The 203,510-nt window shown below is 51.1% G+C and carries 175 protein-coding genes and 1 tRNA gene (1 of these 176 only partly in view); 75 read left to right on the top strand and 101 right to left on the bottom strand.

Annotated elements, in window-relative coordinates; all coding sequences use genetic code 11:
• On the top strand, window positions 1–1,026 hold the end of the coding sequence (locus O59_RS17380; RefSeq protein ID WP_007644988.1) for a c-type cytochrome. Its footprint begins 2,244 nt before the window's first position; the window shows 1,026 of its 3,270 coding nt (coding positions 2,245–3,270); its start codon lies beyond the left edge, outside the window; its stop codon occupies window positions 1,024–1,026.
• Window positions 1,027–1,200: 174 nt separating this feature from the next.
• Window positions 1,201–3,063, top strand: a complete 1,863-nt coding sequence (locus O59_RS17385; protein ID WP_007644990.1) for a TonB-dependent siderophore receptor — start codon at window positions 1,201–1,203, stop codon at window positions 3,061–3,063.
• Between the two features lie 55 nt (window positions 3,064–3,118).
• On the opposite strand, the gene tyrS is transcribed toward O59_RS17385, so the two are convergent.
• The 8 genes from tyrS to O59_RS17425 all read right to left on the bottom strand — a co-directional run bounded on the left by tyrS (window position 3,119) and on the right by O59_RS17425 (window position 12,022).
• Window positions 3,119–4,375, bottom strand: coding sequence for a tyrosine--tRNA ligase (gene tyrS, locus O59_RS17390; RefSeq protein WP_007644998.1), 1,257 nt, complete (start codon window positions 4,373–4,375; stop codon window positions 3,119–3,121).
• Window positions 4,376–4,473: 98 nt separating this feature from the next.
• Entirely contained in the window at window positions 4,474–5,253 is a 780-nt protein-coding gene (locus O59_RS17395; RefSeq protein ID WP_007645000.1) for a response regulator transcription factor, read from the bottom strand.
• Window positions 5,246–6,025 carry a DUF1961 family protein gene (locus tag O59_RS17400; protein ID WP_157152626.1) on the bottom strand — a complete coding sequence of 260 codons (780 nt, stop codon included), beginning with the start codon at window positions 6,023–6,025 and terminating at the stop codon, window positions 5,246–5,248. The genes O59_RS17395 and O59_RS17400 overlap by 8 nt, the downstream gene beginning before the upstream one ends.
• 77 nt (window positions 6,026–6,102) lie before the next feature.
• Window positions 6,103–6,414 (bottom strand): 4a-hydroxytetrahydrobiopterin dehydratase, encoded by a 312-nt coding sequence (locus tag O59_RS17405; RefSeq protein WP_040393363.1) that lies wholly within the window; start codon window positions 6,412–6,414, stop codon window positions 6,103–6,105.
• A 5-nt stretch (window positions 6,415–6,419) separates the two neighbouring features.
• Entirely contained in the window at window positions 6,420–7,190 is a 771-nt protein-coding gene (locus O59_RS17410; RefSeq protein ID WP_040393317.1) for an arylamine N-acetyltransferase, read from the bottom strand.
• Window positions 7,191–7,265: 75 nt separating this feature from the next.
• Complete coding sequence (locus O59_RS17415) at window positions 7,266–8,822, bottom strand: S41 family peptidase (RefSeq protein WP_007645007.1); 1,557 nt, start codon at window positions 8,820–8,822, stop codon at window positions 7,266–7,268.
• 317 nt (window positions 8,823–9,139) lie between these two features.
• Window positions 9,140–10,471, bottom strand: a complete 1,332-nt coding sequence (gene xylA, locus O59_RS17420; RefSeq protein WP_007645009.1) for a xylose isomerase — start codon at window positions 10,469–10,471, stop codon at window positions 9,140–9,142.
• A gap of 66 nt (window positions 10,472–10,537) precedes the next feature.
• Window positions 10,538–12,022, bottom strand: a complete 1,485-nt coding sequence (locus O59_RS17425; protein ID WP_007645011.1) for a xylulokinase — start codon at window positions 12,020–12,022, stop codon at window positions 10,538–10,540.
• Window positions 12,023–12,401: 379 nt separating this feature from the next.
• On the opposite strand from O59_RS17425, the gene O59_RS17430 reads away from it, so the two are divergent.
• From O59_RS17430 to O59_RS17440, 3 genes are all read left to right on the top strand, one after another.
• Window positions 12,402–13,133: an NUDIX domain-containing protein gene (locus O59_RS17430; protein WP_007645013.1), complete on the top strand. Its 732-nt coding sequence runs from the start codon at window positions 12,402–12,404 to the stop codon at window positions 13,131–13,133.
• Window positions 13,134–13,458: 325 nt separating this feature from the next.
• Window positions 13,459–14,871, top strand: coding sequence for a sugar porter family MFS transporter (locus tag O59_RS17435; RefSeq protein WP_007645017.1), 1,413 nt, complete (start codon window positions 13,459–13,461; stop codon window positions 14,869–14,871).
• A 203-nt stretch (window positions 14,872–15,074) separates the two neighbouring features.
• Complete coding sequence (locus O59_RS17440) at window positions 15,075–16,925, top strand: endo-1,4-beta-xylanase (protein ID WP_007645019.1); 1,851 nt, start codon at window positions 15,075–15,077, stop codon at window positions 16,923–16,925.
• A gap of 82 nt (window positions 16,926–17,007) precedes the next feature.
• Here O59_RS17440 and O59_RS17445 read toward each other — a convergent pair whose 3' ends face one another.
• Together O59_RS17445 and O59_RS17450 are read right to left on the bottom strand one after the other, a co-directional pair.
• Window positions 17,008–17,538 (bottom strand): cytochrome b/b6 domain-containing protein, encoded by a 531-nt coding sequence (locus O59_RS17445; RefSeq protein ID WP_007645021.1) that lies wholly within the window; start codon window positions 17,536–17,538, stop codon window positions 17,008–17,010.
• The gene (locus tag O59_RS17450; protein ID WP_007645023.1) at window positions 17,538–17,804 is read right to left on the bottom strand and encodes a PepSY domain-containing protein; all 267 of its coding nucleotides are present in this window, start codon (window positions 17,802–17,804) and stop codon (window positions 17,538–17,540) included. The genes O59_RS17445 and O59_RS17450 overlap by 1 nt, the downstream gene beginning before the upstream one ends.
• 356 nt (window positions 17,805–18,160) lie before the next feature.
• On the opposite strand from O59_RS17450, the gene O59_RS17455 reads away from it, so the two are divergent.
• Genes O59_RS17455 through O59_RS17465 form a run of 3 tightly spaced genes read left to right on the top strand, consistent with a single transcriptional unit; the run spans window position 18,161 to window position 23,502 of the window.
• Window positions 18,161–21,064: a glycosyl hydrolase 115 family protein gene (locus tag O59_RS17455; RefSeq protein ID WP_007645025.1), complete on the top strand. Its 2,904-nt coding sequence runs from the start codon at window positions 18,161–18,163 to the stop codon at window positions 21,062–21,064.
• 56 nt (window positions 21,065–21,120) lie between these two features.
• Window positions 21,121–22,329 (top strand): D-mannonate dehydratase ManD, encoded by a 1,209-nt coding sequence (gene manD / locus O59_RS17460; RefSeq protein ID WP_007645027.1) that lies wholly within the window; start codon window positions 21,121–21,123, stop codon window positions 22,327–22,329.
• Between the two features lie 54 nt (window positions 22,330–22,383).
• The gene (locus O59_RS17465; RefSeq protein ID WP_007645028.1) at window positions 22,384–23,502 is read left to right on the top strand and encodes a glycoside hydrolase family 43 protein; all 1,119 of its coding nucleotides are present in this window, start codon (window positions 22,384–22,386) and stop codon (window positions 23,500–23,502) included.
• A gap of 77 nt (window positions 23,503–23,579) precedes the next feature.
• Here O59_RS17465 and O59_RS17470 read toward each other — a convergent pair whose 3' ends face one another.
• The 14 genes from O59_RS17470 to O59_RS17535 all read right to left on the bottom strand — a co-directional run bounded on the left by O59_RS17470 (window position 23,580) and on the right by O59_RS17535 (window position 44,224).
• On the bottom strand, window positions 23,580–25,094 hold the full coding sequence (locus O59_RS17470; RefSeq protein WP_007645030.1) for a tryptophan halogenase family protein: 1,515 nt from the start codon (window positions 25,092–25,094) through the stop codon (window positions 23,580–23,582).
• A 197-nt stretch (window positions 25,095–25,291) separates the two neighbouring features.
• Entirely contained in the window at window positions 25,292–28,621 is a 3,330-nt protein-coding gene (locus O59_RS17475; protein WP_007645033.1) for a TonB-dependent receptor, read from the bottom strand.
• Window positions 28,622–28,820: 199 nt separating this feature from the next.
• Window positions 28,821–30,500 carry a family 15 carbohydrate-binding domain-containing protein gene (locus O59_RS17480; protein WP_040393319.1) on the bottom strand — a complete coding sequence of 560 codons (1,680 nt, stop codon included), beginning with the start codon at window positions 30,498–30,500 and terminating at the stop codon, window positions 28,821–28,823.
• Window positions 30,501–31,054: 554 nt separating this feature from the next.
• On the bottom strand, window positions 31,055–32,353 hold the full coding sequence (locus tag O59_RS17485; protein ID WP_040393320.1) for an adenylosuccinate synthase: 1,299 nt from the start codon (window positions 32,351–32,353) through the stop codon (window positions 31,055–31,057).
• Between the two features lie 46 nt (window positions 32,354–32,399).
• Window positions 32,400–33,572 (bottom strand): ATP phosphoribosyltransferase regulatory subunit, encoded by a 1,173-nt coding sequence (locus tag O59_RS17490; RefSeq protein ID WP_007645036.1) that lies wholly within the window; start codon window positions 33,570–33,572, stop codon window positions 32,400–32,402.
• Between the two features lie 173 nt (window positions 33,573–33,745).
• The gene (hflC, locus tag O59_RS17495; protein WP_007645037.1) at window positions 33,746–34,621 is read right to left on the bottom strand and encodes a protease modulator HflC; all 876 of its coding nucleotides are present in this window, start codon (window positions 34,619–34,621) and stop codon (window positions 33,746–33,748) included.
• Window positions 34,621–35,751 carry an FtsH protease activity modulator HflK gene (hflK, locus tag O59_RS17500; protein ID WP_007645038.1) on the bottom strand — a complete coding sequence of 377 codons (1,131 nt, stop codon included), beginning with the start codon at window positions 35,749–35,751 and terminating at the stop codon, window positions 34,621–34,623. Before hflK ends, hflC begins: the two co-directional genes overlap by 1 nt.
• 46 nt (window positions 35,752–35,797) lie before the next feature.
• Window positions 35,798–37,126 carry a ribosome rescue GTPase HflX gene (hflX, locus tag O59_RS17505; protein ID WP_007645039.1) on the bottom strand — a complete coding sequence of 443 codons (1,329 nt, stop codon included), beginning with the start codon at window positions 37,124–37,126 and terminating at the stop codon, window positions 35,798–35,800.
• 36 nt (window positions 37,127–37,162) lie between these two features.
• Window positions 37,163–37,426, bottom strand: coding sequence for an RNA chaperone Hfq (gene hfq / locus O59_RS17510; protein WP_007645040.1), 264 nt, complete (start codon window positions 37,424–37,426; stop codon window positions 37,163–37,165).
• 118 nt (window positions 37,427–37,544) lie between these two features.
• A complete protein-coding gene (miaA, locus tag O59_RS17515) occupies window positions 37,545–38,546 on the bottom strand; it encodes a tRNA (adenosine(37)-N6)-dimethylallyltransferase MiaA (protein ID WP_007645042.1) in 1,002 nt (333 codons plus the stop codon).
• 4 nt (window positions 38,547–38,550) lie between these two features.
• Window positions 38,551–40,437, bottom strand: a complete 1,887-nt coding sequence (gene mutL, locus O59_RS17520; protein WP_007645044.1) for a DNA mismatch repair endonuclease MutL — start codon at window positions 40,435–40,437, stop codon at window positions 38,551–38,553.
• A 23-nt stretch (window positions 40,438–40,460) separates the two neighbouring features.
• A complete protein-coding gene (locus O59_RS17525) occupies window positions 40,461–42,119 on the bottom strand; it encodes an N-acetylmuramoyl-L-alanine amidase (protein WP_007645045.1) in 1,659 nt (552 codons plus the stop codon).
• Window positions 42,120–42,255: 136 nt separating this feature from the next.
• On the bottom strand, window positions 42,256–42,720 hold the full coding sequence (gene tsaE, locus O59_RS17530; RefSeq protein ID WP_007645046.1) for a tRNA (adenosine(37)-N6)-threonylcarbamoyltransferase complex ATPase subunit type 1 TsaE: 465 nt from the start codon (window positions 42,718–42,720) through the stop codon (window positions 42,256–42,258).
• A 10-nt stretch (window positions 42,721–42,730) separates the two neighbouring features.
• The gene (locus O59_RS17535) at window positions 42,731–44,224 is read right to left on the bottom strand and encodes an NAD(P)H-hydrate dehydratase (RefSeq protein WP_232283107.1); all 1,494 of its coding nucleotides are present in this window, start codon (window positions 44,222–44,224) and stop codon (window positions 42,731–42,733) included.
• Between the two features lie 139 nt (window positions 44,225–44,363).
• On the opposite strand from O59_RS17535, the gene O59_RS17540 reads away from it, so the two are divergent.
• The 5 genes from O59_RS17540 (at window position 44,364) to O59_RS17560 (ending at window position 49,521) form a co-directional block, all read left to right on the top strand.
• A complete protein-coding gene (locus O59_RS17540; protein ID WP_007645048.1) occupies window positions 44,364–46,178 on the top strand; it encodes a DUF1631 family protein in 1,815 nt (604 codons plus the stop codon).
• A gap of 45 nt (window positions 46,179–46,223) precedes the next feature.
• A complete protein-coding gene (locus tag O59_RS17545; RefSeq protein ID WP_007645050.1) occupies window positions 46,224–46,622 on the top strand; it encodes a PilZ domain-containing protein in 399 nt (132 codons plus the stop codon).
• 162 nt (window positions 46,623–46,784) lie between these two features.
• Complete coding sequence (locus O59_RS17550; RefSeq protein ID WP_050977106.1) at window positions 46,785–47,717, top strand: alpha/beta fold hydrolase; 933 nt, start codon at window positions 46,785–46,787, stop codon at window positions 47,715–47,717.
• Entirely contained in the window at window positions 47,714–48,772 is a 1,059-nt protein-coding gene (locus O59_RS21150; protein WP_007645054.1) for a sensor histidine kinase, read from the top strand. The genes O59_RS17550 and O59_RS21150 overlap by 4 nt, the downstream gene beginning before the upstream one ends.
• Window positions 48,773–48,807: 35 nt before the next feature.
• Window positions 48,808–49,521 (top strand): LytTR family DNA-binding domain-containing protein, encoded by a 714-nt coding sequence (locus O59_RS17560; protein ID WP_007645056.1) that lies wholly within the window; start codon window positions 48,808–48,810, stop codon window positions 49,519–49,521.
• Between the two features lie 29 nt (window positions 49,522–49,550).
• Here the strand turns inward: O59_RS17560 and O59_RS17565 are convergent, their stop codons facing one another.
• The gene (locus O59_RS17565; RefSeq protein WP_007645058.1) at window positions 49,551–50,441 is read right to left on the bottom strand and encodes an ABC transporter substrate-binding protein; all 891 of its coding nucleotides are present in this window, start codon (window positions 50,439–50,441) and stop codon (window positions 49,551–49,553) included.
• 204 nt (window positions 50,442–50,645) lie between these two features.
• Window positions 50,646–51,386, bottom strand: a complete 741-nt coding sequence (locus tag O59_RS17570; RefSeq protein WP_007645060.1) for an SIMPL domain-containing protein — start codon at window positions 51,384–51,386, stop codon at window positions 50,646–50,648.
• Window positions 51,387–51,546: 160 nt separating this feature from the next.
• On the opposite strand from O59_RS17570, the gene queG reads away from it, so the two are divergent.
• Window positions 51,547–52,677, top strand: coding sequence for a tRNA epoxyqueuosine(34) reductase QueG (gene queG, locus O59_RS17575; protein ID WP_007645062.1), 1,131 nt, complete (start codon window positions 51,547–51,549; stop codon window positions 52,675–52,677).
• Here queG and O59_RS17580 read toward each other — a convergent pair.
• Window positions 52,674–52,970 (bottom strand): type II toxin-antitoxin system mRNA interferase toxin, RelE/StbE family, encoded by a 297-nt coding sequence (locus O59_RS17580; RefSeq protein WP_007645064.1) that lies wholly within the window; start codon window positions 52,968–52,970, stop codon window positions 52,674–52,676. The two genes, queG and O59_RS17580, sit on opposite strands and share 4 nt — an antisense overlap.
• Window positions 52,960–53,199, bottom strand: coding sequence for a CopG family ribbon-helix-helix protein (locus O59_RS17585; RefSeq protein WP_007645066.1), 240 nt, complete (start codon window positions 53,197–53,199; stop codon window positions 52,960–52,962). Before O59_RS17585 ends, O59_RS17580 begins: the two co-directional genes overlap by 11 nt.
• A 361-nt stretch (window positions 53,200–53,560) precedes the next feature.
• Here O59_RS17585 and gnd point away from each other — a divergent pair, with 361 nt between their 5' ends.
• From gnd to O59_RS17600, 3 genes are all read left to right on the top strand, one after another.
• Window positions 53,561–55,015 carry a decarboxylating NADP(+)-dependent phosphogluconate dehydrogenase gene (gene gnd, locus O59_RS17590; RefSeq protein ID WP_007645070.1) on the top strand — a complete coding sequence of 485 codons (1,455 nt, stop codon included), beginning with the start codon at window positions 53,561–53,563 and terminating at the stop codon, window positions 55,013–55,015.
• A gap of 93 nt (window positions 55,016–55,108) precedes the next feature.
• Window positions 55,109–55,507 carry a fosfomycin resistance glutathione transferase gene (gene fos, locus O59_RS17595; protein ID WP_007645071.1) on the top strand — a complete coding sequence of 133 codons (399 nt, stop codon included), beginning with the start codon at window positions 55,109–55,111 and terminating at the stop codon, window positions 55,505–55,507.
• A 79-nt stretch (window positions 55,508–55,586) separates the two neighbouring features.
• Window positions 55,587–56,186 (top strand): GNAT family N-acetyltransferase, encoded by a 600-nt coding sequence (locus O59_RS17600; protein WP_007645073.1) that lies wholly within the window; start codon window positions 55,587–55,589, stop codon window positions 56,184–56,186.
• Window positions 56,187–56,267: 81 nt separating this feature from the next.
• Here the strand turns inward: O59_RS17600 and O59_RS17605 are convergent, their stop codons facing one another.
• Window positions 56,268–57,092: a hypothetical protein gene (locus tag O59_RS17605; protein WP_040393321.1), complete on the bottom strand. Its 825-nt coding sequence runs from the start codon at window positions 57,090–57,092 to the stop codon at window positions 56,268–56,270.
• Window positions 57,093–57,529: 437 nt separating this feature from the next.
• On the opposite strand from O59_RS17605, the gene O59_RS17610 reads away from it, so the two are divergent.
• From O59_RS17610 to O59_RS17660, 11 genes are all read left to right on the top strand, one after another.
• Window positions 57,530–57,787, top strand: a complete 258-nt coding sequence (locus tag O59_RS17610) for a type II toxin-antitoxin system Phd/YefM family antitoxin (protein WP_007645078.1) — start codon at window positions 57,530–57,532, stop codon at window positions 57,785–57,787.
• Window positions 57,775–58,083: a type II toxin-antitoxin system RelE/ParE family toxin gene (locus O59_RS17615; RefSeq protein WP_007645080.1), complete on the top strand. Its 309-nt coding sequence runs from the start codon at window positions 57,775–57,777 to the stop codon at window positions 58,081–58,083. Before O59_RS17610 ends, O59_RS17615 begins: the two co-directional genes overlap by 13 nt.
• A 183-nt stretch (window positions 58,084–58,266) precedes the next feature.
• Window positions 58,267–59,505: an RNA polymerase sigma factor gene (locus O59_RS17620; protein ID WP_007645082.1), complete on the top strand. Its 1,239-nt coding sequence runs from the start codon at window positions 58,267–58,269 to the stop codon at window positions 59,503–59,505.
• 91 nt (window positions 59,506–59,596) lie between these two features.
• On the top strand, window positions 59,597–59,962 hold the full coding sequence (locus tag O59_RS17625) for a DUF1428 domain-containing protein (RefSeq protein WP_007645085.1): 366 nt from the start codon (window positions 59,597–59,599) through the stop codon (window positions 59,960–59,962).
• 31 nt (window positions 59,963–59,993) lie between these two features.
• On the top strand, window positions 59,994–60,398 hold the full coding sequence (locus O59_RS17630) for a VOC family protein (RefSeq protein ID WP_007645086.1): 405 nt from the start codon (window positions 59,994–59,996) through the stop codon (window positions 60,396–60,398).
• A gap of 47 nt (window positions 60,399–60,445) precedes the next feature.
• Window positions 60,446–60,832 (top strand): YciI family protein, encoded by a 387-nt coding sequence (locus O59_RS17635; protein ID WP_007645088.1) that lies wholly within the window; start codon window positions 60,446–60,448, stop codon window positions 60,830–60,832.
• A gap of 121 nt (window positions 60,833–60,953) precedes the next feature.
• Complete coding sequence (locus O59_RS17640; protein WP_007645090.1) at window positions 60,954–62,048, top strand: DUF2817 domain-containing protein; 1,095 nt, start codon at window positions 60,954–60,956, stop codon at window positions 62,046–62,048.
• Between the two features lie 11 nt (window positions 62,049–62,059).
• The gene (locus tag O59_RS17645; protein WP_007645091.1) at window positions 62,060–62,836 is read left to right on the top strand and encodes an alpha/beta fold hydrolase; all 777 of its coding nucleotides are present in this window, start codon (window positions 62,060–62,062) and stop codon (window positions 62,834–62,836) included.
• A gap of 330 nt (window positions 62,837–63,166) precedes the next feature.
• Window positions 63,167–63,775: a gluconate 2-dehydrogenase subunit 3 family protein gene (locus O59_RS17650; RefSeq protein ID WP_007645092.1), complete on the top strand. Its 609-nt coding sequence runs from the start codon at window positions 63,167–63,169 to the stop codon at window positions 63,773–63,775.
• 94 nt (window positions 63,776–63,869) lie between these two features.
• Window positions 63,870–65,603 (top strand): GMC oxidoreductase, encoded by a 1,734-nt coding sequence (locus tag O59_RS17655; protein ID WP_007645093.1) that lies wholly within the window; start codon window positions 63,870–63,872, stop codon window positions 65,601–65,603.
• Window positions 65,604–65,624: 21 nt separating this feature from the next.
• Window positions 65,625–66,488 carry a sugar phosphate isomerase/epimerase gene (locus tag O59_RS17660; RefSeq protein ID WP_007645095.1) on the top strand — a complete coding sequence of 288 codons (864 nt, stop codon included), beginning with the start codon at window positions 65,625–65,627 and terminating at the stop codon, window positions 66,486–66,488.
• 89 nt (window positions 66,489–66,577) lie between these two features.
• Here the strand turns inward: O59_RS17660 and O59_RS17665 are convergent, their stop codons facing one another.
• The 6 genes from O59_RS17665 to O59_RS17690 all read right to left on the bottom strand — a co-directional run bounded on the left by O59_RS17665 (window position 66,578) and on the right by O59_RS17690 (window position 76,898).
• Window positions 66,578–67,342 carry a TerC family protein gene (locus O59_RS17665; RefSeq protein ID WP_007645097.1) on the bottom strand — a complete coding sequence of 255 codons (765 nt, stop codon included), beginning with the start codon at window positions 67,340–67,342 and terminating at the stop codon, window positions 66,578–66,580.
• A gap of 164 nt (window positions 67,343–67,506) precedes the next feature.
• Window positions 67,507–68,874 (bottom strand): HD-GYP domain-containing protein, encoded by a 1,368-nt coding sequence (locus tag O59_RS17670; protein WP_007645099.1) that lies wholly within the window; start codon window positions 68,872–68,874, stop codon window positions 67,507–67,509.
• 222 nt (window positions 68,875–69,096) lie between these two features.
• Window positions 69,097–70,164: a uroporphyrinogen decarboxylase gene (hemE, locus tag O59_RS17675; protein ID WP_007645101.1), complete on the bottom strand. Its 1,068-nt coding sequence runs from the start codon at window positions 70,162–70,164 to the stop codon at window positions 69,097–69,099.
• A 137-nt stretch (window positions 70,165–70,301) separates the two neighbouring features.
• Window positions 70,302–71,720 carry an FAD-dependent oxidoreductase gene (locus O59_RS17680; protein WP_007645102.1) on the bottom strand — a complete coding sequence of 473 codons (1,419 nt, stop codon included), beginning with the start codon at window positions 71,718–71,720 and terminating at the stop codon, window positions 70,302–70,304.
• Window positions 71,721–71,747: 27 nt separating this feature from the next.
• Complete coding sequence (gene gltB / locus O59_RS17685; protein ID WP_040393324.1) at window positions 71,748–76,199, bottom strand: glutamate synthase large subunit; 4,452 nt, start codon at window positions 76,197–76,199, stop codon at window positions 71,748–71,750.
• Window positions 76,200–76,442: 243 nt separating this feature from the next.
• Complete coding sequence (locus O59_RS17690) at window positions 76,443–76,898, bottom strand: hypothetical protein (RefSeq protein ID WP_007645106.1); 456 nt, start codon at window positions 76,896–76,898, stop codon at window positions 76,443–76,445.
• Between the two features lie 184 nt (window positions 76,899–77,082).
• Between O59_RS17690 and O59_RS17695 the strand changes: the two genes are divergently transcribed.
• Entirely contained in the window at window positions 77,083–78,222 is a 1,140-nt protein-coding gene (locus tag O59_RS17695; RefSeq protein ID WP_007645107.1) for a flagella assembly protein FlgT middle domain-containing protein, read from the top strand.
• Here the strand turns inward: O59_RS17695 and O59_RS17700 are convergent, their stop codons facing one another.
• Both O59_RS17700 and O59_RS17705 read right to left on the bottom strand, forming a co-directional pair.
• Window positions 78,223–79,731 carry a tryptophan halogenase family protein gene (locus tag O59_RS17700; RefSeq protein WP_007645109.1) on the bottom strand — a complete coding sequence of 503 codons (1,509 nt, stop codon included), beginning with the start codon at window positions 79,729–79,731 and terminating at the stop codon, window positions 78,223–78,225. It lies immediately after the preceding gene.
• Window positions 79,731–80,657 carry a hydrogen peroxide-inducible genes activator gene (locus tag O59_RS17705; protein ID WP_007645117.1) on the bottom strand — a complete coding sequence of 309 codons (927 nt, stop codon included), beginning with the start codon at window positions 80,655–80,657 and terminating at the stop codon, window positions 79,731–79,733. Before O59_RS17705 ends, O59_RS17700 begins: the two co-directional genes overlap by 1 nt.
• A gap of 212 nt (window positions 80,658–80,869) precedes the next feature.
• On the opposite strand from O59_RS17705, the gene O59_RS17710 reads away from it, so the two are divergent.
• The 8 genes from O59_RS17710 to O59_RS17745 all read left to right on the top strand — a co-directional run bounded on the left by O59_RS17710 (window position 80,870) and on the right by O59_RS17745 (window position 87,763).
• Entirely contained in the window at window positions 80,870–82,183 is a 1,314-nt protein-coding gene (locus tag O59_RS17710; protein ID WP_040393325.1) for a cation:proton antiporter, read from the top strand.
• A 218-nt stretch (window positions 82,184–82,401) separates the two neighbouring features.
• Window positions 82,402–83,205: an exosortase-dependent surface protein XDP1 gene (gene xdp1 / locus O59_RS21155; RefSeq protein ID WP_232283108.1), complete on the top strand. Its 804-nt coding sequence runs from the start codon at window positions 82,402–82,404 to the stop codon at window positions 83,203–83,205.
• A gap of 162 nt (window positions 83,206–83,367) precedes the next feature.
• On the top strand, window positions 83,368–84,141 hold the full coding sequence (locus O59_RS17720) for a ThuA domain-containing protein (protein ID WP_007645124.1): 774 nt from the start codon (window positions 83,368–83,370) through the stop codon (window positions 84,139–84,141).
• Window positions 84,142–84,178: 37 nt separating this feature from the next.
• The gene (locus O59_RS17725; RefSeq protein ID WP_007645125.1) at window positions 84,179–85,681 is read left to right on the top strand and encodes a phospholipid carrier-dependent glycosyltransferase; all 1,503 of its coding nucleotides are present in this window, start codon (window positions 84,179–84,181) and stop codon (window positions 85,679–85,681) included.
• Between the two features lie 2 nt (window positions 85,682–85,683).
• Window positions 85,684–86,265 (top strand): hypothetical protein, encoded by a 582-nt coding sequence (locus O59_RS17730; protein ID WP_007645126.1) that lies wholly within the window; start codon window positions 85,684–85,686, stop codon window positions 86,263–86,265.
• 492 nt (window positions 86,266–86,757) lie between these two features.
• Entirely contained in the window at window positions 86,758–87,099 is a 342-nt protein-coding gene (locus O59_RS17735) for a hypothetical protein (RefSeq protein ID WP_157152628.1), read from the top strand.
• 160 nt (window positions 87,100–87,259) lie between these two features.
• Window positions 87,260–87,520, top strand: a complete 261-nt coding sequence (locus O59_RS22325; protein ID WP_369728894.1) for a DUF4156 domain-containing protein — start codon at window positions 87,260–87,262, stop codon at window positions 87,518–87,520.
• A 63-nt stretch (window positions 87,521–87,583) separates the two neighbouring features.
• Entirely contained in the window at window positions 87,584–87,763 is a 180-nt protein-coding gene (locus O59_RS17745) for a hypothetical protein (RefSeq protein WP_040393327.1), read from the top strand.
• 214 nt (window positions 87,764–87,977) lie between these two features.
• On the opposite strand, the gene secD is transcribed toward O59_RS17745, so the two are convergent.
• Window positions 87,978–90,278 (bottom strand): protein translocase subunit SecD, encoded by a 2,301-nt coding sequence (secD, locus tag O59_RS17750; protein WP_007645131.1) that lies wholly within the window; start codon window positions 90,276–90,278, stop codon window positions 87,978–87,980.
• Window positions 90,279–90,350: 72 nt separating this feature from the next.
• The gene (locus O59_RS17755) at window positions 90,351–90,764 is read right to left on the bottom strand and encodes a hypothetical protein (protein ID WP_157152629.1); all 414 of its coding nucleotides are present in this window, start codon (window positions 90,762–90,764) and stop codon (window positions 90,351–90,353) included.
• A 230-nt stretch (window positions 90,765–90,994) separates the two neighbouring features.
• Between O59_RS17755 and bamE the strand changes: the two genes are divergently transcribed.
• Complete coding sequence (gene bamE / locus O59_RS17760; RefSeq protein WP_007645135.1) at window positions 90,995–91,465, top strand: outer membrane protein assembly factor BamE; 471 nt, start codon at window positions 90,995–90,997, stop codon at window positions 91,463–91,465.
• A 101-nt stretch (window positions 91,466–91,566) separates the two neighbouring features.
• Here bamE and O59_RS17765 read toward each other — a convergent pair whose 3' ends face one another.
• The 6 genes from O59_RS17765 to O59_RS17790 form a co-directional block, all read right to left on the bottom strand.
• Window positions 91,567–92,865, bottom strand: a complete 1,299-nt coding sequence (locus O59_RS17765) for a glycosyltransferase (protein WP_007645137.1) — start codon at window positions 92,863–92,865, stop codon at window positions 91,567–91,569.
• Between the two features lie 34 nt (window positions 92,866–92,899).
• Entirely contained in the window at window positions 92,900–94,174 is a 1,275-nt protein-coding gene (locus O59_RS17770; RefSeq protein WP_007645140.1) for a TIGR03862 family flavoprotein, read from the bottom strand.
• A gap of 209 nt (window positions 94,175–94,383) precedes the next feature.
• Complete coding sequence (locus O59_RS17775; protein ID WP_232283109.1) at window positions 94,384–96,345, bottom strand: sialate O-acetylesterase; 1,962 nt, start codon at window positions 96,343–96,345, stop codon at window positions 94,384–94,386.
• A gap of 224 nt (window positions 96,346–96,569) precedes the next feature.
• A complete protein-coding gene (locus tag O59_RS17780) occupies window positions 96,570–96,875 on the bottom strand; it encodes a DUF3144 domain-containing protein (RefSeq protein WP_007645148.1) in 306 nt (101 codons plus the stop codon).
• Between the two features lie 90 nt (window positions 96,876–96,965).
• Window positions 96,966–99,824 carry an insulinase family protein gene (locus tag O59_RS17785; RefSeq protein ID WP_007645151.1) on the bottom strand — a complete coding sequence of 953 codons (2,859 nt, stop codon included), beginning with the start codon at window positions 99,822–99,824 and terminating at the stop codon, window positions 96,966–96,968.
• 133 nt (window positions 99,825–99,957) lie between these two features.
• The gene (locus O59_RS17790) at window positions 99,958–100,761 is read right to left on the bottom strand and encodes a hypothetical protein (RefSeq protein WP_007645153.1); all 804 of its coding nucleotides are present in this window, start codon (window positions 100,759–100,761) and stop codon (window positions 99,958–99,960) included.
• 237 nt (window positions 100,762–100,998) lie between these two features.
• Between O59_RS17790 and O59_RS17795 the strand changes: the two genes are divergently transcribed.
• Window positions 100,999–102,390, top strand: coding sequence for a diguanylate cyclase domain-containing protein (locus O59_RS17795; protein ID WP_007645155.1), 1,392 nt, complete (start codon window positions 100,999–101,001; stop codon window positions 102,388–102,390).
• Here the strand turns inward: O59_RS17795 and O59_RS21160 are convergent.
• Window positions 102,387–103,178 (bottom strand): GIN domain-containing protein, encoded by a 792-nt coding sequence (locus O59_RS21160; protein WP_050977107.1) that lies wholly within the window; start codon window positions 103,176–103,178, stop codon window positions 102,387–102,389. The genes O59_RS17795 and O59_RS21160 overlap by 4 nt on opposite strands.
• Window positions 103,179–103,397: 219 nt before the next feature.
• Here O59_RS21160 and O59_RS17805 point away from each other — a divergent pair, with 219 nt between their 5' ends.
• On the top strand, window positions 103,398–105,728 hold the full coding sequence (locus O59_RS17805) for a Tex family protein (protein ID WP_007645160.1): 2,331 nt from the start codon (window positions 103,398–103,400) through the stop codon (window positions 105,726–105,728).
• Window positions 105,729–105,841: 113 nt separating this feature from the next.
• Complete coding sequence (locus O59_RS17810; RefSeq protein ID WP_040393328.1) at window positions 105,842–106,342, top strand: hypothetical protein; 501 nt, start codon at window positions 105,842–105,844, stop codon at window positions 106,340–106,342.
• Between the two features lie 122 nt (window positions 106,343–106,464).
• Here the strand turns inward: O59_RS17810 and O59_RS17815 are convergent, their stop codons facing one another.
• From O59_RS17815 to O59_RS17830, 4 genes are all read right to left on the bottom strand, one after another.
• Window positions 106,465–107,553, bottom strand: coding sequence for an outer membrane beta-barrel protein (locus O59_RS17815; RefSeq protein WP_007645162.1), 1,089 nt, complete (start codon window positions 107,551–107,553; stop codon window positions 106,465–106,467).
• A gap of 102 nt (window positions 107,554–107,655) precedes the next feature.
• Entirely contained in the window at window positions 107,656–108,420 is a 765-nt protein-coding gene (locus O59_RS17820) for a sulfite exporter TauE/SafE family protein (protein WP_007645163.1), read from the bottom strand.
• 79 nt (window positions 108,421–108,499) lie between these two features.
• Window positions 108,500–109,021 carry a hypothetical protein gene (locus O59_RS17825; RefSeq protein ID WP_081489735.1) on the bottom strand — a complete coding sequence of 174 codons (522 nt, stop codon included), beginning with the start codon at window positions 109,019–109,021 and terminating at the stop codon, window positions 108,500–108,502.
• 73 nt (window positions 109,022–109,094) lie between these two features.
• Window positions 109,095–109,400: a hypothetical protein gene (locus O59_RS17830; protein ID WP_040393329.1), complete on the bottom strand. Its 306-nt coding sequence runs from the start codon at window positions 109,398–109,400 to the stop codon at window positions 109,095–109,097.
• Window positions 109,401–109,658: 258 nt separating this feature from the next.
• Between O59_RS17830 and O59_RS17835 the strand changes: the two genes are divergently transcribed.
• Window positions 109,659–110,093, top strand: coding sequence for a nuclear transport factor 2 family protein (locus O59_RS17835; protein WP_007645166.1), 435 nt, complete (start codon window positions 109,659–109,661; stop codon window positions 110,091–110,093).
• 12 nt (window positions 110,094–110,105) lie between these two features.
• The gene (locus tag O59_RS17840) at window positions 110,106–110,666 is read left to right on the top strand and encodes a glutathione S-transferase family protein (protein WP_007645167.1); all 561 of its coding nucleotides are present in this window, start codon (window positions 110,106–110,108) and stop codon (window positions 110,664–110,666) included.
• Between the two features lie 165 nt (window positions 110,667–110,831).
• Here O59_RS17840 and O59_RS17845 read toward each other — a convergent pair whose 3' ends face one another.
• From O59_RS17845 to O59_RS21165, 9 genes are all read right to left on the bottom strand, one after another.
• Window positions 110,832–114,413: a hypothetical protein gene (locus O59_RS17845; protein WP_007645169.1), complete on the bottom strand. Its 3,582-nt coding sequence runs from the start codon at window positions 114,411–114,413 to the stop codon at window positions 110,832–110,834.
• Window positions 114,414–114,544: 131 nt separating this feature from the next.
• Window positions 114,545–115,738 carry an ABC transporter permease gene (locus O59_RS17850; protein WP_007645171.1) on the bottom strand — a complete coding sequence of 398 codons (1,194 nt, stop codon included), beginning with the start codon at window positions 115,736–115,738 and terminating at the stop codon, window positions 114,545–114,547.
• Entirely contained in the window at window positions 115,731–116,528 is a 798-nt protein-coding gene (locus O59_RS17855) for an ATP-binding cassette domain-containing protein (RefSeq protein ID WP_007645173.1), read from the bottom strand. Before O59_RS17855 ends, O59_RS17850 begins: the two co-directional genes overlap by 8 nt.
• Window positions 116,525–118,138, bottom strand: a complete 1,614-nt coding sequence (locus tag O59_RS17860; RefSeq protein ID WP_157152630.1) for an alpha/beta hydrolase — start codon at window positions 118,136–118,138, stop codon at window positions 116,525–116,527. Before O59_RS17860 ends, O59_RS17855 begins: the two co-directional genes overlap by 4 nt.
• Window positions 118,139–118,169: 31 nt before the next feature.
• Entirely contained in the window at window positions 118,170–118,544 is a 375-nt protein-coding gene (locus tag O59_RS17865; RefSeq protein WP_007645177.1) for a GntR family transcriptional regulator, read from the bottom strand.
• A complete protein-coding gene (locus O59_RS17870; RefSeq protein ID WP_007645179.1) occupies window positions 118,544–119,917 on the bottom strand; it encodes a hypothetical protein in 1,374 nt (457 codons plus the stop codon). Before O59_RS17870 ends, O59_RS17865 begins: the two co-directional genes overlap by 1 nt.
• A complete protein-coding gene (locus tag O59_RS17875; RefSeq protein WP_007645181.1) occupies window positions 119,914–120,789 on the bottom strand; it encodes an ABC transporter ATP-binding protein in 876 nt (291 codons plus the stop codon). Before O59_RS17875 ends, O59_RS17870 begins: the two co-directional genes overlap by 4 nt.
• Window positions 120,790–120,809: 20 nt before the next feature.
• Window positions 120,810–121,706: a TraB/GumN family protein gene (locus O59_RS17880; protein ID WP_007645182.1), complete on the bottom strand. Its 897-nt coding sequence runs from the start codon at window positions 121,704–121,706 to the stop codon at window positions 120,810–120,812.
• A 185-nt stretch (window positions 121,707–121,891) separates the two neighbouring features.
• Window positions 121,892–124,726 (bottom strand): DUF4397 domain-containing protein, encoded by a 2,835-nt coding sequence (locus O59_RS21165; RefSeq protein WP_007645184.1) that lies wholly within the window; start codon window positions 124,724–124,726, stop codon window positions 121,892–121,894.
• Between the two features lie 316 nt (window positions 124,727–125,042).
• Here O59_RS21165 and O59_RS17895 point away from each other — a divergent pair, with 316 nt between their 5' ends.
• The 3 genes from O59_RS17895 to O59_RS17905 all read left to right on the top strand — a co-directional run bounded on the left by O59_RS17895 (window position 125,043) and on the right by O59_RS17905 (window position 127,255).
• Window positions 125,043–125,621: a sigma-70 family RNA polymerase sigma factor gene (locus O59_RS17895; protein WP_007645193.1), complete on the top strand. Its 579-nt coding sequence runs from the start codon at window positions 125,043–125,045 to the stop codon at window positions 125,619–125,621.
• A complete protein-coding gene (locus tag O59_RS17900) occupies window positions 125,618–126,289 on the top strand; it encodes a ChrR family anti-sigma-E factor (protein WP_007645195.1) in 672 nt (223 codons plus the stop codon). The genes O59_RS17895 and O59_RS17900 overlap by 4 nt, the downstream gene beginning before the upstream one ends.
• Window positions 126,290–126,547: 258 nt before the next feature.
• The gene (locus O59_RS17905) at window positions 126,548–127,255 is read left to right on the top strand and encodes a Crp/Fnr family transcriptional regulator (protein WP_007645197.1); all 708 of its coding nucleotides are present in this window, start codon (window positions 126,548–126,550) and stop codon (window positions 127,253–127,255) included.
• Between the two features lie 309 nt (window positions 127,256–127,564).
• Here O59_RS17905 and O59_RS17910 read toward each other — a convergent pair whose 3' ends face one another.
• The 16 genes from O59_RS17910 to bioB form a co-directional block, all read right to left on the bottom strand.
• Window positions 127,565–128,017, bottom strand: coding sequence for a hypothetical protein (locus O59_RS17910; protein WP_040393331.1), 453 nt, complete (start codon window positions 128,015–128,017; stop codon window positions 127,565–127,567).
• A gap of 301 nt (window positions 128,018–128,318) precedes the next feature.
• Complete coding sequence (pnp, locus tag O59_RS17915) at window positions 128,319–130,445, bottom strand: polyribonucleotide nucleotidyltransferase (RefSeq protein WP_007645204.1); 2,127 nt, start codon at window positions 130,443–130,445, stop codon at window positions 128,319–128,321.
• 216 nt (window positions 130,446–130,661) lie between these two features.
• On the bottom strand, window positions 130,662–130,931 hold the full coding sequence (gene rpsO / locus O59_RS17920) for a 30S ribosomal protein S15 (RefSeq protein WP_007645205.1): 270 nt from the start codon (window positions 130,929–130,931) through the stop codon (window positions 130,662–130,664).
• Window positions 130,932–131,108: 177 nt separating this feature from the next.
• On the bottom strand, window positions 131,109–132,098 hold the full coding sequence (gene truB, locus O59_RS17925; protein ID WP_007645206.1) for a tRNA pseudouridine(55) synthase TruB: 990 nt from the start codon (window positions 132,096–132,098) through the stop codon (window positions 131,109–131,111).
• 6 nt (window positions 132,099–132,104) lie between these two features.
• The gene (rbfA, locus tag O59_RS17930) at window positions 132,105–132,527 is read right to left on the bottom strand and encodes a 30S ribosome-binding factor RbfA (RefSeq protein ID WP_007645216.1); all 423 of its coding nucleotides are present in this window, start codon (window positions 132,525–132,527) and stop codon (window positions 132,105–132,107) included.
• Window positions 132,528–132,600: 73 nt separating this feature from the next.
• Complete coding sequence (gene infB, locus O59_RS17935) at window positions 132,601–135,378, bottom strand: translation initiation factor IF-2 (RefSeq protein ID WP_007645218.1); 2,778 nt, start codon at window positions 135,376–135,378, stop codon at window positions 132,601–132,603.
• A 60-nt stretch (window positions 135,379–135,438) separates the two neighbouring features.
• Window positions 135,439–136,920, bottom strand: coding sequence for a transcription termination factor NusA (nusA, locus tag O59_RS17940; RefSeq protein ID WP_007645220.1), 1,482 nt, complete (start codon window positions 136,918–136,920; stop codon window positions 135,439–135,441).
• A 111-nt stretch (window positions 136,921–137,031) separates the two neighbouring features.
• The gene (rimP, locus tag O59_RS17945) at window positions 137,032–137,529 is read right to left on the bottom strand and encodes a ribosome maturation factor RimP (protein ID WP_007645222.1); all 498 of its coding nucleotides are present in this window, start codon (window positions 137,527–137,529) and stop codon (window positions 137,032–137,034) included.
• Between the two features lie 294 nt (window positions 137,530–137,823).
• Window positions 137,824–137,900 (bottom strand) — tRNA-Met (locus tag O59_RS17950).
• Window positions 137,901–138,051: 151 nt separating this feature from the next.
• Window positions 138,052–138,987 carry a putative metalloprotease CJM1_0395 family protein gene (locus O59_RS17955; protein ID WP_007645223.1) on the bottom strand — a complete coding sequence of 312 codons (936 nt, stop codon included), beginning with the start codon at window positions 138,985–138,987 and terminating at the stop codon, window positions 138,052–138,054.
• Between the two features lie 44 nt (window positions 138,988–139,031).
• Complete coding sequence (locus O59_RS17960) at window positions 139,032–139,289, bottom strand: hypothetical protein (RefSeq protein WP_007645225.1); 258 nt, start codon at window positions 139,287–139,289, stop codon at window positions 139,032–139,034.
• A gap of 170 nt (window positions 139,290–139,459) precedes the next feature.
• A complete protein-coding gene (locus tag O59_RS17965; RefSeq protein WP_050977113.1) occupies window positions 139,460–140,134 on the bottom strand; it encodes a DUF2459 domain-containing protein in 675 nt (224 codons plus the stop codon).
• A gap of 46 nt (window positions 140,135–140,180) precedes the next feature.
• Window positions 140,181–140,876 (bottom strand): dethiobiotin synthase, encoded by a 696-nt coding sequence (bioD, locus tag O59_RS17970; RefSeq protein WP_007645231.1) that lies wholly within the window; start codon window positions 140,874–140,876, stop codon window positions 140,181–140,183.
• Window positions 140,869–142,419: a malonyl-ACP O-methyltransferase BioC gene (bioC, locus tag O59_RS21535; protein ID WP_007645233.1), complete on the bottom strand. Its 1,551-nt coding sequence runs from the start codon at window positions 142,417–142,419 to the stop codon at window positions 140,869–140,871. Before bioC ends, bioD begins: the two co-directional genes overlap by 8 nt.
• Window positions 142,412–143,605 (bottom strand): 8-amino-7-oxononanoate synthase, encoded by a 1,194-nt coding sequence (gene bioF, locus O59_RS17980; protein ID WP_007645234.1) that lies wholly within the window; start codon window positions 143,603–143,605, stop codon window positions 142,412–142,414. The genes bioC and bioF overlap by 8 nt, the downstream gene beginning before the upstream one ends.
• 64 nt (window positions 143,606–143,669) lie before the next feature.
• Window positions 143,670–144,728, bottom strand: a complete 1,059-nt coding sequence (gene bioB, locus O59_RS17985) for a biotin synthase BioB (RefSeq protein ID WP_007645237.1) — start codon at window positions 144,726–144,728, stop codon at window positions 143,670–143,672.
• A gap of 169 nt (window positions 144,729–144,897) precedes the next feature.
• On the opposite strand from bioB, the gene O59_RS17990 reads away from it, so the two are divergent.
• The 6 genes from O59_RS17990 (at window position 144,898) to gcvH (ending at window position 150,531) form a co-directional block, all read left to right on the top strand.
• Window positions 144,898–145,605 (top strand): ComF family protein, encoded by a 708-nt coding sequence (locus O59_RS17990; RefSeq protein WP_081489736.1) that lies wholly within the window; start codon window positions 144,898–144,900, stop codon window positions 145,603–145,605.
• Window positions 145,606–145,784: 179 nt separating this feature from the next.
• A complete protein-coding gene (locus O59_RS17995) occupies window positions 145,785–147,206 on the top strand; it encodes a S1C family serine protease (protein ID WP_157152631.1) in 1,422 nt (473 codons plus the stop codon).
• On the top strand, window positions 147,203–148,252 hold the full coding sequence (locus O59_RS18000; protein WP_007645248.1) for an FHA domain-containing protein: 1,050 nt from the start codon (window positions 147,203–147,205) through the stop codon (window positions 148,250–148,252). Before O59_RS17995 ends, O59_RS18000 begins: the two co-directional genes overlap by 4 nt.
• Window positions 148,253–148,272: 20 nt before the next feature.
• Complete coding sequence (locus tag O59_RS18005; RefSeq protein WP_007645250.1) at window positions 148,273–148,836, top strand: YbhB/YbcL family Raf kinase inhibitor-like protein; 564 nt, start codon at window positions 148,273–148,275, stop codon at window positions 148,834–148,836.
• 127 nt (window positions 148,837–148,963) lie between these two features.
• Window positions 148,964–150,052 carry a glycine cleavage system aminomethyltransferase GcvT gene (gcvT, locus tag O59_RS18010; RefSeq protein ID WP_007645252.1) on the top strand — a complete coding sequence of 363 codons (1,089 nt, stop codon included), beginning with the start codon at window positions 148,964–148,966 and terminating at the stop codon, window positions 150,050–150,052.
• Window positions 150,053–150,138: 86 nt separating this feature from the next.
• Window positions 150,139–150,531: a glycine cleavage system protein GcvH gene (gcvH, locus tag O59_RS18015; RefSeq protein ID WP_007645254.1), complete on the top strand. Its 393-nt coding sequence runs from the start codon at window positions 150,139–150,141 to the stop codon at window positions 150,529–150,531.
• A gap of 73 nt (window positions 150,532–150,604) precedes the next feature.
• Here the strand turns inward: gcvH and O59_RS18020 are convergent, their stop codons facing one another.
• The 8 genes from O59_RS18020 to O59_RS18055 all read right to left on the bottom strand — a co-directional run bounded on the left by O59_RS18020 (window position 150,605) and on the right by O59_RS18055 (window position 159,036).
• Window positions 150,605–152,317, bottom strand: coding sequence for an AAA family ATPase (locus O59_RS18020; protein ID WP_007645257.1), 1,713 nt, complete (start codon window positions 152,315–152,317; stop codon window positions 150,605–150,607).
• Between the two features lie 20 nt (window positions 152,318–152,337).
• A complete protein-coding gene (gene aroB / locus O59_RS18025; RefSeq protein ID WP_007645258.1) occupies window positions 152,338–153,423 on the bottom strand; it encodes a 3-dehydroquinate synthase in 1,086 nt (361 codons plus the stop codon).
• A 124-nt stretch (window positions 153,424–153,547) separates the two neighbouring features.
• Window positions 153,548–154,063, bottom strand: coding sequence for a shikimate kinase AroK (aroK, locus tag O59_RS18030; RefSeq protein WP_007645259.1), 516 nt, complete (start codon window positions 154,061–154,063; stop codon window positions 153,548–153,550).
• Entirely contained in the window at window positions 154,063–156,207 is a 2,145-nt protein-coding gene (pilQ, locus tag O59_RS18035) for a type IV pilus secretin PilQ (protein WP_007645260.1), read from the bottom strand. Before pilQ ends, aroK begins: the two co-directional genes overlap by 1 nt.
• A 36-nt stretch (window positions 156,208–156,243) precedes the next feature.
• Complete coding sequence (locus O59_RS18040) at window positions 156,244–156,768, bottom strand: pilus assembly protein PilP (protein WP_007645261.1); 525 nt, start codon at window positions 156,766–156,768, stop codon at window positions 156,244–156,246.
• Entirely contained in the window at window positions 156,765–157,382 is a 618-nt protein-coding gene (locus tag O59_RS18045) for a type 4a pilus biogenesis protein PilO (RefSeq protein WP_007645262.1), read from the bottom strand. The genes O59_RS18040 and O59_RS18045 overlap by 4 nt, the downstream gene beginning before the upstream one ends.
• Window positions 157,382–157,969 (bottom strand): PilN domain-containing protein, encoded by a 588-nt coding sequence (locus tag O59_RS18050; RefSeq protein ID WP_007645263.1) that lies wholly within the window; start codon window positions 157,967–157,969, stop codon window positions 157,382–157,384. Before O59_RS18050 ends, O59_RS18045 begins: the two co-directional genes overlap by 1 nt.
• A complete protein-coding gene (locus tag O59_RS18055; protein WP_007645265.1) occupies window positions 157,969–159,036 on the bottom strand; it encodes a pilus assembly protein PilM in 1,068 nt (355 codons plus the stop codon). The genes O59_RS18050 and O59_RS18055 overlap by 1 nt, the downstream gene beginning before the upstream one ends.
• 103 nt (window positions 159,037–159,139) lie before the next feature.
• Here O59_RS18055 and O59_RS18060 point away from each other — a divergent pair, with 103 nt between their 5' ends.
• Window positions 159,140–161,605 (top strand): penicillin-binding protein 1A, encoded by a 2,466-nt coding sequence (locus O59_RS18060; RefSeq protein WP_007645266.1) that lies wholly within the window; start codon window positions 159,140–159,142, stop codon window positions 161,603–161,605.
• 8 nt (window positions 161,606–161,613) lie between these two features.
• Here the strand turns inward: O59_RS18060 and O59_RS18065 are convergent, their stop codons facing one another.
• From O59_RS18065 to O59_RS18075, 3 genes are all read right to left on the bottom strand, one after another.
• Window positions 161,614–162,447 carry a thermonuclease family protein gene (locus O59_RS18065; RefSeq protein WP_007645271.1) on the bottom strand — a complete coding sequence of 278 codons (834 nt, stop codon included), beginning with the start codon at window positions 162,445–162,447 and terminating at the stop codon, window positions 161,614–161,616.
• A 4-nt stretch (window positions 162,448–162,451) separates the two neighbouring features.
• Window positions 162,452–162,676, bottom strand: coding sequence for a 50S ribosomal protein L31 (gene rpmE / locus O59_RS18070; protein ID WP_007645273.1), 225 nt, complete (start codon window positions 162,674–162,676; stop codon window positions 162,452–162,454).
• Between the two features lie 175 nt (window positions 162,677–162,851).
• The gene (locus O59_RS18075; RefSeq protein ID WP_040393334.1) at window positions 162,852–163,139 is read right to left on the bottom strand and encodes a high-potential iron-sulfur protein; all 288 of its coding nucleotides are present in this window, start codon (window positions 163,137–163,139) and stop codon (window positions 162,852–162,854) included.
• 284 nt (window positions 163,140–163,423) lie between these two features.
• Between O59_RS18075 and O59_RS18080 the strand changes: the two genes are divergently transcribed.
• From O59_RS18080 to O59_RS18105, 6 genes are all read left to right on the top strand, one after another.
• A complete protein-coding gene (locus O59_RS18080) occupies window positions 163,424–165,652 on the top strand; it encodes a primosomal protein N' (protein WP_007645277.1) in 2,229 nt (742 codons plus the stop codon).
• Between the two features lie 74 nt (window positions 165,653–165,726).
• Complete coding sequence (locus O59_RS18085) at window positions 165,727–166,275, top strand: SPOR domain-containing protein (protein ID WP_007645279.1); 549 nt, start codon at window positions 165,727–165,729, stop codon at window positions 166,273–166,275.
• Window positions 166,276–166,385: 110 nt separating this feature from the next.
• Window positions 166,386–166,910: an ATP-dependent protease subunit HslV gene (hslV, locus tag O59_RS18090; protein WP_007645281.1), complete on the top strand. Its 525-nt coding sequence runs from the start codon at window positions 166,386–166,388 to the stop codon at window positions 166,908–166,910.
• Between the two features lie 39 nt (window positions 166,911–166,949).
• A complete protein-coding gene (gene hslU, locus O59_RS18095; protein WP_007645282.1) occupies window positions 166,950–168,272 on the top strand; it encodes an ATP-dependent protease ATPase subunit HslU in 1,323 nt (440 codons plus the stop codon).
• A gap of 160 nt (window positions 168,273–168,432) precedes the next feature.
• Window positions 168,433–168,819 carry a gamma-butyrobetaine hydroxylase-like domain-containing protein gene (locus O59_RS18100; RefSeq protein ID WP_007645283.1) on the top strand — a complete coding sequence of 129 codons (387 nt, stop codon included), beginning with the start codon at window positions 168,433–168,435 and terminating at the stop codon, window positions 168,817–168,819.
• Between the two features lie 275 nt (window positions 168,820–169,094).
• Complete coding sequence (locus O59_RS18105) at window positions 169,095–170,945, top strand: sulfatase-like hydrolase/transferase (RefSeq protein ID WP_007645285.1); 1,851 nt, start codon at window positions 169,095–169,097, stop codon at window positions 170,943–170,945.
• Between the two features lie 10 nt (window positions 170,946–170,955).
• Here O59_RS18105 and O59_RS18110 read toward each other — a convergent pair whose 3' ends face one another.
• Both O59_RS18110 and O59_RS18115 read right to left on the bottom strand, forming a co-directional pair.
• Window positions 170,956–171,891, bottom strand: a complete 936-nt coding sequence (locus O59_RS18110; protein WP_007645286.1) for an alpha/beta hydrolase — start codon at window positions 171,889–171,891, stop codon at window positions 170,956–170,958.
• Between the two features lie 95 nt (window positions 171,892–171,986).
• The gene (locus O59_RS18115) at window positions 171,987–172,811 is read right to left on the bottom strand and encodes an undecaprenyl-diphosphate phosphatase (RefSeq protein WP_040393337.1); all 825 of its coding nucleotides are present in this window, start codon (window positions 172,809–172,811) and stop codon (window positions 171,987–171,989) included.
• A 172-nt stretch (window positions 172,812–172,983) separates the two neighbouring features.
• Between O59_RS18115 and O59_RS18120 the strand changes: the two genes are divergently transcribed.
• Window positions 172,984–173,535 carry a DUF4136 domain-containing protein gene (locus tag O59_RS18120; RefSeq protein ID WP_007645288.1) on the top strand — a complete coding sequence of 184 codons (552 nt, stop codon included), beginning with the start codon at window positions 172,984–172,986 and terminating at the stop codon, window positions 173,533–173,535.
• 39 nt (window positions 173,536–173,574) lie between these two features.
• Window positions 173,575–174,516, top strand: coding sequence for a DMT family transporter (locus O59_RS18125; protein WP_007645289.1), 942 nt, complete (start codon window positions 173,575–173,577; stop codon window positions 174,514–174,516).
• Here the strand turns inward: O59_RS18125 and sfsA are convergent.
• Complete coding sequence (sfsA, locus tag O59_RS18130; protein ID WP_007645290.1) at window positions 174,479–175,207, bottom strand: DNA/RNA nuclease SfsA; 729 nt, start codon at window positions 175,205–175,207, stop codon at window positions 174,479–174,481. The genes O59_RS18125 and sfsA overlap by 38 nt on opposite strands.
• A gap of 258 nt (window positions 175,208–175,465) precedes the next feature.
• Here sfsA and dksA point away from each other — a divergent pair, with 258 nt between their 5' ends.
• The 10 genes from dksA (at window position 175,466) to pelA (ending at window position 187,334) form a co-directional block, all read left to right on the top strand.
• The gene (dksA, locus tag O59_RS18135) at window positions 175,466–175,909 is read left to right on the top strand and encodes an RNA polymerase-binding protein DksA (protein ID WP_007645291.1); all 444 of its coding nucleotides are present in this window, start codon (window positions 175,466–175,468) and stop codon (window positions 175,907–175,909) included.
• A 40-nt stretch (window positions 175,910–175,949) separates the two neighbouring features.
• Entirely contained in the window at window positions 175,950–176,900 is a 951-nt protein-coding gene (gene gluQRS, locus O59_RS18140; protein WP_007645292.1) for a tRNA glutamyl-Q(34) synthetase GluQRS, read from the top strand.
• Window positions 176,901–176,988: 88 nt separating this feature from the next.
• Window positions 176,989–177,171 carry a hypothetical protein gene (locus tag O59_RS18145; protein WP_007645294.1) on the top strand — a complete coding sequence of 61 codons (183 nt, stop codon included), beginning with the start codon at window positions 176,989–176,991 and terminating at the stop codon, window positions 177,169–177,171.
• Window positions 177,172–177,227: 56 nt separating this feature from the next.
• A complete protein-coding gene (locus O59_RS18150) occupies window positions 177,228–180,188 on the top strand; it encodes an ATP-binding protein (protein ID WP_007645296.1) in 2,961 nt (986 codons plus the stop codon).
• 85 nt (window positions 180,189–180,273) lie between these two features.
• Complete coding sequence (locus O59_RS18155) at window positions 180,274–181,683, top strand: sigma-54 dependent transcriptional regulator (protein WP_007645298.1); 1,410 nt, start codon at window positions 180,274–180,276, stop codon at window positions 181,681–181,683.
• A gap of 826 nt (window positions 181,684–182,509) precedes the next feature.
• Window positions 182,510–183,889, top strand: a complete 1,380-nt coding sequence (gene pcnB, locus O59_RS18160; RefSeq protein ID WP_007645302.1) for a polynucleotide adenylyltransferase PcnB — start codon at window positions 182,510–182,512, stop codon at window positions 183,887–183,889.
• A gap of 3 nt (window positions 183,890–183,892) precedes the next feature.
• Complete coding sequence (folK, locus tag O59_RS18165) at window positions 183,893–184,384, top strand: 2-amino-4-hydroxy-6-hydroxymethyldihydropteridine diphosphokinase (RefSeq protein ID WP_007645303.1); 492 nt, start codon at window positions 183,893–183,895, stop codon at window positions 184,382–184,384.
• 18 nt (window positions 184,385–184,402) lie between these two features.
• On the top strand, window positions 184,403–185,086 hold the full coding sequence (locus tag O59_RS18170) for a deoxynucleoside kinase (protein ID WP_007645305.1): 684 nt from the start codon (window positions 184,403–184,405) through the stop codon (window positions 185,084–185,086).
• A 37-nt stretch (window positions 185,087–185,123) separates the two neighbouring features.
• The gene (gene panB / locus O59_RS18175; protein WP_007645306.1) at window positions 185,124–185,966 is read left to right on the top strand and encodes a 3-methyl-2-oxobutanoate hydroxymethyltransferase; all 843 of its coding nucleotides are present in this window, start codon (window positions 185,124–185,126) and stop codon (window positions 185,964–185,966) included.
• Window positions 185,967–186,134: 168 nt separating this feature from the next.
• Window positions 186,135–187,334, top strand: coding sequence for a pectate lyase (gene pelA / locus O59_RS18180; RefSeq protein ID WP_007645307.1), 1,200 nt, complete (start codon window positions 186,135–186,137; stop codon window positions 187,332–187,334).
• An 82-nt stretch (window positions 187,335–187,416) separates the two neighbouring features.
• Here pelA and O59_RS18185 read toward each other — a convergent pair whose 3' ends face one another.
• Window positions 187,417–187,878: a nuclear transport factor 2 family protein gene (locus O59_RS18185; RefSeq protein WP_007645308.1), complete on the bottom strand. Its 462-nt coding sequence runs from the start codon at window positions 187,876–187,878 to the stop codon at window positions 187,417–187,419.
• 324 nt (window positions 187,879–188,202) lie between these two features.
• Window positions 188,203–188,547, bottom strand: coding sequence for a hypothetical protein (locus tag O59_RS18190; RefSeq protein ID WP_007645309.1), 345 nt, complete (start codon window positions 188,545–188,547; stop codon window positions 188,203–188,205).
• A gap of 101 nt (window positions 188,548–188,648) precedes the next feature.
• On the opposite strand from O59_RS18190, the gene O59_RS18195 reads away from it, so the two are divergent.
• A complete protein-coding gene (locus O59_RS18195) occupies window positions 188,649–189,263 on the top strand; it encodes a LysE family translocator (protein ID WP_007645310.1) in 615 nt (204 codons plus the stop codon).
• A 50-nt stretch (window positions 189,264–189,313) separates the two neighbouring features.
• Here the strand turns inward: O59_RS18195 and O59_RS18200 are convergent, their stop codons facing one another.
• The 6 genes from O59_RS18200 to O59_RS21540 all read right to left on the bottom strand — a co-directional run bounded on the left by O59_RS18200 (window position 189,314) and on the right by O59_RS21540 (window position 195,028).
• The gene (locus tag O59_RS18200) at window positions 189,314–190,372 is read right to left on the bottom strand and encodes a sulfate/molybdate ABC transporter ATP-binding protein (protein ID WP_007645311.1); all 1,059 of its coding nucleotides are present in this window, start codon (window positions 190,370–190,372) and stop codon (window positions 189,314–189,316) included.
• Window positions 190,373–190,555: 183 nt separating this feature from the next.
• Window positions 190,556–191,452 carry a sulfate ABC transporter permease subunit CysW gene (gene cysW / locus O59_RS18205; RefSeq protein ID WP_007645312.1) on the bottom strand — a complete coding sequence of 299 codons (897 nt, stop codon included), beginning with the start codon at window positions 191,450–191,452 and terminating at the stop codon, window positions 190,556–190,558.
• 2 nt (window positions 191,453–191,454) lie between these two features.
• On the bottom strand, window positions 191,455–192,336 hold the full coding sequence (cysT, locus tag O59_RS18210) for a sulfate ABC transporter permease subunit CysT (protein WP_007645313.1): 882 nt from the start codon (window positions 192,334–192,336) through the stop codon (window positions 191,455–191,457).
• Between the two features lie 97 nt (window positions 192,337–192,433).
• Complete coding sequence (locus O59_RS18215; protein ID WP_040393339.1) at window positions 192,434–193,438, bottom strand: sulfate ABC transporter substrate-binding protein; 1,005 nt, start codon at window positions 193,436–193,438, stop codon at window positions 192,434–192,436.
• Between the two features lie 78 nt (window positions 193,439–193,516).
• Window positions 193,517–194,767 (bottom strand): porin, encoded by a 1,251-nt coding sequence (locus tag O59_RS18220; RefSeq protein ID WP_040393341.1) that lies wholly within the window; start codon window positions 194,765–194,767, stop codon window positions 193,517–193,519.
• 84 nt (window positions 194,768–194,851) lie between these two features.
• Window positions 194,852–195,028: a YezD family protein gene (locus O59_RS21540; RefSeq protein WP_007645316.1), complete on the bottom strand. Its 177-nt coding sequence runs from the start codon at window positions 195,026–195,028 to the stop codon at window positions 194,852–194,854.
• 233 nt (window positions 195,029–195,261) lie between these two features.
• Between O59_RS21540 and O59_RS18225 the strand changes: the two genes are divergently transcribed.
• Window positions 195,262–195,915 (top strand): alpha/beta hydrolase, encoded by a 654-nt coding sequence (locus O59_RS18225; RefSeq protein ID WP_232283110.1) that lies wholly within the window; start codon window positions 195,262–195,264, stop codon window positions 195,913–195,915.
• A 39-nt stretch (window positions 195,916–195,954) separates the two neighbouring features.
• Here O59_RS18225 and gdhA read toward each other — a convergent pair whose 3' ends face one another.
• Together gdhA and O59_RS18235 are read right to left on the bottom strand one after the other, a co-directional pair.
• Complete coding sequence (gene gdhA, locus O59_RS18230; protein WP_040393343.1) at window positions 195,955–197,301, bottom strand: NADP-specific glutamate dehydrogenase; 1,347 nt, start codon at window positions 197,299–197,301, stop codon at window positions 195,955–195,957.
• Between the two features lie 37 nt (window positions 197,302–197,338).
• The gene (locus O59_RS18235) at window positions 197,339–197,533 is read right to left on the bottom strand and encodes a hypothetical protein (protein ID WP_040393344.1); all 195 of its coding nucleotides are present in this window, start codon (window positions 197,531–197,533) and stop codon (window positions 197,339–197,341) included.
• Between O59_RS18235 and O59_RS18240 the strand changes: the two genes are divergently transcribed.
• Both O59_RS18240 and O59_RS21175 read left to right on the top strand, forming a co-directional pair.
• Window positions 197,532–198,509, top strand: a complete 978-nt coding sequence (locus O59_RS18240) for an ABC transporter substrate-binding protein (RefSeq protein ID WP_050977109.1) — start codon at window positions 197,532–197,534, stop codon at window positions 198,507–198,509. The two genes, O59_RS18235 and O59_RS18240, sit on opposite strands and share 2 nt — an antisense overlap.
• On the top strand, window positions 198,510–200,084 hold the full coding sequence (locus O59_RS21175; RefSeq protein ID WP_007645322.1) for an ATP-binding protein: 1,575 nt from the start codon (window positions 198,510–198,512) through the stop codon (window positions 200,082–200,084).
• A 102-nt stretch (window positions 200,085–200,186) separates the two neighbouring features.
• Here the strand turns inward: O59_RS21175 and ahpF are convergent, their stop codons facing one another.
• Entirely contained in the window at window positions 200,187–201,752 is a 1,566-nt protein-coding gene (gene ahpF / locus O59_RS18250) for an alkyl hydroperoxide reductase subunit F (RefSeq protein WP_007645323.1), read from the bottom strand.
• A 150-nt stretch (window positions 201,753–201,902) separates the two neighbouring features.
• Window positions 201,903–202,466 (bottom strand): alkyl hydroperoxide reductase subunit C, encoded by a 564-nt coding sequence (gene ahpC, locus O59_RS18255; protein ID WP_007645324.1) that lies wholly within the window; start codon window positions 202,464–202,466, stop codon window positions 201,903–201,905.
• Window positions 202,467–203,510 lie beyond the last annotated feature (1,044 nt).

The following is a 203,510-nucleotide window of genomic DNA, read 5'->3' on the forward strand; positions in this document are numbered from 1 at the left end:
GCTGGCTCCAGCTACAAGGCCGGCGGCCAATACATGGGCACCGAAGGCGGCTTGGGCGGCTGGAATATTCGTGTCGAACCCAACGGCAAATTCACGCCATGGGCTTACGGTTTGCGCAGCCCCGCTGGCTTGGGCACTTCACCGGATGGCCGCCTCTGGTATTCAGATAACCAGGGCGAATACATGAGTACCTCCAAGATCTTTGTGATCGAAAAAGATGCCTACTACGGCCACCCATCGGCCTTGGTTGACCTGCCCGGTGTAACACCTGAAATGGCGGAAAAAACCCGTGACAGCATGCTGGATAAACGCGCCGATGCGATTATTTTGTTGCCGCACAACCGCGTCGCCAACTCACCTGGCCACCCGGCGTGGGACACCACTAAAGGCAAATTCGGCCCTTACGCCGGACAGATGTTGATGGGCGATCAAACCCAATCCAATCTGCTGCGCATTGCGGTGCAAACCGTGGATGGCAAAGAGCAAGGCAGCGTGATGCCATTTATTGATGGTTTGGAATCCGGCGTAATGCGCCCACTGTTCCTGAAAGATGGCAGCCTGTTACTCGGCCAAACCGGTCGCGGCTGGCAGGCGAAAGGTGGTCATGTCGCAAGCCTCCAACGCATAGTGTGGGATGGCAAAACTGTCGCACCGGCGATTACTGAAATGCTGGCAACAGCGACCGGTTTTAGTTTGCAATTAACCCAACCACTGGCCGCGCAAATCACCGCAGAGCAGCTGCAATCGCTGCTGGCATTGGAGTCTTGGGTGTATCGCGATGCAGCGGATTACGGTTCGGATGAGCTGGGTATGCAAAAAGAAACCATCAAAGCCCTGCGCATCAGCGCCGACCGTAAAAGTATCGAGATTGATTTAGGTTCGCTCGTGCAAGCCAAGGTTCACCCACAGCAAACCGCGCGGGTGTATCATGCCAACCTCAACAGCAAAACACTGTTTGCGAAAGATGCACCGGAAAAAATGGAGGCTTATTACACACTCTATAAATTTCCCGCTGCGAAGCAATAGTTCTACGCTGTAACGTAGAAGCCGGATAGCGGCATTTACTCTGGGACACGCCGTAAACCCATCCATGGGGGCTCGTCGTCGACATCCTGTCTCCCACGGTCCCAGAGTAAACACCGCTATCCGGCTTTTTCACGTCTGATGGATCGGTATTTTTAATTTTATAAAAGGCTTTATATGAAACACTTCCGTTTGACGCCGCTAATTGCAGCACTAATTACCCTGCCCGCAGTATCCGCCACTGAAGAATTAATCATTACCGGCAGTTACAACCCGGTCACCAACGAACAACTTTCTTCGTCCGTCTCGGTGTTAAATCAAGAACAACTACTGCAACTAAGCAGTCACAGTTTGATTGATGCCCTGCGTCAAATCCCCAGCTTATGGGTGGAAGAACAAGGTGGCCCCGGCGGTGTTACTTCGATTAATTTGCGCGGCTCCGAAGCAAATCACACGCTAGTATTGCTCGACGGTGTGCAATTAAATGACCCCACCAATACCCGTGGCGGCGCCTTCGATTTGAAAGGCATTAACATCGAATCCATCGAGCGCATTGAAATTATTCGCGGTGCACAATCTGCCATTTACGGCTCCGATGCACTCGCTGGTGTTATTCATATCATCACCCAAACCCCGGGCAAAGAATCCACCACCCTCAATGCGAGTATCGGTGAAGACGATTACGCCAGTACCGGCGTTGCGGCAAGTGGCGCAATCGGCCAAGTGGGTTACGCATTTAATATTCAAACGACTGATGCCGGTGAACCGGTTGCCGGTAGCACCGCTAAAAATAAAGAATTTTCTGGCCGGTTAAATTGGCAGCAAGAAAATCACGCCCTGAATTTTAGTTATCGCTATTTTGATGGTGAACGCACCAGTTTCCCCGAACAAAGTGGCGGCCCGGAATACGCACAGCAACCCGATTTGGACAGCAGCGAATACACCGATAAAAGTGCAGCGCTCAGCTGGACTATGCAGGTCAATAATTTCTGGCAAAGTAAAACCACTGCAAGCTGGTATCAGCGCGATGAAAATCAAACAACACCCGGCATTTTGCCGTTTGATCCCATACCACCCAACGGCGCCGTTATCGATTTTGAACGCACCCAATTTAGCTGGATCAATACCCTCGGTGATCAACAAAAAATCTGGGCGAATATTGGCGTAGAAACCAAACGTGAAGACGGCATTAGCGAAGGTTATCTATTCGCGCCAGATGTATTTCCCTTAAATTTTGCATTGGATCGCGAAATCAATAGCGCGTTTATTAATGTGAATGCTTACGCAACGGATGACTGGTTAGTACAAGCCAGTGTGCGCCGCGACGATGCGGATAACACCGCTGCCAACGACTCAGGCCACATAGGTACCCGCTATAAAATAAATGACAACATTTCCTGGTTTGCCAATTGGGGGCAGGGCTTCAAATTGCCCAGCTTTTTTGCACTCGGCCACCCGTTTGTCGGCAATGCGAATTTAGTGGAAGAAACCGTCACCACTAGCGATACCGGTTTTGAATACACTCGCGATTTAATCAGTGCGCGTTTGAGTGTGTTTCACCACAAATACAAAAACCTGATCGACTACGACGGTGAAAACAACACCAACGTCAATCGTCCACCGGTAAAAACCCAAGGCGTGGAAGCGGAACTTAATTGGCAATTGCTGCAAAACCTGCACTGGCGCGTTCACGGCAGCTACGCCGACATCGACATGCCCAGCTCGGAAACTCACCTCTTGGGCCGCCCACAATCCACCTACGGCAGCGCGTTTTACTACACACTGAATAATGCTTGGTCATTTAACGTAAATTATTTACGCGTAGACGAACGCTTCGCGGTAAGCCGTTACACTGGAACCGGCGTAGAAGAAATTCTGGATGCCTACAATCGCATCGACGCGAATATCCGCTGGAACATCAATGCTAACACCCAACTGGGTTTAACCTTGGAAAACCTCGCCGACGAAACCTACTACACCGACATAGGCTTCCCCGCCGCAGGCCGCTTGACGAAATTGAATTTACGGTTGAGTTTTTAAGATTTAACTGCAGAAACAAAAACGCCCAAGCAATTTTTTACTTGGGCGTTTTTATTTAGGCTCTAAGCAAACAAAAATGTTTGTTGCCGCGCTGCAGAATCCAATAGCGATCAAACAGGGCGAAGTGTTCTGTTAAATTTTCGGCCAGTGTTAGTTCGCCATTAATGCGTATGGCGTTGGCTTGTAGCAATTCCCGCGCCTTGCTTTTGGATGGTGCGAGTTGTGCAGCAATCAGTGCATCCACTATTGGCATTTCTTTTTTTACTGCCACGCTGGGCAGGCCGTCCAATTCCAATTGTTGTAATTCGGGCAGGGTTAATTTATCCATACGCCCGGAAAATAACGCGTCGGTAATACGCTGCGCCGATGCCAGACCTTCGCTGCCATGCACAAAACGCGTGACCTGCTCGGCCAATATTCGCTGTGCCGCAGGCTTGCCGGTTGCGGTACGATCCTGCGTGGTGATTGCAGTTATTTCCGTGCAGGAAAGAAAGGTGTAGCAGGCCAGCAGGTGGTATACATCTTTGTCGTCGGCGTTTAGCCAAAACTGATAGAAGCTGTAGGGTGAGGTTTTCGTGGCGTCCAACCAAATAGTGCCACTTTCGGTTTTGCCAAACTTGGTGCCGTCAGCTTTGGTGATAAGCGGCAAGGTGAGGCCATCCACTCTTGCGCCGTTTAGCCGCCGGGTTAAATCGATACCGCTGACAATATTGCCCCATTGATCGTTGCCGCCAATTTGCAAGGTGCAACCATGGGTTTTGTTGAGCATGGCAAAGTCGTAAGCCTGCAGCAGCGAGTAGCTAAATTCAGTGAAGGAAATTCCCTGGTCAGGGCGCTCCAACCGCTGCCGCACGGATTCTTTGCGAATCATATTGTTGATGGAAAAATGTTTGCCCACATCGCGCAGAAACTCCAGCACATTTACAGATGCCAACCATCTACCGTTATTCACCAGTGTTAGCGGCTGTGGCAAGTGGGGCGACATTATACGCGCGATTTGTTCACTGAGTTGATCGCTCCACTGCGCAACTTGCGCAGTGGTATTTAAACTGCGCTCGGCCGTTTTAAAACTGGGGTCGCCAATCATGCCGGTCGCGCCGCCGATTAATGCGATTGCATTGTGGCCTGCATCGCTAAAGCGTTTCAGCATTAACAAGGGAACTAAATGGCCTATATGCAAGCTGCCAGCGGTAGGGTCAAAGCCACAGTAAACGGTTTGCGGTGTGCGCAGAAATTCCCGCAGTTGTGTTGGGTTTGACGTTTGTGCAACTAAACCGCGCTCATGCAGTTCATCAAAAAATGTATCGGTCATGTTCCAGCTCCACCAGTAAATGTTCGCCTAGCCTAATAGGCAGAGCGGGCGGAGTGGATATCCCTATAGGGATAGCGCAGACAAAATGGAGGAACGTATTAACTGGATAACAGATGGGTCAAAAACACTTGAAACAATTCGCTGAGCGAGGTCACATGCAATTTGGCGTAGATTTTTTTGCGATGATTTTTCACTGTGCCGACAGAGATAGCCGACAGCTCGGCAATGTCCTGCGAATCAAAACCTTGTATTAATAGCAGGGTTATTTCCTGCTCGCGCTTACTCAGTACCTCGGCACCAAATGAGCTGAGCGCGGCAGCTAAAAATTGTTGCAAGCCGGTTTTATGGAGCGCGCCCACCGACATAGCAAAACTTTGTTCACCCCACTGCTGATTGAGCAGCGCATGAAGCAGCGGCAACAAGCGAACCAGTTCGACATAAACCTCTTGGTAGCGTGCCGGGTTATTATCGTTGTAACCCATAAATAGCAACAGCCAACGGTTTTTATCCAAAGGACTACAAATGCACAGCTCATCTTGCAGGCCAGTATTGCGAATAAAATTATGCTCATACTCACGCCGCTCGCGAACATCGATCACCACATCTTGCAAACGCAACACTGCCGCTTGCGTTTGTTGTTGCGCTGCGCGATAAAAGGGATCATCTAAATAGGAGCCAGTTAAATAGCGCTGAAATAAAAAGTCACGCTGGGTGGTAATAGAATCATAAAGATAAATCGGGTGTTTATCCGCGCGGCAGCCCAATATCAGCAGATGATCAAACTGCACCTGTTGTTTCAGGTAGGCGGCCAACTGCGCGCTAAAACCCGGCAATTTCAGGCTGGCCACCACGCGGCTCAGCAGCTCAATATCATTCATCACCGACGTTTAATCCCCACACCTGAAAATTGCGATAGCGAAAGTGGCTCCACTGCATTTGACGGAAACCAATTTTCCCATCGGCCAGTGGGCCGCCGGTATCGACACCCTTAATGAGCGGTTGGTTATCGATGTAATCAATCACGCTGCGCCCATCAATTAACAAGCGAATATGCGCGCCCTGTTTTATCAAGGTGATTTTATGGATGGCGGCGGATTGGGTAGGAATGCCCTCGCTGCCGGACTGCAGCAAACTGAACGTATTATTTTTGCGCAGGTTAGCGTGAACTCGCCCCGGTTCATGGGCGACATTGGCGTAATAGGAGATGTGATAACTTTTTATGTTGCCGTTGGTATATTGCGTAAAAGTGCCATCGCGCTCTGGCAAACTGGGCGCAAAAATATCTTCGCCGTTTTCACCGATTGCGGCGAAAAATACAATTAATAATCCGGCATCAGTAGCGAGATTTTGCACCTCCCAGGTAGCAATAAAACTGTCGGGAAAATCCTGCGGACACCAAAATACATGGTGTGCCGATTTATCCGGCGACCACATTTCCATCCAGCCATCGTGGAATTTTACCTGTGCATTACCTTCCATGATCCAATTGGCAACCGTGCCCTTCTCACTCATGGTTGATTGGTAAAGCAATTCACCTTTGGCGGGCAAGGCGTGAGGTACTGGCGGCGCACTAGCTTCGGCAGCATACATATGCGATGAAAAAAACAAAGTGGCGACCAAGATAAATACGCGTGCAATTGACTGTGTCATGGTGACTCCCGAAATACTGTTTACCGCAGTATTCCAAATAATCACGCGTGATTCATCTCTATTTTTAACGCCAGCGATTAATGCGCTAGCATCGTAAATATATCGTCCATCTGCTGCGCCAGTGCAACATCCTTGTCGCTAATACCTGCTGCGTCATGGGTGGTCAGCTGTACATTGACTCGATTGTAAACATTACTCCACTCCGGGTGATGATTCACTTTTTCACAATAGAGTGCACAGATTGTCATAAACCCAAAAGCATGTTGAAAATCAGAGAATTTGTATTGCTTACTTAACTTGTCGTCCTGCAGTGACCAGCCACCCTTAGTTTTATTCAACGTATCCAATGCTTGGGCAAGCTGTTCAGCTGTTAATTGTAATGTTGGCATATTCATCACCCTTCGCGCGTCAGATTAAATTCCCGCAACAGTACATCATCCAACTGCTCCGGCAAGACATTAACAATCACATCGTTTGCTCCCTGCATTTTTTTTAATTGATCCCCCGAAAGCAAGGTTCGCCCCTGCGGGTGCTGTTGCATTACTAAATATTGTTTTACAAATACAGCGTCAGGGTGAGTAGAGTTGTAATAATTAGGAAGTGAGAAATCCACCCACTCCATGGGGTAGAGATCAAAACAAAATTGGTTCGCCCACTCGCCTTTTACCAAGGCTTTTAAAACATATTCGCCCTGCTGATTTTGTACCAACATAAAGGTTTCATCGTCCTGCACCAGGGTTTCGCCAAGCTGATGTAAACCAATCGGTGCGCGTAAACCAAAACTGCCAAACCCGGTATCACATAACCAATGCTGCTCACCGAGTGAAACCAACAACACCATATGGCTCTTAGGGCGACGGTAGGGATAAAACATAGGGCGCGCACCAATAAGCCGATATTCAAACCCGAGCGCAGCCAATGCCATTGCAAACACACCATTCACTTCATAACAGTAACCACCGCGCTGGCGATAAACTATTTTTTCTACTATATCTTCTGGTACCAATGAGACAATCTTGCCCGCTTGCACATCCAGGTTCTCAAAAGGCACAGTGTGCAATTGCGCGCGCATTAACTGACGCAATCCCTCTGCATCGCATGCTGGCATAGTTTCAAGGTTAATTCGCTGAAGGTAATCAGCCAGGGAGAAATTATTCGCGTTCATTTCAATCACTATCCATAAAAATATACATCATCGAGACAAACAAAAAGGCTTCCACAGTGGGAAGCCTTTTTGTTTTTACCTATCCAACACCATAATTTTTCGGGTGTCCGGTAAAATTAATTCACCGTTATTAAATTCAGCCTGTGTTTTTTGCTGGCTGCGAGTAACTGCTGAGGCGCAATTACCGGTGGCTCTGAACCTGAGCGCGGTGGCGAGCATGGCTTCACTGCTGTCGCCGAGCTGATGATTCAGGTCGTCCTCTACACTGCAACCTTTTACGCGCGTGGTGCCGTTATCGCTGTTGGAGGGAATAAAACCATCGCTGTATTCACCAAAACCTTTGGCGTTAGCGCCTTTAAGCTGGATGGTGTAGTAGGTGGTGCCGCAATTATCTTCCGGATAAAAACCATAGGGTTTGCCACAGGTGGTCGCGCCGATTAAAAACACTTCCACATTGGCGCCGCGCAGGCCGTTGATAATCGCCTCACTCGCGGAGCAGGTGGATTCACTGGAAAGAATAAATACGCGATTTAAGTGGAGCGAGGGCAAGGCAACATTTTTATTTAACCCGTACAAGCCCTCATCCAGAAATGGGAAAGGCTCCAGACGCGGCTGTTTGGAATTTTGGATTTGTTCGTAAAACACCTTGTCCTGTACATTGGTGCCCGCAATCATGAAAGATGCGAGACTGGCAATGGATAACAAACCGCCGCCGTTGTAACGCAAATCCACAATTAAATCGCTGACCTCGGCAAACTTGAATTGACTGATCACCGTAACCCATTCGTCTTGCGATTTTTCCACGTGGGAATTAAATACCAAATACCCCACCTTGCCGCTGTCGGTATCGATCACCGAGCTGTGCAATACGGTTTTGCTTTCAATTTGGCCGGCCTGTAGCGATACCATTTTGCTGCTGCCATCCACTGCCTGCAATTCAAAATTGTGCGCTGCACCCAACTCACTGGGAAACAGCCCTTCGTTGAGCGCCATTAATCCTGCATTGCTTTCTTCTGTTACTAAATCATAAGAATCGATTTTCATAATGCGATCACCGCGCTGTACGCCGGCAGTAGCTGCCGGTGAACCCGGTTCGACATAGGCGATGAAATAACGGCGCGGTGGTGTACTGGAATAGACTTTCAAGCGAAAGCCGTAGTCGTAACTGATACCCGCTTCCCAGGCTTCCGCGTCCTCAGTGGGCTCGTAGAAATGGAAATTATCTTTGGGCGCACCGGAGCTGGTAGTGCGATTGGTTTTTAGCAGCAGAAAATAATCCTGCGGAGTTTGACTATCGATAGTGGGCGAGCGGTCGGTAACTTCGTCAAACCATAAATAGGTTTCGTTAGTCCAGGCACGCAAAAAGTTTTTCTCGTCAGTGCGAGTGCCCCTTTTATCGGGAAAGGTCAGGTTGGTGAATTGACTACGACCCGAGCGCGGTGCTTCGCAGAGGTTTTTAAAGGTGTCCGCATCGCGGTAAACACCGGCCACCCAGCCATTGTTATCGCCATTACCGCCAGTGTCTGCCGGCTTGGGGCCTAATACCTGGCTATTGCCACCGCCACAGGCGCTCAATACCAATGCCAGGGCACTCAGAGCCATGCCGTTTATCGCGTACTGAAATTTTTTCATCAAGACTGCGCCTCTGTGCCGACGTTGTAGATTATCCATTTGCGTTTCCTTTTAGAGCAAAGTAAGTCCAATTCATGTCAAACCGATCACACTGAACCCATTATTGTTAAAACTATTTTCGCGGGGCAGCCCAACCCGGATCAGCGCGGGCAACCAGCATAAAAGAGCGGCCAACAAGACACCAGCCCTGCCGCCATAGGATGAGAAATGAAGGGCAAAAAAAACCGCTAGCAACACCGGCAAAAATGCAAGTGTTGTAGCGGCAGAGGCTTTGCGAGGTATTTAAGTGCGAGCAAGGCCCGCACTAAAAAAATAGCTTAACGAATGTAGCGGTTGATAATGTTTTCGTAGAGTTCCTGACGGCCACTTTGCAGGGTGATTTCACCACCTTTGTTGCCCAGGTCTGCCAGTTGTTGCAGAGTCAGTTTGCCCTGCTCATAAGCAGCGCCGTTACCCGCATCAAATGATGAGTAACGCTCTTTGCGCAAACCTTCCAGCGGAGACTGCTGAATCAAACTGTCAGCGATAATCAATGCGCGAGCAAAGGTGTCCATGCCGCCGATGTGGCCGTAGAACATATCGACCGGATCAGGTGAGTTACGACGCACTTTTGCATCAAAGTTCACACCGCCACCTTGCAGGCCGCCAGCGCGCAGGAATACCAACATCATCTCAACCGTTTCGTTGATGTTGTAAGGGAACTGGTCGGTATCCCACGCATTTTGGTAATCGCCACGGTTGGCATCCAATGAACCCAACATGCCCGCGTTAGCAGCGGCTTGCATGTCGTGACACATGGTGTGGCCAGCGAGAGTCGCGTGGTTAGTTTCTAAATTGAGTTTGAAGTCTTTATCCAGACCGTGATGACGCAAGAAGCCGATAACGGTTTCTGCATCAAAATCGTATTGGTGCTTGGATGGCTCCATCGGCTTTGGCTCGATGAAGAAGTAACCTTTAAAGCCCTGCGCGCGCGCATAATCGCGAGCCATGGTCAGGAAACGCGCCAGATGCTCTTGTTCGCGTTTCATGTCGGTATTGAGCAAGCTCATGTAACCTTCACGACCGCCCCAGAACACATAGTTTTCACCGCCAAGAGCGATGGTTGCGTCCAACGCATCTTTCAATTGCGCACCGGCGTAAGCCACTACGTTGAAATCCGGGTTGGTAGACGCGCCGTTCATGTAGCGTGGGTTGGAGAACAGGTTGGCGGTACCCCACAACAATTTCACGCCAGAAGCGGCTTGTTTTTGTTTGGCGTATTCAACGATGGTTTGCAAACGCTGTGAAGTTTCTGCGCGGCTGCTGCCTTCATCAACCAGATCGATGTCGTGGAAGCAGTAGTAAGGTGTGCCCAGTTTGGTGATAAATTCAAACGCCGCATCCATTTTTTCGTGAGCGCGGGCGATTGGATCTTGCGTTGCCATCCACGGGAAAATTTTGGTGCCTGGACCAAAAGGATCGTGACCAGCGCCGCAGAAGCTGTGCCAGTAGCAAGTAGCAAATCTGAAATGCTCTTTCAGGGTTTTGCCAGCAACTACACGATTCTCGTCGTAGTATTTAAATGCGAGTGGATTATCGGAGTCAGGGCCTTCAAAGCCGATCTTACCGATACCGGGGAAGTATTCTTTACTACCGAGAACAATACTCATGTTTATCACCTTATGGGGTTTTGCTGTAAAAAGTTTATCGCTTACTGCACTGCATACTTGTACCGATTAACGCGGCAAAAGTTCACACCAGTGTTGGTAGGCATCCTGATATTGCGCAAACAATTGCGCTTCCGGTTCGATCACATTTAAACGGGTCAAACCGGTAAAAGCTTCACTCGCCGAGGCGTAATAACCACTGCCCAATGCCGCCGCGCGGGCAGCACCTTCGGCGCCGTCGGTTTCAAACATTTCCACGGCGGCTTGCGTAGTATTGGCAAAAGTTTGCGCAAACACTGCGCTTAAAAACATATTGCCTTTGCCTGCACGCACCACGTCACAACTGCCGCCCAGGGATTTCAATACATCGAAGCCCTGATTGAGCGAGAACACAATGCCCTCTTGCGCCGCGCGCACCATGTGACCCAAACCATGGCGGTTGAAATCCAGATTGCGCAGCTGTGCACCCAAATTTTTATTTTGAAAAATTCGCTCGGCGCCGTTGCCAAAAGGATGAAACAACAATCCTTCGCTACCCACGGGCACCGCTTGCGCCAATGCATTTAATTGTGGGTAGGATGGCGTTGCACCCGCTTCACCGAGTGTTTGGCGCAGCCAGGAATACAAACGACCGCAGCCATTCACACACACCAGCACACCGTTGCGTTTTTGCGCGTCGGTATTGGTCACGTGCAAGAAGGTATTCACCCGGGATTCCACATCCGCCGCGGACTGATCGGTCACACCGTAAATCACCCCCGAGGTGCCGGCAGTCGCCGCTACTTCACCCGGTTCCAATACATTCAAACTAAACGCGTTGTTGGGCTGATCGCCCGCGCGATAACAAATTTTCACGCCTTTGCGCAGGCCTAATTCAGCGGCAACGGCATCACTCACGATGGATTGCACACCAAAACTCGGCACCACATCGGGAATTAAATCCGCCGAAATGCCCCAGTGATTTAACAATTCCGTCGCGATGCGATTTTCTTTGAAATCCCACAGCGTGCCTTCGGACAAACCTGACGCGGTGGTGTTAATCACACCGGATAATTTCATCGCAATAAAATCGCCGGGCAGCATCATTTTATGAATTCGCGCAAACAGCTCCGGCTGGTTTTCCTGCACCCAACGCAACTTGGCGGCGGTGAAGTTGCCGGGGGAATTCAATAGATGGTCAAAACAATAATCGCGCCCCAAATCGGCGAGCGCTTTTTCGCCCAAGGGCACAGCGCGGCTATCGCACCAAATAATGGATGGACGCAGCACTTGTTGATTGCTATCGACAACTACCAAGCCGTGCATTTGGTAAGAGATACCTATGGCATCAATCTGGTCGAGTTTGATCTGGTCACGCGCCGCCAAGCGCACTAAACCCTGACGCACACAATCCCACCAGGTGTCGGGGTTTTGTTCGGCAAAGCCAACCGCGGGGCTATCAATAGCCAGTTCAGATTCAGGGTGAGACAGCGCGCCCAAGCTCTTGCCGGTTACGCCATCCAGCACCGACAACTTCACTGAGGAACTGCCAACATCAATACCAAGAAACAGCATAGGGACTCGTTTTCTTTTATAGGTTTAGGAAACTTTCGTTTAACAATTTTTTGCAGGCAAAAACCTGTGCGAATGCGGGTATCGGGTGCAGACCAAATACCAGCGCTTCAACTTATATGACCAGAATATCTTATTGTCTAACTGACAACAAGAGGCCGCACGTTAATTTTTATAAAGCCGGCCTCTGTCACTGGCGCAAATGGCGCGCAATCACCTATACCTGAATAGCACCTCCACGCCAGTAGCGGGAATGAGGCGCCATGTATCTAAGGCTCGACCATTGCGAACATGGCTTATACAATGCCCGCAACCTGAGCTGATCGGTTGTGCTCACACCAAACCTTATCCATAAAATGCAAAGCCCTTGAGGACATTGCTCGTGCCCAATAACCATATTCCCGGCAGTCTCAATACCCAAAGCTCCCCGCACCTTGATGACAACATCATCAAGGCGCTCTCCATCGATAACCTGATTTTTGGCCTGGATGACGATGAGCTGAAAATCCTGCTGGTTAAACAGACCGACCCGCTGCACCAAGGCAAATGGGCACTGCCCGGCGGCTGGATTCGCTACGACGAAAATCTGCGCGATGCCGCTTATCGCCTGCTGGAAGAACTGACCGGGGTGCGCGATTTGTTTTTGGAGCAGCTGAAAACGTTTGGTCGCGTTGACCGCTTCCCCAACGAGCGGGTAGTTACCATTGCTTATTACGCCTTGGTGAGCGCCGACAAGTTTTCACTGGTGGCTGGTCAAAGCGCGGCCGATGTGAGCTGGCAGAGCGTGAATAACTTGCCTGAGTTGGTATACGACCACGCGGAGATAGTGGCTCACGGCTTGAAGGTGCTGCGCCATCAGGTGTGCCACCAACCCATTGGCTTTAACCTCTTGCCGGAAAAATTTACGCTGTTACAGCTGCAGGCACTTTACGAGGCAATCCTCAATACCAAGTTGGATAAACCCAACTTCCGCCGCAAGATCATGAAAATGAACCTGCTCAGTCCCTGCAACGAAAAACAACAGGGTGTTCCCCACCGCGCCGCTAGCCTCTACCGGTTCGATTCCGAGGCTTACAAGCATTTGAGCGAGTCGGGTTTTGCGTTTGAGATCTAATCCATCGCGTTTTTTGCACTCACCCAAGATCGCCATATAGTCAATAAAACCATAATGCATTAGTATTCATGCCACCCAAGGCGCCGGTTCGCAAGACCGGCGCCTTTTTGCAAGACCCGCAAGCGATAGCAAAACCCGCACGCCATGGATAGCGCAGGGAAATAATCATTACGGAGACAATCGCTTGACTCGTTAAAGCCGTACCCCGGTATCAACCTGCCCGCCACTGGGCAACTGTGGTAAGGTCGCGCCGTCGAACCAGCGGCATACACAACGACAGGCAGCCCACGCCTGCAACACTATAATTTTTATAACAGGTATCACCATGAACGAGACCAGTACCAACAATCAGGCGAATACGCCGTTTATTATTTTGATCAGTGTCATCGCCACTATCGGCGGCTTTCTTTTTGGCTTTGATAGCGGCGTTATTAACGGCACGGTAGATGGCTTGCGCTCGGCATTCAACATCAATACCGCCGGTTTTGAAGTGTCCTCCATGTTGCTTGGCTGTGCGGTCGGTGCGTTTTTTGCCGGTACTCTGGCCGATAAATATGGCCGCAAGGCGATTTTGATTGTCGCGGCGGTATTTTTTATCGTGTCGGCGTGGGGCTCAGGCATTGCCACCGGGTCGATTGAATTTGTTATTTACCGCGTGCTTGGTGGTTTGGCGGTAGGTGCAGCCTCGGTCATGTGCCCGGCGTATATCAGTGAAGTAGCGCTGGCCCGCTATCGCGGCAAACTCAGTTCCGTGCAACAGGTCGCCATCATCACCGGCTTAACCGCCGCATTTGTCAGCAACTACTTCCTCGCTAAATTTGCCGGTTCATCGCTGGCGGTATTCTGGCTGGGTTACGAAACCTGGCGCTGGATGTTCTGGATGGAACTGATCCCTGCGGTAATCTTTTTTGTGGCGTTGTTATTTATCCCCGAAAGCCCGCGCTTTTTGATGGCTTCCGGTCAGGTCGATAAAGCCAAAGCTGTCCTGGTGAAACTCTATGGCACCGCTGAAGGTACTGCCAAGGTCAGCGAGATTGAAGCCTCACTCGCCGCTGACCATCACAAACCGCGCCTTGCGGATTTGATCGACAAAACGACCAACCGTGTGCGCTCCATTGTGTGGGTTGGTATTGGCCTTGCGGTACTGCAGCAATTTGTGGGCATTAACGTGGTGTTCTACTACGGCTCAGTGCTGTGGCAAGCAGCGGGTTTCTCTGAATCCGACTCACTGTTAATCAACGTGGTATCTGGTGTGGTGAGTATTGGTGCCTGCTTTATCACCTTTTTGGTGGTGGACAAAATCGGTCGCAAACCGCTGCTGTGGATTGGCTCGTTGGGCATGACCGTGACCCTGAGCTTGGTGGCTATCGCCTTTTATGGCGCACCGCTGGATGAGCAAGGCAAGTTGATGCTATCAACCGAAATGGGCACCTTGGCATTGGTTGCCGCCAACCTCTACGTGATTTTCTTCAACGTATCCTGGGGCCCGGTGATGTGGATTATGTTGGGCGAAATGTTCCCCAACCAGATTCGCGGTTCATCGCTGGCGGTGGCTGGTTTGGCACAATGGGGCGCCAACTTCCTCATCACCTTCACCTTCCCCTACCTGCTGGCCTCATCACTCGGCTTGCCGGGTGCTTACGGTATTTACGCGTTCTTCTCGGCCTTCTCGATCTTCTTTGTCCTCAAGCTGGTCAAAGAAACCAAAGGCAAAGAACTGGAGCAAATGGAGGGCTAAGCACTCGCCAACCCAAAGTTTCCACTGCAAAAAAAACCACCTTCGGGTGGTTTTTTTATGCATGAAATTAGTTTCCTTATAAAACTAAAATAAACACAAGGAAAGCTGCGCCATGGGCGGCTCACTGGTATACAACTCAAATTTTCTTATGGTTTAATTGACTAGAACAATACCAATAACTAGCAATACACAGGAAAAAAACCATGCAGCAAGTACATCAACTCTTATCAATCGGTCTATTTACGCTTTTGCTCAGCGCCTGCGGCGGCTCGGGTGGTGGCGATAACAATAATTCTAGCGCCAACAACTCAAGTGCCAATACCAGTGCAACTAGCAGCTCCAGTACCCCCGCGAGCTCGGTCGAGCCCAGCTCAACCCCGGCAAGTAGTATCGCCTCGGAAGCAGCCAGCTCTATCGCCCCCAGCTCAGTAGCAGCGAGCAGCGAGCCCGCTAGCAGCTCGGCTCCGGCCAGCTCCAGCAGCGCGGCCAGTGCAACAGTGTTAACCCTGGATATGACCAGCGGTTGGCGCGGCAATGGCACTGGCAATAGCGGCGTAACTCTCAATAGCGATGGGGTCAGCTTTACCGCCAGCGGCGATAACATAGGCGCCGTGACTGATATGCTCAAACCCATTCAGCTGGAAGATGCCATCATTACTATGGTGGTTAATGTCAGCAGCGAATTCAAAACCAGCGGAGCAAGCTTGCAACCATTCGCGCAAATCAAAGGCGGCAGCTATCCGGGTGAATGGGGCTGCTGGGCGGGCAACGAGCTATTCACGGCCGGGGAAGATGCAACCATCTCTTGCCCCGTTACTGAAAGCGACAAAAAGTTCAATCAGACAGAGTTTGACGTGCAAGTCGGCGTGCAAGCCAAGGGAACCCCAACCGGCGTCGTAACCATCAAAAGCGTCACCGTTACCCTTGCACAAGCAGCAAGTAGCTCATCGGCACAAAGCTCCAGCACCGGTAGCGTTTACTCTGCCAATGTGACCCGACTGCAAGCCTTGGCCGCCTTCCCAATTGGAGCGGCAGTCACCAACAACGACGGCCCCAGCTTTAACATCGTGACCAATACCTCGGAACAAGCCGTGGTGGAAAAGCATTTTGGCGAGATGACGGCAGGCAACATCATGAAAATGAGCTACCTGCAGCCGAGCAATGGCAACTTCACCTTCACCAATGCGGACACCTTTGTGGATTACGCCAAAGACAACAACATCAACGTACACGGTCACGCGCTGGTTTGGCATTCAGACTACCAAGTGCCTAACTTCATGAAAAACTGGAGCGGTTCAGCAGCAGACTTTATCGCTGAAGTTGAAGACCATGTGACGCAGGTGGTTACCCACTTCAAAGCCAAGGGTAATGTGGTGAGCTGGGATGTTGTGAATGAGGCCATCAACGACGGCTCTCCGGTGGCTAACTTCCGCACCACCGATTCCACCTTTTATGTAAAAAGTGGCAATAGCTCGATTTACATCGAAAAGGCTTTCCAGGCGGCACGTGCTGCTGATCCCAGTGCGATTCTCTACTACAACGATTACAACATTGACCAAAACAACGCCAAAACCACCAAGATGATTGAAATGCTGACCGACTTCCAAACACGCAGCATTCCCATTGATGGTGTGGGTTTCCAGATGCATGTGTTTATGGATTACCCGAGCATCGCCAGCATCAGTGCCGCGATGAAAAAAGTGGTGGATAAGGGCCTGAAAGTAAAAATCACCGAATTGGATGTAGCGGTAAACAACCCCTACAGCGGCGGCTGGCCGGGCAACAAAATTACCAGCTTCACCAACACTGTCGCTTTGGCACAAAAGAAACGCTACTGCGAAATCGTGAAAGCTTATATGGACACAGTGCCTGCAGCACAGCGCGGCGGTATTAGCGTGTGGGGCACCACCGATGCCAACACCTGGCTAACAACCGCCACGGCCGCCTATAACGGTGAAGCAATTGCCTGGCCATTATTATTCGACAACAACTACAACGATAAACCCGCACTGCGCGGATTTGCCGATGGTTTGGAAGGCACAGCGTGTAATTAAAACGCCAAGTCAGCGTATAACAAAAAGGCCAACCGCATCCGGTTGGCCTTTTTGTTGTTAGCAGAGAAAAGTAATTACATGATTAATCCAAAGGACGACGCTTCCCCGTTACCATCGACAGGGGCAGATTCTCCTTGAGGCGATAACTCTCCAGTAGCGCCGCACTCACATGCACGACAACCAATGCCATCACCGCATTAGCGATCCACTCATGCAAGTCTTCTACCCACTGCACGCCCCAGAAATAATCGATCTCTTCCAACATATAACCCGTGATGCCCAGCATTAAGATTCCGGTCATCATTAATATCATCACCAGCGCCCCCACAGGGGAATGCCCCATACGGTGATACGCTTGCCCGGTGCGCAATGCGTTGACATGAGCCGAGAGCCGCGCCGGCGTTGGGAAGAAATCTGCCCAGCGCGCTGCACCTTTCCCAACAAAGCCCCATACAAAGCGCACCAGCAACCAGCCCACTGCCACATAACCAAGCCATTGGTGCCAATCGTCGCCCGCTTCATTAAAAAAATAATTGGCGATAAAAATCAGCGCAATCGACCAATGAAACAAACGGACTAATGGATCCCAAAGTGGTACCAGTTGCGCACGCATTAATCTTCAATTTCCTCTTTCACAATTTTACCGCTGACCGGATCAAAATAAATTTCTACCTTTTGTTTGTCCTTATTCCAGCCATAAATTTCATAGCAGTTGCCATCAGTCACTTTAAAAACCTTGATCTCGTAACCCTGCTCTTTGAGTTGCTCCTGAAACTTGGTTTGATCCAGCCACTCAGATTTATCTGCTTGGGTACATTCCGGGCCAGCAAATGCCGTTGCACTCAACATTGCCAAGCTTGCAAATACTAATTTACGCATAACGATTCTCCTTAAGAGGACAAAATTGAAAGTAAAAAAACGAACTACAGGCCACTAATAAAACATTGCCACCCAACATTGGGTTAAGAACCGTAAGGAAAGGTTATATAACCAACCAGACCACAGATTCTGCGCAGGCATGACACCAAACACCCACAAGGTAGCCGACACTAACCAAGCCAGCAGCCCGCGTCAACCGAGGCGGATTTTAACGGGCAAAGCTTAAGTAATCCTTAATCACCGCTGCCAACCGCGTTAACCCTTTGGGCATACCAGGCTTAACTAGTATACAAGTACACATCATCTATGCTGTAATTTCACCCACGCTTATTCCCCCCTATCCCGAGGAACGTTTCATGGCGCACTCACTCCGCCTCACGCCGGTTTTGCGCTGGCTCACCACACCCCGCTTAATTACCCCCTTGCGGTATTTACTGCTGCTATTGGCGATAGTCAGCCCCACCAGCTGGGCGCTGGGAGAGGAGCCTTGGCTGGCAACCAGTGCACGCGGCAATCTGGTGCTGGTGGATAAACAGCAAGCTCTGGATATTGTTATCGACAGCAGCGAATTACCCGGCGTAGTGCGTGCGGCAAAAAATTTGCAAAGCGATATTGAACAAGTGACCGGCAAACAACCGGTGTTAAAAAATACTCTCGCCGGGCAAAAGCAATTGGTGTTGGTGGGAACACTGGGCAGCAGCCAACTTATCGCGCAATTAATTGCCAATAAAAAATTGGATGTCAGCAAAATCCAGAATCAATGGGATGCCTTTCAAGTCGTGGTAGTTGATAAACCTTTTGCCGATGTAGAGCGCGCGCTCGTGATTGTCGGTGCCAATAAACGCGGCACGATGTATGGCATTTACAGCCTGAGCGAGCAGATTGGGGTATCGCCCTGGTATTGGTGGGCGGATGTGCCCGTTAAACAAAAAGCGACTATTTTTATCGACAAAAAAATAAATGTTGTTGAAATTCCAAAAGTGAAATACCGCGGTATTTTTTTAAACGATGAAGCACCCGCCCTCACCAACTGGGTCACTGAAAAATATGGCAACTACAACGCAGAATTTTATGAAAAGGTGTTCGAGTTATTGCTGCGCTTAAAAGCCAATTTTTTATGGCCAGCGATGTGGAATAACGCATTTGCCGATGATGACCCACAAAATATGATCCTCGCCGATGAATACGGCATAGTCATGAGCACCTCGCACCACGAACCCATGATGCGCGCTGACAAAGAGTGGAACCGCTACGGCAAAGGCCCCTGGGAATATTCCAAAAATCCGAAAAATTTATATAAGTTTTGGGTTGATGGTGCAACGCGCAACAAACCCTACGAAAGCATTTACACCCTGGGCATGCGTGGCCAACAAGACGAGCCGATGAGTGAAGGTGAAAACATCGGATTGTTGGAAAAAATCGTCAGCGACCAGCGCAACATCATTAGCGATGTGTTTGGCAAAGATCAGCTCACAAAAGTGCCACAAGTCTGGGCGCTGTACAAAGAAGTGCAGGGTTTTTACGAGCGTGGCATGCGTGTGCCGGACGATGTAATCCTGCTCTGGTGCGATGACAACTGGGGCAATATTCGCAGGTTACCCACACCCGATGAACGCAAACGCAGTGGCGGTGCCGGCGTTTATTATCATTTTGATTATGTTGGCGGCCCGCGCTCCTATCGCTGGATTAACACCATTTCCATCGCCAAAATTTGGGAGCAAATGCACCTCGCCTACACCTTTGATGCCAACCAAATCTGGATCGTCAATGTAGGCGATTTAAAACCCATGGAGTACCCGATTGAATTTTTCCTGAACATGGCATGGAACCCGGAGGCCTGGCCCAAAGAGCGCATACCAGAATTCGCCCGCCTGTGGGCCGAACGTGAATTTGGTGCGCAACACGCCCAAGAAATTGCAGCGATTATGACCGGCTACACGCGCCACAATTTGCGTCGCAAACCGGAACTGCAAGACGCCACAACTTATAGCCAACTGCATTATCGCGAAGCAGAACGCGTTACCGCCGAGATGAATGATTACGTTGCACGGGCTGAAAAAATTTACGCACAGTTGCCCGCTGCACAGCGCGCGGCGTTTTATCAATTGGTGTTATTCCCCACCACCGCCAGCGCCAACATTACCGCACTGTATAACGCGCAAGCCAAAAATCATTTGTATGCCACACAGGCCCGCGCCACCACCAATGATTACGCCGATAAAGTGCGCGAATTATTTGCCAAAGATGCCGCGCTGGAACAGGAATACCACCAACTCAACGGCGGCAAGTGGAACCATATGATGTCGCAATCGCACATTGGTTACAGCCACTGGAATCACCCGCCGGAAGATACGCTACCCGTCACCCATCATTATGAGCCACATAATTCAGCGGAAATGGGCATAGCGATTGAAGGCGTCGCCTCCGCCTGGCCCAAGCCCGGCAATTATCTACTGCCGCGTTTTGATCGTTTGGGAACACAGTCGCGCGTGATTGAAATTTTTAATAAAGGTAAAGAATCCTTCCTCGCCACTGCCAAAACCACTACGCCCTGGATTATACTGAGCAAGACTAGTATACAAGTTGACAAGGGCGCGCAGCTGGATGTGAGCATCGACTGGAGCAAAGCGCCCATAGGTCGTGCCACCGGTCGCATTGACATTAGCGGCACCGGTTGGGGCAGTGCGAGCATCGGCGTGGAAATCGTAAATAACCCGATCAACAAAAAAGCATTGCGCGGTTTTGCCGAAGCCGATGGCTACATCGCTATCGAGGCGGAAGATTTTAGTCGCCAGGGCGCGAGTGGTCATTTACGCTGGGAAAAAATCCCCGAGCACGGCCGTACTATATCGTCCATGTCGGTGTACCCGATTGGCGATTGGCAATTTAACGATGCCACCAACGCGCCCTACCTTGAATACGATATTTACACCCACAGCAGTGGTGAATTTACCTTACAGGGATTTTTTGCCCCGAGCTGGCCGTTTATGCCCGAACGCGGTTTGCGCTACGCGGTGGCGATTGATGATGAGCCAGCACAAATTGTGAATTTGGTGGCCGACATGAGCGATGCCACTTGGGCGGAAACCGTGCGCAGCGATGTGCGACTTGGCATTACCAAACACAAGGTTGCACGAGCAGGCGCGCACAAACTGCGCATTTATAGCCTGGACCCGGCAGTCACGCTGCAAAAACTGGTGCTGGATACCGGCGGTTTACAACCCAGCTATCTGGGACCGCCACCCAGCAAGCGCTATTAATTGTTATTCATTTTTTAAACAAAAATCTTACAGACACTTTTTTGAGACGCCATTGAATGAAAATTGTTGATGCTAAAGTCATTGTGACCTGCCCCGGCAGAAATTTTGTCACACTAAAAATTACGACCGACCAAGGTGTGTATGGGATTGGCGATGCAACACTCAATGGCCGCGAAAAAGCGGTGGTGTCCTATTTGGAGGATTATTTAGTCCCGGCATTAATTGGTCGCGACCCACAACAAATTGAAGACATCTGGCAATTTTTTTATCGCGGCGCTTATTGGCGTCGCGGGCCAGTAGGTATGACTGCACTGGCGGCAATTGATGTGGCGCTGTGGGACATTAAAGCCAAACTCGCCAACATGCCGCTCTATCAATTGCTCGGAGGAAAAAGTCGCGAGCGCATCCTCACCTACACACATGCCAATGGCAAAGACCTGGACTCCACCCTGGACGCCGTGCGTAAAGCGCGCGAAAAGGGTTACGATGCAATTCGTATTCAATGCGGCATCCCTGGCATTGAAAAGACCTACGGCGTTGCCAAAGGCGATAAAAGTTACGAACCGGCAGATGCCGATTTGCCCTCTACCGAAATTTGGTCCACCGAAAAATATTTGAATTTTATTCCCGAAGTATTTGCGCAGGTACGCAAAGAATTCGGCAATAACATTCATTTATTGCATGACGTACATCATCGCTTGACACCAATCGAAGCGGCGCGCTTGGGCAAAGATTTGGAACCCTATCGTTTATTCTGGATGGAAGATGCGGTGCCTGCGGAAAACCAGGAATCATTTAAATTAATTCGCCAGCACACCACCACACCATTGGCGGTAGGCGAAGTATTTAATTCCATTCACGATTGCCGCGAGCTTATCCAGAATCAGCTCATTGATTACATTCGCTCGACCATTGTGCACGCTGGCGGCATCACCCACGTGCGTCGCATTGCCGATTTTGCCAGCCTGTTTAACGTGCGCACCGGTTTTCACGGCGCGACGGATTTATCGCCGGTATGTATGGGCGCAGCCCTGCATTTTGATTATTGGGTGCCTAATTTCGGCATTCAGGAGCATATGGCCCACAGCGCGCAAATGGACGAAGTATTTCCACATGCGTATGAATTCAATCGCGGTTACTTCACCCCCGGCGAAACGCCCGGCCACGGTGTGGACATCGACGAAAAACTGGCAGCTAAATACCCCTATAAACGCGCGTGTTTGCCTGTGAACCGCTTGGAAGATGGTACTCTCTGGCACTGGTAACATGGTTGGTGTTACCACACCATAATCCATTAAAAATAATGACCGGAGCAGCGAATGAATTTTTCTAAAAGCTTACTAACCCTGGCGCTAGGCGCCGCACTTTTGAGCAGTGGCTGCGGCGATAAAAACGCCCAGCGAGGCACCGCTACAACCATCAGCAGCGCCGCCAGCAGCGAAAGCGCACCGGCAATCGACACCACAAAATTTATCGGCCAACCGCTGGTGAGTCATATTTACACTGCCGATCCATCGGCCCACGTGTTCAATGGCCGCATTTATATTTACCCGTCACACGACATCGACAGCGGTATCACCAGTGACGGTGAAGGCGACAAATTTGATATGAAGGATTATCACGTATTGTCTATGGAAAAAATCGGCGGTGAAGTTACCGACCATGGCGTCGCATTAACATTGGAAGATATTCCATGGGCCAGTCGCCAGCTGTGGGCACCGGATGCCGCAGAAAAAGAGGGAAAATTCTTTTTATATTTCCCCGCAAAAGATAAAGACGGCATTTTCCGCATCGGTGTCGCTACCAGCGATTCTCCAAGCGGCCCCTTTGCAGCAGAGCCCAATCCCATTGAAGGTAGTTTCAGTATCGACCCCAGCGTTTTTAAAGACGACGATGGCAGTCACTACTTATATTTCGGCGGCATTTGGGGCGGGCAATTACAACGCTGGGTAAGCGGCAGTTATGTGGAGGAAGACAAATATCCCGCGAGCAATGAACCTGCACTCAGCCCGAAAGTAGCGCGCCTGAACGACAACATGCTGCAGCTCGCAGAAGCCCCGCGCGACATTCAAATTCTAGACAACGCCGGCAAACCCTTACTGGGCAGCGACACTAATCGCCGCTTTTTTGAAGGTGCCTGGTTGCACAAATTTAACGGCAAATATTATTTTTCCTATTCCACCGGCGACACCCATTACATTGCTTACGCCACTGGTGATAGCCCCTACGGCCCCTTTACTCATCAAGGTATCGTGCTCATGCCAGTGCTCGGCTGGACCAATCACCACTCCATTGTGGAAGTAGACGGCAAATGGTTTTTGTTTTACCACGACAGCCAACTCTCCGGCGGCAAAACCTATTTGCGCAACGTAAAAGTCACCGAATTAATTCACAACGACGACGGCACTATTCGTACAGTGGATGCTTATTTGGATTAACCTTGCTGTAACAAAAAATCCCGATCAACTGCTGATCGGGATTTTTACATTTAACAACAAATCTTCTGCACTCGATATTAATAGATCTTTTCCGCCCTACAGTTTTCAGCAATATACTGTGCATGCGTTGGCATGTATTCGACGGACTTTTCAATCACACTTCTAATCCCCTCCAGCCGTTTAGTAATTTCATCGTCTGTCATTCGATCAACCAAGGGATGATAAGTTCGAGGGTAAATGCCTTGGCCGTGCATCACTTCAAGCCAACTTAACTCATTAAACATTTCAACGTTATTACGATAGATGCGTCCGTTTTTTTTGAATTGTTCAATTTTTTGTGTTAATTCTTTAGGTATGCTCATGTTGCGGCAGTAATTCCAAAAAACGGAATCGTTCCGCTCGGTTGCGTGATAATGCAGAATCAAAAAGTCACGAATTTTTTCAACCTCAAAACCAGCCTGACGATTAAACTCATCAATATCTTCTTGATCAAAATATTTGTTTGGAAAAAAACTCATTAAACGCGCAATAGTCGATTGCACCAAATGCAGACTAGTGGATTCCAATGGTTCCATAAAACCACTTGCCAAGCCCACTGCCAAACAATTTTTATTCCAGATTTTTTTTCGCTTCCCAGTCACAAATTTGAGCAAACGTGGCTCAGCCAAGGGCTTTCCATCAAGATTGTTTAATAGGATGGAACAGGCTTCATCTTCACTCATAAATTTACTGGAAAAAACATGCCCATTACCAGTGCGGTGCTGCAGCGGAATTCGCCACTGCCATCCCGCCGAATGCGCAGTAGAACGAGTATAGGGCGTTGGCTCTCCCACGCGTTCGCAGGGAACAGCCCAAGCGCGATCACATGGCAACCAGTGGGACCAATCCTCATATCCCGTTTTTAATGCCTGCTCGATTAACAGCCCACGAAAACCGGAACAGTCGATGAAAAAATCCGCTTCAATTCGTTCACCCGACTCTAATTGCACTGATTCAATAAACCCATCACTCGCACGTAAAATTGTATCTACGACCTTGCCTTCAGTACGTATAACGCCGCGCGCTTCGGAATATTCACGCAGAAACCGTGCATACAATCCCGCATCAAAATGAAATGCATAGGCGATATTAGACAAGGGTGAATTACCCGCATCGAATGGCCGCATAAATTTTCCGCGATCAGAAGCAAGACCACCGATGGTATAGTTCCCCAGTTCTTCTGCTTTACCTAACTCCGCCATTTTCAGCCAGTAATGATAGAACTGAACCCCCTCCATGTCCTTGCCCACTTCACCAAATGCATGAATGTATTTGTGCCCAATTTTTTTCCAGTTAACAAATTGGATCCCGAGTTTAAATGTGCCTTGGGTTTTGCGGATAAATTCATTTTCATCCAAATCCAGCAATTTATTAAATAACTGAATTTGTGGAATAGTCGCCTCACCCACACCAACCGTCCCTATCTCTTCGGACTCGATAAGTTGTATTTGGCAATAGTCAGGTTTAATTAGCTTGGATAGTGCTGCAGCAGTCATCCAACCCGATGTTCCACCACCGACAATGGCGATGCGTCTTATATTGTTATCCTGCATTGTAATCACCCAATTTCGTTACTTACTTAACCCCATAAAATTCACGGCTGGTCGCAAAATAAAAATGACGGCGCATGAGTTTTCCAAGTTGGATTAGTTTCAGTTATCGTTATTTTTTACTTAACCATTATGCGGAACCAAAAAAAAGGCACAACCCCATTGTGGTTGCGCCTTCTTTAGCCTCAGCCCTAGAGAGATTAGAACACAGCTTTCACTGTCAGAGCCACGCGGCGGTCATTGACGAACCAAGAGCGACCAGTCTGACGACCTTCTCCATCCAGTGTCATCAGGGTTTCTGTCTGGGTATTCGCCAGATTGGTACCCTGTAAGCCGAGAGAGATTTCTTCAGTTAACTGGTAGGTGATCGCACCATCCAGAAAGCCCGAAGCACTATTCCAGATCGGCTGACCGCTGATCACATCACGCGTAGTGAGAAGATATTCGGAACGCCAGTTGTAAGCCAACCGCGCAGACCAGTCGTTCTTCTCGTACATGAGCACCAGGTTAGCAGTGTGCTCTGACTGACCGCGTAGCGGCAGCCCTTCCAAAGCAGCGGGATCAAAGGGCTCCAAACCGGGCTGCGGCGTTACGTTCTCTTCCGGCTCCGCTTCAGTGGCAGTTCCACTAGAAGAAAAGTTCGGAATACCCTCTGAGTCAACAAAGGTGTAGTTCGCCTGAATACCAAACCCGTCGAATGGCTCTGGGAGCATATCGAAGAATTGTTGGTAAGCCAGCTCGATACCCTGCAACTTGCCTTCTCGTCCATTACGCGTAGTGGTGAAATCAACGGTCTGAGTTACACCAGTATCAGGATTGGTGAACGTTCTGGGCAGCGCGCCTTCAATAAAGAAGTTCTTCAAATCTTTATAGAAAACAGTCCCCGTAAGGGAGCCAACAGGCGCGAAATACCACTCCAAAGACGCATCCCACTGGGTAGACTCCATGGGTTTCAACGCAGGGTTGCCACCGTTACCGGTCCAAATCGCCGGATCAACAGACACTATGTCTACACCAGAGTCGACCGGACCTGGCAATGCCGGAGCATTCGGATCTGGAACTACCCGCGTAACGTTCAAGCCGCGCGCACCAAGAACCGCCTGGTTGCGAACTTCAGACATATCCGGAAGAGCAATAGCCTTGGATACCGCAAAGCGACCAATCAGATCATCTGTCAGCTCAACCTTCAAGTTGAAGCTCGGCAACACATCATCCCATTTGGCACTCGACTCCAACTCACCCTCATCGTAGTCATTACCGAACGCTTTTTCATCTGGAGTTAACCAGTTATTAGCGTCGCGCGAGTAAGAGAGCAGAGTAGTCACTTCATCCAACCAATCCTGTTCCGACTCAAACAGGCCCGGATCGAAAGGCCCAACTTGATCCTCTGCCCACTTGCGGATAGCGCCACTGTCAGTCAAGTCAGTAGGTGCCCCCGCAGGAATAGCTTGACCAATCATATCCGGGAATTGAACCGAACCTATCGCATCGCGATCTAACCTAACGTAGCGCAAGCCGACATTACCGTTGAATCGGAAAGCACCTTCATCCGAACCAAAATCCAAGCGAACATAAATAGCCTCGTTGGTTTCAGTGGTGTCGTAGACTTCAGCCGGAACGAAATAGGTACCTGGGATAACATCTGGGCGATTTTGGTAGGGCTCCCAAATACCCTCACCATTGGGGTTATTTTGAGGTAATTGACGACCAGCAATCACATCCTTCAAGAGATCCTCTGTGGGGAAGATAAAACCATCGCCAGGAATGGAGACCACGCCACCACGATGGAAGTCAGACCAATCAACATACTGGAACTCGTCATAAATGCTCTCATCCAGCTCGGATAACCAGAGAGCACCCTCGCCACCACCCGGAGCCCATTCTGCACCGAGACTCCCCCAGTTATAAGAAGTATTGCGCACTACCTGGTTACGTTCGGCGTAGCGAACCCCAGCCTTAACAGCAGTCAGGAAACCGTCATCAAAGTTATGGGTTACGTCAAAGCGTCCAGCGCGGGATTCCCCTTCAGATCGCTCGTAATGGTCCATGGCAGAACGTAGCCAGTAGGAATCACGATCTTGGAAGTAGTTAGAGTCGCCGGCTGGGTCATTGGAGAAACCAGGGAAATCGGTTGCATACCACTCGGGGTTAGCATCACGACGGCCGCCCCAGGGTTCAATGACCGTAAGGCTAGGTGTATCGCGGCGCAAATCCAAGATTTGCAATGCGTGAATACCAAGTGCAACCTGCAAGTCATCATCTGAAGTGGTTGCATCAACAAACTGCAAATCAGCCTCAAATTCCCAAGCGTCGCTTGGTGTCCATTGCAGATTAAAGCTAAGGTCTTCAACGATAGTACGCGTATCTTTGTAGCGTGTATCAGTCTGATATTTCTGACCGAAATAGTCATTCTGAGTGACGTAGCCGTCCGGAGCAGTGTCACCCAGCCCCCATGCTGCGTCCCAAGCGGTCGGCACTCGGCCTTCACCACCACGCCAGCCACCGCCATCAGTGATATAACCAGATTCAAAAATACTGTCGCCGTTGAAGGTAAACTCGGTACCAGGATAAGGGCGCGCACGACGGTTTTCACTGACTGTGCCATCGTCGTTAGCATCACCATAGCCCCCCTGATACTTAACGGCATTTTCCTTCCAGCTCAGGCGTGCATCTGAGCGCAAGAACTCAGCAGTAGCCAGTAAGGTGTCATCCGGACTCGCCCATTGCAGCGATGCGCCGAATCCGCGGCGGATACGCTCATCTTCTTTGGTAAAAAAGTTAGAGCCGTTGGTCATCCACACTTGGCCATCATCCATCGCAGCGCTAGCTGGAGCACCTAAGGTATCGGCGCGATACTTCACAAAAGCATCACTCTGGATACCATGTGAGGTACCGATCAGCTCGGAATAGGATCCGTTAAGAAGCAATCCGAACTCACCGGCAGTTTCAGTATCCCAACGATTACTGTAGAGACCCGAAACCGTGGGAGAAGCCTCTTCAGCCATATCACCGTAGGAGACATCACCGGTAAAAGCGAACATCTGACCATCACGGTCAAAGGGTTTACGGGTTTTCAAACTGACAGTGCCGCCAATACCACCTTCAATCATGTCGGCGGATTGGTTTTTATACAGATCCACACCACCCATCAATTCTGGTGGTACGTCCTGAAAGTTCAGGCCACGGCCAGAGTTAGCAGTAAAGGAGTCACGACCATTGAATTCACTTCGGGTCGCACTCATACCACGGATAACGGCACCGCTACCTTCCACACCAAAGTGATCGGGATCATCCGGCGCCTGAAAACGTTCAATAGACACACCTGGCATCCGCTGCATAGCTTCCAATACACTGCGATCCGGTAGAGAACCAATGTCTTCTGCTGAAATAGCATCCACAAAGGTGTTCGCGTTACGTTTAATGTCCTGGGCGTTCTCAAGATTTTGGCGGACGCCACTAACTACAACCTCCTCTACCGCTTGGTCTTGTCCAGATGCATTCTGCGCAAGCGTGGGAGAGCTTATTGCCATGACGCACATGGCAAGTATCGACTTCTTGAAAGTGATGGTTTTCTTGGCGTTGTCTAAATAGACCATAGCGCTTTACCCCGATGTTATTTGGTAACCTTGTTATTATTTACACAGCATCGACCGGCGATATTTCGCATATGTAATGCTTCTCATCGCCGTTCAACGCTCACTATTTGTTTTTGTTACGACCTTGCACGGATTACTCGACAGTAAACCTGCGGAGCAGAATCGGATCTGCGGATGCCTCCCGAGTGGCTAAATCCGCGCCTTGAAGCTTAATGCCCATGCGCAGGGCGGTCGGCTCGGTGGGAACACCTTCCATAACCCGCTCGAATCGGTACCAACCGTTACCCAGGTCTTCCGCCGCACTCAGAGCGATATTGCTACCAAAGTTGCCGGAATAACTGCCACTGTTCTGCTGAATGTAGATCTGTATCGCCATACCGGGGTTCTCAGTGATGTAGTAGTCACTGAGGTACAGCTCTACACCCACTGTCGCGCCCTCTAAATCCGGCAGCTCATTTTCAGCAGCAACATACATTACGGTACGTTCGTTACTGTCAGTTGCCTGCCAATTCGGAGCAATACTCAAGGCACCACTTTCGCTGTCGTAGGACAAATCAGGAGCACTCGCAAGGCCCTGCCAGTTGTCATTACTCCAAGCACCCGAATCAACCGATGCTTGAGATGGGATAATTGCAAATGGCCCAGTATCACTCGAAGAAACGATATTGATCTGCATACTGTTAATAGTCAGGCGACCTGCTGGTTGGTTTTTAACTTGCAACCCGACCCGGATGTTCTGACCTTCTTCAGCCACGAACGCATCATTGTCTGTAGCGCAATTAATTGTTTGGGGAACGCCAGGTGTCAGGGAGCCGTTGCCCACATAACAGCCAAATTCACCGGTATAGCTGCCGAAGTTCAACTGGATGATTGGCTGAACATCCGCACCGGAGTCTTTGAAGGCTTGATCCACAGTGAAGGTCATGTCAAAACTACGACCAACAAGGTCAACCGGGCCTTCAAGCAGATAAACCAGCTTCTGGTCACCAGCGGTAGGCTCGAAGTAAACACCGGTATCATCGCGCTGTACTGTAACGGCAGGGGTCGCATCCATCACCGTCCAAGCTGCATCATCCATATCGACGATAAGCGGACCGGTGCCAGACGCTGGTGTCAGGGTGACATTGTCTAACCACACTTGCCCGTCAACCTCTGGCGCCTTGCCGTTAGCCACAAAGCGCACACCAATCTCATTGATGTTGCGCAGGGTGAAGCCCTCGTCATGCCATGCGAAGGTGCCGTAATCGATTGCCTCCACATCGCCCACCATAACGGTTTCGCCGGTGCCAGCTGCCATTTCCCACATTTCAAGGCGGTTCCAACCAGCTTTTGGTTGGTAGCCGAGACTTACAGCCTTACGGCCCTGAGCATTACCCAGCAATAAATGCATGCTCATCTTGCCGTCGTTGGCGTATTCCTCTGTAACAAAGACCCAAACTCTGGCCGCAGAACCCGCCATATCGCTGACTTCGCCCACAGATCCGACGATATCTAACTGATCAGTATCGCTAGCCCACTGTGGATCTACCGCCAGCACTTGTTCATTAGCATTCCAGCTTAGCGTGGCAGTGGCACTACAGGCATCAACGCAACGGCTGCTCCAGTCGTAGGTGTCAGCTTCTTCGCTAAACGCAATAAAGGAAAAAATTCGCGGCTCAGCGGGTTCGGGTTCGGGTTCGGGTTCGCCCCCACCTCCATCGCCTCCATTATCAACAGGCGGTGGAGCTTGTTTCGGCCCCAAATCATTACTCCCGCCACCACAGGCAGAGAGCACGAAGATTGTGCAGAACACGATGAGTAGTTTTTGAAACATATTGAGACCCTCTATTATTCTAGTCTTGGATTTAATTGTTCTAAGCGCAAGCTGACTGAATCCGGCTGGCTTTCCACTGTCTTCACTTGTTGCAGCCCTTAGCGACCTGCCACTTTTGGAGCGGTAGTGCACATAGCGAATATGGATTTTTTAAACGTTAAGCCCTGCTGATTTACGGTCTTTTGATTTTTATGGAAAACCATAGCCAACCCCTTTTTGTTAAATTTATCTTTAGGTGATTTTCATATTGCTTTTTATTTCAGGAAGTTCCGGACCCTCGTGTGTACTAGGATTCTAGTGCCAGACTCCATCTTGCATACTTGTAAACACAGGTCACAAGATGAGCACATGCTACGCCAATGATGATTATTGTGTCAATCTGACCATAAGTCATTATTAGATCACTTCCCACGATAAATATTAGTCTTTATGTACTAAAGTGACAGCGCTATCAACAAAAAAGTAGCGCGCAAATTTATCTGCAATTGTTATTTTTATTCACAAAAAAGCCCGCTCTGAAAGCGGGCTTTTTGGGGCATATAAGGAGGCGAGAATTAGGCTTGAAAGGGATGACGCAAAACGATAGTTTCGATGCGGTCAGGGCCAGTGGAGATAATATCAATTGGAGCCTTAATCAATACTTCCAAGCGGCTGATATAGGCACGCGCATTGGCAGGTAATTGTTCCAGGGTTTGTGCGCCTACAGTGGATTCACTCCAGCCAGGCATCTCTTCGTAGATAGGTTTGAGATCAGCCCAACCTTCGGCATCGTAGGGCATACCGACAATCGCATTGCCTTTAGCATCCTGGTACCCGATACAGATTTTCACTGTTTCCAAACCATCGAGTACGTCGAGTTTGGTCAGGCAGATGCCAGTCACACTGTTGATGCGATTGGCATGACGCACGGCAACGGCATCAAACCAGCCACAGCGACGCTTACGACCAGTAGTGGCGCCAAACTCATGACCTTTTTTACCCAGGTATTCGCCGATTTCACAACCCAACTCAGTGGGGAATGGGCCTGAACCCACACGGGTGGTATAGGCCTTGGTGATGCCGAGTACATAGTCCAGATAGAGCGGGCCAAAACCTGACCCTGTGGCGGTGCCGCCAGCTGTGGTATTAGACGAGGTCACAAAGGGATAGGTACCGTGGTCGATATCGAGCAGCGAACCTTGGGCACCTTCAAACAGAATGCTTTCACCTTGCTCGCGTGCGCTGTGCAACAGCTCGGTGACATCGGCCATCATCGGCATTAATTGCGCCGCCCAGACTTTGCAGTCGGCCAGCACCTTATCAAAATCCACCGCCTCAACCTTGTAGTACTGGGTCAGGGCAAAGTTGTGGTACTCAAGAATCGCTTTGAGTTTGATAGCAAAACTGTCCATATCGACCAAATCGCCCAACCGCAGGCCGCGACGGGCAACTTTATCTTCATAGGCCGGGCCAATACCGCGACCAGTGGTGCCAATTTTGGCATCGCCGCGCGCCAATTCGCGCGCCTGATCCAAAGCAACATGGTATTGCAGGATCAAGGGGCAAGCAGGTGACAGACGCAAGCGGCTGCGCACTGGCACGCCAGTCGCCTCCAACTCGGTAATTTCTTTTAACAGGGCTTCGGGTGATAACACCACACCATTGCCGATCAAGCAGGTTACGCCATCGCGCAAAATGCCGGAGGGAATCAGGTGCAACACGGTTTTTTTACCGTCGATCACCAGTGTATGACCCGCATTGTGACCGCCCTGAAAGCGTGTCACCAGGGAGACCTGATCGGTCAACAAATCCACGATCTTGCCCTTGCCTTCATCACCCCACTGGGTGCCCAATACCACGACGTTCTTGCCCATGACTGGTTTAACTCTCTGTGCTAGATAAATAAAGAAAACTGACCGATTAACAGGCTACCAGCTGGTAGCTGCCATTTCGTAACAGCAGTTGACGATCACAACCCAGCTCCGCCAGATCGGCCTCGCCACTTACCGCCACAACTCGCTCACCTTGCTGGCGCAAATCTTGTACTGCTTGCCACTGGGCTGGATCGCTGTTTCCAACTACCGCAATCGCGCTCACCTGCCCTTTGTGCAACAAGCCTAATTTACTGATAGCAGTGATATCCACTGCAAAACCGGTCGCAGGGCGCGCACGCCCAAAGACCTCGCCAATGTGATCGTAGCGACCGCCGCTGGCGATGGGGTTGCCATAGCCGGGCGCAAACGCCGCAAATACCAAACCGGTCAAATAGTGATAACCGCGCAACTCACCCAAATCGAAATAAAGCTCAGCATTGGGGTAGCGCTGTTCAATAACCTGCGCCACTTGATCGAGCTGATCAACTGCTGCCTGTGCGGCTGGCAGCGCAACAAATAGCTCACGCGCTTTTTGCAAAACGGTTTTATTGCCAGCCAAACCGGGCAATGCCAAAAACAGTGCCGCCATGCTGGTGTCGTCGATATTTGCATCAACCCAGACGCGAATTTCTGTAGTGGCTTTACGCTGTAGCAATTCAAAGAAGGCATCTTCCTGTACCTTGCTCAAACCAGCTGCGGCAGCAATAGCGCGATAAATGCCAACATGGCCTAAATCGATATGTTGTCGCGGCAAACCCGCCACACTGAGCGACTCCAGCAGCAGTGACACCACTTCTATATCAGCCGCGATAGTTGACTCGCCGTAAAACTCAAGGCCAGCTTGAATAGGTGTACGCGTCGCGAGCGGATTCTTGGGGCGGGTATGAACTACATGACCGGCGTAACAAAGGCGGTTAGCGCCAGTACGCTTAAAACTGTGAGCATCCATACGCGCGGTCTGCGGCGTGATGTCAGCGCGAATCCCCAAGGTACGGCCGCTGAGTTGATCGGTCACCTTAAAGGTGAGCAGATCAACATCGCGCCCCAATCCGATTAATAAGGAGTCGGTGTATTCCAGCAGTGGTGGAATCACCATGTCATAGCCCCAAGTGCTGTACAAATCCAGCAAACGGCGGCGCAAACTATCTATAGCTTTGGCTTCGGCGGGCAGGATTTCTTCCACTCCGTCCGGTAACAGCCAGCGATCAGCGTAGGTCATAAGCGACTCTGGTAGAGAAACAAAACCGGATGGTCCGGCACGCACGCATAAAAAAACCGAGCGATCGGCTCGGTTGCGGCATTTTAACACTGTTTGGTGCGGGATTTGTAGGCCAATTACACTTGGATCATCCCGCCCCAAAAAGAATCGCCCGCAGAGCGGGCGATTTCAACTTAGTTCTTGCCTTGAGGGTCTTTTAAGTAGCGGAAGAAATCGCTGTTGGGGTCAACCACCATCAAATCCTCTTTACCACTGAAACTCTGGCGATAAGCATTGAGGCTGCGCACAAAACTGTAGAACTCAGGATCTTTACTGTATGCCTGGGCAAAAATTGCCGCGGCTTGGGCATCGCCATCACCGCGAATACGCTCCGCATCGCGATAGGCATTAGCCTCCAATATTGACACCTGCTTGTCTGCATCCGCACCAATAACTTCAGCCTGCTCCTTACCCTGTGAACGATATTCGCGCGCCTCTTTTTCACGATCAGCAGCCATACGGGCGAACACTGGCTGACTTGCCTCGGCCGGGAAATCAATGCGTTTAACACGAATATCTTTTACTTCGATACCCAGTAGCTTCACGGCATCAAGATTAATACTGGCGGTAATCTCGCTCATTAATTCATCGCGCTTACCCGACACCACATCATGCAATGTGCGACGACCAAACTGGTTACGCAAGCCATCGGCAACCCGCTGGGCAAGCCGGTTTTCTGCGGTTAACTCATCACCACCCGTTGCCTTATAGTAAACCTCGACATCTTTCACTTGCCACTTGATGTAGGAATCCACCATCAACCGCTTATTTTCAACCGTAAAGAAGCTTTCTGTTGCCATATCGGCGGTCAATAAACGGCCATCAAACTTGCGCACCTTTTCGGCAAAAGGCACTTTAAAGTGCAAACCTGGCGGCACATCCGCTTTCACCAAACGACCAAATTGCAATACCACTGCACGCTGGTATTCAGTGACTACGTAAGCCGAGTTAGCAAAAATAACCAAACCGACCAACAGCGCAACTATTGATAAGAGACCTTTACTAGACATTAGCGCATCTCCCGACGAACAAGTGGCGTAGCCGATTCAACTGGCTGAGCAGCACGACTATTGAAATTTTCTGGTTGTGATTTTGGTTCGGCGACCGACTGACGATTCCCCATGCGATCCAGAGGGAGATACAACATGTTATTTCCCCCAGCGACATCCACCATTACCTTGGACGAGTTAGTCATCACACTTTCCATGGTTTCTATATACAGTCGCTGACGCGTCACTTCGGGGGCACGCTTATATTCTGTTAGCAAGCTTTCAAAACGATCCGATTCACCTTCGGCGCGTGCAATTACTTCAGCTTTGTAGGCTTCTGCTTCTTCGATCATCCGCTGGGCGCGACCACGAGCTTCAGGAATAATACCGTTAGCGTAGGCCTGAGCCTGCGCCTTGAATCTGGCCTCATCTTCTTTAGCCCTGATCACATCATCAAACGCCGAGCGAACCTCTTCTGGCGGGCGAGCATCCTGAATATTGACCGTGTTGACTTGAATACCTGCACCATAGGCATCAAGGTAAGACTGCAAGCGCTGCTTAACTTCCACTGCAATCGCCTGACGCCCTTCGGACAAGACTTGATTTAACTCGCTGGAACCAACGACATGGCGCACTGCTGAATCTGTGGCATGACGTAGACTGGTTTCCGGGTCGCGCACGTTTAATACAAATGCTTTTACATCAGAGACGTTGTATTGCACAGAGATAGGCAGCTCTACAATACTTTCATCCTCAGTCAGCATCAGACCACGTGATGGATACTGACGCTCACCGGTGACATTGACCTTAATTACATCGGTAATCAGTGGCGCGTTCCAATTCAGGCCTTCCGTTTTGATTTCCGAGAAGGCGCCAAATTTCAGCACTACAGCGCGCTCTTTGGCATCCACTTGATAGACTCCCGAGCCGATATAAATTAGCAAGGCAACCACAGCAAAAATGCCAAATAGTGGCTTCATATTCGCGTTGCCAGTTGAGCGCCCGCCTGATCCGCCGCCGCCAAACATGCCGTTGAGTTTGTCTTGCAACTTTTTAAATGCCTCATCCAAGTCCGGCGGGCCATCGTTGCCATTTTTATTACCGCGACCACTCCAGGGGTCTTTGTCTTTTCCCGGTTCGTTCCAGGCCATACTATTTCTCCACATAGAAAGTAAAACTGGTTTGGGATTTAATTAACTATTCCTGTGCAACCGGCATATCCGGTAGTGTTCCTGACTCATCCCACAACAGACTCTCAAAAGCTATATTTGCCGCACTGAGAATCCGCAATAAATCATCTTTGGGTATACGTACTTGCAGCAGACTTGCGCCATCAGCGCGGTGATTTTCGCTCACTACCGCCTGTTGTGCATAGAGCATAGCGCGCAAGCGCCCCTGTGTTGGCGGGACAACCAGGCAGCCGCTGACAAGCTCCTTTCCCAGCACTTCTGAGATCGCCTGATTTAACAGCTCACAACCAGCACCTGTCTGCGCAGACAGCCAAACCGCAATCGGTTTGCCGGTTTCATCGCGATCGATATGCGGGCCGGTATCTGCCAGCAAGTCTACTTTGTTATAGACGCGCAATTGCGGTAAATCTGCCGCCTCAATTTCTTCCAGCACCAGTTCCACCTGTTCAATATTGCGCAGGCGTTCTTCAGCTGCTGAATCTATCACATGCAAGAGTAAAGTTGAGTTGCTAGCTTCTTCAAGTGTCGCTTTGAATGCCTCCACCAGTCGGTGCGGCAAGTGACTAATAAAACCTACCGTATCCGCCAGCACTACTGCACCAACATCAGATAGTTCGATCCGGCGCATGGTTGGATCAAGAGTGGCAAATAATTTATTTTCAGCGTAAACGTCAGCACCGGTAATACGATTGAACAGGGTAGATTTACCCGCATTGGTATAGCCCACCAGCGACACGGTTGGAATAGCCGCGCGTTGACGCGAACGCCGCCCCTGCTCACGCTGGGAGCGAACTTTTTCCAGGCGCTGCTCAATTTGCCCAATACGATTACGCAACAACCGACGGTCAGTTTCCAGCTGGGTTTCCCCCGGGCCGCGCAAACCGATACCACCCTTCTGACGCTCAAGGTGAGTCCAGCCGCGAATCAAACGCGTGGCACTGTGACGCAATTGCGCCAACTCAACTTGCAACTTACCCTCAAAGGTTCGCGCGCGCTGGGCGAAAATATCAAGAATTAAACCGGTGCGATCAAGCACGCGGCACTGTAGCTCGCGCTCCAGATTGCGTTCCTGACTGGGGGTTAAAGTGTGATTAAAAATAACCAGCTCGGCGCCGTTATCGACGACCAACTGTTGCAGCTCCTGCAATTTGCCGGTGCTGATAAGAAATTTTGCAGTGGGGACAATTCGCGATCCGGTTAAAAATGCCACAGGGTCGCCCCCGGCAGATAAAACCAACTCTTCGAATTCACGGGGGTCTTCGGCGTCTTGGCCGTGAGACAAATTCAGGTGAACCAGCACTGCTAGCTCACCCGATTCGGGACGATCAAAAAACAATTAGCGACCTCGAGTCAGTATCAATGATTTGATAGATTACTCGGCTTGCTCGTCTTCTTCGCCTTCAACGCCGCCTTCGTTCAACAGCGGAACGCGAACAGCACGGGATGGAACAACAGTGGAGATTGCATGCTTGTAAACCATTTGGCTTACGGTGTTTTTCAACAGCACGACAAACTGATCAAATGACTCAACCTGGCCTTGTAACTTAATTCCATTTACCAGGTAAATGGATACAGGCACACGCTCTTTGCGCAGAACGTTCAGGTAAGGGTCTTGTAAGCTATGCCCTTTTGACATGTTTATCTCCTAGGGACAATAAAAATTATAGTAATTTACCCACCTAAAACACCCAATAGATCAATCGGGAGGAGGTGGAAGAAAGCATGAAAATCAGATTAGGCTTCTCACGTGGGCATTATATGGCGGTGCGACCTATAAAATTCAAGGCGCAATGCACAATTTCTTCCTTCGTGAGCGAAATTCCCTTATCAGTCTCCGTGCATAACCAGTGTAGTTCACTATTTGAGCTTGTCGACCAACCGCGCAACCAAGTAAATTGTCGCTTGGCTAACTGCCGGGTAGCGATAATTCCACGCTCACGCATTTCGTTGTAATCGACTCGCCCATCAAGATAATCCCACACCTGGCGGTAACCCACCGCACGAATGGCGGGCAAATCGGGTTGCAGATCACCGCGCGCATAAAGCGCCCGCACTTCATCTACTAAACCACTGACCAGCATTTTTTCGAATCGTTCAGCAATACGCCGATGCAAGGTGGCGCGATCACGTGGTGCTATGGCAATTTGACAAACAGTAAAGCGCTCACAAAACGCGCTGGTTTGCGGCTGTGCATGTTGCATCTCACGCAATTGCGCCATGGTTTTACCACTCACGCGATAAACTTCCAGCGCGCGACTGAGCCGCTGCGAATGATTGGGGTGAATGTCGGCGGCAGTCTGCGGGTCAACCAAGGCGAGCTGGGCATGGATATGCGGCCAACCGAACTCTGCCGCTTCACGTTCAATTTGCGCACGCACTTCAGTATCTGCGGCAGGCATTTCGGCCAAGCCATCGAGCAGCGCACGAAAATAGAGCATGGTGCCGCCAACTAAGAGTGGAATTTTCCCCTGCGCGTGGATCGCATTAATTTCGCGCTCGGCATCGGCGACAAAATCGGCAACGGAATAGGGCTCTGCCGGATCCCGGATATCAATCAGGCGATGCGGGGTTTCCGCCAATTCGGCGGCACTGGGTTTGGCCGAACCAATATCCATACCGCGATAAACCAACGCCGAATCCACACTGATTAATTCCACCGGCAATAATTTGCTCAAGCTAATCGCCAGATCGGTTTTGCCCGACGCGGTTGGCCCCATCAAAAAAATCACCAGCGGTTTCTGCGCAGAAGTAGCCATGATCTTATTGCCCACGCATAAACATTTTGTCGAGATCGTCGAGCGATTGCAGCAGCCAGGTGGGTCGGCCGTGGTTGCACTGACCACTGCGCTCGGTCGCCTCCATATCGCGCAGCAGCGCGTTCATTTCGGGAATAGTCAGTTTGCGATTGGCGCGCACCGAGCCGTGGCAGGCCATGGTGCCAAGAATTTCGTTGATGTGATGTTGGATGCGCTCGCTGCTACCGTGCTCAATCAAATCGGATAAAACATCGCGCACCAATTGTTCAACTTTGGCGCGATTTAAAATGACCGGTAGCTGGCGAATTAATAAAGTTTCCGGGCCAGCGCGCTGCAACTCAAAGCCGAGCGCTTTGAATACCTCGCTAAAATTTTCGGCAAAGTCCGCTTCTTTTTCGCTGACCGCTATCGACTCAGGCACTAGCAGTGGCTGGGTTTGCAAACCGCCACAGTGAAACGACTCTTTCATACGCTCGTAAGTCACGCGCTCGTGCGCCGCGTGCATGTCAACCACAATTAAACCCTGCGCATTTTCCGCGAGAATATAAATGCCTTTTAATTGTGCAATGGCGTAACCCAAGGGTGGAATATCGTCGCTAGCAGGTTCCGGCAAAGCATAAGTTGTCGTGGGATTTGCGGGGCGATGCAACTCACCATAAGTCGCCATCTGTTCACGCACAGCACCGGGATTAATTTGTGCAGGCTGGTAATTTGACGATGAATAATGACTCGCGCCGGACGCCGCACGAAAGCCCATACTCTCCTGCCCTTTGAATTCGCCCGCCGCAATGCCTTGAATCGGTTTGGTGGATGAAAGTGCAAATGGATTTATACCGGAAACTTCATCGGCGCCTTCACCCAGTTCGCGTTTTGCAAGCGTATCTTCCGGGCGAACTTTCGCGAGTGCGTGATGCAAGCTTGAGTAGATGAAGTCGTGTACGTTGCGATTATCGCGAAAACGCACTTCGTGTTTGGTGGGGTGCACATTCACATCCACCGTCGATGGATCCAGTTCCAAATACAATACAAACGCCGGATGGCGGCCGTGGTACAACACATCTTGATAAGCCTGGCGCACAGCGTGGCTGACGAGCTTGTCGCGAATCGCGCGACCATTCACATAAAAATGCTGCAAGTCGGCTTGGCTGCGCGAAAAGGTGGGCAGCGCCACCCAACCCCACAAACGAAAACCGTTGCGCTCTATATCAAGGTGCACCGCATTTTCCATAAACGCCGGGCCACACACCTGAGCGACGCGACGCTCTTGCTCGAGCTGAGAATCACCCGCACGCCACGAATAAATGGCGCGGCCGTTGTGGCGCAAATTAAACGCGACATCAAAACGTGATAATGCCAAGCGTTTTACGACATCCTCAAGATGGGTGTATTCCGTTTTATCGGTGCGTAAAAATTTACGGCGCGCAGGCGTATTAAAAAATAAATCGCGCACTTCCACAGTAGTACCGCGTGGGTGTGGTGCGGGCGATAATTGCGTCTCCATATCGCGCCCTTCGGCAACTACTTGCCAGCCTGCGCTTTCTTCGTTGGTACTACTAATCAACGCAAGACGCGCGACCGAACTGATACTCGCCAATGCTTCACCGCGAAAACCTAACGTAGCAACTGCTTCGAGGTCATCCAGTTCATAAATTTTACTGGTGGCGTGACGGCTGAGTGCGAGTGGCAAATCGTCTTTATCAATGCCGCCACCGTTATCGCGCACGCGCATGAGCTTGATGCCGCCCTCTTCAATATCAATTTCCAAACGCGTTGCACCAGCGTCGAGTGAATTTTCCAGCAGTTCTTTAATCACCGAGGACGGACGTTCAACAACCTCGCCAGCAGCAATCTGGTTGGCGAGGCGCGGGCTGAGCAATTTAATTTTTCGCATGGGAAACCAATCGCGGCGATGAATCAGGAAGTGGGGATTTTCAGGGTTTGACCCAGTTTTACGGTCGTACTTTTCATATTGTTATGGCGCTGGATCGCGCTGGCACTCACGCCGTAACGGCTGGCAATACGCGACAAGGTATCGCCGGCCACCACGCGGTGCATCCGCGGTGCAGTGGCGATTTGCGCTTGTGGGCGCGCGGTAGGCGCAGGTTGCGACTGGGCAACGGCAGGTGAGTTGGTCGCCGGAATTTTTAAGGTCTGGCCGATATTCACGCTGGTCGAACGTAAATTGTTGTACTGCATCAACCGCTGCATGCTCACGCCGTAGCGATTGGCAATGCCGGATAAGCTGTCACCAGCGGCCACCGCATGCTGCCGCTCAAAACCGCCGCCGGCACCGGATTCCACTTGCGCCGCAACATAAGTGCCCGCTGGCGGATGCTGGTAAAAATGCTGGCGAATACCTTTAAATACCGATTGCGCCATTTGTTTGCGATACGCCGGTGTAGCTAATTTGCGCGCCTCACCGGGGTTGGAAATAAAACCGGTCTCCACCAGAATCGACGGCACATCAGGCGATTTCAACACCAAAAAGCCCGCCTGTTCCACATGGCGCTTGTGCAAATGCGCAATACCACCCATGGAGCTGAGCACCTGCTGGCCGACCTGCAAACTGGAATTCAACGTTGCCGTCATCGACAAATCCACCAACACCCCGGCCAGTACCTGATCCTTATCATCAAGGCGAATATCGCCCACCCCGCCGATCAAATCCGATTCATTTTCACGCTCGGCCAAAAAGCGCGCGGTTTCCGAGGTGGCGCCATGACGCGACAAGGCAAACACCGAGGCGCCACGCGCGCTGGCTTTGGTAAAGGCATCGGCGTGAATAGAGACAAACAAATCCGCCTTCATATTGCGCGCCAAATCACGGCGTTTTTTCAGCGGGATAAAATAATCGCCGGTGCGGGTGAGCTTACCGGTAAACCCGGGCTGGGCGTTAATCGCCGCAACCAGCTCTTTGGCGATCATCAGCGTCACATCTTTTTCGCGCAGGCGATTGGGGCCTAGGGCGCCTGGGTCTTCCCCGCCGTGACCAGCATCCACCGCGATAACAATAAACCGTTTGCCGCTAAGATCAGCTTTGGCTACTGGCTTACTAGCGGATTGTGCGGGGGCTACTGCCGGTTTATCGACAACGGCAGGTTTGGTGGCTGCTGGAGCGGTGGTTGCGGAGGCGGCAGGAACCGCTGCAGGGGTAGTCGCCGGCACAGCGGTGGCGGCTGAGGGTGTTTCGTCGTAGAGGTCGATCACCAGACGGTCATGCATTCCGCCGTGGGCTTTGAGTAAAAAACTGTTGGGCGCGACCTTGGCTTTTAAATCAAATACCAGACGCAAATTGCCATTCGTTTGAACCGAGGAGCGCACCGCCAACACCGGCGTATCCGCCAAAGGCAACTTGCCCAGCGGGGCTTTGAGGCTGGTTTTGGGAACATCGACAATAATGCGCTCAGGGTTAGCCGCGAGCGTCAGGCTGTGCTGCACGGGCGCATCCAGATCCAGCACGATGCGCGTGTGATCCGGCGCGCGCCACACACGCACACCATCCACTTTCGCCGCAAAAGCCAGAGGCGCAAGTAGCACCCCCAGGCAGCAAACCCAGTTCAGCCAGCGAACCATAGATATAGACAATCTCAACAGACAAACACCCATTCAGCAGTTTTTATAGGGATATGACGCACCAAACAGCGCTAAACGCCGTGGCACATGGCTCGCACTCTACCGCAAAAGAGGCTTTTGCCCCTAGCAAAAAAGGCTAACGCTTGGCCAGCAGTGCGTGCAATAGCGGATTGGTGGCACGCAATTCCAAGCGACGCCCCTCGCCCTGCACGAAAATATTGATCACCAGATCCGGCGTAGGCAGCACGCCTTCACCGCGCTCAGGCCACTCCAGCAGAGACAGGTTTTGCTCGATGAAGTAATCGCGAATACCCATGTATTCAAGCTCTTCGGGATCGCCCAGGCGGTATAAATCAAAGTGGTACACACGGCGCGCGCCAAATTCATAGGCCTCCACCAAGGTGTAGGTGGGGCTTTTTACTGCACCGGTGTGACCAAACGCTCGCAGTATGCCGCGTGTGAGGGTGGTTTTACCGGCGCCCAGGGTGCCGCACAAATGCACCGAGAGCGGGCCGTCATGAGCAGCGAAGATAGCGCCGAGCTGCTCGCCAAAGGCGACCATGTCGCAATCGTTATCGATGATGTATTCCAATGTTTCCACCGCGGACTCCTTAGAGCAATTCGCCCAAATAGGGGATCAAGTCGGTGGCGAGCAGGCTGCGCTGCCCCACATCATCAGCCGCCAAATCTGCGGCGCAGGCGTGCACTACCGCGCCTAACCGTGCTGCATCTGGCTGACTCAGGCCTTGGGCGATAAGCGCGCCGAGAATACCAGAGAGCACATCACCCATACCGCCGGTAGCCATACCGGGGTTGCCGTCGGTGACCACCGCGATCTTATCGCCACTGGCGGCGACCAAACTGCCAGCACCTTTAAGAATGACTGTGGCGTTGTAACGGACTTGGATTGCCCGTACTGCGGCGAAGCGGTCGGCTTGAACTTCCGCGGTGGTGATGCCTAGCAAACGAGCGGCTTCAGCGGGATGAGGTGTGAATACCCAGTTGTCGCGTTTAACGCTCGCCGGCACCACACGACCTTCGGCGAGGATGTTAAGTGCATCCGCATCCAGCACCATGGGCAGGCCACTTTTAACTGCCTGCTGCAACATCTGCTCCGACCACGGCGAGCGACCAAGACCGGGTCCGACCACCAACAGGGTTGGACGCACTAGCAGCGGTTCCAGCTCCTGACCGGAAACCACACCGCAAGCCATAATCTCCGGGCGACGAGCAAGAATTGCCGGGATGTGTTCGGGGCGCGTGGCGATACTCACCAAACCGGCACCAGAACGCGCTGCCGCTTCTGCCGCCATCAGCGCCGCGCCGCCATAGCCGGTATCGCCACCAATCACCATCACATGGCCAAAATCGCCTTTGTGCGCATCGGCCGCGCGCGGTGCGAGCAAGCCTTGCAACTCTGCCAATTGCACACGTTCGGCACTGGGCGATGCCGCCGTGTAAGTCGCTTCAGGCACATCCAGATTAGCAAGCACTAACTCACCACACACTGCCGGGCCGCGCCCCGTGAGCAGGCCGCGCTTGGTGGCGATAAAAGTCAGGGTCAGGCTGGCGTTGACTACCGCACCGGCAACGGCACCGGTATCGGCATGTAGGCCAGAGGGAATATCCAACGCCAACACCGGCAAACCACTGGCGTTGATCTGTTCAATCGCCGCCGCAAATTCCGCACGCGGTGCATCGCGTAGGCCAATGCCCAGCAGTGCATCCACAATCACACCCTCCGCAGGCGCACTGGCAGCCGTGAAAACCTGCATGAGCACACCTTCTTGCACGGCAAAGTCATACGCCTGGCGCGCTTCGCCACTTAGCTTATCCGCGGGAGTCAGCTGTATTACATGCACCGGCACTAACCGCTGGGCGGCGAGCGCCGCCAGAATGTAGCCATCGCCACCGTTATTGCCGCCACCGCAGTAAACCGTGACGCGGGCGGGCGATGGAAAGCGCTCCAGCAACAAATCATAGGCCGCTCTCCCTGCACGCTTCATTAGCTGGATCGCGGGAATACCGCTGGCGATAGCAGCCGCATCTAGCGCGTAGGTTTCAGCGGCGGTATAAAGCAGGGACGAACTGGCGATAATTTTCATGAAAGGGTCAGCCTGGGCAGCAAAAAATAGGGGCAACTTGAATGAGGCGCGATTATACGCAACTTGCTTCACAAGGGTTAAGGCAGAACGCCGGTGAATTGGCTATATTGAAGGCCGCAGCAGATACCAAGAGACCCCCATGCCCAGTTTTGATGTACAGGCTATTTTGCGCGGTGATGGCAATCAACTCGGTGACGCCCTTGCCACCCTCGCCAACACTCCGGCCGCCAGCGATAAAACGATCGATACAAGAACGCCAGACGAGCTACGTCAGGAATTGGCGACTCAGGTCTATCGCCAGCTAATTGCCCAACCACAGTTGGATCTGCAACTACTGCCCCTGTTTGCCGCTGTTGAAACTGCTCTGGTCGCACAAATTGCACAGGACGACCGCTTTTACAGCGACATCAATCACCCTTTGCGCCGCACCTTGGAATCGATACTGCCCGCCGCCAGTCACTGGTATGCGCGCGATGCCAAACCCAGCCAGCAGTTCTATGATCGAATCAGTAGTCTCCTCAATACCCTGATGGCGCACTGGCAAAACAAAACCGCTCCCGAGAGTGCACTAAGCGAATTTAGCCAGTGGCTCGCCAGTGAAGACAAACGCGCCGCACTGCTGGAGAGTCGCCTATGCGAAACCGAACTGGGCAACCAGAAGCTTACACTCGCGCAAACACGGGTAGTGACACTGATCAATAATCATCTGGCGCAGCGCCCACTGCCACTCGATCTGCATTCAGCCATCACCCTCAGCCTCAAAAGCGAACTGCAATACTGGGCGTTCAATACGCCAGCCGCCGCCTTGAGCGAACTGCCACTGTGGGTGCACTGGCAGCGCATCCTGCCCTCACTGGGGCAACTCTTTTCACACGGCAATATTCAGGTTGATGATCAACAGCTCTATAGCCAAATTCCGGCATTGCTCACTGAACTGGAGCGCAGCCTTGCACACACCACCAGCAACACCCAAGCCTACCAACAGCTAGTCGACCAGCTAAGCCAGTGCTTGATGATGGCGATACAAAAGCAGCCACAAGAGATCGCCCTCTTCCCCGCGCTGCCGCTGCCCGACGGTCAAACCACCGCCAAGACCAAGGTACCACTGGCGCTACTACAGGCCACCGAAACGGTGAAGCTGGGCGATTGGATTGTGATGCGCGGCGATGATCAGGAGGCGATTCGCTGCAAATTGGCACTCAAGGATGCCAACCTCGACCAACTGCTATTTGTCGATCACACTGGGCGCAAGGTAATGAGCAAAACCAATAAGGATTTTGCTCTCTGCCTCTCCACCGGTCTCGCCCAGCCATTGCAGTTAACACCGCTGGGAATGATTATTGAGCAGCAACTCACAGCACTCATTACTCAAGCTAATCAGTGCGTAAAAGTCCAACTGCTCAAACAAAAACAAAAAGCCGAAGCACTCGTGCGCGCCTTTATGGCGGAGCAAGAAGCACTGAAGGAAGCGGCTGAGCGCGAGCGTCAGGCGGAGCAAGCGCGCCTGCAAGCCGAGTTGGACGCACGCCAGGCCGCCGCGCACAAGGCCATGGCCGAAGCCCGTTTGCTCGCCAACGAACAGCAGCGCCGCGCCGCTGAACAAGCCGCCGAACAAGCGCGCCTCACCCGCGAGCGGGAAGCAGCGCAAGCCGCAGAAGCCCTGCAACGTGAACAGACAGCAGCGACAACGGCAAATGAGTTACAAGTAGGTGCCTGGCTGGAAATTAATAACGCCAGCACCGCCCCCGGCCTGCGCGCCAAACTCTCGGTGATTATTGGTGCCACGGGCAAATATATTTTCGCTGATCAGGTTGGGCGCAAAGTTGCCGAATACAGCCGCGAACAACTGGTGCAACAACTGATTAGTGGCGAGTTAAAAGTGTTGCGCAACGGTGACAACTTTGAAGAACAACTCGCCAAAGTGATTCGCGGTTTACGTCGCGATGTCAATTAACCCGCGCTATAACAATTAACCCTAGCGGTGCACAGGAAGATCACTATGAATAATAACGAGACACAAAAACATTCGCCGGAGCAACAGGAAAAACAACCGGAAGAGCAGCGTCAGGAATATCGCCTGAACAATCAACTCACGGTAATTATTGAACTCGACAGCCCCGCCGACAGCGAGCCCACACTGGTGGTTAGCAACAGCCTGGATATTTCCGCCAACGGCCTGCGCGCCATAGCACCGCAAGCTGTACCCACCGACAATATTTTGCGCTGCTGTATTCGCGATGCCGCGAGTGACCGGCAATTTTTATTGGTCACTGAAGTGAAATGGTGTCGCCCCTACGGCGATGATGGCGACTTTTTGATTGGTTTGAGCCTGTTTGATTCCGCCGGAACCGATATTGTGGAATGGAAGGAATTTATTGCGCAGCGTTGTGCCGATTAGTCGGTTGCCTCAACCCCTATTTTCTAGCGCGCCGCTCAACAACCATTTTGACCGCTAGCCACGGTGTACAACCATTGCCACGAAACCTGCCCCGCGTCTTTTGTACTGCTCATAGAGTGATGTTGAGTTAATCAAATCAACGTCAGAATTAGGGAGCAATATATGTTGTGCAAAAAAAGAAGTGGGTTGAACATGGGCGTACTCACCGCGATCATCATTGCCGTTCTGGCAAGTGTGTTGTCGTCCAATCAAAGTTACGGCGAAACAATACCGTCCAATAAACCCAAGAGTGCATTATCGGCTGAAACCAAAGGTACTGGTCCAGCGCTAATTTTTATTCCGGGCCTCAACAGCGGCAAAGAAACCTTTCGCGCTACCTGCAATTACTTCCAACAAAACTATCAATGCCATTTGTTGCAGTTACCCGGTTTTGCGGGTCACCCTGCAGTACCGGATTTGCAACAGGATTTTTTAGTCGCCATGCGCGATGAACTTCTGGTGTATATCAACACGCATAAATTACACAAGGTAACTCTAGTGGGGCATAGTTTGGGCGGCACGCTCAGTTTGATGCTCGCGCTGCAAGCGCCAGAACTGATTGATAAAATAGTGATTGTCGATGCGCTGCCGTTTTACCCGGCGATTCAAAATCCCGCGTTGACCGCCGAGCTGATGCGCCCACAAGCAGAGCAAATGCGCGCGATGATGAACAACCAAAGCCAAGCAGATTATGAAAAAAGTGCAGCAGCGCATATGCAAGGTATGAGTAATAATCCGGCGCATTTGCCGCTATTAATCGAGTGGAGCAAAAGTAGCGACCGCACAACCACGACACAAGCAATGGTCGCCCTCATGACCGCCGATCTGCGCAACGATATTGCCGCAATCCAACAACCCACGTTGGTATTGGGTGCATGGGCAGCTTATAAAACCTACGGTTCAACCAAAGACAGTACCGCTGGCATTTATAAACAGCAGTATAAAAAACTGAAGAATGTTGATATACGCATGTCCGACACCGGCTACCACTTTCTAACCTGGGATGATGGCAACTGGGTCAACCAACAAATAAGCGAATTTTTGAGCGCAAAATGAATCAAGGCCATATCACTAATTACTCGCGCCAGTATTTACTGGCGCAATTATTTTTTTGGGGCAGCTACCTACTGATGAATATCCTATTCATCAGTGCCTGGGGTAGCGTTTCGGGGTTTGCAGTTGGGATTTTTATTGTTTTATCGCTATTGCTGGGAGGCGCAAGCCACGGCTTACGCGCGCTTTATCAGCGTTTTCAACCTACCTATTCGCTTGTAAAAATATGCCTGCATTTACTCTGGCTGTTACCGCTGGCGGCGATGGTCGTCCAGTTGGTTTTGCATGCATTTATTTATACAACACTGCAATTTATTCCCACTGCCTCCTCAGGTATTCAGCCCGTGAGCGCAGGCAGTTTTATCGGCTACAGCATTAACACCACCATTATGTTAATACTCTGGTCGGTTCTCTATTTACTGCGCAGCGAATTCAAAAAACGGCGCGAGATAGAAATTGCCCACTGGCGCGATCAGGCGAAACTGCGCGAAATTGAATTGCAGTTTTTACGCAGCCAGATTAATTCTCATTTTTTATTTAACTCACTCAATAATCTGCGCGCATTAATTTTGGAAGATCCGCACGCAGCGCGCCAAGGCTTGGCTGACCTGGCCACTTTACTGCGAGGCTTGTTACAAGCGGAGGCGCATGTCACGGTACCGCTGCGTGAAGAGCTGGATTGGGTGCGCGGTTATCTCGCACTGGAAGCCTTGCAATTTGAACAGCGTTTGCAATATGAATTGGTGATTGATGATTCGCTGTTGGATGCCAAAGTGCCGCCCCTTCTGGTACAAACACTGGTAGAAAATGCAATCAAACACGGTATTGCTGCACGTCGTTCCGGTGGTTTGGTAAGCCTGCGCGCGCAGCGACTGAATAATAGCGAGTGGTTATTGGAAGTGGAGAATCCTGCGGCGGAATTACCGGCGCTACACCAAGGCAATGGTATTGGTCTGGCGAATGCGCGTGAACGGTTAGCGCTTGCCTTTGGCGAGAGTACAAAACTTGATTTGCAATTAGGCGAAAATATTATCGCCCGCGTGCGTTTACCGCTCTAAAAAAGTTTGCCGGTCTAAAAAATTGGAACTAGAACATGAAAGTAATTATTGTTGATGACTCGCGCCTGGCGCGCAAAGAATTGTGTGGCTTATTAGCGGAACATGCCCAGTATGTGATGGCGGGGGAAGCGGGCGATGTGCAATCTGCAATCGCACTCATCAATGAAATACAACCGGAATTATTGTTACTCGACATTAACTTGCCCGATGGCAGCGGTTTTGACCTGCTCGAACAATGCGATTACACCCCCAAGGTCATCTTCACCACGGCCTATGAACAGCACGCCTTGCGCGCCTTTGAAGTGAATGCACTGGATTATTTATTAAAGCCGGTAACGCAGGAACGGTTGACTGCCGCACTGGAAAAACTGACCCAGCAGACTCAAAACATTTCAGCGCCAACCCACACACCCAAAACCGCCAGCGAGCATGTTTTTATCCGCGAGGGTGAACACTGCCACTTTGTTAAATTTCGCGATATCAGCCGCGTCGCAGTGGAGGGAAATTATGTGAGAGTGTTTTTCAATACGCAGAGTGCACTCTTGCCGCGCTCGCTGAATTATGTGGAAACTCGAATGGATGACACGGTGTTTTTTCGCGCTAATCGTCAGGAAATGATTAATTTAAATTTTATCCAGCGCATCGAACCCTGGATTGGCGATGGCTTGATGATTGTGATGCAGGACAAGACCGAGGTGATCAGCTCGCGCCGGCAAGCACGCGAGCTGAAACAGCGAATGGAATTTTAAATCAGTAGTAAACGCAGCGCATGACGTGATTACAAACTATTAATATCCAGCCACAGTTCAGGGCGATCAACCGGTGTGGCTTTGGGCAACGCCGGGTTATCCAAATAAAATACTTTACGGTTTTTCAGGTCGGCCAAGTCAATAACTTTTTTAATTGAAGGATCGTTCAAAAATTCATAATCGAAAGTCCCATCAGCGATCATCGCATTGAAACCATTTTCGATATCCCGAGCCAGCGCTTGGTTGTCAGGCGCCACAAATAAATAAAATGGCATTTTGTAAACCAACATCAACCGCTTTTCTACCGCCAACTCCAGCCCGGGAATTTTATTGACCTCGCCCCAGGGTTCCTGCACACCCCGCGGAAACGCATCAAAGCGGCCACCGTCGAGCATATAAAACAGGTTGTCGTATTTTTGGGTTTTCACCACCGTGAGGCCGTTACTCTCCAAAATATTGGTATCCGCCCAGGTGGAGCCCTGCCCGAGTTTTAATTTCTTTAAATCATCGAGCGTATTTACCGCATCGAATTTATGCTGGCTATTTTTGTGAATTAAAAAAATGCGATGCCCCAGCAAGCCTTTTAACAGGGGAATACGCACCGGTGGCACCTGCGCCTCAATGCTCGCATCAGAAGCGGCCCACATCACATCAATGCGCCCGGCCCGCAGATCTTCTATATAGCGCCCCTGGGTGCGGTGGCCGCCGTCAGCGTCGGGGATAATTTCATATTGGGTGTTAGCGCGTGCCAAGGCCAGGGTCAACATGCGCACGGAATAGCGATCTATATCGGTGATGGCTGGCATAACCGTAATACGTTTAGTTTGCTGTGCCAAACTGGTGGGCGATAGCGCGAGCAAGGCCAGCACACAGCAGGATAACAGGGTAATTGCGCAGCAATTGATTGGACGAGTAAGCATAGTGACCTCAAGCAAAATACCGGGACGACATCTGATTTTTATCTTATTTATAAACAGAAAATTATGTCTGTAACTGCTTGAGTATAGAGAGCGCCGGATAATCTGACGCGAAAAGAAACAGAAAAAACCAATGAAAACGAATGCAAAAAAAACTGGCACGCGTTAGGTGCCAGTTTTTATAACTACTTTTTTAAAACCGCGCGCTTATTTGAGCAAATAAACCACATAAACCTGGGCAGTAATTTTCATCACCCCCGGCTCAAAGGGTTCAGCGGAATCGCTCATACGAACCATCTCAAGCTTGGCAGAACTGCCCATCAACTCGCGATTAGGCCGCAGTTCCCAGCGCTCATTGCCGCGATTATTAAATTCAGAAATGGACCATGGGTCGCCCACCACTCTGCCCTGGGCCTTAGCCAAGCGACTCGCGCGGGCTTTGGCATCGTTCATTGCCGCCGTCTGCACTTTTTCTTCAACCGATTTTTTATCGCTCAAAGTCAATTGGGTGTTGATGGTTTCAGACACTTTTGCATCGACGAGGGCTTTCATCAGTTCGGGATATTTTTTTAAATCGCGTAAATTAATATCCACCTGACGCGATACGTTATTGCCGGTCAATACACGCTGATTGTCTTTGTAGTCATATTCGGGGCGAATGTTCAACGCGGTAGTCGCGATGTCATCAGCTTTCACGCCAAACTTTTTCAGGGTGTCGATCAGCAAACGGGAACGTGCATCCACATCGGCCTTGGCTTTGGCCAAATCCAGATCCACGGTTTGAATGCTCAGGGTAAATACCATCATATCCGGCTCGACTTCCAACTCGGCCGCTCCCTCTACGTACACATGCGGCTGTTGCGGCAGCGGTGTAGCCATAGCATTAGCGCTCAGCAGCGCAGCAGCACTCAACAGCGCCCACAATCCAAAACGATGATTTACTTTCACAGGTGACTCCTTTTTTTGACCGACCAAATTAACAAACAAGCTTGATAAACGAAGTGCACTATAGCGGCTGAGCCTGAATACCGGCCAACTCAACTGTTTAAAAATGTAACGGCGTCTGATTTCAGGCAAAATGACGCACTTTTCTTTTGACGCGCCAACCATGTCCAGCTCACTCGATCTCCATCAACTTGCCGACAACATCAAACTCTGGGGCCGCGAACTGGGCTTTCAGCAGGTGGGCATTACCGATATCGATTTGGCCGAGGCAGAAGATCGCCTGCAGGAATGGCTGGCCAAGGGGTATCACGGCAGCATGGACTGGCTCGCCGCCCACGGCAATAAACGCTCGCGCCCGGCAGAGTTGTTGCCCGGCACGGTGCGGGTCATTTCCGTGCGCATGGATTATTTACCCGGCGACACCCAGCAAATCAAAATCCTCAAAGACCCGACCAAAGCCTATATTTCGCGCTACACCCTAGGGCGGGATTATCACAAACTCATCCGCAAACGCCTGAGTATTCTGGCGCAAAAAATTGATGATGCGCTGCCAGAAGACCATCCTTTCAAAGACAATGGGCCCCTTAAAGGCCAAAACCGGGCCTTTGTGGATAGCGCACCAGTAATGGAACGCCCGCTGGCCGAAAAAGCCGGGTTGGGCTGGACGGGCAAACACACCCTCATTATTAATAGCGACGCAGGTAGTTGGTTTTTCCTCGGCGAGATTTACACCTTCGTGCCCTTGCCGATTGATCAACCCGAGCAAATAAATCAATGCGGTGAATGCACCGCTTGCTTAAAAGTCTGCCCCACCGACGCATTTCCCCGCCCTTACGAACTGGACGCACGCCGCTGCATCTCCTATTTAACTATCGAAAACAAAGGCGCAATTCCCGAAGAATTCCGCGAACCCATCGGCAACCGCATTTTCGGCTGCGACGACTGCCAAGCCATCTGCCCTTGGAATAAATACGCGCAATTCAGTGGCGAGACCGATTTTTTACCCCGCCACGGCTTGGCCGATAGCGATTTGGTCGACCTGTTTAATTGGACCGAAGACGAGTTTTTAGCAAGAACCGAAGGCTCCGCCATTCGCCGCGTAGGCTATGAAGGCTGGCTGCGCAATATCGCCGTGGGCTTGGGCAATGCGCCGAGTGATGCACGGATTGTTGCGGCATTAACCGCCAAAAAAGAGTCTTGCTCAGAGTTGGTACAAGAACATATCGAGTGGGCGTTGGCGCAACAGGCCAAGCCTGAGCGGCGGCGCAAACGGAAAATCAAACGCGAGGATTAATCACCCACAGGCCACTGCTGCGCATCATGCAATACACGCAAAATTTGCAATTGATCCAACCGATCAACAATACGGTAGACGACGATTAATGGGATGCCGTTAATCACCAGCTCGCGCGTACCGCTGACTCGACCGGGGCGACCTGCTTGAGGGTGATTGGATAAAATCAATTCACAACTATTGAGCACTTTAAGCACAGCATCCACCGCGACAAGAGGGCTGTTTTCGGTGGCGATGTAGGTTTCAATATTGTCCAAATCCTTTTCCGCTAAATCAGTCCATTTAAGTTGCACGCTTGGCCTCCCATTTGGCTTTAAGCTCCGCGTGATCAACCAACTGGCCCTTGTCAGCCGCGCTCACACCTTTTTCTACTTCGCGAATAAACCAATCTTCACGCTCTACAAACTGCTTGATTGCGTGCGCCATCAACCAAGCGCGTGGCCTATCCATGGCCTCTGCCATCTTTCCCACCCGCTCAAGGGTTTCATCATCCAATCTAACCGACGTCGCTTTTAAACTCATGCTGATTCTCCGAGGTTCTCATGCAACCTCAACTATAGGCCACACCTTGCCACCTTGTCATGCGCCAATTTCAGAACTCAAAGGAGGAGCATTGCCACAATCAATCGCCAAAATAGCCAGAAGAATGGGCCGGTCGGCTATTTTTTTGGCGCGCAAACAGGAATAATACGCACCCTTCAAAAAGTGCGGCAGGCTGGACAGATACAGTTATCAAGAACTGCACTATAAGGATTGAAATCGGTCAATCACTGCTCCCTGAACGCCGCAGGATCACAGTTTGGTGACATTCGCTGCCGGAACTGCCCCTGTTGCAAGGTTCTCCCGGGTAGGACATCAACCACAACGATAGGCTATTACTACTATGAAACCACTTTCCGATATAGGCTTGGTTGGCTTGGCCGTGATGGGCGAAAACCTCATCCTGAACATGGCTAGCAAAGGCTATACAGTTACCGCTTACAACCGCTCAGTAGAAAAAGTAGACAGCTTCATCGCTGGCCGCGCTGCAGGTAAAACCATTCGCGGCGCACGCTCGATTGAAGAATTGGTAGCGTCACTCGCTAAGCCACGCAAAATTATGCTGATGGTTAAGGCTGGTAAAGCAGTAGACGATTTCATCGAACAACTGATTCCACACCTGGAAGCTGGCGATATTATTATCGACGGCGGTAACACCCACTTCCCCGATACCGACCGTCGCACCGCTTATTTGGCGAGCAAAGGTTTGCGCTTTATCGGCACCGGCGTTTCCGGTGGTGAAGAAGGCGCGTTGACTGGCCCATCCATCATGCCCGGCGGTTCACCCGAAGCCTGGCCATTTGTAAAAGACATTTTCCAAAGCATCTCCGCCAAAGTGGATGATGGCTCACCTTGCTGCGACTGGGTTGGCGAAAACGGCGCTGGCCACTTTGTGAAGATGGTACACAACGGTATCGAATACGGCGATATGCAATTGATCTGTGAAGCCTACCAACTGCTCAAAGAAGTGGTCGGCCTGAGCGCAGACGAAATGCACGAAGTATTTGCCGAGTGGAACAAAGGCGAACTCGATTCCTACCTGATCGAAATTACCCGCGACATCCTTGCGTATAAAGACGAAGACGGCGAACCTCTGGTTGAGAAAATCCTCGACACCGCTGGTCAAAAAGGTACTGGCAAGTGGACTGGTGTAATTGCACTGGATTTGGGTGTGCCGCTCACCCTGATTTCTGAAGCGGTATTTGCGCGTTGCTTGTCATCACAAAAAGCAGAACGTGTTGAAGCCGCAAAAGTCATTAAAGGCCCAGCGGTGAATTTCACTGGCGACAAACAAGCCTTTATCAACGATTTGCGCAACGCGGTATTTGCATCAAAAATTATTTCTTACGCACAGGGTTATTTGCTGATGCGCGAAGCCGCCAAAGAATACGGCTGGCATTTGAACTACGGCGGCATCGCCTTAATGTGGCGCGGCGGCTGTATCATTCGCTCATCTTTCCTCGGCAACATCAAAGAAGCATTCGACAAGAATCCTGAATTGAAAAACCTGCTGTTGGATGATTACTTCGCGAAGACTGTTGATGCCGCTCAAGCTGGCTGGCGTCGTGTTGCTGCCGCAGCGATTGTGAACGGCATCCCCGCCCCAACAATCACTTCTGCCCTGACCTACTTCGACGGCTACCGCACTGCCCGCTTGCCAGCTAACCTGCTGCAAGCCCAGCGCGACTACTTCGGCGCGCACACCTACGAGCGCACCGACAAACCACGCGGTGAATTCTTCCACACCAACTGGACCGGCCGCGGCGGCAACACCGCATCGACCACTTACAACGTTTAAGTTTTTAAACGCGGTGTGACAAAACAAAAACCCGAATCAGAAATGGTTCGGGTTTTTTATTGCAAAATAAAAACTAATTAAGGAATTGAGATAGTGCTTACCGGACTCAACCACATCACCATTGCAGTCAACAATCTTGATGCCTCTTTTGATTTTTACACCCGCCTATTGGGTTTTAAACCCCATGCCCGTTGGGATGCAGGCGCCTATTTAAGCTTGGGGAATTTATGGCTCTGCTTATCCTGTGACACAGCAATTCCAAGCCAAGACTACTCGCATATCGCACTCGACTGCGAAGCGGATAATTTCAATACAGTCACCGCGCAATTGCGCAAAGCGAATGTCATTGAATGGAAGAAAAATACCAGCGAAGGTGATTCTTTGTATTTCCTTGATCCCGATGGACATAAATTGGAAATCCACTGCGGCGATTTGCAAACCCGTTTAGACTCATTGAAAGAAAAACCCTACAAAGGGTTGGTGTGGTTTTAATAAAAATTTTATTGCTGAGAATTGCTGTCAAACCCACGTTCACAAGAAATAACCAATCGACAAATTCAAAAGGAATACCATGAATAGTAGCTGGCTTTACGAAACCACACTAAAAGGCAACCTCGTCACCCTCGCTCCATTAAAACGCGAGCACGCTGGTGGATTAGCTGAAGCCGCCGCCGATGGTGAATTATGGAACCTGTGGTATACCTCTGTACCAAACAGCAAAACCATTGATTCTTATCTTGATCAGGCATTCACAGATCAAACGAACGACCGCGCGTTGTTATTTGTGGTGATTGAAAATGCCTCGCAAAAAATTATCGGTACTACTCGCTATTGCAATGCAGACCCGCTGAATAAACGCGTCGAAATTGGCTACACCTGGTACGCAAAGTCATTTCAAAAAACCGGCACAAATACTGAATGCAAATATTTATTGCTGACGCATGCCTTTGAAACACTCAACACAATTGCCGTAGAATTTCGTACCCACTGGCATAACCAGGCATCGCGCGCAGCAATTGCGCGGCTGGGTGCAAAACAGGATGGAATATTACGCAATCATCAAAAAAATGCTGAAGGAATTTACCGCGACACTGTGGTGTTTTCGATTATTGATCAGGAATGGTTAACGGTTAAGAAAGGACTCGAGTATAAGTTGGCATTCGAGTATTGATTATAAATTTCTACATTTATTTACAGTCGATAAAAGAGCCGAATTGGCGCCAATTCAGCTCTTTCATTGTGCAACCAAATTTTATTTACTAATCGTCACCTGGTAGCTACCTATGTTATCTGATGTAGCAACTTGTTCAGATTTGTCATTTACACCGAAAATCAATTCTCCCGGGCGATCTGCAACCAATCTGTAATTAGTCCCTGCATACATCCATCTACCATACGCACCTATTTTTACCAGCAATGCCCCCACTGGAACGTTAGGCATTATACAAGTGCTCGTACTTGCACAAACTTGTGTGCCTCTGGGTGTAGAAATTGGAAATGATGGATTTGAAGGCCAAGTGTTAACTGTGCCAGTGGCCGATATATGCACTACTTGACCATAATTCACCTGCACACCACTTGATGTATTAACACTTTGCCCTTGAACATTTAATCGGTAGGGTAAAGATTTAGCTACTAACTGTGCGGCCTGAAATTCATAAACCACTTCAGCATAATTAATTTCCATGCCGTCAAAAATTTCAACGCGTAAAACATTAGTTCCCGGTTGAAATGGTGTATGGTCAACAACCTTGCACAATAACAACCGTGAATTAAATTCGGGAATACTGTACTCCTGCATGCACTCGTTAAACCATGAAGTTGCATCAACTCCGTTAACAAAAGCATTAATTCGAATAAATGAACCAGGATATGTCGGATCATAATAAGGTGGAGCCAAGGGGCTGGGCAGGTATTGCAAAGATGAAATATCAATAGATATATCAAACTTCTGTGGATATACATACTGACCAGATCCTGGAGATATAGTCATTAATGATTCTGGTGCCGCAATTGCAATATTAGCTAAGCCAAACAATGCAAACAATCCTTTCCATAAAGCCTTTTTAAATTTCATAAATATGCTCCTGATAATTATCCTGCTTAAAAATCCTCTGCCTCCATCAAAAAATGCAGGCAAATGGATTATAGAAGTTTTCTGTCAAAAGCAATACTCAAAGCGGACATACAATTATTAGGAAATAAAAAACCGAATTCTGCGATTCAGTCTTTTAGCCAATCGCTTTCCTAAACTATTGATACAACTTCTGCAACTCACCCTCAAACAGCGCATAGATTTGAGTAAGGAAAGAACCCCAATTTTCGTAATCACTCTCACACATAACTTTATTTATAAGAAAAACAACAGTGCACAAATTTGGCATTAGTAGTTGCGGATATATGATTATGTTGGGGTTCGCCCCTCACCCTGCGCGGCTTAGCCGCCAACCTACGCTTGCCCTGTTTAAAAACAGAGTGATACTATAGTGACACTCTCACTTATTGGGTGCGACCATGAAAACCGAGCTTGTTACCACTCTAAAACGTGAAGCCACCAAAATTTTGGCTGAGCTGCATGACACTAAAGAACCTGTGCTTATCACCGAGCATGGTTTGCCTTCAGCTTACTTAGTTGATGTTGAAGACTATGAATTTATGATTGACCGCATGAAGCTATTAGAAGGAATAGCACGCGGTGAAAAGGATATTTTAGAAGGGCGCGTATTAACACACACACAAGCTAAGGAAAAGCTGAAGAAATGGCTGAAATAATATGGACTAATGCCGCAGCTCACGACCTCAATGAAATCGCTGAATACATCGCCCTGAGCAATCCCACTGCAGCCGCAGAACTGGTAGCGGATATTCTTGCCAAAGTTGAACGCCTTGAACAATTCCCCACATCGGGAAAAATTCCCTTAGCGATTCCTGAGCTGAATTATCGAGAGCTGACAGCATCCCCCTGCCGGGTACTTTACCGCACAGACAAAAAAACCGTTCATATTATTCATGTGTGTCGTGAAGAACGTAGCTTGCGTAAATTTCTAATAGAACGGGGAACACTGTAGGCTACAGGTGAGGAATGCCCCGCAATATTCGCAATTGAAAACGGCACAAATTTTTATTTATACAAAAAATAACAGCGCAAGAATTTAAGTAATGGTATTTACGGAAAAATAGTCATACTGGGGTTCGTTCCTCACCGCCAACCTACTTACAAATCAATCCTTTGGCATGGAATTTAATTAATTATGCCCGCCAGTATCGAAACTCAAATTAATGCCATTTATCGCAGCGAGTCGCGGCGGGTGCGGGCGACGTTGATTCGGTTGTTGAAAGATTTTGATTTGGCGGAGGAGGCGACGCAGGATGCATTTGCGGCGGCGTTGCAGCAATGGCCGGTGGATGGCGTGCCGAACAATCCGCGCGCGTGGTTGGTATCGACCGGGCGCTTTAAGGCGATTGATCATGTGCGGCGACGAGCGCGGTTTCAAACGGCGCTGGTGGATATTGCGGAGGAACTGGAAGCGGCGATTAGCGATAGCGAGGATTGGGACGAGCATTTATTGGAGGACGATCAGCTGCGGCTGATATTTACCTGCTGCCACCCCAGCCTCGCGCCGGAAGCGCAACTGGCGCTCACCTTGCGCGAAGTCTGCGGGCTGACCACCGAAGCTATAGCACGCGCATTTCTCACCACCCCCAGCACCTTGGCGCAGCGCATAGTGCGCGCTAAAAATAAAATTCGCGACGCCAAAATCCCCTATGAAATTCCCACGCGCAGCGAATTGCCCGCGCGGCTGGATGCGGTGCTGCAGGTTATTTATCTGGTATTTAACGAAGGTTATTCCGCCTCCTCGGGCAGTGAATTAATTCGCCAGGAATTAGCGCAGGAGGCCATTCGCCTTGGGCGTTTGGTGGTGGAGTTGCTGCCCGAAGCGGAGGCCTTGGGGCTGTTGGCGTTAATGTTAATTCAGGATTCGCGCCGCCATGCGCGGCTGGATGCCCTGGGCGATTTAATCCGCCTGGAGGATCAGGATCGTACGCTGTGGAACCGCGAGCAAATTGCCGAGGGCTCGGCATTAATCCAGCGCGCCCTGCCCACGGGTCAGGCGCACAGCTATTGTATTCAAGCGGCGATTGCAGCACTGCACGCCGAGGCGCCCAGTTTTGCCGCCACCGACTGGCAGGAAATTGCGGGCTTTTATGATTTATTGCTGCAAATTAACCCCAGTCCGATTGTGGAGTTAAACCGTGCAGTGGCGATTGCGATGCGCGATGGGCCGGCAGCGGGATTGGCTTTAATTGATACGCTGCTGGCGCGTGGCCAACTAAAAGATTATCACCTCACCCACGCCGCGCGCGCCGAACTATTGCAGCAACTGGGCGAGCATACGGCAGCCATCGCCGCTTTTGAAACGGCGCTCTCGCTCACCCAACAGACCGCCGAGCAACGTTTTTTGCAGCGCCGCCTGGCGCTGGTGAAATAATTTTTTCGGCGGCTGTCGAAATACCGCCAACCCAATCGACTATTAATCAACTACCCAGTAGTTAAATCCCAATCACCCTGAAAGGAGAAAGATGATGACTCACTATGTTGATGGTTTTTTACTGCCCATTGCCCCCGAAAAAATTGCCGAATATCAAAAAATGGCGAGCCTCGCCGGTTCGGTGTGGAAGGAGCACGGCGCCCTGGCCTATTGGGAATGCGTGGGCGATGACTTGAACATTCCCGATATGGTGTCGTTTAAACAGTCCGCCGGTTGTAAAGATAACGAGACGGTTGTGCTCGCGTGGATTGTGTACCCCTCACGCGACGCGCGCGACAAAATTAACGCCGCCGTGATGGCCGACCCGCGGCTGAAAGAGATGTGCAATAACGATTCGCTGTTTGATTTTAGACGTATGGCCTACGGCGGTTTTAGCGAGCTGGTGCGCTACCAATAATTCACTTTTTGCCTTCACAAGGAATTCATTTATGCCAACGCAAGTATTTATTAATTTACCGGTGAAAGACCTGGAAAAATCCAAAGCGTTTTTTGCCCATTTGGGTTATTCGTTTAATGCACAATTTACCAACGAGCAAGCCGCCTGCATGGTAATCAGCGACACCATTTACGCCATGTTATTAACCGAGCCGTTTTTTCAGGGCTTCACTAAAAAAACCATCGCCGATGGCCACGCCACTAAGGAAGTGATTATTTGCCTTTCTTGCGACAGCCGCGCGGCGGTGGATGAAATGGTTAAAAAAGCCTGGGAAGCGGGTGGTACTGCACCTATGCCTGCACAGGATCACGGCTTTATGTACTACCACAGCTTTGAAGATTTGGACGGGCACCACTGGGAAGTGATGTTTATGGAACCGGACAGCATTCAACAGTAAACAAGGGTATTAGCAAAGCAGCACCAACCAGAGGAGCAACCACCGCGATGAAATATTTATGCCTGGTGTATTACGACGAAAATATTATTAACAACATGAGCGCGGCGGAATGGCAAGCGCTCAACCGCGAGTGCGAAGCCTGCGGTGCCGGTTTGCACGCGAGTGGAAAAATGCTGGGCGGCAACGCCTTGCACCCCACCACCACCGCCACCAGCTTGCGTATTCGCGATGGTAAAACCCTGATTACCGATGGCCCCTTTGCGGAAACCAAAGAGCAGTTGGCGGGATTTTATTTGCTGGATGCACGCGATTTAAATGAAGCTATTCAACTCGCGAGCAAAATTCCACCGGCGCGCATCGGCACCATTGAAGTTCGCCCGATTCGGGAATTAGACCCGGAAAAAGATGAACGTTTTGTGCAGCATTTTGCGTAACCGCGCAGCGCGTGGGTCATCACACACAACGGTCACAAAAGTGTAAAAAACTCTTCGCGAAAAGCCGCTATGCTCAATTCATTAAGGATTGTTATAGCGGTACTTTAAGAATGAGTTGGCAATGAATATGCACAGCCCCAGCGACGCCGCCGCGCCGCCCAGCGAGCCACACCCCGGCCTGCGCAGTGTGGAATTGCGCTGCGACTTCAAACAAAAAATTCCCGAACTCTTACAATTGGAGCGCCTGATCCGCGAGCACAGCACGCTGCTGCATGCTCGCTGCGAACAAACGGTGCAGTACAACAATATCGATTTCCCGCTTTATTCCATCACACTCGGTTCACGCGCAGCCAAGGCGCCGACCGTATTATTTACCGCCGGTATTCACGGCATTGAACGCATTGGCAGCCAGGTATTAATTGCCTGGCTGCAGTCACTGTTAGAGCGTTTGCAATGGGATAGCGGTCTGCAGCACCAGTTGCAGCAAGTGCAGTTGGTGCTTATGCCGATTCTCAACCCGGTAGGCATGTATTTAAATCAGCGCGCCAATGGCAATGGGGTGGATTTAAATCGTAATGCGCCGATTGATGCCGAAGGGCGCGTGCCACTGCTGGGTGGTGGCCATCGACTCGGGCCATTTTTGCCCTGGTATCGCGGGCGCAAGCGCGGGCAAATGGAAGTGGAAAATAGCGCGCTGGAAAAATTATTGCGACGCCAAATTTTAAATCGCCCGTTTGCCACAGTTGTGGATTTGCATTCGGGTTTGGGCATGCAGGATCGGCTCTGGTTTCCCCACGCCTATCGCAAACAGCCAATTGGCAATATCGCCGATTATGTTGCGTTAAAAACCTTATGGGAGCGCAGCTATCCAAACCACACGTATTTATTTGAGCCACAATCGATTCATTATTTATCCCACGGCGACTTGTGGGATTATTTTTATTATTTGTCGCTCGCGCAACAACAACCCTATTTTTTACCGCTAACCTTGGAGATGGGTTCCTGGCTGTGGGTGAAAAAAAGTCCGCGCCAATTATTCAACATGGCGGGATTGTTTAACCCGCAAACCCAGCATCGCCACACACGGGTATTGCGCCGTCATTTATTGCTGTTGGATTTTATGTTGAGCGCGGCATTGAATCATTCGCGCTGGCTGCCCGATGCTGAACGTGCGCGCCACCTGACCCAACGCGCCCATGAGTTATGGTTTAGTTAAGGAAAATAAACATGCATTTTGTTTTATTGCGCGGGCTGGCGCGGGAAGCTGGCCATTGGTTGGAGTTCCCCGCCCAGCTGCGCCAACAACTATGCCAAGCGCTCGGCACAGAGTGCGAGGTTCACTGTATCGATTTTCCCGGCTGCGGCGAATACCACCAGGAAACTGCCCTGACTTCCGTGAGTGCCATGACCGATCACGCGCGCACTGAGCTGCACGTGCACCTTGGCCAGCCCCTGAGCGAATCAATTGGCGCGCCGGTGTATTTGTTAGGTATTTCCATGGGCGGCATGGTGGCGCTGGACTGGGTGCAGCGATTTCCGCAGGAAATTCAGGGCTTGGTACTGATTAACTCCAGCACCGGCAATCAACCCTTTTGGTGGCGCCTGCGCCCCGGCGCCTGGTTCACCATGCTGCTGGCACTGCTATTACCGGAGCGCCAGCGCGAAGCCTTGGTGCTGCGCAAAGTCAGCAATCAACTGGCGGATTACCAACAGCGCTTGCAACAGTGGTTGGCGATTCAGCAGCAGCGCCCGGTCAGCCGCGATACCATCATCACCATGCTGCAGGCAGCGGCGAGTTTTATCCCGCAAATCAGTCATTTCCCACAGGGTTTGATACTCGCTAGCAAACAGGATCGTTTGGTATCCATCCGCGCCAGCGAGGCTCTGGCACAGCGCTTCCAGTGGCCGCTGTGCATTCACCCCACTGCCGGTCACGACTTACCGATGGATGACAGCCATTGGGTAGTGCAGCAGATCACCCAGTGGCTGCAGAAGGCGCCATAGCAAGAGCCATAAAACGGGCGGATTATGCCCTTTTTATTGCCTTAACCAGACAATCATCACGATTGTTTATAAGCGATAAAAGACCATTTTTTACCCGACTGTAAACGATTACATATTTACAAATATTGACCCCGCTTAACCCTGACAGGTTCTACACTAATTGCGATCTGCCCTACTCTGGGGCGGTATGATTTCAGGCACGCATGGCATTAAGTAAAGCGCTGGAGAGAAGGTTCAATATAGAACCCCATAATAAGCCGCCGCGGCATCTGAACCCTGGTTTACATAACCGTTTACACAGCTGTTCACACAATAACTATGAGGCTCTCCATGAACCTTTCTGCTCTGCCTTATGGCAGCGATGGCATAGCGCGTCGCACTGCCCTAAAACAATTAGCGTTGGCCTGTGGTTTGGCGCTCTCCGCCAGTTCACTCTCGGCCTTGGCCGCCAGCTTTAGTGCCCCTACCGATTTCAGCCGCCGTAAAAAGACCCTGCTCAGCAGCGATCAATTACAACTGCTGCGCGAGTTGGGCGACATTATTATTCCCACCACCGACACCCCGGGCGCAATTGCCGCCGGTGTGCACGACTTTATTAATCACTACACCGCCTATTGCGCGAGCAGCGCCGAACAGCAACAGCTGCTGGCCACACTGGGGCGCATAGAAGCGGGCGCACGCAGTGAATTTAACAAGGCATTTTTAACCCTCACCAAGGCGCAGCAATTGCAGTTGCTCAATGCCATGGAACAAGCGCAAAACGGCTTTAGCCAAGCCGACCGCAAAGGTTTGAAGCAGCTCAAGGCGCTGGTGGTGTTTGGCTACTACACCTCCGAGCCGGGTGCGACCCAGGAGCTGGCCTACCTCGCCATTCCGGGTGGCTATAAGGGCAACTTCAAACTCAAAGAGATAGGCCGGGCTTGGGCACTGAATTTTTAAGCCTGCCGCAAACTTCTATGCCGCTTTGCTCCCCACTCGTTTTGCTATCCATTCGCACTGATGGCAACGCCTTTTAAATTGGTGAAATAACATCATGGAAAAAAATATTTACATCATCAAAACCCAGGAAGTGTTTGATGCAATTGTGGTCGGCTCCGGTATTGCCGGTGGCTGGGCCGCGAAAGAACTGACTGAAAAAGGATTAAAAACCCTGATGGTTGAACGTGGCCGCCCGGTGGAACACCGCAAGGATTACATCGGCGAAGGCCTGAAAGCCTGGCAGATGCCGTTTCGCGGCGCGGTCGAAAAAGCCCTTGTCGATGAACAGCATTATGTGCAGAAAAAATGCTACGCCTTTAACGATGCCACCAAACACTTTTTTGGCAATGACAAGGACTTTCCCTATAGCACGCCCAAAGACAAACCCTTCGACTGGATTCGCGGCAATCAATTAGGCGGCAAGTCCCTGCTCTGGCATCGCCAGTCCTACCGCTGGAGCGATCACGATTTTAATTCCAACGCGCGCGATGGCGAGGGCGTGGATTGGCCGATTCGCTACAAGGATATTGAGCAGTGGTACGACAAAGTTGAGCTGCACGCGGGCATTAGCGGCTCCACAGAAAATCTGGAGATCCTGCCCGACAGCCAATTCCTGCCGCCGTTTGAAATGAACGCGGTGGAAAAAGAAATGAAAGCGCGCATCGAAAAAAAATGGAGCACGCGTAAATTAATTATTGGCCGCACTGCGCATTTGTCGGTACCGGCACCACACCATTTGGCGCAGGGTCGCTTGCAGTGCCAGGCGCGCAATGAGTGCCAGAAAGGTTGTTCCTTTGGCGCCTATTTCTCCACCCAAAGTTCAACCCTGCCCTCGGCGCTGGCGACCAACAACCTCTCCATCGCCACCAACAGCATTGTGCACAGTGTGATTTACGATCCCAAAACCAATCGCGCTACCGGCGTGCGGGTGATTGATGCCGAGACATTGGAAACCCGCGAGTATTTCGCCAAGGTGATTTTCCTGTGCGCCTCAACGCTGGGCACCACGCAAATCATGCTCAACTCGGTCAGCGAGAGCTTCCCTACCGGCATCGCCAACTCCTCCGGCGCGCTCGGCCATTACTTGATGGATCACCTTTACGGCGCCGGTGCCATGGGGCGGGTGGAAGGTTTTGAGGAGGATTACTACTCCGGCCGTCGCCCGATTGGATTGGTCATGCCGCGCTTCCGCGACTACAACGAGAAAAACCCCAACTTCAAACGCGGTTACTTTTACATGGCCGGTGCCCAGCGCGCCAATTGGGAGCACATTGGCACGAGCGACGGTTTTGGCGCCGACTTTAAAGCAGCCATCCGCCAGCCCGGCCCCTGGTATTTCAACCTGAGCGGCTCGGGCGAAATGTTGCCGCGCTATGAAAACCAGGTTTCGCTGCACCCCACGTTGAAAGACAAATGGGGCATGCCGCAATTGCATATCGACTGCAGCTTTTCCGACAACGACTGGAAAATGATGGAAGACATCGCCGATACCGCCGCCAATATGCTGGAGGCCATTGGCTTGAAAGATGTCAAAAAAGATATTCGCGCAAAACGCGATTGGAATCCCGGCTTGTCCATTCACGAGATGGGCACCGCACGCATGGGTAAAGATCCGAAAACATCAGTGCTTAACGGCTGGAATCAGGCGCACGATGTGCCCAACCTGTTTGTCACCGATGGCGCTTGTATGACTTCATCCGCGTCGCAAAACCCCTCGCTGACCTATATGGCACTCACCGCCCGTGCGGCGGATTACGCAGTGCAACAACTTAAACTCGGAAAGATTTAAACCCAAAAAAAGGTAACTACTATGACTCTGTCCAACACAATAAAAGCACTCACCATGGCCGCTATCACCAGTGTGAGCCTATCGGCCATGGCGGCCGATGTGGCCCCGACCTCACCACAACTGAGCGTGCAACTCTGGTCGGTAAAAGACGACGTCGCCAAAGACTTTGAAGGCACCTTGAAAAAACTCAAAGCCATGGGTTTTCACGGTGTGGAGTTCGCAGGCAATTTTGGCGCCTACGCCAATGATCCCAAAGGTCTGAAAGCCTTTTTGGATAAAACCGGCCTCAAAGCCTCTGCCGCGCACGTACCCTTTGAGAAGTTGAATGCAGAAAACTTTGATGCAACTGTCGCGTTTTACAAAGCGATCGACTGTAAATACCTGATTATCCCAATGGATATGCGCGCCTTCACTACCGATGGTGCCAAAGAAGTTGCCGCTGACCTCGCGGCAATTCAAACCAAACTCACACCCCACGGTATGCATACCGGCTACCACAATCACGAAGGTGAAATGCTGGGCAAAATGGGTGAGACCCCTTGGGATGTGATCGGCACCAACACCACCAAAGAAGTCGTGTTGCAGCAGGATGTGGGCTGGACTGAAGTGGCCGGTAAAGACCCTATCGCTTTTATCAAAGCTTACCCCGGTCGCACCATTACTACCCACTACAAAGCCTCGGCGCCCAAACCCGGCAATACCGAGCACCCGATCATCGGCCAGGACACCACTGACTGGAAAGCGCTGATCGAAGCCAACAAAACCTACGGCGGCACCCTGTGGCTGGTCGTTGAACAGGAATCCTACCCTGAAGGTATGACCCCGATGCAAAGCGTTGAGGCATCACTCAAAGGCTTGCAAAAAGTCATCAGCGATATGAAATAAGCGATTTCGCTTTGGTTTAAGTGGTTTAAAACGAAAAAGGCCGATCAGTTGATCGGCCTTTTTGCTTATCCAGGTTTCTACCCCAGGAATTAGTCGCGCGATTCGGTTTGATCGCCCGGATAATCCTTGCGCAGCTCCACAGGTTTATCGGTGGATTTACGCATTTTAATATTGATCATCTCCACGCCCAGCGAGAAGGCCATGGCGAAGTAGATATAGCCCTTAGGTACATGCACATCAAAACCTTCTACCAACAGGGTAAAACCCACAATCACCAAAAAGGACAGGGCGAGAATTTTGATAGTCGGGTGTGCATCCACAAACTCACCAATGGATTTAGCCGCAAATAACATAACGCCCACCGCGATAATGATTGCCGTGGCCATGATCGGTACCTGATCCACCAGGCCCACCGCGGTAATCACCGAATCGAGTGAGAAAACGATATCGAGAATCGCAATTTGCACCAGCACAATCAGCAAACCATGGGCAGCGATATTGCGCTCGGTTTCCACTGCACCCTCCAAACTGCTGTGAATTTCATGGGTCGCCTTGGCAATCAGGAACAAGCCACCGCCAATCAAAATAATGTCGCGCCCGGAAATCTCCTGGCCTAAAACACTGAACAGCGGGTCAACCAAGCCCATCACCCACGCAAGGGAGAAAAGCAGCGCCAAACGAGTGATCATCGCCAAGCCCAAACCCACATTGCGCGCAAACTTGCGCTGATGCTCGGGCAGGCGGCCCACCAGAATGGAGATGAAAATAATATTGTCGATCCCCAGAACAATTTCCAACGCCGTTAATGTTGCCAATGCAACCCAGGCTTCGGGACTTGCCAACCATTCAAACATGCTATTTCTCTCTGATTAATTCGCGTGTATTCATTTACTGTCCCGGCACTTACACCGCAGCAAACACCCCGCTCAGCGGGCGGGCCATTCTACCTAGCTATAAAAAAACCGCATTCATTGAATGCGGTTTTTTTACTAAAACTTAACAATTCAACTGTTTGGCTTTAGCTGCGCGTGGTCAGGCGGCTGAGCAATGCCATCAAACCTTTCTTTTCAGTGCGCATTAAATAGTGATCGCGAATGCCTGCGATATCCACGTCATAGCTGCCCGGCTCAAGATCGCGGGCGATTTCAATCTTTTCAATCTCATGGCGATTCTTTTTGCCGGAATCAATAAGCTCCTGTTTGCGTTTATCGTCCTCCGACAAATCCAGCAACAGATATTCATTGAGCGGCTGCTTGAGTGTATCCAATACCACAATAACCTTGGGTTTCAGCCGGCGCTCAAAGTTTTGCTCCACGACAACGGCCACTTCACCGGTACTCAACTCGACTAAAGTACCGGTCGGGTAGAGACCAATGGCTCGGATAAATTCGACTACCAACTCTTCCTGGAACTGGATGTTGCGCAACTCGTACAACTTGGCGACGGCCTTGGAGGGCGCTATAGGGTCGCGCGAGCCGCGCGGGTTAGTGACATGATCGTAATAAGTCACTATGCCGGCAATTTTGCCCATGAGGGGGATCTTGTCGCCCGACAAGCCATGCGGGAAGCCGCTGCCGTTCAAGCGTTCGCAATGGGTCTTAACCACGGCGATCACACGCGGCTCAACCCCTTGGGTTTTACGCAAAATTTCACAGCCAATTTCCACGAAGCTCTCATAGAGCGCTTCTTCTTCGGCCGAGCGATTGAGGCTGGTAATCAGGCTGGCATCGAGCATTACTTTGCCCACATCTTTCAGCAACACCCCCATTGCCAGTACATCCAGATCGCGTTTGGGCAGGCCGATATGACGGCCAAATAAAATCGCCCACACCGAGGAGCGAACCGCATGGCTGTAGGTGTATTCGTCTTTTTCCTGCACCCGCGACAACCAGGTAAAGGCGTCAGGGTTGCGCACTACACTATCGACCATTTCACTCGCGACACGCTTGGTCTCGCCGAGCGACAAATCATCAAACTGGTTTTTTTCAAGCTGCTCCATCACCTCCACCACTGCACCGTAAACTTTTTGGTGCAACTGACGCGCTTGCTTTACTTCGCGTTGCAGCGGCGTCACCTCGCGGTATAAGCCGCGCTGGATTTTTAGCGGCGCCAAAGTCTCGGTGAAACTGTTAACCCGCTCGCGAGTCGTGGTTTTTTTGGTGGGTGCTGCAATAGTTTTTAGGTTGGCAGAGATGGGGCCGCGGCCCTTTTCCACATCGATGTAGACATAATTGCAGAGGGCTTTAAGTTGATTGATCTCTCCCAGATCGCGCAGGTAAAAACCCTGCAAAGGAAAGGGTGTCTGCGACCAGGGGCGATCCAGACCGGATATATACATACCGATGGTTAATTCGTTGACATCAACTTTAACCTGTTTAATTGCCACGCCTTGCTCTCCATATCACCCAATGGTGTTATCAGCCTTATTAAATCGGGGATACCGGCCAACTACGACAGAGCTGCCAGTGATCTCAGGATTCCGGGGGGAGTAAATCTTCCTAAAAAAACCAGATGTTGCGCCGAGTGTAATGAAGATAATCACGCCGCACCAGCACCCATAGCCCAATGGCGGCTAAAAGATGCTGACAGGCGACAAATGACTACAAAATTATGCGTGATAGCTAGCAGATAAATCGTGAACTGCGTTGATAAACGCGCCAGCGTGCGCCGGATCTACTTCCGGGGTAATGCCGTGCCCCAGGTTGAATACGTGACCCGAGCCACTGCCGTAAGCCGCGAGAATAGTGCCCACCTCAGCGCGAATCCGCTCCGGTGAGGCGTACAAAATTGTCGGGTCCATATTGCCCTGCAGCGCGACTTTACTGCCAACGCGCGCGCGCGCGGTGGCTATATCGGTGGTCCAATCCAAGCCCAACGCGGTAGCACCGGTCGCCGCCATAGCTTCCAGCCACTGGCCACCACCTTTGGTGAAGAGGATGACCGGTACCTGCCGGCCTTCGTGCTCACGGATCAAACCATTGACGATTTTGTGCATGTATTTGAGGGAAAACTCCTGATAGGCAGCATGTGACAGCGCGCCGCCCCAAGTATCAAAAACCTGCACCGCCTGCGCCCCCGCCAAAATTTGGGCATTGAGGTAAACAATCACCGAGTCGGCCAATACATCCAACAACTGGTGCATCACCTGCGGCTGGTTGTAGAGCATTTCTTTGGCGCGACGGAAATCGCGGCTTGAGCCACCTTCGATCATATAAGTCGCCAGCGTCCAGGGGCTGCCGGAGAAACCGATAAGCGGCACGCGGCCATTCAACTCGCGGCGAATAGTTTTCACCGCATTGACCACATAGGGTAGATCCTGCTCCGGGTTGATCACCTTGAGCGCGTTGACATCGGCTTCGGTGCGCACGGCTTTCTTGAATTTGGGGCCTTCGCCAGTTTCAAAATACAGGCCTAAACCCAGAGCGTCAGGGATGGTGAGGATATCGGAGAAGAGAATGGCGGCATCCAGACCGGGGTAGCGATCCAGCGGCTGCAAGGTGACTTCGCAGGCCGCCTCGGGATTGGTGCACAGCCCCATAAAATCGCCCGCTTTGGCGCGGCTGGCGCGGTACTCAGGCAGATAGCGCCCGGCCTGGCGCATCATCCATACCGGCGTCACATCGACGGGCTGCTTGAGTAAGGCGCGCAGGAAGCGGTCGTTTTTGAGTTCGGTCATACTCTTATCCTCAGGCCCAATGCCTTGCATGTGTTGAATAAAACAAACCCCGCAAAGGCGGGGTTGCAGGGGCGCTGCTTGCTGCACCCGGATATATGCGGTCAAACAGGGACGCGGCAAGCAGCGCCCTACGGGAATTAGACGTTTAAGTAATCCAAAATCCCATCCGCCGCTTCGCGGCCTTCCCAAATCGCGGTGACTACCAAATCAGATCCGCGCACCATATCGCCACCAGCGAATACTTTAGGGTTGCTGGTTTGGAACTTGAACTGCTGCTGTTCAGGTGCTACCACGCCACCCCAGCTGTTCACTTTCACGCCATTGGTTTCAAACCAAGGCTGCGGGCTTGGGCGGAAACCAAAAGCGATCAAGACTACGTCGGCAGGCAAAATTTCTTCTGAACCTGGCACCACTACCGGGCTGCGACGGCCTTTTTCGTCCGGCTCACCCATTTGGGTAGTCACCACTTTTACGCCTTCCACTTTGCCGTTACCCACTACCGCCACTGGCTGACGGTTGTAGAGGAACTGCACGCCTTCTTCTTTGGCATTGGCCACTTCGCGTTTAGAGCCGGGCATGTTTTCTTCGTCGCGACGATAAGCACAGGTCACACTGCTAGCGCCTTGACGAATCGAGGTGCGGTTACAGTCCATGGCGGTATCGCCACCACCCAGCACCACTACTTTTTTACCGGCGACGCTGATGAAGTCTTCCGGGCTTTTTTCAAAACCGAGGTTGCGATTCACATTGGCAACCAGGAATGGCAGCGCGTCATAAACACCGGGTAAGTCTTCACCGGGGAAACCACCTTTCATATAGGTGTAAGTGCCCATGCCCATGAACACTGCGTCGTAATCGCGCAGTAATTCTTCCATGGTGATGTCTTTACCCACTTCAGTATTCAAGCGGAACTCAATACCCATTTCGGTAAAGATTTCACGGCGACGGCTCATCACTGATTTTTCCAGCTTGAACTCGGGAATACCAAAGGTCAGCAGGCCACCGATTTCAGGGTACTTATCAAATACCACTGGTTTAACACCGTTGCGCACCAGTACGTCAGCACAGCCAATACCCGCTGGGCCAGCGCCAATTACGGCTACTTTTTTGTTAGTCCAAACCACTTTGGACATGTCCGGTTTCCAGCCCATGGCAAAGGCGGTATCGGTAATGTACTTTTCGGCGTTACCGATAGTCACCGCACCAAAACCGTCATTCAGGGTACAGGCGCCTTCACACAGGCGATCCTGCGGGCATACCCGGCCACAAACTTCCGGCAGTGAGTTGGTTTGATGGCTGAGTTCAGCCGCTTCAAAAATATTGCCTTCGGAAATCAGCTTCAACCAGTTAGGGATGAAGTTGTGCACCGGGCACTTCCACTCGCAGTAGGGGTTACCACACTCCAGGCAGCGATGGGCCTGACCTTCCACTTCTTCTTTGGCGAAGGGTTGGTAGATCTCCACAAAGTTACGTCTGCGGGTTTCTATGTCTTTCTTGGTGGGGTCCTGACGACCCACATCGAGAAACTGAAAGTCATTGCTTAAACGTGCTGACATGATTTTGACCTCACTCGTCACCAAGAGTTATTCGCCGCGCTTGCGGAAACTGACCAACAAACTGCCCAAAGACGCCGCTTTGGGTTTAACCAGCCAGAACTTGCCGATGTAGTCATCGAAGTTGTCCAGCAGGTGTTGGCCCCATGCACTTTCAGTCTCTTGTACAAATTCTTCGATTACAGTGCGCAGGTGGTGGCGATGCGCCTCCACTGCCTCGGTATTGATACGGTGAATATCCACCAGCTCGTGGTTATAGCGATCCACAAAGTCGTTGGCCTCATCCAGCACGTAGGCAAAACCGCCGGTCATACCCGCACCGAAATTCACACCGGTTTGACCCAGTACCGTCACCACCCCGCCCGTCATGTATTCACAGCAGTGATCGCCCGCACCTTCCACTACCACATGGGCACCGGAGTTACGCACGCCGCAGCGCTCGCCCGCCGTACCGGCTGCGAACAACTTACCGCCAGTCGCGCCATACAGACAGGTGTTACCCAAAATACTGGTTTTGTTCGATTTGAAACCGGAGTTGCGCGGTGGGCGAATCACTAACTTGCCACCCGCCATACCTTTACCGACGTAGTCGTTGGCATCACCTTCGAGGTACATGTCCAGACCACCGGCGTTCCACACCCCAAAACTCTGGCCGGCAATACCGGTCAGTTTCAGTTTCAGCGGTTTGTCGGACATGCCGTCATTGCCATAGCGTTTGGCAATTTCACCGCTGATACGCGCACCGATGGAACGGTCGCAGTTGGTGATATGGAACTCAAACTCGCCGCCGGCTTTGGCTTCAATGGCAGGCAGCAATACTTTGACCATCGCTTCAGCGGTTTCGCCTTTGTCGAAGGGCTCATTTTTGCTGACGGCACACAATTGGGGTTTGGTCGCCAGATAATCATCGGTATAGATGATCGGGCTTAAATCCAACTGTTGCTGTTTAGTGGTTTCACCCTCCAGCACCTTGAGCAAATCCACACGGCCAACCAATTCGCCGAGGGTGCGCACGCCCATACGCGCCATCCACTCGCGGGTCTCTTCTGCTACGAACTTGAAGAAGTTCATCGCCATTTCGACTGTGCCAATGTAATGGTCTTTACGCAGTTTGTCCTGCTGGGTAGCAACACCGGTGGCGCAGTTGTTCAGGTGGCAAATACGCAGGTATTTACAGCCGAGCGCGACCATTGGGCCGGTACCAAAACCAAAGCTTTCAGCGCCGAGCATCGCTGCTTTCACCACGTCCAAACCAGTCTTCAAACCGCCGTCAGTCTGCACGCGCACTTTATCGCGCAGGTCATTGGCACGCAGGGTTTGATGGGTTTCAGACAGACCCAATTCCCACGGCGAACCGGCGTATTTAATCGAGGTCAAGGGGCTTGCCGCGGTGCCGCCGTCGTAGCCGGAAATAGTGATCAAATCGGCATAGGCCTTGGCCACACCGGCAGCGATAGTGCCTACACCCGGGCGCGATACCAGCTTCACCGATACCAGCGCATCCGGGTTAACTTGTTTCAAGTCATAAATCAGCTGCGCCAGATCTTCAATCGAATAAATATCGTGGTGCGGCGGTGGCGAAATCAGGGTAACACCGGGCACCGAGTGACGCAGACGCGCAATCAACGCATTTACTTTACCGCCAGGCAACTGGCCGCCTTCACCGGGTTTTGCACCCTGGGCGACTTTAATTTGCAGCACTTCAGCATTCACCAAATAAGCCGGTGTCACACCAAAACGGCCCGAGGCCACTTGTTTGATTTTGGAGGTCTTTATAGTGCCGTAACGCGCTGGGTCTTCACCGCCTTCACCGGAGTTGGAGCGTCCACCCAAACGGTTCATGGCTTCAGCCAAGGCTTCGTGCGCCTCGGGTGACAGGGCACCGAGCGACATACCCGCCGAGTCAAAACGCTTGATAATGCTTTCCACCGGCTCCACTTGCGACAGTGGGATCGGGGTGCACAGGTCTTCGCGAATCGCCAACAGGTCGCGCAGCATGGACACTGGGCGCTTGTTTACCAGGTCGGCGTAGTTGCGCCAGAGCGCATAGTTACCGCTCTGCACCGCCTTTTGCAGGCTCTGCACTACATCGGGGTTGTAGGCGTGATATTCGGAGCCGTGTACATACTTGAGCAGGCCGCCCTGCACGATTGGCTTGCGCTCGATCCAGGCGGTTTGTGCCAGAATCTTTTGATCTTCTTCCAAGTCTTCAAAACGCGCACCGGCCACGCGGGACGGAGTGCTTTCAAAGCACATGTTAATCACTTCTTCGGCCAGACCAATGGCTTCAAACAACTGCGCACTGCGGTAGGAAGTGATGGTGGAAATACCCATCTTCGACAGGATTTTGAGCAGACCTTTGTCGATACCCTTGCGGTAGTTTTTGTAAGCTGTGTCTACATCAGTCAACAGCTCACCGGTCTCGATCAGATCGTTCAACACGTGATAGCTGAGGTAAGGGTAGACCGCTGTGGCACCGTAGGCGATCAGCGCCGCAATTTGATGCGGGTCGCGTGCGCTGCCGGTCTCTACAATCAGGTTGGAGTCGCAGCGCAGGCCAACATTAGTCAAATGCTGGTTGACCGCACCCACCGCCAGCAGGGCGGGAATGGGCAATTGGCCTTTTTCAAAGCCGTAATCGCTCAGCACCATCAATACTTTGCCTGACTTAACCGCCGCCGCAACATCGTCGCACAGCTTGATCAGCGCCGCTTTCAGGTTAGTCTCTTCCGCTTTGTAGTAGAGCGAAAATCTGGCTACCGCGTAGCCGGGGCGATCCAGCGCCATCAGACCGCGGAATTTTTCCGGCGACAATACCGGCGAAGTGAGAATCACGCGGTCAGCGTGCTCCGGCAGCTCGTCGTACACCGGCAATTCGCGTCCGAGGCAAGTTTCCAGCGACATCACAATCGCTTCGCGCAGCGGGTCGATGGGCGGGTTAGTTACCTGCGCAAACTGCTGACGGAAGTAGTCGTAGAGTGAACGCTGTTGGCGTGATAGTACGGCCATCGGGGTATCGTCACCCATGGAACCTACGGCTTCTTGACCACCTTCAGCCAAGGGGCGTAATAATTGGTCGCGCTCTTCAAAGCTCACTTGGAACATTTTCATGTTGGCTTTGAGAGCAATACCTTCGATACCGTTTTCTTTCGCGTCAGTATTGAGGGTTGACTCGATGCGCAGCGCACGCTCTTTCAGCCACTTTTTATAGGGCTGGGTGGATTTCAACTGGTTGTCGATATCCTGAGTGTTGTGCAGGGTGCCAGTCGCAGTATCGATCGACATGATTTGGCCTGGGCCGAGGCGGCCTTTGGCGACCACATCGGCTGGATCATAGGCGTATACCCCTACTTCCGAGGCCACGGTGATCATATCGTCTTTAGTGATTACCCAGCGCGAAGGACGCAAGCCGTTGCGGTCGAGGGTACAAACGGCGTAGCGGCCATCGGTAATTACCAAACCAGCGGGGCCATCCCACGGCTCGATATGCATAGAGTTGTATTCGTAGAACGCGCGCAGATCCGGGTCCATGTTCTCCACGTTCTGCCAGGCCGGCGGCACCAGCATACGAATAGCGCGGTGCAGCTCCATACCACCCAAGGTCAGGATTTCCAGCATGTTATCCAGGCTGGATGAGTCAGAACCGGTGCGATTCACCAGCGGCGTCACTGTGTGCAAATCCGGCAGCAGTGGCGTCACAAATTTAGGGGTGCGCGCTACCGCCCAGTTGCGGTTGCCCACAATGGTGTTGATCTCGCCGTTGTGCGCCAACATGCGGAAAGGCTGCGCCAGTGGCCACTGCGGCATAGTGTTGGTGGAGAAGCGCTGGTGGAATACACAGATCGCGGTCTCCAAACGCTCATCGGCCAAGTCAGAGAAAAAGCGCGGCAAATCAACCGGCATCATCAAGCCTTTGTAGGACAGGATACCGGTGCTCAAACTGGCCACGTAGAAGGCCTTGTCGTCTTTCAAACGGATTTCCGCTTTGCGACGGGCCATAAACAACTTGGAGTTGACCTCTTGCAGGCTAAGATCCGGGTTGTTCACAAACAGGTGATTAAAGGTTGGCAGCGACTTCATGGCAATAGGGCCGAGGCAGCTGGGGTCAACCGGCACTTCGCGCCAGCCGGCCACAATCAAGCCCTGGGCAGTCAATTCTTCGGTGACAACCGCGCGCGCCTTGTCGGCAATGGCAGGGTCGCGGCTGAGCATAATCGCGCCCACACCATAAATAGAGGTCAGCTCAGCACCACAAGCTTCTTTTGCCACAGCGCGCAAGAAACTGTCCGGCTTTTGGATCAGCAGGCCACAACCGTCGCCGGTTTTACCGTCCGCATTGATACCACCGCGGTGGGTCATGCAGGTCAGGGCTTCGATTGCCGTAGTAAGCAGACGATGGCTGGTCTTGCCCTTTAAATGGGCAATCAAACCAAAACCGCAGTTATCTTTGAACTCGTCTATCTGGTAGAGGCCAGTGGTCATAGGCTGATTCTCAACAAAAATCACTATCAAGGGATACGAAGATTAAGGGCGCAAAGCTCATGCGAAAGCTGCGCCAAATTGCATCCCAGACAAAAAAGCCCCTGAGGTGTAGGGGCTAGGCAAATGGGCGCAGGATATTACCCGCTTAGAGGGGTATTAGCAAGACAACCGGGGGCAAACCGGTTTGGAATCCCGGCAGCCAGTTGGCGCAAAAAACCGCCGATGTTGCGCGAGGCAAACGAATCAGGATTGATGCCAGCGCTCGGGGGTAAGCACCTGTTTGACGCCAAACGCCTGTTGGTCTGCGGCGCTCGCACTCTCTTTGCACTCACCGCGCACCCACAGATGATAGCGGGAGATGCTGCGATCCAACTCAAAAAAACCTTCCCGACAATAGCCCGCTTTTTCAACGACATAGGCTGTATTTTGAAGCAGCCGCTCGCGTGTGTTGCGCCCAACATTCACACCGCCCTCATAGAAATCGCGACGGCTATCACTCCCATCGCGACTAACACGAATGTGATTGGGGATTTGATCCTCCGGCCAGCGCAGGCGATAGGTGAACATCTTGCTTTGATTCGGCAAAACCTCTACCTCGAGCGTTTCGTTCATTTCACTTTTTACGTAGCTGCGCCCTGCTGAGCTGCAGCCGACCAAAAAACTGAGGCTCACCACCAGCAATATCACGAATTTATTCATCAACCCACTCCAACCTTTGCACCACAAACACAGCGCTACTCATTTTTGATTTCAACTACAGCTTTGATATCAACTGCAGTTTTGATATCAACTACAGAGCCTAAAGAAATACGACCGCAGGCCGATAGTCTTTCGATAGCCACGCATCTCGCCTCACTATACCCGCTTAACACTGGAGCCGGCCATGGGTTCAATCAGATCGCGCAACCCGCTACCACCGCTCACCAAGAGCCTGCTGTTGACCAGTATTATGGGGCTGAGTTCAGCACTGTGCGCCAATCCACTGGTACCCGATGACATCGCCTACCGACCGGAAGGCAAGGTAGCACTCAGCCAAAACACAGGTGATGCAGTTGTGGTCGGCACTGCCCAACTGCCCGCAAGCACTACACAGCCACCGAGTGAAGCGGGTGCGGATACCCCCGCACAAACTCACTACCTGCCACAAAACCAATGCGCAGATCGCAGCCGCGATCACAACACGTTGCACAAGTCACTGGTAATTACCCGCTTTACCCGACGCAACCCGCAAAGCGCCAACGCTGGTAATTTATATGCGGCAGAGGCCGGCATTCCCGAGATGATTCGCGCCCAACTCACACGCACCCATCAACTGTTGCCACCGGCGATGATCACCCAGGGCTTTGCCCTGCCCAACCTCAGCGAAACACAATTAAAACAGCAGGCGCAAAAAATAGCCCGTCAAACCCGCGCCCAGTTTGTCCTCAGTGGCACTATCGATGACATGGCGATGACGGATGCCAGCAGCACCTACAATCCCGGCCTCTACCGTCAATTAGCCAATGGATTTCACAACCTGACCGGCATTGAAAAATTCGACAAACGCACCCGCCTATTTACTCTGGAACTTGAACTGCGCGACGGTTTTACGGGCGAACCCCTACTGAATCGCCGCTATAGCGCTAGCGGTGTGTGGAATACCCGCAAAGCGATAGGTTTTGACTCACCCGCGTTTTTGAAAACACCCTATGGCAGAAACGTGGCAAAACTGAGCGGCGTCATCAGTGATGACATAGCCCAAACGGTTGATTGCCAACCCTACATCGCCAGTATTGATGCCCACCCGGGGCAGACCCAAGTCATCCTTCAGGGGGGCGCCAATAACGGCCTGCAGGCGGGCGCAAAAATGCAGCTCTACCAGGTGATTGTGGTGGGGTCTAACAGCGAATATCAGGTGAGCGAAACCCGCCTGGTCAGACGCCCGACGCAGCTGCACTTGAGCGAAGTTTATCCCTCGCACAGCACCGCGGTGGTTGAGGATGGCAGCTATTTGAATGGTCACTATTTAGCGGTGATCGACTAACTACTGATCCACTACCGGGACACCAAAACGCCCGGCGAGATAGTCATCGTGGGTGGGCAGGGTTTTCACCATATTGAGGATCGCCGAACGCGCCAGTTTCAAATTCTCGTTGATCTGCGCCAGCTCGATATTATCTACCCTCGGGCTGTATTTGGCTGGCCGAATCCCCATGCCCTCAAACACCGATTGCCAGCTGGCACTGCGAAACAGTTCGTCGCGCTCCTCGCGCACAATGCCGTGGCCTTTGAATAATTCGATGCGTTCGCGCAGCGAATCCGGCAGTGGCATGGTTTGACACCAGCGCCAAAAATCGCTGTCGCTGCGTTCACTGGTGCAGTAGTGCAACACAATAAAATCGCGCACTTCCTGATAATCCGCCGCCATCCGCCGGTTGTATTCACGCCGCAGACTGGGCTCGCATTCCAGGTCGGGGAAAAACCGCAAAAAGTAATCCATACCGCGGGCGATCAAGTGAATCGCCGTGGACTCCAGCGGCTCCACAAAACCACCCGCCAAGCCCAGCGCCAAACAGTTGTTTTTCCAAAACTCCAGGCGACGCCCGGCCTTGAAGCTAATCAGGCGCGGGTCATTGATACGCGGCGCATCGAGATTGCCGAGCAGGGTGCTTTTGGCCTCGGTGTCGCTGCAAAAACGACTGGAATAGACATAACCGTGACCGGTGGCATTGCGCAGCGGAATCCGCCAGGACCAGCCCGCCTTGCGTGCGGTAGCGGTGGTGTAAGGCATGCGCGATCCCGCGGCGCCGGTTTTGACCACTATGGCGCGATCGCAGGGCAAGTATTGCGCCCAATCCTCAAACCCCGCTGCCATGGCCCCATCAATCAACAGCGCCCGGAAACCCGAGCAATCGACAAAAAAGTCGCCTTCGATTTTGCGCCCGTCTGCCAATACCAGCGCCGAAATAAAACCATTGTCGCGCCGCTCCACCGCCACATAATTGCCCTCGCTGCGCACCACGCCACGGGCCTCGGCGTAGCGCCGCAAATAGGCGGCAACCAGTTTTGCATCCAGATGAATCGCATAACCGGCACCACCGATCGGAGTGTTCATGGCTTGCGCGGGCAAAAAAAACCGCCCTTGAGCCGCCATCACCGAACAGGGGGAAAAATCCTGCAGCGGATAATCGCCCCCCGCCATAGTCGCCTTGAGCCAGCACTGGTAGAAATCTTGCGTGCCGATGCGCTGCCCCAGTGCGCCATAAGGATGAAAATAGGACTGGTTTTTACTGCGCCAATCCACAAACTTGATGCCGAGCTTGTAACAAGCCTGGGTCTCGCGGATGAAATCCTCCTCATCGATACCGAGGCTGGTAATCAGCCGCACTACCGGTGGAATAGTGGATTCACCCACACCGACCGAACCTATGTCTTCGGACTCGATCAATTCGATTTCGCACAAATCGCGGCGCACCTGGGCGGCCAGCATCGACGCCGCAATCCAGCCCGATACTCCGCCACCGAGGATGACTATTTTTTTTATGGAATTCATTACTGCTCCGCCAACTCGGGCTCGGTGGTAAAACGCCAATAGGCGCCACTGCAAACTTGAATGGATTTGCGCAACACATCAATCGCCTTGTGGCGTGGAAAACTCGCGCGCCATGCCAGCGCCAAGGTGCGTGTAGCGCCGGGCATGACCAATGGCCGCGCCACCAAACGATTGGCGGCGCACAGCCCCATGGGCGCCGCCGAGCGCGGGACTATCGCCAGCCCCAAACCTGCCGCCACCATGTAGCGCAACGTTTCGAGGCTATTGAGTTCCATCGGCGATACACTGTCGCACCAGGCTGGAAATAGCGTCATCACCTGTTCCCGCAAACAATGCCCCTGGGCCAACAATAACAAGGGCTGCCCGGCAATCGCCGCAGAGTCAATCATCGTCAGCGCAGCAAGCGGGTGGGACTGGGGCATGATCAGCACCAGCGGCTCCTCATACAACTCCTGCACTACCACATCCGCCTCCGCAAACGGTAGGGAAACCACAATTGCATCCAAACTTCCCGCGCGCAGCTTTTGCCGCAATAGCGGTGTGCACGCCTCCTCCACCCGCAACGGCATGGCCGCCGCATGCAAGGCGAGATGAGGGATTAATTGGGGAAGCAGGTAGGGTCCAAGGGTGGCAATAACCCCCAGCGCCAAAGGGCTACCCAATTGATCCCGCCCGGCGTCGGCCAATTGATGAATATCGGCCACGCCCTGCAGCAGCACCTTCGCCTGCGCCACAATTTTGTCCCCCAAGGGGGTTGGATGGACTCCCGTCTTGGTGCGCTCGAACAACGCGCCCCCCAGCTCCGCCTCCAGATTCCTGACTGCGACACTGAGATTTGGTTGGCTGACATTGCAGCGCTGCGCTGCGCGACCAAAATGCTGCGTGTCAGCCAATTCAACAATATAGCGAAGTTCGATAAGAGTCATAAATATTCAGTGGTCGGACAAATAAGTACTTTTAGTTTGCACTGTTGCATCAAGTGACGCAAAAACAATCCGCGGATTCTCATAGAGAAAACTTATGGGGTTCGCATTGTGAGAGATGACATAGATCCGGTACAAAGCAAAAGTTGCCTCACTTCATCGCTGCAGAGCAACCAAAGCAAAAAATGATTACCAATAAAAAATGGATGCACCCAATGACAATCGCGCAACTCTCCATCGTTTTTTTCCTGCAAATGTTCGTCATTCTGGCAGTCTGTAGACTGGTGGGATGGATCGGACAAAAGTATCTTCACCAACCCCAAGTAGTGGGTGAAATGATTGCCGGGGTTATTCTGGGGCCATCACTGTTCGGCTTGTTAATGCCCGAGCTACAAAAAAGCCTGTTCCCGACAGAAATGAAGGGGGTACTCTACGTTGGCGCACAGCTGGGTGTAGGGATGTACATGTTTCTGGTTGGCCTGGGGTTTCGCGGCGACCATTTCAAAGCAAATCTCAAGAGCGCGGCAGCTGTGTCTATTTCCGGAATGGCGGCGCCATTTCTGGTTGCGATTGCTATCACCCCCTGGCTCCTGACTGTGCCAGGCTTATTTTCCGAGAAGGCCACCCTGTTCAGTGCCACCTTGTTTATGGGCGCCTGCATTGCCATCACCGCCTTTCCCATGCTGGCGCGTATTATTCATGAACGCGGCCTGAGCCAAACCAAACTCGGCACACTCTCACTGTCTGCCGGCGCCATCGATGATGCCGGCGCTTGGTGCGTACTAGCTGTAGTGCTCGCAACCTTCGGCGCTGGCGCAGAACTGGCAGTAAAAACCATTATCGGCGGTATCGTTTTTGCCACCTTTATGATCCTGGTCGCACCTAAAATTCTTGCTCCGTTGGCGCGCGCGGCAGAGCAACAACAAACCCTCAGTCCGACCTTGTTTGCCTTGGTGATCATGTGTTTTATGTTGGCCGCCTTCACGGCCGATGCGATTGGTTTACACGCAGTCTTTGGCGGTTTCCTGTTGGGTGCCGTCATGCCACGCGGCAAACTCACTCAAGAGATCAAGCGCCAGCTGGAACCATTTGTGGTGATTATTCTGATTCCAATTTTCTTCACCTACTCAGGCTTAAATACGCAATTGACCATGGTTAACAACGTGGAGTTGCTGGCAATTGCCGCCGTGATCCTCATCGGCTCCATAGTCGCCAAAGGGGTTGCCTGCTGGGGCGCCGCCCGCCTGTGTGGTGCCGATAATCGCACCGCCATGGGCATTGGCGCCCTGATGAATGCGCGTGGCCTGATGGAACTGATCATTATCAATATCGGCTTACAAGCCGGGGTCATTGGCCCGGCGCTGTTCTCCATAATGGTACTCATGGCCATAGTGACCACCCTGATGGCATCACCATTATTTGAAATTGTTTATGGCAGACACGCGCGCAAAACCGGAGAGCTTGGTGCTGTGGGCGCGGAAGAGGCCGATAACGAGCCCGCACCGCCCGCCAAGGTACAAATCGTTTAGCCCCTTGTTAGCCCCCCTTTTACTTGAGCCCTTTAGCCCGAGCCATGCTCGGGCTTTTTTATTGTGTTGGCACAACCAAAAATGTCGGTTTTTTTATCACATTAATTACGCAAACCCTGAAAACAAGAACTGCATCACAGCAAAATCAACGACTTATAAACCATGGCACCAAAATTGCCATTACAGATCCAGCTCATTCACTCACACGGATCTTCACCATGCGTAAATTAGTTAACTTGCTTGGATGCTTAACTTTGCTCGGCGCCATCAGCCCCGTATTGGCCGCCCCCATCAGCATTGACCTCAATACTCCGGATTCACGGAATGGTGTGCTTAATAGCACCTATGCGATGCAGTACAACTACAGCGAGGCCGATTTGGAATTGTCGGTGACCGGTTGGTCCTATGGCACCACCCAAACCTGTAAGAAGTACCGCTATGGCAAGTGCCAGGAATACACCACCAGCGTTAACAAAGCGATCGAACAAAATCACGTTGGCAAGTGGGATGGCTTGGGCGTAGAAAAAACCGACTCACCTAACCACGCTGTTGACAATCAAGGTGGCGACTTTGACATGCACCTGCTGTCGTTTGATGAAATGGTCAAGCTGACCTCCGTTGACCTGGGCTGGTACCAAAATGATGCCGATATTTCGATTCTGGCATTCAATGGCGATAACTTTAACAGCAGCTCGCTGTTGGGCCAAAAATGGGAAGACCTGCTTGGCCAGAATTGGTCAGTTGTCGGCAATTATTACAATGTCGATATCAATGGCAATTCGGGCGCCGTTAACTTTGCTGGTGTAGCCTCCCAGTACTGGCTGATTGGCGCTTACAACCCGGTATTTGGCGATACCTTTAGCGGCCCCAACAAAAACAAAACCACGGGTGACGATTTCTACAAACTCAAAGGCGTGACCGTTGAGCGTCCACCGGTTGAAGTACCGGAACCCAGCTCATTGTTACTGCTCGGCCTGAGCCTGATGGCACTGGCAGGTTTGCGCCGCCGTCAACGCCACTAAAACGTTTGGTAGTAGCACGCAAAAGGGCGCCCTCGGCGCCCTTTTTTATTGCCTATAAATCTCAATCGCTTATGATGGCGTCCGCCCCAAACAACAAAAACGCTGAAAACAATAACAAGCTCAAACACAACAAGAACAATCTCTTCGCGAGGTACATCCACGATGCACAACAAGTTACTGCTATCCCTTGCCTTTACCTGCTCATTACTGTTCGCCAGCCTCAGTGCTCAGGCACAACAATTTAATGTGCTGCTGTTTACCAAAACCAATGGCTTTCACCATGAATCCATCAACGAAGGTGTGACCGCCATGCGCGCCATGGCCAAGCGTCATGACTTTGCGTTGGATTGGCACGAAGACGCCAGCATTTTCAGCGATGAGAAACTGCAAAAATATCAGGCCGTGATTTTCCTGCTCACCACCGGCGACATACTCAACGATGAGCAACAAGCGGCGATGGAACGTTTTATTCGTTCCGGCAAAGGTTTTGTGGGTGTGCACAGCGCTTCCGACACCGAATACGACTGGGACTGGTACACCAAAATGGTAGGCCGCACCTTTCATATTCACCCCGCCAATCAAAGCGCAGACCTGCAAGTACTGGATCGCAAATTCCCCGGTCTGGATCGCATGCCGGATCGTTTGTTGTGGACCGATGAATGGTATGAGTTTGGTGCAGAGCGAATTAAAGGTTTGAATTACATACTTGCTGTTGATGAACAAACCTACGACCCCAGCGCCCAGTGGGGCGAGAAAAAAACCGCTGGCATGGGCAAGTTCCACCCCATCGCCTGGTACCACAATTACGATGGCGGCCGCGCGTTTTACACCGCCCTCGGTCACCTGCCAGCCACCTACAGCGACACGCTATTTCTTGAACATGTTTACGGCGGTGTTTTCTGGGCGGCAACCGGTAAAGGTTTGCGCAAAAAATAATTCCAACGCACAACACTAACTCTAAAAAAAATACACTATGAAACTTTTCCTAAAAACCTACGCACGTTTTATTTACCCAGTGGCGATTCTGATTATCTCACTGGGTATTTATTTTCCTTTCTACGGCAGTCCCCAAGCGATGTTTTGGGATGAAAACTACCATGTTGCCTCCGCCCAGAAACATATCGATGGTGTGATGTACATGGAGCCTCACCCTCCCCTCGGCAAAATGCTGATGGCGGTGGGTGAAGTGATGTTTGGTGGCAACGGCGAGGTCGATAAACAAAAGTTGTTGGAGACGGATTATTTAACCGGCGACAACGCGCCACCCACCATGACCTACAAAGGCTTTCGCTGGCCGTCGGTGATGATGATGGCGCTCGGCGTGGTATTTTTTTACGGGATTATTAATGCGATAACCCAACGCGCATGGCTGGCCGCCGCGTTTACCAGCTTGGTGATTTTTGACAACGCCCTGGTTATTCACTCGCGTGCTGCCATGCTCGAAGGCATTCAACTCTTTTTTATTCTCGGTGCGCTCTATTATTTTGTGCGTGTCGCCACCGATTTTATTCATCACCAAAAAGCCATTTTATTAAAACACTATGCACTGCTCGGGGTATGGATAGGCTTAGCCGTCGCGGTCAAAGTGAATGCATTTATTTTGCTACTGTTATTTGTCATGCTGTTTGGTGTGGATCAATGGAGCGCGATTAAACAATGGCAGTGGCGCGCACTGTTCACCCACTTAGCCACCACAGTTCCAGCCGGCGTGCTGCCGGTTGCTGCGGTATTTTTCGCGGTGTTTTATGTGCACATCGGCATGGGCACGCAAATCGTGAAAGATCGCACCTACAAAGCCTCACCTGAATACCTCACCCAAATTCGCGCTGGCAATACCTGGTCGCCCTCCACCTTTATGCTGGGCATGCGCGACAACTGGAAATACATGTCTGAATACGCCGATGGTGTTCCGCGTTTGGATGTGTGCAAACCTGATGAAAACGGCAGCTACGCCATGGGCTGGCCGGTTAGCAAAAAAACCATTAGCTATCGCTGGGATAAAAACACTATCGACGGCAAAGTCGTGGTGAAATACAAATACCTGATTGGCAACCCCATTGTGTGGTTCTCGGTACTGGGCGGGATTATTTTGTCGGTAGGTTTAATTATCGGCCGCTATGTTTATAACAACCCCATCAAAGACGAAAAATTATTTTATTGGATCTGCGCTTTCACCGCGCTCTACCTCAGCTACATGATTGCGATTTTGCAAATCGAACGCGTGATGTATTTGTATCACTATCTCGTGCCGCTACTGTTTGGCGCCGTCAATCTCGCACTGGTATTTAATTATATTTACCGCGACGAAGTGCTCGCCAACAACAAACACACCATTATCAACGCCAGCTTATTTGCGCTATTGGTAATCGCCGTATTTGCCTTCTTCTCCCCCTTCACCTATGGCTTTGGCCTGACGGAAGATCAATTTGAAATGCGCAACTGGTTCAGCTTCTGGAAACTGCAGGTGGTGAGATAATTATGGCCATTCAATCGCTTCTCAACAAAAACGTGCTGTTACACAAAAACACTATTTTTTCCGCGCTGCTCGCGCTGGTAACCATTTTAATTCTGGTGCGTATCACACCGGTAACAGTCGATCCGGTGGTGAAACTGGTTATCAGTAAAAACCGCGTAAGCATTGGCAATATCTATCAAGCCCGCGACATTGAAGTCACCCGCGAGGTAATGGTAGACCGCTTAAACCTGGAAGAAAAAAGCCGTTTCCGTCACCCCAAACTGGGCAACGTCGCCACCTATACCGATGACTTTTTTGTGGATGTAAACCACACCATCACCGTTAAACAAGCAGACACCTATCGCTTTTTAATGGGCAGCGACGACGGCTTTTCCTTGCGTATTGATGGCAAATTAATTTGCGAACACTTAAAAGACCGCCCCTACAGCGTGCAAGTTTGTATGACCCATTTAAGTGAAGGCCAACACCAAGTCGCCATCAGCTACTTCCAAGGCTTCGGCAACTCCGGCTTCACCGTTCAATACGCCCGCGGCGATGAAAAACCCAACTGGTTTGGGGATGATTCTAAAAGCGTGAAGTTTTAATTTATCGCAACACGCTACCTCATGAAAAACGCCCGCAACTGTGGGCGTTTTTCATTTAGAGATTACTGAAAATATGGTTGGCTGAAAGTTATGTGGTGTAATTGACAGCCCTGAGCAAGCAGCCCTAGCATCGATAAAATAGTGCCATGCAGCGAAGCACAACTAATGCAGATTGGAGCAAGTCACGAATCGCAATAGATTGAATGGCAACTATGTGCCCAAAACGGAATTTTTAGCTTAATAAGCGGCTCGCGCCGCGCATCGACTTTATTGAGGCTGGAACCACCAATAAATCTCAATAGAAACAATTGACTAAGTTAACCTAGCAAAACCAGACACAAATGATATGCAGCCAGCGATATGAAGCACCAGCCAAAACACCAAACCAACTTTAACTGCTTGATGTTTATGCAATTATAGATCGCCGCAAACTTTCATCAGTAATAATATACGGCTGCAATGACCAACAAAGTGTTAGAGGGAGGAAACAGCGTGCAAAAAAAGAAACCTGAAAATATAGCGCTGCCAGAGCACTACTCAAAATTAAAACAAAATGAGCAGATCCACAAAATGGCGACCAGAAAAGGAATTACACTAGAAGCAGCAAAATCTATAATTATGGAAAGAGCTGAACTTAAAAATGGAATCCGTAAAAAAACAAGCAGCAACAATAAAATAAAAGTTCCTCCTGAAAAGTCTAATGAAAAAAATAATCCAACAGTGATTTTAAAAAATAGCAAAAAAACAATAAAAAAGAAAAAGTACAAAAAAATAGACATGCTTGACTGCTGGTGGTCTAGGCTATCAGGGTGCTTTGAGGCTGGAAAAAAGTAAACCTCGAACAAAGTATTTCAACACCATTTAGGTGCTTCGCGCCTCCATTCGACAGCGTTAGACACAAAGTTAACTATCGCAACACTAGGATGACACTATGAATCTTAAGCTAATTACACTAACAACATTATCAATATGCACGTTTGTTGGGTGCGCATCAATGACACCGGAAGCTCAGAATGTTGTTGTACATACTCAGGCATCCACACTGCTTGACGATTGCGAAAGATTGGGAACAGTCTCTTCTACTGTAAGCGATTGGAGCAAGTGGGATCGTTCACAATCAATACAGCAAGCAAAGAATAATGTTCGTCACGAAGCCTACGTACGATATGGAGCTGACACAGTTGCAATTGTGAATGCTGATAACTACATGACTTCCGCTACGATTCAAGCTATCGCATTTAAGTGTAATAAATAGAAGCTATTGCCACTGCACTTAGCATAAGTGAATACAAATCTAACAATCAATAGGAGAAATTTTATGCAACGTGCTGGAGCCGTTTGCCCTGAATGTGGGTCAACTAAGACACCTCGCAAAGAGAAAATTATGGGACAAGATACACAAGATTTAATTTGTGCTGATTGCAGGCATGTCGGTTGGTGGGCTAGTTTTCAACCTAAAAATCAGAAGGAAAAGGAGGTGAATAAAGGAGAGTCGTAAATGCCTCGAAGCGTTAGAAGGTAGCCAGCATGGAGCCTAACGAAATACGGAATCATTTAAGCAGCGAGAAGCAACCCGATTAAATAATTTTTAAAACTCCCGTATTCCATCAGGTTCCATACAGGCTACGAATTTAATAACTTAATTTTTTGGGCATTGCTGCCCAATCTACCATAGCTATCACCCAATGGTGATAGCTATTAAAAACTCCTTCCTACGGCAACAAATCAATTTCACGCTGCGCTTCGTTGGCAACATGCAATTGCGATTTCCCTTTGCGCATTCTCCGCTCCCCCAGCAGCAACACAATCGGCGCAGCAATTAAAATGGATGAGCTGGTGCCGATGACTATGCCGAATAACATGGGCAGTGAAAAACTGGATACGGCGCTGCCGCCTGCAATTGCCATGGGCAGTAATGCCAGGAAAGTTGTGACTGAGGTAAAGGTGGTGCGCGTGAGTGTTGAGGTGATGCTTTCATTAAGCAGCTGCACTAAAGGTTTGTCGGGTGTGAGGCGCAGGTTTTCGCGGATGCGATCAAACACCACGACTTTGTCATTCACCGAATAACCAATTAACGCGAGCAGTGCGGCGACAGCGGTGAGGTTAAACTCCACGCCTGCCAGCGCAAAAAAGCCGATGGTTTTGGTTAGATCGAGTGCAAGTGTGAGAGTAGCAGCCATCGCAAAATGCGATTCAAAACGTAGCCATAAATAACCCAACATGCCCAGGCCTGCCAAAATAATCGCAAGGATAGTCGCATCGCCAAAATCGCCACTGACGCGTGGCCCAACCATTTCTACGCGTGGAAATTCTGCATCCGGTGCTATGGCAGTCACGGCACTTTTTACCGCTTGTACGCTGCTGCCATTCGCCACATCCTCTGCGGATTGCATGGGCAAGCGCAGCAGGTAATGACCATCGCTACCAAATTCCTGAATGGCTATCTGCGCGTATTCGCCTTGCTGCAAACCATTGCGCAACGCACTCACATTGGTATCCGGCGCGCTCACTTCTATGACAGTTCCGCCACTAAAATCGATGCCGTAATGCAAGCCGGGGCTAAAAAATAAAAACACCGATGCCAACGATAAAACGGCAGACGCCATCAAACCAAAAAAACGGGCGCGTAAAAACGGAATAGTTTTTTCACTGATACTATCCAACCATTTTATGCCGGAAATAATTAACGGCTGTTTACCCAATTTGCTCACGCGCCATTCCATAACTAAACGCGTAAACGAAATCGCGGTAAACATGGAGATTAATAAACCCACCGCCATAGTGAACGCAAACCCGCGCACTGGGCCGCTGCCGAATAAAAACAATAAACTTATAGCAATCAGCGAGGTGACATTGGAATCCAGAATGGTGCTGTAGGCGCGCTGGAAACCGGCACGCAAGGCCTGCAGCGCATTTTCGCCGCGCCGCGTTTCTTCACGGATACGTTCATTAATTAAAATATTCGCATCCACCGCCATGCCCACACTTAAAATAAAACCGGCGATACCTGGCAGCGTAAGCGTCGCACCGAGCAGGCTCAACACACCAAAACTCAAACCAATATTAATCGCGAGACCAACACAGGCAATAAACCCCCAACGACCATAAATACCTACCATAAACGCGAGCACCAACAGCGCGCCGACAATACCGGTGCTGATGCCCATGGAGATTGCATCGCTTCCCAAATCCGGCCCCACGGTTCGCTCTTCAATTACCTTGAGCGGTGCGGGCAATGCACCCGCGCGCAACAACAATGCCAAATCATTGGCTGATGCACTGGTAAACGATCCGCTAATTTCGCCGCTACCACCGGTAATTGCACTGCGAATAACCGGCGCTGTCACCACTGTGTCATCCAATACAATCGCGAGCGAGCGCCCCACATTGCGCTGGGTCATATCGCCAAAACGGCGTGCACCGTCTTTATCCAATTTAAAATTGACGACAGGTTCGCCGGTGTCCGGATTAAACGCCAAGCGCGCATCGCTGATGTGCTTTCCTTCCAATGCGATGCGCTCCTCCAATTGATAGCGCTCACCCGCCTCGCCCTTAACCGAGATAATTTTGGTGTGCAGTGACGATTGGGAATTGGCGGCCCAATGGAATGTCATGCGCGCGGTGGTGCCCAACAACTCGCGAATATGTTGTGGGTCACTCACCCCGGGTAGCTGCACTAAAATGCTGTCACTGCCCTGCCGCGTAATCATCGGTTCCACCATGCCGGTTTCATCCAGCCGGCGGCGTACCACCTCCAAACTTTGCTCGACCGCATCGCGCACTATTTGCTCATGCAGCGTCGGGTTTTTATCGCGCACCAATTCGCTGGTGTCCACTTCCAACAACAAATGCGAGCCGCCGCGCAAATCCAGCCCCAACGTTAATTGGTTTTGCGCATACCAATCGGGCAATTTTTGTAATGCAGATTCGGGTAATACGTTAGGCAGGGCACTGAGCAGCCCAAATAAAATAATCAGGCCATAAATAACAGCCCGCGAAAAAAGGGTTTTCATCGCTAATACTCCACATTGCGTACGCAGGAGGTGTACGCAAAAAAATAATTAAAATGTTTTTTAACGGAGTGATTAAACGAGCGGTGGTGCGCGGGGAACATTGAGTGACTGTAATTGCAGCCAAGATATAGCGGGTGCAATTTCAGTAAGAAGGGATTGCCTGACAAAGTCGGAAGCTGGAGCCAAGCGAAATTCACTCGCCAGCAATAGCCAGAGCGGCTCGGGGGATTCAAGTGTGTTGGGTTGATTTTTAGTACGGGAGAAAAATCGTTTAAGCGAAAATGAATGCTCGCTATTGGCATGTAGCGGTGCATCTATTGCCGTCGCTATACCATTTTGCTCAGCTGGACCCCAGGGGGTAGTTTGTGTACCCGTGTATAGCGCCGCCAGCCATAACAAACCAACTAGCAAAACACTGCGCCACGCCACAGCCTTCCAGACAGGGACAGGAGACAGAGCTTGATAATGAGAGGAAGGCGTGTGCATAGCGGCGACCGCGACAAGGATTAGTGAATGGTGGGGTGCGGAGGTGAGTTATTCAAGCGCAGTGGACATAAAATTCGCGCAAAACCTTTCGGACGCCGCGCACAATAAGCTACAAAAAAAGAATAATTTTCATTTGACCTTCACTTGCAACTTGATTAGGGTGGCCGCGCAGTTTGGCACTGCAATACACATTTCCAGATTCACTATCAGCCTAATTAGGGAGTTTTACTGTGAAAAAATCATTGGTTGTTATGGGTTTAATCGGTCTGTTGACGGCACAGGCACAAGCGGCAGATTTGTTTGGTTCGCTTAAAAAAGCCTCTGAATCTGTGGATCAGGCGCAGGCAAAAGTCGCAGAGACCCAAGCCAAAGTTGAAGATACCAGCACAGCAGCGAGCAACGTTTCCACTACGCCGGAGCAATCCGCCGTGGCCTTAGTGAAATCCAAACTGGGCAATGACGCGACCAAAGCAAAAGTTCAGGCTACGCTGGGCGCTCCCGTCACCACCAGTGGTGAAGCAGACGCAGAAGTATGGTTTTACAACGTAAGTTCCGTAAATGCCACTGCTGCACAAGCAGCGCAAGTTGCTGCAGCACTCGGCGTAAATGCCGCTGCAAATAGCAATAAACAAGTGGCCGTACATTTTGCAGGCGATAAAGTCAGCAATGTAGCGATTGCAGAAGCGGTAGCAGCGGAATAAGTTCTACCAATGTTCCGTTTAAAAAAACGCGCGCTTTGCTGTTATTTTTTAACAGTTAAGCGCGCGTTTTTTATTGCCCAAGTATTGAGAAAAATAAGCCGTTAACGATTCTTCGCCTCAATCCACTGCGCCATATATTGGGTGCTTTTGTGGTGATGATGGCGCAGCATTTGGCCGATAAAATTGCGCTGCCGCTCAGCGGCGATTTTTTCTTCCAGAGAAAGTAAACGCTGCTGTAATTCGATGGCGTAATCGCAGCGGTAAAAATAGTCGCGCAGAATATTAAAGCCCTGCTGCTGTTTTTCTTGCCAGAGCGAGGGCTGCTGGTAAAGATCCAGCGCCGCTTGCGCAAATATTTCTGCATCATCGGCAATCACACCGCACCAATCAAAACCACCGCTCATGGATTCACAGCCAATACGGGTGGTTACACTCGGAGTGCCGCTGTGCATGGCATCCATCAGCTTGCCTTTAATACCCGCACCAAAACGTAAAGGTGCAAGACAAACACGCGCGTTTTGCATTACCGCCTGGGCATCGTCCGCCCAGCCTTTGATATGAAAACCTTCTTTGGCATTGTGCAATTGCGTCGCTTTTGGTGGCGGGTAGGCGCCGTAAATATGCAGCTCCGGTGCAACCAAATTTGCATGTGCAAACTGAGCACGAATTAGCGGCCAGAGTTGATGCTTTAACCAGAGCACTGAATCCCAATTGGGTTCGTGGCGAAAATTGCCGATGGTGATGAAATGTCGTCGCGCGGAAAAGTCCGGCAGGGTTTTATTTTCAAGGGCGGGTTGCGATAAAAATGGGCAATAAAATAATAACGGCGCAGGAACCGAAAAATATTGCTGCAGCAATTCCATTTCCATTTCCGAAATCATCAGCGATAGATCGCAGCGAAAAATTGCCGCCACTTCGCGCTGTGCCATATCGCTGCTGCACATTTGCGCATAAAGCGCGGGCGCTGTGGTATTCACCGGCGCCACTGATTGACGTTCTTTTTCAGTAGCCGCCAGTTTTTGGGTGGTTTTTAATATCTGCTGGCGCGCATGGCGCAGACTGTGAAAATCTTCCGTATCCAGAATGCGTAGCGCCTGCGGGCACTGCTGTTCCACGCGCCAACCAAACTGTTCCTCGGTAAAAAAGCGATCAAACAACACAGCGTCCGGTTGCAACGCACACACAAATTCATCAAAGCTGCTGCAATTCAGTGCGATAGTTTTTTCTGCCACACCCAGCGAATTTAAATCAAACCGGTGTTCGGATAAGGCCGCCGCTGAGGCAAAGGTTACTTCACACTGCATTGCCAAAAATAATTGCACCAACTCCAACATGCGGCTACCCGCCGCCGAGGAATTGGGTTCTGGCCACACATAGCCAAGCACCAGAATTTTTTTCATATCACTCTACTTAATACCCTACTTAGTACCCTGCTTAGCCCACATGGGCTGCACGTAAATAACTCACCACACCATTTCCGGCGGCGCGCCCGCTGGCAAAACAGCCGGTCAGCAAATAGCCGCCAGTGGGCGCATCCCAATCCAACATTTCACCGGCACAAAATACACCGGGGATTTTTTTGAGCATGTAGGAGGCATCCAACTCTTTGGCAGCCACACCACCGGCACTGCTGATAGCCTCATCAATCGGGCGCGTGGCGGTTAAGGTGACGGAGAGTTTTTTTATCGCCATCGCTAACAGCGCGGGATTTTCGAACGTCTGTTTGCTGGTAAGTTCACGCAGCAATGCCAGTTTGACAGGTGAGAGATTGAATTGTTTGCGCAAAAAATTACTGAGGGAATTTTTCTCGCGCGGCTTATTGAGTTTTTGCACAATTTTTTCTGGCGACAAATCGGGCAACAAATCGATATTCAACAGTGCAGAACCATTCTGCGCCACGTTTTCACGCAGATATTTTGACAGCGCATAAATACCCGTGCCTTCAATACCGTAAGCGCTGATGATGGCTTCCGACAAAATCTGGCGCGGCATACCCTGCGTATCCACACAACTCAACCCCACTCCCTGTAAAGGTGCACCCGCATGTTGGTTGATGAGAAACTCACTCCAGATCACATCAAACCCGCAATTACTCGGCACCAACTCATTCACTCGCACGCTGCGTTCACGCAGCAAGGGCACCCAGGCACCGTTGGAACCCAAACGCTGCCAACTGGCGCCGCCGAGGGCGAGCACTAGCGCATCTGCATTAATCGTTTTAGTGATGGCATTGCCATTTTCCTGCGCGGAAAAATTTAAATCGCCCTGCTCACTCCAACCCAACCAGCGATGGCGCGGATAAATTTTTACCCCCAACTCACGCAAGCGATGCAACCAGGCGCGCAATAACGGCGCCGCTTTCATATCGGTTGGGAAAACACGGCCTGAAGAGCCGACAAAAGTATCCACACCCAAACCATGCACCCACTGGCGCAAGGCATCCGCATCGAATTGTTTGAGGGAATTGATGAACTGGGCGTTGGCCGAATAGCGCGCGCGAAAATCCTCTGCCGGTTCCGCATGGGTGATATTCATTCCACCCACACCCGCCAATAAAAATTTGCGCCCCACCGAAGGCATCGCATCGAATACCGACACACTGTGGCCAGCAGACGCAATCACTTCCGCCGCCATTAAACCCGCTGGGCCGCCGCCAATAATTGCTACGGATTTAGTGGGGGAAATATCAAAAATATCGAATTGTTTCAAAATAAAAACGCCGATGAGAAATTAATTCCACATCGGCGTTTGTTAGTGTTTTAAAAAGTCTATTTATTATCGAGCGGTAGCGGAAGGGATTCCGGTATTTGCTCGGAGACCGTGGCCCGCAAGGACGCGGGCGACGAGCCCCCAGGGAAGGGTTCACGGCGAGTCTCAGAGTGAATGCCGGAATCCATTACGCGGGGGAAATATAGACACTAATCTAAAACGCTAGCCTCAAACGGCGATGCAGGCAGACCAGCGCTATTATACAGATTTGCCCCCTCAGGGTTGTCCGCCCAAGCGTATCGCACCCATTTAGGCTCCGGCACCGCATCCGCCGAGACTACCAGCTTATCTTTTTTCACTTGCACCTTAGCCCACACAAATTGTTTATCCGCCCCGGCAATTGCCATGTGTTTTACATCGCCACCACCGAGCACGCGCAAACCTTTACCCGTATCACCAAAGGACAATTCCACTGTGTTGCCCTTACGCTCTACTTTTTGCAAGGTCGGGCCAGAAGCCAATAAACGCTTTTTGCCATAGGCCAACTTCAGTGCACTCAACGCCAAACGATCGCCCACCGACTGCTTATTCAGCGGGTGAATATCGTTCCACTCACCCACATCAATCGCTACGGCCATGGCGGTATTTTTTAGCGCGAGTGTTTGGCGCTGCGCCTCGCGCAGTTCTGCCCAGCCACTTTCCCCCGGCTCAGGTTTGGCGGGTAAAAAATTCGCCAATTGCGCATAAATAAACGGGATATCGCCCTGTTTGAATTGCGCGCGCCAATCCACAATTAAATCGCTGAATAAATTTTTATATTCCGCCGCACGCGCCACGTTGGATTCACCCTGATACCAAATCACCCCTTTAATTTGTAGCGGCAGCGCAGGTGCCAGCTTGGCATTAAACAGTGAGGATGGAATGTAGTGCAGCGTAGTGGTTGGTTGCATAGCGGGCGCATTGGCGGCGATTTGATATTTCCATTCGCCCGCCAAAGGAATAGATTCCATGGTCGGCAGGGCTTCATCCAATACCAATTCATAGCGCTTGTCCTTCACAAAACCGGCGTTACCCGTGTAGCTGGTAATACGAATAGCGATAGTATTTTTGCCCGCTTTTAATACCCCCGCTGGCAGCGAATAAATACGCGGCGGATATTGATAACCGGTCTGCCCTACCGCCTGACCGTTCACAAATACCTGGTCGCCATCCACAATCGCGCCCAACCACAAAGTGCCTGCTTTTGCCGCCTGTGGTGGGCTTAGCACCAACTCTTTGCGCACCCACACGCTGCCGTTGGTGAAATCGCTGCCCTGCTCTTTGAAAAAGCCAGGCACTTGCAAGTTGTTCCAATTGCTTGCATCCAGCTCTGCCTGCGACCAATTATTTTGCAGACCAATATCGGCCGCCGTTAAATCGCCATACCACTTGTCATTATTGGCTTTGTCTTTGGCGATGGTCGTTTGTACATGCGCATCGTCTTTGAACGGTGTTAATTGTTCTACATAGTGTGGATATTTTTTTAACGCCGCTTCACTCATCCACGCCTCAGCGGGTGAGCCACCCACGGGCAAAGTCACCACGGCGATAGGCACACGGGTAACACGATGCAATTGCTTGGCAAAGAAAAAGCCTACCGCTGAAAAACCCGGCAGATTTTCCGGCGTAGCGGTCTTCCATTCACCCTGGGTGTAATCCGCCAGCGGCCCCTTGAAGGCGTATGCAACGGGCACGTTAAATTCGCGCACCTGCGATAAGCGGGTTGCTTCAATCACACCGGGGTACTGGTATTTCACCCGACGCAGTGGTAATTCCATATTCGACTGCCCCGCTGCGATCCACACGTCGCCCAGCAAAATATCCTTGCGTGTAAGGGTGTTTTTGCCAGTCACGGTTAACTCATAAGGGCCGCCAGCTTTGCGCGCCGGAAAGGTCACCTGCCACTTGCCCGCCTGCGCGGTAGTGCTTTGCTCCTTACCCGCAAAGCTCACCGTCACCTGCTCGCCCTCATGCGCCCAGCCCCAAATGGTGATGGGTTTATCGCGCTGCAGAATCGCCCCATCGCTTAACAAGCGCGGCAGGGTGACATCGGCATAAGCCGGGGAAAACGCCGCCAATGACACAGACAACAGCAGCAGGAATCGCACAGGGAAACGAAGAATATTATTCATAATCAGCACTTTTATGGTTATGGTCAAAAAGAAAATTACATGCTCACTTACTTGTATACCAGATAAACCTTAAAACGTCAGCCCACTAAACCGGATTTAACATAGCTTGACCCTGAATCGCGCAAACGGACTACGGAGCTAAACACACATATAAAAGAGGAAACATGGGGCATAAAAAAAGCAGCCGAAGCTGCTTTGTTGTTTGTGACACCAGCGATTCCCGATCACTCCTCCGGCAATTCCCGCACACCAATCAGCGCGGTGTAATTCTCGCGATAATCTTCCATGTGCTCTTTTAAAAATTCGCGGTAGCGGCCGGTTAGGTAGTTGGTGGTGCCTTCTACGTCTTCGGCAAATTCGTTTTTATCGAGCGAGCTTTGGGCGACGACAAAGGCGTTGAAACGCGCGGTGGCGTTGATGAGTGCGGCGCTGACGATACCGGGGTCGGCGTTGTCGCAGGCGTTGTTGGCGTGGTCGATGAATTTCTCCACCAATTCCCAAAAAATATCGTCGTCAGTTTTTGTGCTCATTGTGCTGTCTCACCCGTTAAAAATTACCGCCTATTCTACGGCAGCTGCTTTCAAAATGCCTCTGGCAATCCGCGCCAGAGGCAACTGCGATTATTTCAGTGGTGCAAACGGTTGGTTTTTATAATTGGCACCGCGCGCCTGAATAACAACATTGTGCCCCTGCTTACCCAGCACCAGTTGTTGGTAGATTTTTATCAAATCCGCCTTGGTTACCCGTTGCAGGGCAGCAACCACCCGCTCTTTGCGATCAAAGCTGAACTTGCCCTCTTTGAAATCCTGCAAGTGCTGGGTGGCCTCGGCGCGATAGTCGTTGGGTTTTTGCATGATTTGCGCGATTTCCGCTGCTTTTAATTGCTCCAATTGCGCCGGTTCCAATGCTTGCAGTGTGGCGAGATAATCCTTGCGGAATTTATCCATGCGCGCTTTTAAATCCACCAAACTGGTATTGGTGGTTTGCACGTACAAACCAAACAGCGGGTAGTCATTCAGCGCGGAACCAGTACTGCCCACCACATAACCCAACTGCTCGTTAGTGCGCAGCTGGGTGAAAATGTCGGTGCTGAACAAACCGTTAAGCAGCATCAACTGCGCTTGCTGGGTGAGATTTTTTTGCGTGCCCAGGTAAATATCTACCAGTGCGTTATCGGTTGGATCTATATCCAGATTATCGCTTATCAAACCACCGGTTTTGGGGGTAATGCTCTGCGCAAAATAACGCTGTGCCGGTGCTTTGTTGCTACCCAATGTTTGCGCAGCTGCCGTGGCGAGCGCAGTGATGCTGCCATCGGTAAAGTTACCGGCGGCATAGACGCGCAACAAGTGATTCGCGAGCACGGCTTTATGGTGTGCTTGCACCTGTGCGAGGGTGATTTTTTCGGCAGCGGCGATAACCTCTGCATCATCCCAATTGCCTTTGGCGCGGGTTAACAAACCGAAGCGATTAAACGCCTGGCGAATCGGGATTTCTTTTTTGTTGTTGGCGATGGTTTTTACAAACCGGTCTTTGGCTTTAGCCAGATCTTCATCGCTCACAGTTAGCGCCACATAATCCTGCAGCAGGGTTTGCACCAAGCCCGCTTGTTTTTCGGTGTATCCATAAATACTAAACGCCTGGCCTTTTTCCGCCGTTAAATCCAAACCGATGGAAATGCCCGCGCGCCCGGCGCGATCCACCAGCGAGGTCTGGTGCATTTTATAAATGTCGGCCAATAAATTGGCAGCGACGAGTTGTTCAATCCCGTTGTAGGCAAAATCGATATTCAGGTTTAACTCCAAAAAACCTTTATCTTCCTGAAAATGTTGCGTGTGCACCAACCACGCCTCTACGCCTTGCTGCTCAACCAGTTTTTGCGGTTTGCTATGGGTTGCTGCCACAATCGGTGCGGGCTTGTCGGTAAACAAATCATTTTCCGGCGGCAATTGAAATTGCATTTTTTTGCCGCTGTTGGCCCAGGCTTTTAATTCCGCCGCGCTGAATTTTTTCACCGCATAACTACCTTCGTAGTAGGGCACTGGCTGATCCGTCACTTCATTATTGCTCACATGCCAAATACGCGCGCGCGCCGGGGTCAATTGTTTGAGAACGGTTTTAATCGCTTTGGCATCAAAGCGCTCGTACACAAAATCGGAATTGAGCAGGTTCGCAACCGGGTAATCGAATTGCTTGTAGGAAAGTTCAGTCGCCTGCTGCAACGGTTGTTGTTTTTCCGCATTGGCAAAATCTTTTTCCCACATGGCTTTGATTTCACGGTAGTAGCGTTCATCGACACCTTTCGCTTTCATCAATTCAATGTAGGCAAAAATGGAGCTGATGATGTGATCTTTATTGCGCAAGCCTTTTTCGGTGAGATCGACATATACCGAGAAAGTACCGTCCATGCCGTACTCATCGGGCGATACACTTGCACTCACCGAATTCGCCAAACCCTCGCGGCGCAATTGTTCACCGAGTGTGCCCGGCTCTTCGGATGAAATCAGGTAGTGCAAATAACCGTTGGGTTTTACTGGCCACAAACTGCTGTTATCCGCGATGGGAAACTCGATAAATAATTGTTTGAGATCCTTCAGGGTTTTTACGTGAATATGCTGCCCTTCTTCTGCACGGGTTAACCCCGGCACGGTGACTTGTGGACGTTCAATATTTTTATTGGGAATGGAGGAAAAATGTTTTTCCGCGAGTGCTTTTAATTCCGCCTGCGATTGATTGCCCACTATAGTGAGCTTCATGTTGTTGGCGGAATAATAGCGGTTGTAAAACGCGCGCAATTCGTCTTGCAAGAGTGAGCCGGGTTTATCCGACAGGGTTTCCAAATTGCCGGTGGTGAAACGGTGCGCGGGGTGCGACGGACTGGAGGTGAGGCCGCTAATGCGATACATAATCCAGTTGTCGTTAGTGCGCCCCATGGACCACTCACTATTTACCGCGTTGCGCTCTTTATCGCTGTACTGCGGCTCAAAGGTTGGCGCACGGAAATAATCGCTAAAAAAATCCAGCGCTTTATCCAACTGATCAGCCTTTAACTGGAAAAAATAATTGGTATGGTCGCGCGCGGTGTAAGCGTTCCACACCCCGGCATTGCCATCCACGAATTTTTGAAAACTGTTGGGTTCGGGGTATTTTTCGGTGCCGAGAAATAACATGTGCTCAAGGTAGTGCGACAGGCCCAGTTGTGAATCCGGGTCCTGATAACTGCCCACCCCCACCGCCAGCGATACTGCCGCCACTTCGCTGGCCGGGTCAGTTACCAATACCGCCTGCAAACCATTGGCGAGCATGACTGCTGAATACTGGCGATCGTCATTGGGGCTTTTAATGATGGTGGTATTTTCAACAGACTGTGCCTGCGCAGGAACTTGCCCCGCCGACGAGCCAGTGGACTCGCAGCCCACCAACGACACAGTACCCAGCAGCAATAAACAGGCTGCCACCGCAGAATAGCGCTTTAACATAGCGTAGATCCCTTTAGAGTTAGAATTAAACCTGTCAGTAAACCCTTGTACTACTGCATTACAAAATACCGCCACAGCCTAACAGAATTTATCCCGCCTCGCGGGCACCGGTTTATGACGCCAGCACTATCAATTAGTTTCCCCCCTCATCGGCCACCGATACCAGACTGATAAAGTGCCGCTCACTCTGCATGGTGGCACCTTCGCTTTCATCCTTCACTTCGCGCCGACGGGTGATCAAGCGATCACCGACTTGCTGGTATTCCATCTGCACCGCATTTTTGAATTTGAAACCAATCACGATAAATACCCGCCCAGTGCCCGACTCTTGCAGCTCACTCGCCAGCGGCACACCCTGTTCATCAATCCACAGCAGCAGGCGGTTGCGGTATTTTTTGACGTACTTGCGATAGCGTTTGTCGATTTTCTCTTTGGGCAGACTAAAGCGTAACAAGCGCGCGGGTTTGCCTTCGTAGCTGCTGACGGCCTCATCCAAAAAACGGTAGCGCGCCAACATCAACTCCAACTGATCCACCGGGTACACCAGCTCGCGCCACTCCCAATAATCAAACTGACCAATAGCATTGAGCGCGGAGTTTTTTACATCCTCATCAATTGTTTTAGCCATCTCCTCATCGCGCAGCTGGGCGATCAGCGCCGGGGCGTAGGCCATGCGCAACCCCGCAGCGGAATCCTCCAACCGCAGTTGTAATAAACCCTCGCGCTCCTGCAGGTCTTTGTCCTCGCCACTGCGGCCAAACAATTTGAATTGCACATCCAGCGCGATGGGTTCACTGCGGCGCAATTGCTGCAGGCTGCGGCGTAGTTCAACCAGCCCCGGCGACTCGGCCTGCAACGCCGGTTGCGCCACTGCAAGCGGCACAGGGCTGAGCAACAGGTTTATCGCCAGTAAAATCCAGAGGGGTTTGAGGGTCATTAATTGTCTCCGTCAATAGCGTCAGGGGTTAGGCATTTGAGGCAGCGGCGAATAGCAGCGGATGCTGAATCACCGTAGATACACGCCAGCAAAAAATACAAATTGGCGCGCCAAATGCCTGTATTACAACTATGCTTATTACTCTGACTAATTACGCCAAACCGGCGCGAAGCGACTATGCTTGAGCCCAGCTGGCGCAGACAAGTATTTCCGTCAAGGAGCAATCAGCCATTATCAATGGCAGCCATTGTTTCGGGTGGCCGCCATTTACAGCGACAACTATTTCAGGAGCAATACCACTCGATCATGCGTTCCCTCAGTTTCCCCGCCTTGGGCAAATATATCGACCTGCTGGTCGATGCGGTTTGTGTGGTGGATAAACACGGCCATTTTTTATATGTCAGCCCCAGTGCCGAGCGCATTTTTGGTTACTCGCAAGCCGAGATGATGGGCATGCAAATGCTGGAGCTGGTTCACCCCGATGACCGGGAGCGCACCATTAATGCGGTGGAAACTATAATCGCCGGGCAACCGGAGCCGCACTTTGAGAATCGCTATCTACGCAAAAATGGCGAGATAGCCCACATCATGTGGTCGGCGCGCTGGTCGGAGGAGAATCAATGCCGGGTGGCGGTGGCGCGTGACATCACCCTGCGTAAACAAGCCGAAGCCGTGCAGCAGGCGGTATTTGCGATCGCTGAAGCCTCCCACAATACCGAGGATCTGGATAGTTTGTACCAGCAGATCCACGGCATTATTGGCGCCCTGTTGCCCGCCGGTAACTTCGCCATTGCACTCTATGATGCGCCGACAGATTGCATTAGTTTTCCCTACTTTATCGATCAGCACCAACCTGTACCGGCCTGCCAATCACTCGCCAGCGACAGCGATTATGCGCAGCTGATCCGCAGTGGCGAGCCATTGCTGCTGGACGCCCTTCAATTGGTCACTTGCCCCATGGGTGCAACACCTCCGGTGCAATCCTGGCTTGGAGTTCCGCTCAAAATACAGGGCCGCACAACCGGTGCATTGGTCATCAAAAGCTACAGCGAAGCGGCAAGCTATAGCGCCAAAACACTGGAGCTGCTGCAGTTTGTGTCCAACCAGGTGGCAGCTGCCATCGATCGCCGCCAGCTTATTGAACGCCTGCAGCAACGCGCCTTGTACGACCGCTTAACCCGCCTGCCCAACCGCGACCTGTTTTATGACCGTTTTAACTCCGCGATGGCCAGAGCGCGGCGCAATAACGGCATGTTGTCGCTGCTGTTTTTGGATTTGGATAAATTCAAAGAGGTGAACGACTCGTTTGGCCACCACACCGGCGACCTACTGCTGGAAGCGGTCGCACGGCGGCTGGAATTGAGTGTGCGCGAATGCGATACCATCGCCCGTTTTGGCGGCGATGAATTTGTTGTGCTGCTGGAAAATATTGATCACCCGGCGCAAAGCGATCTGGTTGCCGACAAGATCTTCCAGCAACTCACACAGCCCTTTGACTTGAATGGTACGCAAATAAGCATTGCGCCAAGCATTGGCCTGGCGCATTTCCCCGAACACGGCGATAACGAAAAAGACCTGCTACATCACGCCGATAACCTGATGTACACACGCAAAAGCCAGCGACGCTAGTCCTTGGCATTGACGTGGCTCGCGCCCGTGGCCTTGGTTTTAGCGTGCGGGTTACCGTAATAGTCCACACTGGATGCACCGCTGGCATCTGCCACCAAGGTCTCAGTCACCGTCGCTTTAATATGCGATGCACCACTGGCATTTAACTCGGCCTGACGGGCGGTAAGCGATTTGCCGCGGAAATTGCTGGCACCGCTGGCGCCCACCATCAGACGCTCACTGTGACTATCCCCTTTGATCTCGACATTGGAGGCACCGGAAATATCGTAGCCCTGCTCCTGGGTGGTAACCGACGCGATGCGCACATTGCCCGCCCCGGACAAATCCATCCTCACCTTGTCCATGGTCAAGCGATCGAAATCGCCATTGGCGGCACCACTGGCTTTGAATTCAAAATCGCGCCCCTGCAAATCTGCCACCCTGGCATGGGCACCACCGGAAATATCCAGTAACTCCAGCTGTTTGACCCCCAGAATGACTTTCACCGGATCATTGCCCTGACCAAACCAACTGAACACACCCCCCTTATCGCTTTTTAACCACACACTGACACGTTTGCCGGTCTGATCCACTTTTACCCGCTGCATTACCTCGGCATCTGCCTCTACCCGCAAGTACTCTTTATCACTTTGGGTGATTTCAATATGGGTATTACCACCGCTCACAAACTCGCTGAAATCTTTCACGGGGTAAACCTTGGCGACCATTTCGGCCAGCGCCAGCGGCGCAGCCAAACACAGTGCGCCCCCCAAGAACCATGCCCCCAGTAAACTGTTGCGAACTAACATAATTTTTCTCCAATAATCTGACAGTGAAACCCGTTTAATCAACATGCGCATAACCACTAAGACGCAACACCAACGCCGCTGGATTCACTGCAGGAAAAAAATATTGGCAGCCCATTTCCCGTTCACAAAGCCTTACCAAAAACAAGTCTGGCACACAGGGGGATTTTGGCGATAATGGTGCCCTTTCCGATTCAAGCCCGCTACACGAGCCTTTATGTTATGACCAGCTTACCGAGTATTGCCAAACGTATTGCCGACGAATTAAACGTTCAGGAACAACAAGTTAGCGCCGCCGTAGGGCTGCTGGATGAAGGTGCGACAGTACCCTTTATCTCCCGCTACCGTAAAGAAGTTACTGGCGGGCTGGACGATACGCAAATGCGCACACTGGAAGAACGCCTTCGCTACCTGCGCGAATTGGAAGAGCGCCGCGCGGCGATCCTCAAATCTATCGCCGAACAAGAGAAGCTCACGCCAGAATTGGAGCGCGAGATCCAGATCGCCGACACCAAAAACCGCCTGGAAGACTTGTACCTGCCCTACAAACCCAAGCGCCGCACCAAAGGTCAAATCGCCAAAGAGGCTGGATTGGAGCCTTTGGCAGACGCCTTGTTGGCCGACCCAACACTCGCGCCCGAAGTGGAAGCCGCTAAATATTTTAATGCCGAGCACAGCATTAATGATGTGAAATCTGCGCTTGACGGTGCCAAGTACATCCTCATGGAAAAATTCAGTGAAGACGCTGAATTGCTTGGTCGTCTGCGCCATTTCCTGCAACAGGAAGCGACTTTCTCTGCACGTGTCGCCACCGGAAAAGAAACGGATACGTCACAAGAAGTGCAAAAATTCCGCGATTATTTTGAACACGACGAACCGCTTAAATCGGTGCCATCACATCGTGCATTGGCCATGTTCCGCGGCCGCAACGAAGGCGTGCTCACCATCAGCATCAAAGTGGGCGATGAAGAAGCACGCGTTGGCCACCCCTGCGAAACCATGATTGCCGACCACTGGCAAGTAAAAGATAAAGGCCGCGCTGCCGATGGCTGGTTGGCAGAAGTCGTACGCTGGACCTGGCGAGTAAAACTGCTCACCCATTTGGAAACAGATTTGCTCGGCGAGCTGCGCGAAAAAGCCGAAGAAGAAGCGATTAAAGTTTTCGCATCCAATTTAAAAGATTTGTTGCTCGCCGCACCTGCCGGACAAAAAGCCACTATCGGCCTCGACCCTGGTATGCGCACCGGCGTAAAAGTCGCGGTGGTTGATGCGACCGGTAAAGTGCTCGACCACTGTGTGATGTACCCGACTCCGCCGCTGAATAAAATCGCCGAATCCGAAGCGATTTTGGTTCACCTGTGCAACAAACATAATGTCGGTTTGATTGCGATTGGTAACGGTACTGCATCGCGCGAGACCGAAAAATTTGCTAAAGATGTATTGAAAAAGCACACCGATATTAAAGCCAGCACGGTGATTGTGAGTGAAGCCGGGGCATCGGTTTACTCTGCCTCTGAATTTGCAGCGAAAGAATTTCCGGATTTGGATGTAACGATTCGCGGTGCAATTTCTATCGCACGCCGTTTGCAAGATCCACTCGCTGAATTGGTAAAAATCGATCCAAAATCCATCGGCGTTGGCCAGTACCAACACGACGTTTCGCAATCGCAACTGGCGCGCTCGCTCGATGCGGTAGTTGAGGACTGTGTGAACGCAGTGGGTGTAGAAGTGAATACCGCATCGGCTGCGCTGCTGGCACGTGTGTCCGGGTTGAACACGACATTGGCGAATAACATCGTTGAATTCCGCAACCAGAACGGTGCGTTTAATTCGCGCGCATCCTTGAAAAAAGTTCCGCGTTTTGGTGAAAAAACCTTTGAACAAGCCGCAGGATTTTTGCGTGTTGCCGGTGGTGACAACCCACTCGACGCCTCTGCGGTTCACCCTGAATCCTATTCGATTGTTGAAAAAATCGCGCAGAAAAACGCGCGCGAAATTAAAGGGCTGATTGGTGATTCATCCTTCCTGCGCGGCTTAAAAGCCGCAGATTATACCGACGAAAAATTCGGTGTTCCTACCGTTACCGATATCATCAAAGAATTGGATAAACCCGGCCGCGACCCGCGCCCTGAATTTAAAACCGCGCAATTCCAGGAAGGTGTAGAAGAAATTACTGACTTGGTTCCAGGAATGATTCTGGAAGGCACAGTTACTAACGTGACCAACTTCGGTGCCTTTGTGGATATTGGTGTGCATCAGGATGGTTTGGTACATATCTCCGCGCTCTCGCACAATTTTATTAAAGATCCACGCGAAGCGGTGAAAGCCGGTGATATTGTCAAAGCGAAAGTGATGGAAGTGGATGTACCGCGCAAACGTATCGCCCTGTCATTGCGTTTGGATGATACACCTGGTGAAAAGGTGGAAGGTAAGCGCGGCGGCGAACGACCACAATCCCAAAACCAACAGCGCGCAGCGCAGAAAAACAACCCTGCCCCTGCGGCAATGGGCAGTATGGGTGCGTTGTTACAACAGGCGCTGAAAAAGAAATAGTTTTTTAGCCTGTGCCAATGCCTCCTGTCATTTCATCGCAAATGCAGGAGGCAACAAATTCAGTTACCAAGAATTTTGATCACCCCTCCCTCGATGCACACAAGGAGCATGCAATGGAAATCGGGACAAAAACAATTGCTATAGGCGCGGGCTTATTTTTACTCGGTGTCGGCTCCACCTATTGGTTAATGGCCGACAGCGGAAGCAATTCAACCGCTAAAAAAAGCGCAGCAGCACAACACCAGCCAGCCATGCAAGCAGCACTGACACAGCTCGGTACAGACACCAGTGAAGCTGCTAACAACACGTCAGAAGCCGCGGAAAGCGAAACGCAAAACACAACAACCGAAACCGGCGATACACTCACCCACGAAAGTTTTCTCGCCGCCGCCGAAGCGCGCCGCGAACAGCAGCTTGCCGATAAAGCCGAAGCTGAACGCCTGACTAAATTGCGTCAACTCAAAGCCGATAGTGTTGACTGCAAGTTCTGGCGGCAACAACAGCAAACCTCGAGCACAGCGGCAAAAATTGAAGAGAAAATTAAAACCCACTGTATGCTTGCACGTGACTTGGCAAGCAGTGCCAGTAGTAGCGCAGAGGCGGTTATACCCTAAGTGAAAGTTATCGTTACAAAATGCGAGGAAGCGTAAAAGAAGGGAGTCTTGATTTCAGGTTTTACGTGGAAATGGGATAAAAATAAACGAGAGATTCCTTTCTCTCGATCTGAACTTAAAAATCAGAAGCGATAATTTACATTCGCCGCCAACGCATTCAAATCACTCGAATAGCCATCGTCTTCATCACTTGCCAACAAACGATACTCAAGACCAACACTAAACTGCTCACCAATCAGCAGATTAACACCCGCGCCATAAGAAAAGCTTGAGATTGTATCGCTCTCTTTATCTACCTCACCCGTTTCTTCATCGGGTTCATCTTCAAACTTCGTATTGACCGATGTATAACCAAGCAAACCATAAAGCTGCACTTTGGATAGTTCAATGCTGGGGCGATAATATAACGATGCGTAAGTGAAGCTCAGCAGCTCATCCTTATCACTCACACCAAAACGCGTTTCAACGGTAGCCAGCGAGTTATAACGATAACCGCCAATCAACTCTACCGCATTCCACTTCAGATCCGGCGCGCCGTCTTCGGCATCTTCATCGTCAAATTCTTCGTCGAGTTCATCATCAAACTCATCTTCTTCATAGACCTCATCTTCACTCAGCTCGATTTGAGCCACACCGAGACCCGCATAAAAACCGGCATCCACCGCAGGAGAGAAAGAAGCCTGACCTGCACTAGCGCCGCTACCAAAACCAGAGAAGCGATAATCCATATTGACTGCAAATGCACCCATATTCACGTCGGCATCGCTATCATCCACCAACATGCGGTATTCAAGGTTGAGGTTCAAATTGTGCCCGACGGGAAAACCAACACCCGCCCCATAGGAAATACCAGAGAGCGACAAATCATCACCAGCATTCCCCTCAATGCTTGCACCCGCAAATCCCAGCAGCAAATACGTTTTTGCGGTGTCATTTGCACTTTCCGTGCGATAGTAAACCCCACCGTAAAGCAGTTCCGGTGAACCACCAAAACCGATACGCGATTCAACACCCACAAACGGGCTGTGTTTGTAGCCACCTGCCAATTCAAGCGCTGTCCAATCCGGCTTTTTATCCAGCGCTGCTGGCAGCTTGCCCGAGTACTCAATCTGGCTAACACCAACACCTGCATAAAATCCCGCAGGTTCAGTGTTCACTGCCCAACTGGTCATAGGTAAGGTTAATAATCCGGCCGTTAAAATTACGCGCATACTCCATTTTCCTTTTTAATTCAGTTTTCGTTTTTTATTTACCGTCCAAACAATCGCGCGCGAATCATATAGAATCCATCGATAAATACCAGCCCGCCCGCTTTAACCAAAGATTCCCCAAGCACCTTCATAAGTTAATTTCACCCCCGCCAATAACAGGAAGCTGTAGCTCATCCAATAAAAGAAGCGATCAGATACGCGGCGGTGCAAATAAACGCCCAGCAGTACTCCCAAAGGGGCCAGTGGCAATAACAGGAGTGAGGTGTAAAAGGAGCCGCCCGATATTTGCCCAAGCAGCGCGTAGGGAATCAGTTTTACAAAATTAATAATCGCAAAAAATAAAATAGTGGTACCCGCGAGTACCGACTTGGATAAATGTTGTGGCAATAAATAAATGGCGATGGGTGGGCCACCGGCGTGGGCGATGTAGCTGACATAACCGGCAACAGCGCCCCAAAAACTACCACTGATTTTATTCGGCGCGCGCTGCGCCATGCGCTCCAGAAAATGTTTGCCCCATAAATAATGCGCAACAAAATAAATCGATAACAAACCAATTAATAAGCGCACCCAATCTGCATTGGCCATTTCAAAAGTGAGTGCACCGGCAAGCGTCCCCAGCAGTGCACCGGGCAGCAGGATTTTTAAATTGAGTTTGTCCCAGGTGCCACGAAAACTCCACAGTCCCACCGCATCCATAATGCATAAAATGGGCAACAAAATTGCAGCCGCCAAGCGCGGGTCAATTAACAGCGATAAAAGGGGAACCGCGAGCATGCCAAAGCCGCCACCAAAGCCACCTTTCGACATGCCAACTAAAATAACAACGGGAATAGCAAGACAATAAAACAGAGGGTCGGTGATCATGACAGCTGCCGCAAAAAAAGCGGCAGCATGAACCTATTGGATAAATTTATCCAGAGCCCCACCGGGGCTGGATAAAAGGTTACTCAAGCGTTACAGGATAATAATCGTATTCGCAGTAACCTGAGTTTCTGTCGCACACTTCTAACAATAAAAACACTCGTTGTGGCAGCTGGCTAATCAGCGGATAAATATCCACCTCGCGCGGTGAGTTGTCACAAGACATAAAAAAGTCATTGGTATATTCACAGATCCAGTTGCCACCTTGATCGCACACACGACCGGCGCCGCATACCTGGGAGTTAATCAAGATACTTCCGGCGATAGAAGCGCGGTCATTAATACGCAAACTCACGGTGTAATCTTCCAGGCTGTCCACCGCCCAGAACACTTCGTACAAACCATCGTAAAAATAAGGACTGAGCGCCAAGGGCGGGTGATTGGGAATTGCGGTGTCGGTGTCGTAACTGTCGATGATATCGAAGGCGCGCAGTTCTGGCCGATAGTCCTCACCCGGATCGGAGGCAGCACTGCCACTGCCGCCACAGGCGACCAGCACAGAAGACAAGATGACAAGTGCAAAGGAAGCGAGAATCTTGGACATAGCAGCAACTCCGTTGGTTTATGGAATCGATGCTAGGCGCGATGCACTGAATCGCGCCTGAATAATTTCACTGCTAATGACGCAAATGGATCTGCGGTTTTAAATTCACCGAGCCATCCTCTTCCAACACCGCATGTTGGGTGGATTCACCATTAGCGACCACGACTAATGGCGGCATAAACATAGGGCGGCGCACAAACCAGAGGTTCCAGCCAAAACTTTCCAGACTGTGTAGCGCCAGCATCTGCGATTCATTGAGAAAACTACTCAAATTAATCGGCACAGCCTTGTTCACACCGCGCCGGTCATCCACCAGATGCTGCAAACGCTCGGCAAGGCTGGGTTTATTAGGGTTTTTAGCTGTTCTGAGCTCCGACATAAAAAACTCCCTTCTGCGATGATGAAAACCGGTTGCCACTCGCATCAATACGCGATGCATGTCTCAACAGTGTCGTGATAAACATCATGCTTGTCAAAAACCCGATTGGAATATCAGCACATCTTGAAAGGCTGGATTCACATAACCTTTGCCCTTCTTTAACGCACAAATCCGCGCCCAGCCGCTACAATCCGGTAATCGGCAGCCACCCCACGGGCAATAACACTATTAACCGCCCACCATGACCGGAGAACGACCATGAAATCATTAGTATTAGGCCTTCTGTGCGCGAGCCTTGCCTGCACCAGTTTTGCAAACAACGACCAACAGCAGTTGGAAGAAAAAGTCTCCGCCCTGCGCAGCGCCATGATTGAAGGCGACAGAAAAGCGTTGCTCGCACTCTCCGCACCGCAATTAAGTTACGGCCACTCCAGTGGCACCATGGAAGACCAGGCCGCGTTTGTGGAAAAAATTGCCAGTGGCAAATCCGATTTTGTGACGATGGATTTGCGCGAACAGACCATCACCATTAGCGGCGACACGGCACTGGTGCGGCACAATTTGAAAGCCGACATAAAAGATGGCGGTGTACCCAATACGATTGAACTGGGCATTTTGTTGGTGTGGCAAAAACAAGCGGGCGACTGGAAGTTACTCGCACGTCAGGCATTTAAATTTCCGCCCAAAAACTAAGCAGAGGTATTCATGAAACTTTACGGTAGCTACACCTCCCCCTTTGTGCGCCACGTGCGCATAGTGTTATTGGAAACGCAGCAGGCGTTTGAATTTATTGAGACCGATCAGGCAGGCAGCACCGCCAAGTCGCCCACCCAACGCGTACCGTTTCTGGAAGATGGCAATATTTTTTTAACCGACTCCGCTTCCATCACCAAATACCTGCGCGAAAAAGCCGGGCAGGAATTTTGCAAAACCGCGCAGGAGTTGGATGTGCTGTGTCTGGTAAGCACACTGATGGATGCAACAGTGAATTTGTTTTTCATCAAACGCGATGGTGTGGACATCAGCGCCGTGCCCTACTTGCAACGCCAGGCCGCGCGCATCCAGTCAACGCTTGCGGAATTGAACCAGATGTCCTGGCCGACAAGCACACCTTATAACGATGCCCAAATCCGCCTTGCCTGTTTTATCGGCTGGGCAAAATTCCGCAACCAAATTGATTTTTCTATTTATGAAAATTTGGAAAAATTTTACGCGGGCGCGCTGAACTATGGGCATTTTATTGCGACACAACCACCGCAAGGTTAACCAGCGAGATCAATAGACTCACTGCCGCAGCCACCTGGATACGATTGCTATCGGTAGTACCGCACGCTAGCAATGATGCCAGGAAAGAGCGGCTAACGAAAAAAGGCGCCGGGGCGCCTTTTTTCGTATTGGACACAACAAACCATGCTGACTGGATCATCGCCGCTAGGCCGAGTAGCCCCGGATCAGCAGTCGGCGAACCTCCCGGCTTTGCGCGGAAACTGAAATCACGGTCACTACATAACGCTCCCGCCACGCACTCTGCGCCAAACCGTGAATCGCCATTTCGCGACTGAAAAAACGCAGATGTACGCCGCCATAAGTCTCCAAGGTAAAGCCCTCAAAGTCACCGAAGTGATCGAACAGCAGACCACTGACCTTACCTGACCAAATGCCGGGTTTGGCATCTGCCGGTGCAGGGAGCCCTTGAGTACCTGCCAGCCAATCGTCCACCGCAGGTTCAAAGTAGCCATCCGCTGTGTCGCCTGCCGCACCGCCTTGACCAGGGTTTGCGCCACCGTCTGCAGGGTCATCATCCTTCACTCCCAACTGCGGGATAATGCCATCCGGTGTTGCCGGTAGCGCAAAAGGGTCGCCGCCCAAGGCGCGCACTTTGTCAGTGAGTAACTCGACATAGCGCATAAAGGTTGCATACCAACGGCTTTTGCGGCTCAGCTTCGCGGCGCGCCAGGTCATAACCGACAATAGGCGCAGATGATGCAACAGCATGTCATCTTTCACCGATACCGGAATCCCCAGCTGGAAAGCACCGAGGGTTTCGCGCCACATACGCGCTTCGCGCCGCGCTGCTTCCATCGCCTTGGGATCGGGGTGCTCAATAAGTACGGCGTGGTCGCCTTGCGCATCCAGTACTGACAGGTCAGTCACCAAACTAAGGTTGTTACCCAAGTCGAATACCCCACCCTTTTGTGCCAGTAGATCGCGGGTTTTGGTGCGGGTATCGCCGCTGCTTTTAAGCAACCCAGCAATCAGCTTTTCTGCCTCCTTCCGCGAAATCTCCCGCATTTTGGGTGACGGGAATTTTACGTTGCGCCCGCGATTGGTAATTTGCCGCACCGCCACATCAAAGCGCTGACCCTTTTTGATTCCCAAGGGCAGCTCCACACTGATCACTCCGGTTTGGCGTTTAAGGCTGCGCGGCAATGGAATATAACAGCTGCCGCCCGCCGGTAACTGGATAGTACGATCATCCAGCGCGCGAATGTTATGCAGCGGATAGTAGCGATCCGCCAGCATCACCACCTCCTGCGCGCGCCAGCCGGGAATTTCGATATTCACGTAGGTGCCATCCGGCAGGTTGCGCGACCATTCCAGCAACAGCTCATCTGGCAACAGTGAATCGCTAATGGGCTGTGGCCTTGCCTCTATCTCAAAGGTGTGAACAGCGAGGCGCGAGGCAGCCAAGCCGGGGTTGGCGACTTCACTTAACGCTATATTGCGCTGCGACAACTTGTCGGAGGTGCTGGGGTTGGCACCATTGGGGATGGGTGTTCCAGCAAATTCGATTTGCGCCACCAGACATTGGTGTTCACCCATCAACAGATCGGGCAGTGGCTCCGCAGTGCCACCGGCCGGTGTGGGTGGCAGGTAATTCCCGCTGAGGTTGGTATCCAGCAGCGCACCAAAAAACTTATTACTTTCGCTGGTGCTGATGTCTTTCACATTGTTGCCATCCACTTGAGTGGCTGGCGTTGCGGCACGCCCTTCAGCAAAACAGGGAAATGACAACCATTCACCGCCGGCCTGGCCCGGCAAAGCAATCGGGTTAGCACCTGCGGTTTTCAGGTAGCCTTCCAAAGGGGCGCCCATCGCCTCGCGGTAGGTGAGTGCGGCAGTGGTTTGCGACGTGAAGATACGGAAAAACAAGCGCACATCATTCGCCGCTAGCATGGTGCCATTCCGTCTCACCCGCGCGATGGCAAAGTTGTACACATTGCGGCCACTGGTAGTGGTAGGAAAAGGGCTCAGTGCAGACGCCGACTGGTTGCCAGTAAGTGCCTCAAACTGGGCAGGTGTGATGCTGCCGCTAAGGGTATTAATGAACTGCAGCGCCTGGGCACGGGTAGCGCCATTCGGCAGGCTGACGCCGTGCACCGACTCGCCCGCAACCACGCGAAACACCTTCAAGTCGGAACTTAGCCAGGAAGTAGTATTGCCACCCTCCAGATCGAGCATAAAGGGGTTGGCCGATTTCACCAGCTGAATCCAGGCGGTATCGGACAATGCTCCCTCAGTGCTGTTCAGGGCGGCATTCACTTCCACTGTTCGATTGGGTTCAGCAAAACCAAAGGCATTGCCGACAAAGCGCACCCGATAAGTGAAGGTAAACCGCTGCAAACGCGCCGCGAGGGTCGGATCATCACTGGCTACCCCGGTGGGGATTACTTCAATCGCCGGCGCTCCCGACAAGCTGATGGCGGGCGCCCAACTAGCCAACTGCGCCGCCGATGGCATGAGGGTAGTGATGCCGCCGCCAGGGAATTGCCCCGGTTTCAATCCATCCACCGTCACCAAAAAGGCACCGGCAAATTCCGGATTGACTGTCACTTCGTCCTGCCCGAAGGTGCTTCGCTCCAGCACTAAACGAATGGCTGGCCTTGGTCGCGCCAGCCAGCGGGTGATATTAATAAAGACTGTCTTAATATCGTCAAAGGTCGATTCAGCTCCCGGATGGGCGAAGCCGTGACCCTTGGCCGCATCGGCACCCGCACGCGTTTGCGGTAAGCCGGGGGTGATGCCGGAATCACCGGTAAGGTTGATGTCCACGTAATGGTGAAACGTCGCCCCGGTTACTACCCGACCAACACCTGCGCGACGGCCGTCATAGACACTGAGTGTGTTCACTGTTTTGCTGGAGGCAATTGCCAAATCAGCATTGCCACCCGTAGCAAAGCGCGAAGCATTTTCCAGCACCTGCCCGGTAGCGATGACCTCGGGCTTGGGGTGTTCGCCAGCCAGTGCGGGAAACTCCACAAAGTTCTGGCCATCGAGCATCAGGGTTTGGTTGTAGTTATAACCGGGCACCTCTCCCAGAGTATTACCCTCGTGCATATGATCCGGGTAAAGCACTATATCCCTGTCCCCATTGCGCAGAATGGGGTGCGCGGGCGAGGTGATGGGCGCGATTACCTGAGGCACAGAGTCCGACTGGTTTTCAAACCACACAAAGGGGGCAGAAAATTCGCTGTAGTCACCCGCCGGATTAGGCCGCGTGGTGTCGGCGCGCGCCGCACTAAAAGGTGGGAAATTTTTGGGAAAGTCGTCTGGCATGGGGGAGTGATCGTCGGCGAGGGTCGTGCCATCACCTGCGCCATACCAACAGCGCGCGGCACGCACACGCGGAATGCGGCCACACATATCCGCACCAAGGCTGTCGTGGTCGCCCGTGGCAAATACACCACCACCGGCATCCATAAAGCGAGTAATTGCCGCCAGCTCTGCCTCACTCAAATCAAAACTACCGCTGGCACCAAAGGAGAGGTTGCGCCCGCGCAAACCAATCAGCCAGATAACATCATATTGCAACAGGTTGGCGCCCGGCGCCGCAAAATCGAAGGACTGCAGTACACCGGGTGTCGCATCCGATTCCCGATGCGCGCGGGTAACCTGGAATCCGGCGCTGGTCAGCGTATTCACCAGTGTGGTGTAGGTGAAATCCGGTGCGCCCGTAGGGTCAAAGTCAAAGCGATATCCACTTTCGAGAACAATCAAAACCTTGCTAGTCATGATGAACCTCCTTGATAGGTAGAAAAATATCTACACTATTCAGCATCCTCCCTGTGACTGGATTGCTCTATGACTTTTCACACAAGACCCCGGTGATTTTTTTCCATTTACCCCGTGATACCGCAGGGCATTTACACCCCATACACAATTTTCGGTTTACGCAATTGCTGCGCAGTAAAACGCAAAAATATTGCCGCTAATACCACCGCCACTAACCATGCCTGGGCAAATGCGAGCAGTGGTACATCGCCACCCAGCAATAAATCTTTCACCACTAATTGCTGCGCTAATACCGGCACCCAGCGAAACCAATCGGCATAGGCGCTGGGGTTAAGGAGCGTGTAAAACAGTGGCACCATGGGGATAAAAATCATTAGCCCCATGTAGGTTTGTGCATCTTTAAAACTGCGCGCAAACATGGAAATTAAAAACTGTAGTGCCGTCGCAACTATCGCCAGCGACATTAACGCCACCAGCACTACCAATAAATCCAGCGGCGTAACATGTACCCGTAAACCCAACTCTTTAAATGGCACATATGCAAAAGCGATAGCGAGCAGCGATAATTCAACCACCAGCACCAAAAAGGTTAATGACAAACTGTTCAACCATTTCCCCAGCAACAAAGCGCCAGAGGGTGCAGGTGTAATTAACAGCGATTCTAATGAACGCCGCTCGCGTTCGCCCGCGGTCATGTCTGCACTGAAACCCACGGTTGCCATAAATACCGTAAGAATTAACAACATGGGCAAACTGGCCATCACAAAAAATCCCATTTTTTGATCGCTTGCCACATTTAAATCGCGCACCATTACCGGGTTGACGATGGCCGGCGATATGCCGCGCGACAACAAACGTAAACTGCCAACACGCGCGTTCCAACTCCAAATTTGTTGCCGCACAAAATGAATTGCGCCCTGCAATTTATTATTGGTGGCATCAAACACCAGCGCTAATTCAATCGATTCTCCGGTGGCGAATTTTTCGCGCGCATCTTCCGGTACAATTAAGGCGTAACCCAACTGCCCGCTTTGCACTTGCTGATAGGCTTGTTCATCCACCGCCTGCACCTGAATACCGCGCTCCTGTAACCAATCCACCAAGGCAGGCAACTGCTCGGCGCCAACAACCGATAGTTTAATCGGTTCACTGGTAGTCGCGCGCGATTGCTGGCTCATATGAATAATAAATAAGGACGAAGCAACAAATACCGCAACAAAATAAACCGGCATTAAAAATGCCATGCGTAAACTTTTTTTATCGCGCAGGGCATCACGCCATTCTTTGCGCCACACAATTAACAAGGTTTGCAGAAATTTATTCATAAATAGATTCCTTGTTGGCCGCCTGCACCAAATTGACAAAGGCGTCTTCCAAATTGGTGGCCTGCCCTATTTCCATAATTGTCTCAAGATTGCCATCGGCCAGAATGCGCCCGTGATGAATCACCAAAATGCGATCACACAGGCCACTGACTTCGTGCATCAAATGGCTGGAAAAAATCACGCAGCGGTTTTGCGCTTTTAATTCGTGCAATAAACGGCGCACCGAGCGCGTGGTAATTACATCCAGCCCGTTGGTGGGTTCGTCTAATAAAATATGTTGCGGTTGATGCACTATGGCGCGCGCCAGAGCCGTTTTCATCCGTTCACCGAGCGAGAAACCTTCGGCGCGACGATCGGCAATTGCCTCCATGCCCAACCAGTTAATTAATTGATTAATGGATTCTTCCAGCTGCATGCCGGTTAAACCTTGCAGCTCGCCAAAGTAGCGAATATTTTCACGCGCACTTAACCGCTTGTACAAACCTGTGTCATCCGGCAGTACCCCCAATTGTTGCCGCGCGGCATTGGCTGCGACACTGAGCTGATGTTCGCTCACCCACACATCGCCCGCTGTCGGCTGCAACAAGCCATAAATTAAACGCATCAGGGTAGATTTACCCGCACCATTTAACCCTAACAAACCGGTTATTTCGCCGTCCTTCAGAGTAAAGCTCACATCATTTAATGCGGTAATGACACTTGCCTCAGGCAGCTTTTTGGTTACAGGCAAGGCGCTATTTTTTTGTTTTTTTGGATGAAAAACTTTGCTTAAGTGTTCAACGCGAATCATGGTTGCGCTCCTTCCATTACTGTTGCGCTGGATGATGCCTGTGCTGAACTCGAAGAAATATTTTTCGCACTGGATGAGACCTTGACCGAACTCGATGAAACACTGGCAGTTTGGTTGGCGCCCAACACTAACGGCAAGGTTTTAATTTGCGCAACACAATCTCTATTCACGCCCTCCATACTCGCCCGCTCAATAAATTGCGCAATAATTTGTGGCATACAACCCTCGGTGGATACACCGTGATTACCACCCTCCGCCACCAAGGCGGTCGCATTGGGCAAAGTATTCGCAACAGAGTTAGCCCAGACTTGTGGCGTGACCGGATCATATTTTCCTGACAGTAATAACGCTGGGACTGTGCTGCGAATGGGTTCCCAATAGTCCGCCGGTAATTCGGCAGCAGGCCACATAGCACAAATAGCGGCTTTATCCTCAATGGGATTAAAACCAAAAAAAGGCGGCGTGGTGGCTCTATCACTCGCCGAAATAAGCGGCCAGTCTTCATTGCAAATCACACTGAAATGCATCGCCTCGGCGATATTCATTTTGTAAGCCTGATCACTGGCGAGAGAAAGTAATGCAGCCAATAGCTGATAATTTTCTTGCTCGGCATGGCTAATCATTTCCGGCAACAGTACGGTCATGTCGCGGGTGTAAAGCGCCATAAACATCAACAGCGAAAATGCGCGCGGCGTTAACCGCTGGGTCGCTTCCTGTTGATGACGCGGATGTCGGTAAGTCACCTGTATTGGTTCACCAGCTTCTTCCGCCGCACGCAAACGCGAATACACAATTTCCGCTTTTTCCAGCGGGTTGCCATACTGCGCAGCGCACTCATCTTGCGCCATACATTCTTTGCTGACGGCGGTCAGCGCCGCGAGCATATCCCGTGCAGAATATTTTCCGAGTGCAATTTCAGTAGGTGCAACACCATCTAAAATAATACTGCGCGTGTTATCGCCAAATTGCCGCGAATATTCGAGCGCAACACGGGTGCCATAAGAGACACCCCACAGATTAATTTTCTGGTAGCCCAAAGCAGTGCGCACCGCATCTATATCTTGTACGGCGTGCCAGGTGGTATAAAACGGCAGGGAACTTTTATATTTATCTACACAGGCGCGCATAATGTCCAACTGTTTTTCCAGCTGGACAGCATCAGGCAGGTTAGCATCCAGCGGCGACATTTTTTCGCAATGCAGAGGGTTGGATTTTCCCGTGCCGCGCTGGTCAATGAAAATTAAATCGCGGTTTTTGCGTATATCCGCAAAAAAACCATGCAGCTGATTCGCCATCTCAATGGATGAACCACCCGGCCCACCCTGAATTAAAAACAGGGGATCAGCTTGCGCCACGGGGCTAATTGCTGGCAACCGCAAAATCGCAATTTTAATTTCTGCACTTTGTGCATCCTGCGGATTTTCTTTAACCCCCAGCTCGCCACACTGGGCACCATAGACCACCGGTGGCTTTCCCGTTTCTTCAAAGCCGGGGCAAGGTTTAAGCAGCGACGCTGCCGTTGATAGTTCATTGGTTTTTTCATCGCATCCCGACACGATGCCGAGCGATAAAAAACACAACACTGTATAAACAGACCAGATTATTTTCATCCGTTGGTTCCTTATGGATACCCAATTAATATTATTTTTCCGCAAGTAATTCACGCAAACTGCTAAGCAGCAACTTATCGGGAATTTCCAATTGCCGCGCCGCCAGTACCAATTGTTCAAGCTGTGGATGCAAATGTGCCAAGCGCTGCTGTTCGTTATGCACCGATTTTTTTTGCGCCGCCACCTGCATGGGTTTACCACGCTGACGCGCCAGCACACCCTCCAGCTCTAACAAACTATAAGCTTTGGAAATCGTCATGGGGTTTACCGCATGCTCCAACGCCACTTCGCGCACCGAGGGCAATTCATCACCCTCTTTTAATTGACCACCCGCCACCATACGCCGAATTTGTTCTGCGAGTTGACGATAAATAGGAATACCGGATTGGGGATTGAGAGTGAACATTAGTTTTTCACCCTGAAAAAGTTAAGCGTACGCCAATGGGTTTTAACCCATTGGCGCCCTAATAAAATCAGCACTAACAAGCCGGCAGAAAATGCCAGATGATCGACATGTTCAGCACTGGGGTTAGGCCCAAACAAGACATTAAAATACACCATCAGGCCAATCAGACCGATGTTTACTATAGGGCTAATCCAATTCAGCCAGAGAAAACTGGCAGCGCTTTTCAGGTAGATAAACAAACCCAGGTAAAACGACAAGCCGCACATCAACAAACCAATCAGCAATAAATAAACGACGTTAAACAGGCTTAACAATTCATCCAATAGATAATGGTTAATCAGGCCAAGCGCAAAGATGACGGGTATCAAGGAAGCAGCCAATAACAGGAAATAACGTGCTTCAATGTAAGTGAGAATTTCTGTTCTGGAAAAGGAGCTATTCATCCACAAGCGATGCAGATTGCGGAAAATGTGCTGGAAGATAACGCTGCCGCGAATGCAGATGAAAATAAACAGGTAAATGCCAACCATAACCCCCGCCACATTTTGCGGGATTTGTTTTATCCAATAAAACATCAACCCAAGCATAAGCAGAAAAAACACCAACTGCCCCAGCTCACGTTTGCACCAAGCTTGAATACCATCTGAGGCGTTCACTAACAAACTTCCCGCCAGGGTTTTAGGCACAGAGGAAAATGCAGCAGCCATCGTCTGGGTATTAGTCATTTGCAGCCGCTGCATTTCTGCTGCGGGCAGGGTCATAAAATTCACCAGATATTTTTGTGGCTGCCAACGAAACCACCAGATAAACATTACCGACCATAAACCTATAGTGATGAACCAATAAGTAGTTATGTGTGCGGAAGAAAATAAATTGGTACTTTTTGCGGAGAAGAAGAGCACCCACACAAATAATGGAACGAAACCCTGTGCGGTTTGCATATAAGAGCCAACCACCGCAAAGAGCACAGCAACACCACTCAACCCCATAGTTGCTACAGCTAAGGTAATAGGAAAACTGAACCCTTTTGGATCTAATGTAGTCAGGGCGGCAGATAAGGCCAAGGATGCCAAGCACCAAAATGCCAGCGCCAGGAAAAATAATTTATACCGCAGATCGGCCATATACTGGAATTGTTTGCTGCTTCTAAGTGCGAGCATTTGCCCCGGCACCAACATGCCTACCATCATCAGTAGCAGGAGGCTAAATGCTGTGCCTATATACAAGACTAGCGAGTGACCAAAAAAACGTAGTATCGCACCGGACATTAACACCGTGAATGTAAATACAGCTAACCATTTTACATAGCGCGCCGGCAACAACATCACCAGAATCAAGCGCCAATATTGATTGAGTGTTGCCTGGATATTCATGGATTCATCTCCAAAAAAATATCTTCCAGGCCTAAAAACTCTACCCTCACCTGCGCTGAAAATTCCTGTGCAAGTTGCTGCTCCATATGGGGTTGCCAGCGTTCAATCGTGAGCTGAGTTTGATTGCCGCTATTTTTTTGTTTGATTACATCCGGCCAGCTAATGTTGTGGGTAACTGGATGATCAAAGGTTAAAGTGACGCGCACAAAACTTTCTTTAAGTTCATCCAAGCCCCCCTGATAAACCAAATCGCCATCGCGCAGCATCCACACCTGATTGGCAACTCGTTCCACGTCGCTCACGATATGGGTAGAAAAAATTACTGCGCGATTTTCATCGGCGGCAATATCCACCAGCTGTTGCAAAAACTGGCGGCGGGCGATGGGATCAAGACTGGCAACAGGCTCGTCCAGAATCAATAATTCCGGCTCATGGGCCAGCGCCAGCAGAATGGACAATTTTTGTCGCTGCCCCACCGACATTTTCCCCGTGTGCATATCCATGGGAATTAACCATTCCGCAATTAATTTATCCACCAGCGGTTGGTTCCAGTGGGTGCGGAAACTTTTAAATAATTTCAGGTGATCCCCACCGGTTAAACTGGGCAACAACTCATCCTGTTGCGGTACAAAACCAATACGCTGTTTAGTTTCACCGCCGATTTGTGTGGCATCAAGCTGCCAAAGCCTCGCCTCGCCTGCCGAGGGAAAACCAAAACCCAAAATCGTTTCTAATAACGTGGTTTTACCCGCGCCATTTTTGCCCAAGAGGGCAATGACTTGCCCCGGCAATACCTCGGCATTGATTCCTTTGAGAACGGTGACGCGTGAATATTGGCGTTGCAGATTTTTTAGCGATACACAGGCAGACATAAAAAACTCCTTTTAGCTAATTATGGTTGTTTGGCGAGATAAGGTTTTACCTGATAACCGCGCTGTTTAAGTTGCGCGAGCAGGCCATCTTTACTGGAGAGATGCAAACTACCCACCAACACCAGTTCCACATCGGTCGTTGCAAACAGTTTTTCTATTTTGGGTAGCCACGCCTGATTGCGTGCGATTAATAAATGCTGATAGACCTCGGGCGCTTCGCGGCGCATATCGGCCGACATTTCGCGATCCAATTTTTCCAGTTCACCACGACGCCAATAACCCAATGCTTTTTCCAACACCGCATCCATTTTGTGTAAATCGCGCAGGGTAGCTTTGATCACCATATTGGCATCCATATCCGCCAGCAATGCGAGCTGTGTTAATACTTCATCGCCGGATTCCAATTCCAATACGGGCTTGCTATCGGTTTTGGCTTTTTGGAAAAAAACCATATCCACTCCCTCTGCCACACCAAACCCCAAGCGCTGCATTTCAACTACCGAGAGCGACAGACTGACAAACATCGCTTTAAAGGCACTCATTTGGGCGATGGGATATTGGCGTGCGGCTGAAAAAGTCTGCAGCTCTTGCCAGAGTGCGGGTTGCAAATCCTCGGCCAGTGTTTTTCCGCCGCTGTACATAAATGCTTTCGCCATTTTTTGACCAAACTCAGGCGATGCCGCATTGTCCAGATTGGTTTCCAGTACCAGCACATCGGCGTGCTGATAGGCGTGATCATATTCGGCAGGCAAGGGGTAGTCGCTGCTGCGCAGCAAATGAATAGTGCCGCCTAAATAAATTTTCTGATTGCCCTTGCTGATCTCGTACAGACTGGTTTGTGCATGAGCGGATGCACTTGCCAACAGGCAGAGCAAGACAAAAAAACGGCTTATTGATAAATGGCGATGGATACTCATCGAACTCTCCTTGCGGCTTTATTGTTGTGTGGTGGTGTACGACCCAAAACACCACGTGTATCATTACACTAATACACAATAAGTAATCCCACAAGTCGCCGATGGAAAAATAGTGTTGCTCTGGGCAAAAAAAACGCCCGGACGAATCCGGGCGTTTTTAGGCAAAATAACCTGACAGGTAATTATTACGGCGCTAATGCATCCAAACCAATCACACCCAGCGGTGTTGTCAACCCAACACCATCGCGTGCTACGGCGGTGTAAACCATGCCAGTGGCAAAGGTCAGGGTGGCTTTGATGGCTTCGGTTTTGGTGCCGGTTGGAGTGATAATTACATCGTAGTCACCTGCAGCCAGCGATACATAACCGGTATCCGCCTTGAAGGGCACCGCAGTGAACGCGGGCATAGCTTCAGCGATGGACGCACCGGCAGCAACTACGTAGATATCCACCTCACCCGCCAACGAAGAACCGTGTACCAAACGCACTTTAGCTTCAGTCGCCACTTTGCGGTTGTTGTCAGTTAATAACAGCGGCTCGATGTTCGCCAAAGCGCCCACTGCCAGCAGGGTGTACTCGGTGCTGTTGGCCAGTGGCACGTCGGCGTTGATAACAACGGGGGTAGTTACACCGGTAGGCACAACTTTGAAGTTGTAAGTCGCCGCAGGCAGGTTCAGGTAGTTGGTGAATGCAGGGAATGCCAGGTTGCTGACGGCTGGAGCCACGCCGTCATTTGCGATTACATCCACTGCAGGCGCATCGGCGGAGGCGTGCACCACACGGATATTCGCCCCCGCCATAGCATCACCCAGTACTGCTACGTCGGCACCATCCACCACAATCAGCTGGATAGGCGATGTACCGGTACCCACGTTTGGCACAGCGCCGATTAGCAGGTCTTTACCGCTAGTGAGAGCAACTGAGCCTGAGTCAAATACCACGGTGTTATCGGGCAGGGTGACACGGATGCGATAAGTACCAGCGGGAACTTCGACGGGGCCTAAGGTTTCTTTAAATTCGAAACTGCCGAGTGAAGTCGCGTCAGAAATGGCATCGCCGGGTGCAGTCACATGCACTTTCACTTCCGGTGCAGCGGCTGCCAAGTGCGCCACACGCACACGCACGTTGTTGCCATTAGCCAGCTTGCCCATATCGGTCAGTAGCAAGGGTTCGATGTTAGCCACCGAATTCACGGCCAGTACGTCGTAACGCATGTTGGCATCAAAGGTTAAGTCGACGGGGCCTATCACGGTCGCGTTCCCGCCGGGAATTACACCTTCAACCGCGATGTTGTAGGTGCCGCCATCCAGCTCAAGGAAACCAGTCGTTTTCTGATAATCCAAGCCTGATGCAGCTACAGCGCCATCTACCCACAGATTCACTTTAGGTGCATCCGCAGACGCATGGATAACACGCACTTGGGTTTTGTTAGGTGCCAAACCATCCAAACCAATCACCCCCAAGGCCGCGGTCAAACCAGCGCCGTCGCGTGCGATCGCGGTATAAACACCACCATTTTCAAGGGCAACAGAGGCTTTGATGGCTTCAGTTTTGGTGCCGGTTGGCGCAATGATCACGTCGTATTCACCGGCAGCCAGGCTGACATAACCGGTTTCGGCTTTAAAAGGGATATTGGCGAATGCGGGTGATACAGTCGCGATATCCGCACCCGCAGCAACGACATAGATATCGACATTACCAGCCAGGGTTGAACCGTGCACCAAACGCACTTTGGCTTCGGTTGCCACCGAACGGTTGTTGTCGGTCAGCACCAAAGCCTCAATATTGGCCAGCGCACCTACCGCCAAAACGCTGTAGGCACTGCCGTTCGCCAGAGCTAAGTCGGCATCGATCACAACAGGGGTGGTCGCTGCGTTGGGAGTCACTTTGAAGTTGTAGGTCGCCGCAGGCAGGTTCAGGTAGCCAGTCGCTTCGGGGAATACGAGGTTAGCGATGGCAGGTGTATCAGCGTCATTCGCGGTGACATCGACAGCCGGTGCATCTGCCGAGGCGTGTACCACACGGATGTCGGCACCGGCATTTTTGTCGTTCAGGATTGCAACCGCATCACCATCCAATACCGCAAGGCTGATGGGCGATGAACCAGTGCCCACATTGGCTACCGCGCCCACCAACAGATCTTTGCCAGCCATTAATGCTACGGCGCCTGAATCGTAAACGACGGTATTGTCAGCCAGGGTTACGCGGATCTGGTAGGTGCCAGCATCCACTTCAACGGGGCCGAGAGTATCTTTAAATTCAAAAGTACCGAGCGGAGTAGCGCCGGCGAGGTCAGCGTCGGGCGCGGTGACAAACACTTTTACTTCGGGCGCGGCAGCGGCAAGGTGCGCTACACGCACCCGCACTTTGGTGGCATCGCTCAGGCTGCCAGTGTCCGCAATCACTAAAGGCTCTATATCGGCCACTGGACCGACGGCAATTACGTCGTAGGCGGTGTTGCCCGCCAACTGCAAATCAACCGGGCCAATCACTACCGCATTGCCGCTGGGGATAACACCCTCAACGGCGATATTGTAAGTGCCTTCATCCAGCTCCAATACGCCGGTCGATTGCAAATAATCCAGATCAGAAACCGCCTCCGCATTGTTTACCCACAGGTTCACTTTGGGCGCGTCGGCTGAACCATGGAATACACGCACGGTGGTTTTATCCAGTGGTACAACCGTTACGGTCGCCGAGGACTTTTTGGTGTTATCCGCAACACTGGTGGCTGTCACATGGTAAGTGCCTGGGGTGGCTGGTGCCGTATACACACCAGCGCCAGTTATGGTGCCGCCATTGGCTTCATCGACTGCCCAGCTAACGCTCGCATTTTTTGTACCGAAAACACTCGCCGTGAAATTTTGAGTCATGCCCACTTTTACCGTTACAGCAGCGGGGCTGACAGCTACACGCACATCTTGCTTTTTGCTATCGCTACCGCAGGCAACAAGAACGACGCTGAGTAATGCAAGCACCGCTCCTTTCGCGAGGGTAGTAAAACCTCTGAATGATTTCATTTTTCCTTACCTCTGGTATTGATCGTATTAGCTGTTATTGGTGATTAGATTGGATCGGTAACACAGGGCGAAACCCATTACATCGGTGGGTATCAGCGGGGATGGTTTACGCCCTGTTTTTTGGGAGGGATCAAACCGGCGTAAAAAAAATGAAAAATAATTTGCAAAAATTGCCCCATTACACAAATGCACGAAAACACGGGTGTATGGGTGATCGCTAGCAATAAAGGTGGCGTATTAGGTGTGTTACGGACTATCTAAAACTACCCGGTGAGCGATAATGAGACATCAAATGACGACGACAAAGGCCCGGTCGATGAATGACTCAAGTGCAGCAAACGATACCCCGGACTGGGGCGCCCTGCTTGCCCGCGTGGCCGAACACGATGACAAAGCAGCGTTTAGAGAGATCTACAAACACTTTGCACCACGTATAAAAGCCTATGCGATCAACCAAGGCTTTAGTCAGCATGCCGAAGTGTTGGTACAAGAGGTGATGACCAGTGTGTGGCGCAACGCCGGTAAATATTCCGAGGCGCTGGCCTCGGTGTCCACCTGGATTTTCACCATCACGCGCAACCAGCGTATCGATATGCTGCGCAAACTGAATCGCACCCGCGCGGAAGTGGTGATAGAAACTGAAGACTTGTGGCAGATCCCGACCGAGGACACCACCATTTGTTCGATTCAAAATTTATCGACGGAAAAGTTTGTAAAAAACGCCATCGATAAATTACCGGAAGAACAAATGATTGCACTGCGCAAAGTCTACTACGAAGGCAAAACCCACGAGGAAGTGGCAGAGGAATTGAAAATTCCTTTGGGGACAGTGAAAGGCCGCTTGCGCCTGTCGCTGCAGAAATTACGAGTAATGTTTGAGGCAAAAGAACTATGAGTGCTTATCATCCCGATGATATGACGTTAATGAATTACGCAGCGGGCAGCTTGAGTATTCCGCAAGCGCTGGCGGTGTCTATGCACCTCTGCTTTTGCCACGAATGTCGCGACTTGGTGAAAAATTTTAATCACTTGGGTGGCGCCCTGCTGGAAACCATCAAGCCCGCCAGCACCGAGGATGACGCGTTTGACTCATTGATGGCATCGTTGGAACCGCACGATCACAGCGACACACCAAAAGTGAAAGTGGACATGGGCAGTGCCGAAAAAATTACCCAGCATTTCAACAACCCTTTGCTGCGTTACCTGCCGACATCCCTCGCGGATTTACCCTGGCAACGCCAAACCAAAGAAATTAGCAAGTTTGATTTAACCTCGCTGCTGAATATAAAAGGTTTCCAAGTTGCCCTGCAAAAAATTAACGCCGGCGCCAAGGTTCCCACCCATACCCACAAAGGCTTTGAATACACAGTGATATTAAGTGGCGGCTTCTCCGATGAACTTGGTGTTTATCACGAAGGGGATTTTATTGCGCGCGACACCAGCCATAAACACAGCCCTACAGCGCTACAAAATGAAGATTGCATCTGTTTGACCGTATTAAATGCACCGCTGAAATTTACGGGTTGGCAACGCATATTTAATCCGTTTATGGCGTGGCATTAATCAACTTGCGCCACGTTTATGCCTGAGAAAAACTGACCGAGTTATCCCCGCTGCAGCGGGGATTTTTTTGCCCAAAATTCGAAACAATGGCCACAACGCGCAGTGCCACCTCCCAACAAAATCGCAACAACCCCCGGCGCAACAAATATTTCCCTATGCCCTGTAGCGGACAGACAGCAAAAAAACCATCCAGTAGACTCCAAAGCAAGACTTGTGGCATATCACTGGCCACGAGCCGCTTTCGCTACAGGACGCTCGATGCTAGCCCCCAATACTATCCCTCCGGTCAATCGCCTGATTGCAGGCTTATCGCCCGCCGCGCGTGAACAAATATTACAAAGCTGCGAACTGGTGGAATTAACCGCTGGCACCATATTGTGCGAGCCAGATCAACCCTTTCGCTATGTGTATTTTCCGCTTACCAGTTTTATTAATCTGGTAACCACACTGCGCGATCACCAGCCACTGGAAATGGGATTAATTGGCTACGAAGGAATGCTCGGCGCCACCGTAGCACTCGGCATTAACAGCGCCCCCATGCGCGCCATGGTGCAAGGTTCAGGCACTGCACTGCGCATGACGGCAGAAAAATTACAGCAACATTTGCAAGGCAACGCCGCTCTCGCCAGCACCTTTAATCGCTATTTATACGTGCTTATGGCACAGCTCGCACAAACCGCCGCCTGCGCCCACTTTCACGCGATCGAACCCCGCTTAGCCCGCTGGCTACTCATGACCCACGACCGCGCCCACGCCGATTATTTTCACCTTACCCAGGAATTTCTCGCCAACATGCTCGGCGTGCGCCGCAGCGGAATTACTGTCGCCGCCGGTGCATTACAAGAGCGAAAATTAATTCAATACACGCGCGGAAAAATCAGTATTTTGGATAGAGCAGGATTAGAAGCCGTTGCGTGTGAATGTTATGAAGCGGTAACTAAAGATTACGCGCGATTGTTTGAGTGATTTTTTAGCATTGGTTTTTAAACAAATTTCTTCTGTGAGTTTGATAACAAACTTAGCGATCACTTCTGCATCGCTCTCGGTTGCGAGAATAAATTGAATGCTCATCAATTATTCCTTTTTAGTATTCATCGTTGCGCTGGGTATCGTTGCACTCCACCCACTCTACGATTCTAATACCCACTCAATAAAAACGCCCGCCTCTTTCGAGGCGGGCGTTATTTAGCTGAAAGCAATTGCATTTAAGCAGCTTCAGTCGCAGCATCGGCGACCAACTTCCAACAACTCTTTGCCCGAGCAGAACGCAGTAACTTATTTTGAGGCAGCCTCTAAATGCTTATTGTATAGCCGCTCCGCTTGAGCGCGCAATGTAGATTGTATCGTTGAAGCAGCAGATGAAGGCGCCGTCATCAATGTGAGTGATGCATAACTATACCCGACTTTCATAAAACAAAGCCCCATCTCACCAGCATTCGGCTGTCGAAAATCTGTCCACTGGCAAACAGGTTTAAGCACTAAATTATCGGTAGCAAGTTCTACACTCACTTTAAGAGATGGTATTGGGGCATTTGGGGCCGCGAAGGTGCATTGATCAACCTTCGGAGTATCAGTTCCTTGGGGTGCCATTTGGCGTACGGCATTGTGTAGCCCAAGTGCGGCCAGCGCTTCGTTATCCACCCAGCCACAGGCGGAGTCAGCTGGTGCCGCGAAGGCTTTTGCCGCAAAAACCAACGGAAGAGAAAAAGCGATAAGTTTGTTACGCATACTCTGTTATCTCCATATAGATATTTGGAAACAGTTGCCCTCCAGAAAGCCAACCATTCAGCCAACCCCGTGTTAGCGCAAAAACTCCGCTCAATTATTTAAATTCACGTGGCAATAGCAGAAATTATCACGCGATATTTATTGAGCTATAACAGAAAATCGGCTTTTTATTGTAGTAGCCGGATTTTGTTAATAATTTTTAAAATTCTGTATGCAAAATTCGTTGAAGCATTTTTATTGTTAAAAAAACGCCCGCGTCTTTCGAGGCGGGCGTTTTTGTTTAGCTCAGAGCAGAGAAAAATTACTCTTCAGTAACTTCTACTGGTGCTGCTGCGCCAGACTCTTCGGCTAAAGCTTCTTTGATCGAAAGTTTGATGCGGCCGCGTTGATCAACGTCCAAACATTTCACTTTCACGATTTGGCCTTCTTTCAAATAATCGCTCACGCTGTTTACGCGCTCGTCGGCGATTTGAGAGATGTGGACCAAACCGTCTTTGCCCGGCAGGAAGTTTACGAATGCGCCGAAATCTACGATGCGCACTACAGTGCCTTCGTAAATTGCACCGATTTCTGCTTCAGCAACAATACCCATTACACGCAGAATTGCCGCTTGTAATGCGTCGTTGTTGTCGGCGTAAATCTTAACGGTACCGTCATCGTCGATATCAATTGAAGAACCAGTTTCTTCGGTGATTGCACGAATAGTCGCGCCGCCTTTACCGATGATGTCGCGGATTTTATCCGGATGAATTTTGATGGTTTCAAAACGTGGTGCATTTTCGCTAACGACTGAACGCGAGCTTGGCAGCACTTTGTTCATTTCACCGAGAATGTGTAAACGCGCGGCCAGAGCTTGCTCCAGTGCGATTTCCATAATCTCTTCGGTGATACCTTCGATTTTGATATCCATTTGCAGTGCAGTTACACCGCTGGTGGTACCGGCCACTTTAAAGTCCATATCGCCCAAATGATCTTCGTCGCCGAGGATGTCGGTCAATACCGCAAAGCCGTTAGCTTCTTTTACGAGGCCCATGGCAATACCGGCTACTGGTGCTTTGAGTGGAACACCGGCATCCATCAACGCCAGGCTCGCACCACATACAGAAGCCATTGAGCTTGAACCGTTAGATTCAGTAATTTCACTCACTACACGCAGGGTGTAAGGGAAATCAGATTCTTTTGGCAGTACCGAAGTGACACCGCGACGCGCCAAACGGCCGTGACCGATTTCACGACGACCAGTAGCGCCCATACGACCACACTCACCTACCGAGAAGGGTGGGAAGTTGTAGTGCAGCATGAATGCGTCTTTTTTGGAGCCTTCGAGGAAGTCGATAATTTGTGCATCACGCGCGTTACCCAAGGTCGCTACTACGAGCGCTTGCGTCTCACCACGAGTGAACAATGCAGAACCGTGCGCTTTGCCCAACACGCCAACTTCAACTTGAATGGGGCGAACGGTTTTGTTGTCGCGACCATCGATACGTGGCTCGCCCGCTACAATGCGTGAACGCACTAAACGGTATTCAACCATGCCGAATTCGGCTTTCACTTCATCGGCAGTAAAACCAGTCGCTTCAGTCGCCAATTCAGCAACCGCTTGATTGCGCAGCTCGCCCAGACGGTCGTAACGTTTTGCTTTATCGGTAATGCGGTAAGCCATACCGATTGAATCGCCAAAACCTTTGAGCAACGCGTCAGTCAAACCCGCTTTAACGGCAACTGGCTGCCACTCCCAACGCGGTTTGCCCGCATCGCGCGCCAATTCCACACAAGCTTGTACTACAGCTTGCATTTCCTGGTGAGCGTAAAGAACGGCGCCGAGCATAATATCTTCTGGCAATTCTTTTGCTTCAGATTCCACCATCAACACGGCGTCTTTAGTACCGGCAACCACCATGTCCAACTCGGAAGTTTCGAGTTGCTTGAAGCTTGGGTTGAGGATGTAACCCTCTTCCTGGGTGTAACCAACACGCGCGCCACCGATTGGGCCGTTGAATGGAATACCGGAGATAGCCAATGCGGCTGAGGTACCAATCATCGCCACGATATCGGGATCGTATTGCTTGTCAGTTGATACCACGGTGCAAACTACTTGCACTTCGTTGAGGAAACCTTCGGGGAACAATGGGCGAATGGGACGATCGATCAAACGCGAAGTCAGGGTTTCTTTTTCAGAAGGACGGCCCTCACGCTTCAAATAACCGCCGGGGATACGGCCAGCGGCGTAGCTTTTTTCCTGGTAATGCACAGACAGTGGGAAGAAATCCTGGCCTGGTGATGCTTGTTTTGCACCAACAACGGTACAAAGCACAGATACTTCACCCATAGTTGCCATCACTGCACCGGTTGCTTGACGCGCAATACGGCCAGTTTCGAGGGTTACGGTTTGGTTGCCGTATTGGAACTTTTTAATAATCGGATTCACTCTTTTATCCTTTGTTTTCACTAGAAATCATTTGCGTTAATTGTTACGCGTCTTAAGTTTGTTCTTTTCATTCAGCTCAATAAAAAATCATTAATCATGTGCATCCTGCCCGGGCGCTAATTTTTACTCTCACCAGCGCAATTCCCTAATCACTTTCTATTTTCAGAAACTAAAACTACAAAATAAAAGTGCCCGCAAAGCGGGCACTGGACAAACTTAACGGCGCAGACCTAATTTTTGAATCAGAGCAACGTAACGAGAAGAGTCCTTACCTTTCAGGTAGTCCAACAATTTACGACGGGCGTTTACCATACGGATCAGGCCGCGACGTGAATGGTGGTCAGCCTTATGGCTAGCGAAGTGACCTTGCAGTTTATTGATGTTGATAGTCAACAAAGCTACTTGAACTTCGGGCGAACCAGTATCGCCTTCTGCTTGTTGGTACTCTTTAACGATTGCAGCTTTTTCAGAAGCACTCAGTGCCATGATGTTTTCCTCAATTAATATGCAATTTAATTACAGCCCGCCCGTGCATATTTACAGGTGGGTTGTTGCGGTGATTATCCGGCGCTTATAAAGCGATGGATGTCAGTCGCGGCTTTTTATCGATTGGCAAATTGCCGCCTCGATAAATTCTTTTACCCCACTCGATCCGTTTCCAACCTACGTTTCGTTGGATGAGCGGTTGGCCAAAATTCGTTTAGGGGCTACACCACCTTCATCGGTGATACTGCCTAAACCGAGAAACGCGCGCGGCGATTGTTCGGTTTCTGCACAAAAGACGCGCACAATAGCACCTTGCTCGCCAAATCGATAGACCTTGGACACCATGACCGGGTTGCCCATACGGAAGTAATGGGCGCTATTGGCGGGTAAGTCTACGGCGGGCAAGCTGGCGACGGGTGCATCGGCGCTGAGCAAGTAGCTATCAAGCGCGGCATAAGCAGCTTCATCACCACTTGCTGCCTGCTCTTCATCGAAGCGAGCCTGCAATTCTTCCAATGTTACACACTGATCTTCATTAAATAGACCTGCGGCCGAGCGATGCAGGGTTTTGACATGGCCACCGCAGCCCAAAGCTTCACCGAGATCCACCGCAATGGAGCGAATATAGGTGCCCTTGGTACAGCGGATATCCAGCTCAACTTCGGCCTCTTCACCCGCGCGAAAAGCAAGAATATCAATGCTGTGAATCGTGACCGGACGCGGGGCACGCTCCACTTCAACCCCCTGACGCGCCATCTTATAAAGCGGCTGGCCATTGAGCTTCAATGCGGAATACATGGGTGGGACTTGCAAGATATCGCCAATCAGCGGTTTGAGCGCCGCTTCAACTTGCGTACGCGTAATCCCTGCTGTGGATTTTTGTTCGAGGATTTCACCGTCGGCATCGCAGGTATCGGTAGTCGCGCCCAGGCGAATACAGGTGCGATAGCCTTTATCAGCATCGAGCAAAAATTGGGAAAACTTGGTCGCCTCACCAAAACACAGGGGCAAAACACCGGTAGCAAGCGGGTCGAGCGCACCGGTATGACCGGCTTTCTCTACGAAAAACAAACGCTTGGCGCGCTGCAAGGCATGGTTGGAAGTCATGCCTGCCGGTTTGTGCAACAACAATACGCCATCGACTGGACGGCCTTTTCTACGTGCCATGAATAATTACTCGCCCTTGGTATCGTCGGGCGCTGCATCGCTGGCAGGCTCTTCATCGTGCTGGTGCAGACTGTCTTCTTTTAATGCCCGCTCGATTAAGGTGGACAGCGCCTGGCCTTTAACGGAGGTTTTGTCGTAAATAAACTGCAACTTGGGCACGGTCCGCATGCTCAATTCCCTAGCGATAAAGGTGCGCAAAAAACCGCTCGCCTTATTCAGAATCGAGGCTGCTGTGATGCTGTCTTTTTCGTCATCAACACCGACAAAGGTTACATAGACCTTGGCGTAAGCCATATCGCGGGTGACGGTGACTTCATTGATATTCACCATCCCGATACGCGGGTCGCGAATTTCGCTGCGAATTACCTGGGCCAGTATGCGCTGGATGGCATCGGAAACTCGGTCTGAACGGGTAAATTCTCTTGGCATGCGCCATTAACCTCTTAAAAATAACAAAGCCCCACTCCCATGACAGGAGTGGGGCGCGGGCCTTGCGCCGGGCTTAGAGCTGGCGCGCCACCTCTTTCACTTCGTAGACTTCGATCTGATCGCCGACTTTTACGTCGTAGTTCTTCACGCCGATACCACACTCAAAACCATTGCGCACTTCGGCAACATCGTCTTTGAAACGACGCAAGGATTCGAGTTCGCCGGTGAAGATCACCACGTTGTCGCGCAGTACACGGATCGGCTTGTTACGCGATACGGTACCCTCAATCACCATGCAACCAGCAACCTGGCCGAATTTCGGCGAATTGAACACTTCACGTACATTGGCGATACCAACAATGGTCTCAACACGCTCTGGATCAAGCATACCGCTGAGCGCTGCTTTCACTTCGTCCAGCAATTGGTAGATGATGCTGTAGTAGCGAATATCAACACCTTCAGACTCCGCCATGCGACGGGTAGTGCTGTCGGCGCGCACGTTAAAGCCAACAATGATGGCACCGGAGGTAATCGCCAGGTTCACATCATTTTCGGTAATGCCGCCGATACCGGAGGAGATAATGTTCACTTGTACTTCATCGTTACCGATGTCATTGAGTGACGCCATAATCGCTTCGAGTGAACCGCGCACATCCGCTTTAACCACAACTGTCAGATTTTTCTTCTGACCCGCTTCCATATTGGAGAACATGTTCTCCAGCTTGGATGCCTGGAAGCGTGCAAGTTTCTCTTTACGCTCTTTCTCGGCACGGAACTGGGCAACTTCACGGGCTTTACGCTCATCAGTCAGCACCACAAAATCATCGCCAGCGCTTGGTGCGGTATCCAGACCCAGAATTTCAACCGGGGTAGACGGACCGGCTTCAGTCACTTGCTGACCGCGCTCGTTGCTCATCGCACGCACACGACCATAACTTTGACCAGCAAGGATCAAATCGCCCTGCTTCAAAGTACCTTGTTGCACAAGGATGGTGGCAACAGTACCGCGGCCTTTATCGACACGCGCTTCAATCACCACACCTTTAGCCGCTGCACTTGGTACCGCATGCAATTCCAGTACTTCGGCTTGCAACGAGATAGCTTCAAGCAGCTCATCAATACCTTGGCCAGTATGGGCAGATACCTGGATAAACTGGGTATCACCACCGTAGTTTTCAGGGATAACACCCTTCACTACCAATTCATTGGTTACACGATCCGGATCAGCAGAGGGTTTATCACACTTGTTGATCGCCACAACGATAGGCACACCGGCAGCGCGGGCGTGAAGAATCGCTTCTTCCGTTTGCGGCATTACGCCGTCGTCCGCTGCCACTACCAGAATCACCACGTCAGTTGCCTTGGCACCACGGGCGCGCATTGCGGTAAACGCGGCGTGACCGGGAGTGTCGAGGAAGGTGATTTCGCCGCGAGAAGTCGATACGCGATAAGCACCGATATGCTGGGTAATACCACCGGCTTCACCGGCTGCTACCTTGGCTTCGCGGATATAGTCGAGCAGTGAGGTCTTACCATGGTCAACGTGACCCATTACGGTAACTACCGGCGCGCGCTGTACCAGATCACCTTCGGTTTCGAGGGATTTTTCCAGTGCGTGTTCAATGTCGTTTTCGCTGACCAGAACCGCCTGATGCCCCATCTCTTCAACCAGCAGCACCGCAGTGTCCTGATCGATCGATTCGTTCATCGAGGCCATCACGCCCATCTTCATCAGGCGCTTGATCACTTCACCCACTTTAACTGTGAGACGCTGCGCCAGTTCTGATACGGCAATCGTCTCAGGTACATTCACTTCATGGACGATTTTAGTGGTCGGTTTTTTAAAGGCGTGTTTGTTGTGCTTTTTATGGCTGGCGCGCAAATGACTGCGACGGGCTAATACATCGCTGTCTTCACCATCATCAGCAACAAAATCAAGCAATTCCAATTTGGGGTTCTTTTTGGACGGCGCGCCCTTTTTAACAGCCTTGCCAGCACCACGTTTACTGCGCTCTGAATCATCATCGATATCATCCGCTTTGTGATGACTCTTTTTGTGACCATGGCCGTGACCGTGTTTGGTATCTTCTTTGTCGGCCGGTGGAGCAATAATCGCAACCGCTGGCTTGCCTTTGGCTGGGCCGCGCGCATCGGGACGAGCGGTTTTAGCAGGTGCTTGACCCGCTGATTTCTCCGCAGGCTTCTCGGTGCGAACCGGATTGCGCTTGGCTTCTTCGGCGGCGCGTTTTGCATCTTCTTTTGCTTTCAGCTCAGCTTGGCGTGCAGCTTCTTCCGCCTGGCGACGCTCAATAGCAGCGCGGCGTTTTTCTTCGATGCCATCGGTAAATGAAATGCGATGGGAAGGTGCCTCCACTGCAACAGAGGCATCAGCCACTTCAGCGACAGCCGCTGGCTCAGGTTCGGGCACCACTACTGGCTCAGGCTCGGGCACAACTTCTGCCTGAACCACTACCGGCTCGGGAATAGCTTCAATTACTGCCGGCTCTTGCTCAGCTTCAGGGGTATCAAACGTTGCCGATTCAGCCACTTCATCCTCGCGCTTGATGTAAGTGCGCTTTTTACGCACTTCAACATTCACGGTTTTCTTTGCATTACCCGTACCGGTTTTAATGGTAGTGGTGATTTTGCGCTGCAAAGTGATTTTGGTTGGCTCACTGGCGGCCTCGCCATGACTGGTCTTCAAAAAAGTCAGCAAACGCTGCTTCTCATCGTCCGAAACTTTTGCGTCCGCATTCTTGTGATGCAAACCCGCTTCTTGCATTTGCTTGAGCAAACGCTCTACCGGTGCACCTATCGATTTGGCGAGTTCGTTAACGGTTACTTCTGCCATTGTTTTTCCTCAGGGATTGTTCGTTGCCTACAGGGTTTTGCTCACAGGAGTGGCTCACTCTTAGGCAAACCAGGGCTCGCGCGCTTTCATAATCAGTGCGGCGGCACGAGTCGCATCAACACCTTCTATATCCAATAAATCATCAATGGATTGCTCAGCCAAATCTTCCATAGTGACTATGCCGCGACTAGCCAAACTAATTGCCAGCGCCTCATCCATACCTTCCATACCCAACAGATCTTCTGCCGGTGCAACACCTTCGATACGCTCTTCCGATGCCAAGGCTTGTGTCAGCAAGGCATCTTTGGCGCGCGCACGCAATTCTTCGGCGATAGTTTCATCAAAACCGTCAATGGCGAGCATTTCTTCCAGCGGCACATAGGCAACTTCTTCGAGCGTAGTAAAACCTTCTTCGACCAATACACCAGCGATATCTTCATCCACATCCAACGCATTCATAAACATGCTGATGTAACTACCCGATTCCGCTTCTTGCTTGGACTGCCATTCAGCAACGCTCATGACATTGATATTCCAGCCGGTCAATTCGCAGGCAAGACGCACATTTTGACCACCGCGACCAATTGCCATTGCGAGGTTATCTTCATTGACAGCGAGATCCATTGAGCCAGCATCTTCATCAACCACAATGGATTCAATTTCGGCAGGTGACATAGCGTTGATAACAAATTGCGCCGGGTTATCGTCCCACAACACAATATCAACACGCTCGCCACCCAACTCGTTAGATACTGCTTGTACGCGCGAACCGCGCATACCGACACAAGCACCCACGGGATCAATACGACCGTCGTTGGTTTTTACCGCAATTTTTGCGCGCAAACCGGGGTCGCGTGCCGCGCCTTTAATTTCAATCACCTCTTCAGCAATCTCAGGCACTTCGATTTTAAACAGCTCCACCAACATTTGCGGATTGGAGCGGCTCAACAACAATTGTGGCCCACGCGCTTCAGTGCGAACTTCCAGCAACAAGGCGCGGATACGATCGCCCATGCGGAAAATTTCACGACCAATCAATTGATCGCGCGGCAAAATACCTTCGGCGTTATTGCCCAAATCGACAATAATGCTGTCGCGCGTAACTTTTTTCACAGTACCGCTAATCAACTCACCCATACGGTCGCGATATTCATCAACCATTTGCGCGCGTTCGGCTTCGCGAACTTTTTGCACAATAACTTGTTTGGCAGTTTGCGCTGCAATGCGACCAAATTCCGCATTTTCAATTTTTTCGCGATAGATATCGCCCACTTTAAGACCGGCATCTTTATCGCGCGCTTCATCCAGATACAACTGGGTACCCAGTTCTGCCATTGCATCATCAGCAACAACTTCCCAAATGCGATAAGTGTCGTAATCACCGGTAGTGCGATTAATAGCAACTTCGATAGTTGAGTCTTCATCAAAGCGTTTTTTGGTGGCAGTAGCGAGTGCAATTTCAATCGCCTGGAAAATTAATTCCTTATCAACACCCTTCTCATTTGATACCGCATCAGCGACCAGCAAAATTTCTTTGTTCATTGGTTTGCCTCTGTTAACTCCTCAAGCCAGTGAAGTGCGCACACCCACCAGATAAATGACGTTTTCCATCTCAATTCGCGGCAAAATGATTCTTGCAGCGATTTATTACAATTACTCTTTATCGTCGAGCAAATTATGCTGGCGCATTAGATCGTCGTAGCGCGGCTCAACATTCGCCTTGTCGATGGTATCGATAGACAATTGCACCTCTTTATTGTCGACCAATAAAAACACATCACCATTTTCCACTTTGGTCACAACACCTTTAAAGCGGCGACGCCCATCGCGGGCAATACGCATACGCACACTGATGGTTTCACCCACGTAACGCACATACTGCGACTCTTTATAGAGTGGGCGATCCATTCCCGGCGATGAAACCTCCAGGGTGTACTCGCCATCAATGGGATCTTCAACATCAAACACACTACTAATCTGGCGACTCACACGCTCGCAATCTTCCAGCGATACACCGTTAGGGCCATCAATAAAGATGCGCACAGTGGTGTAACGCCCCTGCGTCAAATACTCCAATCCCCACAGTTCACAGCCCAACGCCGTAGTAACCGGGGTAATCATTTGTTCTAACAATTCTTGCTTGGATGCCATGCTTTAATCCGCAATAAACCAGGCCTGCAAAAGTAGCAGCCCAAAAAACAAAAATGGGCACAAGGCCCATTCGAACGATTACTTCATTCATCACCCAGGCCTGCGTGATGGGGCTTAGCCCAGAGACGACAAACACAAAAACAATAAATACAAAAAAGCCCCATAAAGGGGCTTCTCGACTTGAATCTGCTTTATAACAAAGCAAATTCAATACTTCTTGTTATTGGCGAGAAACGGGAGTCCCTTATCTCAACCTGTTTCTTGTCAAACAATCTAACAAGAAGCAAAGAATTTTGGTTGCGGGGGCAGGATTTGAACCTACGACCTTCGGGTTATGAGCCCGACGAGCTACCAAGCTGCTCCACCCCGCGACTGAAACTCACAATTGCTAACTGCTCAAGTGAGGCCGCGAATTATAGGGAGACACCCATGTGCGGTCAAGAGATATTATAGCTAAATCTAAATAAAACCCTTATGCGCCGCTTTGTTGTGCGATCTGTTTAAAAAGCTAACAAAGACGCGTTACACAGTTTTATTTAACAAACTTCCCACGGTAGGGCCAGCCTCAAACACACCAATTTCTAACAGGCGGCGGTTGATATCGATATTGCGCCGGGCAGTTTCGTTAAATAACTCCGCGCGCGCCTGGCGCTGATCCAACTGACGCTGTTCAGCCTCAAAGCGCTGCTGGTCAGCCTGTAGGCGCTGCTCTTCTTCGGCCAAACGCTCTTTTCTGGCCTCGGCTTCTTTTTCTGCTTCGGCGCGCTGAGCCTCAGTCTGCTGGGCATCCGCTTGACTGGATTCATCGACCGAAGCAGCTGCTTGGGTATCACCCCGCGCTTCCGCAGTTTGCTGCTCGGATTCAATCGCCTGCTGCTGGCGCAATTCGACACGAGCCTGCTGCTCCATTTGTGCAGCTTGTGCGGCGACGCGTGCGTCCTGTGAGGAAGGCTCAGCCGGCGCATTGGCAGCACGGCGAATTTGCTGTGCTTTGCGCAGTGTCGCTTCAGGATCGCCGGGAATAGGACTGGTATCAATTTGCACTTCACCGCCGATGGCATAACTTACGCCATCGGGGCCGCGCTGATAGGTATAACTGGTACCGCGCGCATATTGACCGGCCACCGATGCATGAGCCTGCTCATGAGCGCGAACTTCGCGGTCACGCGCGGCCAATTCCTGAATCTGTTCACGCTCAGCTTTTAACTGTTCATCGCTACTGGCGTTTCTTGATTGTGCTTCCTGAGCACCGCGTTCAACGCGGTCGCGCTCGACATCATCGTTAGGGCGCTCATCGGGAAAGCGACGATTGAGAGTACGCCCCGACTCTGCCAGCTGCTCTGCCGGGCGGAAACTGGACGATTTAAGATCTGTACTTTCCTGACTAACAGGTGCGCGCCCCACCGGCGCAAAGGGCGCTATGGTATTGGCGAAGCTAGAAGGAATACTACTGATCACTCAGATCACCTCACTCAGCATCTTTCCGGCACAAGCCTTCAGCACTAGGCCCTCACATCCAGCAATGTGCCAATCATTTCATCAGCCGCCTTAACCACTTTGGCCGAGCTATCAAATACCTGACTTTGCACTTTGAGATTCACCAGTGACGACGCGAGGTCTTGCGACTGGGAGTTAGCGGCGGGGACATCCGCACGCTGGGTAGTACCCGCCTGCGCAATCTGCTGCGCCGACTGCAACATGGATGACTGGCTTTTTTGCATGCCAATCAACCCTTGGTTGACTACAGAACCTACGTCCATCCGCTTACCCTCTTAAATAATGGATGACAAGGAAGCCGCCTTGGACGCATCTTCCCCACTATTGAAGGTAAGTCTACGCCAAGAACGAATAAAAAACAGCCAGAATTGCCGCCTGAATTGGCATTTTTAAGATGAGTTGGATGTAAAAAACGAAACAATATAACCGTCAATTATTCTGCGGTTGCCAAAGAACCCTGCTCAATCAAACCGAGTGATTGCTGATAGTTGGAGATAAAACGAGCCTGCTCAAACACACTTTGCGCGGTGAGCTGCAAGCCGCTGCGCACCGGCAATTTTGCCGCTTGTAGTGCGCGACCACTCCAGGTATTGCAGTTGCTAAACAGGCCGTAATCGCCGCTGGACTGATAAAAATGGCCCGTATCTGTTGCATAGGAAGGCAAGGAAATTATGTTGCCGGAGGCATCCAGCGCAAAGGACTTATCGAGGTAGCGAATCAACCGGCGCATCCCTTTATCACTAATGGCGATGGCTACGCGGGTATCAGTTGGAATTTGCCCAAAGGGCGATTGCGCATAGGTCAGCACCTGCAGCGCGGAATAATCCGAAGCCAGCAGCGCCTTGGTCGCCGCACCGAAGGATTTACTTTTGCCGGTGAAATAATCGCCATCGCCCCAGCCGATGCGCACAAACTGCTGGCCGGCGGCCTCCGCCTGCAAATGTTGGCTGTAACGGGAAACGGTGGCGGCATCCAGCATAATGCTGGTGTGCCATTCGCGATAAATAAAATAGAGTGTGTGCTCAGTATTGGCGATAGGAATTTTTTGTTTGTTGGGCATACTGCTGCAGGCCGATAAAACCGGCAGCAACAATAAACAAAACAACATTCGCACTGAGTGGCTCATCATTATCCAGTTAGCGTTTGAGCGACAATTAATTGCTAAATAAATGCGCGACAGATTCAGCGTGCAGTGCCGCCGCCACGGCGTCGGGCTGAGCAGCATCCAACCAGGGCACCACTCCCAAACAAGGCGCAGGAATGCGTGCTGCCAAACTCTGGATATTCTCCTGTAGCACCGGCATATCCGCATCCACACAATTGGCGACCCAACCGGCGAGGGTTAAACCGTCGTTGCGAATCGCCTCCACGGTGAGCAACGCGTGATTGATACAGCCCAAACGCACACCCACCACCAGAATAACCGGCAGACGCAAAATGCGCGCAAGGTCAGCCATGGTTTCGCTTGGATTTAAGGGTACACGCCAGCCGCCTGCACCCTCAATAAGCGTGACATTAGCCTGATTTAAACTACCACGACAAAAGCCCGCCAAACGATCCGCCGAGAGCACACGCTTTTCCTGTTGCGCAGCAATATGGGGCGCTATAGCGGCTTCCAATGCAATCGGATTAATTTGTTCGTAGACCATGGTCTCGGTGATAACGGATTGCAGTAAAAGTGCATCCGCATTGCGCAAACCACTGTCAGTTTTTTCACAGCCCGCCGCAACCGGTTTTAACGCGGCAGTGGTCAGCCCGAGATTTTTTGCCGCAACTAATAAACCAGCCGCGACCAATGTTTTACCCACATTGGTATCAGTACCGGCGATAAAAAATGCTTTTTTAGCCATGGGATTTGTCTGCGCTCGATTGGATAGCGGATAAATAAATAACATCGTAACTGGCAGGCAAACCCTGCGCAGTACGAAACTGTTCGTAAGCATTTTTAAAAGCCAATAAGCGCGCACGACTGGTAAGCCCTTCTGGTTTACCGCTATTAATATTGTGCGCGCCGAGCGCTTTTAGCTCGCGGGTTAAATCCGCCACGCGCGCAAAATAAAGCACCCGCTCTTGTGCCTGCAACTGTTCCAATTGCAAGCCGCCCTGCGCTAGCGCCGCGGTTAATTCACCAACCGGCTGAAAGCGATTAACGTGCACATAATTATCCACTGTTTGCCAAGCTGCTTTTAATTCATGCAGCGTAGCGGGACCAAGTGTAGCGATATGGACGCGACCACCCGGCTTTAATACCCGCTGCAATTCCGCCATTAACTGCGACAGATTATTGCACCACTGGATCGCCAGGCTGGAAAAAATGACATCAACACTGTTATTGGCCAGTGGCAAATTTTCCGCATCGCCACACAGCCAGTGAATTGCATCGGGCAGAGTATTGCGCGCAAAGTGCAACATGCCCTCCGCCAGATCCAAACCAATCACTTGCGCCTGTGGGTAGCACTGGGCGAGCTGGGCGGTAAAAAAACCAGTACCGGAACCCACATCCAGAATGCGGGCATTAGCAGGTAAATTCTCTGGCAACTGTAGAAAAAGTTCAGCGCCCACATCGCGCTGTAATTGCGCGACTGAATCATAAGTTGCAGCGGCGCGACCAAAGGATTGGGCGATCTTTTTTTTATCTAACAGCGTCGGTGTTTTTACTTGCGAAAATTGCGGCGATAAAAAATCAGTCACCGCATCAATCACCGCTTGCGGGCGACTCCAATGCAGTGCGTGGGCGGTATTTTCTAGCACCACAATCTGCTGCTGCGAATTCAATTCCACCATCGTTTTTGCGGCAGACACTGGAACTAACGCATCGTTTTCGGCGAGCAGATGCAAACCCGGCACGGTCAATTGCGCAAATGCAGCGCGATTATCCAGCTGCGCTAATAGCTCCAGCGCTTGTAGCCAATTCGGATTTATTTCGCCGGTTTCAGTGCGGCGCAATTGTTTGAGTAATGCGCGCTCCTGTTCATCACCCTGGGCTAACAAACCGCCAAATACTTTTAAGCTGGCCTGCGGGTCTTGCGCAAAGCTGTTATTAAAATTGCGGTTTATAGCAAGCGGCATAGCGGATGAATAATCAGTAGCTGCAACAAATTTAAGATTGGCCGCGAGCGAAATAACGCCGCTTATTTTTTGCGGGTAACGCACCGCCAATTGCACCGCAAGCATTCCGCCCAACGACCAACCCATAACAACTGAATTTTGTGGTAGTTGTGCAGCAATTTTATCGAGCACTGCATCCAACGAAAATTCCGGCAATACCGGACTTGCGCCGAAACCGGGCAAATCAATCAAGGTAACAGTGGCGATATTTTGCAGTGCGGGCAATAGCGGCTGCCAGGTGCGGCTGTCGCAACCCCAGCCGTGAATTAATACCAGATTACTCATGCGCCGCCTCGCCCCCAATTCCCCGCATGATTTCTGCCAGCGCTGTTAATAGTTGATCCACCTGCGCAATACTGTGCTCCGCCGAAAAAGTAATACGCAAGCGCGAGCTACCAACAGCCACTGTCGGCGGGCGAATCGCAATAATTAAAATGCCGCGCTCCGCGAGTTTTTGCGATATCAATAACGCATTCGCTTCATCACCGATAACAATTGGCTGAATGGGCGAGAATGAATCCATTAATTGCAAATTCAGCGCTTGCACGCCCGCACGGAAATGCGCAATTAATTTATTAAGCTGCTCACGGCGCCAATGCTCGGTTTGAATTAAACGCAAACTCGCCCGGGTGGCGGCCGCAACTGCTGGCGGCATAGCCGTGGTGTAAATATAGGGGCGCGCAAATTGGATCAGGCTTTCAACTAGCGTTTCGCTGCCTGCGATAAAAGCGCCAAAACTGCCCGCCGCTTTGCCGAGTGTACCCATTAAAATCGGCGCATCATTTTGGGTTAAACCAAAATGTTCACAGCTGCCCGCACCGGTTTTTCCCAGGCAACCAAAACCGTGCGCATCATCCACCATCAACCAGGCATTATTTTTTTGTGCGAGGGCGGCAAGTTCAGGCAGCGGCGCGCAGTCGCCATCCATACTGAATACGCCGTCGACCACAATTAATTTTCGTTGCACATCAGTTTTATCCAAACGATTTTGCAAATTTTGCAGATCATTGTGCAAAAAGCGCTGGAAGCGCGCACCGCTTAATAAACCCGCATCCAATAAACTGGCGTGATTTAAGCGATCCTCAAATACGGCATCGCCCTGCCCGACCAACGCGGTAATAGCGCCCATATTGGCCATGTAGCCGGTGGAAAATAACAGTGCGCGTTCACGGCCGGTAAATGCCGCCAATTCTTCTTCCAGCGCGTGATGCTCACTCGAATGTCCCGCCACCAGATGCGATGCACCGCTGCCCACGCCAAATTTTGCGGCTGATTTTTGCAGTGCAGAAACTACTTCCGGGTGATTGGCCAGCCCTAAATAATCGTTACTGCAAAACGCGAGGTAACTTTTGCCATCAACAACCACTTGTGGCGTTTGCGGTGACTGCAATAATTTGCGCGTGCGATACAAATGCGCCGCGCGGCGTTCGGCAAGGGCGGGGGCGAGAGTTTGATCGAGATGAGAAGGCATGAATGCAGTACATGTAGGGCGGCTTAGCGCAGCAAGCCGCCATTGAGAGAAGACAAAATGCGAACTATTTTGCGGCGTTGTAAAACATCGAATCGAGTGCGGCTTCTTGCAACTGATGCACTATCGCCGCTTCCTGTTCACTTTCATCTTCATGCACTTCGTAAGCTTCGGGTTTGATGCCGAGCTTTTTAAACAGCTGCATGTCTTTGTTGGCTTCGGGGTTGGGTGTAGTCAGTAATTTTTCGCCGTAGAAAATCGAGTTGGCGCCAGCAAGGAATGCCATGGCCTGCGTCTGCTCGTTCATTTGTTCGCGACCGGCGGACAGGCGCACATGGGATTGCGGCATAAGAATACGCGCGACGGCGATGGTGCGAATGAAATCGAGCGGGTCGAGATCGGCTTCGTTTTCCAGCGGGGTGCCGCCTACTTTTACCAGCATATTGATGGGCACAGATTCAGGGTGATCGGCCATATTCGCCAGCTGTTGCAACAAGCCTGCGCGGTCGCTTTCCTCTTCGCCCATACCGACAATACCGCCACAGCAGACTTTCATGCCCGCCTTGCGCACATTGGCGAGGGTTTCCAAGCGGTCTTGATAGGTGCGAGTGGTGATAATTTCGCCGTAGTATTCAGGCGAGGTATCGAGGTTGTGGTTGTAGTAGTCAAGACCAGCATCGGCCAGTTCCTGCGCCTGATCCTGATCGAGCATACCCAAGGTCATGCAAGTTTCCAGACCCAGTTCTTTAACGCCTTTGACCATAGTGGTCACGTAGGGCATGTCTTTGTTCTTGGGCGAGCGCCAGGCCGCGCCCATGCAGAAACGGGTTGCGCCGGAAGCTTTGGCGGCCTTGGCTTCTTCGATAACCTTTTCCACTGCCATCAATTTTTCGCGCTCAAGGCCGGTGTCGTAACGGGCCGATTGCGGGCAGTAGGCGCAATCTTCGGGGCAGGCGCCGGTTTTGATCGAACAGAGCGTACTGACTTGCACCTCATTGGGGTTGAAGTAGGCGCGATGTACACTTTGCGCCTGAAACATCAGGTCGCTAAAGGGCAGTTCAAACAGGGCGAGAATTTCGGCGCGTGTCCAGTCGTGGCGAATGGTGGGGGCAAAGCTGGCGTTCATAAGAGGGCGTCCATAGGTTCAGGAAACAGATAACGCATCTTAGCGGAGAGGTAAAAGCTGTCAACCAAAAAAACTTTTTTGGTTGACTAATCACTTTTGACAAAGGCTAAACCACTATCGACAATGAGCCGCTCGGGCGCTCGACTCGCCCCCAATACAAGGACCCTGTATGTGGCACTTGCTTAAAAATGGCCTCCAACGATTATTGCCCCAGCCGTGCCTGCTCTGCGGCCAAACCAATAGCCGCAGCCTCTGCGGCGAATGTGAGCGGTCACTACCACGCTTGGATCAACACCGCTGGCGCTGCGCACAGTGCAGTATTCCACTGGCTAGCGATGCGCCCTTGTGCGGTCACTGCGTGCGCCAACCACCGGCGTTTAGCCAATGCTGTATTCCTTACGAATACAGCCATCCACTCGACTTTTTGATCCATCAATTCAAATACCGGCGCCAGCTGAGTAGCGGCAAACAACTCGCCCAACTCTTGCTGCAACACTGCCAGCAAGCAACACGACCGGATTTTGTGGTGCCGGTACCCATGCACTGGCGCAAGCGCTGGCAGCGCGGATTTAATCAAAGTGAACTACTGGCCTACCCTGTCGCTCACGGATTAAAACTGCCAGTGGTGAATGCATTACAGCGCCGACAACACGGCCACTCGCAAAAAGGTCTTAGCCGACGCGAGCGGCAGGGCAATTTACGCCGCGCCTTTGAGATCACCCCCAAATATCGACCGCTGTTAAAAGGTGCACATGTGGCGCTGATCGATGACGTGGTGACCACCACGGCAACGGCGCGCTGTTTAAGCGAGCTGCTGATCAAAGCGGGCGCGGCGCGGGTGGATGTCTGGGCGCTGGCGCGCACGCCCGATCACTAAACCGATGAACCCTGCAGCGCGGGGTTACGTAAATCACCGCGAATACGTAAAGCAGGGATAAATCCTGCGCTATACACCTACCGGGGTTGATAGATTGTCGCTACTATTCGTCATAGCTTCATTTTCACCTAATGCCCTCGGTGAGTGCATTATCACCAGCCGATAACCTAAGGACATTCATGACTACTTCGCACCGCCTGCTGGCCTGCGCGCTCTCATTGGCGAGCTGCCTTAGTATTCCCGGGTTGGCGCAGCTCAACCCGCCCACCAGTGCCGCAGCCCCTGCCACAACAGCTTCCACTCCGGCACAACCTTCATCAACTGCGCAGCAACTGTATGCCGCGGCGCAGCAGGATCTGTTGCAACTGCGCGTTTTACTGAAGAACGGCAATAGCCAATCCTCCGTGGGATCGGGCTTTTTGATTGGCACCTCTAATTTGGTGGTAACCAACTTTCATGTCATCTCGCAAATCGCGCTGGAACCAGATACCTACTTTGGCGAATACAAAGACACCCAGGGAAAAAGTGGTGCCATTGAATTGCTGGCGGTGGATGTACTGCATGATTTGGCGATAGTGCGCATTGCCCGTAACGGTACTGGTTTTTTTAACGTTCCCCACGCAGCGGGCGACAGCCAACAGCCGCCGCTTGAGCGCTTGAGCCAGGGTGAAAAACTTTACTCCCTCGGCAACCCGCTGGACTTGGGTTTTACCATTTCTGAAGGTACTTACAACGGCATCAGCGCGCGCGGGTTTTCCGATCAGCTGATGTTTACCGGCCCGGTTAACCCGGGCATGAGTGGCGGCCCCAATGTGACCGCCGACGGTCAGGTGGCGGGAGTAAACGTCGCTCATCGCCGCGATGGTGAATTGGTGAGTTTTTTGGTGCCCGCAATCTACGTGCAGCAATTACTGGCGCGCGTCACCAGTGAGATGACAGCGCCCACCGATTTCAAACCCATCATTGGTGAGCAGTTATTACAGCATCAGTCAGCAATGGTAGATACCCTGCTCGACAAACCTTTCAGCATCAAACAACTCGGGCCCTATTCGGTACCGGTGCGCGAATCCGATCAAGTGCGCTGCTGGGGCAACTCCGACAGCTCAGCCAAAAAAGCCTATACCGTTGCAAGTATCAACTGCTCCATGGAATCGGCCATTTTTGTCTCCGGTGATTTGCAGACCGGCCATGTGACCATGCGTCACCAATATGCGCGTAATCGCAAACTCAACAGCCTGCAATTTTCCCAATTGGCCAGCCAAATGTTCGCCGATCAGGTCTATAGCACCGCCAAAAGTGACACCATTACCCCCGCCGCCTGCACCGAGAGTTTTGTGACCCACAACGCTATTTCGCTGCGCGCCTTGGTGTGCACCGAGGCCTATCACAAATTCAAAGACCTCTATGACTTTACCCTGATTACCGCCAGTACTGACGATAGCCAAATGAGCCTGCAAAGCCTGATCAATATCCAAGGCGTGTCCTATGCCAATGGCACGCGTTTGATCGAACAATTTATTCAGGGCATTGATCGCCGCCGCTCAGAACCGGACGCCACCACCACGATTACACCGAATGACAAAACGGAGGTGTCGCAATGAACCGCCTTTTGTTTGTTGAGCAGCTGACCGCGGATGGCGAGGTGCTTCATCGCCACAAATTGACCCAATTACCCATTCGCATAGGCCGCGCCTATGACAACGATATTATTCTCGATGACCCGCACACCGCAGCGCATCACGCCCAGATTGAACTCAATCAATTAGATGAACTGATCATCAATGATCTGGACAGTTTTAACGGCATTACCCGCGCCAATCATCGCGAACGCTTTTTTGTAGTAGATGGGGATGCGGTGTACCGCTTGGGCCATACTCGTCTGCGCATTCGCACGCCGGATTACCAGGTCGCGGCCGAGCAAACCGACTTTACCAATCACCGCTGGGAAGGTTTGTTACCAGCGCTTGCCGGTTTGGTATTGCTCGTGGCAACCGGCCTGCTGACCACCTGGCTGAGCGATTTGAATCAGGGCACACTCAGCAAATACCTGCTCGAACTGGTCAGCGTGATCGGTTTTGCGCTGGGCTGGAGCGGCATCTGGGCCATCTTTAGCAAACTTCTCAACGGTCAAGCGCGCTTTGGTCGCCACTTGTTTATTGTGAGTTTGGGGCTTGCAGGGCTGGAACTGTGGGACTACCTGAGCAGCATGCTCGCCTATGCCTTTAGCTGGGAGACCTTGGCACATTTCACAGTGCACCCGCTGATTTTTATCTGCGCGATAACCCTCTACTTCCACATGCGCACCGCGGGCAACAAACGCCCCGGACGTCTGAAACTTTATTTGCTGGCGCTGGCGCTGGCTGGCTCGGGCATCTCTATGACCAAGCAATATCAGGCCAGCAATCACTTGGGCGATGCGCTTTACCTGAGTCAACTTTATCCGCCTGCTTTGCGTATCAGTCGCGATGTGAGTTTGGCGGAATTTATGACCGACATTGACTCACTCAAAGCCACAGTGGATAGCAATCGCAAAGACAGCAGTGATGAAGATGGCCCAAAAAAAGAGGAAGGCGCCACTCAAAACAGCAGTGCTGCATCCGGTAATAGCAGCAGTGCCGCTATAACCAGCACGCCAAGCCAACCATAATTGTTTACAGGAGATCACCGATGATCAACAGAAATTTATTCAACGCCGCAGTGGGATTAGTGGGCAGCCTGTTTATTAACGTCGCTATGGCTGCGGATTTTGCACTCTCCAGCCCCAGCATCAAACCCGGCACAACACTCACCACCGATCAGGTATTTAATGGTTTTGGCTGTACCGGCAACAATATTTCGCCCGAACTGTTATGGACCAATGCACCGCAAGGCACCAAAAGCTATGCACTCACCGTTTATGACCCCGACGCACCAACCGGTTCAGGCTGGTGGCATTGGGTGGTCTATAACATTCCGGCCAGCGCCAATAAAATCGCCGCTGGTGCCGGTACAGTGGATGGCAAAAACCTTCCAGCAGGCAGCGCCCAGGGACGCACCGATTTTGGCAGCACTGGTTTCGGTGGCGCTTGCCCACCGGTGGGCGACAAACCCCATCGCTACATTTTTACGTTGCATGCGCTCAGCACCGAAAAACTGGAGATCCCCGAAGGCGCAACTGCCGCACTTATCGGTTATATGATCAACGCCAACCGCATCGACCAAACCAGCTTCACCGCCTACTACGGCCGTTAATTCCGCGTTTATTTCAGCTTAATGCCGGCGCGTTAACCAGCACCGGCATTAAGTCGTTGGACAGCATGACAGCGGGCGCCTAAAATGCGCGCCTTTCTAACCCCCCTCTCCTCTGCAGGTAAAACCCATGGGCAATAAAACCGCTCTCTACGCCACCCATCAAGCCATGGGCGGAAAACTGGTGGATTTCGGCGGCTGGGACATGCCACTGCACTACGGCTCGCAAATTGAAGAGCACCACAAGGTGCGTCAGACCGCGGGCATGTTTGATGTGTCACACATGACGGTAGTGGATGTCACCGGCAGCCAAGCCAAAGCCTATCTGCAATATTTGCTCGCCAATGATGTCGCCAAGCTCGATGGCAACCTGGGTAAAGCTCTCTACAGCGGCATGCTCAACCACGAGGGTGGTGTGATTGATGACCTGATCGTGTACAACCTGGGCGATTGGTATCGTGTGGTAGTGAACTGCAGCACCCGCGAAAAAGACTTGGCGTGGATGAACAAAATCGCCGCCGATTTTACCGTCACTCTTACCGAACGCCCGGAACTGGCGATGATTGCCGTGCAGGGCCCGAACGCCATTCGTATTGCGTCATCAGTAGTCACTGCCGAGCGTGCCGCGATTATTGCCGATCTGAAAGTATTCCAGGGATTACCTGCTGGCGGCTGGTTTATTGGCCGTACAGGTTATACCGGTGAAGACGGTCTGGAAATTATGCTACCCAATGAACAGGCTCCCGCTTTTTGGCAGGCATTGGCGGATGCAGGTATCGCTCCTTGCGGTTTAGGCGCACGCGACACCTTGCGCCTTGAAGCAGGGATGAATCTCTATGGTCACGAAATGGATGAGACCGTATCACCATTAGCCGCCAATATGGGCTGGACCATCGCCTGGCAACCACTGGAACGCAACTTTATTGGCCGCCCGATATTGGAGGCCCAAAAAGCAGCAGGTAACAGCCACAGACTGGTGGGATTGGTACTGCGCGAACGCGGTGTATTGCGCGCCGAGCAAGTGGTCAGCATAGAGGGCTGCGAGGAAAAAGGCGTAATCACCAGCGGCACATTTTCACCCAGCTTGGGCTATTCTATTGCTCTGGCGCGTGTACCCCGCAGCATCGGCAGTCACTGTCAGGTAGAGATGCGCGGCAAGCAAGTTACCGTTGAGGTAGTTGCCCCGAATTTTGTGCGCCACGGCAAAGCGCTCATCTAATACCGTTATTTACGCTGCTGATTTGAAATGAAGCAGCATCGACACTAAGATCGTACAACGTTAAAAATTTTCACAGGAAAACAATCATGAGCGATATTCGCAAAGAACTGAAATACCTTAGCAGCCACGAATGGGCGCGTGTTGAAGAAGACGGCACTGTGACCATCGGGATTACCGATCACGCTCAGGACGCCTTGGGCGATGTTGTTTATGTGGAAACACCGGAAGTGGGTTCGCGCGTAGCCATCGGTGAAGAAGCGGGCGTAGTGGAATCGGTAAAAGCCGCCTCCGACATCTACTCACTGGTATCCGGTGAAGTTGTTGCGGTGAACGAAGCGCTGCAAGATGCTCCCGAAACCGTCAATAGCTCACCCTATGATGACGGCTGGTTTTTCCGCGTAAAACCTGATGATTTGGCAGAGCTGGACGAAGCCATGGATGCAGCGGAGTACCGCGAACTGATCGAAAGCGAAGATTAATCGCGAGCACATACAACCGATAAAAAACGCGGCTAACGAGCCGCGTTTTTTTATGCTGTCGCCACAATAATTATCACAGTGCGGCTTTGATTTCTGCCTGAATAGTTTTTACATCCCGTGGCCATGGGCCTGCATCACGCTGTGCCGCTGGCAAACGACCAATCGCCTGACGAGCCTCAGCGGAACTGGCAAAACGCCCCGTAATCACGACAAACCAATCATTGCCCTGACGTTTGCTTTTAAACATCAACAACTCGGTTTTATTGGGCTGGGCAGCCATATAATCCAGCGCTGCTTTACGGTTGCTCACACCCAAAAGTTGCACTGTGTACTCGGAAGCACCCCACGCCAGAATATTTCGCTCTTGTTGGCTTGCAGTGGTTGCCAGGGGTTTTTTCTCCACCGGTTTGGATACAGGCTCGACTGCAACAGGCTGGGGTTCCGGCTTAACCGGTGCGGGCGCCACAACAGTTGTCGCTGCCTCAACAACAGGTTGTTGGGGTACGGTTGCCGTGGGAGCGCTGGACGTGACCTCTGGCTTTTTCACCGAGGTGGTTGGTAATTGCGCCAAAGGTACAACCTCTTCGCGCGCAAATTCATTGCTAGCCTGGGTTGCCGAACCTGTCGGTTGTGCTTGGGCATTCTGGGCTTGAGCCTGTTGGGCAGCCATTTGATTGGGTTGTTGTGGCTGAGGCAGACTCTGCAGCAAAGGCTGTACCGGGGTGTTCGTTGACGTCAACTCAAGTGCACTACTGCTCACAGCTTGACTGGTACTTGGAGCCAATGCGGGCGCAACCACCACAGGAACGACTGGTTTATCCTCATCCCCCATGTAAAGGAAAGCCACCCCCACCACGGCAATCAACAATGCAATCGCAATAATATGGGCAACTGGTAAAGAGCGTTTATCAAATGCCAATTTTGGCGTAACTGATTCCAGCAGACGCTCCTGCGCACACTCGTGCAGAACCCCCAAGTGTCCCTGCGCCTGGCGCCACCAAGGGTCCACCATTGACTCACTAAATATTTCTGGCCCAAGATAATCCGCCATCTCCATTCGGAAATTTAGATAGTCGACCGATTCTGCAAGGCTGAATGGTTGCAGGTGAAAATCATTAATGAGTAAAGTTTCCGGGCTTGCTCGTTCCAGACGACTCATTAATGATGGTTCGGCAAATAAGGCGAGGTGCAAGCGATTTTGCTGGGGGAAATTGTTAAGCAGCGCCGTAAGCACGGCGAGGGTCTGGTCATCGAGCAGCTGAGCGTTATCAACCACCACTACCGCCAAACCTTCCTCCTCAACCATAGCCTCTTCGGCAATAAATGCCTCAATCGCCGACAACAAGTTTTCCACCGAAGGTAATGGACCAGCATTAATGCCAAATGTCTGAGCAATAACGGTCAATACCTGCTCAAGATTCTGCGCTGATTGCAGACTCAGAAAACAGATCTGATCCTGATCTGACAAGGAATCCATGAACGCGTGTGCAGTGCGGGTTTTACCCACGCCCGCTTCACCAGATACCACCAATACACTGTTGCTAAATTGGCAGAGGTGCAACAACTGATCAAGTAATTGGCGCCGACCCGCTCCGGTGAATAGAGGAAAAGAATAATCCTGTGCAAAGGGATCTTCAGACAAACCATAACGTTGACGATAATCAGCCAATAACTGCTCATCACTCGACGTATCGGGCAAATCAAACAAGTAGCCTTGCTGACCGGCAGGCCGATCAAGAATACGACTATCGGGTTGGGCGCGCAAAGGTGAGTCTCCTGTCATCATCAATTCTCTCTCTGCCCCAATTACGAATCTGCTCTGCAGGCATCGAAAGTCTGCAGTAACATCGCCAGATCTATATCACTGGTAGTGATGGCTTTACCCATTGACTCAAGTAATACCAAACGCAGGCGACCATCCAACACTTTTTTATCCACCCCCATCAATTCCATAAACTGTTCAGGGCTCATGTCTGCCGGCGCTTTGGTAGGAAGATTGGCGCGAGTTAATAAATCGATAATCCGCGTTAGCTCAGCAGCACTAATTGCACCACGTCGCCAGGAGAGATCTGCCGCCATCGCCATACCAGCAGCGACAGCCTCACCGTGTAACCAATTGCCATAACCCTGAGCAGTTTCAATGGCATGGCCAAAGGTATGCCCCAAATTCAGAATTGCGCGCAATCCACCTTCGCGCTCATCCTGGGCAACAACAGCCGCTTTATTTTCGCACGAGCGCTGTACTGCATAACTCAAGGCCGACACATCACCGCGCATCAACGCATCGATATTATTTTCCAGCCACACAAAAAAATCATAATCAGAAATTAAACCGTATTTGATAATTTCGGCGATACCCGCCGAGAGTTCGCGCGCCGGCAACGTGGACAGCAGCGAGATATCGGCAAGCACACATTGCGGCTGGTAAAAAGCGCCGATCATATTTTTGCCCAACGGATGGTTCACGCCGGTTTTACCACCAACCGATGAATCGACCATAGACAATAGGGTTGTTGGCATCTGAATAAAATCCACACCGCGCTGGTAACAGGCCGCAGCAAAACCAGTCATATCACCAACCACACCACCCCCCAATGCAATCAGTGTAGTAGTACGATTGTGTCGCTCTTCCAATAAAGTATCAAAAATACCAGCCCACACCTCTAATGTTTTATGGCTCTCACCATCAGGCAATATCACTTGACTAACCTGATAAGTTGCAAGCGCCGCACAGAGGTTATCCAGATACAGGGGCGCGACCCGATCATTAGTCACCACACAAACCTGACGCCCACGAATATGTTTAGTGAGCAATTCCGATTGTGACAATAACGCTTCGCCAATATAAATCGGGTAACTGCGATCATCCAAATTAACGGTTAAAACCTGCATAACACTTGCCCTGCACAGCAAAATAAATAAACCAGCACTTTATCATAAAGTGCTGTTCGGGATAAAAAGGGAACGAAAAGTAAAACCGAACAATCCTGAAGATGGCATCAAAAGAAAAGGGGCTCTAGGCCCCTTGTACGAGTGATGCGATTTCTTGAGCGACTGTTTTCGGTGAGCGCCGATCTGTATTCACCACAAAATCGGCGGCATCACGGTACATGGGGTCACGCAATGCCAGCAGGTCGATAATTTTTTGGCGAGGATTTTCAACCTGTAACAGAGGGCGCTTTTTATCACGCGCTGTACGCTCAACCAACTGATCGATAGAGGCCGTCAAATAACAAACGAAGCCAGATTGCTTCATTAATAAACGATTTTGATCGCGCAATACAATTCCGCCACCAGTTGCAATCACCGCATCCTGCTCACCGGCAAGCTCTTGTAGCACCGCTGTTTCTCGCTCACGAAAACCTTCCTCGCCTTCCATATCAAATATCCATGGAATATCGGCACCAGTGCGCTCTTCAATGACGCGATCACTATCGCGGAAACTTAAATTGAGTTCGGCCGCCAAGAGGCGGCCGATTGTAGATTTACCGGCCCCCATGGGGCCGATCAGAAACACATTAGTTTTTTGCATCAGTTTGACAGAGTATCCGACATCAGTTTGGGGGTAACAAAAATCAACAGCTCAGTTTTGAATTGATTATCAATGGTCTTCTTAAACAGACGCCCCAAGTAGGGTATATCACCTAACACCGGAACCTTGTTCTCACCTTTGGTTCCCTCTAAGGAGAATACCCCGCCCAGCACGACCGTTTGACCATTGTTAACCAAAACTTTGGTCTCTAAACGAGTGATATCAACTGTAGGCACACCAGATGGCGTATTTTGACCAATCGAATCTTTCCATACAACCAAATCCATAATGATACGATTATCAGGCGTAATTTGCGGTGTAACTTCCAACTTCAAAACCGCTTCACGGAAACCAGTTGTTGTACCACCACTTGGGGCGGTTTCTTGATATCCAATTTCTTTACCCGACTTGATAACCGCTAATTGTTTATCGCTAGTAATAACTTTTGGTTGCGACACAATCTCTGCGTAACCGGAGTTCTCCAAGGCGCTTAATTCCAAATCCAGATAAGCATTGTCAGTGAGAACGCCAATAGCGGCGGAGGCATATGGATTTGCGACAGCAAGATCAACTGCATCTGCTTCGTTTAAATCAAACGAATTACCATCAGCAGGATCAGAAACGAACCAGTCACGTGGGCTGGTGCCATCAGTATCATCTAGTCCCTCTCTTGATCCGGCAAAGTCAATAATTCTGCTGCCAGGTTTTTCATTGTATCCAATGCCGCCCCAGCGAACGCCAAGTTCGCGCTGAAAATCAGTGTTAGCGATAACAATTCTTGCCTCAATCATTACTTGGCGAATTGGAATGTCAATTTGATCCACCAAACGCTTAAATGCTTCAATACGCTCTGCGGTGTCAGTAATGATAATTGAGTTGGTTCGCTCATCAACAACACCTTGGCCACGCTCTGAAAGTACGCTGCCCGTTGCCCGGCTACCACCACTACCGCCACCAGAACCACCGCCACCGCCTTCCCCGCGAAATAGTTCAAACATCTCCTTCGCATTGGCATAGCGCACACGAATGTATTCCGTGCGGAGTGGTGCAAGCTCTTCCAGTTGCTTCTTTGTAGTAATTTCCTGACGCTCACGCTCTGCAATTTCTGCGGCAGGTGCAACCATTAGAACATTACCAACCTGACGTTTATCAAGACCTTTGTTTTTAAGAACCATCTCCAAGGCTTGATCCCAAGGTACATTTTGTAAGCGCAAAGTAATTCGCCCTTGCACGGTATCGCTGGCAACCAGGTTCAAATCAGTAAAGTCAGCAATAATCTGCAATACAGCACGAACTTCAATATCTTGAAAATCCAAAGATAATTTTTCGCCCGTGTATTCAAAATCTTTCTTCTTCTCAAGCTTTTCTTGCTCGGTTAACGGTTTAATACTAACTACATATTCGTTATCCGTCTGATAAGCCAAATAATCGAAATCTCCGCCTGCCGCAATATTTAAAACAGCACTCTCGCCTTCTTGGCCAGCACTCACCAAAGACACGGGAGTAGCAAAATCCACCACATCCAGACGACGTCGCAGCTCTGGAGGAAGCCATGCATCCTTGAAGGTCAAACGCACTCCCGCTCCAGTTCCAACCATATCAGCTGCCACTTTAGGGTTAGAGAGTGAAATAATTATTCGCCCTTCGCCTGCAGTACCACGACGGAAATCAACATTGGTAATCCGGTTTTGGTTAGCTACGGGATCTGCCTCTTTGAACCCATTTTTCTGCGCTATCTCAACAGATGGACGAATGGATTTTTGTGCGTCAGCAGCCTTTGCAGCGCCAACTTCGACGATAAAACTATTGCCATCTGTGCGGGTGGTATAGGGAGCCAGCGCATTGAGATTTAAAATCAAGCGCGTACGCCCATCGCTGGTCAACACCATAGCACTTTGGCCATTATCGACCGCCAAGGGATAACGGCGCTCCTTTAATGCACTAATGGCATCAGGAAAATCGAGCACAATACGTGCAGGCTTTTCAATGGTGTAGCCCTGTGGCATTTGAGGCGGAGAATCAAATGCCATGCGCACTTCAAAACGCTCACCTGGTAACTGAAAAAAATCTATGTCAGTTAAGGTGTTAGCCATAGAAAATGGCGCAGCAGCAAAACCAACCAAGACCAATAGAAACTTACGCATATTCAACCCCGGAGTGAATAGAGCACACATGTCCGCTTATTCCTTCTCTTCTAATTTAATAATTCTGGGACGTTCAACCCAACCATTTGATCCATCACCAACGATTTCCATAATTTCAATCTGCGATGGACTAGTTGTAATAATTTTGCCGTGATTCAATCCGAGATAATTACCGATGGTAACGGGTACAACGTCACGCTCACCGTTATCAATTAATGCCCACAATTTACCTGCTTTTTCTACAGTGCCTACCATCTTGAGTGCAGTAACGTTGAAACGCTCAAGAAATTCTTTTTCCCTGGTTAAATCAGGCACCACTGTACGCCCACCTTTAGCCGCTGTCTCATCAACAGGAATCGGTTTTTCAAATGGGCTACGAAGTGTCATAGCACTATATGCAAATGGCTGATAGGGGCTAAAAGTTGGCAATGGTTCAATTTGCCCTTTTGGACGCCGTTTGGCCTCCTCCATAAAGTCAATTAAATCCTGATGAGATGACTGACCACAGCCGACCAGCAAAAAAGCACCCAGTAAGGGAAGGACACACAGAGGCTTTTTCATTTGGCAGCCTCCTGGGATTTATAGCGATAAGTTTTAGCTACGATTTTCATGTTCAAGGTTTTATTCTCTTTAGATGAGCTTATAGAGAAGTCATGTAAAGTTACTATCCTTGGCATACCTGCAACACCGCTAACAAAACCGCCCATATCGTGGTAACCACCATCGACCGTAATATCAATAGGCACTTCGATGTAATATTCAGCAACAACATCAGGCTGGAAGTTAATATTGACATTAGTCAGACCGCTCTCACCTGCACGAGTCCCTACATCCTCGAGCAATCCGGGCACTTCTGTTTTTGCTGGCAGCCGGGACAAGAGCGAATCAAACGTAACCTTCATCTCCTCCATTTGAGCTTTATAAGCATCAAGGTTTGCGGCCTCAAAGCTACGCTTCTCAAATGTGGATCTGAGTGTTGTTTCCTGTGCAATGACAGATTGCAACTGCATATTAAGATCACTGATTTTTAAGTAATAAGTTCCCGCAAATATTATGCACAGCAGCAAAATACAAACGAAAACCTTGGCTGGCCAAGGCCATACACCCGCCTTATCAAAATCTATGTTATTGACATCAAACTCTTTGAGCTGATCAAGTGTTTCCTGAAATGACATTACTGGGCACCTCCTGCGGTTTGAGCAGCTTCAGCCAGCGGATCGACTGGCGCGGAGGTCTCCACTGTCATCTTAAATATACTTGCATCGTCACCTTCGCTGGGAGCCGCATCGACCGATATCAAATTATGGGACGCGTACCAATCGGATGCCTCAAGATTCCTCAAAAAACTGGCGATACGATTATATGATTCAGCCACCCCCTCTATGGTTACCAACTTGTCTTTACGCTCAATTTTGGTCAACCATACGCCGTCGGGGATTGCTCGCGCCATCTCATCAAAATAACGAACGATAACCGGACGCGTACCTTCTAGATCAGTAATCACTTTTATGCGAGCCAAAAGATCATCGCGCACTTTTTTGATTTCACTGATTTCTTTGACCTGTGCATCCAATTTGGCAATTTCTTTATTCAATAATTGATTGCGTGCGTTTTGATTTTCTATTGCGGACTGAACACTGGACACCCAGAAATAGGCTCCCAATAAGCCAACTACTACTACAGCAACTACGATACCAATGAATTCACGCTTCTTTTCTTCGCGATAGGCCTGACGCCATGGTAGTAAATTAATCTTTGCCATTAGTCAAAACTCCTCATCGCCAGCCCGGTAACTATCATCAGAGCAGGCGCATCATTAGCCAAAGACACTGCATTGACTCTGGAGGACACTGACATTCTGGCAAAAGGATTAGCAACCACAGTTTGTGTTCCCAGCTTTTCTTCTATCAGCCCGACCAAACCTTCCAGAGAAGCAACACCCCCCGCAAGAATGATGTAATCGACATCGTTGTATTGGCTGGCAGAGAAAAAGAATTGAAGTGAGCGAGTAACTTGTTGTACAACGGCATCTTTGAAGGGAGCCAAAACTTCCATTTCATAATCATCCGGCAATCCGCCCTGTTTTTTGGCGAGACCAGCTTCTTCGCGGGACAAACCATAGCGACGCTGTATCTCTTCGGTAAGCTGGCGGCCACCAAAAAGCTGTTCACGGGTGTAAACCGTTTTTCCATCAACCAGCACGCTCAAGGTGGTCATGGTGGCGCCTATATCGATAATCGCCACAACCTGCCCTTCCTGATCCTCAAGCTGTTCGGCGATCAACTCAAAAGCACGCTCCATGCAGTAGGCTTCAATGTCGATTTTTTCAGCAACCAAATCTGCATCATTCAAAACCTGCTGGCGCACATCGACATTTTCACGACGGCAAGCAGCCAACAAAACTTCTACTTGATCCGGGTTGCGCGGAGATATGCCCTGAACCTCAAAGTCGAGCATCACTTCTTCAAGGGGGAAAGGAATATATTGATCTGCCTCAGCCGCAATTTGGCTCTCCATGGCGTCATCACTCAAGTCCATCGGCATATCGATCATTTTGGTGATCACCGCCGAGCCTGCTACCGCAACGGCGGCGTGCTTCAACTTGGTTTTGGACTGTTTGACCATAGAGCGAATGACCTCTGCAACTGCGGCAGGGTCGGCGATGTTTTTCTCAACCACCGCATTTGGAGGAAGTGCTTTTACGGTATAGGACTCAACGCGATAGCGATCGCCGATGCGATTGAGCTCAAGCAATTTAACCGAGGTTGAACTGATGTCCAACCCGATTACCGGTTTTGCCTTCTTTTCTAGGAAACTTAAAATGCCCATTTTTCTATCTATATCCGTAACTTAGACGTTGTTTATGTTATAGCACTTTAACTTAAGCCTGCAACAAACCGATGAATATGTAAACAGGCAAAAAGCCCGTATAATGCCCGCCACCCACAGCGACTTCGCTAACTCATTAATTCACATAGAAAAAATGTTCAGTAAAAAATCCCTCTTTGGCATTATTTTTTGGCTGTTACTGGCCGGTACCAGCGTTACCTTGGTGACACTTACCGGACTCTATCTCTATCTGAGCCCCAAGCTACCCTCAGTAGAGACCCTGCGCGAAATCAAATTACAGACGCCATTGCGTGTTTATTCAAGTGACGGCAAGCTTATTGGTGAGTTTGGTGAGCAACGCCGCACTCCACTGACCTACGATCAGATCCCTCCTCTTTATATAAAAGCACTCCTCTCCGCAGAAGATGCAGAGTTCTTCGAGCATCATGGAGTTTCTCTAAAAGGCATGTTGCGCGCCGCTTCACAAATTCTGAAATCAGGCGCCATCCAATCTGGCGGAAGCACAATTACTCAACAGTTGGCGCGTGATTTCTTTCTCACTCGCAAACAAGTCTTCTCACGCAAGTTTAACGAAATCCTCTTATCCCTTGAAATTGAAAGGAAATTTACCAAGGAGGAAATCCTTGAGCTGTTCAACAATAAAATGTTCTTCGGCAACCGCGCTTACGGCTTGCAGTCGGCTGCGCAGATCTATTACGGCAAGGACGTCCACCAGCTAAGTGTCGCCCAATACGCCATGATTGTAGGGGTATTGAAAGCGCCGTCAGCCTACAACCCTCTGGCTAACCTAAAACGAGCCATGATTCGCCGCGACTGGATTATCGGACGCATGTATGAATTGGGACATATCGACCAGCATACCTATGAAGCGGCAATCAACGAACCCAATACCGCCAGTTACCATGGCACCACACTGGATGTACAAGCACCTTATATATCGGAGATGGCCCGTCAGGAAGTGCTGGATCGCTTCGGCGATAAAGCCTACAGCGAGGGTTACAGGGTATATACCAGCGTAGATAGCGCCATGCAGGCCACTGCGCAGGCGGCCGTACTCAAAGGCTTGTTGGGTTACGATCAGCGCCACGGCTACCGCGGGCCAGAGCGCCGCCTTAAACCATCGACAGAAACAGATTTGGCCGATTGGCAGGATGAACTACAAACCATTCCCAGTTTGGGCGGCCAAGAGCCCGCAGCCGTATTACAAGTGAATGAAAAAGCGATACGCGTACTGATAAGCAATGGCGAAATGGTTGATATTGATTGGGAGCAGGGGCTCGCCAATATCCGACCTTACATCACCGAAGATAGCCGTGGTCCAGCCTATACCAAAGCGACTGACTTCCTCAAAACCGGAGATGTGGTACGCATTACCAAAAATGATGATGATCAATGGCAATTCAGCCAAGTACCTGCGATTCAGGCTGCGCTGGTGTCGCTCGACCCCATGGACGGCGCTATTCGTTCTCTGGTTGGCGGCTTTGATTTTAATCAGAGCCATTATAATCGCGCCACCCAAGGGATGCGTCAGCCGGGATCAAGCTTCAAACCACTGCTTTACACCGCAGCACTGGAAAATGGCTTTACCCCGGCATCGATAATTAATGACGCCCCGATAGTGATTGAAAATACCAGCACTGGCGTAGCCTGGCGCCCGGAAAATGACGATGGCAAGTTTGTTGGCCCTATGCGCTTGCGTCAGGCGCTATATCGCTCTCGCAATCTCGTATCGATTCGCTTGCTGCGCAGCATTGGCATGCAGACCGCTCTCGACAGCCTTGCTCGCTTTGGGTTTAACCCCAAAGAGTTCCCCCGCGACCTGACACTGGCATTGGGCACACACGCCTTGACGCCGATGCAAATGGCAACGGCCTATGCCACATTTGCCAACGGCGGATTTAAAATTGACCCCTATTTAGTGACACGCATTGAAGACGATAAAGGCAGGGTTGTTTACGAAGCCAGGCCAAAACGGGTATGCAAAGAATGTGAACAAACACAGGTGAGTTATGCCGATGACGGCTCCGAGCTACCGGCAATGCCAAGCATGGACAGCAGTGAGCGCGCACCACGCATCATAGATGCCCGCGTGGCATACCTGATGGACTCCATTCTGCGCGATGTCGTCGACAAGGGCACAGCAAGGCTTGCCAAACAATTGGGACGCAGGGATCTGGCAGGTAAAACCGGCACCACAAACGGCCCAAGGGACACCTGGTTCTCCGGCTATAACCCGAATATCGCCACTACAGTCTGGGTGGGCTTTGATCAAAACACTTTATTGGGCAAGCGTGAATTTGGCAGTTCTGCTGCGCTACCAATATGGATCGACTTTATGCGCACAGCACTTGAAGGGGTGCCAGACCAACTACCCCGCCAACCAGAAGGAATCGTGACGGTAAGAATCAACCCGGACACCGGCAAACCTGCAATGCCAGGCGACCCGGACGCCATCTTCGAGGTATTCCTTGGTGAAGATACGGCGCGCACATCGGCAGCCGGTAATGAAGTAAGCGAACAAGTCACCCTTCCAGAAGAGCTCTTTTAATTAAATCTTTAGCGCGATGCGCTCACCTGCATGGCAGCAGGTGAGCGCAATTGCACGATAAGCGGTTTGAAAGAGCGCGCATTTCCAGTTTGGCGCACCTCGCGCACCCTAACCCAGCCACGCACATCAAGCCACTGCCCCTTTAGAGCCAGCCAATCCTGTTTGCGATGACCAAATTGCGCCCAATCGCGCTTGGCGATACGCGCCACTAAATTACCTTCAAATTCTATCCAGACCGATGAACTAACATCAACGCGAGCCACACGTCCGCGCAAATGACGAAAACCACTATCGCGAGCCGAAAGCGACTTGACCGGATACGCATTCCAATAACGATTACGCCACACACCAAGAGCTTGCGCCTGCGCGCGCTGCTCAAAGGCGAGCAGACATTCCGCCTGAGCCGCATTAGGTGGAACCGCTATCTGCAACACCATGCCGCGCTGCAAAAGGTCAGCAGCCAGACTGCGCCCTTGCGAATCGTAAACATGGGCAAGCAAACGACCATAATGGTCCACGCGCGCTCGCTCGAATCCGAGCCTAACCCTACCTCCGGCTCGCTGGATAAATGCTTGTGCAGCACTGTGCGCCTCGCGCCCGAGAGGCTGGGCGGGTTTTTGTCCACGGGCGATTTCCGGCGCGTTGATGCCTAATACCCTCACCGAGCGGCCATCCTCCAGTTTGAGGGTGTCACCGTCGGATACCCTCTTCACTTTCAGCAAGGCACCTGTGGGGTGACCGCAATCAGCTAGACTGCCGAGCGAGAATAGCAGGCATAAAAAAACGCCGGGAATTTTCATTCCCGGCGTTTTTACTAGCAATGCCAGCAGGCGCTGAATCAAGAAATTAGTCTTTCTTGGCACCAGCGATACGACTGCCGAAACGCTTGGTGAAGCGATCGATACGGCCACCGGTATCAACAATTTTTTGCTTACCAGTGTAGAAAGGGTGGCAAGAGCCACACACGTCTACGTGGAGTGCTTTGCCCAGGGTTGAGCGAGTAGTGAAGCTATTGCCGCAGCTGCAAGTTACAGCAACGTCAACGTAATTTGGATGAATATCTGCTTTCATGATGAATGCCTTTTGTGAGCTGTGCCGCCACCCGATCTGCTTGCCGGGCACCGCACATAGGTTAAAAAAAACGGCTGTTTTCAAGGAGCGGCGATACTACCAGAAAACCGGTAGTGCGCAACTGAAAACAGCCGTCTCGCACAAAAAACACTCAATAGAGTCGCAAATATCGTGGTTATTGCGGACGAGGTGACCACACCTTGCACCAGCCCGCTGCTTTCACTTCTTTGCCGGGGAAAATATTACAGCCAACCCATTCAGCACTTAAATCACCCTTGGCTTGCGCACAGTTGGCACAATTGCTAGCAGCCTGCGGGCTCTGCTCAACATAACCCAGCGCACTTGCCTGTGGATCGGTCGGGCTAACCTGCACTGGCGCCTGGGCCACAGCCAAATTGGTGACAGGAATCAGCGCCAAACCAGCGCCAATCCCAGACAATTTCATAAAGTCTCTACGTTTCATACACTTCACCTCTTGGGGTTATTAATTGACTAAACACGGTTTTTGCTTGTTGTAATAACTAGTTGTAATGATTCTTAAGTTGTTTATCGCGCGATACCCAAGGTGCCATTTAACTGCTGTTGCGCACAATAAACATTGATATGTATCTATAGCAGGTGTTTTCCTGCGCAGCTTTATATACGCCACAAAAAACCAATCAGGCCAACACACAAGATCGATAAGACGCAAAATCATGGCGTTTATAGGCTATTCTTGGCACCTGTTCGATTAACCCAGTCACTGCAATGACCCTCACGCCGCCATCAATCCTACTCGAAATAGCCCTGCCAGTTCCCCTGCGCCGAAGCTTCGACTATTTGCCGCCCACCAACCTGAGTCCAGAGCAGTTAGCGCAACTGGAACCGGGCATATTGATTCGCGTGCCATTTGGTCGTCAGGAGCTGATTGGCATACTGCTCCGCAGTAAAAGCACCAGCGATCAACCCAGCCACAAACTGCGCCCCGCATTGGCGCTTATCGACAACCAACCCGTACTAGAGAGCGAGTTACTCGAACTCTGCCTGTGGGCGGCCGATTACTACCAGTGCGCCCCCGGCGAAGCCCTGCAAACCGCCCTGCCCGTATTGCTGCGCCAGGGTGAAGCAGCGCAGCTGCGCGGCGAACAGATTTTTCAGCTCACCACCGAGGGCAAAGGCCTGCCCGAGGGGGCACTCAAGCGCTCGCCCAAACAAGCGGCGCTACTGGCGGCCCTGCAAACCCGCCACCAACTCAGCCGCGGCGATCTCGAACAGCTGGATATTCCCCGCACAATCGCTAAAACCCTGATCGACAAGGGACTGGTCGCCCTTGTCGAAGTGACGCCCAGCCGCACAACACAACCCGCACAATTACTGCGCGAGCCACCACTGCAACTGAGCGACGAACAGCAAAGCGCGTTTGCTCAAATCGAATACAGCAGTTTTAAAACCTACTTGCTCGACGGCGCCACCGGCAGCGGCAAAACCGAAATATACCTGCAAGCAATCGCAGAAACGCTCAAGAAAGGTAAACAAGCGTTAGTATTGGTGCCAGAAATCGGCCTGACCCCACAGACACTGCAGCGTTTCCAACGCCGTTTTAACCTGCCAATTGTCGCCCTGCACTCAGGTCTCAATGACCGTGAGCGGCTGGACGCCTGGCTGCAAGCGCGCGCCGGTATTGCTCGCATTATCATCGGCACCCGCTCGGCGCTGTTCACGCCACTTAAAGAGCCGGGCATCATCATTATCGATGAAGAGCATGATGGTTCCTTTAAACAGCAGGACGGCTTTCGCTATTCCGCACGCGATCTCGCCGCCCTGCGCGCCCAGCGTCTCGGCATTCCGCTAATTCTCGGCTCGGCCACCCCGGCGCTGGAGACCCTGCACAACGCCCGGCAGGGGCGCTACCACCATTTGCGCCTGCAGGCCCGGGCGGGCAACGCCAAACCACCGGATATTCAACTGCTCGATATTCGCGGCGAAATCCTGCACGAGGGGTTTGCCCAGGCCAGTATCGATGCCATTGGCGACACCCTAAACAAAGGCAATCAGGCGCTGGTATTCCTCAATCGGCGCGGCTACGCGCCGGCGTTGGAGTGCCACGACTGCGGCTGGTTGGCCAACTGCAACCACTGCGACGCGCGCCTGACCGTACATCAAACCCCGCGCCACTTGCACTGCCACCACTGCGACCACCAGCGCGCCATCCCCAAGCGCTGCCCGAGCTGCAACAGCAGCAAAATCCAACCGCTGGGCCAAGGCACCGAGCGCAGCGAATTGGTACTGCAGGAATTATTTCCCACTTACAAAGTGATTCGGGTCGACCGCGACTCCACCCGCAATAAAAACAGCATGCAAAAGCTACTGGCTGATGTTCACGGTGGCGAACCCTGCATCCTGGTCGGCACCCAGATGCTCGCCAAAGGCCATCACTTTGAAGATGTGACCCTGGTGGTGATTATCGACGCCGATGCTGGCCTGTTCAGCACCGACTTCCGTGGCCCCGAGCGAATGGGCCAGCTGTTATTACAAGTCTCCGGGCGCGCTGGGCGCGCTGAAAAACCGGGCCGGGTGATATTGCAGAGCCACCATACCGATCACCCGCTGGTGCAAACCCTGGTTCATCAGGGTTATCACGCCCTCGCCGAGCTGATTTTGCAGGAGCGCCAGATCACCCAGCTGCCACCCTATCGCCAGCTCGCACTGCTGCGCGCCGAATGCAAACAGGCTCAGCTGGCGCTGGATTTTTTACAGCAGGCGCGCCAACTGGCCGAGGCACTCCAGCCGCCCAGCCCGCAGTTGAACTATCTCGGGCCACTGCCGGCAATGATGGAAAAACGCGGCGATCGCTTTCGCTACCAACTGCAGTTCAGCGCCGCCCAGCGCCGCCCATTGCAGTTACTGCTTAGCCAATTAGCACAGCAACTTGAAACACAACCACTGGCGAGCAAAGTGCGCTGGTCGATTGATGTGGACCCGCAAGAGATGGGCTAAACGCGTCTTTAGTGACTCACCCGCGCAATCCCTTTACAATCGCGCCCTCGATCCAGCACCGACACCCAGATCCCATGAGTAGAGATTTCGCCAAAAAGAGCCGCGCCCCGGCACGCCGCCATTCAACTAGCACTGGCCAGACACCTGGCTGGCTGTTTTTTGTGGCAGGTGTCGTTTTTGGCGCCTTTGCGGCCAGCCTCTACTTTATTAAAAACCCCGCCAATACCCCTGAAACCAAAGAGCTGCCCAAAGCCAAAGTGGAGGAGAACAAAACGCCCAAACCGCGCTTTGACTTCTACAAGTTGCTGCAGGAGAGCGAGACCATAGTGCCCGCCAGCGAAACCATGGCCGAGGAAAAACCGGCGCAGGAACAGGGCAAAGAGGAATACATACTGCAAGTAGGCTCTTTCCCCAAAGGGGAAGATGCCGACAAACTACGGGCTCAATTGATTCTCATCAACCTCGATGCACGCATCGAAAAAGTGGAAATCCGCAAAGGCGAGATTTGGCATCGCGTCGTGGTTGGCCCCTTTAATACCCAAGCCGAACTGAGCACCGCGCGCAGCCAACTGGTGAACAACCAATACAATGCGCTGGTATTGAAACGCGCCAAAACCAAGTAAACCTTCCTCTTTGATTCCCGTCGCCACCGGAGCGCCTTGAAAAAGGCGCCACCGCCCCCACTTTTTGACTTCTAGCACGTACCTTATCCAACCCATTTATAGGAAGTCCTGTGACTACAATTCTCTCTGTGCGCCGCGATGGGCAAGTGGTTATCGGCGGCGACGGCCAGGTGTCGCTCGGCAATACCGTCATGAAAGGCAATGCGCGCAAAGTGCGCCGCCTCTACAAAAATCAGGTACTGGCCGGTTTTGCCGGTGGCACCGCCGACGCCTTCACCCTGTTTGAACGTTTTGAGGCCAAACTCGAAGCACACAATGGCCAACTCACCCGCGCAGCGGTTGAACTCGCCAAAGATTGGCGCACCGATCGCAGCCTGCGCCGGCTGGAAGCACTGCTCGCCGTGGCCGACAAAGACGCCTCACTGATAATTACCGGCAATGGCGATGTAATCCAACCCGAAGACGATTTAATTGCGATTGGCTCGGGCGGCAATTACGCGCAAGCCGCCGCGCGTGCGCTGCTCGAAAACACCCAATTGGATGCACGCAGCATTGTGGAAAAAGGCTTGAAAATCGCCGGCGATATCTGTGTCTTTACCAATCAGACTCACACCATCGAAGTGCTCGACTATTAATTTATTCAAGAGCTTAATTCATTCTTTTAAGAGTTTTTTATGTCCTCCATGACTCCGCGCGAAATCGTGCACGAATTAGATAAACACATTGTCGGCCAAGCCAACGCCAAACGCGCGGTGGCGATTGCGCTGCGCAACCGCTGGCGCCGCATGCAAGTGCCTGCCGAGATGCGCAATGAAATTACCCCAAAAAATATTTTGATGATTGGGCCAACCGGCGTCGGCAAAACGGAAATTGCGCGCCGCCTGGCCAAACTCGCCAATGCGCCGTTTATTAAAGTGGAAGCGACCAAATTTACCGAAGTCGGTTATGTCGGCCGCGATGTAGAATCCATTATTCGCGACCTGGTGGATGTCGCCATTAAAATGCGCCGCGAACAGGCTATGAAAGCCATGCAACACCGCGCTGCCGAAGCTGCCGAAGAGCGCATTCTGGATGTGCTACTGCCACCCGCGCGCGACCTCTCGGCAGAGGAGAGCAAACACGAGTCGAGTACACGGCAGATTTTCCGCAAAAAATTGCGCGAAGGTGATCTGGACGATAAAGAAATTGAAATCGATGTGGCCGCTGCCAGTGTAGGCGTAGAAATTATGGCGCCACCGGGCATGGAGGATATGACCAACCAATTGCAGAGTATGTTCTCTTCCCTTGGGCGCGACAAAACCAAAAAAGCCAAACTCACGGTAAAAAAAGCCTTCAAACAATTGCAGGATGAAGAAGCGGCCAAACTGGTCAACGATGAAGACATCAAAACCCAGGCGATTGAAGCGGCCGAGCAAAACGGCATTGTATTTATCGACGAAATTGACAAGGTTGCACGGCGCGGCAACGTGAGCGGTGCCGATGTATCGCGCGAAGGCGTACAGCGCGATTTACTGCCGCTGATTGAAGGCTGCACGGTAACCACCAAACACGGCGCGATTAAAACCGATCACATTTTGTTTATTACCTCGGGCGCCTTTCACCTGAGCAAGCCCTCGGATTTAATTCCGGAGTTACAGGGGCGCTTGCCCATCCGCGTGGAATTACAAGCGCTTACCCCCGATGATTTTGAACGCATTCTCACCGAGCCAACCGCGTCGCTCACCGAGCAGCAGGAAGCGCTGTTAAAAACCGAAGGGGTGAGTGTGACCTTCACCAAAGACGGTATTCGCCGCATTGCTGAAACCGCTTTTGAAGTGAATGAGCGCACTGAAAATATTGGCGCGCGCCGCTTGCACACCATTCTCGAACGCTTACTGGAAGACGTTTCCTTCACTGCCGGTGATGGCAATAACAGCGTAACAATAGATGCAGCGTTTGTGGAAAGTCACTTGGGTGAACTGGCCAAAAACGAAGACCTCAGCCGCTTTATTTTGTAAAAACTGTTTTAAGTGCCGCAATAATCGTCAGCCTGAGATGGCGACTGTTATTGCGGCATGATGTTTTTATGACAAGTGTAAGTTGCGCAAGAGAGAAGAATCAGTAAGAATTTTGTAACAAATGGCGTGGTAATACCGCCTATCACAGATACCCCAATCAATGACTCCCGACAAAATTCGCTTTCATAAAAACTCCCAGCAATTAGAACTGCATTATGGTGCAGAACAATTTTTACTGGAGGCAGAATTTTTGCGTGTTCATTCGCCCAGCGCTGAAGTAAAAGGTCATGGGCCCGGGCAGGCGGTTCTGCAATACGGTAAAAAAGCCGTTGCCATAGTGAACCTTGAGCGCGCCGGTAATTATGCACTCAAGCTCACATTTGATGATGGCCATGCCACTGGTATCTATACTTGGGAATATTTACATCAATTGGGTGTAAACAAACAGCAGCTTTGGGATAGCTACTTACAAGCACTGCATCACGCAGGCAAAAGCCGGGAAGCCAACACCAATGTGGTGCGATTGATTGACCCACAGAGCAATTAATTCATATCGGCACAACGCCCAATATTGTTTATTTAAGCTTTACATAAATTTTCCGTGCGCCTGTTACTTTTTTGATGCGCGCACCCTCTCATGGTTGAGCAGCAATTGCTGATTACAACCCACGCCTAATAACAACAAATACAACTCGCAGATATGCGCCAGCCTACGGGCTCTGGCCGGGCATTCGTTTGCCTGTTTTTTGTGTAGTTATTTTTTATGCAACTGTTTTTTGTGTGACTTTTTTGTAACCAGAGTTAGATCGGGATTTTATAGAAATGAAAAAAAGGTATTTCATTGCGCACACTTACCTCACACTGCTAGTGCTGCTCCTATCGCTAATACCCATCGCCTGTTATTGGTGGATGATACCCGCACCCGACACCTTGCATGGACAACTCTATCTATACAGCAGTCTCGGCTATTACGGGCTGCTCATTACCATTATTGCATTGGTATTATCACCGCTCGCCAGCACGCGCTGGACTCGCCCACTCTATGCGTTGTTGCTGGCACTGTGGTTAATTTATTTGTGCGTTGATGCCGCCACCTTCAACCTTTATCTGTTTCATGTAGATTGGATAATGATTGAAATGTTTCTTATGGATTTTGAAGGCCTGGGCTTGCCCAATATTATTGTGGTATCGGCCGCCGCGCTGGCAGCACTGATTGCGGCTGGCTGTTGGTTGCTAAGCCGCTGGGTATATAAAAAATCCGAACACCACAAATTAAGCTTGCGGCCTGTAGCGTTACTTAGCTGCACAATCATAGTGTTGTTTGCAGGCAATTCATCACTCAACATCTGGGCTGATAAATATCATCGCCAGGAAGTGAGTTATATCAACCCCTATCTGCCGGTGTACCGCCCGATTACCAGCAGCAAACATGCTGAAGCCTTAACACAGCTCCTGCCCGGTTTGTTACCCGCTACACAAGGCACAATGAACCGCAGCGCCATTCAGGAAAAAAGTGTAGTGCGTTATCCATTGGAGCCATTGCAGTGTGAAATAGTAGCCTCGCCGCCATCCATTATCATGCTGGTAGTAGAGAGCTGGCAGGCCGCAGCACTGCAACCGGAAATCATGCCTAATGTTGCGCGCTTTAGTAAAAAAGCCACGCACTTTGATCAGCATATTTCCGGTGGTTCCGCCACCATACCTGGCCTGTTTAGTCTTTTTTATGGGCTGCACGCCAGCTATTACCCGGCATTTAAAGCAACCCCTGCAGCTAACCCCAGTGAATTTACCGAAAGGCTGGCCGCACAGGGTTTTGAACAGCGAATTTTCACCAACTCCAATCTGGATCGTTTTGCCATGCGCAGTTTGATTTTCCCGCGCGTGCCGGAATCGGATTTTTATCAAGCCAAAACAGATGCAGCAGTGGTAACAAAATTTTTGCAACAACAGGAGCGCCAACAGACAAACACGCAGCCGCGGTTTGATTTTGTATTTTTAACCTCGTCTCACTCGCCCTATAAATACCCCAAAAAGTTTGCCCGCTTTACACCATTGCCCAGCGTAAAAGGAGGTTATGCATTTAATAAACAGGCAGACAACACGCCCTACAAAAATGATTACTACAACAGCCTTTTCTATGTAGATCATCTACTCGGGGAAATTCTCAATCACCTTGAAAAAAGCGGCGCATTGGAAAATAGCTGGGTAATTATTACCGGCGATCACGCGGAAGAATTTAATGAAAACAAAGCTGGGTTCTGGGGCCATGGCAGCAACTTTACCCGCTGGCAAACCCATACACCGTTGCTGGTACACGCTCCCGGACAAAAACTTGCCCGGCATGAAACCAGGGTGTCCAGCCATCAGGATGTTGTACCTACGCTGATGCAAGAAGTGCTCGGCTGCGATACCGCCCGCGAAGCCTATAGCACCGGAACAAATTTATTTTCCCTGCCCGAAAACCGCAGCCTGGTGATGTCGTCTTACTACAATAATGCCTACTGGGTTGACGGCACCGTGTTGGATCGCAGCACGGGCAAACAATATGCATGGACCGATATCAACAACACCAATCGCACTCTGGATAAAGAAAAACTGCATCAGCTACAAGATGAAGAGCGGCGCTTTTTCAGGGATACCGAATCGCGCGGGTTGCTTTCCGGTAAACACTAAAGAATCGCGTTTAGGGTTTTAACAAAAATTGCAGAATGGTATCCACGCGTGCTTGCCAAGCTTGCTCATTGTGTTCAGCACCGGGGAATTTTTTGGTTACCCAATCGCGCCCCTGCACATAACCTTTGGCGCGCATAATGTTATCAACCTGAAGCTGATGCACTTCGTAATACTGATCCAGCGTCGCGGTACCAAAATCAAAATAAATACGATGCTGCCCCGCCACAGGAAAATAATCGCGCAGATAATCACGCAGCTTTTCAGCAGGCCCCATCTGCTCATTATTAAAAAATAGTGGCCAATGGGTAGACACACCTGCCGCGCTACCAAATACCTGCGGGTATTCACTGAGCGCATACAGTGAAATTAAACCACCCATAGAACTACCTGCAATGAGTGTATTTTCGCGTTCAGGCAAGCTGCGGTAGTGAGTATCGATATAGGGTTTTAATTCTTGTACGATAAATTTCAAATAGTCATCAGCCCGATACTCGCTATTTTTTCCTTCACCTAAATGCAATTTGAGTTTTTCAATGACGGACTTATCCTGCTCGGAAAAATAACTCGCCGCACGCTCGGGAAAATATTCCATCCGCCGCTGTGGCGTACTCCAGATACCCACAATAATTGCCGGTTTTATCCTGCCTTCATCCATTAACCGCTGGGCAATATCATCCACCTCCCACGCTACGCCAAAATTGGCGCTGTGCTCGCTAAATAAATTTTGGCCATCGTGCATATAGAGCACGGGCAAAGCAGTATTGGGAGTTAAAAAATACTGGCGCGGCAACCAGACTTCTACATTGCGCGGTATGACATAGCGCGAGGAAAACGCATTGAGGTAATCAATACGCGACTGTGCAGCAGTGGCGTTGGAATGCAATGAGGGCGTTGCGCATCCATTCAAAAAGAGCAGCGAAATAAGGAGGTTTAACATTATTTTCATGGGCAGACCCGATCAAGGAATACCCAAATAGTAACAAGCCCGGCGGTTCCACAGCAGGGCTTACATACGTATTCAGCAAATTATCGGCAGATAAATCAATGGCTCCAACTTATCGCCCCGGTATATGCCGTAATCAATATCAGAATACCAAAGGCAATACGGTACCAGGCAAAAGCGATATAGGTGTGCTTGCTAATAAAAATTAACAATGCGCGCATCACCACAAAGGTAGCAATAAACGCGGTGATAAACCCGACAGCCAGAATACCTGCATCACTCCACTCCAATTGTTCACGTGCGCCCCATAAGCTGTAAAGCGATGCTGCCGATATCATGGGAATCGCGAGAAAAAAGGAAAATTCGGTGGAGGCCTTGCGCGATAAACCGAAATACATGCCACCGATAATTGTGGCACCCGAGCGCGAAGTGCCGGGAATTAACGCCAAACATTGGCACAAACCCACTTTCAGCGCATCCCTGTAACTCAGGTCATCCATCTCTTGAATGCGCGGCGCGTAAGCAAACTTTTCTACCCAGATAATCGCCAAACCACCCACAATAAATCCACTTGCTACCACATAAGGGCTGAACAAATAGGTCATGATGAAATCGCTGAGCAAAAAGCCGATCAGCGCTGCCGGAAAAAATGCCAACGCCACATTGACGTAAAGATTGCGCTCAATACCCGGGCGAACCACACCGCCCAAACTGCCAAAAATTTTGCGCCGATACTCCCACACAATTGCAAGCATGGCGCCCATTTGGATAAAAATTTCAAAAACGGTGCGCTTCTCGTTCTCCAGAAAATTCATCATATCCGCGGCAAGAATTAAATGGCCGGTACTGGATATAGGCAATAGTTCGGTAACTCCCTCGACAATACCCATCACAATCGCTTTTATTACAAGAACGAAATCCACAAAAACTCCTTTAGCCTGAAGCTGAAATAACAAAACCTACGACAACAAAAAAATCGACGCAATTAACCGGCCAAGTCTGCGTGAAGCAGCGCTTTTTTGCAAATTCACACATTTATTACAAAAACAGCGGAGTATACTGATGCCCTACATTCCGCCATCAAAGGGACTCCACATGCGCCAACTTCACGCTCGCTTTTACGCCCTGTTCGCTATTATCGCTGCGCTCCTATTCAGCGGCTGCGCCAATGTCCATTACGCGAATGATTACAAATCGGGCACCGATTTTAACAATCTGAAAACCTATAGCTGGCGCGCCGTGACGGTTGACATTGGCGGAACCGATCCAGCGTTACTTGAGCGTTTGGCAGACAATCAATTAGCCGCGCAAGGTTTTGTGCGCACACACGACAAGCCCGATTTACTTCTGGATATGCAAGTGTTTGCGCGCCAAAGCAAAGGTGGCAATAGCAGTATTGGTATAGGTATTGGCATGCCGATTGGGCGCAATGGCAGTGTTGGCTTGGGCACATCGCAACTGCTCAATAGAGGCAAACAGGAAGGCGTGATGCTGATCGACGTTACCCGCGCCAGCGACAACACTTTGATTTGGCGCGGCAGCGCGGAAGGTATTCCACTGATTCAGTTCTCTCTCAGCGCCGAGCAAAAATTGGGGGCGACCATGGCGCAACTGCTTGGCCAATTCCCACCAGCCACGGCACCTTAATTCACTCTATTCAGCCCTCACGACCGATAAGCGATACCCATGCCCCACTCTCAGCGCCTTTCTATTGAAGGCATTTTATTGTTAATTGGTCTGGCCATTGGCTGGGGCATTAACTGGCCCATCATGAAATTCATCATCAGCGAAATTCCACCGCTGACTTTTCGCGCCTTTTGCCTGTTTTTTGGGGGGCTGGGCATTCTCGGGCTGGCGCGGGCGTCAGGTTTGTCGCTGGCACTGCCCAAGGGTTATGTCAAAAAACTGCTGTGGGTGTGCCTGCTCAATATCGTCGGCTGGAATGTAATGGCAACCTACGGCCTGAGCTTGCTGCCCGCCGGGCGCTCCGCACTGCTGGGTTACACCATGCCCATCTGGACGGTGCTGCTGTCGGTGTGGGTGCTGCAGGACAAATTCACCCTGCGAATTGGTTGTGCGCTGTTACTGGGGATTGGTGGCATAGCCGCGCTGATGAGCGAATCCTTGATCGCCTGGTTTAGTGGCCCGTTTAACCTGCAATTGCTGGTAGGTGCGCTACTGATGATTGCCGCCGCCTGGTCCTGGGGTGCTGGCACTGTGCTGATGAAACTCTGGCAGATCCCGCTCAACACGGTGGTACTCACCGGCTGGTTACTGCTGCTCGCCAGCCTGCCCATTATGGTCGCCGCCGCACTGGTAGACGGCCCCCCACAACACCTGCCCTCCACACTCGCGCTCTGGGGCGTGGTGTACAACGTATTTTTCGCGTTTATGTTTTGTTACTGGGCCTGGGTGCGCCTGGTGACGCTAGTGCCGGTGAGCGTGTCATCGCTCTCGTCACTGATGACGCCCTTGATCGGGGTGGTCTCCAGCATTTATTTGCTGGGCGAAGAACCCGGCTGGCCGGAGCTCAGCGCCACTATTCTGATTTTAGGCGCAGTAGCGGTGATCAATTTTGGCGGTAAAAAAGCTAATACAGCACCGGCAGCGACCGATCCAACACTATGAGCCCCTGTGCAGGCTTAATCTGTGCCGCATAGGCGATTACCTCCACTCCCGCCGCAATCGCGGCGCGCAAGGTCACACCATACACCGGGTCGATATGATCCGCCGGGCTCACCTGTTGAATACCCGTATGCTGCACACAAAATAGCAATACGGCTCTATGCCCCTGCGCCACCATTAACATCAATTCGCGCAAATGTTTGCTGCCGCGCTCACTCACGGCATCGGGAAAATAACCCTGCCCTTCCGTTTCCATCAAAGTGACGTTTTTTACCTCCAGATAGCAGAGGCGCGCATCCTGCGGGTGACCTGACAATAAAAAGTCGATGCGCGATTTTTCATCGCCGTAGACCACCTCGCGTTTTATCACCGTGTAACCCTGCAACTCGCGTATCACCCCCAGGGACAATGCATCCCCCACCAGTTCATTGGTGCGCGCGGTATTGATACCGGCCAGATGCCCGCCGGGCGCGCTGACCACTTCCAGCGTCTGTGGGTATTTGCGGGTTTTACTGGCGGATACCGAATACCAGCAGGGGCTGTCGGGCAGCACACAGTTTTTCATCGAGCCGGTATTGGGGCAGTGAATAGTGATTTCGCTGCCGTCGGGCAGGCGCACATCAGCGAGGAACCGTTTATAGCGCTTGAGTAATTGCGCGGGGTAAAACACAGGTATAGCGGATTGCTGATCCATAAATTAACGCCAGATGTGTAACGATAAGGTGACAAAAAAGTGACAAATTGAACCACAAATGCACCATTTTGCGGCTATAGTTTTTGTTTAGGACAAAACCCGGGACAGGATTCAAGCCAACACAGCTAACGGCGCCAAAAGCTGCGAAAAAACGCTAGCACTCGCATTTGTTATCTGATAGCTTGCTCCCCCTTCTAATTCTGCCCACCCCCTGGTGCAGATGATCGATGATCCAGGATGTCTTACGAGGCGCTACATATGGCGAAAAAATCTCCCTCTACTGAAACCTTCGCACTCCGCCCTTTCACTCCCTATGTGGAGAAAAAAGGTGAAGAGTATATGAACGACAACCAGAAGCTGCATTTCAGACAATTGCTGCTCAACTGGCGCTCAGAATTGATGGAAGAAGTAGATCGCACCGTTAGCCACATGAAAGACGAAGCGGCTAACTTCCCCGATCCCGCCGACCGCGCCAGCCAGGAAGAGGAATTCAGCCTCGAACTGCGCACCCGCGACCGCGAACGCAAATTAATTAAAAAGATTGACAGCACCCTGGAGCTGATCGAGAACAACGATTATGGCTACTGCGATGCCTGTGGCGTAGAGATTGGCATTCGTCGCCTTGAAGCGCGCCCAACCGCTACCCTGTGCGTGGATTGCAAAACCCTCGCCGAAATCAAAGAAAAACAAATCGGCGGCTAAGGCCGATTTGCCGGAGGCGGGGCCACCCGCCTCTTTTATTATGTCTGCCACTCCCTCTATAGATCCCAGCGTTACGCCATCCAAGCTTGATAACACCCGCTATCGCGGACGTTTTGCCCCATCTCCCAGCGGCCCACTGCATTTCGGCTCACTGGTCAGCGCGCTTGCCAGTTATCTCGATGCCAAAGCCAATCATGGCAAATGGTTGGTACGCATGGAGGATTTGGACCCGCCGCGCGAACAACCCGGCGCTGCCAGCTTGATTTTGCAGACACTCGAAGACCACGGCTTGCAGTGGGATGAACAAGTGCTCTACCAAAGCGCGCGCCATCAGTCTTATCAGGAGACCCTGGAGTGGTTGATCGCGCAGAATCTGGCCTACCCCTGCGGTTGCTCGCGTCAGGAATTAGCAGCGATGGGCGGTATTTACGATGGCCGCTGTCGCCACCGGCAAGTGGATCTTGCCAAGCCCTACGCCATTCGCCTGAAACTCTATGACATTCCCCATCGCCCACAGACTGAGTGGGTGACTTTTGAGGATTTGATCCAAGGGCAGCAAACCCAAAACCTGCGCACCCAGGCGGGCGATCAAATCCTCAAGCGGCGCGATGGCTTTTATGCCTATCAACTGGCGGTAGTGGTGGACGATATCCACCAACAAATCACCCATATTATTCGCGGCAGCGATCTGCTGGAGGTGACCGCACGCCAGCTATCTCTGTTCAACTTGCTCGATGCACCAACGCCCGCCTTTGGCCATTTGCCACTCGCGCTACAATCTAATGGTCAGAAGCTGAGCAAACAAAATCACGCCAAGGCTATCGACTCAGCACAAGCGAGCAGGAATCTGTGGCATGGGCTAGGCTTTTTAGGGCAGAATCCCCCTGTTGATTTGGCGCGCGCCTCTACCAGCGAACTACTCAGCTGGGCACAAACCCATTGGCGACGCCATGTGATTACCGGCCTTGGCCATCTGTACCAAGAAGAATAACAACACTAATTGACCACCGGCCAACCACAGCGCTACAAGCCATCACTATGCACCCGCTCGCAGGTCAGCGCTAACAGGAAACAGACTTATGAACAATCAACGCCTGGTTATCTTGCTCCTGCTGGTGGCCTACATATTTTCACCCAGCTTGTTCAATTGGATTCTCGACCCCCAAGGCGCCTGGTATCGGCCCTATATTGTGTGGGTTGGGGTGATAGTGGTGGCTTTTATTATGCAGACCCGACGCAAGAACTATCACGATTTTGATTAACACCGGCAGCGCGATCTAACCGAATTGAAACCAACTACCTATAAGAACATCACCCAATGACATTTGATCTCAGCCAAGTGGCGCTAATCGGTCTCTGCTATTTATTGTTGCTATTTGGCATTGCCTATATCACCGAGCGCGGTTGGATTCCCGAAGCAGTCACCTCCCACCCCATCACTTATATTTTGTCGCTGGGTATTTTTGCCAGCGCCTGGGCGTTTTACGGAGTAATCGATCTCGCCTTTCAATACGGTTACGGTGCACTGGCTTATTACATCGGCACCGGTGCATTATTTTTGTTTGCCCCCGTGGCGCTGGCGCCCTTGGCAGAACTGGCCCGCCGCCATCAAGTGCACTCGCTCGCCGACCTGCTGGTCTTTCGCTACCACAGTCACAGCGTCGGGGCACTGACCACCCTTTGTATGCTGTGCGGTATTTTGCCGCTGATGGCACTGCAAATTCAGGCGATTGCCGACACCATGCACATCCTCACTGTAAGCGGTAACCCCGCGCTGCCGCTGCAAGGCACAGGGCTAACCTTCAAGGATTTAATGGCGCTGTGCTATTGCGCCATTTTGGCCTTTTTTACCATTTCTTTCGGCGCCAATCGCGACCAACACCGCGGCCTGATTACCGCCATGGCGTTTGAGTCACTGATCAAAGTGTGTGCCATCGGCCTAGTGGCCGTATTTGGTGTATTTGACGGATTGGAAGGATTGGATCAATGGCTGTTGGATCACCCGGAAAATCTCGCACTGTTGCACAGCCCCATCCATACCGACTCGGCCCACACCTTGCTGCTGGTCTTTGTTGCCACCGCCGTTACCATGCCCCATATCTTCCATTTGGGATTGGCAGAAAACCCGCTGATGCGCAATTCGCATACCGTGACCTGGGCCTTCTCCTTATTCCTGCTGCTGATGGCACTACCCATCTTCCCGATTCTCTGGGCAGGCACTGAACTCTCGGTACCATTACCGCCGCAGTACTACACCCTGGGTATTCCTATTTTGTTCAACTCGCCGGGGCTGACCTTGCTCGCCTTTATTGGTGGCTTGTCGGCGGCAACCGGGGCGATGGTGGTGATTTCTCTGGCGCTCTCAACCATGGTGATGAACCACTGGTTGCTGCCAAGCCTGAAATTACGCACCCGTACCGACCTCTACAGCCAGCTCATCTGGCTGCGGCGGATTTTGATCGCCACGATATTCCTCGGTGCTTACCTGCTGTACTGGATTCTGGATAACCGCTTCAGCCTCGCCCATTTGGCCATGACTGCGTTTATCGAAACCTTGCAATTCCTGCCCGCCACCTTTGCGATTGTATTTTGGAGCAAGGGGAACCGACGCGGGGTGATCGCCGGTTTGGCTGTCGGCACCAGCGTGTGGGCTATAGGCTTGCTGTTACCCATGTTGACCGGCTTGGAGTTTGTCCCGCTTCCTTTTAATGACTGGACGATTCCAGTGGGGATTGAGTACTGGAGCCAAGTCACCCTGATTTCGATCAGTTTGAATACGCTCTGTTTTGTATTGATATCCCTGGCAACCACCCAGACGGAAGACGAACAATACAGCGCCGATGTCTGTGCTGCTGATGAACTGAGCCACCCGGTGCGCCAGGCGCTGGATGTACACTCCGCCGCCGAATTCAAACATCGTCTTGCCAAACCGTTAGGCAAAGTTACCGCCAGTCGCGAGGTGGATATCGCCCTCAAAGAACTGAGTTTGGGTATCGACGAACGCCGCCCCTACGCCCTGCGCCGCCTGCGCGACCAGATCGAGGGCAACCTGTCGAGCCTGATGGGGATTCACGTCGCCAGCGAGATTATGGATAAGTACATCCCCCATGTAGTGGCCGAAACCCACAACACCGTGGACATTAACCTGATTGAAAGCCGCCTCTCTGAATACCGCGAACACCTCACCGGTATGGCAGCGGAACTCAATACCTTGCGTCTCTATCACCGCAAAACCCTGGAAGAATTGCCGATGGCGGTCTGCTCACTCGGGCGCGACATGGAAGTGCTGATGTGGAACCGCGCCATGGCGGAATTGACGGGCATCCCCAGCGGCGATGTGACCGGTTCCTATCTGGAGGATATTCCCGAACCCTGGTGCAGCCTGTTAATCGACTTCAGCCAAAGCAACGAACCACATTTTTATCGCCGCGAGATAGAGCTGGACAATCGCCCACACTGGATCAGCCTGCACAAAGCCAATATTGAAGGCACAATTACGGCGGGCGTGTACGACCAGGTAATGCTGCTGGAAGATGTGACCGAGACCCAATTACTGGAGCAAGAGCTAGTGCATTCGGAGCGGCTGGCGTCGGTTGGTCGTCTCGCGGCGGGTGTCGCCCATGAAATTGGCAACCCAATCACTGGTATCGCCTGTCTCGCGCAAAATTTGAAGTACGATTCCACCGACCCAGCGGAAGTGTTGGAAACCGCGGAGCAGATCCTTAGCCAGACCGACCGCGTCGGCCGTATTGTGCAATCGCTGGTGAGCTTCTCCCACGCCGGTCACGCCAGCAAGACCGAATTTGAAGCCGTCTCCCTGCGCGACTGCGCCAATGAAGCCATCCACCTGCTCTCGCTGCAAAAGGATAAAAACCAGGTACTGTTCTGCAATGACATCCCCAAAACCGCCATTATTGCCGGCGATGCACAGCGGATGATTCAGGTTTTTATAAACCTTTTATCTAACGCACGGGATGCCAGCCCGGAGCAAGGGCGTGTTATGCTTGAAAGTAACGAAGATGAGGATTCGGTAACAGTTTTTGTTACCGATGAGGGGCATGGTATTCCGCCCGAACTGATTGAGCGCATTCTCGAACCCTTCTTCACCACCAAAGAACCCGGTGAAGGTACAGGGCTTGGATTGGCCATGGTCTACAGCATTATTGAAGACCATAGCGGCCATATGGACATCATCAGCCCCGCCGATACCGTTCACAATCGCGGCGCCCGTTTTGAGATTACCCTGCCGCGCCATCTGGATTCATTCATGGATGCCTGATCTGGAAAGTGAACAAAACCAGCGACTTGCAATACTATTTTGCAAGCTATTGACCAGTAACACTTAACGCAAGACCCGGATAGCTATGAGTAAGATTCTGATTGTTGAAGACGAAACCATCATCCGTACCGCGCTGCGCAAACTGCTTGAGCGCAACCAGTACGAGGTCAGCGAAGCGCCGTCAGTCAAAGAGGCCACGTCCAAATTCCAACTCAAGGATTTCGATCTAATAGTCAGCGACCTGCGCTTGCCAGGTGCACCGGGCACCGACCTGATCAAATTGGCAGGTGATACTCCCGTACTCATCATGACCAGCTATGCCAGCTTGCGCTCAGCAGTAGACTCCATGCGCATGGGCGCAGTGGACTATATCGCCAAACCCTTCGACCACGACGAGATGGTTAATGCCGTTAAACGCGTAATCGGCAAAGCCAAAGCGGCAAATAAGGCCGCCAACAGCACCCAAACTGCAAGTACTACCATTGCCGGCATGATTGGCACCAGCGATGTGATGCAGGACCTGTACAACCGCATCCATAAAATCGCCCCCACCAACGCCACTGTATTGATCCATGGCGAAACCGGCACAGGCAAAGAGCTTGTTGCCCGCGCGCTGCACGAAGAGAGCAACCGCAACAATCATCTGATGATCTCAGTCAACTGCGCCGCCATTCCCGACACCCTGATTGAATCCGAACTCTTTGGTTATGAAAAAGGCGCCTTTACCGGTGCTGCGACCAACCGTGAAGGCCTGGTTGCAGCAGCGGATGGCGGCACCCTGTTCCTTGATGAGATTGGCGAACTACCATTAGAAGCCCAGGCGCGCCTGTTACGCGTACTGCAAGAGGGAGAAGTGCGCCCACTGGGCTCGGTGGAATCGCGCAAGGTAGATGTGCGCTTAGTAGCAGCAACACACCGCGATTTGCGCAAACTGGCGCGCGAAGGCAAATTCCGCGAAGACCTCTACTTCCGGATCAACGTGATGCAACTGGAATTACCGCCGCTGCGTGAGCGCGGCCGCGACATTATCAGCATCGCCGAATCCCTGCTGCAGCGTTACTGTGCGCAGTTTGGCAAGCCACAACTGAAATTATCGTCTGCCGCAATGGACGCCATCATGAGCTACAACTGGCCGGGCAACGTGCGCGAGCTGGAAAACGCCATGCAGCGCGCCGTGATTCTCTGCGAAGACAGTACTGAGATAGGCGATCACCTGCTTTCCATCGACATGGACGCCCAAGACCTGAATGACAACACGGGCAGCTCCATTTTTGAGCCAGCACGTTTGGCTAGCCGCAGCAACGGTAGCAGTGCTACTGAAGACTTATCCCTGGAGGACTACTTCCAGCGCTTTGTACTGGAACATCAGGACACCATGAGCGAGACCGAGCTGGCACGCAAACTGGGTGTGAGCCGTAAGTGCCTGTGGGAGCGCCGCCAGCGCCTTGGCATTCCCCGCACCAAAGCCGGCGCGAGCGCCAGCAGCGGCAAATAACCGCCAGAGACAAAAAATCCCCGCCAGCCAAACCGCTCGCGGGGATTTTTCATTTTAGTGACACAATTTTTTGATTTTGACGCCAATAAAGTTGAATAAGGCGCCAATTCGTTACCCCCAGTCACGTGGGTGTTACCGCAAAAATACTGTTACCCACCCCATATCCGGTAACAATCGCACACCGATTATGTAACCGTCCGAAATAACCAAAAGACATATGGCGCACCACGAAAAAGTTAACCATATGATTACATTGAACTTTTCAATTCTGGCACAACAACTGCTTTTAGAGCGCCATAACAAAAACAAACAATAAGAATTAAATGTGAAAATCTAATAACAACAACAAATAATAAAAAACAGAAAGAAACGCAAAATAAGAACAATAGATAATAAAAAACTGAACATTACAAATAACAACAAGAAACAATAAGAAATGGAAAAAAGAACATAACAACAACAAACAATAACAACAGAAATAACATAATAATAACGAAAACAATAACTTAGACGTAGATTGGCCACGCTAGAAAACAAGAGCAATAAGACACTAAAATAAAGCGGATACAAACCAGGCACTGGATGGGATAGCACGCGAGATTGGATATGGGCACGGAAGCACCCCATTGAATGCCATTAGCACCTCGGTGCTCCCTCCAACGGGAAAGCGAAAGCTTTCCCGTTTTGCTTTTTGGGTTGTCCATTTTGGCTTTTGGCGATAACAGAATCACCTTGGCAGTAGCTGTCAAGGTCGTAAAAAACCTCACTCATCTGCTAAACTCGCGACTCTTGTGCAACTGACTGCCTAACCCCCCAGCGAGACACCATGCTCAAACGCTTGCTAAACCTCTTCACCTCCGGCACCAAGGATTCCGCCAAGGCATCCATTTCGCGCAACAGCGATGGCGCCGCAATAATTCCCCGCGACCAACATACGATCTCGCGCAAGAACATTAGTTCTGCCGCCATCAAAATTATCAAACAATTGGAAGATGCCGGTTTTGCTGCCTATCTGGTGGGCGGCGGTGTACGCGACTTGTTGCTGGGCGGTCACCCGAAAGATTTTGACGTGGCCACTAACGCCACCCCGGATGAAGTCAAACGTATTTTCCGCAGCGCGCGAATTGTTGGTCGCCGCTTCCAGATTGTGCATGTGCGTATGGGGCGCGAAGTCATCGAGGTAACTACCTTTCGCGGCCATCACGACGACAGCTCCCAACATGCCGCCCGCAGCGAAGATGGCATGCTGCTGCGCGATAATGTGTACGGTACACTTGAAACCGATGCAATGCGCCGCGACTTTACGGTCAACGCCCTCTATTACACCTTGAAAGATTTCTCGGTTATCGATTACTGCGATGGAATGAGCGACCTCAAAACCCGCACCCTGCGCATGATTGGTGACCCGGCCACCCGCTACAAAGAAGACCCGGTGCGCATACTGCGCGCGCTGCGTTTTGCCGCCAAACTCGGTTTTACGTTGGAGCCCAATACCGCCAAACCGATCCGCGAACTGGGCGGCTTATTACTCAATGTATCCGATGCACGCCTGTTTGAGGAGGTACTCAAACTATTCCTCAATGGCTCGGCCACAGCCACTTTTGCACTGATGCGCGATTATGATTTGCTGGTCCACCTGCTCCCAGGTACCGACAAGGCACTCAAGGCTGGCGATGAAGTTGGCGCCAACCTGATTGAACAGTGCATGATTAATACTGACAAACGTGTCCGCAGCGGTAAAACCGTCACTCCCGCGTTTATTTATGCCGCGTTACTCTGGCCTGCTCTGCAACAGCAGTTCAAGGTATTGAGCAGTCAGATGCCGCATACCCAGGCATGGTCACAAGCGGCACAAAATACGGTGAACCTGCAATTGACCCGCACCGCTGTCCCCAAACGCTTTCTGATTCCGATGCGTGAAATTTGGGATTTGCAACAGCGCCTGCCCAGCCGTCTGGGAATGCGCGCCCTGCGCACACTGGATCATCCGCGCTTTCGCGCGGCTTACGACTTCTTGTTAATGCGCGAAGCCGCTGGTGAAGCGCTGGATGGCTTGGGGGTATGGTGGACCAATTACCAAACCGCCAACGACGAAGAACGCGAAGAGATGGTGAAAAACCTGGCCAAACAAAGCCCAAAAAGTGCGAGCAAACCGCGCCGTCGCCGCCCACGCAAACCGGCCGCCGCCCCCGGCGGGAACGAATAAACCATGACGCTGGCCTATATTGGTCTGGGCAGCAATCTGGAGGATCCACTGGCGCAGGTAACACGCGCCTTTGATGAGCTATCAGCACTGCCGGATACACAGCTGCTTGAACGCTCTGCGATCTACAGCAGCAAGCCGGTCGGCCCCGCGCAACCCGACTTTATTAATGCCGTTGCGCTGCTGGATACCCAATTGGCGCCACTCGCCCTACTGGACGCGCTGCAAGCCATTGAGCAGGCGCACCAGCGGGTGCGCATTGAGCACTGGGGGCCGCGCACCCTGGATTTGGATCTGCTGCTCTATGGCGATCTAGTTATCGCCCATGAGCGCTTGACGGTGCCTCACCCCTACCTTACCCAGCGCAGTTTTGTGCTCTACCCGCTGGCAGATATCACCCCTGAATTACACCTGCCGGATGGCAGCCAATTGAGCAACTGGTTACACCAGTGTGCCCCTGATGGCCTGACTAAATTGCCATCCAACCCTGAGTGTTGATTGCTGCAAGGAGTTATCGTGGACGCTGTATTTGAAGAACTCGGTCTGGATTTAACCAACACCCAACTGCCGCGCTATATCGCGGTAGAGGGTTGCATTGGGGTGGGTAAAACCACACTGGCACGCAATATTGCGCAACTCTTTAATTACGACACCCTCCTCGAACAACCGGAAGAGAATCCGTTTCTGGAGCGTTTTTATCGCGACCCCAAATCCACCGCCCTGCCCACCCAATTATTCTTTTTATTCCAGCGCGCCAATCAGCTGCAGGCGCTGCGTCAGGACGATATTTTTGAGCCGGTGCGCGTGGCTGATTTTTTAATTGAGAAAGACCAGTTGTTTGCGCGCACCACACTCGATGACGACGAATTAAATATCTATCGCCAGGTCTACGACAAGTTGGTTATTAATGCCCCGCGCCCGGATCTGGTGATTTATTTGCAGGCACCACTCGATGTATTGCTGGAGCGCATTCGCCAGCGCGGTATCAGCGCCGAGCAACATATCAGCGCCGATTATTTAAAAGCACTCAGTGATGCCTATACCGAATTTTTTCATTTTTACGACGGCGCACCACTGCTGATTGTGAACGCCAAGGATTTAAACCTGGCGCAAAATCGCGATCACTTTAAACAGCTGGTGCAATATATCCTGACCATTAAAAGTGGTCGCCACTATTACAATCCGGTACCCGCACTGTAATTTAGCCGCGGCTCACACTTTATTTGGGGAGCAGACTATGCCCTACGCAACGATCAATAGCGGCACCTCCACGGCCAATACCGCACTGGTAAAAAACATCACCACCAACTCCTTGTACAAACTCAAAGCCAGCGGTGAAAAGTTTGTGGTGATCTCACTTTACGACGCGCATATGGCCGCGATGGCTCAACGCTGCGGCGTGGAAGTAGTCTTGGTGGGCGACTCCCTGGGCATGACGGTGCTGGGGTACGACAGCACCATTCCAGTCACTATGGAACAGATGATTTATCACGTGGAAGCGGTGGCGCGCGGCAATAAAAAGTCGCTCATTATTGGCGACCTGCCGTTTATGACCTACGCCACGCCGGACGATGCCATGCGCAACTGTATGCGCATCATGCAAGCGGGCGCGCAGATGGTAAAACTCGAGGGCGGCGCCTGGCTGGCCGATACCGTGCGCATGCTCGCCGAACGCGGCGTGCCGGTGTGCGCGCACCTGGGGTTAACCCCGCAATCCGTCAATAAATTTGGCGGTTTCCGGGTACAAGGGCGGGATGCGGCAAGCGCTGAAAAAATTCTCGCCGACGCTAAATTACTCGCCGAAGCCGGCGCCGATTTGCTGGTGTTAGAGTGTGTACCCGCCGCTCTGGCCGCGCGCATTACCCGCGAGATCGCCATCCCGGTGGTCGGCATAGGCGCCGGGCGCGATACCGATGCGCAAGTATTGGTGATTAACGATATTCTCGGCCTCACCGAGCAGCCGCCCAAATTTTCCAAAAACTTTTTGCTGGAAGCCCAGGATATTCCCGGCGCCATGCAAAAATACGTGGCCGATGTAAAGTCAGGTTTATTCCCTGGCGATGACAACATCTTCCTCTAAACTAGGTTTTCACAACATGGCCGCCAGCATAGGGCGGCCAGTATCGCCCACCATTCGGCATGGTTTCGGTCAATACCTTGATAACTGCAACGATTACAAAAAAGCAGTTAACGAATCACCCACTCATTGCGTACAGACGCATGGGGATTATCAACTAAGGTATTTAATATGCATTTATCGCTAAAACTCGCTCTGGCATTGGTCGCACTTTGCCAGCTACCCCTCGCGCTCGCCGCCGCACCGGCAAACAGCGCTGCACCAGCCCAAGCCGCAGTAGATGCGCAGTGGCAAACCTACATGGCGCGCTCCGACGAGCTGCGCAAACTGGACGACAATTTTATCCGTACCGAGATAAAACGCCTCGGTTTAAAAAAGCCTCTGCAACCTGCTTACACCAAAGAATTTGGCTTTGAACCCAACCAGCCCACACCCTGGTTTAAAAGTGCCGAGGGCAAGGCGACAATGGCCGCCATACTCTCGCTGCAAACGCCCTCAGGGGGCTGGTCCAAACGCACCGACATGACTAAAGCACGCCAACCAGGCATGGCCTTTGGCAGCGAAAAAGGCTACATCCCCACCTTTGATAATGGCGCCACCAGCACTCAAATGACGCTGCTGGCCAAGGCCTATAGCGCTACCGGTGACAAAGCCTATCAGGATGCATTTGCGCGCGGCCTGCAGCTGATCCTTAACGCCCAGTACCCCAATGGCGGCTGGCCACAAAACTATCCGCTGGTGGGCGATTACCACAACTACATCACCTATAACGATTCGCTGATGGTGAACCTGATGTTCCTGTTGCGCGACATTGCCAAGGGTGAAGGCGATTACGCCTTTGTCTCCCCGGCGCAGCGCCAGCTGGCACAACAAAGTCTGGATCAAGCCATCCAGTGCGCGCTGAATACCCAGGTATTAGTCAACGGCAAAGCCACCGTGTGGGGTGCACAACACGATCCACTCACACTGATGCCCGCCAAAGCGCGCGCCTATGAAATGGCCTCGCTCACCAGCGCGGAAAGTGTATGGATGGTGGAGTTCTTTATGGGATTGGAAAACCCCAGTGCGGAAGTTATTGAATCGGTTCATGCGGCAGCGGACTGGTATGACGCTACCAAAATTACCGGCAAGGTATGGGTACGCGGCGATGCAGACCTGAAAGACGACCCTAATGCCCCACCCATGTGGTCGCGGTTTTACGAGTTGGGCAGCAACAAGCCCATTTTTGGCGACCGCGATGGCGCAATCCACTACGAGGTAGGTAAAGTATCCAAAGAGCGCCGTGAAGGTTATGCCTGGTATGCCACATCGCCCAACAAAATCCTGAAACATTATGCGAAGTGGGCAAAGAAATACCCGCGCGCGCAATAGTTTGTTACTGGCGGAAATCAGTGGAAATAATAAGGCGCCCCGTGGCGCCTTATTAATTTGCTGATAGTCGCTGCGAGCAGACTTACTGGCTGTCACTCGACCACACTTTCATTGTTTGTACCGCCAACAACTTGCATTCATCCTCCACTGCTACATAGGTGCGCATAAATTGATAGCGCGAGGTGCGGTAGGTTTTGCCGTCGTCATTCCATTTATCCACACTGCTTAAGCCCTGCAGCACGACAGTATTACCAAGGCGCTGGGCGGTGATGTCATGTGAGCGGCGCTGCTTGGCCTGCTCGGTCGGCTGCTTCACCCGCGCGATTAATGCCGCCTTATCTTCTTTGAGGCTGGCAAGGTTATGTACCCAATAAAATTCGGCAGCTAACAGGGTCTGCAAAAAATCCGCATCGCCACGTTGCAGTGCCGTTTCATAGCGCGCATCCAGGGCCACTAGTGCCTCAGTCTTCAAACAGTCTTGGGCGGCGGCCTGATTTCCCCACAGCCAGGCAACCAGCGCTGCCATCAATAATCGTTTTTTCATGAACAGATTCCACAAGTAAAAGGCAAAAATAACACATAAAAAAAAGCCGACACCATAAGATGCCGGCCAAGACCATACTAGATAACAAATAAAGGGGAATCCAAACCGGGCCTTTAAAACCCGCCCAAAAGCACTACCCATTCCTACATCGATGAGGCAACCAAAAAACCTTGCACTCACAGGAACTATTTGCTTCCGGTTATTCAAGTATTGTTCGCTTTTTGTTCATTGCCAGTTTTTGTCTGATAATGTTTAAATTATTTTGCAATAACCAAAACTGACTCATACGAAATGGCTATAACTTCAAACCACGGCTGCAGCCGTTTACAGCAGCCCGCTATTGCGTCCCATCAATACCAGTGTTTGATTAATCAAATTTTCAAGGCGCACGGCTGTGGTTGAACGCAGGGCAAAGTCATCCACCAATTTACGCAGGCGACTGAGTTTAGGCCGCGCGGCGCGAAATTCTTCAGTGACCGACTCATACTCCAAGTGATGATCCTGCACACTCAATTTATTCAACTCCGATAACTCGGCATGCAAAGCACTAATCAAATCATAAAAAAAATCTTTGCGATCCAAACTATTGGCTTCCCAATAAGCTTGATCCAAGCCATTGAGCAACTCCTCAAGTGTCTGGATTGCATTTGAAATACTGTTGCTGGACATAAATCACCTATTACCCGTCTATAGTTTCGTTTGAGTATAGAAGACTTTAGCGACGCTGCGCGCAGCTCTGCTAGACTGCGCGCCTCGCCCAAGGACCCGCTATGTCACTCGAACAACTCTGGTTATTCACCAGCATCACCCTGATTGTTTCCGCCAGCCCCGGCCCGGTCATGCTCGCCTGCATGATCGATGCAGGTCGTTATGGTTTTACCAAATCCCTCTACACCATGGCAGGCGCCACCCTGGGCAATTTGGTATTGGTGGTGTTGTCAGCGCTGGGATTAGGTTTTGTCGCTGAACAAGCCGAGTGGATTTTCCATGGTATTAAATGGATTGGTGCGGCCTATTTAGTGTATTTAGGTATTGAACTGATGCGTGCCGCGCCGCTGGATACCAGCCTCGCCGCTCACACCATTCGCAGCCAACAATTATTTAGCCGGGCATTTATCGTTGCGGTCACCAACCCTAAAGGGCTCATTTATTTCGGCGCACTTTTCCCGCAATTTATCGACATCAACCACAGTTTGCCGCCGCAGTTTGCACTGCTCACCACTATTTTTGTGTTGATGGATTTTATTTGGATGAGCATCTACGCCCTGGGCGGGCGCAGCATTATGCACTGGCTGGGAACACCGAAGCACCAACGCTGGTTCAATTGGATTTCCGGTGGTTTATTAATTATTGCCGGTATCGCACTCGCATTCAGTAAATTGTAATTGATTAAAAAAAATATCGAAAAAGATCAAAAAAATCAGACCCAAAAATATCAAGGCTGCAAAAATATCTTTGATGCTGTCGGTTTTGCATAGAGTGCAGCACCCACCGTTAAATTCAAACTGCGCTCCTGCGCACGCGGCAATTCCACATGCAGCACGTCATTGTTAAGTTGATGCAACAACTCAATACGCAATACCGACCCTGCCGTGCTCACATGAGCAACGCGCGCGGGAATTGCGCCTTCACTATTGCTCTCACTCAATTCAATATCGTGCGGGCGCACATAGGCAACGGCGGATTGACCTTGCACATGATGGTGTTCAGGCGCTGGCAATTTGTAATCGCCAATATGCGCCCAGCCATCATCGACGCGGCTATGAAATAAATTCACCTGGCCGATAAAATCGTAAACAAACGGGCTGGCGGGGTTGTTGTAAATATCGTCCGGCGAACCGATTTGTTCGATATTACCTTTATTTAACACCACGATTTTATCGGCCACTTCCATCGCCTCTTCCTGATCGTGGGTCACGAAGATTGACGTGATGTGCAGTTCGTCGTGCAAGCGCCGCAACCAGCGGCGTAAATCCTTGCGCACTTTGGCATCGAGTGCACCGAAGGGTTCGTCGAGTAATAATACTTTGGGTTCAACCGCCAGCGCGCGCGCCAATGCGATGCGCTGCCGCTGCCCGCCGGACAATTGATGCGGGTAGCGATCCGCCAACCAATCCAATTGCACCAGCTCCAGTAATTCATGCACACGTTTTTTGATAAATTCTTTTGAAGGTCGGGTTTCTTTTGGTCGCACGGTTAAACCAAAAGCGACGTTATCGAAGACAGTCATGTGCCGGAACAGTGCGTAGTGTTGAAACACAAAACCGACATTGCGTTCGCGCACATGCACATTAGTAGCGTCTTCACCGTGAAAATGCACACTGCCTGCATCGGGGTTTTCCAACCCGGCGATAATGCGCAGCAGTGTGGTTTTTCCGCAGCCGGAGGGGCCAAGCAGTGCAACCAATTCGCCGGAGGGAAAATCCAGTGAGACGTTATTCAGAGCCGTAAAATTACCAAAGGTTTTATGCAGGTTTTTAACTTCGATACTCATAGGTTTTCTCGATAAATATTTTTCGGGAATTCTGGAAAAATCTCTCTGTGTGAAGCGCGATAAGCTATGGCAGACCATCGGAGTCAGGATGCCGACGCTGAGCGTACAGGGACGTATTCACAGCGTGTCTGACATGGCTTATCGGGGTTCGCACCTGCGACTGGTTTTTGCACGAGTGAGCGCCTACTGCACATTAGCCGCGCGCACTGCCAGTTCATGTTCACGCGCTGCTTTCCACTCCAATAGACTTTTTAATACCAGCGTCACCAATGCCAATAAGGCGAGTAGCGAGGCAACTGCAAATGCGGCTGCAAACTGGTATTCGTTGTACAGAATTTCAATGTGCAGTGGCAGAGTATTGGTTTGCTCGCGGATTTTTCCCGAGACCACACTCACCGCACCGAACTCACCCATGGCGCGTGCATTACACAAAATCATGCCGTACAACAGCGCCCACTTCACCGAGGGCAAGGTCACGCGCCAGAACATTTTCCAACCGCTGGCACCCAGGGTAATCGCCGCTTCCTCTTGCTCTTTGCCCTGCTCTTGCATCAGCGGAATTAATTCGCGTGCGATAAACGGAAAAGTCACAAACACTGTCGCAAGCACTATGCCGGGAATGGCAAACATAATTTGATAATCGTTCTCGCCCAGCCACTCGCCAAAAAATCCCTGCCGACCAAATAACAACATGTAAATCAAACCCGCAATTACCGGCGATACCGCAAAAGGTAAATCGATTAGCGTGATCACAAATTGTTTGCCGCGAAACTCAAATTTAGCGATTGCCCAGGCGGCGGCCAAACCAAAAATTAAATTACAGGGCACCGCAATTGCTGCGGCGATTAACGTGAGTTTTATGGCATGAGCCGCTGCAGGCTCAGTAATGGATGCCCAATAAACACCTGCACCTTTAGCAAAGGCTTCGCTAAAAACGACAAATAAAGGTAAAAATAAAAACAGGGTTAAAAAACTCAGCGCCACCGCAATTAATACCACCCGCACCCAGGGTGCTTCGCTGGTGGCAGAATTGCGCGTCGCAGTCTTTTGCGCGCCGAACGATGAAACAGCACCGGCCATGATTAACCTCCTGTGCGCTTGTGGCTCCAATGCTGGAGCAGGTTAATGAGCAGTAATAACACGAAGGAAAAAATCAACATGACGGTACCGAGTGCAGCAGCACCGGCGTAATCAAACTCTTCCAATTTGGTCATAATCAGTAACGGGGTGATTTCTGTTTTGTAAGGCATATTGCCGCTAATAAAAACCACTGAACCGTATTCACCAATCGCACGCGCAAACGCCAAAGCAAAACCGGTTAACAGTGAAGGCAAGAGTGCGGGCAATAAAATGCGCTTAAAGGTTTGCCAGCGCGATGCCCCTAAACTCGCCGCCGCCTCTTCAATTTCCGCTTCCAAATCAGCGAGCACCGGTTGCACAGTGCGCACCACAAACGGCAAACCAATAAAGGTTAATGCCACGGTGACACCGATCCAGGTGTAGGCGATTTTGATATCCGCCAACCAAAACCACTGCCCTACCCAACCTTTGGTGGTGTAAAGCGCGGTGAGTGCAATACCGGCGACAGCGGTGGGTAATGCAAAGGGTAAATCCACCAAAGCATCCACCACGCGTTTGCCAAAAAATTGGTAACGCACCAATACCCAGGCGACGATAAAACCGAACAATAAATTCAAACTGGCAGCCACAAACGCTGCACCAAAAGTGAGTTTATAACTGGCTAGCGCGCGTGCATTGCTCACCACCGCCCAGAGTTCAGGCCAGCTGAGTTCCAATGATTTGATCACGAGACCCGCGAGTGGGATAAATACAATTAAACTGGCATAAAGTGCAGCAAGGCCAAGGGATAAACCAAAACCGGGTAATACACTTTTTTTAACCCAGGGGTTTTTGGGGAAAACGACTGGCGTCGTTGCCAGTGTTGATGCGGAAGTTTCACTCATCGATAAATCTCTTTTTGTACCTGTGGTCAGGAAACAGATTATTTAATCCCTCCCCAGCCTTCCCTTTTTCAAAAGGGAGGGCTGGAGGGGATTGGTTTTATTGATAAATCTGATCGAAAATTCCGCCATCGCCAAAATGAAATGGCTGTGCTTTTACCCAACCGCCAAAATCGTCGATGGTGACTAAATCCAGTTTTGGAAATGTATTCGCATAAACTTCGGCAACTTGCGGGTCGCGTGGGCGGTAATAATGTTTGGCCGCCAGGTTTTGGCCTTCTTTGGTGTAAAGGTATTCCAAGTAAGCTTTGGCAACCTCGGCATTGCCTTTGGCGGCTGCATTTTTATCGACCACCGCCACCGATGGTTCAGCCAAAATGGAAATGCTCGGCACCACAATTTCTACTTCGTCTTCACCCAATTCGTTGATTGCCAAAAACGCTTCGTTTTCCCAAGTCAGCAACACATCGCCAATACCGCGTTGCACAAAGGTGGTTGTTGAGCCGCGTGCGCCGGTATCTAATACGGGAACGTTTTGAAACAATTGACGAACAAATTCCTGCGCACCAGCGTCGTCTTTACCCTGTTTTTTTGCAAAGGCCCAAGCGGCTAAATAATTCCAGCGCGCACCGCCTGAGGTTTTAGGGTTTGGCGTAATAACTTCTACGCCCTTCTTCACCAGATCGTCCCAATCCTTAATATTTTTTGGGTTGCCTTTGCGTACCAAAAATACAATCGTAGAGGTATAAGGCGCGCTGTTGTTGGGCAATTTCGTTACCCAATCCTCTGGCAATAAACCGCCAATCTTGGCGATAGGATCGATATCACCCGCGAGTGCCAGTGTCACCACATCGGCACGCAAGCCATCGATTACCGCGCGCGATTGCGCACCGGAACCGCCGTGGGATTGATCCACTTTGACGTTGTCGCCGGTTTTTTCTTTCCAGTGTTTGGCAAAGGCCGCATTGAATTCGCGATAGAGTTCGCGGGTGGGATCGTAGGAGACATTCAATAAAGTGATGTCTTTAGCAAACACACTGCTGGCAATCAAACTGACTGCGATAAGCGCAGCCGGTTTACTAATAAGTCGTAAAATAGATTTCATGATGAGCATCTCTTTAAAAAAATAATTCGTCGTCATGCCTGCGAACGCAGGTATGCATCGTTTTTAAATCCAACGTTGTTAAAAACGGAAATCCAGACCCAGTGCAAAGGTGCTATCCGTGGTCGCCTTGGTGCTGATTTGGGCATCACCTTCCGCTTCCAAACTTGCGTAATAACCAAACACACGCGTTGCCGAATTGAAGTTGTAATCCACACCGACGGCTAACGCATCGGCGTCGACATCGCTGTAGCTGTCATTGGTGGGAGTGCTGGTGGAGTGGCCGTATTGCACCCGTGCGCTCCAGGGGCCGGCAATTTTCCACAGCGCGTTGAGTACATAACCATCTTGTTCTTTGTAGGCATTGCCTGTAGCGCCGTCCCATTCAGAGAGCGGATTCAGCCCATTTTGTGCACCGAGATTGGTGCCATTGGTGCCGACAAACGTAGAGAAACCACCGAGTGAATCAACGTCTTCATGACGCTCTGCGGTTTGGTAAATCGCCGCGAGTTTTACCGGGCCCAGTGACACCTCACCCAATGCGCGGAACACATCGCTGGTCACTACATTGCGATCAAACGCGGCGCCGACAAACCATTTGGATTTTCCGTAAACCACCGACACCGATTGCCCCGAGGCAAAACCATTATCGTCCTGCGCATTGGTTGGGCTCACTTCCACACCGGTTTCTTCCGCTTGAATCGCGGCGATGTTCACTTCCAAACCACCCAGCAAAATGGGCGAGGCGTATTGGATAACATTGTCGGGGCGATTTTCACCGACGAGGTAAGAACCTATATCGGCCAGGGGTGCGTCATTAAAACGATCGATGTCGCTACGCAGTACGCTATTGGTTTGCAGGGTTTTTAGCGGGGTGTCATTTTTACCGGCGAGCAGCGAACCCCAATCGCCACGGATACCGGCAAAAATATTGCGCTGGCTTAATTCGCGGCCATTGCTGTTGGTGCCGTTATCCACATCAATACCGTATTCCACACGGTAAAAAACCTGTACCTCGGCATTTGCATCAAAGTCGCCCTGCACACCCAAGCGCGAGCCGGTGCTTTCCAACACAAAGGTATCCAACTCTGTGGCAATACCGGTTGCGCCAATATGGCGGTAAGTTGTGGCGCCAGGAGCTGTGAGAGAAAAATCATTTTTTTCCAGATCATACTGGCCAGCGGTTAAATACACCTTGCCGTAGAGCGTGGGAAAACCGGCAAATGCATTGGCCGATAATGCAATACCCACAGCGGTGGTCAATATATTGCGTTGAAAGGCTTTTTTTGAAACAAGTGATCGAGCAACCGACCACGATTTTTGAAATGACATGCTAATCTCCAGATTTTACATATCACTTCCGGTGGTCCGGTCAGTGGAATTTTGTGTGTTTAATAATTAATAGAAACGCCAAATTTATTTAGTGTGGACACTTTTATCCCAGCGTTTTTTTTCACGTCGTTCGAGCTGCACTACCTGGCCATTGTGAATTTGAATTTCCAATGAGCCGTATTGAATTTGTGCCAGTTGATCTTTTATTTCTTCCAGCACATCGTCCGCGATAGTGACAGGCTCAGCATGATGGTGTGCCATAACAGAGCCTCATAATAAAAAACCGGACGACTTATAAAACCCTAAGTGCCCAGCGACGGCGCCATAGTATTCAGATGTTTTTAAAATCAAAAATACCGTTTTTCTATTAGCTTATAACTGTTCACCACTGCAATTTTTAAGCATAAGCACATAAAAATTGGTTCTTTTTAAAATGCTGCCGCTGCCACTAAGCTGCGCGCATCAATCAATGCTATTCGCAGCGGAGCCCCAAGGTGACTACAAATATCAGCCATACCTTCAGCGATACCACCAGCGCTACAAGGCAGCGCCCGGTACTGCACTTGCCGCATCAACTGGAAACTTTTCCGGTCCTCATTGTGCCCGGCTTGCGCAATAGCGATGAACAACACTGGCAAAGTTTGTGGCAAGCACAATTGCCACACAGCAAACGTATCGCGCTGGATAATTGGGATACGCCGGATTTGGAAGCATGGAAAGCAGGCATTCGCGCTGAACTCAGCAAGCTCAACAAACCGGCGCTGATTATTGCCCACAGTTTTGGCACCTTGGCGAGCGCCAGTATTGCGGCGGAATTTCCGGACAAAATTGCGGCACTGTTTTTAGTGGCACCGGCAGACCCAGACAAATTTCATATTGCCCAACAATTACCACAGCACTCGCTCGCGGTGCCCACTAAAGTGATTGCCAGCAGCAATGACCCTTGGTTGACCGAAGCCAAGGCGGCCTATTGGGCATTACTCTGGGGCGCGGATTTTTTGCGGATTAAAAACGTCGGGCATATTAATAGCGACTCAGCATTGGGTGTGTGGCAGCAGGGAGCTCATGAATTACACGGTTTGCTGCGCAAAACGATAAAAGCACAGCATCAGGTATTATTCGCCGGCAAAAAAAATCGCGCCGCGTAATAAAACGGGCGCGATTTTTTTAGTGTGACTAAGGGTTAATCAAATGACACCAAACGCCACCATTGCTTCCGCAACGCGGCGGAAACCGGCGATATTGGCACCGACCACATAGTTGCCGGCGTGCCCATATTCTTTAGCAGTTTCATAACAATCGCGATGGATATTGCACATGATTTTATGCAGACGCTCTTCGGTGTACTCAAAAGACCAGGTATCGCGGCTGGCGTTTTGTTGCATCTCCAACGCCGAGGTTGCCACACCACCAGCATTGGCCGCTTTGCCCGGCGCATAGGGAACACCCGCCGTTTGCAGCACTTTAATCCCGCCAGGCGTCACCGGCATATTCGCGCCTTCACTCAACGCCATCAGGCCATTGGCTACCAACATGGTTGCCGAGGCTTCATTCAATTCATTTTGTGTCGCGCAGGGAAATGCCACTTGGCAGGGAATATCCCAAATATTGCCGTTCTCTATGTATTGCGCATCCTGATGGGATTTTACATATTCGCTCACGCGCAAGCGCTTCACTTCTTTCAACTGTTTTAGCAGCGCGAGGTCAATGCCTTTGCGATCATAAATCACCCCGTTTGAGTCAGAACAAGCAACAACCTTGGCACCCAACTGCTGTAATTTTTCAATCGCGTAAATGGCTACGTTACCCGAGCCAGAGACCACACAGGTTTTGCCTTCAATGGATTCACCACGGGTTTTCAACATTTCTTCCGCAAAAAATACCGCGCCGTAACCCGTTGCTTCACGACGCACCAGAGCGCCACCCCAGCTTGGGCTTTTACCCGTTAACACACCGGACTCGTAGCGATTGGTGATGCGTTTGTATTGGCCAAATAAATAGCCGATCTCGCGCCCACCCACCCCAATGTCACCGGCGGGTACATCCGTGAATTCACCAATATGGCGATAGAGTTCGGTCATAAAACTTTGGCAAAAGCGCATGACTTCGCCATCGGATCTGCCTTTGGGGTCAAAATCAGCACCGCCTTTGGCGCCGCCGATTGGCATGCCCGAGAGCGCATTTTTAAAGGTTTGTTCAAAACCTAAAAATTTAATCGTGCCCAACGAAACCGATGGGTGAAAACGCAAACCGCCTTTATAGGGGCCGAGTGCGCTATTAAAACCGACGCGAAAACCACGGTTAATTTGCACCTCGCCCTTGTCGTCCTGCCAGGGCACCCGGAAGATGATTTGACGCTCAGGCTCACAAATTCGCTCGATGATTTTATGCTGTGCATATTCAGGGTGTTTCACCAATACCGGGCCAAGGGTTTCAACCACCTCCTTTACCGCTTGATGAAACTCCAGTTCGCCCTGATTACGACGTACCACCTGCTGGAATATTTGCTCTAACCTTACGTTTACATCACTCATCGACATCGCCCTGACAGAAATAGTAGGTAACAATGCATTACACCAATGCACCACCGGCCTCAATTTCCCCCATCGACTGGCAGTAGTCAACCGCAAATGAACCAAAACGGTGCAAAACAGTGTTAAGCGCATCAGTGTTAAAGGCAAAGTTACCCCTAGTCAACGCCGTTTTCAGGCGCGATAAAATCCGCATTGGCGCCGTTTGGCTGGCGCGAAAAACGTCTATACTCATGAATATTCCCACTGCCCACCTGCTTCGCATCTGCCTCTGGGAGACGTCCCAATCTGCCCGATTTACCTACGAGCTGTTTATGCTGCGCCTGCCGTTTAATTGCCTTGCAGGGAGCCTTGCCCATGATGGAATTGCCCTACTGGCACTGCTAATGCTGCTGGCAATGCCTGTCCGCGCGACAGAAACGGTGGTCTACTCCTGGGCAGAATCACGTATTTTGGATGAACGCGGCCACTATCCGGTCGCGCTGCTCAAACTGGCGCTGGCTAAAGCGGGGGGCAATTACCAACCCAAAGCCGCACGCCATGACATGGCGCAATCGCGCACCCTGCGCCATGTAGAACTGGGGCGCGAACTGGATATCACCTGGACACTCACCACCCCCGAACGCGAGCAGCGCTTGCTGCCCATTCGTATTCCTATTGATCGCGGCTTGTTAGGTTGGCGGCTCCTATTAATTAACCCCGAGCACCGCGACTTGTTTGCCTCGCTCAGCCTCGACGAATTAAAAAATTTGCGCAGTGGACAAGAGCAGGATTGGCCGGATTACCAGATTCTGCGCCACAACGGTTTTAAAATTACCCCCACCACCAACTATCAGGGCCTGTTTTATATGTTGCAGCGGGGGCGCATTGCCTATTTTCCCCGCGCCATTACCGAGGTGTTACCGGAGATAAAAACCCAAGCGCAAATTCCGCTGGCGATAGCACCGCGCTGGGTGCTTTACTACCCCGCACCGGTTTACTACTTTGTTAACAAACAGCGCCCCGAGCTGGCCGATGCCATTCAACGCGGTTTAATCATGGCGATGGAAGACGGCAGCATGCGCGCATTATTTCTGCAGCACTTTGGCGAGAGCATCAAACGCATGGAATTGGATAAACGCGAAATTGTCCGTTTGGAAAACCCACTGCTACCGGCGGAAACGCCGCTCGACAATCCCGCTTTGTGGTACGACACCACACGAGGTTTTTGAATGCCCTTAGCTGTTCCGCCGCATCAGGCCAGCCATCACGCTAACCCTCCTGCACCACACAAAACACGCCGTCGTCCGCAGGGGTTGGGGTTGCGGATTGTATCCACCGTGCTGCTCAGCACCCTGCTGTTTGCGGTAATTATTTCCAGCTTGCAAATTTACAGTGCCTATCAAAATGCACTGCAGGAAACCCGCTTGCGCGCGCAGGATATAGAGCGCAATTACCTGCCACTGTTAGCCGCCGCCATGTGGTCGGTGGATGAGCCGCGCATCAACGCCCTAGTAAAAGGCATCGCCGAATTAGCTGACGTGGGCGAGGTGACATTGCAGGATGACATAGGCAACCGCTGGGAAAAGCGTCACCCCGATTTTCAACAACCCCTAGCGCAGATTGCACTGCCAGTACACTTTGAAGATAACGGCGAAAATTTTTTACTCGGCCAATTAAATGTGTCGCTGATGGATAACCGTATTACTGCCGATCTCATTCGAACCGCGCAGAGCATTGCCATCACCACCCTTTCCAGCCTGCTCCTGAGCGCTGTGTTTGTACTGTTTATTATTCACTGGTGGGTGAGCCGTCACTTGGAAAAAATGGCGCACTACGCCCGGCATTTGGATCTCACCAACCTGGAGCAACCGCTCATACTCGCGCGCCATAAACTGCATCAGGCGGACGAGTTGGATACCGTGGTGGAAGCCATCAACCAAATGCGTATTCGTATTCGCGACGACCTGGATAATCGCACGCGACTAATGGAAGAGTTGCGTCTACACCGCGAAAAACTCGAAGAACTAGTTGCCCAACGCACTCAGGCATTGGAGGAAAAAACCCTCGCGCTGGAAGAAAAAACGCAAATTCTGGAACAACAATCCGCCGCACTGCTGGAGCAAAATTACGAGCTCGATGCCTACGCCCACACAGTCGCCCACGATTTAAAACAACCGCTCACCACTATGGCTGCAAGCGCCGCCATGCTCAGCGCAGTAGGTATTGGCATTAATTTAGCCGAAACCAAAAAGCGCGATTTGCTGCTGGGTTTGCAGCGCTCGGCGCAAAAAATGCAAGCGATTATCGACTCCCTGCTACTGCTTGCCAGCCTGCGCAAAACGGAACAAGTGCGCCTAGTGCCACTGGATATTCGCAACATTGCCGAAGAAGCCTGCAGCCGGCTGGAACCGCTGATTGAAAAAAATCACGCGCGCATTGAATTCGCCAGCGACTGGCCGCAAGCGCTCGGCCAGGCGCAATGGGTGGAGGAAATTTGGGTGAATTATTTATCCAACGCCCTCAAGTACGGCGGCACCGCACCGCAAATTCAACTCGGCGCCACTGTCATGGACAACGGTACAGTTAAATGCTGGGTAAAAGATTTTGGCCCCGGCCTCAGCGAATTGGAGCAACAGCAGTTATTTGATTTATTTGTGCAGTTTGAACACAAATCCGCCGACGGCCACGGCTTGGGTTTGTCTATTGTCAAACGCATCTCCCGCGCCCTAGGCGGCGATGTTGGCTATGAAAAAACGCCCGATGGCGGCAGTGTCTTTTGGTTTAGTTTGCCGACTTTAATATGAGTTAAATGGCCAATAAAAAACGCGCGACCATCACTGATCGCGCGTTTTTTTATTCGATATTGTTAGTGCACAGGGATTATCGCCAGATTTTTTCAACAACCACTACGCCGGCGCGCTGGTGCGAATCAAATGATCAAACGCACCGAGCGATGCGGTAGCGCCTGCGCCCATGGCAATAATAATTTGCTTGTAGGGCACGTTGGTGCAATCACCGGCAGCAAATACACCGGGCACTGAAGTTTCACCGCGTGAATTAATGTCAATTTCACCGCGATTGGTCAGCTGCACAGTGCCTTTTAAGAAATCGGTATTGGGCAGCAAACCGATTTGGACAAAAATACCCTCCAACTCTACGGTAGCGATTTCATCGGTATTGCGGCTTTTGTATTTAAGCCCGGTAACTTTTTCGCCGTTGCCGATCACTTCGGTGGTCATAGCCTCAGTGATCACCGTCACGTTGGGCAAACTGAATAATTTACGTTGCAATACCGCGTCGGCGCGCAATTTTGAATCGAATTCGATCAGGGTGACATGGGCGACTATACCGGCCAAATCAATTGCCGCTTCCACACCGGAGTTGCCGCCACCGATTACCGCGACGCGTTTGCCTTTAAATAAGGGGCCGTCGCAATGTGGGCAGTAGGCAACGCCTTTACCGCGATATTCCTGCTCGCCCGATACATTCATTTCACGCCAGCGTGCACCGGTGGCGAGAATAATACTTTTGCTTTTTAAACTCGCACCGCTGGCGAGTTTTACTTCAATCAAATCACCGGGATTATCACCAGGAATAACCTGCGCCGCTTTTTGTAAATTCATTACATCCACGTCGTATTCTTTCACATGTTGTTCCAAGGCCATCGCCAATTTCGGGCCTTCGGTTTCTTTCACCGAAATAAAATTTTCTATCGATACCGTATCCAGTACCTGACCGCCAAAACGCTCGGCAACGACACCAGTGCGAATACCTTTGCGCGCGGAATAAATTGCCGCCGCTGCACCGGCTGGACCGCCACCGATGACCAACACATCATAGGGTGCACGTTCGCTCAGCGCTTTTGCATCGCGCTCAGCCGCACCGGTATCCACTTTGGCGATAATTTCTTCCAGCGTCATACGGCCTTGACCGAAGTGGTCGCCGTTAACAAATACCGTGGGCACCGCCATGATTTTGCGAGCATCAACTTCTTGTTGAAACAATGCACCGTCGATCATGGTGGCAGTAATTTTGGGATTTAACGCGGCCATTAAATTCACGGCCTGCACTACATCCGGACAGTTGTGACAAGAGAGCGATACAAACACTTCAAAATGCAATGGTGTATCTATCGCTTTAATTTGTTCGATGGTTTTTGCATCCACTTTGGGCGGATGGCCGCCGCTGTGCAGCAATGCCAACACTAAAGAAGTAAATTCATGGCCCATCGGAATGCCCGCAAATTGAATGCGCGCACTGGAACCCACAGCGCCAATATGAAACGACGGCGTTAATGTTGCGTTACCATTTTGACGCAGGCTGACTTTATTGGAGAGGGTAGTAATCTCTTCCAACAGGCTTAACATTTCGGTGCTTTTGGCACTGGAGTCCAAGCTCGCTATCAGTTCGATAGGCGCTTGCAGTTTTTCAAGGTAGGCAGTGAGTTGGCCTTTGATCGCGGCGTCTAACATGGTCGTCTCCGTGGGATTTTTTTGTGAAAGCCCGCCTTGTGAGCGAGCTTTTTTTGCGCATCTTTTTTATCTGTCGTCATGCCCGCGAACGCGGGTATCCATAAAACCAGCTGGACTCCTGCGTTCGCGGAAGTGACGAATAAATTAGCGTTAGATCTTGCCAACCAAATCGAGTGATGGCGCCAGAGTCGCTTCACCTTCTTTCCATTTCGCCGGGCACACTTCACCTGGGTGCGCTGCAACGTATTGCGCGGCTTTTACTTTGCGCAACAGTTCAGACGCATCGCGGCCAATACCACCGGCATTGATTTCAATAATCTGGATCTTGCCCTGCGGGTCGATCACAAAGGTACCGCGATCAGCCAAACCAGCTTCTTCAATCATCACGCCGAAATTGCGGGTGATAGTGCCGGTTGGGTCGCCAATCATTGGGTATTGAATTTTGCCAATGGTTTCGGAGCTGTCATGCCAGGCTTTGTGGGTGAAATGGGTATCGGTCGATACGGAGTAGATCTCTACGCCCATTTTTTGGAATTCAGCATAGTTGTCCGCTAAATCGCCCAATTCTGTGGGGCACACAAAGGTGAAGTCGGCTGGGTAGAAAAACACCACTGCCCATTTGCCTTTAACGTCAGCCTCGGTCAGATGAACAAATTTACCCTGATGATAAGCCTGAGCACTGAAAGGTTTGATTTCTGAATTGATAGTTGCCATGAGTCACACTCCTAGATCTATATGGGCTACGCCCGTGGGTTAATTGCTTCAACGGGGTGCAGATTAGGGAGTTAAACGCCATGGGGCTAATTGTATGTGGCCATACAGGCCATTTACAAAACCTATCGATACAAATACACCAATACCAAAATGCTATTAAATATAGAAACCCGCTCTCCGGTCGCAAGCAACGGATTCCCTTCCGGTGGTCAATAAAGTAATGCACCGTAATACCGACTGGCACAGCATGGCGCCATGGTATCTAATCAATTTAACGCCATTGCCCTGAGGGCAAATTAGCGGGCTGAATTTGTAAATAGCGATGGATTTAAAAGGTAGCAGTGTGACCGTAGGTTGCTGGTGAGTTTGCGAACCGCAACAGGTTTTAAGATTGGCTGTGTGTCCAAAGCGGACAGTAAGCCAAATGAGCGCAGTAACTAATTGAGATTGTTTGTGCTGTATAACTCCATAATTAATTCGGAGTGACAGTTAACCCTTTGATTTAGCGCGAACCAAATCGAATGAAGATTCATCTACTTTTGGAGTTATACAGCACCACACCAAATTAGTTGGAATAACGTTCTGTGGGTTATATAGTTGGTGCAATTTAATAAACTGTTAGATTTTCTTTGGTCTAATGTAGAAATTTTTCTTGGAGTTTTCGATGAGTGAAGAAGGCATTAACCAGCCGGAATGGATAACCAGGGGTAAAACTATTCGGCAACTCATAGAAGAACTTCAGTCGTTCGAAGATCAAGATCTAGAGGTTCGAATCTCGGTAGACGATAGTGAAACCTTTAGGTGCATAAGCTTGGTTACGCGTGAAAACAAGCTTGGTGGCTATTTCTGCGGTCTAGTAAATTGCGAGTCAGCAATCTAACAAAGTGTACCAACCCGCGCACTTTGTGCGCTGGACAGTTTTTAAGTCGCAGTTTTGTGGTTTTGCTGCGCAAAAGTAATCCACAAAACTACAACTTAAAAACTGCCGTTGTACACGGCCCGAGTTACCCACCAACTGTAGACACCCTGTATAGTTAGAAAATC

The organism is Cellvibrio sp. BR (genome assembly GCF_000263355.1).
In the GTDB taxonomy this organism is placed as follows: Bacteria; Pseudomonadota; Gammaproteobacteria; order Pseudomonadales; family Cellvibrionaceae; genus Cellvibrio.

Coding starts and splice junctions, on each gene's coding strand:
- O59_RS18110 (WP_007645286.1), bottom strand. CDS start 171,891: ATGAAAATAATGTTAAACCTCCTTATTTCGCTGCTCTTTTTGAATGGA.
- O59_RS18055 (WP_007645265.1), bottom strand. CDS start 159,036: ATGGGCATTTTAAGTTTCCTAGAAAAGAAGGCAAAACCGGTAATCGGG.
- hemE (WP_007645101.1), bottom strand. CDS start 70,164: ATGACCGAACTCAAAAACGACCGCTTCCTGCGCGCCTTACTCAAGCAG.
- O59_RS17660 (WP_007645095.1), top strand. CDS start 65,625: ATGACTCTGTCCAACACAATAAAAGCACTCACCATGGCCGCTATCACC.
- O59_RS17820 (WP_007645163.1), bottom strand. CDS start 108,420: ATGATCACCGACCCTCTGTTTTATTGTCTTGCTATTCCCGTTGTTATT.
- O59_RS18155 (WP_007645298.1), top strand. CDS start 180,274: ATGAGTAAGATTCTGATTGTTGAAGACGAAACCATCATCCGTACCGCG.
- O59_RS18120 (WP_007645288.1), top strand. CDS start 172,984: ATGCGCCAACTTCACGCTCGCTTTTACGCCCTGTTCGCTATTATCGCT.
- O59_RS17545 (WP_007645050.1), top strand. CDS start 46,224: ATGAATAATAACGAGACACAAAAACATTCGCCGGAGCAACAGGAAAAA.
- O59_RS17655 (WP_007645093.1), top strand. CDS start 63,870: ATGGAAAAAAATATTTACATCATCAAAACCCAGGAAGTGTTTGATGCA.
- bioC (WP_007645233.1), bottom strand. CDS start 142,419: ATGAGTAATCTGGTATTAATTCACGGCTGGGGTTGCGACAGCCGCACC.
- O59_RS17860 (WP_157152630.1), bottom strand. CDS start 118,138: ATGAAAATAATCTGGTCTGTTTATACAGTGTTGTGTTTTTTATCGCTC.
- O59_RS17990 (WP_081489736.1), top strand. CDS start 144,898: ATGTGGCACTTGCTTAAAAATGGCCTCCAACGATTATTGCCCCAGCCG.
- queG (WP_007645062.1), top strand. CDS start 51,547: ATGTCCAGCTCACTCGATCTCCATCAACTTGCCGACAACATCAAACTC.
- O59_RS17405 (WP_040393363.1), bottom strand. CDS start 6,414: ATGCCAACATTACAATTAACAGCTGAACAGCTTGCCCAAGCATTGGAT.
- O59_RS18005 (WP_007645250.1), top strand. CDS start 148,273: ATGATCAACAGAAATTTATTCAACGCCGCAGTGGGATTAGTGGGCAGC.
- O59_RS17550 (WP_050977106.1), top strand. CDS start 46,785: ATGTTGTGCAAAAAAAGAAGTGGGTTGAACATGGGCGTACTCACCGCG.
- secD (WP_007645131.1), bottom strand. CDS start 90,278: ATGAAAACCCTTTTTTCGCGGGCTGTTATTTATGGCCTGATTATTTTA.
- sfsA (WP_007645290.1), bottom strand. CDS start 175,207: ATGGATCAGCAATCCGCTATACCTGTGTTTTACCCCGCGCAATTACTC.
- O59_RS17780 (WP_007645148.1), bottom strand. CDS start 96,875: ATGAGCACAAAAACTGACGACGATATTTTTTGGGAATTGGTGGAGAAA.
- bioD (WP_007645231.1), bottom strand. CDS start 140,876: ATGGCTAAAAAAGCATTTTTTATCGCCGGTACTGATACCAATGTGGGT.
- O59_RS18075 (WP_040393334.1), bottom strand. CDS start 163,139: ATGAAACGTAGAGACTTTATGAAATTGTCTGGGATTGGCGCTGGTTTG.
- O59_RS21165 (WP_007645184.1), bottom strand. CDS start 124,726: ATGAAATCATTCAGAGGTTTTACTACCCTCGCGAAAGGAGCGGTGCTT.
- gcvH (WP_007645254.1), top strand. CDS start 150,139: ATGAGCGATATTCGCAAAGAACTGAAATACCTTAGCAGCCACGAATGG.
- rimP (WP_007645222.1), bottom strand. CDS start 137,529: ATGGCATCCAAGCAAGAATTGTTAGAACAAATGATTACCCCGGTTACT.
- O59_RS17790 (WP_007645153.1), bottom strand. CDS start 100,761: ATGACCCTCAAACCCCTCTGGATTTTACTGGCGATAAACCTGTTGCTC.
- ahpC (WP_007645324.1), bottom strand. CDS start 202,466: ATGGCAACTATCAATTCAGAAATCAAACCTTTCAGTGCTCAGGCTTAT.
- O59_RS21540 (WP_007645316.1), bottom strand. CDS start 195,028: ATGGCACACCATCATGCTGAGCCTGTCACTATCGCGGACGATGTGCTG.
- O59_RS21160 (WP_050977107.1), bottom strand. CDS start 103,178: ATGTTAGTTCGCAACAGTTTACTGGGGGCATGGTTCTTGGGGGGCGCA.
- O59_RS17535 (WP_232283107.1), bottom strand. CDS start 44,224: ATGAAAATTATCGCCAGTTCGTCCCTGCTTTATACCGCCGCTGAAACC.
- O59_RS17840 (WP_007645167.1), top strand. CDS start 110,106: ATGAAACTTTACGGTAGCTACACCTCCCCCTTTGTGCGCCACGTGCGC.
- O59_RS18045 (WP_007645262.1), bottom strand. CDS start 157,382: ATGTCATTTCAGGAAACACTTGATCAGCTCAAAGAGTTTGATGTCAAT.
- O59_RS18235 (WP_040393344.1), bottom strand. CDS start 197,533: ATGAGTATAGACGTTTTTCGCGCCAGCCAAACGGCGCCAATGCGGATT.
- O59_RS17605 (WP_040393321.1), bottom strand. CDS start 57,092: ATGAAATTTAAAAAGGCTTTATGGAAAGGATTGTTTGCATTGTTTGGC.
- O59_RS17635 (WP_007645088.1), top strand. CDS start 60,446: ATGAAATATTTATGCCTGGTGTATTACGACGAAAATATTATTAACAAC.
- O59_RS17700 (WP_007645109.1), bottom strand. CDS start 79,731: ATGAATTCCATAAAAAAAATAGTCATCCTCGGTGGCGGAGTATCGGGC.
- truB (WP_007645206.1), bottom strand. CDS start 132,098: ATGGCACGTAGAAAAGGCCGTCCAGTCGATGGCGTATTGTTGTTGCAC.
- pelA (WP_007645307.1), top strand. CDS start 186,135: ATGCATTTATCGCTAAAACTCGCTCTGGCATTGGTCGCACTTTGCCAG.
- O59_RS17450 (WP_007645023.1), bottom strand. CDS start 17,804: ATGCGTAAATTAGTATTTGCAAGCTTGGCAATGTTGAGTGCAACGGCA.
- O59_RS17845 (WP_007645169.1), bottom strand. CDS start 114,413: ATGACTAGCAAGGTTTTGATTGTTCTCGAAAGTGGATATCGCTTTGAC.
- O59_RS21150 (WP_007645054.1), top strand. CDS start 47,714: ATGAATCAAGGCCATATCACTAATTACTCGCGCCAGTATTTACTGGCG.
- O59_RS18125 (WP_007645289.1), top strand. CDS start 173,575: ATGCCCCACTCTCAGCGCCTTTCTATTGAAGGCATTTTATTGTTAATT.
- O59_RS17765 (WP_007645137.1), bottom strand. CDS start 92,865: ATGAAAAAAATTCTGGTGCTTGGCTATGTGTGGCCAGAACCCAATTCC.
- O59_RS17805 (WP_007645160.1), top strand. CDS start 103,398: ATGACCAGCTTACCGAGTATTGCCAAACGTATTGCCGACGAATTAAAC.
- O59_RS17995 (WP_157152631.1), top strand. CDS start 145,785: ATGACTACTTCGCACCGCCTGCTGGCCTGCGCGCTCTCATTGGCGAGC.
- O59_RS18105 (WP_007645285.1), top strand. CDS start 169,095: ATGAAAAAAAGGTATTTCATTGCGCACACTTACCTCACACTGCTAGTG.
- gnd (WP_007645070.1), top strand. CDS start 53,561: ATGAAACCACTTTCCGATATAGGCTTGGTTGGCTTGGCCGTGATGGGC.
- bioF (WP_007645234.1), bottom strand. CDS start 143,605: ATGCCTTCTCATCTCGATCAAACTCTCGCCCCCGCCCTTGCCGAACGC.
- folK (WP_007645303.1), top strand. CDS start 183,893: ATGACGCTGGCCTATATTGGTCTGGGCAGCAATCTGGAGGATCCACTG.
- dksA (WP_007645291.1), top strand. CDS start 175,466: ATGGCGAAAAAATCTCCCTCTACTGAAACCTTCGCACTCCGCCCTTTC.
- O59_RS17910 (WP_040393331.1), bottom strand. CDS start 128,017: ATGCGTAACAAACTTATCGCTTTTTCTCTTCCGTTGGTTTTTGCGGCA.
- gcvT (WP_007645252.1), top strand. CDS start 148,964: ATGGGCAATAAAACCGCTCTCTACGCCACCCATCAAGCCATGGGCGGA.
- O59_RS17895 (WP_007645193.1), top strand. CDS start 125,043: ATGAATGACTCAAGTGCAGCAAACGATACCCCGGACTGGGGCGCCCTG.
- O59_RS18050 (WP_007645263.1), bottom strand. CDS start 157,969: ATGGCAAAGATTAATTTACTACCATGGCGTCAGGCCTATCGCGAAGAA.
- O59_RS17465 (WP_007645028.1), top strand. CDS start 22,384: ATGAATTTTTCTAAAAGCTTACTAACCCTGGCGCTAGGCGCCGCACTT.
- O59_RS17725 (WP_007645125.1), top strand. CDS start 84,179: ATGAAACTTTTCCTAAAAACCTACGCACGTTTTATTTACCCAGTGGCG.
- O59_RS17720 (WP_007645124.1), top strand. CDS start 83,368: ATGCACAACAAGTTACTGCTATCCCTTGCCTTTACCTGCTCATTACTG.
- aroB (WP_007645258.1), bottom strand. CDS start 153,423: ATGCAGGTTTTAACCGTTAATTTGGATGATCGCAGTTACCCGATTTAT.
- tyrS (WP_007644998.1), bottom strand. CDS start 4,375: ATGACCGATACATTTTTTGATGAACTGCATGAGCGCGGTTTAGTTGCA.
- O59_RS18085 (WP_007645279.1), top strand. CDS start 165,727: ATGAGTAGAGATTTCGCCAAAAAGAGCCGCGCCCCGGCACGCCGCCAT.
- O59_RS17880 (WP_007645182.1), bottom strand. CDS start 121,706: ATGAGTATCCATCGCCATTTATCAATAAGCCGTTTTTTTGTCTTGCTC.
- O59_RS17680 (WP_007645102.1), bottom strand. CDS start 71,720: ATGTCAGCACGTTTAAGCAATGACTTTCAGTTTCTCGATGTGGGTCGT.
- O59_RS17525 (WP_007645045.1), bottom strand. CDS start 42,119: ATGGTTCGCTGGCTGAACTGGGTTTGCTGCCTGGGGGTGCTACTTGCG.
- O59_RS18190 (WP_007645309.1), bottom strand. CDS start 188,547: ATGTCCAGCAACAGTATTTCAAATGCAATCCAGACACTTGAGGAGTTG.
- O59_RS17795 (WP_007645155.1), top strand. CDS start 100,999: ATGGCAGCCATTGTTTCGGGTGGCCGCCATTTACAGCGACAACTATTT.
- manD (WP_007645027.1), top strand. CDS start 21,121: ATGAAAATTGTTGATGCTAAAGTCATTGTGACCTGCCCCGGCAGAAAT.
- O59_RS17710 (WP_040393325.1), top strand. CDS start 80,870: ATGACAATCGCGCAACTCTCCATCGTTTTTTTCCTGCAAATGTTCGTC.
- rbfA (WP_007645216.1), bottom strand. CDS start 132,527: ATGCCAAGAGAATTTACCCGTTCAGACCGAGTTTCCGATGCCATCCAG.
- O59_RS17830 (WP_040393329.1), bottom strand. CDS start 109,400: ATGTCGGAGCTCAGAACAGCTAAAAACCCTAATAAACCCAGCCTTGCC.
- O59_RS17485 (WP_040393320.1), bottom strand. CDS start 32,353: ATGGGCAAGAACGTCGTGGTATTGGGCACCCAGTGGGGTGATGAAGGC.
- O59_RS17965 (WP_050977113.1), bottom strand. CDS start 140,134: ATGTTGTTTTGTTTATTGTTGCTGCCGGTTTTATCGGCCTGCAGCAGT.
- rpsO (WP_007645205.1), bottom strand. CDS start 130,931: ATGGCACTGAGTGCTTCTGAAAAAGCTGCAATCGTTAAAGAGTACCAA.
- O59_RS17905 (WP_007645197.1), top strand. CDS start 126,548: ATGCTAGCCCCCAATACTATCCCTCCGGTCAATCGCCTGATTGCAGGC.
- O59_RS18040 (WP_007645261.1), bottom strand. CDS start 156,768: ATGAAAAAGCCTCTGTGTGTCCTTCCCTTACTGGGTGCTTTTTTGCTG.
- O59_RS18060 (WP_007645266.1), top strand. CDS start 159,140: ATGCCCGCCACCCACAGCGACTTCGCTAACTCATTAATTCACATAGAA.
- pcnB (WP_007645302.1), top strand. CDS start 182,510: ATGCTCAAACGCTTGCTAAACCTCTTCACCTCCGGCACCAAGGATTCC.
- O59_RS17480 (WP_040393319.1), bottom strand. CDS start 30,500: ATGTTTCAAAAACTACTCATCGTGTTCTGCACAATCTTCGTGCTCTCT.
- O59_RS17865 (WP_007645177.1), bottom strand. CDS start 118,544: ATGTTCACTCTCAATCCCCAATCCGGTATTCCTATTTATCGTCAACTC.
- O59_RS17625 (WP_007645085.1), top strand. CDS start 59,597: ATGATGACTCACTATGTTGATGGTTTTTTACTGCCCATTGCCCCCGAA.
- O59_RS18185 (WP_007645308.1), bottom strand. CDS start 187,878: ATGAAAAAACGATTATTGATGGCAGCGCTGGTTGCCTGGCTGTGGGGA.
- O59_RS17875 (WP_007645181.1), bottom strand. CDS start 120,789: ATGTCTGCCTGTGTATCGCTAAAAAATCTGCAACGCCAATATTCACGC.
- cysT (WP_007645313.1), bottom strand. CDS start 192,336: ATGAGTGAAACTTCCGCATCAACACTGGCAACGACGCCAGTCGTTTTC.
- O59_RS17435 (WP_007645017.1), top strand. CDS start 13,459: ATGAACGAGACCAGTACCAACAATCAGGCGAATACGCCGTTTATTATT.
- O59_RS17630 (WP_007645086.1), top strand. CDS start 59,994: ATGCCAACGCAAGTATTTATTAATTTACCGGTGAAAGACCTGGAAAAA.
- nusA (WP_007645220.1), bottom strand. CDS start 136,920: ATGAACAAAGAAATTTTGCTGGTCGCTGATGCGGTATCAAATGAGAAG.
- O59_RS17415 (WP_007645007.1), bottom strand. CDS start 8,822: ATGAAAAAATTTCAGTACGCGATAAACGGCATGGCTCTGAGTGCCCTG.
- rpmE (WP_007645273.1), bottom strand. CDS start 162,676: ATGAAAGCAGATATTCATCCAAATTACGTTGACGTTGCTGTAACTTGC.
- O59_RS17850 (WP_007645171.1), bottom strand. CDS start 115,738: ATGAATAAATTTCTGCAAACCTTGTTAATTGTGTGGCGCAAAGAATGG.
- O59_RS17755 (WP_157152629.1), bottom strand. CDS start 90,764: ATGCACACGCCTTCCTCTCATTATCAAGCTCTGTCTCCTGTCCCTGTC.
- hflC (WP_007645037.1), bottom strand. CDS start 34,621: ATGTCTAGTAAAGGTCTCTTATCAATAGTTGCGCTGTTGGTCGGTTTG.
- O59_RS17470 (WP_007645030.1), bottom strand. CDS start 25,094: ATGCAGGATAACAATATAAGACGCATCGCCATTGTCGGTGGTGGAACA.
- O59_RS17620 (WP_007645082.1), top strand. CDS start 58,267: ATGCCCGCCAGTATCGAAACTCAAATTAATGCCATTTATCGCAGCGAG.
- O59_RS17540 (WP_007645048.1), top strand. CDS start 44,364: ATGCCCAGTTTTGATGTACAGGCTATTTTGCGCGGTGATGGCAATCAA.
- O59_RS17475 (WP_007645033.1), bottom strand. CDS start 28,621: ATGGCAATAAGCTCTCCCACGCTTGCGCAGAATGCATCTGGACAAGAC.
- hslU (WP_007645282.1), top strand. CDS start 166,950: ATGTCCTCCATGACTCCGCGCGAAATCGTGCACGAATTAGATAAACAC.
- O59_RS17835 (WP_007645166.1), top strand. CDS start 109,659: ATGAAATCATTAGTATTAGGCCTTCTGTGCGCGAGCCTTGCCTGCACC.
- panB (WP_007645306.1), top strand. CDS start 185,124: ATGCCCTACGCAACGATCAATAGCGGCACCTCCACGGCCAATACCGCA.
- O59_RS18200 (WP_007645311.1), bottom strand. CDS start 190,372: ATGAGTATCGAAGTTAAAAACCTGCATAAAACCTTTGGTAATTTTACG.
- O59_RS17445 (WP_007645021.1), bottom strand. CDS start 17,538: ATGCGTGCGCAACTGGTACCACTTTGGGATCCATTAGTCCGTTTGTTT.
- O59_RS17815 (WP_007645162.1), bottom strand. CDS start 107,553: ATGCGCGTAATTTTAACGGCCGGATTATTAACCTTACCTATGACCAGT.
- O59_RS17395 (WP_007645000.1), bottom strand. CDS start 5,253: ATGAATGATATTGAGCTGCTGAGCCGCGTGGTGGCCAGCCTGAAATTG.
- O59_RS17960 (WP_007645225.1), bottom strand. CDS start 139,289: ATGGACGTAGGTTCTGTAGTCAACCAAGGGTTGATTGGCATGCAAAAA.
- ahpF (WP_007645323.1), bottom strand. CDS start 201,752: ATGTTAGACGCCGCGATCAAAGGCCAACTCACTGCCTACCTTGAAAAA.
- O59_RS17615 (WP_007645080.1), top strand. CDS start 57,775: ATGGCTGAAATAATATGGACTAATGCCGCAGCTCACGACCTCAATGAA.
- xylA (WP_007645009.1), bottom strand. CDS start 10,471: ATGAGTATTGTTCTCGGTAGTAAAGAATACTTCCCCGGTATCGGTAAG.
- O59_RS17810 (WP_040393328.1), top strand. CDS start 105,842: ATGGAAATCGGGACAAAAACAATTGCTATAGGCGCGGGCTTATTTTTA.
- O59_RS17870 (WP_007645179.1), bottom strand. CDS start 119,917: ATGAATATCCAGGCAACACTCAATCAATATTGGCGCTTGATTCTGGTG.
- O59_RS17825 (WP_081489735.1), bottom strand. CDS start 109,021: ATGTCCAAGATTCTCGCTTCCTTTGCACTTGTCATCTTGTCTTCTGTG.
- hflK (WP_007645038.1), bottom strand. CDS start 35,751: ATGGCCTGGAACGAACCGGGAAAAGACAAAGACCCCTGGAGTGGTCGC.
- O59_RS18215 (WP_040393339.1), bottom strand. CDS start 193,438: ATGAAATCTATTTTACGACTTATTAGTAAACCGGCTGCGCTTATCGCA.
- bioB (WP_007645237.1), bottom strand. CDS start 144,728: ATGAACGCCAGCTTTGCCCCCACCATTCGCCACGACTGGACACGCGCC.
- O59_RS17440 (WP_007645019.1), top strand. CDS start 15,075: ATGCAGCAAGTACATCAACTCTTATCAATCGGTCTATTTACGCTTTTG.
- infB (WP_007645218.1), bottom strand. CDS start 135,378: ATGGCAGAAGTAACCGTTAACGAACTCGCCAAATCGATAGGTGCACCG.
- O59_RS18220 (WP_040393341.1), bottom strand. CDS start 194,767: ATGTCATTTCAAAAATCGTGGTCGGTTGCTCGATCACTTGTTTCAAAA.
- cysW (WP_007645312.1), bottom strand. CDS start 191,452: ATGGCCGGTGCTGTTTCATCGTTCGGCGCGCAAAAGACTGCGACGCGC.
- gltB (WP_040393324.1), bottom strand. CDS start 76,199: ATGACCACTGGCCTCTACCAGATAGACGAGTTCAAAGATAACTGCGGT.
- O59_RS17425 (WP_007645011.1), bottom strand. CDS start 12,022: ATGCTGTTTCTTGGTATTGATGTTGGCAGTTCCTCAGTGAAGTTGTCG.
- O59_RS17400 (WP_157152626.1), bottom strand. CDS start 6,025: ATGACACAGTCAATTGCACGCGTATTTATCTTGGTCGCCACTTTGTTT.
- O59_RS17565 (WP_007645058.1), bottom strand. CDS start 50,441: ATGCTTACTCGTCCAATCAATTGCTGCGCAATTACCCTGTTATCCTGC.
- pilQ (WP_007645260.1), bottom strand. CDS start 156,207: ATGCGTAAGTTTCTATTGGTCTTGGTTGGTTTTGCTGCTGCGCCATTT.
- O59_RS18145 (WP_007645294.1), top strand. CDS start 176,989: ATGAACAATCAACGCCTGGTTATCTTGCTCCTGCTGGTGGCCTACATA.
- O59_RS17560 (WP_007645056.1), top strand. CDS start 48,808: ATGAAAGTAATTATTGTTGATGACTCGCGCCTGGCGCGCAAAGAATTG.
- O59_RS17775 (WP_232283109.1), bottom strand. CDS start 96,345: ATGAATAATATTCTTCGTTTCCCTGTGCGATTCCTGCTGCTGTTGTCT.
- O59_RS18195 (WP_007645310.1), top strand. CDS start 188,649: ATGTCACTCGAACAACTCTGGTTATTCACCAGCATCACCCTGATTGTT.
- O59_RS18000 (WP_007645248.1), top strand. CDS start 147,203: ATGAACCGCCTTTTGTTTGTTGAGCAGCTGACCGCGGATGGCGAGGTG.
- O59_RS17695 (WP_007645107.1), top strand. CDS start 77,083: ATGGGTTCAATCAGATCGCGCAACCCGCTACCACCGCTCACCAAGAGC.
- O59_RS18020 (WP_007645257.1), bottom strand. CDS start 152,317: ATGATGACAGGAGACTCACCTTTGCGCGCCCAACCCGATAGTCGTATT.
- hfq (WP_007645040.1), bottom strand. CDS start 37,426: ATGTCAAAAGGGCATAGCTTACAAGACCCTTACCTGAACGTTCTGCGC.
- O59_RS17745 (WP_040393327.1), top strand. CDS start 87,584: ATGCAACGTGCTGGAGCCGTTTGCCCTGAATGTGGGTCAACTAAGACA.
- O59_RS18100 (WP_007645283.1), top strand. CDS start 168,433: ATGACTCCCGACAAAATTCGCTTTCATAAAAACTCCCAGCAATTAGAA.
- O59_RS17705 (WP_007645117.1), bottom strand. CDS start 80,657: ATGACTCTTATCGAACTTCGCTATATTGTTGAATTGGCTGACACGCAG.
- O59_RS17730 (WP_007645126.1), top strand. CDS start 85,684: ATGGCCATTCAATCGCTTCTCAACAAAAACGTGCTGTTACACAAAAAC.
- miaA (WP_007645042.1), bottom strand. CDS start 38,546: ATGGCTACTTCTGCGCAGAAACCGCTGGTGATTTTTTTGATGGGGCCA.
- O59_RS17665 (WP_007645097.1), bottom strand. CDS start 67,342: ATGTTTGAATGGTTGGCAAGTCCCGAAGCCTGGGTTGCATTGGCAACA.
- O59_RS17785 (WP_007645151.1), bottom strand. CDS start 99,824: ATGTTAAAGCGCTATTCTGCGGTGGCAGCCTGTTTATTGCTGCTGGGT.
- O59_RS22325 (WP_369728894.1), top strand. CDS start 87,260: ATGACACCGGAAGCTCAGAATGTTGTTGTACATACTCAGGCATCCACA.
- O59_RS17385 (WP_007644990.1), top strand. CDS start 1,201: ATGAAACACTTCCGTTTGACGCCGCTAATTGCAGCACTAATTACCCTG.
- O59_RS17600 (WP_007645073.1), top strand. CDS start 55,587: ATGAATAGTAGCTGGCTTTACGAAACCACACTAAAAGGCAACCTCGTC.
- O59_RS17455 (WP_007645025.1), top strand. CDS start 18,161: ATGGCGCACTCACTCCGCCTCACGCCGGTTTTGCGCTGGCTCACCACA.
- gluQRS (WP_007645292.1), top strand. CDS start 175,950: ATGTCTGCCACTCCCTCTATAGATCCCAGCGTTACGCCATCCAAGCTT.
- O59_RS17690 (WP_007645106.1), bottom strand. CDS start 76,898: ATGAATAAATTCGTGATATTGCTGGTGGTGAGCCTCAGTTTTTTGGTC.
- O59_RS17650 (WP_007645092.1), top strand. CDS start 63,167: ATGAACCTTTCTGCTCTGCCTTATGGCAGCGATGGCATAGCGCGTCGC.
- O59_RS18080 (WP_007645277.1), top strand. CDS start 163,424: ATGACCCTCACGCCGCCATCAATCCTACTCGAAATAGCCCTGCCAGTT.
- O59_RS21175 (WP_007645322.1), top strand. CDS start 198,510: ATGCCCTTAGCTGTTCCGCCGCATCAGGCCAGCCATCACGCTAACCCT.
- O59_RS17900 (WP_007645195.1), top strand. CDS start 125,618: ATGAGTGCTTATCATCCCGATGATATGACGTTAATGAATTACGCAGCG.
- xdp1 (WP_232283108.1), top strand. CDS start 82,402: ATGCGTAAATTAGTTAACTTGCTTGGATGCTTAACTTTGCTCGGCGCC.
- O59_RS17585 (WP_007645066.1), bottom strand. CDS start 53,199: ATGAGTTTAAAAGCGACGTCGGTTAGATTGGATGATGAAACCCTTGAG.
- aroK (WP_007645259.1), bottom strand. CDS start 154,063: ATGCAAAAAACTAATGTGTTTCTGATCGGCCCCATGGGGGCCGGTAAA.
- O59_RS17645 (WP_007645091.1), top strand. CDS start 62,060: ATGCATTTTGTTTTATTGCGCGGGCTGGCGCGGGAAGCTGGCCATTGG.
- O59_RS17610 (WP_007645078.1), top strand. CDS start 57,530: ATGAAAACCGAGCTTGTTACCACTCTAAAACGTGAAGCCACCAAAATT.
- O59_RS17855 (WP_007645173.1), bottom strand. CDS start 116,528: ATGATTCGCGTTGAACACTTAAGCAAAGTTTTTCATCCAAAAAAACAA.
- mutL (WP_007645044.1), bottom strand. CDS start 40,437: ATGCGAAAAATTAAATTGCTCAGCCCGCGCCTCGCCAACCAGATTGCT.
- gdhA (WP_040393343.1), bottom strand. CDS start 197,301: ATGAGTGATGTAAACGTAAGGTTAGAGCAAATATTCCAGCAGGTGGTA.
- O59_RS17490 (WP_007645036.1), bottom strand. CDS start 33,572: ATGACCTACGCTGATCGCTGGCTGTTACCGGACGGAGTGGAAGAAATC.
- O59_RS18150 (WP_007645296.1), top strand. CDS start 177,228: ATGACATTTGATCTCAGCCAAGTGGCGCTAATCGGTCTCTGCTATTTA.
- O59_RS18240 (WP_050977109.1), top strand. CDS start 197,532: ATGAATATTCCCACTGCCCACCTGCTTCGCATCTGCCTCTGGGAGACG.
- O59_RS17410 (WP_040393317.1), bottom strand. CDS start 7,190: ATGAACGCGAATAATTTCTCCCTGGCTGATTACCTTCAGCGAATTAAC.
- O59_RS17640 (WP_007645090.1), top strand. CDS start 60,954: ATGAATATGCACAGCCCCAGCGACGCCGCCGCGCCGCCCAGCGAGCCA.